This window comes from Bilifractor sp. HCP3S3_D3 (assembly GCF_052063915.1).
Classification (GTDB): Bacteria; Bacillota; Clostridia; order Lachnospirales; family Lachnospiraceae; genus Bilifractor.
This window is the reverse complement of record NZ_JBQHWP010000006.1, coordinates 1-171,596: the sequence shown is the minus strand read 5'-3', so window position 1 is coordinate 171,596 and position 171,596 is coordinate 1. Positions and strand designations below refer to the sequence as shown.

The window sequence follows — 171,596 nt, the reverse complement described above, 5'->3', positions numbered from 1 at the left end:
TTCTTATAAGCTATGTCCTCCGATCTGATAGATTATAGAAAGTAATATTCTACCATAATCGGGACATTTTCATTTGTGGTACATCAGGACTTTATCATTTATGGCTTATAAATATGACACCCATACAAAAATCATAATTTGACAATCCATCAGATCCGTGCTATCTTTTAACCGAGTTTACAAGGTGAGTTCAAATAAGGAATCATCCGAAATCACCAATGGTCCGCATCGAGCGGGTGGAAGGGTCGAACTTAAGTTTGACCCTTCTTTTTTTACAGTAAAAAGTGGCAGGCACCAGCACCATATCTTGCCTGACGCCGACATTTGTTAAGGTTTCAAAGCCGTGATGGGGACCACATACACTCCATCTGTTCTCCTGTATGCAGCGTTTGTCAGGTCACAAAGAACGCATAAGATTTTTGCAGGTTTTCCATCTTTTTCAGAAATGATTTCGCTTTGTATTTTCAAAAGGCCTTCCGCCGCTGCATCGATCTGATTTGCACCTAGTAGATCGTAAATTAATTAGCTACACCAACTGACGGCTCAAAATCTTCCATCTTGTACTTCCAATGGTAGACAACGGGTGTCTCGTTGACTTCTTTGAAATATTTGTAGATGCGATCAATCAGTTCCTGCTTTGTTGCAACCCGGATGCCGCGCAACATTTGCCGTGTCATCTTACCGAAAAAGCCCTCAATCATATTCAACCAAGAGCCGTGTTTTGGTGTGAAGATGAAACGGAATCTACCTGGCATAGTTTCAAGATATTGCTTTACCTTTTTGCTGGTATGAACTGTGTGATTATCCAGTATCACCTGGATCGTATCGCCTTGAGGATATTTTTCATCAAGTATCTTTAGGAAATCGATGAAATCTTCACTTTTGTGCGTGTCTCTGACTAAGGGAATTGCTTCCCCTGTAAGAAGGTCTATTGCTGCCAGAAGTGATACTGTCCCTAACCGTTTATACTCGTAATCCCTCTTAACAGTGCCATTCTCCACTGTGGGTGGAAGATCGGGGGCTGTAGTGGCAATGGCCTGAATACCAGGTTTTTCGTGATAAGATACGGTATGGATTTCCTGCTCACCAGCGGGTATATAAAGTTTTCCGTTTTCATCAAAGAGCATCTCTATTTGCTTATATACCAACAACACCTGGTGCATCTTTGCATCGAAATCGGGATCACGGTTTTCGCAATAATACTGAATCCGGAATGGTTTGATATTGGCCGCATCCAGAATGTTTTTTACGCTTGTTTTGGTGAGTGTGGAAAGCCTTGTGTAACCGGCACTTTCAGCAGTCTTATTGATATGTGCCGTCAGTTTTGCATAGGTCCACGTTTCAGCGGAGTAACCAAACTCAGCTGGTCTTTGACAGGCAATATTTATAATCCAGGCTTTTTCGTCGTCCGTGATTTCAGCATTGCGGCCTCTTCCGGGGGCATCATATATGGCATTCTCAATACCGCCTTGTTTGTATTTTCTCAAACATAGCAAAACGCTGTTGCGATTCAGGCCAACTTTATCAGCAATCTTGTCAACGGAATCTCCGCCCTCTTTGAGGAGAAGAATCCTCGCACGGGTAACAACCTGAGCCTGTAGAGTACGTGCCTTGACGATAGACTCCAACCGGTCATGATCTTCAATGGAAAGCGTTAATGGTATTGATTTTGCCATCTCTGAATACCTCCGTAAACTTGGATGTATTCAGTATAACACGGAGCAACTATTTGGTATAGTTATTTTCATTATAATCTAGTAGTTGTGGTTCATTGCCGGAAATTCCGGTAACTAAAAATCGGAAGCACAATTTGCACTGGCTTCCAGCTGGTAATTACTGTTCATTTATTCAGGCACATACAAACTGAAAGTTATCTATGTCTTCCAAGATCATCAAAATTTCTTTTTAATGTTGCTTCAGTAAACGGGATAGCGCAGATCATGACAACCATCTGTGCAATGACGATAATCAATCCAGCAATGCCTGTCATGTCTACACTCTTTCCGTAGACAAATAACATCACCACAATGGAAATCGGCAGTAAAGCCAGTCCACTGCTGAGCCATATTTTACCGCTGTATTGATGAGCAAACCTCCAGGTTTCCTGATTTTTCATAGATCTCGTTGTACGATATCCGAAGGTACCATTAACCTGTTTGGGTCCGCCTTTCATGAAATATTTTTCAAATCCAATCATAATAACTGGTGTCAAAAGACACATGATCAACATAAAAACCCAGAATCCTGTCATAGCTATTCTCCTAACAAGTTCAGATTTACAACCGGTTCAGTATATCCTGTATTGTTTGCTCATCCTGAATCTGTGAGATTCCGAAACACTTTTTCCCAGCATCTTTTAGTGAGGCACCGACATGGTAACCGACTGTATCATCCAGAATCAGGAAGCGATCATGAAAAGCAGTCATGTGCTTTACCGTAAGCTTTGGATATTGCGAATTAAACGTGTTGATATCTCTATTGCTTAGCCGCGTATTATTGAAGGTATAGATTATCACATCAACACTGGGATTCTTCTTTGCCAGAATATTAAGCGTCCCAATATCCACATATCCATCTATCAGAACAATTTTCTTAGCTGCCTTCTGCACCAGCGAGATCAGAAGCTCAAATGCATCATAAATCTGCCCATCAAAGAATATTTTCTGCTCTGATTCAGCATGATCATCAATATAATCAAAGACCTTATCGAACTTCTCATCAGTCTGTTTCTGATACTCAAGTTGTTTTAACTCAACAGCACTGATTCTTTCGAACAGAGCGGCATTACTGGCAATAAAGCGGCGCATCTCGACAAATGCATTGATGATCTGAATACTGACTTGAATGGCGGTATCGCTCCTTAGAACCGCAGACAGCATCGCTACTCCCTGCTCCGTAAAGACATATGGCATATATCGCCTTCCGCCTCTCCCCTTCTTTGAGGTCACAATTTGTGACCTCAAAGAATCATATTCTTCCTGCGTTAATTGGAACCGGAATTCCGCAGGAAATCTTTCTAAATTTCTCTTGACCGCTTGGTTAAAAACTTTCGTATCCACTTTATATAAAGTAGCCAAATCACTATCCAGCAGAACCTGTTGCCCACGGACAATATAGATGAGATCCCTTATTGGCCTTGTATCAGTCTGTATTTCTGCCGATTCAACTGTTTTGATTTCATTATCCATAACGTTCCTCATGCATCTTGAGATGCCAAGTTGGCATCTCAAGTTCTGTCATTAATTGTGTAAGCATGTTTTGCACAAATTCCGATTTATCTTTCTCTTCCATGTCTTTCGATCAGTAAAAGGATAAACATGCCTGACCATATGACCCATGCGATCAATGTTCCCTTTATAGGAAAAATGAAGTCAATAGCAGCTCCAATGAAAAAGGGAATCGACCATAGCATCATATGCTTTCCGTAATCCTTACACATTTTCTTCTCATCATATTTTTTGCGTTCTTCAGCGGACTTCATATTAAAGCCTGTTAAGAAGTTCACTGCTTTCCCGTTTGATCTGTAAAACAAGAACCCAATCAAAAAGAAAATGGCAGCCATTGCCAGGTCCAGGATTATGCATGATTCCTTTAACGACATATTCATTTACCCCCTGATTCTCTATTCACTTACACTGACTATGTATCATGTACCACGCTCGTGATTACTGCTCTTGCAATCTCTCAAAACTTGAGGTCGCAATTTGCGGCCTCAAGTGACTGCGCCTACAAGTCGAACATACCATAAAGTGCCCAGGAGGACAATGAATACTTCTCACTTTGCCTTTTCTCAAAGAGAAGGATCTTCTGCTTTCAAGGCTTTTCCTGCTGTTTGCACGAAAAAAAGCACTCCCTCTCAGATTGATTCTGAAAAGGAGTGCCTTGAAGGTTTTTTGCCTATGATTTTCCCCGGATCAATACAGCTTTGCGCCGGCCGGGATATGATTGTCAACCATCAGAAGATGAAGTTCTTCGTCTTCACTGTCCTTCTTGTTGTTCACAGCGGAGAGAAGCATTCCGCAGGAGTCGATGCCCATCATCTTTCTCGGCGGAAGATTGGTGATGGCGATCAGGGTCTTTCCGACCAGCTCTTCCGGCTCATAATAAGCATGAATTCCAGAAAGAATGATGCGGTCAGTGCCGGTTCCATCGTCCAAGACGAACTTCAGAAGCTTCTTGGACTTCGGAACAGCTGAGCATTCTTTTACCTTTACCGCCCGGAAATCGGACTTGCTGAAGGTGTCGAAATCGACCTGTTCCTCAAAGAGCGGCTCAATCTTCACGTTTGAGAAATCGATGCTGTCGTTCGGTGTGAAGAATCCGCTCCTGTCGTCAGAAGCGGCCTTCTCTCCGGCTGCTTCTCCATCGGCACCTTCTCCGCTCTCTGCCTTCGCAGATGAAGAAGCTCCGTTTTCAGCCGAAGCCGCTGAGGTTCCGCTGCGGAGTGTCGGGAAGAGCAGGACGTCTCGAATGGATGCACTGTTTGTCAGAAGCATGCAGAGACGGTCGATGCCGTATCCGATGCCTCCTGTCGGCGGCATGCCGATCTCCATCGCGTGAAGGAAATCCTCATCTGTGTGCTGTGCTTCCTCATCACCCTGTGCGGAGAGGGCATCCTGAGCAGCAAAACGTTCTCTCTGATCGATCGGGTCGTTCAGCTCGGAGTAAGCGTTGCACATCTCCCATCCGTTGATGTAAAGCTCAAAACGCTCTACTTTTCTCGGATCGGACGGTTTCTTCTTTGTCAGAGGGCTGATCTCGAGCGGGTGATCCATGATGAAGGTCGGCTGGATCATCTTGTCCTCGCAGTACTCATCGAAGAACAGGTTGATGATGTCTCCTCTCTTGTGACGGTCCTCGAACTCGATGTTGTGCTCCTTCGCGAGAGCCTTTGCCTCTTCGTCCGTGTTGATCGTCTCAAAATCGATTCCGGTCTGCTCCTTGATCGCGTCTTCCATCGTCAGACGGCGGAACGGTTTTCCGAGGTCAATGATCTTGCCTGTGCCGTCCTCTTTATTTCCATAATAGATGCTTGTGCTTCCGCAGACTTTTTCCGCAAGATAACGGAACATGCTCTCGGTCAGCTCCATCATGCCGTTGTAATCGGTATATGCCTGATAAAGCTCCATAAGCGTGAATTCCGGGTTATGCTTCTGATCGAGTCCCTCGTTCCGGAATACACGTCCGATCTCATAGACTCTCTCAAGTCCGCCGACGATCAGACGCTTCAGATACAGCTCCAGAGAAATCCGCAGCTTCTTGTACTCGCCGAGCGCATTATAATAGGTGACAAAGGGACGTGCGGAAGCTCCGCCGGCATTGTCTACCAGCATGGGGGTCTCCACCTCCATGAAGTCACGCTCACCGAGGAAATTACGGATCTCGCGGATAATCTGGGATCTTTTAATAAACGTCTTCTTGACGTCTTCATTCATGATCAGATCCACATATCTCTGACGATACCTTGTGTCGGTATCCTGAAGCCCGTGGAACTTCTCCGGAAGCGGCTGAAGGGATTTTGACAGAAGAATGACTTCCTTTGCGTGCACACTGATCTCTCCGGTCTGTGTCCGGAATACATAGCCCTTGATGCCGACGATATCGCCGATATCGAGATGTTTGAACTCCTTGTAGGGCTCATCTCCCAGAGAATCGCGCTGCACATAGCACTGAATCTGTCCCAGCTTGTCCTGAATATGGCAGAAGGAAGCCTTACCCATGACACGCTTGCTCATGATACGTCCCGCGATGGATACGTCCTTCCCGTCGAGTTCCTCAAAGTGGTCTTTGATTTCCTGGCTGTGATGGGTCTGGTCGTAGGTTGTGATCTTGAACGGATCTTTGCCTGCATCCTGCAGCTCTTTCAGCTTGTCGCGACGTACCTTCAGGATCTGGTTCATATCCTGTACCGGTTTCTGCTTCCCGTTTTTATTCTGGTTCTGCTCTGCCATCTCTTCCTCCTGCTTCCTTATGTTTCAAAAAAATTTCTATCAGATGTTTCTCTCGATTCCGAGGATCTTGTACTGCTCATCGCCGTCCGGCGTCTCGATGGAAACCACTTCGCCTACCTCGTGTCCCAGAAGAGCCTTTCCAACCGGAGACTCATTGGAGATTTTCCCCTTCAGGCTGTTTGCCTCCGTTGAACCGACGATCTGGAACTCAAGCTCCTCGTCGTAGGTCATATCCTGAACCTTGACCTTGCAGCCGATATTTACCTTGTTTGCGTCCGCCTCAGACTCAACGACTACCTCTACATTCTTCAGCAGAGCCTCAATTTCCTCGATTCTTGCCTCGATCTGGGCCTGCTCGTCCTTTGCGGCATCATACTCCGCGTTCTCGGAGAGGTCGCCCTGCGCCCGGGCTTCTTTCAGCTTCTCTGCAATCTCTTTACGCTTTGTAACCTTGAGATCCTGCAGCTCGTCCTCGAGTGCCTTCAGGCCTGCATATGTAACTACTGTCTTATTTGCCATGATTTCACCTCATGAATAAAAGAAATTACCGTCATTTGCGCGCATATTCGCAATTTCCATATTTTAAACTGTCCACCAGACGATGTCAAGTAAAGTTCGGCGCGGAAGGCAGGTAAAAATCCGTAAAAATTGCCCCCGGCGAGCGGGTATCTTCCGATGCCGGATCCGGGAATTACATTGCTCCGCAAGGCCATAATTTCCAGATGCCCAACCCGGTGGATACATCGTCCTGGAAAACAGGTATTCTTCGCCGCCGAACCCGCTGAAAACGCTGCCTCGCAAATCAGATATAGTTCGCTGCAGCACTCAGCCTTAACCGCTTCGTCTGACAGTGCAAAATACGTTCAAAAATTGACATTGATACAAGGCAATGCTAGAATTTTCTTATCTTATCCGGCTTTATCTCCTATATAAATGTAAATAGCGATAAACAGCGCCGTACCTTCACCTGCTTCCAGTGGTTGGTATCCGCTGGACCGGAAATACTCAATGGCTTATATTTCAGATTATTACCAAGGGGGCTCATTCACATGGACAACATTCTACCGTTTCTGATCAAATGGTCCGGCGTCATCTTAAGTGTGCTGATACTTCTGATATCGATCATCAGCACGGCAACTGCCGGCGTGACCCGATATGAAAAGCAGATGTCGAAGGACAAGGATCCGTCTCATTATATTATGCGTAATCCGCTGAGCGGTGTATTTATCGGCTTCAGTATATTGCTATTGGGCTGTGTCATAGAGATTTTTATCGGATGGCTGGCACTGAAGGGTGATTCTCAGAGACAGATAATTGCCATCGCAGTGGAGCTTGTCTGTGCCTTTGTCACCGGACTGATTTTTTTCCTGATGCAGAGAAAGGCCCTCTGTGAAAGGGTTTTCGTCGAGGGCAATACCATCCGCTACCAGGGATCTTTCGGAAAACCGGAAATCACTGCTTTTGATCAAATCCGCACCGTGAAGAAGGAGAATGCTGAAGACGCGATGCACGCGAAAAGCCTGACCATCCGCCCGAACAATGGCGGCCGCTTCAAGGTTAGAAATACCATGTCCAATTACATGAAGTTTGCCGAGCAGATTGAGCGCGATGTCAAGCTTCCGGATCTGACAAAGAAGAGGCGCCGCGATACACCGGCTGACACGGACCCCGAGGAATAAACACACACTTTTTCAGGCAGGAATCATCAGAAAGCATACATGGCAGTCCCGCGTACAGCGAAGCATCCGATAGCGCACGCGGCAGTCCCAAGACTCGAAATGGCCAGGAAATACCCACAGGTACATCTGCGAACAGACATTCTGAGGGAACAGGCAGTGTTTCTGCCTACAACAGCGAAAGGTTTTTATTTTATGAACAACAGAGACGATGAATATCTCAGTGGGGCGACGCGGGAAATCCATGTTCCGGAATATGATACGGCATTCACCGATTCTTCCTCTGATTCTTTTCAGAGCAGTCCCGGACCGTCCGGAGCAGAGCACAATCTGAACTATTATCAGCGCATGCGCAATGCGGGCAGCTTCGATGATATCGGGCGTCAGAACAGCTTCCGTGACAGCTATGAAAGCGGACAGGATGCCGGGAGATTCAGCGGCTATCGCGGCAACGGCGACCAGACTGCGAGTTTCAGCGGCTATCGCGGCAACAATTACAACGATGCTCCCTATGATGATGAATACCAGGACGATCCTTCTGATGATACCTATGATATCGGTGATGATTATGATTTCGGATTCAAGCCGAAGAAGCGCAAGAAACCCCGACCGGACAGATATGACGATAACGATTCCTATGGAAACCATTCCGGCAGAGGCGGCCGTCCGACGAACGATTATGACGATGATTACGGCAGGCGTCCACGGAGGAAACGTAGACATCCGGTTCGCCGTTTCTTCCTGACGCTTCTGGGTATTATTCTTGTCCTCATTGTCCTTGTGGCTGTTTTTCTCCATATTGCATTCAGCAGGATGAACCGCGTGGAACCCGTAGCGGATACGACCGCGGATAAAGCGACGGAGGCTGCCGGCGTCGATGCCTATGAGGAGCGCGGCGTCATGAATATTCTCCTCGTCGGAGAGGATGCCAGGGAGGGAGAAACCCAGACCCGTTCAGATACCATGATCATCTGCAGCCTTAATGCAAAAACGCGGCAGATCACTCTGGTCTCTCTGATGCGTGACACCTATGTGCCCATTGCCGGCACAGATTATTCCGCAAAGCTGAATGCCGCCTATGCCGCAGGAGGGCTGGAAACTCTCGATGAGACAGTTCAGGAGAACTTTGGCATAGACATCGACGGAAACGCGGTTGTAGATCTCGACGGCTTCCTGGAGGCCATAACCTCTGTGGGAAATCTGGACATAGACCTGACCTACGACGAGGCGACCTATATGAATGCGAATGAGGGCCTGGGATCCAGTGTGGACAACGCCCAGGTGGACGAACCCTGGGGGCTCGTAGAGGGAGTCAATTCTCTGACCCCGGAGCAGGCACTCTGCTACGCCAGGATGAGATATGTCGGCAATTCCGACTGGGACCGCGTAAATCGTCAGAAGAAAATCATCCAGGCAGCCTTTGCGAAGATGAAGTCCAATCCATTCCGTATGCTGAAGGTAATGAATCAGGCTGCACCGAGCATCACAACAGATATGACAGACCTCTATCTGACAAGAGCGTGTATTTTTGCTTTTCTGTGCGGATCTGACATGAATGCGGCTACTCTTCCGGGCGACGGCATGTATTATTCGGATACCATCGATGGTCAGTCTGTTCTTGTCCCGGATCTGAATGCCTGCCATGAAGCTTTGATCAGCTACCTTTACGGTTCTTCCGCGGATGACAGTATCTTCAAATCCACCCCGTCAGCCACACCGACACCCGCGCCGAAGGCCTCATCAGACACCGGAAGTACGGACGCTTCCGATAATTATGACCAGACCTGGACGGAGCCCGTCTATACCGTACCGGACAACTCTGGTCAGCAGGCCGCTCCCGATACCGATATCGCAGATATTCCCGCGGACGGAGATGACGACAGTTCCGGCGCCGGCATTACAGACGGAACATATGATAACGGAGCGACCGACACGGATAATTCCGGATACGATAACTCCGGGACCGGCAATGGTGATTATGACAACTCCGGCTACGATAACACGGGAACCGATAATTCCGGGTACGACGGAACGGGAACGGATAATTCCGGGTACAATGACAGCGGCACCGATAATTCCGGATATGACAGCTCCGGAACCGGAAATGGCGGATATGACAACTCCGGTTACGACAATAGCGGCACGGATACTTCCGGTTATGACAATGCCGGAGGTGCCGCACAGAACGCAAATGCCGGGTAATTACTGGAACGTGTGCCCGCTTGGCGCACCGTAAAAAAAAGGATGCAGCTGATCGGCTGCATCCTTTTTCGTCCACGTTGATCCGGCTTTTACCGGTCTGATTTATCTATGTATACCCTATAGTGGTTTGGCCTTATCATAATATAGTTTGGACTTATAATAGTTTGCCCTTATAATGGTTTTGCCTTATGCATGCTTCCGGAAACGAAGGGTTATTGTCGTGCCCTTGTCCAGCTTGCTACTCACCTTGATCTGGGCATTGTGCAGCTGCGCCCCGTGCTTTACGATGGACAGGCCGAGTCCCGTTCCGCCGACCGCTTTGGAGTGGCTCTTGTCTACCCGGTAGAACCGCTCAAAGATGCGGCTCTGATCCGCTTCCGGTATACCGATTCCGGTATCCTGCACGCTCACGATCACATGGTTGGTGGTCGTCGCGATTTTCACCTCTATGCTCCCATGTTCCCGGTTATACTTGACCGCATTATCACAGAGATTGTAAATCATTTCCGATACAATTCTCCGGACACCGGTGATGTTGCCGTGAACGCCGGAAAGCCTGATCTTTACATCCTTCTTGTCCGCGGCTGCCTGTACGTGACCGATCTCCTCTGACGCGATCTGATAGAGATCAATCATCTCCCAGTCGAACTCCATATTTTCGTCGTCCAGCGAACTCAGATTAATGATGTCGTTCACCAGGGAAATCAGACGGCTTGCCTCGTCATAAATTGATTTGGAGAAATCCATGACGGTTTCCTCCGGCATACCTCCTCCCATCATCAGCTCTGCAAAGCCAGAAATGGAGGTAAGCGGTGTCTTCAGCTCGTGTGACACATTTGCAGTGAATTCTCTTCGGAAGTTTTCCCGCTTGATGCTTTCCGTCTCATCGAGGATCACAAAAACCGCACCTATTACTTCCTCCTGATTGTCATCATAGGCAGGGTTTGCGATCAGCTTGTAGGTCCGGTTCTCTCTCTGCAGGGTCAGTTCTTCTTTCTTCCCGCTCAATACCTTGAAGATCGTCTCGCGAAAATCTCTGGTGCGGTTCAGCCGAAGGACGCTTCCTGAGGGCTCATCGGTCATGCCGAGAAGCCGCAGCGCCGAAGGATTCCAGGACAGGATATCCGTATTCTTGTCGATGACCAGAAAGCCCTCGGACATATTCTCTGTGATCAGATTAAATTCTTCCTGTCTCTGCTTTGCCGAATTCAGCTGCTTCCGGATCGTTTCCTGCTGCGTCTGCAGCCGGTTCAGCAGCGGTGCGAGCTCATCGTACACCACATCATTGTTGTCGAGATGATCCAGATCGAGCCGGTTCAGCGGACTTAAAATATTCTTCGTCACCATGTTGGATAAAAACAGGGACAGCAGCACGGTCGCCATGAACAGAATGACAGCAGGCCGGATCAGCTTTGCAAGGATCGCCCAGATGGAATCCTGCGTGACCGCGACACGAAGAATGGTCCCGTCATCCAGCTTCTGCGCAAAATAGATCGTCTCGCGCGTCATCGTCTCGGACTTCCGAATACTGTGACCGCTTCCGCTCTTCACCGCTTCTTCTACTTCTTCCCGGTTGCTGTGGTTTTCCATCGTCGAGGCATCTGCCTCATTGTCATACAGCACAGTCCCGTCGCGCCGGATCAGTGTGACCCTTCGATCTGTATTTATCCGGTCCAGGTATTCCTGGCCCTGTGCCTCAATTCCATAGGACAGTATATTTGCTTCCTCTCTCAGTTCATCCAGCGTTCTGCTTTCCAGAAAACTGAACAGCAGCGCCGCTGTGACTCCCATGGTCAGAGCAAATATCACAATGGAAATCCAGAAGGTTGATTTGAATATTTTATGACTCATATATGTTCACCAGGCGTCAGCACGCTTCAATCTTGTAACCGATTCCTTTCACCGTCTGGATGTATTTACCCGCCTCATCGCCGAGCTTTACCCTCAGCTTACGGATATGCACATCCAGGGTTCTCGATTCTCCGTAAAATTCCCCCCATACCTTGGTAAGGAGTTCTTCTCTATGTACAACATTCCCCTTTGCCTCAAGAAGTGCCATCAGGAGACAATATTCCTTATAGGACAGAGAGATATCCTCATTGTCTACCTGGATGACATGCTTATCCGGATTGACATAGAGTTTCCCGACATGATATTCGTCGTCCGGCTCCTTTTTGGTCCTGCCGGATCTTCGCAGTACCGCGCGAACCCTCGAAGTCAGCTCGACGATGCCAAACGGCTTTGCGATATAGTCGTCCGCACCGAGATCCAGTCCGTTCGCCTTATCGTACTCACTGCTCTTTGCTGTCAGCATGATGACCGGAACATCCTCGGTACGGATATTCTTTCTGATTTTCTTCAGAATGCTCAGCCCGTCCTCACCGGGAAGCATGATGTCCAGAAGAATCAGCTCCGGAAGTGCTTCATCCATTCCATGATAGAAGGATTTTGGTTCTGAAAATCCCCTTACCTCATAGCCTTCTCTGGAAAGCGCATAACTGACCAGCTTTCTGATATTGTCGTCATCTTCCAGTATATATATCATGATCGGTCTTCTCCTCGTCCCACGGATGTCTGATACCGGAATAATCACCGGGATCATTCTCTTGTGTTTTTCCCATCTGATATAGTTTACATTGTATAAAAAGTAATGTAAACTCCGCTAGGTTTTTTATGTTAATTGTATCTTAAGTGTTAACCCTTTTATCTCGTAAAAACGCCGGGAGTCGCCTCCCGGCTTTACTTCCGCTCTGATTTTTGTGAAAAACCCGAAGCTTTGTTAACATTGCCTGCTCAACAGATTTATTCATAGAACTGGAACTGCTGGCTTTCCTTCTGATAACGGTCCGTATATTTCATATGAAGCTTTCCCTTGACAATAAATGATACCCAGGAAGCGATGTTCTCTGAGTGATCTGCCATCCGTTCGATATACTTGGCGATCATCAGATAGTTCACATACTGCTCCGTATTCTCCGGTTTTTCCTTGATCCTCAAAATTATTTTTTCCATAATATCATCGAGCCCTTTATCGACGATATTGTCCTGTGTGGAGATATCCTTCGCCAGTTCAATATTCCCGGTGAAAAAGCTTTCGATTGTATTTCCGACCATCTCCCTCATTGTGAGGAACATCCGGTGAAATTCTTCCGGTGCCTCAACCTCCGGCATCTTTGAAAGCTTCACAATGTAAATGCTGATATCACTGCTGTTGTCCGCGATTCTCTCCAGATCACTGATCATTCGCATGTAGGAGGCAATTTTTCTCCAATCCGATGCAAGCGGCGCCTGTTTCACCACGATGCCGATGCATCTCTCCTCAATGTCCGTCTCCATCTTGTCAATGATATCATCATGCTCCATGACCTCTGCGGCCAGCTTCGCGTCTCTCTCCGAGAACGCGTGGATGATCCGGTCTATGGATCTCTTCACTTCTTTTCCCATCTCGTGAACCAGTACATTGATTTCACGAAGTTCGTCGTCGTATTCTTTTCTATTTGCCATTTTATCTGTATTCCTCTTTCTCCATCCCCTGAACCAGATTGTGCGACCCGCCATCCGCGCCGGAAAAATATCAGGCTCCGGCCGGACTCATCCGGATCATCAGCCGAATCTTCCTGTGATGTACTCCTCTGTCTTCTTGTTCTTCGGATTCAGGAAGATATTCTGGGTCTCTCCGGATTCGATCAGTTCTCCGAGAAGGAAGAACGCCGTAATATCAGAGATACGGTTTGCCTGCTGCATGTTGTGGGTAACCATTACAATTGTGTATTTCTTCTTCAGCTCCAGACAGAGCTCCTCGATTTTACCCGTTGAGATCGGGTCCAGCGCACTGGTGGACTCATCCATCAGAAGAACCTCCGGCTCGACCGCAATCGCTCTGGCGATGCAGAGTCTCTGCTGCTGCCCGCCGCTCATTCCAAGTGCATTCTTCTTAAGCCTGTCTTTGGTCTCGTCCCAGATTGCCGCCTGTTTGAGGGAACGCTCAACGATCTCATCGAGTGCCGCCTTGCTGTGTACGCCATGAAGTCTCGGGCCGTAGGCTACGTTGTCATAAATGGACATCGGGAACGGGTTTGCCTTCTGGAATACCATTCCTACCTTTTTCCGGAGGATATTTACGTCCATGTCCTTGTAGATGTCGACACCGTTCAGTCTGACGTCTCCTTCAATCCGGCATCCCTCCACCAGATCGTTCATCCGGTTTAATGTCTTCATGAATGTGGACTTGCCGCATCCGGAGGGGCCAATCAGGGCTGTGATCTTATGCTCCTGAATGTCCATGTTGATATTTTTTAATGCCTGATGATCTCCATACCAGAGATTCAGATTATGTGCTTCGATAATATTCGCCATTTTTTATACCTGCATAGATCTCCTGAAATATCCGAATCTGCCGTCGGCATACTCTTTCGCCGACCTTCCGCGCCTTGATGCACAGTTTTGTTCCGTACCTGTTTCGGATAAAAATTTACAGTCACATATAAACTTTCCGGATGAATACGGCTGCTGCCGCAATGCTTTCCGTCAGTCTATCTTAACTTTAAGTCTTTTTGCCACCAGCTTTGCGGAAAGATTGATAATCAGGGTGAGGATCAGCAGAATTGCCGCGATGGCAAAGGCCACGCCGAACTCTCCTCTTTCCTTTGCATACATGTAAAGAGCTACGGTAAGTGTGGATCCCGCGTTTCCGGGTGTTACCGCATCCTTGATCGAAAGGATGTTGTTCGCCATTCCGGCAGTGAACAAAAGCGCGGCACTCTCTCCGACGATACGTCCGATAGCCAGAATGCAGCCTGTCACAATACCGTCTATCGAGGACGGCAGGACTACGGTGCGGATCATGTGCCATTTTCCGGAACCGAGCGCAAGACTGCCTTCGCGGTAGCTGTCCGGAACCGTCTTCAGACTTTCCTGTGTTGTTCTGACAATTGTAGGAAGTGTCATGATTACCAGGGTTAGAGATCCGGCGAGAAGGCTCGTTCCGATGGAGCAGAACTGTACGAAAATCAGCATGCCGGCAAGTCCGTAGATGATTGACGGGATTCCCGCAAGGGTCTCCGAAGCAAATTCAATCACGCCCACGAGTTTGCGGTTGGTCGCGTACTCGTTCAGGTATACCGCCGTTCCGACTCCGAGAGGCAGTACAATGACGAGAGTGATCAGTACAATGTATACCGTATTCAGAATGTTCGGGAGAATTCCAATGACTCCCTTCAGAAGGCTTGGCTTGGAACTCAGAAATTTCCAACTGATGTTCGGAATGCCGCGGTAGCAGATATATCCGATCAGCCCCGCTACCAGCGCCAGAATCAGGATGAAGGAAATGTACATCAGGATGTTGACAACTTTAATTTTTATTCTTCTGGATAATGATATTTTTTCGTGCATAGCCTTACCTTCTGTCACTCTTTTTTGCTCTTGAATACAAAGTTCAGAAGCAGTGTAATGATCATAATGAATATAAACAGTACCAGCGCAATCGAGAACAGTGCCTGTCTCTGAAGTCCTGAAGAGTAGGACATCTCACTCGCGATTGCTGTTGTCAGGAACCGGACGCTCTTGAACAGTCCCGGCATATTCGCGACATTACCGGATACCATCATAACCGCCATTGCCTCTCCGATCGCACGGCCGACACCGAGAACGACTGCGGAAGCGATTCCACTTGAGGCTGCCGGAACCGATACCTTAAATACGGTTTCTGTCCATGTCGCACCGAGAGCCAGGCTTGCCTCCTCATATTCCTTCGGAACAGCCAGGAGTGCGGTTTCCGACACACTGATGACGTTCGGCAGTACCATGACAGACAGAACAATGATTGCCGACAGAAGGTTCGCGCCGTCCGCGAGATGGAACGCGTTACGAATCATCGGCACAATGACAATCATACCTACCAGACCATAGACAACGGACGGAATTCCGGCGAGAAGCTCAACAGCTGCCCGGATCAGCTCCGCGATCTTGCTGCTGGCCATCTTCGCAAGAAAAATGGAACACAGCAGGCCGATCGGAACGGCAATCACTATTGCTCCGAGAGTTCCGTATACAGATGTCAGAATGAAGGGAAGGATTCCGAACTTCGGGTCAGCGGCCGTGGATGCCCATACTGAGCCGAACAGGAAGTCCGTGATTCCGATTTTTCCGATTGCCGGAACACCGGATGTGACCAGAAAGATTGTAATGAACAGAACGAATGCGATTGCAATCATTCCGCATACAAAGAAGATGCCGCTCATCACTCTTTCCGCCGCGTTCTTTTTCTTCTGACGCTTTTCGGACAGCGATGGACCTGTGACGCTGTAAAATGTAGCTTTTCCGTTTCCGGACGCATCTCCGTTTCCGGATTGCTTATTCTTATTGGATTCTTTTGCTGATGATATCTGCATATTGCCTTTCCCTGATCCTTACGACCATTCTGAATTCTGTTAAATCTGTAAAAAATTATCGCTGTGCCGTGCATAAATAATTCGCATTCGGCTGCGGCTCACTGTTCGCGTAAATAAATTCTTACAAGCCCGCGCTTCCCGTGTCGGACCTGTAAGAATTCTGCTTCTGTCACTTCATATTCCGTCGCTGTTCTGTTCTATATTCCGGGTTTATTCTGATCTTACTTGTTCGCCTTGGAAACCGGAACAGCTCCTGCTTTTTCAATCAGGTCAGCTGCCTGATCACTTGTGATGTAATCGAAGAACGCCTGTGCCTGCGGGCTCAGCTCCTTGCTGTCGTTTGTAATTACATTGAAGTTACGCTGAATCTTGTAGCTTCCATCGAGAATGGTGTCCTCGGTGCACGCAACTCCGCCGACGGTAAGAGTCTTAACGGTATCGTTCAGATCTGCCATTGAAGCATATCCGATTGCATTCGGGTTTCCTGCTACGGTCTGGATGACATCACCTGTGGAAGTCAGCTCCTGAGAAAGCTTGCACTGATCTTTGGTGTCTGTGATAGTTTCGAATCCGTCTCTTGTACCGGAACCTGCCTCACGTCCGATGCAGACGATCTCAGCGTCATCGCCGCCGACATCCTTCCAGTTTGTGATCTGTCCTGTGTAGATCTGCTTGATCTGATCAATCGAAAGATCGGAGACCTTGTTGTCCGGGTTTACGATCAGGGCAATTCCATCAATCGCGATGGTTGTCTGTGTAAGTCCGTCCTTCTCCTCGTCCTTCAGGTCACGGCTTGCAAGTCCGAGATCGGTGCTTCCCTCGGTCGCTGCCTGAATACCGGAGCTGGAACCGGTCGGATTGTAGGTAACCTCAACGTTCGGGTACTCTTCCATGAAGGACTCGCTCAGGTAGCTGATAACCTTCTCCATAGAGGTGGATCCGTCTGTTCCGACTGTTCCGGAAAGATCAGATGATGCTGCAGCAGATGCCTCATCTCCGGAGGATGCTGCAACTGTGCTTTCTGCAGATTCTTCTGAGGATGCTTCCTCCGTGGTCTCGGCTGAGGATGCTGCAGCAGAAGTATCTGCGCTGCTCTGCTCCGATGATGATGCCGATGTGCTTCCGCAGCCTGCTGCTAACAGAGATGCACCGAGAATTCCGGCAAGAACAAATGTCATGGTTTTACGTTTCATTGTCATTCTCCTTCTTCCTTCATGGATGTTTTCTACTTTCCGGATACGAATCTCTTCTGGATTTCTGGTTTTCTGGTTTTCTAATCCTGTTCCTGGGATCTTCTGCTCCGAAAAAATCGTGTTCTTTCTCGTATTGAATGATGGAATCGCATCACTCAATGCAGTTCTAATCATGCCATGTGGTATGTAAACAGCGTAACCGGTCATACGTTAACAATAAATAAATTCATTGTGTGCAATGTTAACACCCTCTGCCCGATAAAGGTAAATATGCGCTGAGAATGGCATATTACGCATAAATATAAGAGCACTTCTGAAACGAGATAAAACACGCTGCGCGAGTTTTATCTCGTTATCGCGACGCTCGCCGCACACGAATACTTCGCATTCGGCTGCGGCTCACTGTTCGCGTAAAAAATAGAAGGGCGGCGAAGCCGCTCCGGACAGTCCCGGAGCAGCTTTGCCGCCCTTCTGGCATGATAACCAGTTGCATAAAAAATGTATTTAATTATCGAATCGCTTTTCTGAGCCGATTCCACATCACGGTTTGTTAACTTTCGTGATGCCTGTTATCCATGCTGGATACCGAGATACATTGAAAGATCCTCACGATTTGTTAACTTTCGTAATGTCTGTTACCTCGAGAATATCTTCCCGAACCTTGAAGCCGATCTCATAGCCCGCATATTCCATCCCGTATCTTCTCTCCGGATCGGCCTGATAAGACGGACGCGGATCCTGAGCTAGTACCTGGCGCAGCGATCCGGACTTTTCCAGCGGAAATCCGCTGTCCGCAAGAAGCTTTTCCCCGAGTATTACCTTCAAACGGTAGTCCTTAGTCCCGCCGGTGAAGCCTTCCAATGCGTCTTCGTGAATGTCGGCATATGGAATATATGGCTTGATATCATATATCGGCGTTCCGTCCATCAGATCCGCTCCGCTGACATGAAGAACGGGCCCGATTCCCTCCCGCTCTTCGATCGACTCCAGTTTCACGGACGACAGACCTAGCGCATTCGGCCGGAACGGCGAACGGGTGGCAAAAACTCCCACCCTTGTATTTCCTCCCAGCCGTGGCGGACGCACCGTCGCATGCCAGCCGCTGTCTGTGTTCTCCGAGAACTGCCAGATCAGCCACAGATAATTGAACTTCTCCAGGCCGCGCACCGCCTCCGGCGAGGCGTACTCCGGCTCAAAAATAATCTCCGCCTTTGTGTCTGCCAGTCCGCTCTGTCTGGGGATTCCGAACTTACTCGGAAATTCCGAGGATATTGCAGCGATTCTCCGAATCGTATATTCCTTCATTCCGACTACCGCTTTCTTCCTTCTTCTCTGCCGGCTCGCTTACTTCTTCTCCGCCGGCTCGTTTTCTTCGTCGCCCTTCATTTTCTCAAAGAGGTTGTGTGCCGGCTTCGGAAGCTCGATTCCGATTGCCTCGCGAATTGCCTGACGGACATTTTCCACCGGTACGATGGTCAGATGATCTCTGACCTCCTTCGGTACATCCTCGAGATCTCTCTCATTGTCCTTCGGGATCAGTACCTTTTTCACGCCGGCTCTCTGCGCCGCCATGAGCTTCTCCGGAAGACCGCCGATCGGAAGTACCTGGCCTCTCAGGGAAATCTCACCGGTCATCGCGAGATCGGAAGGCACCGGCTTATTATTCACCAGCGACGTCAATGCTGTGAACATTGTGATTCCTGCGGACGGACCATCCTTCGGAACCGCTCCCTCCGGGACATGGATATGAATATCTCTCTCCCTGAAATTCAGATCGCTGTTGATGTAGTAGGACTTCAGAAGGCTGGCCGCAATGGAGGCCGACTCCTTCATGACATCGCCCAGCTGACCGGTAAGCTTGATCTGTCCGCTGCCCCGCATCGCCGTCGTCTCTATAAACAGAATCTCGCCGCCCGCCTGCGTCCATGCAAGTCCGGTCACGATACCGGCCGGGTTGTGCTTCTGCACGCGATCGTGAAGAATTCCCTTGTTGCCGAGATATTCCGGCACATCCTTTTCCTTCACAGTGATCTTCTTTGATTTTTCTTTTTTCTCCGTCTTTTCCGTTTCAGCATCCGCCTTTTCAGACGCCGCCGTCTTTTCAGAAGTATTCTCTGCTCCAGCCGCAGTTTCGCATTTTTCCTCTGTTTCAGAGGATGCTCCGGATTCTTCTTCCATCCGCTTCTCTACAAGCTTTGCAGCAACTACTCTGCAGAGCTTGTCCAGCTGCTTTTTCAATCCGCGGACTCCCGCCTCGCTGGTGTATTCCGAGACAATTCTGCGGATTGCGCCGTCCGTTACACTGAGATCCTTCCGTGTAAGACCGGTATCCTCCATCGCTCTCGGCAGGAGATGTTTCTTTGCGATCTGCTCCTTTTCGTAAGGAGTGTAGCCTGAAAGCTGGATTACCTCCATACGATCGAGCAGAGGCTGCGGGATCGTATCCCAGCTGTTTGCCGTGCAGATGAAAAATACATTTGACAAATCATACGGAATATTCATGTAGTGATCTACAAAGGTGTTGTTCTGCTCCGGATCCAGCACCTCCAGCAGTGCGCTCGACGGATCTCCGCTGAATCCTCCTTCGGTCAGCTTATCAACCTCATCCAGAACCACGACCGGATTCATGGCGCCGGAGCGCTTGATTCCCTCCATGATGCGTCCGGGCATTGCGCCGACATAGGTTCTGCGATGGCCGCGGATCTCTGCCTCATCTCTTACGCCTCCCAGGCTGATCCGGACATACTTTCTGCCCAGCGCCTCGGCAATGCTCTTTCCCATACTGGTCTTGCCTGTTCCGGGAGCGCCGACAAGCAGCAGAATCGATCCTTCCTGCTTATTCTTCAGTGCCATGACTGCCAGCTGCTGCAGAATTCTTTCCTTTACTTTATCCAGCCCGTAGTGATCCTTGTCCAGAATCCGTCTGGCCTCCTTCAGATCGACCTTTGGGAGCTCATCCGGTTTCCATTTCAGTGAGGTTACAAAATCCAGATAGTTCTCGGAAGATGCACGGTCGGGATCGTTCGGCTGCATCTCCATATAACGCTTCAGAACCCGGTCAACCTCTTTTCTGGCCTCGGCGGGCATCCCCGATTCCTCGATCTTTCTCCGGTAGTCGTTTTCTTCCTCCGCCGCATCCGGATCCATGTCATCCAGCTCCTTCTGCAGAAGCCCGATCTGTTTCTCGATGGCGGCCTTCTTGTAGAAATTGCCTTCCGTCGCATTGTATCTGTCATTCAGGGCCTCCTGCATATCAACGGTGCCCTTGAACCGCTTCAGCGCCTCCTCGATCAGGAGTCCTCTCTGTTTCATCGAGTCAGTCTCCAGAAGCGCATATTTTTCATCCGGACTCATATCCAGGAACTGGCAGAACATCGCTCCCAGTTCATTGATGCTCTTGCATCTCTCCACATAGCCGGCCGCCATCTGTCCGCCCTGGAAATGGGTGGTAAGCTCAGTGATATCCTTTTTCAAGGTGTCGAGAAGGTCCTTCTCACCCTTGAGTGTGATATCCAGGACCTCGTCCTTCGGTTCAAAGGTTGCCTCCAGAATGTCACCATTTCCAGTGAGGCTGGTGATCTCCACCTTCTCCCGGGTTCTGGCGTGCACCCGGTATCCGACCTTTGTTGAATTGATGTCCAGTACATCTGCGAGCACGCCCAGACCATAGACATCGCTCATGGTCAGGTCCATCTTGCCCTTTGCTTCTTTCATCGGTACGATCAGTACCTTGTTGTCATCGATCTTGATGCGGCTCTTCTCATCCTCGTTCAGTTCCTCAACGCCGAGCTGATAATCGACGTCAGGGAGTATTACTGTATCATATGAAGGTATAACCAGATAACTTTTCATACTCGTTCCTCTTTTCTGCAATCTCAGAGAGCTCATTCTCTCTGTTGCCGTAAATGCCCCTGCCTGCGGCAGGTGTGTTAGCACTCATTAATATTGAGTGCTAATTATATGTAGTATAGCATAATTACCGGCGTTGTCAACGATTGTGAACAATTTAATTTCAAAAAACAGGAAAGAGACCTATGTTATTCAGGCTCCGATATACCTGCACGCCGCAAGTGCCGCGACCGCTCCGTCCGCCGCAGCGGTTGTCAGCTGCCGGACTGTCTTGGTACGGCAGTCTCCCGCGGTGAAGATGCCGGGAGTTCTTGTAGCGCAGTCTTCTCCGGCTTCGATGTAGCCGGCCGGAGCAAGGTCTACTTCATCCGCAAATGCCTTGTTGTCCGGCACCTGACCGATCGCGACAAACAGACCGCTGACCGGAAGCTCTCTCTTCTCACCGGAAATCTTGTCAGTCACCTCGACCGCAGTCAGCTTATCGCTTCCGATCAGCCCGGTCACATTGCTGTTCAGAACAAATTCTACATTGTTCTTCTGCTTCAGCTTCTCCACATCCGCCGCGTCGCCCCGGAACTGATCTCTTCTGTGAATCAGATAGACCCTGTTGCAGATATCTGCCAGATACAGGGCATCTTCAAGTGCCGTATTGCCTCCGCCATTCACAGCGACATCCTGCCCCTTGAAAAAGGAGCCGTCACAGGTAGCGCAGTAGGAAACTCCCTTTCCGGTCAATTCCTCTTCTCTTTCAATTCCGAGTGTGCGGTTTTTCGCTCCGGTTGCAAGAATCACCGCCTTGCAGTGATATTCTCTCTTTCTGGTCTCAACGATCTTCCCTTCGTCATCCTCCCGGATGCCGAGTGCTCTTTCATAGCGGAATCTCGCCCCGAGATCGATCGCCTGCTGATAAAGGCCCGTCGCAAAATCGTACCCGCTGACATGCGCAAGTCCCGGATAGTTCTCAATGTCCGGTGTGTTCACGATCTGTCCGCCGTATGCCTTCGCCTCCAGCACAATTACCTGCTTTCCGGCGCGCACCGCATAGATCGCAGCGGTCAGCCCGGCGGTCCCGCCTCCAATGATTACAATATCTGTTGTGACCTGTTTCTTTTCTTCTGTCATATCAAATAGCCCGCCTTTCTGTATATTTTTCAAATTTCTGTCTTCATCTGCCAAGCTTCTTATATTGTACATGACCCGTTATTGCGTATGACCTGTTATTGCGCATGACCTGTACAGGATTAATATCTGTTCCTTTGTCAGAATTCATGCCGTAATTGCATCCCAGATTTACTTCTTAACCTTGTTCATGAATTCTTGCTGTACTCTCATAAGAAGACAGCCGAAATGAAATTATATTGTGCGCAATTAATTATGAGATCATCATACTAATCCTGCCAGCATTTGTCAAGCACCCGTTTCCCCCTCTGCCATCGATTGTATAAGTCCAGTCGCACAGATATGAGATGGGGTACAAAAAGCGGGAATCCTTCGCTTCTTGTCCGGAGTCCCGCTTCCATAATAAGTTTTAAACATAAGTCTGATTTAATACAACCGGTTTTCACGGTTTTATGACACGTGGACCCCTGAGACGCAATCGCTTGCTCTTTCTGAAAATCACCAATAACGACGATACGCCGATCGCTCCTGCGCAGAAGATACCCATTATGAGATAGAGCCAGACAGGTATCCCATACACCTGTTGTTCTTCTGACCGATACGAGTTACCCGCCATGTCGGTCAGTACAATCTGCACTTTATGTTTCCGAAGTCCGGTCAATCTGACGGTTCCCTGATAGTTCGTCACATCCGGAATCTCCGAGATCTCCTGGTGCAGCTTTCCGTCCACAAGAACCCTGATATTCTTCAGGCGAATCGCATCGAATGCCTGATATCGGAGAATATTTTCTGCATGGACCTTCATGGACCGTTCCGCCTGCCGGATAAAATTCACCTCTGGATTTGTGGAATCCACCCGGAATAAGATCGGTTTCTGATAATAATCCATGCTGTCCGGCTTATTTCCTGCTTCATCTGCGGAAGAAACCGATACCTGATAGATCCCGTCCTTCTCAAAATTCTTTCGGCTGATGATGTAATCATAGCGATACCATCCCTTACGGTCTTCCTGCTTACGATTTTCCTGCTTATGTTTTTCCTTCTCACGATCTTCCTGTTTATCATCTTCACCACTGTGCACTTCACATAACACCTGCTCCAGTGGTTCTCCATCCCTGATTATCTCAACTTTCAGTGATTTTGCGACGAGCCTGTCCGGATTATATTCGGAAATAACCAGATCCTCTTCTACACTCCGGACGTATGAATCCTGAAGATCCTTGCAGCTCTGACTGTAAACATAGACGGAGCCAAAGCGATTCACCTTAAATGGAATATCCCGGGAAGCGGTATTTCCCTCTTCATCCTCATAAGTCACAGCTATTCTATAATATCCATCATTATCCGGAATTTCCTGCAGGATCTTGCCTGTATCTTCTCTGGAAAGAATTTCCATCTCCCATGGTTCTTCCGTTGCCCGATTACCTGCCCCCGCAGCTTCCGTTGTTCCCGACACGCGGTTTGGTACAATCTCCCGGGTCACCAGAATCTCATTCTCCTGACCACCCGCATTCCCTGTGGCTGTTCCGTTCTCCCGGATCAATTGTATCTTCACTTTAACCGGCTTTGCCGCCTCCAATGCAGTTCCTTCCAGCCTGAGAACCATCTTGTTCTTTCCATTGCTGTCCTTATTCTCACTGATTCCTATTCTGGCTGAATCCAGCATGTTCTTCAATTTCTCTGTATTCAGAACCTGCTGTACTTTCTTCTGTTCTTCAGCCCCGACCGCTGTTTCTTCCACCTTTACTGCCGTGGTCTGTTCCCCTGTCTCACCTGATTTTTCTTCCTTTTTATCTGTGTTTATCTGTTCATAGGTTTCCGGTACCGTAACTTCCGGCTGTTCCTCATCTGGTTTCTCCTTCCGTTCTCCTGACGGTTTTTCTTTCTGCTCTGCACCCCGCTCCTTCGTCTGTTCCGCTGCCGGTTGTTCTTTCTGCTCTGTTACCCTTTCCTTCGTCTGTTCCGCTGCCGGCTTCTCTTTCTGCTCAGCTGTCGGCGGCTCCTTCTCCTCTCCTGCAGGCTGCTCCTTCTGCTTCGCTGCCGACTGCTCCTCTGTCGAAGATTCTCTCTCCTTTCGTTTCAGCTCCTCCTGACTGCGGACACTCTGAATCATATCATCCTTTTCTTTTGATTTTTCCGGATCTGCGCTGTTCATCTCTCCAGTTTCCGGTTTGGTGCTTGTTAACTCACCGATCTTCGTTTCATCACTTTTTGACTCTGTGCTCTGTGGTTCGTTTTTTTCTGATTCTGTGATTTTTGATTCCATGATATTGGATCCTGTGATATTTGATTCCGCTCTGTTTCCAACCGGTCTGTCTTCCTTTGCTTCTTCCGGCTTTTTGTCACTATCTCCTTCTTCCAGACTTTGTGAAGGCAGTTCTGATTTCGTATTTTTTTCTTTCCTATCCGAATCGTTTTTCTCTATCTCTACATCTTCTCCTGCAGCATGATCGATATTCTGATCTGCATCTTCGTCTTTTGTATCCGTATCTTTTTTCTGTTCTTCTACTTCCTCTGCCGCAGCATGATCCATCTCCTGTTCCTCGGTGTCTTCTGTTCCAATGTTTTCTCCAACATCATTTCTGTTCTCCGCTTTCTCTATGCTCACCTTCTTTTCTGAATCTGCGGAAGACTGCTTTTCCAGGCCCTCTTCGCTCACTTTCTTTTCTGAATCTGCAGAAGAAGGTTTTTCCAGGTCCTTCTCCCTCTTTTCGTTTTCCGATGAAAAATCTTCTTCCATCATGGTCGGGGACTCCTGAACCGGATTCTCGCCTGTTTCCGTATCCACGATTTCTTCCTGAACCGGATCCATATTTGTTTCCGTATTTATGATTTTTTCCGGATTCAAGTTTCCCGCTAAACCGGTGCTGTCTGTTTCTTCTTTTACACTATCTTCTGCCGCCTCCACAGTTGTTTCTGTGTCTGTCTGCACCCCCGAACCGTTCATGATCAAAGCGCCTGCCAATAGCAATAACACAAACCTTTGTTTCATCTTCCTTCACCTTCCTTCCGTCTTCCATAACTGAGCGCCACGGTCTCGCTCTCGCTCCCTGGATCAACCCTGAGGGCCACTGTCTCGGTTTCGCTCTCTGCATCTGCCCCGAGGGCCACTGTCTCGGTTTCGCTCTCTGCATCTGCCCCGAGGGCTTCCGTCACATTGTCTCCAGTGCTATCGAGAACCTCAGCCAATATTTTTTCTTCTGTCGCTCTGTCGGATACCAGATCCGCTGTATTTTCTTCATCCCCGCACGGAGATGCTTCTTCCGCATCATCAATGTCCTGATATTTTTCTTTGGCAAAGAGCTTCCATCGTCTTTTCTTTACCGGATTCACCTGTCCCATAACTGCATTTTCCTCGCGGTCTGTCCGGATCTGCTGCCAGATCCGGAAACGGATTCCCAGAAAAACTGTAAATGCAATTCCCGCCCCGGAAAAACCAAACAGGATCTCCGAAATCAGGTATAATTGCTGCGTACCTGCTCTCACACTTTCCTCCCCTTTGTATTCCTATATATATAAGATGCGAATCCGTCACTCTTTTCCGTTTTGTTCCTGTTTTTTCTGCTCCGCTTCTCTCGCTCTCCTCTGCTCTTCCTGCTCTGCTTTTCTTCTCTGCTCGGTATTTTCCCAGGTTCTGTCCAGATTCTCATGATATTCAGAAAAACACGCCAAGAGTTTCTCCTGCAGCTGAACGGATTTCTGCTGCGTTACGGGCAGTGCGCGGACTTTTTCCATCAGTTGATCAAGGAGATCCAGAACCTCCTCCCTTTTGATTCCACAGGACGCCATTCCTTTCCGGTAAGCATTGATCAGATTTCCGAATTCCTCATACATGATCATCCGAACATAGTCGGCATCCTCTGTCTGGTAATCCTCCAGCTGAAGAATATTCATTCTGACCGACTCCAGCAGCTTCTGGTAATCTTCCAGAGAAGGTTCCCGAACACTGGTATTGTCAAATGCAAAACGTATACAGAAGGTACAGAAGGATGCATAATATCCGGCTCTGACGGAAACCTCCCCGTTTTCCTTCTCCTCTGCAGCCTCCTGGAAAAACGGCTGTGCCTTCAGCACTCTGTTTCGAAAGGAATCATCCCCGCCGGAGTATAAATACAAATACAGAATTCCTGCCTCTAAGGACAGTTTCTGATAAGCTCCCGACTTGCTGTTCTTTTTCAAAGCCGCCTCGTTGGTACTCCATGCTTCCAGAAAAATCCGGCTTTCCGCCTCTCCGAAGACCCCTTTTTCACGATATACCTCTAACAGCTTCTGATAGGCCCGGACATCTCCTCCATCTATCTCAATCGCATCCAGGTAACTTCTGATCCTGTCCTCCGCAGGCAGAGCCTGTGAGATACTAATCCTTCTCTCATAATTTCTCTCGTTCAGCTGTACAGCAGCTACATTGCAGGTCAGACCGCCCAGGCAGCATCCGGCAGCCATGACCGCTGAAAGATAAAATAAAGCAGTCCGTCTTTTCTGTTTTCTGCGCACACTGAAAATTGTTCGCTCCGGATGCCTGAGATCAAAGATCAGTGCGCGGCAGTCCGGATACCGCTGATCCGGTGCAAACGCCAGACAGCGGTTTAGTATGGTTTCTGTGCTTTCCGAAATCTCCGGACGGATCTTCCGGATCGGATGGTATTGGTATTGATAGGGATCTTTTCCCGGAGATATTCCGGTCAGAAGTTCAAAGATGGTAATTCCAAGAGAATAAATGTCCGAGCGGGGATCTGTCTGCGCATGGCCGTACTGCTCCGGAGCGGCATATCCATTCGTTCCGAGCGCAATTGTATCTGTCTGATTCTTGTATTTGTATTCCCTCGCAATCCCGAAATCGATAAGTTTGAGAAATCCCTCCGGTGTCTGCATGATATTGCCGGGCTTCATATCCCGATAGATAATCGGAGGATTCTGACGATGTAAATATTCCAGCACCTCAGCCAGCTGAAGAAACCATTTCATGACCTGGTCTTCCGGAAAGGATTTCTGCCGTTTCAGCAGACGGTCCAGAGATTCCCCGGTCACATAGTCCAGAACAATGCAAACCGACTCATCCCTGTCAATAATGTCCACAATTCTCGGCAGTGCGGGGTGATCAAGCTTCTTCATCATTTCTGCTTCCGCCAGGAGTGAGCTCACCGCCACCTTGTGTTCACCGTCCTGCCCGTCCTTCCGGATTTCCTTCACAGCCCAGCTCTTATGGAGTCTGACATCCATCGCCAGATACACTCTGGCCATCCCGCCTCTTCCGATTTCCTTCAGGATCTCATAACGTCCGTCCAGAATCTGTCCTGTAAACATTCTGCGCCCCTTCACACATTTCATATGCCGCATCAAGCAGCATATGCAGGTTCTCAGCCGCCTCTCCTGCGTAAATCCTGCCATGTTCTCTGCAGAAATCCGCATTATCTCCCATCCAGCATCCGGCAGAGTTGTCCAGGATCTCGGCCATTCTCTTAATCAGATCCTGCATCTCAAGCGTATAGTGCTCCACCGTCCGGAGACGTCCTGCCCTTTCGTCTGGAAAAAACATTTTTCACACCCCTCCCTGAAAAACTCTTTGCATAAAACTCTTCGCAAAAAATCACGTGATGCCAAGTTCAAAAGAAAGCCGTGTTTATCACCATTCATCCCCCACATCTAGAGATAAGGGATTTCTTGCTCACCACGTATCAAACTGCCTGAGACATATGCTGCAGCATTCCGTACAGCAGTACCTTCATGCGCACCGTGTTGCGGCGAAGTTCAGCAAGTTCCTCCTCCATGCGAAGAGAACAGGAAGCCACATCTTCTTCGTCAGATGGGTACATTGCTTCCAGAGATCGGATTTCTTCCCTCAGCTTTTTCATACAATTTTCAGTCTGCTCAAATAGCAACAACAACTCTTTCATAACATCCCCCTCTCTTTGCATTCCTGCGCCGGTCTGCCTGTACAGATACACGCATGCGCAGCGTTTGTCCAAAATCTGATTTACTGCTGTTTATATACGGTTCTGTGCCGATAATATTTCATATTTATATAGTCAGGTATTACGAGTTCCACTTCACGTTAGAAATCACGTACTGCCAGTTCCATTTCGTGGGATCACATCCGCCAGAACAGCTGATGTCAAAAAGAATAAGAAAAAAGAATGCTTCCCGTGTACTTCGGGAATTACTTTAAGTATAGCATGCTGCGTCCTGTTGAAAAGTATCTCTGAATCACCAAATCATACAAAAATATCACCGAATCCTTGTGCAGAAAGACACCGCCAATTCTAAATTTCAAATTTGATTGTACAGAAAGACATCGCCAACTCTAAATTTCAAATTTGATTGTGCAAAAAAGCCGTCGCAAATTCTAATTTCAAATATGAAAAAGGCCGTGATTGATTCAAAATACAACAATCAAATAATCAATTTTTCACTCGGACAGACGCATCGGTTGCTATTTTTTTACTGGAAGGATATAATACAAGATCACGGAAATATGTAATAAAGAAAGGCAGAAAATGAGTATACAGACAGTTACTCCCGCAGAACTTGAGACCTGGGCTGCGGAAGATTATATAATCATTGACGTGCGTGACGAAAGTGCATACCAGCTCGGCAATATTCCGGGCTCTGTGCGCATATCCAGACAGGACCTCCTGAACGGCAGCTTTCAGCTGCCGAAGAACAAAAAACTGGTCCTCTACTGTATGTTCGGCGTACTGAGCAGGGATCCCGCCGAGAAGCTTCTGGCCGAAGGCTATGACGCCTACCATCTGGATGGTGGCTACGGAAACTGGCTTGTGCGCGTCATGAAGTCGGAATCCGGGAATGAACAGCGCCGCTCCGAGATTGAGAAAAGTCTCCGTAAGCGCTTCAAGCATGACATCATGGGCCGCTTCGTGAAAGCGATCATCGACTATGATCTCATCCGTCCGAACGACAAGATCGCGGTCTGCATCTCAGGCGGCAAGGACTCCATGCTCATGGCGATGCTTTTCAAGGAGCTGAAGAGGCGGAACAAGATTCCCTTTGAAGTGGTATATCTGTGCATGGACCCGGGCTACAGCGAGACAACACTCGGCATGATTCAGGGAAACGCCGGTCTTCTCGGGATTCCCCTCACCATGTTCCAGACCCGGATCTTTGACGCGGTTGATAATATCCCGAAATCGCCCTGTTACATCTGCGCCAGAATGCGCCGGGGCTATCTGTACCGACAGGCAAAGGATCTCGGCTGCAATAAGATCGCGCTCGGGCATCATTACGACGATGTAATCGAAACAACCCTGATGAGTATTCTCTACAGCGGTCAGACACAGACCATGATGCCGAAGCTGCACAGCACAAATTTCGAGGGAATGGAGCTGATTCGTCCTCTTTATCTGATCCGTGAAGATGACATCAAGGCATGGAGAGACGCGAACGGTCTCCAGTTCATCCGGTGCGCCTGCCATTTCACCGACACCTGCTCTGTTGACGGACACGGCGGTACCGGATCAAAGCGGCTCGAAGCCAAGCGGCTGATTGCCCAGCTCAAGAAAACGACCCCTTCCGTAGAGGGCAATATCTTCCGCAGCATGGAAAACATCTGCATGAACGCGGTGCTGGGCTACAAGGATCACGAGGGAAAACGTCACAGTTTCCTGGATACCTACGATATGACGGAGCTTCCTGAGATGCCCGGCGCAGAGTCATCTTCCGCTGCAGAAGCCGCCCCTCGCGGAAAGCAGAAGAACTCTCCGTTCTGACATTCATCTATCTGTCTCCACGCAGAAATGTTCCGCGCCTGGCAGATAAGCGCACATACGCACGGTCGGCTATCTGTCTCCACGCAGAAATGTTCTGCGCCCGGCAGATAAGCACATATACGCACGGTCAGCTATCTGTCTCCGCGCCCTATGCGATGCGGAATTCTCCCGCGCCCGGCAGATAAGCGCACATACGCCCGGTCGGCCATCTGTCTCCGCGCCCGGCACTTGATCGAATATGTGCCCACCCCAACGAGATAAAACACGCTGCGCGAGTTTTATCTCGCTATCGCGACGCTCGCCGCACACGAATACTTCGCATTCGGCTGCGGCTCACTGTTCGCGTAAAAAAACAGCAGCCCCATGGAAATTTACTTTCCATATGGCTGCTGTTTTTCTCACAGATCTATTTGCCCGGTAAAAACCGTCTCAGCAGGACCGGTCATGTAGACGCGGTTCTCCTTCTGATCCCATTCGATGGTCAGATCTCCGCCCCGGAGCTTCACGGTAACCGGGACATCATCCCTTACCTTTTTGTTCAGGATCGACGCGACCGCCGCTGCGCACGACCCGGTACCGCAGGCCAGCGTCTCACCGGAGCCTCTCTCCCACACGCGCATCTGTATCGTGTCATCGCTGAGAACCCGGATAAATTCAGTGTTCACCTGCTCGGGGAAGATTGCGTTTTTCTCAAACTTCGGACCGATCTCCTCGATTTTCAGATGATCCACATCATCCATGAACACCACCGCGTGCGGATTTCCCATCGATACCGCCGTAAAACGGTACTCCTTTCCGTCAATCACAATCGGTTCATCAATGGCCCTCTCCTTGTCCGAAAGTACAGGAACCTTCGCCGCTGTCAGTTCCGCCGGTCCCATATTGACGCGCACGGTCTTCGTCTTTCCATTCTCCACTGTCAGATCCAGAATCTTGATGCCGCTCTGGGTATCAATCTTCATTCTCGTCTTCGGTACGATTCCATTGTCGTATACATATTTCGCCACACAGCGGATTCCGTTTCCGCACATCTTTGCCCGGGAGCCGTCCGCATTGTAGATATCCATTTCACAGTCCGCCTTCTCTGAGGGTTTGATCAGGATCAGACCATCTGATCCGATGCCGAAATGGCGGTCACTCACCCGGATGGCAACCTCCGACGGATTGTCCACCTGTTCCTCAAAACAGTTCACATATACATAATCATTGCCGCAGCCATGCATTTTTGTAAATTTCATGCCTTCATCTCCTTCCGCGTCTGTTCACCCTCTATTCTCCTGGCCCCTTCCGCGTCCGCTCACTCTTTATTTTCCGGGCTCCTTACCGCGTCCGCTCACCCTTATTCTCCGGGCTCCCTCCGCGTCCGCTTACTTTTCATTTTCCTTCCCGTTCTGATTCTCCCGGATCCGGAAGTAAATCTGCTTCTGTCCGTTCACGTCCTTCCGCTCCTCCCATTCATAGGAGCCCAGCGACTTGATAAAAGCCGTGAATTTGTTGTATCCGAAGTTCCGCACATCAAATTCCGGCATCCGTCTGGACAGCTGATCGCCAAGTTTTCCGGAAAAAATCCAGTTGTCCTCGTCCGAGAATTTCTCGATGATCGTATTGAGCGCATTGCGGACACGGCTGAGGTCCTTCTGCCGCTTCTTCTCCAGCTCACGCTCTTCCTTTGTCTTCGTCTTTCTGACCGTTTTCTTCTTTGCAGCCGCCTTTGCCGACTTTCGCGCCGCCAGAGATTTCTCCGCAGCTGCGGCAGCCTCTGCCTCCGCCTCAGACTCCGCTTCTGCCTCGGCGTCCGCCGCCTCCTGCTGCTTCTGCTCGTAGAGCATATCCAAATACTTGAACTGGTTGCAGGCGGTGATGAACGGCATCGGTGTCTTAGTCTCGCCCATCCCGATCACCTGCTTCCCGGCCTCCCGCAGTCTCGCCACCAGCCGGGTAAAATCGCTGTCCGAAGAGACAATCACAAATCCATCGACGGTATTGGAGTACAGGATATCCATGGCATCGATGATCATCGCCGAATCCGTCGAATTCTTTCCTGTCGTGTAGCTGTACTGCTGGATCGGGATGATAGAATTATTCAGCAGGACCTGCTTCCAGGAATTCATCCGCTGACTTGTCCAGTCACCGTAGATTCTCTTATAGGTCGCAATTCCGTTATTAGAAGTCTCCTCCAGAATAATCTTGATGTACTTCTCCGACACATTGTCCGCGTCAATCAGAACAGCGAACTTCAACTCATTATCCATATTTTTTCCTTTTAATATAAAAAAATCACTCTTAAATTTTCATAGAAATCGCATAAAATAAAAAGACAGAATCAGTATAACATTCTGTGCCCGATTCCGCAAACGATCCGAAAAGTCACAGGTTTCGATCCGAAAAGTCACAGGTTTCGATTGTTCTTGTCCGGTTCTGCTGATCACTTCTCCCGTCCGGGTTTGCGAATACGGATAACAGAAAAATCACAAGAAAAACATAGGAAAAAGCAAAAGGGAAAGCCTTACAAGGAGGTATTCTGAATGAACAGACACGCTATCGCCTTACAAATCAGACCGGAAAAATTTAACGACTTACGTTCCGGACTCGGAAGAGTCTGGAACCGTCTCACCCGACTAATGGATGACCTTGAAATCAGCAATTTCAGTCTCTGGAACATCGAGGATCTCGTCTTTGGCTACTACGAGACAGATTCCCTTTCTCCGACTCCTTCCGAACATCAGAAAGCGGAATTCCGCTCCCTGGAAGCCGAAGTGGGAGATTCCTACCGGTGGATCTCCGGACCTGACCGGGAGATGCGCCTGATGTACCATGACTTCGGAATCGTCCGCCCGAATAAGGAGCTGATCCGCCACCGGGTATTTGTGACAAGGCTCAAGGGCGATTTTCAGGAGGAGTACAAGAGACGCCACGACGGTCTGATTGCCGCCCGCCAGGGCAAGGTGGATCCCGGTCCGGACAGCAACTTCTCCATCTGGAATGCGGAGGACTACATCTTTGGCTATGATGAAATCGACACCACCATGGAAACCGCAGAAACGGAAGAAGGACGTCAGGCCACAATTCAATGGGAGACAAAGATGCTCGAAATCATGAGCTGGTACACCGACGATGTGGACTGGATCACGGGAGAACATCACCGGCACATCGTCCGGATCGGCTGTCACAACTAACCTTTTTCCGGACTTTCACTTTCCCGCCATCACGCCCGCTTACTCTTCCGCTGCTTTTCGCCTGCTTCTTGAAAAACGGTTGAAGACCGGAGAGCCGCCCGCCTGCTCTTCTGCTGCCTTACGGCTGCTTCTTGAAAGGTACTGTCAGGCATACTGATCCTGCTTACAGCTTCCGGGATTGAGTCGCAAAGCATCGTTCTTTCGAAAAAAATTACCCAAGGTGGAATTTATCATGCTAATGCATTAAACTATGTATTGATCTTTCCCTCTTGAAATGTCATAATCAATAAGAATTAATAAACAGCAGGTGACACCATAATTCATGGTCGTTTGCCTGCTGTATCACATATGCATTCCGGAATTATGCAAAATGAATACGATAAATACAATGGAAAAGAGGATGATGTCATGTCAAAGTGGGAGAATAATGTACGCAGAGTAGTCCCCTATGTAGCCGGCGAGCAGCCGAAGAACCAGCCGGATATGGTGAAACTGAACACAAACGAGAATCCGTACCCGCCGTCGCCGAAGGTCGCCGAGGCTTTGCAGAAAATCCCCACCGACGACATGCGTCTGTATCCCGACCCGGCGGCGACAGACCTTGTAAACGCTATCGCAGAACAGTATCAGGTAAAGCCTTCTCAGGTTTTCGTCGGCGTCGGTTCTGATGATGTGCTCGCGATGGCCTTTCAGACATTTTTTAATTCCGACAAGCCGATCCTGTTCCCGGACATCACCTATTCCTTCTACGATGTCTGGGCAGACTGCTTCCGCATCCCCTACAGGCAGATCCCGCTGGATGAAAACTTTGCGATCAATCCGGCGGATTACGCGCAGGAAAACGGCGGAATTGTCTTCCCGAATCCGAATGCCCCGACCGGACTTGCTCTCTCCCTTGATGTAATTGAGGAGATTCTCAGGTCGAATCCCGACGTAGTCGTAATCGTCGATGAAGCCTACGTCGATTTCGGAGCTGAATCTGCTCTTTCCCTTCTCGGCCGTTATGAAAATCTGCTCGTTGTGCAGACCTTCTCCAAGTCCCGCGCACTCGCCGGCATGCGCATCGGCTACGCGATCGGAAATGAGAAACTCATCAGCTACCTGCAGGATGTAAAATACTCCTTCAACTCCTATACGATGAACCGCACCTCTATCGCTCTAGGCGTCGCAGCTATGGAAGACGAGGCATATCATCAGCAGATTGTACAGAAAATAGTGGAAACAAGAGAATGGTCCAAAGAGGAACTGAAAAAGCGCGGTTTCCACTTTGCAGATTCCTCCTCGAACTTTATTTTTGCAAGACATGAAACAATCCCCGCAAAGGAATTGTTCGAAGCGCTTCGCGAAAAGCATATCTATGTAAGATACTTCAACAAGCCCAGAATTGACAACTACCTCCGCATCACCATCGGGACCCGGGAACAGATGCAGAAGCTGTTTGATTTTCTTGACCGGTATATCACTGCGAAATCGGTCTGACACACTTAACCGGCACACAGTGACAGATCTGCCTGCTGCTCTTAACCGGCACATAGCGGCAGATCTGCATCTGCCTGCTGCTCTTAACCGGCCTGCTGCTCCTGACGGACACGCTTCCGTCAGGAGCATTTTTTCCACGTCTTCGGATAGAACATGATCAGAACCGGAAGAAGCTCCAGACGTCCCGCCAGCATATCAAAGATCAGAATAATCTTCGAGAAGCAGCTGTATCGCGAAAAGTTCCCGGTCGGTCCGACCACGGAGAATCCCGGACCGATATTATTCAGCGTCGCAGCAACAGCTGACATGTTCGTCTCAAAATCGAAACCGTCAACCGAGATCAGCAGGATCGACAGCCCGAAGATCAGAAAATAGGTTGTAAGAAAGATGTACAGAGATCGCAGTGTCCTGCTTCCCACCGGCGCGCCGTCCATACGCACCTTTTTTACACTTCTCGGGTGAACCAGCTGATACAGCTCAAGGAACATGGATTTCACCGCGACAATGAGACGGCTGACCTTGATTCCTCCTCCGGTACTTCCGGCGCAGGCTCCACAGATCATAAGCAAAAACAGAATCGTCTTCGAGAACGACGGCCATTTGTCAAAATCCGCCGTCGCGAATCCTGTGGTCGTGATAATCGTCGCGACCTGGAAAAACGCATGCTTCAGCGCAATCCACACAGAAGAATAAAGATGCGCGATGTTGATCGTGATCGCTGCTCCTGACGCAAGAATAATCGCAAAATATCCCCTCACCTCTTCCATATTCACCGCATCCTTCGGGTGGCGAATCAGCATCAGATAATAAAAGGTGAAGTTCACGCCGAACGCCAACATCGCAATCGTCAGAATCCACTGCTGCAGCGAGGTGTAATCCGCGCAGCTCGAATTCAAAATCGCGAATCCTCCGGTACCGGCTGCTCCGAATGACAGACACACTGCATCGAACCAGTGCATCCGGGCGATCAGCAGGGCGCCAATTGTGCCAAGCGTCATGAAAAGATAGATCCGGTACAGCGTCCTCGCGTTATTTCGCACCTGCGGAACAAATTTCGAGACCTCATAACCGGGACTCTCCGCCTTCATGAGGTTCATGTGCGAACCTCCGCGGCTTGGAATAAGCATCAGCAGAAATACAAGGACTCCCATACCGCCGATCCAGTGCGTAAAGCTGCGCCAGAACAGCGATGCATGGCAGAGTGCCTCAACATCTGTCAGAATAGAGGAGCCTGTAGTCGTAAAACCGGAGACCGTCTCAAATACCGCATCGACATACCTCGGTATCTCACCGGTCAACACAAAGGGAATGCCGCCGTACGCACTGATCAGAAGCCAGGAAAGTCCGACCGATACATACCCTTCCCTGGTATAGATCTGCATGTTCTTCGGCTTCCGTCTCGAGAAAATCTCACCCACAGCAATGGCGATTCCGGCCAGCATCAGGTAGATTATTCCCTGCTGTTCCTGGTAAATCACAGAGATAACAAAGGGTGCGAGGAGCAGAAAGCCCTCAATCTTCAATACCCACGAAAGCACCCATCCAATTACAGGATAATTCATTTCTATATCCGCCTCATTTATTCACAGGATTATACATTCTTCAGACACCCGCAACGCATTCTTCTCGTAACAAATACACCCATTCAAAGTGTATTTATCTCATTACAAATGTCATCCATCCGCAGCGTATTTATCTCATTACAAATGTCATCCATCCGCACCGTATTTATCTCATTACAAATGTCATCCACCTGCAGCGAATTGGTCCACAGCCGGCCACAGTTCTTTGAACCCGCTTATTTCGCGATAATGTCTGAAATTCCATCAAAACCACTGTGCGTCGTTACGATAATCACATGATCGTCCGCCTGGAACATGTCTTGTCCGCCCGGAATGATCAGCCGTCCCTTCCGCAGGATGCCCGCGATCAGAACATTTGTCTTCATCGGCATGTCGATGAGCGGAATCCCGATCAGCTTCGAGTTCTGCTGAATCCGGAATCCCATGGCCTCCACCCTTCCGTTCATCAGACGGTACAGCGTCTCCATGTTGCTGTCCAGACTGTTATTCGCCGCACGGACATACTGGATAATCCGCTGTGTTGTGAGAAGCTTCGGGTTCACCACACTGTCCAGCTGAAGGGAATCAATGACCTCATTGAAATCCACATGGTTTACCTTCGTGATCACCTTTTTTCTGACTTTCTCCTGTGCAAAGAGCGAGAGAATCGCATTGACCTCATCAATTCCGGTGCAGGCCACAAAGGCATCTGTGTTCTCCAGATTTTCCTCCATGAGAATTTCCTGATCGCTTCCATCTGCACAGTCAATATTTGCCTGCGGGAAGATATCATTGAGCTCCGAGCACCTCTTTGGGTTTTTCTCAATGATCTTGACGTCAATTCCGTTTTTCAGAAGAATCTTCGTCAGATAATAGGAAATCTCGCCTCCTCCGATGATGGTGCAGTTCTTAACCCGGTTCGTAGGCACACTGATTTTCCGGAAAAAGGCGTTCGCCTCCAGCGGTTCCAGGATTACCGTCAGAACATCTCCGGCTGCCGGTGTAAAATCACCGTTCGGTATCACGATTTCGTTGCCTCTCTGGGCAATGCAGATCAGCATGCTGTAATCAAATCTCTGTGACACTTCCTTCAGCGGAGATCCGATAATGGACGACCCCGCCGGCACCTTGAACCGCATCAGGCTGATCCGGTCTCCTGCAAAGCTGTCGATCTCAACCGCACTCGGATACTGCATCAGATGCGCCATTTCCCTTGCCGCCTCCAGCTCGGGATTGATCGTCATGGACAGATGCAGTTCACTCCTCAGGAAGCTGCTTTCCTCGGAGTAAACCGGATTCCGCACCCTCGCAATCGTATAGCAATCAGCCTTCTGCTTCGCGATCACACAGACCAGAAGATTGACCTCGTCACTTTCCGTAACAGCGATCACCATGTCCGTGTGCTCCAGATCCGCCTCGCATAGAACATTGTAGCTCGTTCCGTTACCGGTAATTCCCATGACATCATAGATGGTTGAGACATCCCGCACAACCTGCGCATTTGTATCTACAACTGTTATGTTGTGCCCTTCCTTGGACAGCTGCGCTACCAGCGTCCTTCCAACCTTACCGCAGCCGACAACGATTATCTGCATGCCAACTTCCTCTCTCATCAACGGCTTATTTCAGCCCTTCTCCAGGAAACGTCCGCATGCCCGCAGCCTTACCGTCTCCGCCACGCTGCCGGGGATCCGGATTCCGCGATCACACGTTTCCTGTCATATTTCACAGAAAAAACACAATTAGTGATTATAACACGCTGCTCACGTTCTTACAACAGCCGTATTGCAGTTCCTTTTCCATCTGCCTCCGACCCGCCGCATGGCCATTTCACAGTCCGGCTCTCAGCTCTCTCCAGCCCGACGCATAGCCATTCCACAGTCCGGCTCTCAGCTGTCTCCAGCCCACCCCATAGCCATTCCACAGTCCGGCTCTCAGCTCTCTCCGGCTCCATCATCCCTTCAGGAAGTCAAACGCGTCACCGGAATCATTATGAATGAAATACATCAGATGATAAGCACAGTTCAGTGCCACACGCTCCTCCTTCAGAATCCGCCGGCATTCCTCCCGGTCGGCAAGAACAACCTCGATCTCCTCGCTCTCTTCCATAAAACGTCCGCTGATCTCGCCGTCTGCATAGCCGTAGACCGTCGCGCAGGCTTCATCTGTCATGCCTACCGTTGTGTATCTGGGCTCCTCGTACATTCTATCCGCATCTACCGGAGTGAGCGTAAGCCCCGTCTCCTCGTGAAGCTCACGCACAGCAGCCGCGCGAAAGCTCTCCCCTTTCTCTACCAGGCCCGCCGGCAGCTCATATACATAATCATCCACCGGATACCGGTACTGACGGATCAGAACCACCCGGTCCCTCTTCTCACCGTACAGACTGTATATGATTACGCCGTCCGCGTTGTTTTTTCTCGTACGGATCTTCAGCTCATCCTCGTTTTTCGCCCGCGATGCAACCATGTAGTGGCTCTCATGTCCCTTTTTGTTGTGTCCGTCCACCTCAAACATGTTCACAAACCGGTTGTCTGTCAGCTGCGTAATCTCATCTATTGTCGCCATATCTGCACCCTCCCTGATGCTGTAATTATACCCTTTCCCCCTCTGTTTTCCAATACATCAGTTGAAGCCGCCGCATCCACCCGACCCGCGCAGACGAGGCAACAGCACCTGCACACACAGCAGACATAGTCACCGCATCTGTACATACAGCAGACGGGACCGCCACACCTGCTCATACAGCAGACGGGGCCGCCGCACCTGCACACACAGCAGACGGGGCCGCCGCACCTGCACACACAGCAGACGGGGCCGCCGCACCTGCCATACGGCATGTGCAGCGGCCCCGTCTGTCACGTGGTCAATAATCGAAAATCCAATCAGTTTCTTCCTTTAAGAAGCGGAGACAGCCGCTTGTAGATCAGGAAGGTGATCACCACATCGATCATTCCCTTGATAAAGGTGAACGGCATGTTGAATACCACAAGGCTCTGGAAAATACTCTTCACACCCGAGAAAATCGCCTGGTACGCAGCCAGGATGGTCTCTTCCGGCATGAAATTGTAATATACCGGGTAGACAACCGCGAAGTTGAAGGGAACGGAAACCACCGCCATAGCGATTGCGCCGATGAACGATGCAAGGATAGCTCCCTTCTTGGTCTTGCTGCGCTTGTAGATAACTCCCGCAACTCCGGTGAATACTGCTCCGAGAACGAAGTTGCAGAGCTCACCGACCGCAAACGATCCGGAGAACAGACAGTGGATCAGGTTCTTGATGAGCTCGATCAGAATACCGCATACCGGCCCCATCGCAAAGGCTCCGAGCAGAGCCGGGAGATCAGAGAAATCCAGCTTGACAAAGGACGGCATAAGCGGTGCCGGTATCTCAATCAGCTGAAGAATAAACGCGATTGCGGAAAGAATTCCGGTCACCGCAATGTAGTGCACGGTTACGTTCTGTCTCCTGGTTTCACTTGTTACTGCTGTGTTTGTTGTGTCTGCCATAGCTATCTCCTCTTTTCTGTTTGTGCGTTCCGCATTCTGCGGATCCGCCGACTAGAGAGATCTTCCCTGCGTGCACCGGAACGGAACAGCCGCCCTCTGCACACAAAAAAGCCCGTATCCTTAGAGATACGGGCGAATCAGCATCATTATCGATTACTTCTCATGCAGCTCTGATCCTGCTGCTTCCGAAGTAAGGAATGGTAGCATCTTCTTTCATCCAGACTATACTGTTGGTACCGGAGTTTCACCGGTTCGACTGCAATGGCAGGTCGCGGACTTTACCGCCAGTGGGGATTCTCACCCCGCCCTGAAGATCTCCTGTTTCTATTTACACAGCCATGTTAACGCACGCTGACATAAAAAGCAATAGCCAAATTACTTTTTCAACTAATTTTATTGGCTATTTTATCGACCCCTTTAATCAACGCCCGAATGACTGTCAGAATTACCTTTTTCCGAACAAAAGTAAAATACAGTGCACGCGCAGCCAATCGGCAGAGGACACAAAATTATCACAGAAAGTTCATTTGTATACTAACTATAGTTAATATAGAATATAAGTTGTTCAAATAGACATCTATTTCACATAGACAGATAAGGAGCATTCCTCAGATGGAAAATTTTAAAACAGACGGACAGCAGACAGACAGCCAGGTAAATAATTGCGATTTTAATTTTAAGGGTCTGGGTGAAGCTATCAAAAAACTGCGAATTGAAAAGGGACTGACACAGAACGAGGTCGCTACAGAACTTCATGTAACCCCCGGCTACATCAGCAATGTAGAGAACAGCCGAACCGCTATGTCGATTAAGGTGCTGTGCTACTTCGCGAACATCTGCGATATCACGGTTGACGAGATTCTCGGGCGGACCATTCCAGAGTACCGGGGAACCTCCCTCGACAACAAATTGAATGCAGAGATTCATTCTATGTCAGAAGATGAGAAGGAAAAGCTTCTCGCGACGATTGCAATCTGGAAGAAGAAGTAAATCTTACAAAGGAGTAAATCCCACTCAGTTTTAACGAGATAAAACACGCTGCGCGAGTTTTATCTCGCTATCGCGACGCTCGCCGCACACGAATACTCCGCATTCGGCTGCGGCTCACTGTTCGCGTAAATAAAAGGAAGCCGACAAATACCGGTTTCTCAGCATTTGTCGACTTTCATCTGCTAATTCAGATAACCGCTCACCTGATCCGCGAGCGGTTTTTGGCTGTTGAAAAACCGGACATAGCCCTCCAGGGAGGATGCCTTCTCCCGCAGGGTTCTGGACTTCTCCCAGATAAAGATTCCGGCCTTACCCTTTCCGTTCTTCGCCTCCTGAATCATGTTCTCACCGGCGGAATTCCCGTCAAAGCCGATCAGAAGCGACGGCCGTCTCTCGAAGATTTCATAATTGAAGCTCTTATAAATGCCCATGCTCTCGCTCTCCGTCGACACACGAATGCGGACTCCCGCCTCCTCGAGCTGCCGGCACTCCCCGCGGGTAACCAGCGACGGAACGAACGAATAAATCAGAAATCCCTTCTCGTTGTGTTCCAGAAGATATTTCTCATATCCCCGGAGACGGTTGCCGATGACAAAAAATACCTCCTCCGGATTCAGGCTCTCAAGCAGCGCGTCCAGCTGTCTGCATCCCTCTTCTGTGATCCTGGTCGCGCGCTTTTCGGAATTGAAGCTTCCGCCCATCAGAATGATCGGAAGTCTGTCCCAGGGAAGCTCACGGATGCTGTCTTTCAGCTCCGTATTCGCGTCCACCCTGTGATTCCGGCGAAGCCTGAGTCCTCCGCTCCCTGCCTCGGCCTCTTCCATTTTTTCCAGAAGCACATCCTCCAGATCTCTGCCCGCCAGAATCTGATGAAGCTCGATTTTTTTCCTGGAATAGGATTCCTGTCCCTCCCGGATGATCTCGGTCTCGGTCTGCTTCATGCTCATCATCTCGTCCGGCGTCAGCTCCAGCAGTTTTTCAAGGGAGAGCTGCTCATCAATCGAGTTCGTTCCATAGAGCGCGGCGCCGTCCGTACCCTGTACGCAGCGGATGCCGGCTGCCAGATACTGACGGAGCGGATGGTTCTCCAGAGCATTCAGGTTGTTCAGCCGCACATTCGACGTAAGCTGGAATTCGAGGACGATGTTGTTCTCGATCAGAGCCTTCATGACCTCCCTGCCCTTTTTCGTCTTTAGGCTATAGGTATAAAGACCGTGACCCAGCCGGACTCTTGGCATCTTCTGCCCGGGCTCCAGAGAATCCTTCACGCATTCGATGCTGTGCGCGATATTATCCTTCTGGCTGTCGTTTTCGCCCGCATGGATCCGGATCACAAAATCCGGAACCTTCTTCGTGATCTTGACAATTTCCCGGAACATCGGTTTCAGCGTGATAATGTCATTGATCTCCTCTCCGACAAAATCACAGCCCGCCACGTAGGGATCAAGCGCAACCGCCTGAAGCACATTCAGATTCCGGATGAGGTAATCCTCCGGCGTCACCTGGTCCTTGACGATGGTCAGCGGGATTCTCCGTATCGCGGCGAGGAACCGGATCATGACCCCGGTCTCCCGGTAAATCTTCGGCATGATCTCATGCACTTCCTGCAGCATCTCCAGGGACTCGTATTTTTTTACCAGTGTGGTGTCGCTGATCTCTGCATAGCAGATTCCCTGCCTGCGATAGCTTCTGGCAATCCACAGGAGATCATCCTGAAAGACCGTATTCCGGTGATAGTCCGGATTTTCTCCGTCCTTCCTCATCTGAATCAGCGCAGCCAGCACGTCCTTGTCCGGGATCTGATGAACGCCGGAGAGCTCCATCTTCTCCTCGCTCTCCTTCCCCTTGGTAAAAATATAACGGTACAGATATACTTTTTCCAGATTGGTGAAAACCGCCTGTCCGTCCTTCAGAATCGCGAGGGACGTCCGGATCTTCACAATATTCTGCTCCGCGTGATCCAGATTGTTCAGAATCAGGTCCGCAAAATTGATCACTGTATTGTCGTTGATCTTCCGGTCAAGGTATTTGCCCTTCAGATCCGAGCTGGAAAACTGCCTTGCGACCTTCGCCCGCTGTGCCGCCAGTCTCTCTTCCTGCTCCTGTGTCAGCTCGAGATTCAGCTTCCGGATGTAGTAAAGCGGATACTGGATCTGGTGGTAGATACCAAGGGCAATCAGAATGTCCGGCGACAGATTTCCGTTCATATGCGTGTGAAGATCCGCACGGAATTTATATTCCCTGCGGATGTAGGTCTTGAAGATCGTTTTTGAGATGTCGAAGCGATAGTCCCGGGTCTGACTCATCAGCGTCTTGGCGATGGAAGGAATGGATGCCTTCATCTCAACCCTTCCGTCCGGATAGATATTCGCAACCTTGGTGTTCCCGAGGCGGAAAATATAGACCTCCTCATTCGCGGCATCGATGTAGCACGGAACCTCGCCCCGAATGACCAGAAGTCCCCGTTCATTCTCACAGAGCGGAAGCGCACAGAGCTTTGCCAGATTCCGTATAAGGTTTCCGGAATGATGATTTGGCGTCTCCAGTTCATAGCAGAGTCTTCCCAGGTCGCGATAAAGATTTACAATGATATCCTTCTCATTGTCCAGAAAAAAGCAGGTGAAATATGTCATAGTTTCTTCCTTTATTAATTTAATGACCTGGTATTAATGTAATTTAATGACCCCGATTTACGCAATGACATGATAGAAAACCGCTGCGTCACAACGAAATATTTTGAGCACCAGCGTCTATGATGCGGATCCGTCAGCCGGCCGCGCCGTTTCCGTAATAAGATGCATCGGAATATCCGGAACCGTCATCCGCGCTGTAGTTTGTCCCGTAGCCGGTTCCGCTTTCGTCCTGCCCGGAAGTTCCGGAATTATTCGTATTGTATGCATTATCGCCGTATGTGGCATCTCCGTATGTTGCAGATCCGTAAGTGCCATCGGTTCCGTTATTATAGGTACCGCTGCCGCTGTAATCCCCGCCATACCCCGAATCGGTATAACCATTGCTTCCATCGCTCTCCGAAGCATAACCACCGTCGGTGCTGTAGGATGTACTGTCGCTGTAGACGTCCGTGTCAGAATAAGCGGACGAGGAGGCGACCTCCTCCAGCTTCTCATCCAGATCGTCCGGCAATGCCTTTCCATAGAGATAGTTCTGGAGATAAGCGCTGTTCAGATACAGATTGGGAACAAGCACTGACATGCCTTCGATCTGTCCCTCGGTGAAAGTCCCGTCCACCGGAATACGGTATGTCTCGATTGTGGTGATATGATTCACTGACAGAGTCTTCACGTAGCTCAGCAGCTCGCTGTTCTTCAGATCCGTTGTAATGCATGGAAAAATCTTGGACGCGAGAGACAGGAGCTTTGTGGCACTGAGATTCTGCACCTTCTTATAGGCTGCCATGATCACCTTTTTCTGTCTCTCGGTTCTGTCCCAGTCGGAATTTCCGACATAACGCATTCTGGCATAGCAGAGAACCTGCTTTGGCTTCAGCGTGTTGACGCCTTCCTTCAGTCCCCACGCCTCGTTTACCTCCGCATTGTCATCCGCGGATCCAAGTCCTTCATTCGCATTCATATATGTAGCTTCGTCGTAGGTCAGCTCGATATCCAGATCACCGACCTCTGTCAGTGCCTCGAGGAAGCCGTCAAAATCGACCTCTACGTTTCCATCAATATCCACGCCGAAGTTCTGTTCTATGGTCTTGTCCAGGAGCTCCATTCCTCCCAGCGCATAAGCCGCATTCAGCTTGTTCGCCTGATATCCGGGAATCTGTACATACATATCCCTCATCAGGGTAACCAGCTTGATTTTCTTCTCCTTTGTATTGATGCTGCAAAGAATCATGGAATCGGAACGCTGCCCGCTCTCTCCGGATCTCGCGTCCTGACCGATCAACAGAAGATTTTTGACGTCATTATCCTTCATGACGTCAATATCGCTGGTATCGCCCCAGTCGATGTCACTTGCCGTCAGGGTGTCGTTCGCCTTGTCGCCGTCAGCATCGAAGGTCTCCACAGCACCTGCGGAATTCATCGAAGCGGATACATGGTTGATCTTGCCCAGCAGTCCCTGCAGATACACCGCCGTCATCAGTCCTCCGGCGATGACGAGCGCCATCACAAAGGTGAGAACCGTAACCACACGCTTCTTTTTTCTGCGCTTTCCGGCTCCCTGTGTTCTCCTCCGGGCTGTATTCTCCCGCAGGTCACTTTCCGGGTCTTCTCGCCGGCCGGAACTTTTCCTGACCTTGTTCTGGCGGGAGTTATGATCCGCGCGTCCCGAGGTCTTTTTTCTGTCCTTCTTCCCTGTACGGCTGCCGGAGTAAGATCTCGCGTACCGGTCCAGGTCAAGATCCAGATAAGACTCCGCATCATCGTCCGGATCTTCCTCTCCATATTCGTCGTACTCATCCGGATATCCGGGCCTGTATCTCGTCTCACGACCGGAATCATAATTACGCTCCGGACGCCCGGAATCATGGTTTTCTCCCGAATGCCTGCGTGAATATCCGCCGGAATTCTCATTTGAATGCTTAGAAGCCATAATCATCACCTTTAACAAACTGTATCGATAAGTGTATATAACCTTTAAATAATACCACAAAAATGTTAAAAACCAAATAAAATTTATCTGAACTGACACCTCGTATAAAATTTATCTGAACTGACACCTCGTAACGACCTCGCAACGATTTCCAACGCCTTGCCCTGTGAAAAATAGAAAACACCGGTGAAAATGCAGCCATGAAACGGAGAGAAACAACCGGGAATCTGGAAATCTACAGCATTCACAATCGCATCGATAAGATCAGTACGGACTCTGATTCGTGCAGATGATATTTTAATTATTTTCTGCCATTATTTTTATCTGCCGAATTTAATTGAAATCTTTATCAGAATAGTGTATACTCCGAAGCAAGGAGTTGATGATTATGATCGAACTTGAAGTAAATCAGAAATACTACACGACCTGTGAACTGAAGAACATGGGGTATTCCTATTACAAAATTGGCCAGATGGAAGAAAACGGTCAGCTGCACCGCATCAACCGGAGCACATACGAAAATCTCTCCTATAAAGGCGATGAGAATGATTTCGTCAATGCTGCTGCATATGTTCCGAACGGTGTAATCTGCCTGATGAGTGCCGCCCGATATTATGAACTCACTAATTTCCTTCCTGATGTTATAGATGTTGCGATCGACCGGAAGAAAAAAATCAGCACTCTGCCTGACTGGCCACAGATCAAGATATTCTATTTTAGTCCTTCCCGCATGGATGCTGGTGTCACGGAAATCACGGAAGACGGCGATTCATTCCGTATATTTGACATTGAAAAGACGGTCGTCGATATCATTTACTATCGCAATAAGATCGGTATTGAAGAAACATCAGAGGTTCTGCGCAACTACCTGACAAGGCAGAACCGGCAAATCGACCGGCTTTATACATACGCCAAAATGCTGCGGTGTGAAACTATTGTAAGAACTTATCTGGAGGTACTTGTTTCATGAATGCCGATTCCGTAAAGGCAAGACTGAAGAATTTTGCCGTCAGCTCCGGCCGCACGTTCCAGGAAGCTCTCGTATATTACGGACTCGAGCGAACGATCTACCGGATCTCTGTATCACCGTATGCCAGCCATTTTGTTCTGAAAGGCGGCATCTTTCTGTATGCCATCTTTGACAGAAACTACGAACGAGCCACGACAGATGTTGATCTGCTGGCCAGACACATCTCAAACAGCGCCAAAGAAATGAAAATCGTCTTCCGTGATATCTTCGCCCGAGATGCCGATGACGCTCTTGTTTTCGACCTTGATTCCATTACAGCGGAAGATATCACAGAATTCAAAGAGTATCATGGACTGCATATCTCAGTAACCGCATATCTTGACCGGACCAAAATCCCAGTCGGGATTGATATCGGATTTGGTGATGTGATTTATCCGGATGCCGTAGAGATGGAATTCCCCGTGATTCTGGATACGGAAGCTCCAAAGGTAAATGCACACTCCCTGGAATCTTCGATTGCCGAGAAGCTGGGAGCTATCGTTAAAAACGGTTTCCTGAACAGCCGTTATAAGGACTTCTACGACATTTATGTGCTGTCAACGAAATATCATTTCAACTATGATGAACTGAACAACGCTGTCACGGAAACATTCACAAACCGGAAAACTCCCATCACAATGGACACAGCAGCTTTCAGTAATGAGTTCCTGAGTGATTCAATCCATCAGACCAGATGGAACTCGTTCCTGAAAAAGAAAAAAGCAATGCTCCCAGTCTCAATGAACGATGCTATGACTCGGATCAAGACGTTTGTAATGCCTCTTCTCGCTCAAACCAATGTACCAGTAACCGAATGGGATCCGAACGAGGGATGTTGGAAATAAATCAGATAGGAAGCATTCTAAGATGCCAGATCATTGCTACTCAAGTGAACTGTTATACAAAACTACCTAAACCATGAAAACATGCGTCCCCGTCATCGATCCTCGCCCCGAAAAGCCCGGAAGAATTGTCGTTAATGTGCAGAAAATACAAGTATTTATTCATTTTCGTTCTTTTCAGAATGAGAAAATGCAATTTGTCCTTCATTTTTAGGTTCTGATGTTCTTTCCTTGGTAATGTAAGCCGCTTATATCCGTTTTATTCCACTTCATAAGCCGCCTGCATCCATTTTATTCCACTTTATAAGCAGACTGCATCTGTTTTATTTCACTTCATAAGCAAACTGCATCCGTTTTAATACCACCCACCACGATATCCGGATTCATATTGTATTCATTCTTTTCGTGACTTATAATGCATGGTATAAGTCCGGCTGCGATATTTCTGATCCGCGGAGAGTCAACACAACGAGATCCAATAAACCAATATCATTTGTGGAGCAGCGTATTGCATGACGGTAACTTACTTCAATTGTGACGGATAACCTTACCTGCATAATTCATCTGCATAACAAAGGAGAGAACACTATGAAGACAATCGCAACATCCAATGCACCCGCTGCAATCGGTCCATACTCTCAGGCAATTGAGAGCAATGGTTTCATCTTCTGTTCCGGACAGATTCCGGTAGATCCCGCCACCGGCAATATCCCGGAGGGCATCGAAGCTCAGGCGGAGCAGAGCTGCAAAAACGTCGAGGCAATCCTTCAGGCGGCCGGATCCGGCGCGGACAAGGTAGTCAAAACCACCTGTTTCCTCGCTGATATTGCGGATTTTGCCCGCTTCAATGAGGTTTACGCAAAGCACTTCATCTCCAAGCCGGCCCGCAGCTGCACTGCCGTAAAGGATCTCCCGAAGGGAGTGCTCTGTGAGATTGAGGCTATCGCAGAACGCTGATCAATCAGGACAACAGAAGAAGAGCTCACGGTTCATTACCTGAATCGTGAGCTTCTCTTCTGTCATGTGAATCTATTATATCCTACCGAACATACTGAAGCTGAGTCCACCTCTCACTTCGCAGTGTTCGTTCTGCCCTCAAAACGACTTGTCTTGAAAATAACCTCTTTATATCTCTTCAGAATCGAATACAGCAGAACACCAAATACCCCGCATCCGACTACCTCTCCGATTCCGACCGTCAGCATCATGAACGGAATCGGAAGATTCACGCCATAGGCAAACCGAAGCACAAACGGCACGATGATCGTATTCGCCACAATCGGCGGAAGGGTGCAGAGCACCGGATTTCTTCTGCGAAGAAGCCGCGTTCCAACGGCTCCGATCAGCGTCGCGATACTTCCGAAGATAATATCCGGAAGTACAGCGCCTCCGGCAATGTTGCCGATCAGACATCCGACAAAGAGTCCCGGTATCGCAGCCGGAGTGAAGACCGGAAGAATCGTCAGTGCCTCTGCGATACGGATCTGCACCTGGCCGAAGGAAAATGCGGAAAAGACATATGTCAGAACAACATATATCGCCGCGATCATCGCCGCCTGTGTCAGGGAAAGAATCCGGTTATGTTCCGTTCTTCCGCTCACCACGCCATCATGGGCCGCATGGATCTGACCTGTGCGGACATTTCCCGCTTTCGTCTGACCTACGCATTCCTGTCCCGCATGGACATTTCCCGCTTCCGTCTGACCCGCACATTCCTGTCCTGCATGGACATTTCCCGCTTTCGTCTGACCCGCGCATTCCTGTCCCGCACCGACATTTCCTGCTTTCGTCCCGTCCGCAGCGGCCTGTGCCGGTTCTGGGAATCCTGCATTACTGAACTTCGTCTCGTTTTCTTTCATTATTCTGTTCTCCTTTAGTTTTGTTTATTACGTCAGGAAGGTCTCGAACTGACGCTGCTGAACCTGAATCAGCCCTTGCATTTTATCACAGCTTCCTCATAAGATGAAGAGGAAAGATCAACATTGCAAAAAAAAATTGTATGTATAATAATATCCATATAATAGTCTTCGTGAATTTTTTTATATGCCAATCCTCAAAAAAATATTTTGATTCACTGGCAGGACGGGCTGATCACTAGAAAAAAAGTTAGAAGAGAAGCCGATGAACAGGGAGGTTAACGATGAAAGACGGATTTATCAAAGTTGCTGCAGGAACACCGGATGTAACCGTTGGTGACTGCGTTGCCAATGCGGATGCGATTCTGGCACAGATCAGAGAAATGGAGAAGGCGCACGCAAAGATCATGGTGTTTCCGGAGCTCTGCATCACCGGATATACATGCCATGATCTGTTTCTGCAGGATCTCCTGATTGCGGAGGCAAGAAGACAGCTGAACCGGATCCTTCATGAAACGGAGAAGACCGATGCATTGATCTTCGTGGGCCTTCCGTGGGAGCTTCGCGGAAAGCTGTACAACGTGGCCGCCGTTCTGAACCGCGGCCGACTCCTCGGCCTCGTCCCGAAGAAGAATCTGCCGACCTATAATGAGTTCTATGAGCGCCGGCAGTTCACGCCCGGACACGAAACCGTCGAATGGCTTGGCTCGATGATCCCCTTTGGCATGAATCTCCTCTTCTGTTGCGAGGAAATTCCACGGCTGAAGGTTGCTGCGGAGCTCTGTGAGGATCTGTGGGTTCCCTGTCCTCCCAGCATCTCCCATGCAGCCTGCGGGGCAACGGTGATTGCCAACCTGTCCGCGAGCAACGAGATGATCGGAAAGGACACCTACCGGAAAAATCTGGTCTCACAGCAGTCGGCCAGCCTGATCTGCGGATACATCTACGCCTCCGCCGGTGAAGGGGAATCCACACAGGATCTGGTCTTCGGCGGTCACAATATCATTGCGGAGAACGGAACCATTCTGGCGGAATCCAGACGTTTCCACAACGGTATCATCTATTCTGAGATAGATGTCAGCCGTCTCACTGCGGAGCGGCGCAGGACCAGCACCTACCCCGATTTTGAAACTGCGTCCGCCTATGGTGCTCAGAACGGGGCCTCCCTCGGAAAAACGGCAGCGCTCTCCAGTGCCATGCCTGTCGGCGCTTCCGGCTGGGTACTCGGCGATCATGTCTGCATCCCCTTCCAGCTCCGGGAAGAACAGACCGCACTGACCCGCACCTTTGCTCCGCATCCCTTTGTTCCGGAGGATCCGGCCACAAGGAACCAGCGCTGCGAGGAAATCCTGACCATACAGGCCATGGGTCTCAAGAAAAGGCTCCACCACATTCACGCATCCCACGCCGTGATCGGCATTTCCGGAGGTCTCGATTCCACGCTCGCCCTTCTGGTAACCGTTAAGGCATTCGACATGCTGAACCTTCCAAGGGAAGGCATCATCGCCGTCACCATGCCCTGCTTCGGCACCACTGACCGGACCTACCGGAATGCCTGCACCTTAATACGCGAGCTCGGTGTCACCTTCCGGGAAATCCGTCTCAACGAGTCGGTGACCCTTCACTTCCGCGACATCGGTCACGACATGAGCGTGCACGACGTCACCTATGAGAACGGTCAGGCGAGAGAGCGGACACAGGTACTCATGGACGTCGCCAACCAGGCCGGAGGAATCGTGATCGGAACCGGCGACCTCTCCGAACTGGCCCTGGGGTGGGCCACCTACAACGGAGATCATATGTCGATGTACGCCGTGAACTGCTCCGTCCCCAAGACTCTTGTCCGCCATTTGGTCCGCTACTACGCGGACACCTGCGGCGAGGAAAAGCTTTCCTCCATCCTGCTTGATATCCTGGACACTCCGGTCAGCCCAGAGCTTCTGCCACCGGAAAACGGCGTGATCTCCCAGAAAACCGAGGATCTCGTCGGGCCATATGAGCTCCACGACTTCTTCCTGTATTATATGCTCCGTGCGGAATTCACACCCTCGAAGATCTATCGGATCGCCAACCGCACCTTTGCGGGAAAATACACCGATACCACAATCCTCAAATGGCTGAAGAACTTCTACCGGAGATTTTTCTCCCAGCAGTTCAAGCGTTCCTGCCTGCCGGACGGCCCGAAGGTCGGTTCCGTCGCCCTCTCCCCGCGGGGTGATCTCCGCATGCCAAGCGACGCCAGCGCCCGGATCTGGCTGGATGAAATCGACGCTCTCTGTATCCCGGAGGAAAGCCTGGAACAATCTGTGAAAACCCACAATTAACCCGCTTGATCAGTCAGCCGGGTTGATGTTCCGGGCATCCGTCCGCCATCCCGGATCGATTCAGCAGCGATACACAACAACCGGAACACTATCAGAGCAGATAATGTTCCGGTTGTTTTCGTTTTTTGGGTTGTCTTCGTTTTTTACGTTGTCTTCGGCCCTTTCGGTTCTCTTGGGTCCTTTCGTTATTTGGGCTTGTTACGATTTTCCATTCTGGAAGCTCCGGGCTTTACCATTTTGCGTAAGATCTTCTGTTCTGGAAGCTATGGACTTTACGATTTTGTGTACGGTTTTCCGTTCTGGAAGCTCTGGACTTTGTCGTAGACCCCCTGCATGGTCTGATCCAGCTCGGCGGTCACCCTTGAGCACTCTGTAAGTCCCGCGGACAAAGCCTTCATCTGTTCGTCGGAGAGCTTCTTTTTATAGCGGAGCTTATGCTCCAGACTTGCCCAGAAGTCCATCGCTATGGTGCGCAGCTGCACCTCAGCGCGCATCATTTTCTTGCCTTCTTCTGTGAAGATCGGAACCTCCACGATCAGGTGCAGGCTACGGTATCCGCTAGGCTTCGGATCCTTGATGTAGTCCTTCCGTTCAATCAGGGTGATATCATCCTGCTCCAGAAATTTATCCGCCAGCATATAGATGTCGTTCTGGAACGAGCAGATCACCCGGATTCCCGCAATGTCATCCAGATTCTCCTGTATAGAGTCAATACTCAGCGGAAGATTTCTGGCATGCAGCTTCCGCACAATGCTCTCCGGACTCTTGACTCTCGTCCGGATCGATTCAATCGGGTTCGCGTCATATTTTACCGAAAAACGCTCATTCAGAACCTTGAACTTCGTCTCAATCTCCATGCAGGCGCACTGGTAGTCCGCGAACATTCGCCGCATCGGCTCCATCTCCGCGTCCGCAAGGTCCAGGAAGGCATCAAAGCTGATTCCGCCGGCGGGGAACAGATTTCGTATCTCCTCCGGCACCGCCATTAACTTCATAATCTGTGAATCCAAATCACCCATAAAATCCCCCACTTCAAAATACCGGTAATTCTCCACTATTGGTACACTTCGTTATTGATACACTCCATTATTGAACACTTCGCTATTGGTACACTCTGTTATTGAAACACTTCACTATTGAAACACTCCGTTATTGATAAACTCCGTTAATGGTAACCGTAAATGTAACCTCCTGTCCATTCAGATCCGAAACGCCATAGTCCTCCGGGAAGGTTACCTGGATATCAAAGGTTTCCCCGACCTTGTGTCCCTCAACCTGATCCTCAAAACCATCGATATATGTGCCGGATCCCAGAGTCAGATCGGTCCCTGCTCCGTTTGTGCTTCCGCCGTCAAATGCCTTTCCATTCAGATATCCCGTATAATCGATATTGACGGTATCGCCCTTCTGTACAACGGTTCCCTCAGTCGTATTCAGCGTTCCCTTCGAAGAAGCCGTTGCGGAGGAAGAAGCCCCTGCCGATGCTGTATCCTGTGATGTTGTACCTGTTGATGCTGAGCTGTCGGAAGATGCAGCAGTTGTATTCCCTGTACCAGCCGCATTTCCGGTGCTGTCGGTGTTGATTGCGGTTACAATGTCCCCGGACGAAGACGAGACGCTGGAGCCATCCGCCTTCTTGCCGCCGAACAGACCACTGGTGGCAATGATTCCAATGACAACGACTGCAATCAGTGCAATCACGATTACAATCGGAATCACCTTCTTCGCCTTCTGCTTTCTCACTTCCGCTTCTCTCTGCTGCGCCCGACGCTCCTGCGCCATTTTTCGATTTTCTTTTTTCATAAAAAATGCCCTCTCAATTGTTTGAATGATACAAACAATTATAGCGGGCATTTGTGAACATCATGTGTTTTTGTTACTTGTCTGCTTTGATTGCATCTGTGGTGATGACAAACTTAACGGTTCCGTCCATTCCATTCGCGATTCCGCTGTAGTTCGTGTACTGCAGGTCATCAGAAGTGACAGCTTTCAGGCGATCTTCTACATCATCCAGATCATCAAGAGTACCGCCAATTCCGTCGGTGATCTTCTTGATTCCTTCATCGTTGTACTTCTTTGTGCCATCCTTCAGCTCCTTCGCGCCGTCAGTCAGCTGCTTCAGGCCACCGACTACCTGGCTGCTTCCGGAAGCAAGCTTGTCCGTTCCGGTAGAAAGCTGCTTCATGCCGGATTGCAGCTGCTGCGCACCGGAAGGAAGCGCTGCGAGTCCTTTGCTGAGTTTCTGTGCACCCGTATCAAGTGCGGAAACAGAGCCTGATAAACTAGCAACAACCTGCTTCGCTACTGATTCAGACGTCTGACTCGCCACCTGAGAAGCCATTGCCTGTCCAGACTGCTTCGCAACTGCCTGGAATGTCTGTGAGCCTACCTGCTGAGCAACAGTACCTGCCACCTGAGGAGCAACAGATGTAGCTGTCGTTCTGGCTACCTGAGAAGCAACTGACTTTACAGTGCTTTCCGCAACCTGGGAGGCTGTCTCACCGGCCGTCTGCTTTGCGGTAGCAACTGCCGTTTCTCTCGCAACCGCCGGAGCCGTCTGTTTCACTGCGCTGGCCGCTGCCTCTCCTGCCGCTTTTCCTACTATAGATGCCGGAATCTGTGTGACGGTCCCTGCGGCAGCAGATTGCGCTGCTGTCTCTGCTGCTGACTCAGCCGCAGCTGCCGCTGCATTTCCAGCTGCACTTGTCGCAACTGCCTGAACTGTCGATGATACAGACGGGGATATAGCTTGCGTGATAGTATCCGCACTGATTTGCGAGGAAAGCTGACTAACCTGGTTCGCGATAGCAGCATTAACATTTTGATTGATAGTACCTGCAATGGCTGACGCACACTGAGCTGCCTTATTCTCCTCCATTCCATTTTGAACCAGTAAACCTGCAATCTGACTCACCTGATCAGCAGAAACACTATAAGAACTCCCCTGTGCCGCAGTTGCAAGCGTAGAACTGACTGATTGTGCCACGGCGGTACCGATACCACTGGAAAGTTGGTTAGCCGCATTCGTCACATCAGCAGATCCAGACACTGCCTGACTAGCTTCCTGGCTAGCTTCCTGCTTAATTGCCTCTGCTTTTTTCTGAACCTCGCTTACTGCTGCAATCCCTGCCTGATTAGCCAGTGCCTGCAGACCAGCATCTCCTGACAGAGCATCCGAAGCAGCCTTAGATGCCTGGTCTCTCGCTGCTTCTGCACTTGCATCCAGATTAGCATTCACGCCCGCTGCCGCCTGATCACCGATTTTCTGTTCATCAATGCTTGCTTCTGCTTTAGCTTTTGCCTGGTCTCCCGCTGCTTTCGCACTTGCATCCAGATTAGCATTCACGCCCGCTACCGCCTGATCACCGATCGACTGAGCCTGACTGTTGATGTTCTGAACCGCTGACTGTGCAGCCGTCTTTCCAACTTTCTCAGCCTGCTGCTTCATCGCAGTGTTGTTGCTCAGCTGTGCTCCAACCGTATCGCTTGCCTGCTTTGCTGCCGCTGAAGATATGCTGTTCAACGTTTTTGTATCACTGGAAAATCCATTTATTGCATTTTTGAATTTTGATGTTCCTTCTGCCAGAGCCTTTGCTCCACTTGCTGCCGAAGGTGCACTGGATGCCAGCTTGTCGACTCCCTCTGCTGCGCTGTCAATTCCTGCCTTCAACTGACTGATGCCGCTGTCAAGCTCTCCGTATTTATCGTTCAGCTTTTTTACGCCATTGTAGAGATCGCTGGAACCGCTGACGAGTTTCAGTGTGTTCTCTTCGAGATCATTGAGCTTGCCCTTAAGGTCATCCGCGGATTTAAGATCCGAGAAATCGATATCCTGGAAGGCGTCGGTCAGTGCAACCGTGTAGGTGGAATCCATTGTGAAATCCTTGACGTCTGCAGTGATTTCCACACTGTCGGTAATATCGAAGTCATCGATTTTTTCGTCTACTTTGCTGTCACTGCTCTTGCTGTCACTGTTCTTGCTGTCGCTGCCCGCATCGCCCTTAGTCTGACTGCTGCCCGATGCGCTGTCCTTGTCATCAGAAGAAGCTGTGACACTTTCCGATTTTAATGCTGTCGCGTCTGAGGACTTCGTGTCGGAAGACGATGTTCCTGAAGCCGTTGTCTCATTAAGCTTGTCGGCGTCATCCTTGGCGTCCTTCAGTTTATCCTTCAGGCTGTCGAGATCCAGATCATCCTTCAGTCCCGGCATACCGAATCCAAGGACAATATTTCTGCTTCCGTCATTGATAATCTTTCCGTTATCGATCGTCACATTTGAGAAATTCTCTCCGGGGAGGATCATTCCGGTCATCATGACGAAAGGTGTCTTCATGGTCTCGGTCTTGTCACCGACCTTTGTCTGCACACTGGTGTTGTTTGTGTACTGGATCTTGATCGTGAGCTTTCCGCTCTTACCCGCAAGATCCTTCGGCGCGATTTCCTTTCCGTCCAGATAGTATGTGAAGCTGACGCCGACCGGAAGCTCCTTGTCGGAGGTTCCCTGATAGTAGATGTCGTTTCCGTCGGAATCCCATACCATGGAATCACCGGAACCGGTATAGGTCTCATCGCCCTTTACATTCTGAATATCACTCAGGGAAGACGCATCCTTGATGTCTTTCTCACTTCCGGCTCCGACCAGCTGATCGGAGACCGTGATTTTCGATGTCTTCCCGTCTGCGTCTGCATTTACGTATACGGTTTCATCCTTTGTAACCTTCGATGAGCTGTTGTCCGCGGCAAAAACAGCCGATGCGGACGGTACGATTCCCATCATCGCCGCAATACCAACGGCTACCGTCTTATTAAAACTCTTTTTGATTACGATCTTGGCATTTCTGTTCATTTTTTTCAGCCTCTCTTCTGTAGAACGCAGATCCTCATCGAACTGCTGAATCCTGTCTGTTTCACATCCTGTATTTTTTGTATATTAAATACTTGAATATCCTGTAATGTTCGTGTCTTAGAATCCTTGAATATCCTGTAATGTCTGTCTCTTGTGATCCAGGAATCCCCTGTGATTCTTATGTCTTGCGATCCCTGAATAATTTCTGTTACCCTTTGACTCCGGAGCCTGACGTCTCGCCGGAATCGGCAGGCTGTCCGGAACCTGAAGTTCCAGAACCCGCTGTTCCGTTCGAAAAATCCTGCGGACCGGAACTGCTGCCGGCGGTTGCTGCACCCGCCGTCTGAACCGCTGCCTGGAGCTGAGGATTTTTCCTCTGTGCGAATGCCGCCTTTCGGGCCTCCTTCTTCTTGCCGAGGAAGTCAATCGATGTCTTCACGATCAGCTTATCGAAGATCATGAACATTCCTGGCAGAACGAAGAGAACGGTCACCATACTGATCAGAGCTCCTCTTGCAAGCATCATGCAGATCGACTCGATGATATCGATGTTCGAATACATCGCGACTCCGAAGGTCGCAGCGAAGAATGCGGCACCGGAAGTAATGATCGATCCCATGCAGGCCCTGTGAGCAATCTGAACGGACTCTTTCTTATCATGTCCTCTCTGACGTTCCTTCTGATACCGGCTCGTCATCAGGATCGCGTAATCGACCGTGGATCCCAGCTGAACTGTTCCAAGTACGATACTCGTCACAAAGGAAACCGATGTTCCCGTGTAGTACATGATTGCCATGTTGACGAAAATGGCAAATTCAATCGTAATCTCCAGAATGAATGGAAGCGAGAACGATTTGAATACCATCAGAATGATGAAGAAGATGATGATCAGCGATGCGGAATTTACATGCATGAAGTCCACATTCGTGACATCCACCAGGTCATGCGTCAGCGGAGCCTCGCCGATCAGCATCGCGCCGCTGTCGTACTTCTTCAGAATGCTGTTGATCTCGTCTATCTGCTTATTGACTTCATCAGAGCCTGTGTAGTAGGCCGTGCTTACAAACATCAGCTCATACTTGTCACTCTGCAGCATTTTTCTCACATCCGAAGGAATCATGGAATCCGGAACAGAAGAACCGATGAGCGAGTTCAGGCCCAGAACATAGTTCACACCGTCCACATCGTCGATCTGATTTATGATCGCCATCTTGTTCTTGACAGGTGTATCCTTGTCCATGACTACGATGTGCATCGTGCTGCTTCCGAAATCATCTTCAACCTTCTGCTGCGCCACCATGGACGGCAGGGATTTCGGAAGGGATCCCGACATATCGTAATAGTTCTTTACATGGTTGTTGCCGTACACCGCCGGGATAAAGAGCACAAGAAAAACAATAAGCCATACTTTGTAGTGCTTCGTAATAAAATCAGACGCCTTGTCGAGTTTTCCGAGGAGAGGCCTGTGGGTCGTCTTCTGAATCGGCTTGTCGAACAGGAGAACCAGCGACGGAAGCACGGTGACACAGGTGAGCACTCCGAAGACAACGCCCTTTGCCATTACCAGTCCCATATCAAGGCCAAGGGTAAAGGACATGAAGCACAATGCGATGAATCCGGCGATTGTCGTCACCGAACTGCCAATGATCGATTTGAACGTATTGGCAATGGCATGTCCCATCGCACGGTTCTTGTCCCCGGGAAATCTTTCTTTATTTTCACGGTAGCTTCCCAGAAGGAAGATCGAATAGTCCGTCGTGACACCCAGCTGCAGGACCGCGGCGACCGCCTTCGTGACATAGGAAATCGATCCGAAGATCATATTGGTTCCCATGTTATATATGATGGCAAAACCGATGTCCACCAGGAAGAGGAACGGCACCAGGAAAGAATCAGTCAGCAGAAGCATTGCTACCAGGCACAGGACTACAGCGATTGTGACGTAAATCGGGAGCTCCTGATTAGTCAGATCACGAAGATCGTTCATGACTGCCGTAATACCGCTGACGTAGGTGTCCTTTTTTACGATGGAACGGATCTGATCGACGGCTTCCATCGTGGTATCTGCGGATGATGTATCGTCGAACATGGCCAGCATCATCGTCGCGTCGCCCTTAAAGAACTTATCTCTGAGATCCTGGGGAATCATGTCCACCGGAAGAGAAATGTCCGCGACATCGTCGTACCAGAGCACATCCTTTACATGAGAAACGGCCTCGATGTCTTTTTCAAGCTTTGCGACATCCTTCATGCTCTCGTTGTCCACGACAATCATCGAGAAGGAACCCATGCCGTATTCATCGACGATGATGTCCTGCCCTTTCATCGTATCCAGCGACTTCGGAAGGTATGTCAGCAGATCGTAGTTTGTCTTGGTGTGGAAATATCCATATGCTGCCGGAAACAGCAGGACAACCGCCAACAGAAGGATCAGCACTCTGTGTTTAGCGATCCACTTGCCTACTTTTATCATTTTTCTCTCAACTCCTTACCTATTGCTTCTGTCTCCTGCATCCAGTACAAAACATCACTTTCCTGTTGGATCCAGTACAAAACCTTTTTCCTGACATAGGGTATGGTAGTCCTTAAATGACCATTGGTCAATAATTAGGTTTCACAAAATTTTCAAAAGCTCAAAATGAATATTGGTCATTTTTATGGTTGACCATTGGTATTTTCAGTGAAATAATAGCTTCAATAGCCGTATATATATCTGTGATCAGTTAATGATTTCAGAAAGGATATGAATCATGAGCAAGGTAGATTTGAATAAACAGAACAAACGGAATTCCCTCCTGACGAACGCCTATGATCTCTTCGTCAATCAGGGTTTTAATAAAACAACCATTTCCGATATCGCCAAGCACTCCGGCCTGGCGAAGGGAACCTTTTATCTCTACTTCAAGGACAAGTATGATCTGCGGGACGAGCTCATCGCCCGCAAATCCGCACAGCTTCTTCTGGAAGCCCAGCAGGCGATGAAGATCCGTCCGGTTCCGATCAAGGGTCTGGAGGATTATCTGCTGGCGATGGTTGATTATGTCCTGAATTACCTGCAGCGCAACAAAATGCTGCTGAAATTCATCACCAAGAATCTTTCCTGGGGCATCTTCCGCCACGCCGTTGAAAAACAGACAGGCGGATCCACCTCAAACAATCTCGGAGAATTCTACGACAACTACCTCATGGCCCTGAAGGCGGACAACTACGAGTGCGACGACCCAGAACTGCTGCTCTTCACCATCATCGAGCTGGTGAGTTCCACCAGCTACAGCTGTATTATGTATGATTCCCCCTGCAGCATGGAGGCGTACCTGCCCCACCTGCACCAGACGATTCATCTGATTCTTGAGGGATATCGGCTGCCGAAAAAGCAGGAACCATAACTTTTTGATTAAAAACGTACTGAGTGTTCTCATAAAGTACTCTGTATGAAGTGCCGAAAATTGGAATCTAACGCTTCAGACCGGCACCGGTGAGAGCCATTTTCTGCAAACGAGATAAAACACGCTGCGCGAGTTTTATCTCGCTATCGCGACGCTCGCCGCACACGAATACTTCGCATTCGGCTGCGGCTCACTGTTCGCGTAAAAAAACTCTCTTCTCCGCAAGGGATGTCCTGCCCAGGCAGGACCCCTTCCCCGCAGAGAAGAGAGCTTTTCTTTTTCTTTAGCAAACCACCGTTCCCCGCAAGTGGGCAACACATGCGATATAACTCCCACTTTCCCTGGTCTGCCATTATTCTTATGTACGCTGCGAACCCTGTTCGGCTGTAACTGCGATATCGAGACACTCCGCATTCGACTGTGACTGCAACGCCGAGACGCTCCGCGTTCGACTGCGACTGCAACATCGAGATGGTCCGTCTGGGACCGGAAACCCAGCCCGTAAATTTGAAATCCCGTCACAGCATCGTGCGAATCTGCTGTCCCTTAATCCAGGAAGTTACATTCTCGAAAGCCATTACCGCTCTGCGGTCAATGGATTCTCTGGTATCAAATCCCACATGGGGAGTGCATACCAGATTCGGCGCACCGAGCAGCGGATGGTCTGCCGGAAGCGGCGGATCCTTCTCAAACACATCAATGCCCGCCTTGATTCTGCCTTTTTTCAGAGCATCCGCAAGGGATTCCGTATCCACGACAGGACCCCGGGAGGTATTGATCAAAATTGCTCCCTGCTTCATCTCACCGATTTCCTTCTGCCCGATCAGTCCCTTCGTCTCTGCCGTCAGCGGTGTATGTACCGAAATGATGTCCGCCTCCTGCATCACCTCATCCAGTGTTCTGTATTCCAGACCGAGGTCCAGCGCCGCCTGCTTCCGGCTGCGGCTGTATCCGATCAGACGGCATCCGAACACCTTGAAAATCTCCGCGGCGCGGCATCCGATCGCCCCTGTTCCGATGATTCCTACGGTACGGCCGGCGAGTTCGTGGCCCTGAAGCCCGTCCTTGCCCTTTCCGGCTTGAACGGCGTCATTGCACAGGCTGATATTTCTGAGACAATCCAGCGCAAGACCGACCGCAAGCTCCGCTACTGCATCGTTGCAGTACCCGCCGGTATTGGATATCCGGACATTCTGCTCCCTGCATGCCTCCACATCAACGTGGTCGATTCCCACAAACGCAACGGAAATGAATTTCAGGTTTGCGTCCGCCCGGATCACCTCGCCCGGAAGGGGGTGATTCGCGATAATCAGGACATCTGCCCCGCTGCTTCTGCGCTTCAGTTCCTCAACATCCGTAGAAAAAGTATCATAGGCAGAAAACTCATGTCCCTGCTCCGTGAGCGTCTCCGCCAGACGATCCAGCGTAACTCCGTCAATGCCAAGCGGCTCCATCAATACAATCTTCATTCTGTGCCTCCATTTTAAATATCCGCTGCGCTGCAAATACAGTGCAGCATGTAAGATTTCCACTGTCCGGAAGATTCGTGTACCTTCAATGATCCTGGTCTCTCTGAATTTCCACTTGAGAGATCGCACAAAAAGTATAGTCCAAAATCACTGAAAAGGAAAGAGTGTCGTGCCCTCTGTTAACCGGCACCGGTTTTTGTGATAAAATAACCGAAATGACAGAAACGATATCCCCACCGAAAAGATCTGATCGAAAGACAGAACCAACATCATCTCTGAAGAAATATAAAAGGCAGAACCCATATCATCTCTGAAGAGATTTATTCGAAAGGAAAACACCTATGATGCATTCAGACAATCACTCCGACAGACCAAATCCGGACCGTCCTTCCGGAGATGCAGCGCCGCACAGGCGCAGGCCCCATTACAGCGGCAAGTACCCGCGAAAGTATAATGAGAAATACAAGGAACTGAACCCCGAGAAATACGGCGAAACCATTGAAAAAGTAATCCGCAAGGGAAGCACGCCCGCGGGAATGCACATTCCAATCATGGTCGATGAGATTCTGGATGTGCTGAAGATCCGTCCCGGCATGACCGGACTCGACTGCACGCTCGGTTACGGAGGTCACAGCTCCCGCATGCTGGAAAAGCTGGAGGGCACAGGTCATCTCTATTCGCTGGATGCCGATCCTCTGGAAATCCGAAAGACGGAGGCACGGATGCGCGCCAGAGGCTTCGGGGAGGATATTTTTACCCCGATCCACATCAACTTTGCGAATATCGATCAGGTCTCCGCCAAGTACGGCCCCTTCGACTTTGTTCTGGCGGATCTGGGTGTCTCCTCCATGCAAATCGACAACCCAGAGAGAGGCTTTTCCTACAAGACAGACGGTCCCCTCGATCTTCGTTTTGACCCGGAAAAGGGAGAACCCGCTTCCGAGAGGCTGAAGCAGCTCACGAGGGATGAACTCGCGGGGCTTCTCATCGATAATTCCGACGAGCCATATGCAGAGGAAATCGCCGATGCTGTTCAGCAGGCACATCGTCGTAAACGCCCGCTGGAAACCACCACGGACCTTCGCCTTCTGATCAAGGAGGCGCTGACGCAAACCCGTCAGCTTCGCCATTCGCCCAGGGACGAACAGGACGAAGCAGTGAAAAAATCCTGCGCCCGGGTCTTCCAGGCACTCCGCATCGATGTGAACAGTGAATTTGAGGTTCTCTATGCATTCCTGGACAAGCTTCCCTCCGTGCTGAAACCCGGAGGCAGAGCTGCCATTCTCACCTTCCACTCCGGTGAGGACCGCCTCGTCAAGCAGTCCTTTAAGCAGGGCGCCCTTGACGGCCTGTACACCGAAGTCAGCCGGGATGTCATCCGTCCCTCCCGTGAGGAATGCTACCGGAATCCGAGAGCACACTCCACAAAGCTGAGATGGGCGATCCGTTAATCCGGTATCCGGCTTTCACGCGTCCATTTTACACGCATACGGTTTCCGAACCCTCATTTTTCGCGTATCCGGCTTACGCGCGTTCATTTTACGCACATACGGTTTTCGCACCTTCATCTTTCGCGCATTCAGCTTTCGAACGCCCATTTTTCGTGCATTCACATATTCATGCCCATCCCTACGACAGAAGAAGCGTACGGCACATGCCGGACGCTTCCTCTGTTTTACTGATATGTCTCACTGATATATCTCAGTTTGCCTCAGAAGAACTTGTAACTGTGGCGTCGCTGTCCATTGCGGCCTTTGTATGGCTTACATAGATCTGCTCGATATCCGGAATTCTTCCCATTCCTTCGAGCTGAGCATCTACGCTGTCAAAGAAGCCGGATGCATTGAACTGGCTCTTCCAGGAATCAGAATCATCGCCTGCCATATCGTTATTCGCATGATCACCTGCTACAACCATCAGATCACGCAGAATTACCTTCTTGTATCCCGCGTCATGTACCTTCTGGATAACCGCGGAGCACTCGGTATCTGCCGGCTTGCCCTCAACGGTTCCGATGAATACGTTCTTGTAACCGAGATCATTCATTTCTGTCTGCATCTGATCATAGGTGATATTCGCCTCATGAGAGGTTCCGTGACCCATGAATACAAACGCTGTTCCGTCAGCGGCAGCCGCGTCAAGGCTGTCATATCCTGCCTTCTCTACCGCTGTAGCAGTAAGAATCTTTGCGACGTTCTGCTTGTCCTCGTTTACTACGCTCGTGTCACTTCCTACCTCACCCAGAAGCGGCTCAGCGATTTTCACGGAATCAAATTTATCCGCGTATTTGCTGACGGTTTCTGTCAGCTCGTCATACTCCGCACCATGCATCAGATGGGTCGGCTGAATCAGCAGATTCTTCACGCCGTTGTCCACCGCTCTCTGAAGTGCCTGATCCATGTTGTCGATCACCTCATTATCACGCGCCTGAATGTGATTGATGATGATCTGCGCCGTGAATGCACGTCTTACAGACCAGTCCGGATACGCCGCCTGGAGAGCCTTCTCGATTCCGCCGATATCCTGCACACGGCTGTCATTATAGGAAGTTCCGAAAGAGCATACAAGAATCTCGTTTTCTCCGATTCCGTCCTCGTTGAGCGGATCATCCTTGGAGGCATCGCCGGTATCTCTTCCGAAATAATCCGGATCTGCATACTCGCCCTCTACCAGAGCCTTCTGTGTATCCGTCAAAGCGTCCCAGGCCTCCTTTGCCGCCTTGCAGTCCTCGTCCGTAGTGTCTGTTCTCTCCTGCACATAGATCTTGTCGATCAAAGCGGCTACCTTGTCCGCTGCTGCCTGATCCGCGGATACAGAGGAAGAAGAAACCGTCTCTACTTCTTCGGAAGAAGCGGCTGCCTCTGTAACCTCCGCTGTCTCTGAAGACGCGGAAGATGCACTCGAAGATGCTGCGGATGCTGACGATGCTGCGCTGTTAGCGCTGCCACATCCGGCAATCATGGACCCGGTCAGAACCGCGGTGCATAATAATGTTACGACTTTCTTTTTCATCATGTTTCTCCTTTTTGTAGAATAATCTATATCAAGGGGCAAAACGCCCTTCGATACCATAGCACAGAACATAAACGAGATAAAACACGCTGCGCGAGTTTTATCTCGCTATCGCAACGCTCGCCGCACACGAATACTTCGCATTCGGCTGCGGCTCACTGTTCGCGTAAAAAAGAGTGACCGCCTTCTCAGAAAGCAATCACTCCGTATCTGCATATAAAAGAAACATCTGCTGAAATCCCGGATCCGCCTGACGGTCACGCTCCATCCAAAGAAACGGTATCCATAACCGCACGCCAAAGAGCGCATATCTGCAAACCAGCCGGATCACACCAGAAATCACTGATGCAACCATCAATATTCTTATGCAAACAGACTCTGCTTTCATCGGAAGCAAATCTATCGTCTTCTCAGCAGGTTTCCTGACTTGCAGCTCAAATGCCTTCCTGCGCCTTCTCATACTCCGTTGACCGGAATACAATGGACAATGCATCTGGCTCACTGCTCACAGTGACCGGATCGTTCAGGTATTTCACCTGATTTCCTATTACCCGCCATAAAAGCGGCACTGAAAAGATATGTTTTAAAGACTTTTTCTATTATATGAAATCATTAACAAAATGTCAAATTGATCCAATAAATGATCGACCGGAAATCATCTTCTTCAAAAGCCGGATATGCTCCGGCTCTGTCCCGCAGCAGCCTCCGACAATCCTGGCGCCGGCATCTGTCAGCATCTTCATCTGAGACGCAAAGGCTTCCGGCCCGAGGCTGTAAATCGCATTCCCCTTCTCGTCAATCTTCGGCATTCCCGCGTTTGGCTTCGCGATAATCGGAATACTGCAGTTCTTCGCCAGATACCGGATGATGCTCTCCATCTGATCCGGTCCGCTGCAGCAGTTCAGTCCCACTGCCGCAGCGCCCATCGCCTCCAGAACGGCTGCAGCATCAAAGATATTTCCGTCAAAAAAGCACTTTCCATCCGCGTATACGGAAAACGTGCACATCACCGGAAGGTCACAAACAGACGAAACCGCGTCCAGCGCAATCGAAGTCTCATCCGCCGACATCATCGTCTCGATTACAAAGAGATCCACGCCGGCATGATACAGAATCTCTGCCTGTTCCCGATAGATCTCAAAAATTTCCTCATAGCTGGCATCTCCTCCAGCGGAATCCGGCACCAATCCCGTGGGCGCCATATCTCCTGCCACCAGAACGCTGCCCTTCGACACCTCCTGCGACAGCCCGAGCAGCTTTTTGTTCATCTCTTCGGTCTCGTCCGCCAGTTCGAAACCGCCCAGAACCTTCCGGTTTGCGCCAAACGTCGGCGCGTAAATCACATCCGCTCCCGCTTCGATAAATTCTCTCTGAAGATTTTGAAGTACCTCCGGATGCTCCAGAACCCAGGCCTCTGTGCTGATTCCCTTCGGCATCCCGCGCAGCGTCAGATTTGTGCCTGTTGCTCCGTCAAGACAGACGATCTTGCTATCTGTAAGTTCCCTGAATTCAGTTTTGTTCATGATTAGCCTCACTTTATAGACATTGTGGTGCCCCGCTTACAGGCAGTCGATAGATGATGAACGAGATAAAACACGCTGCGCGAGTTTTATCTCGCTATCGCGACGCTCGCCGCTTCTGTGCCGCTTATACCATGTTTTTTACGACATGTCCGTTTACTTTCGAAATTCCTCCGCAAGTCTCCGGATATATGCCGGGGTAGTTCCGCAGCATCCTCCGATCACCGACGCTCCTGCGGACACAAGTTTCTTCATGGACGAAACGAACTGGTCCGGACTGATTTTGTAGACCATCTGCCCATTTGCGCCCCTTTGCGGCAGTCCCGCATTTGGCTTTGCTACAATCGGTATATGAACCATTTCGGAGACAGATGAGATAATTTCTTCCATCCCATCCGGGCCATCACAGCAGTTAATGCCGTAAGCATCCGCGCCTGCCTTCTCCGCAAGCGGCCCGCCCTCGAAAATATCTCCGCCGTAATAGGCGCTTCCGTTTTTTCGCACCGTGAGCGTGCAGATCACCGGAGCGGAGCATACGGATCTCACTGCTTCTACCGCAGTCACCGCGTCGAGCACGGACAGCATACTTTCCACGGCAAAAAGATCACAACCCGCTTCATACAGAACCTTTGCCTGCTCACGATACGCCTCGAACATTTCCTCCCGGCTCCCGGCTCCGCCGTATTCCTTCAGAATCATGCCCGTGGGCGCCAGATCGCCGGCGATCATAGTTTTCCCTTCTGCCGCGCGCCGGGAGATTTCAAAGAGTTTCCGGTTCATCTCTTCAGTATGTTCCGCAAGACCAAATCTCTTCAGCATAATGCGGTTCGCACCAAAGGTCGGTGCATAAATGATCTGAGAACCCGCCTCCACATACTCCCTCTGAAGTTTTTCCACATCATCCGGATGTTTCAGCGCCCACTCCTCCGTGCAGCATCCATGAGGCATCCCCATGCGGTAGAGATTCGTTCCCATTGCACCGTCCAATATAACGATGCCCTTCTGTGTCATCCGTGTAAAATCATTCTCTGTCATAATTCCTCTATTCATTGAACGAGATATATGCGCTCTAAAGGGTTACTCCCTGTCGCGACACTCGCTGGAAAACCAGCAGCTGCTAATAACTGTAACTACAGCAATAACCATAGCTGCAACATTTCCATTACTACAACTATGACCATAACTGCAGCATTTCCATTACTACAACTATTACTATCGCTGCAACATAACCACAATTACAACCATGATAATGCAACAGCCTGAAATCCTGCAACAATTACAGAAAAACCTTACAAGGTGTAGGTGAGCCCCTTCTCATCCAGCATTCTCCGCATATCCTCAACGGACCACGAGGTGATCTCACCGTTTTCCCGGCCTCCAAGTGCTTTTCCGTTCACTCGGATCTTTCCGTCTTCCTTGGCCAGAACCGACCACATATTTTTCAGAAGCGCGTCGGAGGTCTTCCTGCCGATCCGTTCCTCGCGGGAGCGGGCCTTCAGGTAAGCCCAGGATTCATAAGGGAGAAGGATGGTCTTTTCCTCATTCATGTCTGAAATCCTTTCTTCAATAATCATGCGTCAATATAATGCATCGATGACATCATCGATATTAATCCATCATATTCCATACAAATATTTTCTGCAAGCAGTGAAAGAAAGTCCGGCCATATATATTAGAATTGACTAATCGTGTGACAAAATGATAGTATCTACAAAACACAAAACCGTGAGGGAGTAGTTGGCATGGGCTGTGACTGCGGAAATTGATGGACCGCGGATACTTATCTTATCCCATGCAGCAAGTCAACATACTGGCCGTTTCGGCCTGGCTTGCTTTAATCGGCGAGACTCATGTAAGCGATGTTGCTGTACATGGGTCAGACTGCAGGTATATACGCCCGGGTACAGCGCGAACTGTATCCGGGCGTTTTTCTGATGGGATGAAGAGAAACAAAAACGGCCGGACGGATAGAAATGAGGAGTGGAAGTCAGGATGGGAAGTATGATGAGCTTTGTCTTAAACAGTATCTTACTCGGGGTGGGTCTGGCAATGGACGCCTTTTCGGTATCGATTGCAAATGGGCTGAACGAACCCGGGATGTCCAGGAAAAAAACCTACTGGATAGCTGCATGCTATGCATTCTTTCAGTTCGCCATGCCGATGATCGGATGGTTCTGCGTACACACGATTGCGTCATATTTCAAGGTATTTCAGAAATTCATTCCCTGGATTGCGCTGGTTCTTCTTCTGTATATCGGAGGTCAGATGCTGTTCGAGGGAATCCGGAGGATAAAAAATAAGTGCGAAGAAAATCCCGAAAACTGCGGGTGCGGAACAAAAACAGTCCTAACCAGGAAAACCCTGCTCATACAGGGAATTGCAACCTCCATCGATGCACTTTCCGTAGGATTTACGACAGCACGGTACGGAACAGCAGCTGCTTTCTCGAGCTCGCTGATCATTGCTGTTGTAACATTCGTGATCTGCATGATCGGACTTCTGTTCGGGAAAAAATTCGGTGAGAGGCTCTCGGAAAAGGCAACGATACTGGGCGGTATCATTCTGATCGCAATCGGAATTGAGATCTTCGTGACAGGGATCTGAACGCATCCATTATCATGCATTTTAACTAATAATTTATATAGAATCCGTGAATTATTCGTCAAAACATATATATTTTCCGCCAATTATGGTATAATAACAGGGTGAGTAACCTGATGATAGTTTTTATTGCGGAGGAAAAACTATGCTGACGAAAAGAGAAAATTTTTTGGAAACCATTCATGGCGGAACACCGGATCGTTTTGTGAAACAGTATGAGGCGTTGTCCTTTGTCATGAACACACCTTACGTGAATCAGTTCCCGATTATGCCTGCGAAGCCGGGGGACCCTGCGGTGAAATGTGGCTGGGGTTATTACAATGCCTGGCCGGAAGGACAGCCCGGCGCATTCCCGATGCATGATCCGGAGCATCTTGTATGTCCGGATATCACAGAGTGGAGGCGTTACGTGAAAGCTCCGGAGCTCAATTATACCGCCGAGGACTGGGAACCAACGGTCAAGGCTGCGGAAGCTGTAGACCGCAACGAGACAATGGTTACCGCATTTATGGCTCCAGGCCTTTTTGAAATGCATCATTATCTCTGCGATGTAGAACCGGCCATGATGAATTTCTATGAGGAGCCGGAGGCGGTTCATGATCTGATTGACTATATTACAGAATGGGAACTGAAATACGCGGAGCAGATCTGTGATTATATGAAGCCGGATGTCATCTTTCATCATGATGACTGGGGAACACAGAGATCCACATTTATCAGTACCGATATGTTCCGGGAATTTTTCCTGAAACCCTATCAGAGAATTTACGGATATTTCAAGGAGAGAGGCGTCCTCGTTATCCATCATAACGACTGTTATTGCGCGCCATTTGTTCCCTCCATGATTGACATGGGAATTGATGTATGGCAGGGCTGCATGTCTGTCAACAATCTGCCGCAGCTGGTAAAAGAATATGGTGAAAAAATATCCTTCATGGGCGGAATTGATAACGGCAAGGTTGACAAGCCTGACGTGACACAGGAAGAGATTGCAAAGGAGACAGATCAGCTTTGCAGAGACTGCGGAAAGCATTATTTCATTCCGTGCACAACGCATGGCCTGAATTTTTCTGTTTTCCCGCAAGTTTATGGAATGGTAGACAAGGAAATTGATAAAATGAGCAGGGAGATTTTCGGATAACCTCTGCATCTGAGAAAAACAGACATCAAAAATTTAGGCCGGCAGTCCTGGTAACTGCCGGCCCTCGATGTGTCACAGTCTTCTGACTGTGACAAACCTCACCATCTCATTTTCGAATTCCGGAAACCCGTGCCTTCATTATTCTCTCACGCTCATCTAACACCCGATCAGCAAGCTGATCGGCATCCTCACCGGTGATCTCCTGCGGTCGGGTCCGAACCATAGAGGTATGATGTCCGTTGATCTCAAATTCCTCCGGATTGTCCAATTCCTCCTCCGGGATCGCCAGAACAGTATCATCTGTGCAGAGCGCGTAGACCGTGTAGATGCCCGTTCCCTCATCCATACTAATAAAATCCACGATTTCTCCGTGCTTCCACTCCTGCCTGTGCATTACAAACCAGTTAATCACCTTGTTGTTGGTATCCTCGATGGCAAGGTCCGCCATCATTCCGTTATTTACGATCCACATCGTATTCTCATGAAATGCCTTCATGGCATCCGATATATGACTCATTGATTATCCCTCTCTTCTCTTTAACCTGTCAGCAATGCAAAGTCATCCAGATAACATTAAAGCCTGTTCTCAGGTACACATTCTCATTTGCATTACAAAATGCTGCCTTGACGCTCTCTTGTTCCTGAAGGAAGGTGGTGTCAGGTGATCGATATCCCCGGAAGGAGAAGCAGCAGAACCGTCACCACCAGAAATCCATCCAGCAGTATCAGTGCAAACGCGATCCAGCGCCAGATTACAATGTGATCCTTTCCCTCCAGCTTTGCCCTGCCCAGAAATATCCACGACATAATCGAGCATGCCAATCCCACAAATGGACTGATCAAAAGCGTCAGCATCGCAATATATGACGCGGTCACTGAATAGGCGATGACCGTATCCAGTATCATCATAAAAGCATCTGCCAGGACAAGCACCGCCGCGACTCCCATAAATATTTTTCCCTTTTTCAGATTACTCATACCGTCCCGCTCCGACTTTTCTTCTCTCCATCCTGCAACGCAGCACTTCCGTAACAGCCGCTGCACGGACTATTCGACTTATCATTTGCTATTCCTGCAAAAACCTTGTACTGACCCTGTCCACAACACCTATATAGCAATCAATGTTCAATCTCTGGCCTCAGCGCCTATATGACAACCACTGTTCAATCTTTGTCCACAGCGCCTATATGGCAATCAATGTTCAATCTTTGTCAACGACGCCATATGGCAACCGAAATACGGACTCTGTACCGCACAAACGAGATAAAACACGCTGCGCGAGTTTTATCTCGCTATCGCGACGCTCGCCGCACACGAATACTTCGCATTCGGCTGCGGCTCACTGTTCGCGTAAATAAAGCCTTCCACCATTTTACCGGCAGAAGGCATCTTCGTCAAATATTAAGTTCCAGGGTATCCACGTCTTCCGGGTTGCTGACAGGCATTCACCTTTTCGTGCTGCTCACTCGATTCCGCCCGGATTTTTCTTCTCATACAGAAATCTCTCTGGAAGACTGATGTGGAATCCCTTTGCCACCTCACGGAAATCCTCCGGGGTGATCGTCTGGCGTTTCACCGGGGTCACAGCCAGAACCTTGAGAAGGATCTCTGCAGACTTCTCAACGGTGTGCATCAGGCCGAATGTCAGGTCGAAGTCCTCTCCCGAGCAGAACATCCCGTGGTGTGCCCAGATCGCGACATCATACTTCTCCATCAGACGGCTGGTCGCGACGGCGATCTCTCTTCCTCCCGGAACCATCCACGGCACGACACCTACGCCGTCCGGAAAAACAACCGGACATTCTGTCGCGGACTCCCAGAGCTCCCGTGTGAAGATTTCATCCTTCAGTGGAAGTACAAAGGTGAGCGCGATGATGTTTGTGGTATGCGCATGGTAGATCACACGATGTCTTCCGTTTGTCACTCTCTTCTTCACTTCATGGTTCATCATATGTGCAGGAAGCTCGCTGGTCGGCCGTCCGCCTTCTACAAGGCCCCAGCGGATCCGGTAATTCTCTCCCTTGTCATCCAGCTCAATGATCGCAAGGCAGGCCTCCGGGTCTACGGCAATATTCCGGAAATATTTTCCGCTTCCTGTGATCAGGAAAAATTCCCCGGCAAGTCCGGGAACGCTGGTTCCGATTGGTGCCCAGTCTGCGTGATCATTCAGACGCGGCCGAATCTCCTCTACCTCAGACGGTTTCAGACGATAGGAAAGATTTCCACCGTTTCTCTCATGCCATCCCTGCTTGAAACCGTCATCTGCCATCTTCACAAATCCACGGACAAATTTTGTATCAAGAATTTTCATAAAATCCCGCCTCCCCATCATGCGGCACTTTCTGCCGCTGCATTTTAGTCGTTTTATGTGGTATTTGAATGTTGTTTTTATTGTTTTTATGTCTATATGATAGTTATATTCTTTGTTTTTGTCAATACAATTGCGTTGTTTTGTGTTGTTTTTGTTGGTTTGCCTTATTTTTCGGGATAGATACGATTTGTTTTGGTTAATTTTCCATTTTTACCGCCACATTTCAATCTGCGACTAGTCATTTATTGCAATGTTCCTTACAAAAAAATGAGTTGCTCTGGTCCCACCCGGTAACGAAAGTACCCCTCCTCAAAATCCGGCATCCAGCTTTCCGGACACACAAAAAGGAGCCGCTCCAGCATGCGGCTCCTTTTTATAGGAAGGAGAATCGGTATGCGCCCTTTCCAGGCTCACATACCTCATATGAAAAAGAAACAATGATAACAAGTGCCTTGTATATTTATTTGTTTCTATGCTTAACAGTATAAAGCTCAAATGTGATGAGACCTTGTTCCGCCCGTTAATAAATTGAAAACAAAATATGAACATACTGTATAAGCTCTTCGAAAACGCAGACAGGATCGTCGCACGCGAAGCGTGTGTAAGAGACTGTATGTAATTTCGAAGGCAACAGGTATGAGGATGAAGCGCGAACGCGCGAAATCCGAATACCTGTAGGATTGCGGGAGTGCGAAGCACGGAGCAATCCGTAGCTTATACAGTTTGTAGCACGACTTATCATATGAGGCTTACTGTATAAGTCCAGTCGCAATGTTCTTGGCCCACGGGGAGCTTGCTCACCGGTGGGCAAGAACATTAGCGACGACAACAGGTATGAGCATGGAGCGGTGCGAAGCAACGCGGGAATGCCCATACCTGTTAGCGGCACGAAAGCTGCGAAGCAGCGAAGTGACGCGGGGACTTATACAGTTAGCAACATAACAGCTCTTCGAAAACGCAGACAGGCCGCCTGCCGCGAAGCGTGTGTAAGAGACTGTATGCGATTTCGAAGGCAACAGGTATGAGCATTTATTTTTTCTGCACTGTCCGGCGATACCAGAACAGATACTGCTGCATGATCCCGTTGTACGGCTTATATGCATCGAAAGCAAATCCTCCCGGATACTCTTCCTCCAGAAGTCTCAGAATCCAGACGTCCTCCGGAAAGGAATCCAGTCGGTGAAAGCCAAACAGCATCACGCAATTCGCCACCTTAATTCCAACGCCATAGAGTGCCATCAGCTCTTCCTTCAGCTCTTCGTCCGGAAGCCCTTTCAGCCTGCCGAAATCTATCCTGCCATCCGCGGCATCTTCTGCAGCTCTGTGCACATACTTTGCCCGATATCCAAGACCGCACTCTGCTAGCTGTTCCCCAGAAAGCGAACACAGCTGTTCCGGTCCCGGGAAGGAATATCGTTCCTCCGCCAGCCGTGTTCCGGCTATTCTGCACAGCTTATCCACGGAAAGACGAATGGCCGGGATGTTCTTTCTCTGAGAAACAATAAACGTAATCAACGTCTCCCACGGGTCCTGGTTGAGGATGCGGATTCCTTTCCCGCAGGCAGAAGCCCGATACAGATAGGGGTCCTTCTCCGGATCTATCCTTCGACGAACCGACGAATAATCCAGCCCCAGATCAAAATACTGCCTCCAGAATGTCTCAAACTCTTCCCTGGAACAGGTTAGCTCAAGACGATGTCTATTCACTTCTTTCCCACGATCTTGTTCCCGAATCCGCACCCAGTGACTGCCGGCTATGATCTCATAACCGTCTTCTGTCTCTGTCCATCGAAAGCACTGCCCGCTGTCCGCTATCTTCTTCAGGTCAAAGTCATCCGAGATTTCTGTCACCATCTGCCTGTATACGCTCCGATTCCCTCAAATAAATATCTGTCGTTCATTCCAGGAACTTCTGTACCGGTTCCACAAATAGCATTCTTCCGCCCATACCGGGGATCTCTGTACCCATTTTCCAACAAATTCCACACACAAACGATAAAACAGCGACTATCGGTATTTCCGAGCGATATCCAGATATTCCGCATTTCCGTCGATATAGTCTTTATACACAAGCACTGGATCCTTCCCATGATACACAAGACAGATTCCGCAGCTGTCACAGTCACTGATGCATTTGAATTTTTCCCGAATGAAGGCCTCTCTTTCCTCTCTCGTGGAATTATGAATTTCCGGCGGCATCGCATTCACCCCTTAACTCTCCCGCCCTGGTAGGCGGCATTCAATTCACTGATTTCCTTTTCTCCTTCGATATACGGCCGATAAAACGCATCTACATCCCCGCCTCCCAGGTTGTCACAGCCGTTGCAGAACTCACAGGTCTGCCCGCAGACTGAAAGTGCCTGATTCACAATCCGAATTCTTTCCTCACGTGTCGTATCCTTGATTAAAATCGATTTCATGGCCATTCCTCTCTTCCTTTTATCGTACATCTCCTTTTATAACACATAACTCTGAGATTCACAATCCGACATCCCCGGTTCATGCTTGACATCCGACACCCCGGTTCATGAATGGCATCCATTCGTCCAGGAATTTATCAGGACTGCCCTTTCCTGCCAAACTTACCAGGGAACTCCCTGCATAATGCGGGCGTGCGCAGCTTACAATGCGCAGCCTCTCTGCCAAACGCACCCGAAAATTCCGGATCTTCTGCAGACCTGAAAAAAAGCACGTTCAAAGCTTCTGACTGTGCTAAAATTTTGGTGCTAAAATTTTTTCAAAAAAATTTAAAAAAGGGGTTGATTTTTTCTCAGAGGTAACGTATAATCATCTTCGTTGTTACGGAACAGCAACACAAATTCAATACAAATCAAGCGCCATTAGCTCAGTTGGTAGAGCAGTAGACTCTTAATCTATTTGTCCAGGGTTCGAGTCCCTGATGGCGCACTTATGAAGCTCTGTTTTTGGTATCGAAAGGATACCGGGGACGGCGCTTCTTATTTTTGTCCATTAAACGTTAAGCAATCGAACGAAAACCTATGAGTAAAAGGCAAAAAGGATGCCCATCAAAGCAAAAAAGCAGCGCATCAGAGTAAGAACCGATATGCACGCAGAGCCGGCGGCACCGCATGATTGCGGCACCGCCGGCTCTTGTCAGTGACGATTATCCACGGCTATCCCCGGAATTCACGCCTTGTTTCTTGTAATCCTGCGGATGGCATCCGGAGCTCCGATCACGTAGAGATGCATATCCTTCTCAAACACAAAATCCGGGTCGAGAATCTGCTCGACGTCGCCTCCCAGCTGAAAGGCAAGAATTTCGACGCCATACTCCGATCTTACCTTCAGGTCCAGAATGCTCTCTCCGACCCAGGCTGAAGGAACGGCAATCTCATAGATGCCAAGATTTTTGCTAAGCTCATTGTAATCAAAAACATTTCTCGCGCCGAACCGGACTGCCAGCTTCTCCGCTTCATCTCTTTCCGTATACACGACGTAATCTGCACCGTTATGCAGAAGAAGTTTGCGGTACATATCCCTCGCCGCTCTCGCTATGATATATTTTGCACCTGCCTCATGAAGAAGGTAGGTAACAACAAGTGCCGCCTGAAAATCTTCCTCGATCGTGACCACACACAGATCGAAATCATTGATCCCGAGCGACTTGATCACCTGCGGATTGGTGGCATCCGCAATCTGGATGTTGGGGATTCTGTCTACCACATCATTTGCCGTCTCTTCATCTTCCTCAACAGCCATCACGTTATTTCCCAGATCCTGCAGCCGTATTGCCATATGTCTGCCAAAGCGTCCGAGTCCTATAATCAGCACATTCTTCATTGCCTCTGCTCCTTCTGTCTGCGGGATCCTCCCCGCCTTCCTGCGTCACGCAATATATTACAACAATTACAGGCCGATCTCCTTATTGTAAAGGCCATTTACAGCCCTATACGATAACCTTGCCACAAGCTGTGTTACTTCACCACGAGCCTAGCTCAAAATGCATAGTTCATCGCAAGCGGGGCTCATAATGCATTACTCTCCGCAAGCGGGGCCACAAAACCGCATTCCCCCGGCCAGACGGGCAGCAATCTACATTAGCCCCGCAAGCGGACTGTCTCAACCCCGAAAAACGGATCAGCCGATGGATATTTCTTCCGCCGGATATCTTGATGCCACTCTCCGGTCTCTTCTTGTCATCGCGGTCAGCACCGTCACCGTTCCGCTGCGGCCGAAGATCATCAGCACACACAGCAGCAGCTTTGACAGCATGCCGAGCCTGGGCGTAATGCCAAGGGTGGATCCCACTGTTGCCACCGCGGATGCCGATTCGAAAAACGCCGTCTGAAAATCTACGCCCCTTTCCACTGAGGAGATGATCATAGCGACAGCTATCGCACTGAAAATATACAAAATCGCTACCGTCGCCGCTGTACTGATTGTCTCGGGATCTACGGAGCGATGGAAAGCCTCCACTTTCTTCCTCCGCTTTCCGGTCGTCCTGACACTCAGGAAAAGCACTGCCACCGTTGTGGTCTTCATACCGCCGGCAGTAGAGCCCGGTGAACCACCGGACAGCATCAGCATGATCATCAGAAACTGAGCCGCTGTCGACATCGCGCCGAGATTCATCGTGGAAAAACCTGCCGTTCTGCAGGTCACAGACTGAAACAGACTGCCTGCGATTTTTCCACTCACAGACATGGACTCAAAATCCGGATTGCCAATCTCCAGAAGAAAAATTCCGATGGCTCCCCCGAAGGTCAGAATTGCGGATGTCGTAAGAACGATTTTGCTCTGCAGCGCAAGATTTCTGAAATGAAATCTGTGATCAATCAGATCCCTCCACACCAGGAATCCGAAGCCGCCGAGACTGATTAAGGCCATAATAATGATCACAACGTACCAGTTGCTCTCACACATGGCCAGTGAGGAATTCGGCGTGTACCTTCCCATAAGATCGAAACCGGCATTGCAAAACGCCGAAACCGAATGAAAGATACTGCTCCATATGCCGTCCCAGAATCCCTGCCTCGGCACAAAATAAATGGAAAGAAGCGCAGCTCCGGTTCCTTCCACAATCGCTGTTCCCTTTACCACAAACTGGGTGATGCGCACGATTCCGCCGACGGCAGGCGCCGCAATCGAGTCCTGCTGCAGCCTTCTGGAATGAAGTCCGATCTTCTGACGGGCCGCCATCATCATCACAATGGCAAAGGTCATGAATCCGACGCCTCCGATCTCCATCAGGATCACCAGGACAAGCTGTCCGAAAAACGTCCAGGTGCTAAATGTATCAAACCGGATAAGGCCCGTCACACAGGTTGCCGATGTTGCCGTAAAAAAGCAGTCCGAAAACGGTATCCTGGCACCGGTCTTCGACGATATCGGCAGCCAAAGCAGAAACGCACCAACCAGAATCACAAGGACAAAGCCGACCGGTATGATCTGCGTCGGTGTAAGCATGTTCCAGAATCTTCCCAGCTTTGCAGACAGCGACTCACTGTCTTCCATATCATAGTGACGTATACCCTCACCCATTTTTCTCAGTCTCCTCCTCAGCAGAGCGGTCATTCCACTTTTATGTCTGAAGCAGCGCGCCCCTTTTCGCTACTGTCTCTGAAGCAACGCGCCCCTTTTCGCTACTGTCTCTGAAACAGAACGTCCTTCCGATACTGTCTCTGAAGCAGGGCGCTCCTTTCCGCTACTGTCTCTGAAACAGAACGTCCTTCCACTCCGATGTCTGACAAGCTATCCTACAACGCGATGAAGAGGAAAAAATAGCCGAAACAAATAATCTGTTAGCCGTTTTCCAATTTTTTCAGAACCGGTGTGTACAAGTACGCGCACGCGAAACCCGGAAGTGTGAAGCCGATGAGGATAACCAGAAATCCGATCCGGAAACCAACTCTCCAGATCACGTAGAGCCAGGCCGCATGAATTGCCACCATACCCAGCGTCCTCGGCAGATATCCGACAGCCAGTGCCGCCGCATTGCGGAATATCTGTCCAAACGTATTTTCAAACCGGGCGATCAGGACAAAACTGTAGGACATATGCGCCAGAAGAAGCAGCGTCAGCCCGGCAATGATTACACGAAAAATCATCTGATCATACCCGAATGATTTCAGCATCGTCCATTCCAGCGCAATCAGCCCTCCAAAAAACAGATCGAGTGCCCACATCCCGGTCGCCTGTTTGAAATTCTCCTTAAACGCTCTGAAAAAGGATTTAATAATGTAGGATTCCTCGTTCCGGACCATCTTCAGAAGAACACTGTGCATCGCCGCAAGAGAAGCCCCGATGGTGATCAGCGGAATGCTGCACAGCACCGTCAGAAGATTCAAAAGTACCAGATCAAACACTCTGGTCAATCCTCTCATGACCGGTCCGTCCATATTAAAAAATTTGTCCATACCTTCATCCTCTAATAAGTGTCATACCGCTCGTACTTATGAATCCGCCGACGCGCTGCCTGTATAGGTAAGTCCCAGCGTCTTCATCGCCTGACGATCCAATTCTTCCAGACTTGTATAAGGCTCTACGTATTTCTTAAGATACTCCTCCAGGCAGAGATTTTCATCATACATAACCTTTGCCGCGGTCATCCCGACATATCTGTAATGCCAGGATTCATAGACAATCTTCGTGATGTCCTGTTTTCCCTCCGGATACCGGAGTACATAGCCATATTTCCAGCAATTTTCATGAAGCCACTTCTGAACCTCTTCCTGATCCTGAGAGCTGTCGATCGCAGTGTTGTGCTCACATCCGATATCCGCCGCCAACGCTGTTTCGTGCTCACTTGTTCCCGGAACTGCAACGCTCTCCGCCGCCATGGCTCGTGCATCTTCCTCGGAGTATCCGCCGCTGACATACACGTTTGTCATGCTCTCGAAATCCAGAATCTGCTGGCTATGTGTCCGATACCCGGAAACCACGAGAGGATCGTACCCCGCCGCCCTGCAGTCGGTCAGCATCTGCTGAAGCTGTTCGGCACATCTTGAATCGGTTTCCTGCCCGTTATCAACCATCGTAACCTGCGCTGTATATCCATTCGGATAAGGATGACTGCTGTTCACCAGAATGAGAGCCCAGTTGTCTGTCGTATTGTACTTGGCAGGGTCCGGCTTCGCTGCCTCTGTCGGTGTCGTTTCCGCATCTTCTGCCGCGCTGTTTTCCATCGTATCCGATACCGATTGCGACGTCGATCCGGAGATCACCTGCGGTCCGGATTCCTCCTTTGCGCTGCTGCCTCCGTTACCATTCACCTCAGCAGTCCGTTCTCCATGAATCTGAATAAGAATGTACCCTCCGAGTATGATAATCAGTGCAATTCCAACCACAAGCACCATCTTTAGTATTGTATCCAGTCTGTTATGCCTCACCTGATCAGTTCCTTTATCTTATCTTCAATATACTTTGTCGTGTAAAAAATGATTTCGTAATGGAGAATTTTAATAGAATTTTTGTCCCAGAGAAAACGAATGCTTGCCGGGAACTCCTCATCGGAATCCCAGTACTGGAACCAGACCTTCAGAAACGGAAAAACCGGAAGCAGGTAACTCACATCACCGCCCTTGCAGGGCAGCCCTCCGAGCGACTCACACGCCTTTCGGATCTCGCCTGTTTTTCCCTCAAAGGGACGAATCACATCGGGCTGATGAAGCTTTCTTGCATGTCCGGCACCGACAATTCCTCCCATCTGCGCCAGCGTCTCCCAGTTTCCGGCCATCTCCGGAAATTCTTCATTCACGTCCGAGCAGCAGAAAACATCGTAAATCGCCATGACGATATCATGCTCCGCCGGCTTCATGCTCCCCCGGCACGTAATCGTCCCAAGCTGCCGGCTGATCTGATAATCCTGTCCCAACACCTTTATAAAGAAATAGTTCTCATCGCTTTCCAGCTCATATTTGTGAATCAGCTTTTCCTGATCCAGCGTGAGGAATTCCTTTCGGGACTCCTCAGACATCGCGTCATAATTACCGCACATTTCTATTCCTTTCTATTCCTATCCATTCTCCCTCCGAATGCGATCCCTCTCTGTCTTCCCGCGCGCACAGGTTTGTCACTTCACCGGTTTTTACCCGCTCCTTTCTTCCTCCGAATGCGGTTCCTCTCTGCCTTTACCGCGCGCACAGGTTTGTCACTTCACCGGGGGTTATCCGCATACGTTTTCTCAGCCTCACTGTCATCGTCCGCATGCCGTTTCTCCGCGTCCAGTGCCTGAAGGATTCTGCTGTAATGAAGGAAGTGTCCGGACTCGCCGATTCTGCGGATTTCATCAAACGGAACGACCCGGAATCCTTCTGTCTCTTCCTCCTGCGGCACGACATCCTCTTCAGAGAAGTCCATGTGGAAATGGTAAATATCGGTGAAATAATTATCACCGCCCTCCGGATCCGTGTTCTGATAGGAATATACGCATCCGCCATCTGCCTGGGAGACGTCCAGACCGGTCTCCTCTCTCACCTCACGGCACACCGCCTGAAACGACGTTTCCCCGGCACGGACGCCTCCCCCGGAAACCTCCCAGTCGCCGGCTGCCCATTTCTTGTTCTTCTTCCTCTGCGTGATCAGAAATCTGTGATCCGGCCGCTCGACCAACGCAATCACAACCAGCATATATTCACCGGGCTGCAATCTGTACGCTTTACGGGGAACCTGTCTTCCGGTTTTCTCTCTGTCTGAATTATAGATGTCGATATATTCCATATTCTTCCGCTCCATACTCTGTGCGTCCTTATCATGCGGACTCCGGTTCCGGCGCCGCTTTATCTCCCGCTGCGGGTTCGTAATCCGAAAGATTTCTGTCTGCGGCTACGCCTTTGTAATCCGGCAGATTTCTGTCTCCGGCTACGGGTTCATATTCCGGCGGTTTTCTCTCACAGATCCCTGATTCCATCTCCCTGTTTCCTGAAAATCACCCGGAACATTAGTATAACACATCTTTTCGCATATCATACCGTAAACGTGAACCGCCCGCAAGCCGAATGACAGTATAAAACAGGCCCTTGCCTGAATCTTCTCCAGGCAAGGGCTTCCATATTGGATTTCTTTGACTTTTTGTGACTTTGACAGGCCTTAGCCCGCAGCATTTTTGTCGTAATAAACGCCCTCGGTCTGCACCGGTGCCGGAGCGGGTGCCAGCGTGTACCCCGCTGAATAATAAATGATCACCGGCTCTCTCACCGATACCAGATTATAGATCTGAGCAGCTGCGTCAAGCGGAAGATTCAGACATCCATGAGAGCCGTTTGCGATATAGATATCTCCTCCGAACGCCCCTCTCCAGGTTGCGTCATGCATGCCGCATCCGGAATATGTAAACGGCATCCAGTAACTTACCGGCTGCGTATAGGTATAGTAGTTTTCCTTGCCGGCAATCTGATCTCCGAGCAGCGTGGCATCCTTTTCCTTATTCAGAAGCATAAACGCTCCCTCCGGTGTGTGATAGGATTCATTCATTGTTCCGGATACACAGTCAGTCTCGTAAGCCACCTGACCATTGACGTATACCCAGATATGCTGCCGGCTCAGATCCGCCTCGACGTAATTCTGTCCGAATCCGTTGTTGTCATCCGGAGATGCATACGCCGTAACACTGTATACCGGCTCCCTGGTCGTAACCGCCCCGCTGTTCAGTTCGTCGGTCAGCTGAGATATTTCTGCTGACTGGTTCACCTCGTAGCCGTAGTACCCGGTACCCTTGATGGTGACGTCCCCGATTCCCGTTGCATGGAAGGTCCGATCAGCGTTGACCGTGTCGGTATCCGCCGCCAGCTGAGCCACATAATCCGCGATATGCTGGTTCCACGCCGCGTCGTCCTTCGTCCAGGAGCCATCCGCATTCTGCGTCAGCCAGTTCACCGTCGTTGATCCGTCAAGTGTGCGTGTAGATGTCGGAAGGGTATACGTGATGCTTGCGCTGACCGCCTGATTCAGGGCAGCAAGCTGCTGATTCAGAGCTTCATTGTCCGCAGAAATCTCCGCGTTCTGATATATCCCGTCTGTTGTCGTTAGATCCAGTTCATTCTGACAGCCGGACACCGCGCTCTCCACCGCGCGCAAAACTGCTCCCTTATCCAGTACCGTGCCGTCCGACTGGGGCGCGATCGCAAAACCGCTGTCCGTTTTCTCGATTCTCGCGTTTACCGGCTGCGTCATATTGGCATCCTGCATCTCCGGAAAGTTGTTCACCATGTTCTGGAGGTCCGACACCTTGTAGAGAAAATCACCGTTTGGAGTTGTAACGGTGCGCTGCTCCGACTCATCCGTGCTGTCCGCATCCGAACTCACCCTGTCTGTGAAAATACCCCGGATTACTTCCTGTCCGTTCCGGAATTTCACGGTAAGACTGTAGTCCTCACCAGGTGTTTTCTTCAGCTCTGTCTCCTCCGGACCTGCCGATTGTGTGTCCGAAGCTTCAACAGAAAGAGCTGCTACGCTTCCAATAGATTTATGATTGTGATTCGAGCTCCCCGCTACCTTTCCTCCGATAACGAACAGACCACACAAAATTCCTATCGCTGCGATCAGACACACAAGCGGGAGAACCAGTCTGCGATACCGTCCTTCAGATTTCCTTTTGTTTGTCCCCATACGAATTCCTCTTATCCGTTCCGAACTCTTCTTTATAAAGCTCTTCTTTAATAAAACTATTCTTTATAAAACTATTCCTTATAAAATAAATAAAGAATATTCTATCTTCTGCAGGTCTCACCAGCTTCAGGGTCTTTCTGTATTCCGTCCTGAAACACGTATTTTCAATATTATAAATCTCTTCAGCCTTCCCGTCTATCCTGTAGACACTTTTTATACATAATGTATTTCTCAATGTACCTTTAATTGTTATTATATAGTGTGTACTATACAGTGTAGTACACACTATGTCAATCCCGTGTCATGAACTTTCTTTTTCAATAATTCAACGATCGCAACATCAACATCATATCTTAAATACACAAATGAAACCTTTTCCATTCGCAGTTTCGCTGTGTGTTTATATGGAAAGTATGCACGCGCAAAATACCCGATACGATTTTTAAAAAAACGCTTGCGCGCAATTTAATTTTGTGATACATTGTAATTGTTCAATACAGGCAATACAAAAACTTATCAGCGAATACAGATAAACCACAGGAGGAATAACACCATGGTGAAAATGATCAATCAGAACGATTTCGACGCGGAGGTAATGCAGGCAAAGGGTCTTGTCGTTGTAGATATGTACGCGGACTGGTGCGGTCCCTGCAAAATGATGGCTCCCGTTATGGACAGCCTCTCCGAGGATTATGATGATGTCAAGTTTGTAAAGATCAACGTAGACAATAATCCGGATGTCGCTGCAAAATTCGGCGTACAGAGCATCCCGAACTTCGTATTCATCAAGGACGGCCAGAAGGTCGATCAGGTGGTCGGCGCAAGAGACTCTGAGAGCTTTGAGGCAATCATCGACAGGAATAAATAATAAGTCGGATCTGGAACTTTTGCCGGACTGTGATCATCACAGTCCGGCGTTTTTTGTCCCATGCTCCTCGCTCTGACTGACGCTCTCGTTGGAACTGCAACCATCACAGTCCTGCGTTTTTGTCCCATGCTTCTCGCCCTCCAACAAGCTTCAATTGATGTCTGAAAAAGTTTTTTTAAAAAATTAGCACTCACCTATTGACAGTGCTAATAACCGGTGCTAGTATACATAATGTCAGAAGAAAGCAGATGATAATCCAAACAGCATAGTGACTGAGAGGGGATGAAGAAAAACCATCCGATTCTGAGAAGTGCCGCAAGGAATCCACTGCAGCTCTTCTGTTAGAAAATAAATGTGAAATTACATGAACTCATTCAGAGAAACAGGCATTTTCGAAACGGAACGAATGAGCAGAAGGAGGAATGACTTATGATGTATATGCCAAGTATTTTCAGAAATGATTTTGTAAATGATTGGACAGATGATTTCTTCCAGGCACCGTTTTTTGAGGAAAATGGAGTGATGAAGACAGACATCAGGGAAGACGAAAAGGGTTATGACTTTACGGTTGAGCTTCCCGGATTCCGCAAAGAGAATATTTCCCTGAGCCTGAATGAGGGTGTTTTGAATATAAAGGCCGTGAAGGATTCCAAGGAAAAGGACGAGAAGGAAAAGGACGGCAAAATCATTCGGATCGAGAGATACAGCGGGAATATGGAGCGCAGTTTCTATGTCGGCGATGAGGTTTCCGAGAACGACATCACTGCAAAGTTCGAGAACGGCGTTCTGAATATTCATATCGCGAAAAAAGAACCGCAGACTCCTGAACCGAAGAAGATTGCGATAGGCTGATCACTGATCCGTTCAGACAGCTGAAAGCAGTGTCAGACAGGGTCAAGCGACACCCGGAAATCAAGGAAACGAGATAAAACACGCTGCGCGAGTTTTATCTCGCTATCGCGACGCTCGCCGCACACGAATACTTCGCATTCGGCTGCGGCTCACTGTTCGCGTAAATTTATAAGCTGTCATGTCACTGAGAGATTCAGTCGGCGTGACAGCTTTTTGAGAATACAGAATAAAAATTTTCATCCATGCAGGCATGAGGCAATATATCACAGCCGCATCACGATGAACCGAGGGAATAAATAATCAGAGGCGTATAATATATGAGCATAGCATTAAACAGAAGGGGTATGAAATCCAGGAGAGGAAGAAGGTGAGATAATTATGAAGAAGGATTTTTACGAGGTGCTTGGTCTTCCCAAGGGAGCGGATGAAAACGCGATCAAGAAAGCCTTCCGTCAGCTGGCAAAGCGCTATCACCCGGATATGAATCCCGGCGATAAAATGGCCGAGAAGAAATTCCAGGAGGTCAATGAAGCGTATGCTGTCCTCAGCGATCCCGAAAAGAAGCGGATCTATGATAAGTGTGGCATGGCTGCATTTGAGAATGGCATGGATCCGAAAAAATATGAAGAGGCATATGATGCGTACGGCGGCAGAAGCGATTTCGGCGGCGGCAGGGCCGGGGCTGAAGATTTCTTCCGCAACTTCACAGGGGGAAACGGCGGAACGAGCTATAGTTATCAATCCTACGGCCCGGATGGCAGGAAATATCAGTCCTTCCATTTTAACGGAGATGGCGCAGATGACATCTTCGGCCAGATGTTCGGAAATATGTTCCACGGCAAAACCGGAGACTCCTTTAGACACGGCCGTGCCTCTGAAGGTTATTCATCCGGATCAGGGTTCAGCGGCTTTGGACAGGACGGAACCGGTGGATTTTATGAAGGCATGGACAATGCCGACTACGACCTTCATTCAGAAATCACCATCGGCTTCATGGATGCGGTCAACGGATGCAGCCGGAAGGTACAGCTTTCTTCCCCGGATGGCCATGTAAGCACTCTGGAGATCCGCATACCGGCAGGCATCGAAGATGGCAAATCCATACGTCTGAGAGGTAAGGGCCATCAGAAACCGAATGGTGCCAGTGGTGATCTGATCATCAAGGTTAATGTTCAGAATATGCCCGGATTCGAGCGTAAGGGAAATGATTTGTATACAACCGCAAAGATTCCATACACGACAGCAGTCTTCGGCGGCGAGACCGAGGTTCCCGTACTCAACGGAAGAGTCGTGTGCAGAATTCCGAAGGGCACACAGTCCGGAAGCAAGATCAGATTGAAAGGCAAAGGCGTAAAAGATATGAAAGGCGTCTGCGGGGATGAATATGTCACGATTGAGATTGCGGTTCCAAAGGTTCTCACGCGCGAAGAACAGAAAGCACTGAAGGCATATCAGGCCGCGGAGAACCGAAGCGGCACAGCCGCTTCCGGTGACTAATCCAACCCGCAGGAACAAATCTGACCATGCACAAAGAACAAAGGAGACAGACCGGATCCGCATCCGTCCTGTCTCCTTTAATTTACGCGAACAGTGAGCCGCAGCTGAATGCGAAGTATTCGTGTGCGGCGAGCGTCGCGATAGCGAGATAAAACTCGCGCAGCGTGTTTTATCTCGCTTTTACTCCTCGAAGATACACCCGGATCTTCTTTACGTTACACCCGGATCTTTCCGTTACACCCGGACCTTTCCATTACACCCGGATCTTTCCGTTACACCCGGATCTTTCTGTCGCATTCAGAGTTTTTCTCTTTCCGGGGCACTGCGATGAGCTTACAGATCCGGTTTCCTCTGGCTGAGAATTTTTTCTCATATTCCGTCATGATATTTCCCTGATTCATCTCCGGGTCATTGTGAAGATCAAAGGTATACTGCAGAAGCTTCCAGCCGTTTTCACGAATCTCTTCCAGCGAAAAATCAAAGAGCTGCCGGTTATCGGTTTTGAATTCCAGCCGTGCTTCCCTGCTCATGATTTTCTCGTAAAGTTTCAGAAATCCGGACGATGTCAGACGTCTCCCCGCGTGACGGTCCTTCGGCCACGGATCCGAAAAATTCAGATAGATCCCGTCGACCTCCCCCTCTCCAAATACCTCTGTCAGTTGTCTTGCGTCCATCCGGAGAAAACGAAAATTGCAGTTCCTCATCAACCCCGGCCTTTCCTTCACATCTGCGGATAGGCCATGAACATTCTCCGGATCTGCTCCTGCCCGAATTCTCGCTCGCATCTCCGCCTTCTGAACCGCCCGGAACAGAACGCTGTCATACATCTCGATTCCGATAAAATTGCGGTCCGGGTACGCCTCCGCCATATCCATCAGAAAATGTCCCTTTCCCATCCCGATCTCAATATACAGCGGCTGTTTCTTCTCAAAAACACCGTCCCACCTGCCACGGAAATTCTCCGGATTCTGTATGCAGTACTCACTGCTGCGAATCACATCCGCAGCACCCGGTATATTACGCAGCCTGCTCATCTATTTTCTCCTCCATTATCCTCTGTATCCGCTTCATCAGCTTCACCTTTATCTGCTTCATCTTATCTGCTTCACCTTATCTGCTTCACCATTGTCTGCTTCACCTTTATCTGCTTCGTCTTGATCTGTTTCATCTTTATCCACACCCGCTTTATCCCCATCCGGCATCCACCTGCCCTGCATCGAATCATCTGGTTCTCCCGGCGAACCCCGCCGCACAATCCAGCCCTGTCACAGTTCTCCAGCCGGGAGGTGACTCCATATACACTCCATATAGCCCCATATATATGTACAAATTACATGTGTGTGAACCTTCGGACGTACCCGTTTTCAAAAGAGCGACACCATGTATATGTACGAATTACAGAAACGATTCCATATTTTGTCAGATTTTTTTGAGGATCACCACACAATTCAGAGATAGGGAATCTAATAGTTTCACTATAGAAAAGTCAAGGCTTTTTCACGGGTTTTTCCGGATTTTGGATATTTTGGAGATTGTTCACAAAACATCTGTTCACGATTTTCTCTTATGTAACCATGTAATTTTCCCCACATTTTTGTTGATAATGTGGATAACTTCGTGGATAACTCTATTTTATGCGCCTTTCCGGCCTTCTGAAATGTTGATTATTTTGTGAATGAAAATCTCAGCTCAAAGAAATTTTTCATCGCAGCTTCTTCAATTTGTGCACTTTTTTATCTGGGGTTTATCAGGAGAATTTTGTATACAAAAGTGGCAATACATTTTCAGATTCTGCCGTAGGCTTGTGCCAGATTCCGGAATGCCGGCAGGCTTCTTCGGATCTGATCTGTCGTCACACAATAGGCAATCCTCACATATCCGGGCGTGCCGAAGCTGTCCGCCGGAACAAGCAGAAGCTCAAAATCCTTTGCTCTCTCACAGAATGATACCGCATCCTCCTCCAGAGCCTTCACAAACAGATAAAACGCGCCGTCCGGATGAACACAGGTGTACCCATATTCCGTGAGAGCGTCATAGAGAAGATCCCGGTTCGTCCTGTACACAGACAGATCCGCGACCTGTCCGACGCACCTTTCGATCACATGCTGGGCAAGGCTCGGCGCACAGACATATCCCAACGCACGGCCCGCTCCCGCAACTGCCGCATACAGATCCGCTGCCTGATCCGCCTCATCGGGAATCAGAATGTAGCCGATCCGCTCGCCCGGCAGGGAGAGCGATTTGCTGTAGGAATAACATACCACTGTGTCCCGGTAATATTTTGTCATATACGGAACCATGATCTCCTCATCATACACAAGCTCACGGTACGGCTCATCCGTAATCAGATAAATCGTATGCCCGTACGCCTGCTCCTTCTCCGCGAGAAGAGAGGCCAGCTTTTTCACAGATTCCTCACGGAACACGACACCGGAAGGATTATTCGGGGAATTGACAAGAACCGCCTTCGTCTTATCTGTAATTACTGCATCCAGATTATCAAAGTCGATCTGGAAAGTCTCCGGATCGGTCGGAGAGGTGACCAGCTTTCCTCCAGAAGTCTCGACAAACACACGGTACTCCGGAAAAAACGGGGTAAACGTAACAAACTCGTCCCCCGGCTGAACCATTGCAGTTATCGTAATCTTCAGTGATGCCGCCGCTCCGCACGTCATATACAGATTAGACGCTTGAAAAGAGGTACCGAATCTTCGATTCAGATCCTCCGCGATCGCACGTCTTGTATCCAGATCGCCCGATGCCGAGGTATAACCGTGAAGCCAGATATCATCATGTGTATCAATCAGGTTCTTATACGTCACATTCACATCCGCCGGAGCCGGAACATTCGGATTTCCGATGCTGAAATCAAACACATTCTCCTCTCCGATCTCAGCCTTTCTTCTCTTGCCATACTCAAAAATCTCACGAATCTTCGAAGGTGCTTTCCCCAGCTGTTCCATCTGTGTGTTAATCATTGTGCTGACCTCCATTTTCTTATATACACACATTTCCATAAACGCATATTCTTATTTATTTTATAAGCAGAAATTTCCGATCCCATTTGTCAGAGCATTACCGGCCGTTAAAATATTTCTTCACAACCTGCCAGAACATCTGATTTATCAGTATCCACTGACGCGGATCTCCCTCCCCAGCGCAACCGAATAAATATCCGTCTCCGCCACTTCGACTCCGGTGATTCCGGAAAGAGCCCGGCTGTAATATTCCAACTGCTTCTGATACTTCTCCACCAGATCTCTGCCGTCGCTGGTGCGGACTCTGTCCGTCTTGTAGTCGACGATCACATATTTTCCGTTTTCGGAAAAATATGCGTCAATCGTACCCTGCACCAGAATGTTCTCATCCTCTGGCCAGCTGCTTTCAATGTCTTTTGCCGGAATATCGATGACGAAGGGCTGCTCCCTGCGCAAGACTCCCGCCAGCGCCGCCCTGCGCATCCGGATTCCGATCCCTGATGTCAGGAACCTCACAAAATCCTCCGGCATCACACACGCCGCGTCGGTCTCTGACAGAAGTCCACGCGTCTCCATATCCTGCACTTGTCTTCGGATCTCTTCTGCAAGTCTTTCCTCAAGTTCCGGATTTTCCGCGAATCTTTCCTGAGCTTCCGGCTCCTCCGCAAACCCTTCCTTGAGTTCCGGATTCTCTGCAAACTCTTCCTGAGCTCCCGGCTCCTCTGGGGCTTTGCCTCCGGTTTCCTCTCTCCGGAAAATCCGGTCCACGGACAGATAATCCAGGCATTCCAGCACATGATGGTAAATGGTTCCCCTCGCTGCTCCTGCAGCTTCTCTGTGTCCTTCCTCTCTCATGAACTCCGGAACATACGGAACCTCCGGCTCCTCCGCAAAGGGCTCCGCTCCCTTTTCCTCCTCCATGACCTCCATGGAGCGCATCTTGATCTCTGTCACGGTCATCTTCGCCGGCAGCTCAGCCGCTCTCTGATAAGGATAGCGGAAGTTCTCTCTTCGATCCAGAAAATCATGGACCTGTCCGTCGCAGACCGCATCAGAACGAATCATCTGCCTGAGGGCGTCCACCATGCGGTCCGCTTCGACATTCGACTGCATCGTTCTGTCCGCCATCTCCTCCGCCCTCACTTCACGGATCGTGAGAACCTTCCCGGACGGCGCCGCCATCATCACCCAGTCCAGCGGACATTTGGCGCTTACCAGCCTGTGATAGGAAAGCGGTTTCTGAAGCTGTATTCTTTGGCCGCGAACTGCTTCCTCCGGTGTCTCTCCGGCGACTGTCCGGATCTCGGCATCCTCCTGCAGGCGCCTTGTTTCTTCTATTCTCTCTTCATCAGACACAATTCCAGTGAGAATCAGCTTTTCTTTCGCGCGTGTCATCGCCACGTAGAGAATACGGATCTCCTCCCCCAGAGTATCCCGCCGGATCGCCTTCCGAATCGCAGCCTGCATCACGGAGCTGCAGCTGGTATGACGGTCGGGGTCCACCATTTCCATCCCGATTCCGTACTTCGCGTGCAGTACGACCCTGCTCTGCGCGTCCTTGAAATTGAAATGATTTCCAAGCCCCGCCACAAATACAACCGGAAATTCCAGGCCCTTGCTCTTATGCACAGAAATAATCCGGACCGTATTCTCCGCCTCGCTGAACAGGTTCACCTCCCCATAGTCCACTTCATATTTTTTCATCCTTTCGATGTAACGGATGAAATTAAACAGCCCGTGATAGCTCGTCTTCTCATAATCCACTGCCTTCTCAACGAGCATCTTCAGGTTTGCCTCCCGCTGCGCGCCCGCCGGCATCGCCGCGGCATACCTTCCATACCCGGTTTCCTCGATCACCTGTCCGATCAGCTCATGAACCTCTGTACAGGGAATCCTCTCTCGGAAATCAGAGAGCTGCCCGAGAAAGGCACGCAGCTTTGCCGCAAGTGCCGGATTCTGCTCTTTTTCACCGCCGTCCGCATATTCCCGCACGATCTGATACATGCTTCCCTCCGGATCTGAAATCCGTAGCTCCGCCAGCTCCGCATCGGTACATCCGACGATCGGTGAGCGCAGAACCGCTGTCAGCGGAATGTCCTGGCCCGGATTGTCCAGGATATTCAGGTAATTCAGGACGGTCGTGACCTCAAGCGCGGAAAAATACCCATCCTTTGAAGTCATATAGGCAGGAATCCCCTCATCCTGAAGGGTGCTGACAAAGATGTCCCCCCACCGGCCCGGTGAACGCATCAGAATCACGCAGTCCCGGTATGTCAGCGGACGGAATGCTCCTGCGTCCCTGTCCCAGACCTTCCCGGAGGCCGTCAGCTCCCGTATCCTTCCGGCGATGGCAAGCGCCTCCGCTCTTGCCATTGCCTCACTGCTCCTGTCATCCTCAAATTCCGGAGCAGCCTTGTTAATCAGAAGCAGCTCTGCCTTCGGAAAATCCGGATCCTCGCCTTCCGGATAATCCGCGCCGTAATGAAGTGCCTGTGCGTCGTCGTAGCGGATCCCGCCCAGCTCCGGTATCATCAGTCTGTGGAAGATCGCGTTCGTACAGTCCAGCACCTCTCTTCTGCTTCGGAAGTTCCGGTCCAGATTGATCCTTACGCTCCGCATTCTGTCGGCTATCCCGCTGTTCTCCACAGCTGTCTCACTGTTCTCTCCGGCCGCCCCGCTGTTTCCCACAGCTGCCTTGCTGTTCTTCCCGGCTGCTTTCTGCATGTTTCCAGATTCTGAAGATGCTGACAGGAGCGGATATTCCATGTATTTCGCAAGGAACAGATCCGGCCGTGCCATACGGAAGCCGTAAATGGACTGCTTCATATCTCCGACCATGAACCGGTCATATCTTTTCTCCTCCGTCCCGGAGACCGCCTCCAGGATTGCTTCCTGAATGTAGTTGCTGTCCTGGTATTCGTCGGTTATAATCTCCGCGTACTGCTCGGCAAGCTCCCTCGCCGCATCTGTTCTCCGGTATGTACCATCCTCCTGTTTTTCCAGCAGAATTCGAAGGGCAAAATGCTCCAGATCACTGAAATCCGCAATATTTCTCTGCCTCTTTGCCTCGGCAAACCGGTCCATGAACAGCTCCGTCAGCCGCACCAGCTCCTCCGCATAGGGTTTTATACGGCCGAGCTCACTGAGAATTTCCTCCTCCGAACGAGAAAAGCAGTCCGCCCGCAGCGAGTTAATCATGTTCTTGAACTGATCCCTGCTGTTTTTGACCTGTTCCCGGAGAACCGGATCCTCACCCGCAGTCTTCCGGGAAGAGAGTTTTGCGAAATTATTCTCTTTTAACACCCGATAAAAATCGCCGTAGCTGCGGCAGCTCTCAAGCTTTTCCGCCAGCTCCAGATCACTCTCCAGAGCCGAGATGTATCCGAGCGGTCCTCCCGCGTTTCCGGCATCCGCCAGATTCTGCTCTGCCAGACTCGCGGCATCCTCCACAAGCATGCCGGCCTCCCTTACGATATCCTGCAGCCAGTCCGTTTCCGAAAGCTTCTCCGCCGTATCGATACGGCAGGCATCTGCCGCATTTCTCAGCCACTGGCGCGGATCCGGATCACTCATGGCAAATTTGCTGATTTTCAGGATCAGATCCTCGGCGCGGCTGTCAGATTTTCCCGGTGCGTACGCGTCCATAAAACGGCGGAACATTCCGGTCTGCTTTTCCAAATCATCTGTGCTGTCCTGTTTTTCTGTATCCCCAGATACCATCGATTTTTCCAGACTGTCTGCGCTGTCCGCTTCTTCCACATAGCCCGCTCTTTTCGCGTCTTCTTCCGCAGATTCCTGTGCTCCGCCTTCCCCGGAGGCAAGCTGATACTGTTCCTCCAGCATGTCCTGAAGAACTCTGGCCTTCAGCATCTTCAGCTCGCCCTCTTCCGCGATCCGGTAGCCGGGGTCCAGATGGATCCGGTGAAAATAGTTCTGGATGACATACGTGCAGAAACCGTGAATGGTATTGATCTGCGCATGATGAAGCAAAACTCCCTGCCGCTGCAGATGAACATTCTCCGGGTTCTCCCTGAGCTTCTCCTCCAGCGCACGCCCGATTCTGTCCTTCATCTCTCCTGCTGCCGCCCGCGTAAAGGTAACCACCAGAAGCTGGTCTATATTGATCGGATGATCCGGATCTGTGACCCGGCGAATAATATGCTCGACCAGAACCGCTGTTTTTCCGGAACCCGCCGCTGCGGAAGCGAGAATATTTGTACCTCTCTGACGAATTACCAGCTCCTGGTCCGCCGTCCACTTAACCGCCATCTCACGAATCCTCCTTCTCTGACTTTCCGATTGCCTCCAGAATATCCTCCCGTTTCAGCTTCGGCAGTCTTCGGTACTCAAAGCCCGGAATCCGCCGGTCAAAACCGCAGATGCCCTGATACGGACAGAAGGTGCAGGCATTCCGGTCCTTCCCCTCCCGCACATACGGATCCGCCTTGATATGCCCCTGTACGATCCGGTTTCCGAGGTCCTTCACCTTGCGGTTTGTGTAATCCCGGATCCGGCCGAAATTCTCCAGAGATTCCGTCTGAGACGACTTCGTCAGTGAACCGTCCTTCTTCACCCCTGCCGGAATCACATCGGAGGTTACACCCTTTTCCAGAGTCTGATCCAGAAGCTTCAGAACCTCCATCTCTGACCGGCACAGGCCCTGGGGCCGGAGCTGTTTCAGAATCTCCTCCAGCCTCTCTGTCTCGGTACTGGCCTTCTCCTCTTCGATGACCGGATCCTCAATGTGGTAATAGAAGATCCCGGCCGGCTCGGTTCTGCTTCCGGGATGCTTTCTCTGATCCGCCTCCAGTGCCGCGTTCATGTAGACCGCAAGCTGAAGCTGAAGCCCGTAATACATATCCTCCAGATCCAGCTTTGTACTTCCGGTCTTGTAGTCGATAATCTTGATATATCTGGTGCTCTTCGTCTCACAGGTATCCAGGCGGTCGATTCTTCCGATCAGCCTCATCGAGGCCCCATGATCGAGCCGGAAATGAACCGCGCTGAGATCATCGCCGAAATCAAATTCGAAATCCGACGGCCGGAACCGGCCTTTCTTCACCTGCTGCTGAAGAGCCCAGACGGTCCGGCGCAGAATCTCCCGGAGCCGCTTCATCATATACTCGTTTCGTTTCGTGCTGAACAGAATCCGGTTGTTGTAACCGTCTGTCACGCGGGTGAGCGATTCATCCGCAATCCGGTCACGCTCACCGTCCGGCAGAGACCCCCAGTCGAGTCCCTTCCTGGCAAGCGTTTCCGAGAAAACCTGAAGGGAATCATGCATTACCGTTCCGAAATCTGCCGGCGTGAAGACATACTCATCCCTCTCCTTCAGCCGCAGCCCATAGTCCAGAAAATGCCGGAACGCGCAGGAAGCCATTTCCTCCAGCCGGGTGACGGAATTCAGCAGTTCTTTTCCGTAAAGCTTCTCCGCCAGAAGATATCCCAGCCCTTTTTCCGGATTGCGCGCGCGAACCGCTTCAAGGAGAGCTTCCGCCCTCCTTTTTCCCTCCGGATCCCGCAGCATCCGGCGCAGAAGCTCAACGGAAGCTCCGGAAGGCATCTTCTCCGGCATCTGCTGCAGCTCCTCGAGCAGATATTCCATCTGACCATCGCGCGTCTCCATGCGGAGCGTGGTATCCTTATTCTCGAGTTCCTCCTGAACCAGGGCAGGTACATCCGGGAACATCCGGCGGATCGTTCCGACCAGATACGAGGGGAGCAGGGATTCTCCACCGCTTCCGCTTCTGCTCCAGGACAGCCAGAGCGCGTCTGATGCCTTGGTCATCGCCAGATACAGATAGAACCGCTGTCTGTACATCTGCTCGCGTGATGTGGGTGAAAGCTCTGCCTTCTGATCCGAAAGCTTCTCCCGATCAGGCTCTGACAGGATGCCTCCCGCCGGAATCGGCTTTGGAATAATCCCCTCATTGATTCCGACGAAGAACATCACCCGGATCTTCTTCAGCCTGGTTCTTTCGATATCACCGACCAGAACCTGATCCTCTCCCGGCGGTATCAGGCCGATGCTCATCTCCCCGAATCCGGCGTCGAGAATTTCCTGATAGTCCGAGAGCTTCATCTTCTCATCGCCGAGTACCTCCACCAGCCGGTCAAACATTCCCATGACCTGCTCGAAAATGCGGTCGTATTCCCTCGCTGATGAAGCATCCCCCATCTCCCGGAACGAATCCGCTCTCTTCCGCATGCGGTTCTGCACATCCTGACGGACGAGGAACTCATAGAGCAGCCCTGTCCTGCGGCGCACCGTCGCATTTCTTTCATGAAGTCCGTCGTGAAGTGCCTGTGTCTCCCGCGCGAATTTTTCGCGCAGCTCATTGTAAAAAAGAAGCATGTCCGGCTTCATGCTGCGGGATGTGCGGGTCCATGCTTCTTCGAACTTTTTTCTTCCATGTATGCCGAGAGCCAGACAATAGTCCTCCAGATTCTGAATCTCCTCTTCTCCCAGAAGCGACAGTCCGCTGTGAAGATACCGGAAAACGCTGTCATACGAATAATTATTCCGGATCATATCCACGGCCGCCCGAATGAATTCAACCATCTGATTGGACATTACTTTTTTCTTCTGGTCCAGAAAGCACGGAATCTGCGCAGACCGGAAGATCCTGACAGCCTCTCTTCCATAGGTATCGAGATCGCCGGTGACAACCGCAAAATCCCGGTAATGATAGCCCTTCTCCCGGACAAGCCGGCAGATCTGACCGGCTGCGGCGCGTATCTCCTGCTCAGGATCCGCCGCCTCGGTTATGTGAATCTGATGACCATCCTCTTTCTTGCCGTGATAACCATCCCGGCAGTACCGGAACAGATTCTTCTCCATGAACTGAAGCTCCGGGCTATTCGCAAACCGGCTTTTGTCTCCCGGATCGACCCATTTCACCGGCCGGATCTCCGTGCGCGTCTCCTCCGCCAGCGCACTGACCTTCCGATAGGTCTCGCACGACATATGGAAAAGCCGGTGAATATTTCTGCTGCCGTAAAGGTTCTCCGGCGTATCTGCGGTGAGAACCACCGTGACACGGTCCGCCAGTCGAAGGAGTTCCCGCACGACCTCCAGCTGTACCGGAGTAAAGCCGGTGAAGCCGTCCAGAACGATGCGGCTTTCCTTCACGAGATCCGACTTGCCGATGACGTCACAGAGCACGCCCGGAACCTCCTCTGCCGTCAGATAGTGATCCGCAAGGAAGGTGCGGAACCCGTGATAGACGATCCGGATATCCGTAAGCTTCATGGCAAGACGGTTCTGCTTTTTTTCCCCGGACTCCTCGATCCAGCGGTCCAGATCCGACTCTTCCACCCGGTACTGCAGTAGCTCGGAGATCAGAGACTTCATTTCTTCCGCCGCGCCCTGACGGGACAAGGTTCTGCCGAGAACCCTGAGCTTCTTCTGTTCCGTTCCGATCACCCTCTGGGTAATCAGGCTCTTCCCGAGATCATCCAGAACCGGCAGCGTATTGCCTCCCACTTTCTCGAAGACTCGCCACGCCAGCCTGTTGAAGCTGAGCACGTCCAGATTCATCATTCCCTTTCTCGGATGCATCTGAACAATTTCCTTCTGGGTCTGCATCGTGAACTGCTCCGGAACAATGACGAGAAACTGTCTCTCCGGCTCTTCCATGGATTCCCGGATGATTTCACGGTAAACCTGATATGATTTTCCGGCTCCGCTTCTTCCCGCTACAAATTCAAGAGACATGCGCATCCTCCCTTGATATCCATATTCAAACACATTTTATCATGCCGTACAGCATGTTCAGCGTGTTAAATCTCCTCCATGCTTCAGCTTTTCTGTTTCCTTGCCCTTGCCGCAGCCAGAAGGATCTTCAGTTCGTCCACGCTGAAGGAATATTTCTTGCCGCAGAAGTGACAGGCAAGCTCTACCGGCTTTCCCTCGTCGATCATTTCCTGCAAGTCCTTCTCTCCGATGCTCAGCAGAACCTTCGTCACACGTTCTCTGCTGCAGTTGCAGTAAAATTCCGCAGGCACGGTGTCCAGAAGCTCCAGATCCATATCTGCCAGGATGGTCTGAAGGATTTCCTCCGGCGAAAGACCGTCCTCCAGAAGCTTCGTGACGGAATGGATCTTCTTCAGATTTTCCTCCAGACGGTTCACGGTTTCATCGGTGTATCCGGGCATGAGCTGAATGATAAACCCGCCGGCCTGCTCAACCGACTGATCGGTATTGACCAGAACACCCAGTCCCACCGAGGACGGAACCTGTTCACTTGTCACAAAATAGCTGGTCAGATCCTCCGCGATCTCTCCGGACACAAGCTCCACCTGGCTGGAATATGGCTCGCCGAAAGCCTGATCACGCACGACGGTCAGGGTTCCTCTCCCGATCGCGTTGCCGACATCCAGTTTTCCCTTGTATTTCGGCGCATTCCAGACGTTCGGATTGTATACAAATCCCTTTACTCTTCCCCTGGCATCCGCGGTAACCGTCAGTCCCTGCATCGGACCATCTCCCCGGATCGTCATGGTCATCAGGTCATCCTCGCCCTTCAGCATAATGCCCATCATGGCGCCTGCCGTCATCAGCCGTCCGAGTGCCGCCGTGCATACCGGGCTGGTCTGATGAATCTCTCTGGCCTGCTCCACCAGGTTCTTTGTCGTCGCGGCAAACGCACGTATCTGGCCGCCACATGCTGTTGCTCTTACAATATAGTCCATATGATCCTTCTTCCACTCTGTCATATCGGTTACCTTTCCGTCATTTCTTTCTGCTTTCGTATTCTCGTCTCCTGGTCTTTCTGTGGTGCTTTCTTCTCTCGCAGCGCTGCCCGCTGTCGTTCTGTCTTTCTCACTCATCGTTTTATATCATTCCTCTTTTCTCAGCTCTTTTGCCATTTTTTCTCGCGATTTTTCTCAGCTCTTTTACCATTTTCTCTCGCGATTTTTCTCAGCTCTTTTACCATTTTCTCTCGCGATGATGCAGATTCTCTCCGACTTCTCGTCCGGTGCGTGGCCGGTAAACGCTTCATAGGCTCCTTCATAAATCATGCCGGCCTCCCGGATCAGCTCCGCCACTCTTTTCAGCGGATAAGCTCTCTGAACATGAACCTCTTCATACCTGCGGAACAGATCCTCTCCCTCTTCCTCAGGGATAAACAACGTGAGAACATACTCATTGATCCGCTTCTCCGGGTCATAGCTGTTCTCCCAGATAAAGCTCCCGTTTTCCCGGTTCTCCGCAATCGTGGACTCCCCGATCCCCCGGTATTTCGCCTCTGTATTCATATCAAAAATAAAAACCCCGCCCGGATCCAGGTAATTATTCACCAGCCGGAAAACCTTCAGAAGATCTTCCTCGGTCAATATATAGTTCATACAGTCACAGACGCTCACAATCGCCCGCACGGTTCCGTACAGCTCGAACTCCCGCATATCCTGATTCAGGTACAGGATATCGTGGCCGGACTCATATTTTTTGTCCTGTGCCTGCTCCAGCATCTCCACGGAACTGTCGATCCCGATCATATCATATCCGGCATCCGCCAGCAGCTCCGTCATGCTTCCTGTTCCACACCCAAGTTCACAGACCAGTCCGTCGGAAACCCCGTGCCCCTTCAGCAGCCCGATCAGATACCGACTCCATGACGGATAGTCGATGTTGTCCATAAACATATCATATACCGACGCAAAGCTCTCATACGCGCTCATCGTTCCATAACCTCCGTTTTGATCTCCCCGCACAACCGGCATATCACCTGCAAGAAAGTATACCACATGACATACCGGAAGCCAAAAAACAAAACGATTTCTTCCGAATCGGATGTAATCGGGCGTACCGCAACGAAGGCCCGACAGCAGTGAAGGACGTACCGCAGAGACTGTCTCACGTCGGCATCGGGTATACCGCGGAGACTGTCTGACGGGCGCCGACTGCAAACGAGATAAAACACGCTGCGCGAGTTTTATCTCGCTATCGCGTCGCTCGCGTAAAAAAAATCCCCGCATCTGTCACTGTCTCACGGCAATGACAGACACGGGGACTGCTTCCTTCACACCGGCCTGTTCCGGTTTTCTCATCGCAGTTACTTGAACTGGTTGGTTTTCTCGTCGTAATAGTAATTCACCTCAGCCAGTCTCTCCATGAGAAGTTTTCGATTTACATTTTCAGCCTCACAGAATTCATCAAGACTGGAATACTGATCACGCAGACGCATATTTACGAAGCTTAACAACATAGCAGGATCTCTTGGCATCATTATTATCATCCTCTCTTATTTGATGAACTGTTTTCTGTCATTATAAAATATCGCAGAAAGAATATCATCAGACCGGTTCGACAATCTTGCCTCAAAATCGCATCTTTTTTTGTACACATTGCAGATTCCTGTTTCATCAGAATCTGCCATGTTTCGGCTGCGCCCGCCTGCGGAACGGGATAAAACCCGGTTTTGTGATTTTATCCCGCTCTCTCAACGATTGCGTAAATCAGTCCACGACCTCGACCTGGGGCCGCACGCTTGCCGCCAGCTTTCCGTCGGCGCCGACGTCGATCACAATGGTATCTCCCTCGTGAACGTCTCCGCCGAGAATCAGCTTCGCCGAAAGTGTCTCGACATTCTTCTGTACAAATCTCTTCAGCGGACGCGCACCGTAAACCGGATCGTAGCCGCCGTCCACGACATACTTCTTCGCAGCGTCGGTAAGCTCTATCTTGAGCTGCTGATCCGCGAGTCTTCTGTTCAGATCCGCGATCTGCAGATCCACGATGTGGCCGATGTTGTCCTTTGTAAGCGGACGGAACATGATGATCTCATCCAGACGGTTCAGGAACTCCGGACGGAAGTGTGCCCTCAAATCCTTATGAACCATTTCCTGTGCCTTTTCGCTGATCTCGCCGTTCGGCTCAATGCCGTCCAGCAGATACTGCGAACCGATATTCGACGTCATAATCAGAATCGTATTCTTGAAGTCTACGGTCCTGCCCTGGGAATCCGTGATCCGGCCGTCATCCAGAACCTGAAGCAGCACATTGAAGACATCCGGATGCGCCTTTTCAATCTCATCAAAAAGCACAACCGAATAAGGTTTTCTCCGCACAGCTTCGGTCAGCTGACCGCCCTCCTCATATCCTACATATCCCGGAGGAGCTCCGATCAGACGGGAGACTGAATATTTCTCCATGTATTCGCTCATATCGATACGAACCATGTTGTTCTCGTCATCAAACAGCTTCTCCGCCAGCGTCTTCGCAAGTTCGGTCTTGCCGACACCGGTGGGTCCGAGGAACAGGAAGGATCCGATCGGCTTTGTGGGATCCTTGATCCCGGCTTTCGAACGGATAATTGCGTCCGAAACCTTCTCGACCGCCTCATCCTGACCCACGACTCTCTTATGCAACTCATCGTCCAGATGAAGAATCTTCTCTCTTTCGCCCTGTGTCAACTTGGCCACCGGAATTCCGGTCCAGCGGGACACGATTGTCGCGATCTCATCCTCATCAACCGCCTCATGCACCAGCTTCAGATCGTCGTTATTGATCTTGTTCTCTTCATCCTGAAGTTCCCTCTCCAGCTTCGGCAGTTCGCCGTACTGAAGCTCGGACATCTTCGCCAGATCGCCCTGGCGCTCCGCAAGTTCCATCTGTTTATGAACCTCCGCGATCTGATCACGGATCTTCGCCGGACGGTTCACGGCATTCTTCTCATTCTCCCATTTGGCATTGAGAACCTTCAGCTTATCTTCATTCTCCGCCAGCTCCTTCTTAACGGTTTCCAGACGCTCCTTGCTCAGCGTGTCCGTCTCCTTTTCCAGAGACATCTTGTCAAGACGAAGCTGCAGATTCCTGTGCTCCAGCTCATCAATTTCCTCGGGCTTGGAATCCTTCTCTGTCTTGATCTGGGCGCACGCCTCATCGATCAGGTCAATCGCCTTGTCCGGAAGGAAACGGTCCGTGATATAACGGTTCGACAGCGTAGCCGCCGCGATCAGCGCATTATCCGTGATGCGCACGCCGTGGTACGTCTGGTAATTCTCACGAAGACCACGAAGGATGGTGATTGTCTCATCCACCGTCGGCTCATCTACCATAACTCTCTGGAAACGACGCTCCAGGGCGGCATCCTTCTCGATATACTCCCTGTACTCATTCAGCGTTGTCGCGCCGATGCAGTGCAGCTCACCTCTGGCAAGAAGCGGCTTCAGCAGGTTGCCCGCATCCATTGAGCCCTCCGTCTTTCCGGCTCCGACGATCAGATGCAGCTCATCGATAAAGAGAATAATCCTGCCCTCGCTCTTCTTCACCTCGTTCAGAACCGCCTTCAGTCTCTCCTCAAATTCACCACGGTATTTCGCACCGGCCACGAGAGCACCCATGTCCAGTGAAAAAATCGTCTTGTCCTTCAGGGAATCCGGAACATCGCCCTTCACAATACGCTGCGCAAGTCCTTCCACAACTGCGGTTTTGCCGACACCGGGTTCACCGATCAGCACCGGGTTGTTCTTTGTCTTACGGGAAAGAATCCGGATTACATTCCGGATCTCATCGTCACGGCCGATGATAGGATCCATCTTCTGATCTCTTGCCTTCTCCACCAGATCCTCGCCGTATTTTCTCAGACTGTCATAGGTCTCCTCCGGATTATCGGAGGTCACCTTCTGATTCCCTCTCACGCTCTGCAGCGCCTGAAGAAAACGATCCACGGTGATGCCGTTCTGACGGAACAGCTCTTTCATCGAAGGACTCGGATGCCGGAGCATGGCAAGGAACAGATGCTCGACGGACACATACTCGTCTCCCATCTTCTTTGCTTCATTTTCCGCGTAATTCAAGGTGTAGTTCAGATACTGCCCGACATAAGGCTGTCCACCCTGAACCTTGACTCTTTTATTTATAGCCGCTTCGACTTCATTCCGGAAAAGATTGGCATCAATGCCCATCTTCTCGATCATCTGAAGAATCAGGCTGTTCTCCTGATTCAGCAGCACATAGAGCAGATGCTCCTGTTCAATTTCCTGATTGCCGAAGTCCATCGCTGTCTTCTGCAGCGAATTCACGGCTTCCAGTGATTTCTGTGTAAATCTGTCAGCTTGCATACTCACACCTCCCTTGAAATGCAGTATTTAAGTCAGGAAAAGATTTTGACGTTCTGATATTATGTAACCTTTTCCTCTCACGAAGCTAATATAGCACTCGTTGTTAGCACTGTCAATAAGTGAGTGCTAATTTCTTTTAAAAATTTTTCCCCGGGTTTTGCTCCGGGGAATGCCTGCACGCGCGCGGAAGTGAAAGGCACACGGCACCCCGCGACTTTCACAACTGACTCCGCCATCGCATGTAAATTTTTACCCTGTTCCCTCTGCTGTCTCTTGCGCAGATATTTTTCACAGAATCTCACGCATACTCCACCAGACTCCATCCGGAATCCCTCCTGGTAAAGCCGTACTTTCTGTAGAGTGGATCCGCCGCAATTTCCCTGTCAGCTGTAATCTCCTCCGCTCCATTCTCAAGAGAAGCGAGCACCAGAAGATCAAGCAGCCGGAACGGGATCTCCGTATCCTGATATTCCGGCTTTGTATACAGATTGGAAATATATGCCCGTTCCTTATTCTGATTAAACAACGGACGGCGATGATAGAAAATGACGTCTCCGAAAGCAGCTATCTCAGATCCATTGTAGACAATATATGCCACGTTCTGATTCTCGGACAGATTTCTCCGGAAGTAGCTGTAGGCCTGCCGGCGGCGACGCATCATGGCTGCAGAATCCTCCGTTTTATCAGAATGATCCCGCGCTTCAAGCCGGGTGTCCACAAGAACGTCAATGTCTTTCATCGACGCACGCTTATACGTGATTTCCATGTTACGTCTCCTTTCCGGAAGATACGGCTGCTGTCACTGATCAAGCGGCTCTGCGCCCATACCTGTGCCCTCATAATCAATTCCGGCTTTTATGAGCGCTTCGCGAGCCAGAATCCTGTCTGCATTTTCAAAGAGCTGATATGGAATGGCAGTTCTTTCTTCCTGTTATATTTTTTATTCTTTGCTGTCCAATGTGGGCGGCAGTTCTGACAATATTGCCTTCCGTATACTTATATCCCGGTGCATTTTCATATCGTCTTCTATTTTTTGATTATATCGGGCGGATTTCGTTTGTCAATCGGACATATCCGGCCATCTGACCGAATCTGCCGCTTCAGCTTCTGTTGCAGCTGCCGTTTCAGCAGCTGTTTCAGCTTTCGTTCACGCCCTTCCGCTTATTCAAAAATCGCAGAATGATGTCTGCGAGCTTTTCGCTGTGTACGATGTAGCTTCCGTGGGATTCTCCGCGCAATATAAGCTTCGCGGCTCCCGGAATCTCTGCGGCAATGTGGTCAGTCTCGCTCTTCCGGATCAGATCATGCTCTCCCGCGACGATCAGCGTGTCCGCACGGATCTGCCGGAGCTCCTGATCACAGATATCCGGTTCTTTTATCATCAGTCGGATCAAAGGACTTCTTCCGAAAAAATGAAGAATCCGGGATCCGAGAAGAAACAGCCCGTGAAGTCCCTCCGGGCGCGTATTTGCGCCGCATGCAATCAGCGAAGAGATCCTCCTCGTCCTGCTCGCCGCGATCAGACCGATAATCCCGCCGTCGGAAAAGCCGACCACCACAACATTGTGAAGATTCAGCTTCTCCAGAAACTGTACCAGATCCTCCGCCATGTCCCTGTAATGAAGCTCTCCGATCCAGTGACTCTTTCCGTGGCCCCGCGAATCCGGAAGATAGCAGGTGAATTTTTTCTCCAGAATCTTAACCGTCCGGTCGAAAATCGTATGATCCTCCCCGTTACCATGGATCAGGACCATGGGACGCCCCTCCCCGGCCTCCTCGTAGGATATATCAATGTTATTTACATGAAGCTTTTTCAATTCTGTCATCCCTGTGATGCTCCTCCTTGTGCTCCACTTTCTTTCCACGCTGCTTCTTCTTTCACTCTGCCTTCTCCTCGTGCTGTTCCTTCTTGCGGTCCACCTTCTCCCTGCGCTGTTCCTTCTTGCGATCCACCTTCTCCTCGTGCTGCACCTTCCGCATCTCCAGGAACGCGTGCACATAGTCGCTGAATCCCTGAGAATCCAGAACGGCAAAGGCCGCCTCTTCCATCCAGAAAGACATATGCTTCGGATAGCAGACGACGTAAATATTCTTCCACTGCGGATTAAACTTATCCTTTGCGGCATGCAGAGGTTTGAAGCCGTAGATATAATTCATATTTTCATAGATATAATGCTCTGCCCTCTCGATCAGCCGCGGATGATCTCCGTCATTCGTGTTGAAAAAAGGGGCGACCCCGAGGCTTGCCTGTGACACACCCTCCGCCTTCAGGATCTCCATGATATCATGAAAGAGCAGCTCCATCACACCGTGCGGGCATCCCTCCCGCCTCCGCATGATATCCACAATCCATCCCTTTCCGCCGAGATATGGATTCAGCACGTTGATCCCCTGGATTGTGCCTTCCGCATCGGAAGCGTAAAAGTATCTCTTGTCACAGGGGTGATCCAGCATCAGACTCCCGACCGCGAACTGAAGCCTCGCCGTATGTTTTTCCTCAAGCCAGGCATCGGTGATCTCATGGAACTGCCGCTCAATCTCCGCATCCCGCTTCTCCTGCGGCCTGTACTCCTGCACGCTGAGCCCGTAATTCACCGCCGTATGCCAGGAGGATCTTGCCTTGGCGCATTTCCCGCCCCGCATGGACCAGGACTGCACATCAAAGACTGCCTCCTCTCCGCTCTTAAAGCAGCCGAAGCCCTCCGCCTGATATTCCGCAACATGTGTTTCCTCCGTCATGAGAAACACCAGATGCTTTCTCTCCGCCACCGCAAAAGAACGGAGCACCCGGAGCATTTCGGGGAAATCCTCATCTGCGCAGACCGGATCACCGCAAACGACAATCGTGTTCCCTGATCTGGCAAAGCTGATCATTCCCTCCGGCTCCTCGGAGAAAAACCACTCCTTGTCCGGCTCCAGAGAAAGATACGCCAGGGAATTCTCCGCATATCTCCTGAGATAGGACAATGCCCGATTCCATTCCTCCGTCGATGCAGATGCCGCTGAAGCTGTCTTATATCTGTTCCTTCGTGTGTCTATTCCGTACATACTTATCATCCTCTTCTCTCTGCCTGCGATCCCGGTCAGAATTTCTGCCCGCAGTCCCCGGTTTATTCCCACAACGCAAGTCTGTTGTTCGATTGTGGGATATCCGACATACAGAATAGCATGCTTATGCTGACTGTCAATTCCTTTTCATTGCCGAATCCGCATTTCCTTTTCTTTGTCGAATCCGCATTCCGCCTCTTCACGTCCCTTCTGATCCGCACAAAAACCGCCGCGCAAAAACCGGCAGGACAAGACTTCCGGATATGCCGCGAGCAAAAGATTCTCTGGTTTTATCTTTCATCTTGACATACTTCGTCTGTCGTAGTACATTTACCTTGTAAAGATACTACGACAGTCGTAATACGTCAGACAATGTATCTTCACACTCCGAACAATCCCCGGGATGCATGATATTTTTCCTGACAGAAGGGAGGTGCCGATGGGAATCAGCAGCGATGTCATCCGCGGCTACAACGACACGATCATCCTGTGTCTGCTTCTGGACGAGCCATCCTACGGCTACGAAATCTCCAGAAAAATCCGCACGATAACCGCAGATGCCTACATTATCAAGGAAACCACCCTGTATTCCGCCTTTACCCGCATGGAGAAGAACAACTATATCGAATCCTATCCGGGTTTCGCGGACAACGGAAAACGCCGGACCTACTACCGGATCACGGAAGCCGGCCGGAAATATTACAGGGAAAAGTGTGACGAATGGAAGCTTACCAAGAATGTGATCGAACATTTTATAAGGGAGAATGAATCATGAATACTATTCGCAACTATCTCGAATCGATGTTTGCAAATCTTCCGAACACTCCCGAAGTCATCCGTGCCAAGTGCGAGCTCGGCCAGATGATGGAGGACAAATATACGGAACTGATCAATGATGGGAAATCAGATAATGAAGCCGTCGCCCAGGTTATTTCAGAGTTCGGCAATCTCGAAGAGCTGGCAGACGCGTTGGGAATCAGCCAGATTCTGAATGAACAGAATCAGGCGATGCAGAAGGCACACCAGGTATCCGCTGAAGACGCGGAACGGTATCTCGACGACAGCTCCCATTACGCCCTGCTGCATGGACTTGCAACCTTTTTTGCCATTATCAGCCCCTGCGGTATCATTCTGACAGCCTCAGCGGGAACGGGTTCCCTCGCTCTCATGGCCGCCGGAATCTTCTTCCTGCTCGGTGCGATTGCCGCCTGTGTTACACTCCATGTGTACAGCAGCCTTCGCATGGGCAGATGGAGCTTTCTGAAAAACGAGCCCTGCACCATTGACTACGCAACAGCCGGAATGGTTAACGACCTCCGGCGCAGCACCCACGACAGCATTATTCTTCAGCGGACCATCGCCGTGCTGCTGTTCTGCACCTGCTACATCCCGCTTGTCTTCCTGGCTCTTCTGGACAAAAGAGCCATTGCTTCCGCCTTCGGCGTCATCATTCTGCTGTTCATGGTTGCTCTTGCCGTCCTTCTGCTCACCGTCAGCAGTTCAAGAGTCAGAAGCTGCAGCCGGCTTCTCGATCTGAGCGGCACCTTCACCGCTTCCGGATATTCCTCCGCCAAAAGCGGAAGAATCGAATTCAGAAATCCAGCCGTGCGGGCGATCATGTCTGTCTACTGGCCGACCATCACCTGCCTGTATCTGATCATCAGCTTCCTGACCTTCACCTGGGCCATCAGCTGGATCATCTGGCCCATCGCTGCCGTCATCCGCAATCTGCTGGAATCAATTTTCGGAACGAAAGGAGAATCACACGAATGAAAAAAAAGCGCAGCATCTATCTTGCACTGATTTCCGCCGCAACGGTGGCTGCCATCTGCTTCGGAACCTGGAAGCATGTAAGTCCGGGCCACCTGTCTCTCACGATGACCGGGGACAGCTTCTACTTCACCTACGTTCCGCCGAACCAGACCACCATTCGCAGAAATCTCGACGCCTTTGACAGCATTGATCTTAACCTCAGTAAAGCGGACATCGAGCTTCAGAGCGGAAGCGGATATTCCATGGCCTACCGCGGGGTGAAAGAGGAATGCCCGTCTCTTTCTGTAAAAAACGGTGTTCTGACCGCGACAGAACCGGAATCAAAGGATTCGCGTTCGTCAGATGCCTCTCTGGTTCTCACCGTTCCAAAGGATCTTTCCAAATTTAAGGAGGTCTCTCTCTCCTCCGGGAACGGCGACATCACCATAGACACCGGACGCACACTGAACGTTGATTCCCTGACGCTCAACAGCAGCAACGGGGATCTGGAGCTCGACCGCTGCACAGGGAAAAGCCTTGCCGTGTCTTCCTCAAACGGTGATATTAATATGGAAGGAATCACTTTCGCCACCTCTACTCTGGAGACGGCGAATGGCGACATCGAGGTCAATCTGGCCGACAATATACGGAATTATACCATATCCGCATACACCGATTCCGGTGAAACCTCGATCGGTGACAGCGACTACGATGCAGGTTCTATCAGCATCGGCAGCGGCTCTCAGAAAATGAGCGCGCAGACGGACAACGGAGATATCGAAATCGAGAACGACTGAACCCCGCTTCTCTTCTCACCGCTCATCCGGAGCTTTTCAGACAGGAATTTCCTGGTACCATCGCCGGTCTGAAAATGGCATCCGGATGTTCTCCGCACAATGATCTGTCCGGCTGTAATTAACATCACTTCTGCATTTCAGAAACCATCCGGATGCTCTCCACGTCGTCCTCTGTCAGCCGAAGATTTGTCACCATTTCCTTCCCATCGGGACGGGTCACCTTCACCTCAATGATCGTGCCCGTCTCAATTGCCTGCTGTCCCACCGCGCTCAGGAACAGCTGGAACTTCGGATGCTGGCTCTGAAACAGCTGCAGCCTCTCTCTCAGTTTCATCAACATCATCGGATTCATTGCCATCTTTCATACCTTCTTTCTTTTTCTTATTCCGGTAAAAACGTCACAATCATCGCCCGGATTCAACGCAATTAAACCATTATCTTCAGATCTCTCTGTACCCGGCCTCCAGCAGGGTATCCGCCTTTCGGATCTTCCGGTCCCAGGTATAGATTCCATTTACCTCATCTTCAACATCAGTCCACTGTGTATAAACATATGCGCAGAGTCCTTCCTCGCGGCAGACCTCCATCCGGTCAATCAGAGCGTGGAAGGCTCTCCCGTACTCCTCCCGGTCCTGATATCTGGTTCCGTAACCATAGGCCCCCTCGCCCGCACTGTGATCCGGGATCCGGAAGGGAAGTCCTCCAAATTCAGACAGGACAAACGCTCTGTCTGCCTCCGGCTTCACATGAAACGTAAGGTAGTAATAGTGCACGCTTCGGAAATCTCCGCACCCCTGGTCAAACCATCCGCTCGCGGAGTCAATCAGATGATGCGGATCCGTCCTCCTGAGGAGGTCGGTGCACTCCTTTGTCTCAAACTGCCCCCATCCCTCATTGAAGATGGTCCAGGCAAATATACACGGATGCTCCTTCAGGATCTCCGCGGTCATAACAATCTCTCTCCGGAATTCCTGCCTGCCCGCTTCATTTTCCCGCGAGAGCAGCTTTTCCTTCTGATCACTGACGCGCACATTCATCCACGAAAGCAGCGTTCCGGCTTCCGTCACGAACCAGTCCTTGTATTTCTCTCCGCCACTGACGATGTCCTGCCAGACCAGAAGGCCGAGACGATCACAGTGATAATACCACCGGTCCGGCTCGATCTTCGCATGCTTCCTGACACAGTTAAACCCGAACCTTCGCATCTCTGTCAGGTCAAAGATCATGGCCCGGTCTGACGGAGCCGTATAGATACCGTCAGGCCAGTACCCCTGATCCAGAACGCCTCGCAGAAAAATTTCCCGGTTGTTCAGATAAATCCTCGGGATTCCTCTTTCATCCCTCTCCATTGAAATTTTCCGCATTGCGAAATAACTGGAAACCAGATCCTCACCCATCGTCACGTCAAAGAAATACAGCCAGGGTTCCTCACAGCTCCACAGATTCATCTTCGGGATTCTCACATTCATCCAGTGATTGGACATGCCCGCGACGATCACTCCCTGAAGAAGCGTATCCTCTTCAATCTCACAGGTCTCATCCTGCGCAATGATCGGCCGCCGGATTCTCACCCGCACCGGAAGGTCGCTGTCCGATTCCACCAGAATGCTCACATATCCGTGTTCGATATCCGGGACTGTTTCAATGTTGTCAATGTGCTGATCAGGAATTTCCTCCATCCATACCGTCTGCCATATGCCGCTGACCGCCGTATAGTACATTCCCCCGCGTCTCAGTCTCTGCTTCCCGCGGGCGTGAAAAGAGGTATCACTGAAATCCCAGACCTTTACAATCAGCTCATCCGCTCCGTCTCCCTCGGTGCCGCCGCTGCTGTACAGATCCCTGTCGCTCTCTGTGCGAAATACACCTCCATCTTGAGTCGCTCCTCTCTTCTTTCCCCAAAACCCATCCTCTGCAGTTTCCGGATCTTCCGAAAAGCAGCCGGCTTTGTGATCATTTTCCGGCAGGACCGGCTTCAGATAGTCTGTGATATCCATCCAAAACGGCAGGTATCCGCCCACATGCTTTGCGACGCTCTTTCCGTTTATCATCACCTCGCAGCACTGATCCACCGCTCCGAAATGCAGAATGATCCTGTGCCGGGGATCCCTTCCTGAAAGCTCCGGAAGATATCTGTGATACCAAAGTGTTTCATCCGGCATCAGCTGACGGGACACGCCGGAAAGTACGCTCTCCGGCGAAAAAGGGACCAGAATCCGGCTCACAAACTTTTCAACCTTCTCCTCCCCCTTCGTGATCGCATAATCCCAATACCCGTTCAGGTTCATATAACTCTTCCGCCTCAGAAGCTCCCTGGGATACTCCTCCAACACATGATCCCTGTTCAGCGCCATCCCCCATGGCGTATATAACTGCTTCATTTTGCCCTTCTTCTCCCTTATTAAATATCTCTTCTAAAATAAAGTAAACCCGCATAAATAAAGTAAAACCGTATAAATAAAGAAAAACCGTATACGATAAGTCGTGCCACACACTGTATAAGTCCCCGCGTCACTTCGCAGCTTTCGTGCCGCTAACAGGTATTCGCACCTCCGTGTCGCTTACGCGCCGTATATTATACCAAAATCACCCCATGTTTACCATCACCTGAATGCAGTTGATCCGGCTTTCCTCTGCCCGCGTCTGTTTTTTCAGATAAAAACCCTGAAGAGCTTGCTGTTAATAAAATATTGTTGTTAACGCCCATGTATAAGCACTAATATTTGTGAATTGTGCCCACGCCCCATCAAATACGCCCCTTGAAAATTGTAACTAATGCTCTGTTTCCCACTCAAATATCGTTGTCCATTATGCGTTATACATAATTAACGCAGTTTTCACGCACTTGTATATCAATATTTTGTATCAAAAACATTTACCCCGCACTGTAAATATTGTATAATTATATCAAAACATCCCTCTGACTTACCAACACAGATGTACACTGCATATAAGATGGATGTTCACGAAATTTCCAAAGAAAGCGGGGTTCATTTTATGAGTCAAAATAATATGCTGGCCATGATCCTGGCCGGCGGACGCGGAAGCCGTCTGAAAGATCTGACGAACAAGGTTGCCAAACCTGCCGTTTCTTATGGCGGAAAATACCGCATCATTGATTTCCCTCTGAGTAACTGCGCCAACAGCGGCATCAATGTTGTCGGTGTTCTGACACAGTACGAGTCGGTGCTTCTGAACAGCTATGTAGCACAGGGCCGCCGCTGGGGTCTCGATTCCAACGGAAGCGGTGTCTTCGTACTGCCGCCTCGTGAGAAGGCCGATGCGGATCTCGATGTCTACCGCGGAACAGCAGACGCCATCTCCCAGAACATCGATTTTATCGATTCCTATGATCCGGAATATCTTCTGATTCTCTCCGGCGACCACATCTACAAGATGAACTACGACAACATGCTTGCCTTCCACAAGGAGCACAACGCTGACGCCACCATTGCGGTCATCGGCGTACCGATGAAGGAGGCCAGCCGTTTCGGTATCATGAATACCGATGAAAACGGCAAAATTATGGAGTTCGAAGAGAAGCCGGCGGAGCCCAAGAGCAATCTTGCATCGATGGGCATCTACATTTTTAACTGGAAACTTCTCCGCAAGCTTTTGGTCGCGGACATGAAGAATCCGGATTCCAGCCATGACTTCGGAAAGGACATCATTCCGACGCTTCTCAATGACGGCAAGTCCCTGTGGGCGTACCAGTTCAAGGGCTACTGGAAGGATGTCGGAACCATCGACTCTCTCTGGGAGGCGAATATGGATCTGCTGGATGACAAAAGCGGTCTGAACCTTGAGGATCCCGCATGGAAGATCTACACAGAGGATGCCTCCGCACTCCCGCAGTATATCGGACCGAACGCGCAGATCAAAACCGCCTTCATCACACAGGGCTGCAAGATTGACGGTTCTGTGACGCGTTCTGTTCTCTTCACCGGTTCTGTCGTGAAGCCCGGCGCGAAGGTCACAGATACGGTTCTGATGCCCGGTGCCGTCGTGGAAGAAGGTGCCGTTGTCACACGTGCCCTCGTAGCAAACAATGTCAAGATCGGCCCGAACGCCGTTGTCGGTGACGCCAACAGCGAAAGCATTGAGCTTGTCGCAAAGAATGTAAAGGGGGAGGAATAAATCATGGCAACCGCATTTGGAATTATTACGTCGTCCGCCAATCATATCAAAATCGCGGGAATGCAGGACTATCGGCCTATGGGCGCGTTCTCCTTTGCCGGAAGATACCGTGTCATCGACTTTCCGATTTCCAATATGAGCAACAGCGGCATCGATAATATTCAGGTTTATGTAAGAGAGAATCCGCGTTCTCTGGCTGAGCACCTGGGCAATGAAGGCTCATTCAACATCAACTCCAAGAAGGGTAAGCTCCAGCTTCTGTTCTCTGACAACAGCACCGCCAATGATGTATATAATACAGATATTGCGGCATTTGCCGAGAACATGAACATCATCGCCAGAAAGGGACAGGAGTATGTCATTATCGCGCCGAGCTATATGGTATATACGCAGGACTACAATGAACTTCTCGAACAGCACGTCGCTTCCGGCGCGGACATTACTCTTCTGTATCACCATGTGAATAACGCAAAGGAAAACTATCTGCACTGCGACACCCTCGACCTCAACAAGCAGAAGGGAGTTCTTTCCATCGAGCGCAACACAGGAACCGCCAACGCGAAGAACATATTCATGGATACCTACGTAATGAAGAGAGATCTGTTCATCTCTCTGGTCCGGGAAGCCCAGAAGCTCTCCTCAATCTACACCCTCTCACAGTTCATCAACTCCGAGGTAAATGATCTGGATGTAAGAGGTGTCGCTCACCGTGGATATTTCGCGACGGTTACCGATTTCAAGAGCTATTTTGAGGCGAATCTCGATCTGATCGATGTAGACAACGCCAACAGCCTCTTCCATGATAACTGGCCCATCTACACCGTTACCAGTGATGCCGCACCCACAAAGTATTACGAGCAGGCTGAGGTAAGGAACTCCCTTGTCTCTAACGGCTGCTCGATTAAAGGCCTTGTGGAAAACAGCGTCATCGGCCGTGGTGTAACCATCGAGGACGGTGCTATTGTGAAGAACTGCGTCGTCCTCGCATATTCCAGGATCGGCAAGGACGTACATATCGAGAATCAGGTTGTCGACAAATGGGCGCAGATCATCCACGCGAAGGAGATCATCGGAACTCCGGAAAAGCCCGGATACATCAAGCGTGACGACATCCTCTGACCTGAGAGGCAGGCCGCGCAACACCTGACAAACGTCCTGAAACAGGGGGCCGGCTGTGTCCGGCCGGCAAACATGCCCCACGACATGGGGGCATATCCTCGGTCTGGCAAGCGCTCTCTGATATAGAAAGAGGGCTTTCACACGAATTCCATCGCGTGAAAGCCCTCTTTTTATTCTGTTCATTTACCCGGTGAAGCCTCACCCGACTAAAGTCATGAGAATGCGGCGGTATCCTATTCAAATCCGGCTTCGGTCCGCCCAGTCTTACAGACCGCTCAATCAAACACTGCCACGGCTCCAACCGGGCATATGTCTCTGCACTCTCCGCAGTGTCTGCAATCCTCCTGACGGATCACCGCCATGCTGCCCTTCAGATCAATACAGTGCTGCGGACACCTGGTGATGCACTTCCCGCATGCCATGCAGCTGCTCTGTATATAATATTCATTCTCCTCATCCATGATACGTCTCCGTCAACCGCCTGTCTCAATCCTCTTCAATTCCTCCAAGAAGCTTGTAAAGCAGCCGATACAGTTCTTTTGCCTCATCCGGCTCAAGATTCACACACTTTTCCATCTTCTTCGGAACCTGAATCGCCCTCTCCTGCAGATCTTCGCCGCGCTCCGTAATCTGCACCATAAGGTTGCGCTCATCATGGGTCGAACGATGCCGGATGATATATCCCTTCTGCTCCAGCTTCTTCAGAAGCGGCGTCAGTGTCCCGGAATCCAGAAACAGACATTTGCCAAGCTCCTTGACATTCGTCTGCTTCTTCTCCCAGAGAACCATCATGGTAATGTACTGGGTATATGTAAGATCCAGCTCATCGAGGATCGGTTTATATCTTCGCACAACCTCCTTCGAGGCTGCATATAACGGAAAACAAAGCTGATTTTCCAGCCGGATACAATCATATTTACTCATTCTCAAAAACTCCTTCAAGCGCAGCAATTAATTGCTTGCAATTAGATTATACCCGATATTACAATTCTGTCAACCTTGCATTTCCGGCCGTTCACCGCTGGTTTCCCGCTGGTCTCCCCTCCGGTTACGCTCTCCTTGTTTCATCATCCTTGCCCCGGCCGTGCGCCTCATCGGCCGCCCACTGATGACTGCGAAATTCACGGGGAGAAGTATGAAAATGTTCCATAAATACACGATTAAAGGTTCTCTGACTGCCGAACCCGACATCCATACAAATGTCCGTAATCGGCTCATCGGTCCGGTGAAGCAGTTCGGCGGCATATTCCAGCCGGACTTCATTCAGATATTGATTGAAATTCCGATGGAAGGTTCCGGAAAAAATTCTGGACAGCGCATACGGACTGATTCCGAGATCATGCGCCATCTGCGTCAGCGTGAGCGGTTCCCTGAACTTTCCGGTAATATACGAAACCATGCGGTAAATGATATCGTCGCTGCCTACCATAGACTTGTCAATCAGTGTAATACATGGCAAACATCTCGCCATGATCACGTTCACATATGCCTGCTGGAGAACCTCCCGGATCCTGTTTTCCGGAGAGCCTTCCGGCCGCCATTTATAATAGAGAGAGCTTCCCTGGTCCAGCTTGTACAGAGTATCCAGCGCATAACGAATATCCGGATGCACATTTTCAGCTGCGATAACCGGATATTCCGGAGATTTCTGCTGCATGACAGACCCGAAAGCATCTGCCATGGAAGGCGAAGCAAGAAGATAATATGCCATGCACTCAGAGCTGTCGAATACCTGATAATGATGAATCAACTCCGGAAAGACAATGCCCAGATCACCTTCCTCCATGTGGTACAGCATATCTCCTACCCCGAGCTCCAGCGTACCCTTCATGACATATACAAACTCCAGCGATTTGTGAAGATGTGGAGAAGCATGAACGGACTGCCTCAGCTCAATTTGCAAATTATTCTTAGTCTCGGTATATAATGGAAGCATACATCCTCCTCCGCAAAAAATGTCTTCTTTTTTTAAAGTACCTGGCATGTATTATAACAAATACGGGTGTATTCTACAAACATAAATGAAACAAGGTTATTCGTAAGCGGTGATTCGGGGTTTTTACAATCCCTGACACAATGCTCCGCAGGCGTGTGTTGGATCATCAGAAGTCCGACCCTACGCTGCATCTAACCGGCCAGCCACAGCCATTTACTATGGCTTTCATATAAATCCTTTCACTTTCATCAAAGGAAGTCCTGTATAGTATCCCCCTTTCAATTTCAACTATACAGGACTTCCGTTTTATTTACGCGAACAGTGAGCCGCAGCCGAATGCGAAGTATTCGTGTGCGGCGAGCGTCGCGATAGCGAGATAAAACTCGCGCAGCGTGTTTTATCTCGTTATTCTGTTTTATCTGTCTTGTTTTAGCTACTCTGTCCTTCCTACTATGTCCTTTCTTCTTTGTCCTTCCTACTCTGTCTTTTCTATTCTGTCTTTTCTGTTCTGTCTTTTCTGTTCCGCTTTATTCTGCATTATCGCCTGGCATTACTTCCCGATCCCTGCTGTAGAACGGTACATCCTTCATCTGCTCCTCCTGGATAATTGTCAGGGTATGATAGAAATCCTCGATCTCTTTCTCGCTCATCTTGCCCTCAACCTTGTCCAGAACTCTGTCTACATACGAGCTGCTGACATTATAGTAATCGATGTACTTCTGCGTGACCTGAAGGTAATACTCCCTGTGATCCTGCCTTGACCTGATCTTCTGCAGATATCCCTTCCGGATCAGACTGTTCACCTTATAGGCGGCATTGGGCGACGAGATTTGAATAAAACTGGCAAATTCATTGATCGTCGGATTCTTCATGGCATAGATTACTTCCATGCAGAAGGTTTCCACCGTGGTGAGCGTCGCCTCACGGTTGTCAAAATTCCGGAACACCTCCCGGTAAAAGTGCAGCTTGAAGTTTGTATACACCTCTGTGAAAAGCTCCTTCGTCTTCCTTGCTTTTTCTTTTAGCTCATCTCCTGCAAAACTCATAAATACCTCCCCCGGACTGCGAAATATAGAATAATCCCCCATACGATACATTGTGCCATACACTGTATAAGCTACGGATTGCTCCGTGCTTCGCACTCTAGCAATCCTAATAGTAGCACATCCGGAATATCTGCGCAATTTGTCCGTATCGCTTTCGGATCTTTCCCTCTGCGTTGTGAATAACAATTGATTCTGCATCGTAAATGGAAAATCATTCTGCGTTCAGAGTTCTGATTTATTCTTTCGGGTCTGTTATTGCAAAAGAGAGTTCGGCCGTAACAGCAGTCTTACCGTCCACAGTGGCGACTGCTTTTCCAAAACCTATGGGGCCTTTTCTTCCGATTATCTCGCAATGCATCTCAATGACGTCTCCGGGTATAATCGGTCTGCGGAACCGCGCCTGTTTGACACCGCCGAAAAATACAAGCTTCCCCTTATTCTCTTCTTCCGTCAGCAATGCGACGGCACCGGTCTGAGCAAGAGCTTCAAGGACCAGAACGCCCGGCATCACCGACTGTACCGGAAAATGTCCGCAGAACTGCATCTCGTTGACCGAGACGCATTTGCGGCCGTCTGCATACTTACCGGGCTCACAGGCTGTGATCCGGTCCACCAGCAGAAACGGGTAGCGATGGGGAAGTATTTTTTTAATTTCATCTGAATTAAACTGCATGGTTTTCTGCTCTTTTCTCTCACTTGAATGAAGCTATGTCTGTATCTGATTTTCACTCATTTCCATGGCATAATGCCGTGACCTTTTTTACTTTCCATTCCCATGCACGATGCCATGATTTTTTTCACATTCAAACAACAGTTTGTTGTCAGCTGTTTTTCCCTTCATCGGAACTGTCTTATGCTTTCCGAAATACAAGGGTGACGTTATGTCCGCCAAATCCGAAGGAGTTCGAAAGCGCATAGCTGATTTTCATCGGATAGCCATTTCCCGGAACAACATCCAGACTGCATTCCGGATCCGGAACCTTGTAGTTCACAGTAGGCGGAACAAAATCCCTCTGAACTGCCTCCACCGTGATCACCGCTTCTACCGCTGCGCTCGCGCCCAGAAGATGACCGGTCATGGATTTTGTGGAGCTTACCCGGACACGTTTCACATCGTCGCCGAAGATCCGGCGGATCGCCGCTGACTCGCAGGAATCATTCATCTTTGTGGATGTCCCGTGTGCATTGATATAATCTACCTCTGCAGGTGAGATACCCGCATCCTCCATTGCCAGACGCATGCATTGCTCTGCTCCGGTTCCTTCCGGCGACGGCGCCGTGATGTGATAGGCGTCACAGTTTGCCCCATATCCCACAATTTCCGCGTAAATCTGAGCTCCGCGTTTTCTGGCGTGCTCATATTCCTCGAGAATCAGTGCGCCGGCTCCCTCGCCCATAACGAATCCGCTTCTTTCTGCGTCGAACGGAATTGATGCACGCGCCGGATCGGCAGCTGTCGTAAGTGCCTTCAGGGAAGTGAATCCTCCCATGCACAGAGGTGTGATTGCCGCTTCGGCTCCTCCGGCTACCATGACATCGCCGTATCCATCACGGATATGTCGAAAGGATTCTCCGATCGCATTTGCCGCGCTGGCACATGCGGTTACGACAGAAGTGCACATTCCGTGCAGTCCGTATTCGATTGCGATGTGACCGGCAGCCATATTTGCAATTGACATCGGTATGAAATAAGGCGATACACGGTCATATCCTTTCTCCATCCCGCGAACCTTTTCGTTCTCGATTGTCCCGATGCCCCCGATGCCGCTCGACATGATGACGCCCCACCTGTCTCTCGGCTCATCGAGCCCGAGAAGACCGGAATCGGTCATCGCCTGCTTCGCCGCCACCATGGCGAACTGTGTGTAGCGGTCCATCTTCCGTGCCTCCCGCTTATCCACGTAGTCGTCCAATTTGAGATCTTTTACTTCACCGGCAAGCTTTACCTTCTGCTCTGCAGGATCATAGAGCGTGATCGGTCCGATCCCGCATCTGCCTGCCTTTACACTGCTCCAGACCTCTTCCTTGTCATTTCCGATCGGGCATACAATTCCGAGCCCGGTAATCACTACTCTTCGTCTCATGTGTTTCTCCAATCTGTCCATTTCTCAGAATCTATTCTGCCGTCCACTCCGGTATCTTCTTCTGCCATCTGCGCCGGCAGCTTTATCTTCTGCCGTCCACTCCGGTATCTTGTTCTGCTGACCTCTCCGGCCTCTTCTTCTGCCATCTGTGCCAGAGTCTTATATTCCGCCGTTCCTTCTTCAGCATCCCATTCCGCCGTCTGCGCCGAGCACCTGACCGGTGATATAGGAGGCTTCCTCCGATGACAGAAAGGCGACCGCCGCGGCAACCTCTTCCGCCCTGCCTGCACGTCCCATCGGTATCCCCGAAAGCATGGCCTCCTTTGCGGCATCCGAAAGAGCTTCCGTCATCTCCGTATCGATCATTCCGGGGGCAACGGCATTCACCGTTATATTCCGCCCTGCGAGTTCCTTCGCCAGTGATTTTGTCATCCCGATAATCCCCGCCTTGCTGGCCGCATAATTGACCTGTCCCGGATTCCCGTGAATTCCCACAATGCTCGATATACTGACAATCCTTCCATATTTCTGCCGCAGCATAATCCTCGACGCCTTCTTCATACAGTAGAAGGTGCCATACAGATTCACGTGAATGACTCTGTCGAAGTCCTCCTCCTTCATCATCAGCAGCAGGCTGTCCTTTGTGATTCCGGCATTGTTCACCAGAATATCAATTCTTCCGGTCAGCTTCTGCGCCTCACGGAACATCCGGTCACAATCCGCGCTGTCGGATATATCCGCCTGCACCAGAAGCGTCTGAACTCCGCATTCCCGGCAGAGTCTTTCCGTTTCCTTCGCTGCCGCCTCATTATGAGAATAATTGATCACGACATGGATTCCCTTTTCAGCGAGCGCTCTGCAGACCGCTCTGCCGATTCCGCCGCTGCCTCCGGTTACTATTGCTGTCTGATTTTCTGAATTCATAAATATAATCCTTTCGTTTGCTGCAGGCGGAAACCCACTGCCTTTTGGTTGCTGGTAGTTGACAACCTTCTGCATAGCAGTCTTCGCGCTCTCACAGAGACACAATCTTCTTCTCTGTTAAACCGCTCTTGTAAACGATGCAATGCCGCCGCGCTCTCACAGGGCCGCCACATCCTCCGCCGTATCAAGTGAGACGGTTTCCATTCCTTTTACCGTCCGGCTGACAAATCCGGCAAGCACATGTCCCGGACCGATCTCGATGATTTTCTCGACGCCGGCATCCTTCAGCCACTCGATCGTCTGCGCCATCCTCACACTCGACATCACCTGTTTTTCAAGCAGAGCGCCAATCGTCTTTCCATCAGCCTGCGTGTACGCAGACGGGCTCAGGGAGGTATCATCGATCCGTCTTCCTCTCGTGTCCGACGGACCTCCCAGCGTGTTGAAAAGAACCGGAATGCTCATTTTTCCGAACGCTGTCCTTCCGAACAGATCATGAAGCTCCTGGGAAGCGGGAGCCATCAGCGATGTATGAAAGGCAGAGCTCACCTTCAGCTCCATGCACCTTCTCGCGCCCTCTTCCTTCGCAATCTCCTCGGCCCGGGTCACAGCTTCTGCAAAACCAGAGATTACATTCTGTCCTTTTGCGTTGTAGTTGGATACTTCCACAATACTCCCGGTCTCTTTTGCAGCCTTCTGCGCGATCTCCGCCGTCTTTTCAGCAGGAAGTCCCAGAATGGCGCACATTTTTGTATCCAGTCCCTCTCCGGCTCTCGACATCGCCTGCCCGCGGAATGCCGTAATCCGGATCAGCTCCTCGGTGGAAAAAACGCCCGCCGCATGCAGCGCGCTGTATTCGCCGAGGCTGAGTCCTGCCACATAATCCGGACGGATTCCACGTTCGGTCAGAACCGCTGTCATTCCCGCGGCAAAGGCAGCCAGACACGGCTGGGTGTAAGCAGTCCGCGAGAGCTCCTCCTCCGGCCCCTCAAACATCATTCTCTTCAGATCAAAATTCAGCACCGCGTCCGCCTTGTCCACTTCTTCGGCAAATGTCGGATATGCCTCATACAAATCCCTGCCCATGCCGGCATGCTGGCTTCCCTGACCGGCATACAAAAATGCTGTTTTCATGACTGACTCCCTTTCTCTTATTGAACTCCTGCTGATTTCTTATTTTTCTTAGTGATCAGTTGTTGATCTCTTATTTCTCTTATATCTCTTATTGATGATCCGCACTCCCGGATGCGATATTCCTTGAAAGACTCCCGGCTGTTTCCTGTGCCCCGCGCATGATAGACTCGAAGATTTCCGCGACTGGACGGATTTCCTTCAGCTGTCCGCAGACCTGGCCCGCCATCAGCGATCCCTCAGATGTATTTCCATCAAACACCGCTTTTCGAAGAGAACCGAGCGTGAATTTTTCCAGCTCCATCTGTTCGGCTCCCTCTTTCTCCCTGCGGATATACTGCCGGGCCATCTTGTTTTTCAGGATACGGGTCGGCGAATTCACCGTCCGCCCCGTAACAACCGTGGCATTGTCCCCCGCCTTCAAGATTGCTTCCTTATAATTCTTATGTATCGGACATTCGCTGCTCACCAGAAGGCAGGTTCCCATCTGCGCTCCGCATGCGCCGAGAGCAAAAGCAGCCGCAAGCTGTCTTCCGTCCGCAATTCCTCCGGCTGCAATCACCGGAACATTCTCTGGAAGAGCGTCCCGCATCTGGGGCACAAGCGTCATTGTCGTCATCTCACCGACATGGCCTCCGCTCTCCGTTCCCTCTGCGATAATTCCGTCAACGCCGTCCCGTACCAGACGAAGCGCAAGCAGCACACTGGCAGATACCGGAAAAATCAGACTCCCGCTTTCCTTCCATCTGGAAAGGTATTTTCCGGGGTTTCCCGCACCTGTTGTGATGACGGGTATCTTCTCCCTCGCGACCAGATCCGCCATCTGATCGGTATCCGGATTCATCAGCATCAGATTTACTCCGAAAGGCTTATCCGTCAGAGAACGGCAGATGTGAATATTTTCTTCCAGTTTTTCAACATTCATTCCGCCCGAGCCGATGATGCCGAGCGCGCCCGCATTCGAGCATGCCGCCGCAAACTCCCCTGTAGCAATATTTGCCATTCCGCCCTGAATAAACGGATATTTTGTTCCTGTTATCTCATTCAGAAATTTCATGTTCTGTGCCTTTCTTCTGTATACATGCCTGCCGCTGACAAAACCGCTTTTTCACCTGCGGTCTGCCACAGCAAGGCTGACCTCTGACCCTTTTTCCGCTGGTGCGCATTTCCTGGCAGATACTTAAGAATCCAGATGGATATGCAACACTCCCGGGCATGCTCTTCCGTTTCGCTATACATTGATTCTTCAGAATTCCAGATAGCAGCCGCCCCAGGTAAGACCTGCGCCGAATCCGATGCAGAAGATCCTGATGCCCGGCTTCAGCATCCCTCTGTCTTTCATGTCCGCCAGTGCCAGGGGAATGCTGGCCCCGGACGTATTGCCATATTCCTGCAGATTCATAAAAAACTTCTCCTCCGGAAGATTTTTCTGTTTCCGGACATAGTCGATAATTCTGCTGTTTGCCTGATGACAGACGATGTAGTCAATCTCTTCCGCAGGGACTTTGCTCTGTTCCGCCATCTGATCGATCTCGGCAGCAAGTACACGCACCGCAAAGCGGAATACCTTCCTGCCATCCATCCTGAGATAGCCGTCTTTCATGATTCCTGCCGCATACGATTCCGTAATCTGAAGCGGGTTTTCGGATACAATCCTTTTGCCCCTGTACTCCATGGCCGGAATCTGGTTTCTTCCGACGGTATGCGCATAGAGGGCACTGCGGTCTCCCTCCGCTGCAGTGTGGCAGAAAAATCTTTTTTGAGACGAGCCGCGCACAATCGCCGCCGCCGCTCCGTCACCGAACAGCACGCTCACGGATCTCTCCGAGAAATCCAGCATCTTGGAGAGCTGTTCTCCTCCGATCATCAGCGCGTACTTCCGCTCTGACCGGCAGGCGGCTTCTGCATTCATCAGCGAATAAATCAGCTGGAGTCCATACACAAATCCCGAACACGCCGCATTAATGTCAAATGCGGGAACACCGCCCGGAATTCCAATATTCTCCTGTACGGCACAGGCTACGGACGGAACCATGTAATCCGTGGTGCAGGTTGCACAGATCACAAGTCCGACTTCCTCCGGGGCGATTCCGGCGTCCTCCATGGCCTTCCGGGACGCCTCCGTCGCCAGATCCGTGAGGCTTTCCTCACCTGTGCACAAATGCCGCGACACAATACCGGTTCTGCTGCGGATCCACTCGTCTGAAGTATCCATATATTGCCTGAGATCCTCGTTAGTCAGTCTGGTTTCCGGCACTGCCTTTCCCAGACCAATGATTTCAATACCATTCATATGTCTGTATGATTTCCTGTCTTTTTTCTTTTCCACATGCCGCCACCTGTTCCATATCAGCTTCTCTAGCCGATTTCACGATATTTCCGGTATCTTTGCTCCACAAGAGCCTCGCCGTCCTCTTCTTCCAGTTTTTCGAGCTCTGTCTCCAGATTTTCCCGGAGAATCCGGCACATCCCCGGAAGATCTCGCTGCGCGCCGCCCTCCGGTTCCGGAATTACACGATCGGCAACGCCCTGATTCAGAAGGTCTTCCGCGGTCATCCTCATAACCTCCGCAGCTTCCCTGCATTTCGAGGCATCCTTCCAGAGAATACTGGCAAATCCTTCCGGAGATAACACCGAATACACGGCATTCTCCAGCATCCATATCTCATCACCGACACCGATTGCCAGGGCTCCTCCGCTGTTTCCTTCCCCGGTGACAATGCTGATCACCGGAACCCTCAGCGCACTCATAGCCGCAAGATTTTCGGCAATCGCCGCGCTTTGTCCGTTCTCCTCTGCCTCTTTCCCGGGATAAGCCCCCGGTGTATCGATAAAGGTTACAACCGGACGTCCGAACTTTTCAGCTTCCTTCATCAGGCGCAGCGCTTTCCGGTAGCCCTGAGGCTCCGGCATTCCAAAATTGCATTTCATGTTCTCGGCCAGATTTTTGCCTTTTCTGTGTCCGATCACTGTAACCGGTCTTCCATTCAGGAGTCCGATACCCCCGAGAATCGCAGGATCCTCTTTCCCGGTTCGGTCTCCGGAAAGCTCAAGAAATTCTTCAAAAATTCCCTCGATATAGTCCGTAATCTTCGGGCGGTTCTTGTCTCTCACGAGCCGCACCCGGTCGTACGCGCCCGGCTTGCCGGGCTCATCCATTTTCTGTGTGTCCTCCCTGCAGGAGGATGCCGTCTCCGCAAAACCTGCTGCCTCTCCCGCAGCCCCGGTTCCCGGCTTCTCTATCACGGCAGTCTTCCCCGAACTATCCGGACATTCACACGCGGCATTCTGCTTCGAAGCTTCCGGCTCCTCACACGCAGCATTCTGTTTCGAAGCTTCGGCATTTGCGAGTGCCGTGCGCTCGCGATTTCCGGCATTCCGGTTCCCGTCCTCCAGCTCCGGTACATATTCTCCGTCTCCGTTTCTGTCCGATTTGAACCCGTGAAGCTTCAGAATCAGCGTGATCTCTTTCTTCTGATCCTGCTTCGGCACAATTTTATCCACGAAGCCGTGTTCCAGCTGAAACTCAGACCGCTGAAATCCCTTCGGAAGTTTCTCGCCGATGGTCTGTTCGATCACCCTCGGCCCTGCGAAACCGATCAGTGCACCCGGCTCTGCCAGCGTAATATCTCCCAGGCTCGCATAGCTCGCGCTCACACCTCCGGTAGTCGGATTCGTCAGCACCGATATATACAGTCCTCCGTGCTCCCGCAACCGTTCCACCGCGGCACTCGTCTTCGCCATCTGCATCAGGGAAATCATTCCCTCCTGCATTCTCGCCCCGCCGCTCGCAGAAAAAATAATCAGTGGAAGTTTTCTTCTGTCTGCTTCTTCGATCGCAATCGTCAGTTTTTCTCCCTCAGCACTTCCCATGCTGCCCATCATGAAATTTCTGCTGAGTTCTGCACCGACCGCCGGAATTCCGTTGATCCTCCCGACTCCCGCGACACATCCCTGCGGTTTCTCCGAGATTTTCCGGTTCTCCTCAAGCTTCCTGCCATACCCGGGAAAACTCAGCGGATCATCTGTCTTCAGATCCGGCGCAAACTCTTCTGAAAATTTTCCTCCGTCAAAGAGGGCTGTCAGGTGTTCGCCGACCGGACGGCGGGCAGTCTTCTTTTCGCGCATCTTCCGGAAACCCAGAAGAGTTTTTCTTCTGCCGAAAAAAATGCCGTCCGCCGTATTGACCTTAGCATCTAGCAATACTGTTCCCAGGATACTCTTACTCATGATTTCTCTGCTCCCCTAAATCGGACCTTACGCTTTCCGGCTTTCTTCACCGTAATGAAACATGTACGTCTCCAACTGAACCCCTGAATCGGACCTTACGCTTTCCGGCTTTCTTCACCCCAGCGGATGATGGCATCTGTATTTTTCTCCAGAAATCCCGTGTCGACATTCCCGGTCAGAAAATCATTATTAAACAGGATCAGATACAGAAAATCGATGTTCGTGTCGATTCCCTCGACCGTCATTTCCTCAAGCGCAACCCTCATCTTCCGGATCGCCTCAAGCCTTCCCGGCGCATGAACAATCACCTTCGCGATCATCGAATCATAGTACGGGCTTACCGTGCATCCGGAATAAATTGCGCTCTCGATGCGTACCCCGTTGCCGCCCGGAAAATGAACAAAAGGTACATCCCCGGGACACGGAGCGAAGTTCCTCGCGGGATTTTCCGCGTTGATCCTGCATTCAATGGCATGCCCATTCAAATGAATGTCACTCTGCTTGTACCCGAGGGACAGGCCCGCGGCGATCCGGATCTGTTCCCGGATCAGGTCCACGCCTGTCACCTCCTCTGTCACCGGATGCTCCACCTGGATTCTCGTATTCATTTCGATGAAATAGAAATGATTCTCTCTGTCAAGAACAAACTCCACCGTTCCCGCGCTCACGTAATGAACGGCTCTGGCGGCCTTGAGCGCTGCCTTGTGAATTGCTTCCCGCTGTCTGGAATTCAGAATCCTTGCGGGACATTCCTCCATCAGTTTCTGATTCCGCCGCTGCATGGAGCAGTCCCGCTCACCAAGCTGTATAATATTGCCCTTTGTATCGCCCAGAATCTGCACCTCAATGTGATGCGGATGCAGGATGAGTTTTTCAAGATACAGCGATCCGTCTCCGAAGGCAGCTCTCGCTTCCGCCTCCGCGCTTTCAAAGGCGTTCCGGATTTCCGACTCGTCAAAGGCGGTCCGCATTCCTCGTCCTCCGCCTCCTGACGTAGCCTTGACAAGCACCGGATACCCGACCTTCTCCGCGACCTCAGCCGCTTCCTTCCAGTCTTTCAGAATCCCGTCTGAACCCGGAACCACAGGCACTCCATGCTTTTTCATCAGCGCGCGGGCGCTCTGCTTGTCACCCATTTCCCGGATCATCCGCGAAGAAGGACCGATGAAGGTGATTCCATTCTTCTCACATTTTTCCGCGAAATCCGCATTTTCAGATAAAAATCCATATCCCGGGTGGATGGCATCACAGTGATATGCCTTGGCTGCCTCGATCAATGCCTCCTGATTCAGGTAGCTTGCGGCCGCCTGCGCAGGACCAATGCAGACAGATTCTGTCGAAAACTGTACCGGAAGGGAATTCCGGTCTTCCGAGGAACAGGCAGTCACGGTGTCAATTCCCATTTCCTGACAGCATCGCAAAACCCGCATCGCGATTTCTCCCCGGTTTGCAATCAGTACTTTCTTGAACATCTCAATTCTCCCCGATCGTCATCAGAACAGCGTCATATCCGGTAAAGGCGGCGTCCTTTGCCTTGATCTCCCGAACGATGCCGTCGCACGGAGCGGGGATCTCATTCATCATCTTCATGGCCTCTACCAGTCCGACGATATCCCCCTTCTTCACGCTCTGTCCTTCCTCGACATACGGCTTCTCTCCTGGTTTGGATGCCCGGTAGAAAATACCCGCCAGCGGAGCTCTTACAGCAACCGTACCTTCCGGACTCCCGCCCGCCTTGTCATCCTTCTCTCCGGCAGGGCTGCCTGTCCCGGATCCAAAACCATTTCCAACGTCTTCCGAGGAGCCAGCCGATGCCGTATCCGATTCAGAAGCCGCCCGTACCTGCGCTGTCCCGGACTTTGTATCTGTATCCGCAGATACTGCCGACATTCCTTCCCTGCCGGCCGGCGCAACAGAGAAATGACCAGTCCCCGGCTCATTTCTGAATTCAAGAGTTTCTTCCTGAGTCGAATATCGAAATCTGGTCAGCCCCGATTTTCCAAAACTCTCCATCAGTATCTGAAGCTCTTCCACTGTATAACTCATTCCTGCCCTCCAAAATCGTCCGGACTTCTGAACGAATGCGACTACGGCCGATCCCTTCCAGAGCGGTCTGTGCCCGGTATCCTGCCCGTCCGTGCGCGGTATCCTGTCCGTCTGTGCCCGGTATCCTGTCCGTCCGTGCCCGATATCCTGTCCGTCTGTTCTCAGTCTTCCTTGTGATCCTCGATATATTTCACAACACTCTCCACCGTATGCAGGTTCGGAAGCTCCTCATCCGGAATCGAAATACCGAAGTTCTCTTCAAGAGCCATCATCAGCTCAACAACATCGAGTGAATCTGCCTTCAGATCCTTGAAGAAATCCGATTCCGGGCGAATCTCGTCACCGTCAAAGCTCAGTGTGTCGATGATAATCTCTTTTACCTTTTCAAATGTATCCATTTTCATTCTCCTTATCGTCATTCTAGCGTTAATTACCTTCAATTATTTAGTTAAATAATTTTAGGTTTTTGTTTCGAGGGTTACTATACTGCTGCTCAATGCAGATGTCAATATATTTCAAATTATTTATTTAAATATTTTTAAATATAAGATGGTGAAAGATAAAGGGGCTGCCGCACCAGAATATCGTGCGGCAGCCCCAAGGCTCCCGAAAGGAGAATGCTCATATTCACTTATACAAAGCCCATGGATCGCAGAAGCCAGATCCAGAACGTCAGCGTAAATACGCTGCAGAGAGTCGTGATCATCACGATTCCCGACGACACAACTCCGTCGTGTCCCATATTCTTTGCCATCACATAACCGGCAACCGTGCTTGCGGATCCGAGCATGATCAGCGCCGCGATCAGCTTCTCCGTCCGGAATCCGAGCCAGATCGCCACGGGAAGAAAAAGTGCGGCGAAACCGATCAGCTTCAGGAGCGATCCGGTAAGAATCGGAGCCAGCCGGCCGCGGATGCTGCCGAAATTCAGACTTGCACCCATTGCCAGAAGCCCCATCGGGCTCGCGAGCCTGCCAATGTATTCGATCGTTGTCTGAAACATCACCGGCATCTTCAATCCGGTCAGCGCCCACGCAAACCCCAGCACAATTCCCCAGATAATCGGATTCGTGACAATCCCCTTCAGCGCATGGCGCAGCTGCTTTCGGTCGAGGCCTTTCGAGCCTCCGCCCATCAGCGAAAGGACCAGAACCGCCATCACATTGTACAGGGGAACGCAGCCGAGCATCATCAGAGGCCCCATGGTTGCCTTCCCGTAAATATTCTCAATGTACGCCATTCCCAGAAGCGAGGCACTGCTCCGGTAGGATCCCTGGACAAACTCGCCCCGGACCTCTCTGTCCCGGAATACGAACGAGACCAGAATACCGATTCCCACACTCACCAGCGTCGCCAGAAAACAGAACAAGACATACTCCGTATCCCACACCTTGAAGAAGTCCACCGAATCCAGCTGGCCGAACAGACTCACCGGAAGGGCTATCCGGAATACAAAGGTATTCATCCTGGACGCAAACGCCTCCCCGATGATATCTTTTTTTCTGAAAAAATATCCGAGCATCATGACCAGGAAAATCGGAAGCGTCGCATTCATGCTAAAGATCAGGTTTGACATAATTACACATACTCCTCCAGCTTTTCCTGATCCAGTATGACAAGGGTCTGTCCTTCATTCCGGATAATTCCCTCGCGGACCATCGCGCTGATTTCTCTGGAAAGAGACGGTCTGGTCACATTCAGGTAATCCGCCATCTCCTCGCGCGGCATCACCCGGACACGGTTATCGCCGCCCTGCCGTTCGATCAGAAGCCTGGCGATCTTCTCCCGGATGCTGGAGCTCCCGAGAATGCGCAGTCTCCGGTTCATCATATAGGCCTTCGCGGCGAACATCCCAAGCTGATTCCGCATCATTTTTTCCGCGATCTTCGCACATGCGTCTTCACATTCCCCGGAAAGCAGATCCGCGGCCACCATCAGAATCGATGACGGCTCCATCGTCTCCGCATACATATCATACGCGGGAAGCTGCTTGAACACATAGATCTCCCCGAAGGTATCCCCGGGATCCGTGATTCTGGACAAAATCATCCTCTTCCCGTTCATGGTGTCCTGAGCAATCAGAAGATTTCCCGTGACCAGAACCATGATATCTTTCGGTCGGTCTGATTCCTCAAAAATGCGTTCTTCTCTTCCGTACTCCCGGAAACGCAGATAATCACTGTCCAGAAGAACCTCCAGTTCTTCCTCCGCGAGCCCCCGGAACAAATAGCTCTTCTTCATCGCGTCCTTGCAATTCTTCCTGATTTCCGCATTTCTATCACGCATGTTCCGGAGCTCTCCCTTCTAAAACAGATCTGGTAAGTCGTGCCACATACTGTATAAGTCCCTGCGTCACTTCGCTGCTTCGCAGCTTCCGTGGGCCAAGAACATTGCGACTGGACTTATACAGTAAGCCCCTGCTGGCCGAACCGGCCGCAGAGGACTTCGAGTTCATACCTTATTTGCAGAGATCCGCTACAACCTTACTGATGGTCTTTCCGTCCGCCTTGCCTTTCAGCTCCGGCATGACCGTCTTCATGATCTGCCCCTTGTTCTTCGTCGCAATGACATCGGCAAATCTGCCGGTCAGAACCTCGCGGATCTCCTCCTCAGACATCATCTTCGGCGCATAAGCTGAGATGATCTCATAGCGGTTCCTGTACTCCTCCTTCAGATCCGCGCGCGAATCCGGACAGCTGTCATACTGCTCCTTCGCGGCGCGAAGCTCCTTCATGATCGCCCGGTCCGTGATCTCCTCCGTAATATTGTCACGGCTTCCCTCATCAATCGCGATCTTCTTCGCCCCGGAAACCAGCGCAGCTATTGTATCCTTTCTGATTTTGTCGCGAGCCTTCATGGCCGCGATCATATCCTTCTGTAATTTCTCAAACTGCATTCTTAAACACCTCTTTTCGGTCTACAGTATATCACGGCACACGCACACGGCGCAAATAAAACAGCTGCACTCTCCCAATCCTGCAGGAATGAGCACTTCCGCGCCATTTCGCGCTCTGTTGCAGCACCAGCAATTCCATTGACTTTTCTTTCCCTCGTGTTATATAATCTGCGCAGACATGTGTCTTGTCACGTATCCGGACAGAACACCTGCACTGACAGAATAGCTGCTCCGAACGGAACACCTGCACTGGCAGAATAGCCGCTCCGGCGCAGGTGGAAAATCGGAACGGCAGACAAAATGGGGAAAGGAAGAAAAGGAGAAAAAAAGAAAAATGGAAAAGTTCAAGGCGTTTCTTAAGAAAAAGAACATAGAAATATCCCTGAAGCGCTATGGCATCGATGCGCTCGGCGCCATGGCTCAGGGACTTTTCTGTTCTCTTCTAATCGGCACCATCATCAACACCATCGGTACCCTGTTTCACATCGGAGCTCTCTCCGCTACCGTGGCAACCGTTTCCGGTGTTGACTACACCGTAGGCGGCCTCGCCATGGCGATGAGCGGACCGGCGATGGCCGTTGCCATCGGACGGGCTCTTCAGTGCCCGCCCCTGGTCCTCTTCTCACTGATCACAGTCGGTTTTGCTTCGAACGCCCTCGGAGGCGCAGGCGGACCGCTCGCAGTACTATTTGTCGCAATCATTACCGCGGAGATCGGGAAGATGGCCGCCGGAGAGACCAAGGTCGATATCCTTGTCACACCGCTCGTCACCATCGGTGTCGGTGTCGCCCTTTCCGCCCTGATCGCGCCACCACTCGGAAAACTTGCGATGATGGTCGGCAATTTCATCATGTGGGCGACAGAGCTGCAGCCGCTCCTGATGGGCATTCTGGTATCTGTCGTCGTCGGAATTGCTCTGACCCTTCCGATTTCCTCAGCCGCAATCTGTGCGGCTCTCCAGCTCACCGGCCTCGCCGGCGGCGCCGCCGTTGCCGGCTGCTGCGCCCAGATGGTCGGATTCGCTGTGATGTCCTTCCGCGAGAATAAATGGGGAGGTCTGGTATCCCAGGGAATCGGAACCTCCATGCTCCAGATGCCCAACATCGTAAAAAATCCAAAGGTCTGGATTGCCCCGATCGTCACCTCCGCCATTACCGGACCAATCGCCACCTGCGTCTTCCGCATGCAGATGAATGGGCCGGCGATTGATTCCGGAATGGGCACCTGCGGTCTCGTCGGACAGATCGGGGTCTTCCAGGGCTGGCTGAATGATATCGCTGCCGGGACGAAGACAGCGATAACCGCCAGCGACTGGATCGGACTGGTTCTGATCTGCTTCATCCTTCCCGCCGTCATCTGCCCGCTGATCAATCAGTTCTGCCGCAGAAGAGGCTGGGTAAAGGACGGAGATCTCACCCTGAAGCAGAATTGACCCGTCGCCTGCTCATACATACACGCCCTTACGATAAATCGTGCCACACACTGTATAGGCTACGGATTGCTCCGTGCTTTGCACTCCCGCAATCCTGCAGGTGACCGACTTCGTCGGTCTTCCGCGGCGTGAGCCCCACCGCTTCACACAATGTGTGAGCGGATGTGGCTCACTGTTCGCGCATATTCGGATTTCACACGTTCGCACCGATCTTATTACATATGGTCAAAGAGGCGGCAGGTTCAGCCTGCCGCCTCTTTGCTCTCTTCGGAAGAGGAACTTCCCGAAGAAGTCCCTCCCTCTTCATCTCCGGAGGAACTGTCCGCGGCAGTTCCTCCGCTCTTTGCACTCGAATCCGATGCTGTGCTCTCCCCGGTGATGTAGGGGAAGAACACATCACTCCGGTTGTCCTTGTCAAACATCGAATTGTATTCCAGTATATTATAGTTCCTGATCCATTTTGCCTCGTCACCGGTTGCGTTTTCCAGATGCTCAAACTGCTTCGTCGTCTCCGAATAGTATCCACGGGAATTGATCGCCGGCACGGTCTTCATCATCTCCGCCAGGAACTTGTTATACGCGGGAAGTTCAATATTCGCTCTTTCCAGCGTCAGAGTAGACAGATAGTTCAAACTGGTGCAGTCAATCGTGGTTGCATCTGTATCATAGTTTGTCCAGATAAAGAAGGGCACCTTGAAGAAGTTCTCCAGCTCGTCCATGGTCAGTCCGGACATTCCCTTTCCGTTCAGATACCGGTAGAAATACTCGTCCAGACTCGGCTGATGATCTCCGAAGAATACGATCTCAACCGGATCATCAACACCTTCGAAGTACTCGACCAGGTTTTTCACCGCGGTATCGGTCGCCTGCGCGCAGGTCAGATACTGATTGACATCGCTGAAAATTCCCGGTTCTGCCGTTACCGTCGGCGTGAAGTTGGAATACGTGCCTGTGTAACCGCCGTGATTCTGCATCGTAATGCCGGTGATCAGAAGACTCTCTCCGTCTTTTTTCTCGTTGTAGCGGTTGATAATCTTGTCAAAGAGCTCCTGATCCGTGATATAGTCACGCATGATATTTGTCTGATCAAAAAATCCCGCCGGATCATCCATGAAATACGTTTCATCATATCCAAGCTTCGGATACACAGTCTTTCTGCTCCAGCCGCTTGCGTAGTAGGGATGCATGGCAACCGTCGTGTAGCCCATATTTTTTAATGTGGATACAATGGAGAACGGGGTATTGTTCATATACTGCTGGTACACAACAGATCCGGACGGCAGGAACGCCATGGAATTTCCGGTCTGATACTCCCACTCGGAGTTCGGCGTCTTAGCGCCAAAAACAGACGACAGGGCATAGCCCTTTATCGTATTCTCGCTCATGGAATGAATGAACGGCATGTAGTCACCCACATTGGTCTCCAGATTGCCCAGTACGGAAAGATCCGCAAAGGACTCATCCATGATGAAGATGATCGTCGGATTCTTGACCTCCTCGTTTGTGGTCACATTCTGAACCGCATCCGCGTCCTTATAGGTATCCTCCAGTTTTTTCACTGCACTGGCAGAGTAACCCTCCGGCGGCTGGACAAAGTTGTCGCGGACACTGAGGACAAAATTCAGAACAAAGCCGTTCTGATAAGTTCCCTTCTGTTCCCATGTCTGGGTCTCTGTGTTCGCTGTCTTCTGAAACACATAGCCGAAAAGCGCAATCATAAGGGCCGCGCTGATGATTCTCTGCAGCCAGTGCCAGGTGTATTTCACCTTGATTTTCCGGACAAGCATCACATACAGGATGCTCAGCATAATGATATACGCGCCTCTGTCATGCAGAATGAACGAGTAGTTCTTGACAACACTCAGTCCGGTTCCGACCGTGATCAGATCCGAATATACGATTTCATTTCCACGAACCGTGTATACAAAATAGTTCGTGTACGCAAAAGCCGTCAGCGCACAGTGTGCCGCGATTGCGGACCAGGACGGCCGGCTGAGAATCAGCTGAAACAGGAAATAGACCGACAGAATCAGCAGAACATTCATCAAATGTGTATGTTTTGAGGTCTTGATAAAAAAATCAGGCGCCAGGATTACATGCTGCACGCAGAACTCCGTGAACTTGCAGCTCAGAACAAACAGAATCGCCGTCCAGACCCACGGAACCCTGTCGCTCAGCTCAAAATCAATATTCGTGACAACAAACAGCACGCCGGCATAGGGAAGCAGCGTCCAGAGCATATATCGGGTGATCGCATACATCACAACCGCCGCCGCCAGAAGAATGCCAAAGCAGAGCATTCGCTTTTTGGTGATATTAAAAGATATCTTCATTTCAGCCGTACCAACTTTCTGATGTGAATTCTCATCCTGAAAAAGTATTTTCGGATGACGCGGTTAGACACTGTTTACTAACATATCATAAATCCGCGTCGAATCAAGTCTTTTTCACATTTTATTCACAAAAAATACCTGCAGTTCCTGTTTCCGCGCAATCCTTGAAACACAAATTACATCTCAATCAGCTTCAGATTTTTCTCCAGCTCTGAGTAATCCCGGATCACCGCCGCGCCAGGCTCCGCGCCTTCATGCCTTGCGGCAAGCTCCGCCGTCTGATACAGGATTCCCCGCAGGCCCGCCTCCCTCGAGCCGAGTACATCCAGCCTGTAGTTGTCTCCAATATAGACACATTCGTCCGGCTGGAAACCCGCTTTTTTCACACAGAAGCGGAAAAATTCCGGGTCCGGCTTCTCCGTGCACACCTCGGCACTCGTAATCAGATCCTCCAGCAGACTTCCCATCCCAAGCTTACGGACTTTTCTGTACTGGATCCAGGACAGCATATTGGTCGCGCAGGCCACATAATATCCCCGATTTTTCAACTCCCCAAGAAACCGGTAAACGCCTTTCTCCGGCGTCATATTCTGAATCAGCGTGTCCCAGTAAATGTCATACATCATACCTGCATACGGGAAAACCGGTTGCCCGATATCCTGCAGGAAGCGGCTGAAGCGGATCAGCCTGTCGTGGGTCGCAGCCTGTTTCCATCCCATCTCCCCGATCAGCTGATCCATGATCTCGTGGATTCTCCGCCCGGTGAATTCTTCCGACAGACCGAACTGCCGCGCACAGAATCTGTTCAGCGTTTTCTGTGCCGCGTCATCGGCGTTATCATAGCTGTACAATGTGTTGTCCAGATCAAAAAATACTGCTTTTCTCATGTTCCTCCCACTTAATCAAGGTTCTTCCTCTGCGCGTGTCTCTTTGCTCAGTCTGACCCATCCGTATCCGGCTGGATCTGTAAACTATACCTCCCGCAGCCTGCATGCCCCTGCATTCAGTCTGACACATCCGTATCCGGCTGGATCACCACCTGATAACCCGGGAATTCTCTTCTGACATCTCCGCATACATCCTCCACAAGAGCCTCCCTGTCCGGTACGAAGAAGTCGATCACCATGTCAAAGCGAATCGTTTTTTCCTTTTCATCCAGGTAAAATCCGTGAATCTGCAGAACATGATCGTGGGACATGACGATTTCTGTCACCCGTGTCTGAATCTTTCTCGCCAAATCATCCTGTGTATTCATGGAATAGATGCCGATGCCCGTCAGAATGACACCTGTCTCGCCGTATATCTTATGCGCGATTCTTCTCTCGAGCTCATCGATTTCATCTGCCGTGCAGGTATCCTTTACCTCGATGTGAACCGATCCCAACCATTTATCCGGACCATAGCTGTGCAGGACAAGATCATAGGCTCCGTAGACACCTTCTACCTCCTCGATTTTTTCCTTTACCGTTCGCGACAGCTCGCTGTCCACACGCTCTCCCAATATCTGACTCAGGGTGTCTCTGAGCATTTCGATTCCGGATTTGATGATGACAACGGAAATCACTGCGCCGAGCCAGGATTCCAGCGAAATATGGAAGAACATATAGATGAACGCAGCCGCAAGCGTCGATGCCGAAATGACGGAGTCCAGCGTCGCGTCCTGTCCGGAATTCACCAGAGAATCTGAATTCACCTTCTCACCGATACGCTTCACATAGCGTCCGAGAACGATCTTCACGACAACAGCAACCGCGATGATCACGAGAGTCAGTGCGGAATAATCCGCTTTTTCAGGATGAATGATTTTTCCCACTGATTCCCGCATAGAGCTGATTCCCGCATAGAGCACAATCAGGGAGATAATGGCAGAGCTCAGATATTCCACCCTGCCGTAACCCATCGGATGCTTCCGGTCCGGTGCCTTTCCCGCAAGCTTTGTTCCAACGATGGTGATCACCGAGGACATCGCGTCGCTCAGGTTATTTACCGCGTCAAGAACGACCGCTATCGAATTCGACAGCATTCCAACAATCGCCTTGAATACCGCGAGAAGCACATTTGCTATGATTCCCGTGATACTCGTCCGGATGATCACCCGGTCACGCCCAGAATCCTGAAGCGTTTCCGGCAATTCCTGTCCCCGCTCCGCGTTTTCTGTCTCGCCTGTTCCGGCTTCGTGAACGCCTTCGATGTCTTTTCTGTCTCCGGGATTTTTATTTTCCATGATTTTCCCTTCTCCTGCTTCATTACTTTCCATGTTTTTCCTCTCTCCGGGTTTTTTACCTGTTCTGTCTGTTTTACTATCTTTCATTACTGCTCCCTCTGAAGCGTGCCCACGCCAGTGCGTATCAGTCATCCCAGATAATGGTGCCTCTGAGTTCTCTCTTCCAAAACCTGCCTGTGCCCGTGCGTACCCGGCACAAACGACATGTGTATCGATTATAAGAAAATCAGATAGCGATATCAAGCCATCTTCCTTTATTTTCTGTACATTTTCTCGTCATTTGCGGATCTCCCCCTCATCCACCCGGATATTACCGTGGTTCTGTCTTTCCCTCCCGGGGATTTCTCCTGATTTCTGTTCTTTTCTTCTTGCCTTTGAAGGTGTTTCTTCTTATACTATAAGGCGATAACAGCAGATGATGTACGGGTTACCCATTACCCAACAGGAGGAAAATTCATGAAGGAATTTAAGCCAATCAAGGAAGGCAAGGTCCGCGAGATCTATGATAACGGCGACAGCCTGATCATGGTCGCTACAGACCGTATTTCTGCGTTTGATGTAATTCTGAAGAACAAAGTTACCAAGAAGGGCACCGTCCTCACACAGATGTCCAGATTCTGGTTTGATTACACCAAGGATATTCTGCCGAACCACATGATCAGCACGGATGTCAAAGATATGCCGGAATTCTTCAGACAGCCGCAGTTCGACGGCAACAGCATGCTCTGCAAGAAGCTGACGATGCTCCCGATCGAGTGCATTGTTCGAGGATACATCACAGGAAGCGGCTGGGCAAGCTATCAGAAAACAGGCCTTGTATGCGGAATCAAGCTTCCTGCCGGACTCAGAGAATGTGACAAGCTTCCGGAGCCGATTTACACTCCGAGCACCAAGGCAGAGATTGGCGATCATGACGAGAATATCAGCTACGAGAAGAGCATCGATGTTCTCGAGAAGCTTTACCCGGGACACGGCGAGTACTACGCAAACTGCCTGAAAACCTATACCCTCAAGCTCTACACGGAATGCGCCGAGTATGCGCTCTCCAAAGGCATCATCATCGCCGACACAAAGTTTGAATTCGGTCTCGACGAAAACGGCAATGTCGTTCTCGGTGACGAGATGCTCACTCCCGACAGCTCCCGTTTCTGGCCCGCAGAGGGTTATGAGCCGGGACATTCACAGCCGTCCTTCGACAAGCAGTTCGTCCGCGACTGGCTCAAGGCAAATCCGGACAGCGATTACAACCTTCCTCAGGATGTCATCGACAAGACGATCGCGAAATACAAGGAAGCCTACAAGCTTCTGACCGGTTCCGATCTGAAATAACGAACGTACATGCAGCTGTCCTCCGGGCAGCTGCATTTCTGTCTGTGTTAGGTTTTCGTAAATTTCGATAAACTGCGGAATCGTTCACATAATGTTCATTTTATCATCAAAGGTAATTCACATCCCCCTGCTAGACTGTAAACCATAGTACAAAGCAAACTACTTAATTTCTTTTTCATTGACCGATTTCATATCGGTTTCTCCTTCCTTTATTTATTTAATAAGAGACGGAACTGCATGCTGGAGCAGTTCCGTTTCTTATTTTTTCGTTTTTTTCTATCTATCTTCTTCGGGTTGTTTCCCGATTTTTGCGTATATACTCTTTGAACGCACAGCCGGGGCATCTATGCCCCGCGTACGCATAAGACAGCGGCCCCGGGCAACGCCGACATGATCGACTTCATCCTATGCCCTGCGTGCGTATAAAACCGGAAACAGTTTCAAAAACCAACGAGATAAAACACGCTGCGCGAGTTTTATCTCGCTATCGCGACGCTCGCCGCACACGAATACTTCGCATTCGGCTGCGGCTCACTGTTCGCGTAAACAATGCACCCGGAGACAATATGTCTCCGGGTGCGTCTGACTCGATATGTTTTATTGCATCTCAGAAAAAATCTTATTCGCGCTTACCAGCTTCACACAGAGGGTGAAAAGCTTCGCCGCCGTCTTCAGATCATCGATCGGCGGATAGGTCGGAGCGATACGGATATTGGAATCGTGCGGATCCTTTCCATAAGGCCATGTAGCTCCGGCGCCAGTCATCTGAACTCCCGCCTTTTTGCACTTTCCTACGATTTCCTTCGCACAGCCGTCCAGAGCGTCAAAGCTGATGAAATAACCGCCCTTCGGCATCGTCCATGTACCGATCTCCAGTCCGGAAAGCTCCTCGTCCAGAATCTGCTCCACCGCCTCGAACTTCGGACGGATGATATCCGCCTGCTTTCTCATGTGCTCCACCATGCCGTGAATATCCTTGAAGAAACGCACGTGACGAAGCTGATTGACCTTATCATGGCCGATTGTCTGATGCTTCATGGTCTCCAGAATGTCCTTCATGTTGTTCGGCGACGTAGCCATTGCCGCGATGCCGCTGCCCGGGAAGGTGATCTTGGAGGTAGACGCGAACTTGTATACGAGATCCGGATTGCCGGCACGCTTGCACTCGGCGAGAATCTCAATCAGGTAATCCTGCTTGTCGTCATAGAGATGATGAATTCCATAGGCATTGTCCCAGAAAATCCGGAAGTCCTTTGCCGCCGGCTTCAGTCTGGCGAAGCGGCGCACCGTATCATCGGAATAGGAATATCCCTGCGGATTCGAGTACTTCGGAACGCACCAGATTCCCTTGATGGAATCATCGTTTGCGACAAGATTCTCGATCATGTCCATATCCGGGCCGGTCGGAGACATCGGCACCGGTATCATTTCAAAGCCGAAATATTCCGTGATTCCGAAATGACGGTCATATCCCGGGACCGGACAGAGCCATTTTACCTTGTCCAGCTTGCACCACGGTGTATTCCCCATGATTCCGTGGGAATACGCGCGTGAAATTGTATCATACATAACGTTCAGAGAGGAGTTTCCATAGATGATGATATCATCCGGATTATTCTCCATCATATCTCCGATCAGAACCTTAGCCTCATGGATTCCGGTCAGAACTCCATAGTTTCTGCAGTCCGTCCCGTCCTCGCAGGTAAGATCCGCATCTGACGTAAGAGCGTCCATCAGTCCCATCGAGAGATCCAGCTGCTCCTGACAGGGCTTTCCGCGTGCCATATTCAGGTTTAATTCCATCCCCTGGTACTTCTTGTACTGTTTTCTGAGTAATTCGATCTCCGACGCAAGCTCTTCCTTGCTCATTTCCTTGTAAGGCTTCATATCCTGTACTCCTTCCGATGCGGTTTATCTGATCCTGTCTGATACAAAATGGAGGATCCATTCGTATTTTTCAGACCATCGAGTGCTATTATAACACCGATATGCAAGTATTTCATCAGTATCTTGCAAAATTGTGGATTATTGACAGGCAAAACCTTGCAGAAAAGAATTTTTTGTTCATTTAATATTCATCTTTACTTCAGCATCAGAAATGCTCCGAGATTTCCCCGCATCCCGTGGCTGGCCCTGTGAGAAAAAAGTACCTTCGGATTGCAGCAGGTGCACACCCCCGTTACAGAGATCTGCTCCGCCGACACACCGGCATCCTCAAGGACGATCCGATTTGTCTCCCAGAGATCCAGCTGATAGTGCCCGTTATGCCTGTCCTCCAGAATCTCACTCTCATGTCCGTGAAATTCATCCGCCATACGCTGTGCCACATCGTCGCTTACCTCATAACAGTCCCGGCAGACGGAAGGTCCGATCGCACAGATCAGATCTTCCGGATTGGTTCCGTAATTTTCCCGCATTCTCTGTACGACAGCCGCTCCGATTCTTGCCACAGTTCCCCTCCAACCGGAATGTGCCATGCCGATTGCGCGGTGCACCGGATCCACGAACGCCACCGGAACGCAGTCTGCAACGAAAATGCTCAGCACCAGACGGCGCTCATCCGTCACCAGGGCATCCACATCGTTCTGATCCTGCGGTCTTGTCAGACCCTTTCCAGCATCCGCCTCCGTCACGGTCCGGACATTTGATGTGTGCATCTGCGAAGAGAAAACAAACCGGTCTGAATCAACTCCGAATTCCTGAGCAACTCTTCGGAAATTCTCCCGCACGTTCTCCTCCCGGTCGCCTCTGGAAAAACTCAGATTCAGGGAGCGAAGGTGCTCCATTCCGGGCTCCGTTCCGCTCACACCGCCTATCCTCGTGGTAAATCCATGCTCCACAATCCCCGTCCGGTCCAGGGAAGGAAACTTCAGAAGCGGAATCCGCTCACCCGCCAGAACAGGCAGGTCCGTATTCTCCTTCCTGTTCAGTGCTATTTTAATCTTATCAGTTGAAGAATATGCCATCTATTCCTCCCATAACTCATACAGCTTGTGGCACCCCGCTTGCAGTTTTTTCCTGATTTTTGGGACAAAAATCAGAACCGGCGCAGCGCATACAGCTTGTTGCCCCTCCGCTTACGGGCCATGGTGCTTTACTTTCTGCTCTTATCCGTGATCCAGTCGATCAGCTCCCCGTCAACCACCTCGTGATCCAGTTCATTCAGAATTTCATGCCGGTCACCGGGATATATCCTGCATTTCACGTCGCGCGCTCCGCATTTCCGGAAATTCTCCGCTACCTTCGCGGGCCCCTTTCCGAAATTTCCTACCGGGTCATCTCCGCCGCTCACAATCAAAACCGGAAGCTCCTTTGGTATTCTGCTGATATTCTCTTCCTTCTCAGCAGTCTCAATCCCGGTAAAGAGATTGTAATATGCGTTCAAGGTAAACATAAAATTGTTCCAAGGGTTCGCGCAGTATGCATCGACGATTGCCGTATCGCGGGTAAGCCAGTCATTGGCTGTCCGCGCAGGCTCAAATTTTTTGTTGTAGGAGCCCAGTGCCATGTTATTGACAAACGGACTCCGATACCTCCAGCCCTTAATAGCAGCGATCGTTTTACAGATCGTCTTTCCTGTCCTGAGCGTACCCGCGCTCTGATATCCGGTTCCCGAGATCACCGCCCCGGAAAGCCCTTCCCCGTACTCCTCAATATACTGCGCGGTCAGGAAGGAGCCCATGCTGTGTCCCAGGATAAAATAAGGTACGCCCGGATATTTTTTCTCAGTCATCTCACGCAGACTCTGAATGTCTCCAATCACACAGCGGTTTCCATCTTTTTCCGCAAAATAGCCGTAATCCTCTTCGCTGACAACGGACGCGCCGTGTCCCAGATGGTCGTTCCCCACGACATAAATTCCCTTTGTGTTCAGAAGATTCGCAATTCTGTCGTATCGATCGACAAATTCCACCATGCCGTGAACCACCTGAACGACTGCACTGACCTCACCATCCGGAATCCACTCGATCGCGTGAATCGATGTTCTCCCATCCTTTGAAGGATATCTGAAATCCCTTTTCATGTAAAAACCTCCCTTGTCTCAGTTTCCCTGATCTCCAGTTCAACTGTCGTATGAAATTCTTCCCCTTGAACCCCAATTACCTTTCCCTAAGCCCCGATTGCCTTCCTCTAAAACCGCAATTACACTCCTCCTACCTTCACTCCTCATAGGAATCCCGGGCACTCAGATAAACCGTCTCAAAGGCCGCCCCCGTTTCCCTGGCTGCCCTGACAACGCTTTCATATTCCGGATACACCTTCTTCCTGCTGCCGATGCTCACGGTTTTGACCTCAATCTCTCCATAAGGAGTCATCACCTTTTCCGCCTTTCTGGGAAGCGTATCTCTCTCCATCCGGACTCTGCGGATTCCGATCGTCGTCGTCTCCTCAAAGATGATCCGCTCCAGAGCCGGAATTTCCTGCTCGTCGCAGAGCACCGTGAGAAGCCATCCCGGCCGGTTCTTCTTCATATAGACCGGCGTATAATGGGCATCTCTTGCCCCTTTCTCCAGAAGCCGTTCCAGCGTATAGCCGAGGGCCTCGCCGCTGCAGTCATCAATATTGGTTTCCAGCTTCCATATGCCGTCACCGGCCGTAAGGCCGTCGGAAAAGTTCCTGTTCTCTGCCCCCGCCGCTTCTGCTCCGATTATAATCCCGCTCCCGGCGGAACACGGCTCTGCAGCTCCGGCGCAAGGGCTTTCCGATTCCGGAACCTCCACGGGTTCAATCAGCATAGCTCTCAGGATTCCCGGGACCTCCTGTTCCCGCTTCCCCGCTCCCAGTCCTGTGGCAAGGATCCGGAATCTTCCGGGAAGATGGTCAGAGGTGATGACCGCGGCAGCAAACGCTGCTCCCGTAGGCGTCACATATTCCCCCTGCCTGTCGCAGATCTCAAGATTCAATCCGCCAGCCTGAGCGATATTCATGACCGCGGGAACCGGAACTGGCAGAAGTCCGTGCTGTGTGCGTACCATTCCTCTTCCCTCACAGAGCCTCGGGATGATCACCCCATCTGTCTCAAGGCTGTCCATACATACCGAGACCGCCACAATGTCCACGATGGAATCAATGGCTCCGACCTCATGAAAATGGACCTGCCCCGTCGGAACCCCGTGTGCTTTGGCTTCCGCCTCCGCCAGAATCTCAAAAATTCTGCCTGCGAGCTCCAGTGCGTGATCCGACATATCGACATCCGCCAGGATATTCTCGATCTCCTCCAGCGTCCGGTGCGCGTGATGCGCTTTATGTGCCGGCACCTCCCCCGCCATTTCCCGGCTGCCGTAAAGATAAGCCGCGTCATGGTCGTGATTCTCATGCTCCTCGTCCAGAATCACACGAAAATCACAGCAGTCTATGGCTGATTTCCTCACTCTTCCGATTTCGACACGGAAGCCTTCCGCATGAATGCTTCCAAGCGCCCGGTCCAGAGCTCTGCGGTCCGCGCCCAGATCCAGAAGCGCCGCAACTGCCATATCCCCGCTGATTCCGGACGCGCAGTCCAGATACAGATATTTTTTCCCCTGATTCCTCATCCCCATTCTGTCATTCCTTTCCGGTTCCACTTCGCTCCCTCGCAGCCGTCAGAACAAAGATCTCCTTATCCAAAGACCTTCCTTTTTGACGATTTCTGACGACGACATCCCCGCCCGGCTGCTTCCGCTGCCTCATAGAAAAATCACATACCACAGACTATCCAGACTTCTTACCGGCCATCTGCGTCCGTTTCCGTTACACTGCCCCGGACAGCAAGACGGTTGATCTGCGTAGCCATATATCCGGCGCCGTACCCGTTGTCGATATTCACTACCGCTATCCCGTTCGCGCAGGAATTGATCATCGTCAGAAGGGCCGAGAGTCCGTTCAGACTGGCTCCATAACCAACCGATGTCGGAACTGCGATCACCGGATTCCGGACAAGTCCTCCGAGAACACTCGCCAGTGCCCCCTCCATTCCCGCAACCGCAACGACACAGTTTGCTGCCTGGATTTCCTCCATATGTGCGAACAGCCGATGTATCCCGCTGACGCCCACATCATAGATCCGGTCCACCGCAGATCCAAAAAATTCAGCCGTCTGCGCCGCTTCTTCCGCAACGGAAATATCCGCTGTCCCCGCGGTGCAGACGGCAATTCTGCCGCTTCTCACCTTATCTTTTTTTTCCACCTTGAGGATATGAGAAACCGGATCATAGACCACTTCCGGAATCACGTCTTTGATCATCCGGTACTGGTGATCACTCGCGCGGGTGCCCAACACCTCTCCATATTGTCCGAGCATCTTTCTGTAGATACTGACCAGGAAATCATCCGTCTTTCTCTCACAGTAGATAACCTCCGGGAAACCGGTCCGTGCATCCCTGTTCATGTCCAGCTTCGCGTACCCCATCTCCTCGATGCCGCCTCTGTCGAGCAGCTTCTCCGCCTGTGCGACACCGATCTCGCCGTTCTTCACTTTTTCCAGTATTTTCCTAATATCCGACATTCTCACACCCTTCTGCCCGTACATCTGGAAACCGCTGCAACGCATCTTTCCAGCGCGCTGTAATTCTCACACCCTTCCATTTGTACAGTCTGGAAACCGCTGCAGCACATCTTTCCAGTGCGCTGTAATTCTCACGCCCTTCCGCCTGTACAGTCTGGAAATCTCCGGGTCATGCCTCGGTTCCATGTTCCTTCTGCTCCCTGGTGAGCGTCTCGTTCATGCTGCCGGAACGGTATCCCTGAAGATCCATCGTCACATATGCAAATCCATAATTCTTGAAGCTCATCACAATTGTCCTGCGGATTTCGTCCCGCATCAGCCTTGGAAACTCCTCCGGCAGAACCTCGATCCTGGCGATTGTCCCGCCGTGGATTCTCACCCGTACCTGATGAAATCCGAGATCCAACAGAAGCTGCTCGGCCTGATCCACCATGTGAAGCCTGTCCCTCGTAATCTCCTCTCCGTATACAAATCTCGAAGACAGACAGGCGAAGGACTGTTTGTTCCACGTCGGGAGATTCATTGCCTTCGACAGCCTGCGAATCTCCGCTTTATCAAGACCCGCATCCCTCAGCGGGCTCTTAACGCCAAGCTCGGCTACCGCCGTAAGTCCGGGACGATAATCGCCGTTATCATCCATATTCGATCCCTCCGCGACGAAAGCAATCCCGTTTTCCCTCGCGATGCCCAAGATCTTCTCAAAAAGCTCATGCTTGCACAGGTAACAGCGGTTCTTCGGATTATGCCGGAATCCCTCGATCTCCAGCTCCTCCGAAAGCACCACCTCATGACGAATTCCTTCCTTCTCGCAGAATTCCTCCGCCTCCCTGAGTTCCCTCTCCGGAAAGGATTCTGACCTTGCGGTTACAGCAATCATTCTGTCCCCCAGTACATCATGCGCAGTCTTCACCAGAAAAGTCGAATCCACACCGCCCGAAAAGGCGACCGCAAGGCTTCCGAAGCCCTCGATCTCCCTTCGCAGGATCTGAAGCTTCCCTTCCAGTTCCTGATCAATTCCCTCCACCGGTACATTGAACGCCGTCATCATCCGCTCCTCCTCTGTGTCGACAACCGCAGGCATTTCTTACAAAAACAGCCCGCATCTATGATGTCCATATAGGAACATTATATATGCGGGCAGATTGATTTGCAACTGACCTTCACAGCACCGGTAACAGCAAAACGCACGGCACAAAACTCAGAACGCAAAGCGATGGACACAAATCACACGATGCGCATTACCCGATACGCATTACCCGGTGCGCATTACCCGATGCACATTACCCGATGCGCATTACCCGATGCAAAAACGCAGGAGCACTCTGCTCCTGCGTTTTTGTATAAAGAAATTATATTCGATACCGTTATGAACCCGATCCGTCCGGAAGAAGACGTCTCACCGTCACGATATTGTCGTAATCTGCATTGGTGTAGGTAATTCCCTGTGCTTCATTCGCCGCATTGATGATCTGGCCGTCACCGGCATAGATACCGACATGTCCGTCATAGCAGATCACATCTCCTACCTGTACATCAGAATAGGAAACCTCTGTTCCGTCGTTCTCAATATCCCACGATGTTCTGGAAGTATTGATGCCGAAATGATTGTATACCTGCTGAACGAATCCGGAGCAGTCTACTCCGTTTGTCAGACTGTTACCGCCATAGACATATGGATTGCCCAGGAACTGCTGCGCATATGCCAGAAGCGCGGAACCGGATGCTGTAGAGGTGCTCCCGGTCGCCTGATATGCCTGCTGTGCTGCCTGTCTGGCAGTGGAAACATCTGTTCCCGTGCTTGCCGCGATCTGCTGCGCTGCCTGCTCAATTGCCGCAGACGCCTGCGCGCTGTTTCCGGATGAGCTTCCGCCTGCAGAAGCAGTTCCGTCCGATGATCCGCCCGCAGCAGAAGCCGTATAGGTATACGTATCTGCGGAACCGCCGTCAGACGCAGCTCCATTGTTCGATGATGCAGCTGTGCTGTTTCCGGATGAGCTTTCGCTGTCAGATCCGGAGGCTCCGTTTCCGGAACTCTGAAGAGCTACCACCTGACTGATATAACCGTTCTGCTGATCAACCAGCTGCTGATACTCCTGTGCCTTCTGATATGCGTCCGCGATTCTCTGATCTGCGTCACTATACTGTGCCTTTACCTGTGAGATAAGGTCCTCCAGACGGGCCTTATCCGTTGTCAGCGTATCCTTATTCTTCTGAAGTTCAGCTTCCTCATTGTTCTGCTGCTGCTGAAGGTCCGTTACCTTTGTTACAGAATCCGCATATGCCTGAAGCTGCTTGCGGTCGTAATCATACAAAGTTCCGGTATAACTCTTCGAATTCAGCCATGCATTCAGATCGCCATCCTCAAGGAACACCTTGATCCATCCAGCGTCGCCGCCCTTCTCGTAGATATACTGAATACGGAGCTTCATTGCCTCGTGCTGCGTATCTCTGTCCGAGATTGCTGCCGCAAGATCCGTCTTCGTCTTCTCCATATCAGACTCAAGAGTCGTAAGTTTGCTGTTCACAGAATTGATCTCGGCAACCGTTGTGACAAGCTGTGCTTCCAGGTCATCAATCTGCCCGAGAAGCGCCTGTTTCTGAGCCTCAAGCTCATCAATCGAGTTGTTCAGCGAACTCTCTGTCACCGCAGACCCCGTATCATCCGCGCTGACCGGTACTGCCGGCGCAGCCGTGAGAGCAATTATAAGTCCGATCACTGCAAGTTTATTTCTCTTCATCAAAAAATCTCCAAAAAGTTAAATACTATTTCTCCGTGGAAACCTTATACATATTCTGATGCTCGCTGCGGGGCATCACCGTTCTCTGTTCCATATTTCAGCCCCATAGAAAAGGGAGCATTAATAAAAATGAAACATTTCATTAATCTTTCTCATAATAGCATAACTTTTCAGGTGTTACAAGGGCGAACGAAATGAAATCGACGCATTCTTTTAATTTTTTTAATATCTTTTACCCAAAAAAGACACCGTTTCTTTACAAAGCCTGAATCGACATCCGTGCTGACTTCGCTCATCTTCACAATCAGCCCGGGCTCGCGAGCAGAATCACCATCTCAGCCGTCTCCACAATCTTTGTGCCGGAATCCATCGCGCATTTCTGCAGATACCGGTGGGCCTCTGGTTCCGTCATATGGTTCCTTGCCATAAGGATTTCCTTCGCCTGATCAATCTTTTTCTGATCCTCTTCATTTCTGGGAACCGGCTTGTCCTTTTTTCTCCTCTGCGGGACCTCACCCAGCATCGGAGAAAGCGTCTGGAGAAGCTCATGCACCTTTAAGGGTGTCGGCAGGTAAACCGTGTTGGCGGGGAGAACCTCGTCATCGACATTTCGCGGAGAGGTTACCAGAAGGATCTGAAAGCTGTCCGGGATGCCCTCGGCGAGATCGAGATATATGCCATCGGCAAGCCGATAACCGCAGATCACAACCCCGCCGTACAGAGTACCTGCCAGCGAGATGGCCCGGTCTACCGTTGTACATACGCCGTTAACATTCAATCCATGACGAACCAGAATTGCCCGTATTTTCTTAGCATCTTCCAGCTTGGAATAAGCAACAATAATACTTCGCAATCACATATCCTCAAATCATCCAAAAATACACAGCCGAAGAGTCAGTATCTGCCAAGATAGGTCTGAAGCTCCCAGTTTGTGATAACCGAACGGAAGTCTCTCCATTCGCCAAGCTTCTTCTCCTTAAAGCCGTCATAGATAAAATCGCCCAGAACTTCACGGATCATGGGATCCTTATCCGAATATTCCATTGCCTCTCCCAGTGTCTCCGGCAGAGTATCAAGATGCATATTCTTCAGCTCCCACCTTGATTTTCCGGACAGACGGACATCCGCCTTCTCCGGCGCCTTCATCCTGTTCCGGATGCCGTCCAGGCCGGCTGCCAGGATGACCGCAAATGCCAGATAAGGATTGCAGACTCCATCGGGGCTTCTGTACTCGATGCGGGCATTATTTCCCTTGCGATGGGGCACATTGATCACTGCCGAGCGATTCGCCAGATTATCTGACCACGCGATCTGCGTAGGCGCGTCAAAACCGGGAATCAGTCTCTTATAGGAGTTTACAATTGGATTTGTGAACAGCGTGATCGATTTGCTGTGTGCCAGAAGACCCGCCACGAACTGCTGACCGGTTTCTGACAGGTCTCCGCTTCCGGTTTCATCCGCAAAGAGATTCTTGCCAAGCAGATCCCGGCAGATAATATTGATGTGCATTCCGGATCCGTTGACCCCCTCCGTTGGTTTCGGCAGGAAGGTTGCATAGAGGCCATGCTTTTTGGCTATGGTCTTCACCACCATCCGGAAAGTCACTACGTCGTCAGCGATCCGGTCCGCGCGTCCCTCCGCAAAATCAATCTCATGCTGTGCCGGTGAAATCTCGTGATGAGAACCGAGCACCTCAAAGTCCATCTCTTCCAGCGTGAGGATAATATCTCTGCGCACATTCTCCGCCAGATCGAGCGGAGCTACATCGTAAAACCCGGCGATCTCATGTGTTGTCGTTGTCGGATGCCCTTCGTCATCGGTATGAAACAGGAAAAATTCCTGTTCCGGACGGATCTCGAACCTCAGGCCCATGTCAGCCGCTTCCTTCAGAACTCTTTTGAGCACCTGACGGCAGTCGCCTGCAAAAGGCTCTCCCTCTTCTGTGTAAATATCGCAGTACATCCGGGCAACCTTTCCTGTCTGAGGTCTCCACGGATAGATTTCAAACGTATCAAGATCCGGGTACAGATACAGCTCCTCCGCCCCGTCCCGGATACCTCCGATGGCAGATGCCTCGAAGGTGCATCCATTGTTGAGTGCCTGCTCCAGGTGGCTTGCGGTAATTGCCAGATTTTTCGGCATGCCGAAGATATCGGTGAACTGAAGACGGATAAACTCTACATCCTCTTCCTCTACGATCCTGAAAATATCCTGCTTCGTATACTTGCCCATATATACCCTTTCCCGGAACCTGTCCGTTCCATACAGTTTATCTGCAATTAACAGTATGCATCATAGCGTTCAGCCGTGCGCTTTCAAATACTTAATTTATATCATATCCGTTCTAAATTTGCATTACAAGTTGTAAAACGATGGAATATTCAAAAAGTCCTTGAAGTGCTGTCCTGTCTCTGCTAGAATAGTGATGTTACACAGTGGGTTTGGCTCATGTCCTTTACAGTGAGCTTCCCGCAGATCAAATACGGAGATGTACTCAAGTGGCCGAAGAGGTCGCACTCGAAATGCGATAGGTCGGGTAACCGGCGCAAGGGTTCAACTCCCTTCATCTCCGCTTCTTAAAAAGACCTGTCCGGTGATCCGGGCAGGTCTTTTTCATGTTCTGATAAACACCTTCGCTTATCCTACTTTGATAATCCCTTTATCACAAAACCGGCACCCTTTCGGATGCCGGTTTCGTTTCTATACTTTTATGCCGCGTTTTGAATGCGGCGTGTCAGTTTGCGATTTAGTAAACCTCTGCCCACTCTTCGATGTTGCTCGGATCGAACTTGAACGGCTGTCCAAGGATAACCTCAGAAGCACCGTCAGCGTTTGCGGTAATCTCATACGGATTGCCATCGTTCAGATCTCCTGCGGAGAAGGTGTCGCCTACAGCGCCGGTCATGGAGCCGTTAACCAGAGCTACGGAAGCATATGCTGCCAGAGCGCCGAGGTCAATCGGGTTCCACAGGAACATGTACGGGCAGGAATGAGAATCATCGTCACCGATGTACTCTTTCATCTCAGACGGAAGTCCAAGTCCGGTAAGCTTTACAGAAGACTTCTGGTCCTGAAGAACCTTTGCTGCTGCAGCGATACCTACGGTTGTCGGGGAGCAGATAACCTTCAGATCCGGATATTTGGTCAGAAGAGCCTGTGTCTGGTCTGTGGACTTCTGAGCCTCATCATCGCCGTATGCGATCTCGTCAAGCTTCAGATCCGCATATTTGTCATCGGACTCAGCGATCTCTTTCATCGCGGCGATCCATGCGTTCTGGTTTGTCGCCTGAGAGGTAGCGGAAAGAATCGCGTACTCGCCGGAGCCGCCGGAGATATCATAAACTGCGTCCATAAGAGCCTGCGCGATTTCCTTAACGCCGGCCTGGTTGCAGAATACAGAACGATAATCAGCGTCAACATCGGAGTCGAGGGTGCATACCTTGATTCCGGCGTCAGATGCCTGCTTCAGTGCCGCGTCAAGAGCGCTTGCGTCATTTGCCGCAACCGCGATGGAGCTTACACCCTGTGAGATCAGAGACTGGATAACTGTGATCTGCGCATCAGCAGTGGCATTATCCGGATAAGATACGATGATCTGGTCATCAGAGCATCCCAGTGCCTTCAGAGCATCCTGGAATCCGGAAGCTTCTCTCTCGTTGAACGGGTTTCCGGCTGACTTCGGAACCAGTGCATAGGTGCCGGATACATCACCGACTCCGCCGGCTGCCCCGGATGTGGAGGCAACGGCCTCAGCACTGCTGGAAGAAGCAGCTGCGCTGCTCGCGGATGAAGTGCCTGCTGTGGATGATGTGCTTGCCGAGGAAGCAGAACTGCCTGAGGATGACTTGCTGCTGGTGGAAGTAGATGTGCTGCTTCCGCATCCCGCTAACAGTCCGGCTGCCATAGCGGCCGTCAGTACTACGCTAACTACCTGTTTTTTCATTGTTAAACCCTCCTGAATCATTCTGGTCTCATCGACCATTTGCTGTTTCCGGTCTCGCCGACCGGTTACCCCCATCAGAAACCTCCTGTGATTTCTGACTGTAGATTAAGTGTAACATCACCATTTTTTTCTTGAAATGGTAATATTTTTAGAAAAAAGGTACAATCCAACGATGCAGGCTCCTCGAAATCGCAAACAGCTCACCTGTCGCAAAGCCCCGTATGAACCCGTCCTGTTGGTCCATATCATTCGGGCGCGGCTCCGGAGCTCGTCGCGAAGCGCGCGTATAGGACCCGATGCGATTCTCATTTCGCCGCAATCGTTTTTCTTCTGTTCTTTATAGACTGATTGATTCCCGGAATAAGGGCAGACACAATCAGCAGGATACCGATGATGACCAGAATCGTCTGGCCGCTCATGTTCAGCTGTCCGAGGGCGATGCGGAGACATACGATGGTGAATCCCGCGATCGTCGCGCCGACGAGATTTCCCTTGCCGCCGGTGGTGGCGATGCCGCCAAATACGCACATTGCGATGACGTCCATCTCAAAGCCCTGTCCGGTTGTGGTATTGGCTCCGAAGGAGGTCGCAAGAAGGAACAGCGCACAGATACCTGCCATGGTGCCTACCAGCGTAAAGCAGATCTGACGGATCTTCTGAACCGGGATTCCCGCGTACAGAGCTGCCGTACGGTTGGATCCGACCGCGTACATCTTCCGTCCGAATGTTGTCCTGGACAGGATGAAGATAAAGATGATCGCTGTGATAATAATAAGGAAGAAGGCAATCGGAAACGGTCCGACCATGCCTCCGATTTTTGAGAATCCCATCGGATCTGACAGAGATATCGATCCGCCGCTGCCCATGGATACCTCCGCGATTCCGCGGAAGATGATCTGGGTGCCGAGCGTGATGATCATGGTCGGCAGCTCCTGGAAATGCGTCGCGATCACTCCGTTCAGGCTGCCGCAGAGGAATCCTACGCCGATGCAGACGATAATCTGTACGATCAGCGGTGCTCCCGCCCGGTTTGCGAAGCAGGTCATTGTTCCGGCCAGACACACAATGGCTCCGACAGAAATATCGATTTCAGCGATGACAAGGATGAATCCCATCGCGTACATCATGAACAGTTCCGACAGATATTTCGGCATCTCACGGAGAACATTGGAAAAGGTGAAGCTCTTGGAGACAATCGATCCGAAAATCAATACTGCGATAAAAATAACGATCAGGCCACTCTCCCAGCTTAAGACTTTGCTCTTAATACTGGTCTTCGGGGTGGCATCTATGGTTCTTCCTGATTTTCCTGCCATGATTACATCTCCCTTCTTTCCAGTGCGGCTCTGTCCATCGTGCGCTGCGTCAGTACGTTAATAAGAACAACGGCCAGTACCACGACACCCTTGATCAGGTTCTGCCAGATGGAATCCAGGCCGACCAGCGGAAGTGCCTTTGCGAGAACCGCGTAGAACAGGGCTCCGAGGAAGGTTCCCACAACTGATCCGCGGCCGCCGTTCATGGATGTGCCGCCGATGACGCAGGCCGCGATAACATCCATTTCTTTTCCGTACTGCATGTTCGGCTGTGCGGAAGCATAGATGGATACCGAGAGGGCACCGGCAATTCCTGCCAGAAGACCCATCATCGTGTAGACCTGAATCAGAACGCGGTCTACATTAATACCGGACACCCGTGCGGCATCGGCATTCGAGCCGACCGCATAGATGCGGCGTCCAAAGGTCGTCCATTTCATGACGACGAAGAAGACAACATAGGCGACAATCAGAACAATGTACGGGCCGACCGATCCGTCCTTTCCGAACTCGGCGAATTTTGCCACGTCCGCGCCGGATGCCCACTGGTTGTTGGATACCACATAGGCAAGTCCACGCCAGATATACATGAAGCCCATCGTACAGATAATCGGTGCCAGATGGCCCTTTGAAATGATCAGTCCGTTCAGGAAACCACAGGCGATACCGATCAGCGCGGCCAGCAGGAACAGAACCAGTGTATTGGTGAATCCTGCTCTCTTCTGCAGCATTCCGATGATCATTCCGGTAAAAGCAAGCGTTGAAGTAATCGAGATATCAATGCCGGCGGTAAGCATGACACAGAGCATACCGAGCGCCATCAGCATGGTCAGCGCATTATTCCGGAAGATCTGTCCGATGTTCGTCGGCGTCAGGAATGTGCCCCGGCTGAGAATCTGAACGATAACCAGCATCACAATGAGGATCAGCAGCAGGCTGACTTCACGGGAACCGGTGATGATTTTCCATAATGATTTTTTCTGATTCATTATTTAACTGCCTCCTTCCCGGTAGTCCTGCTGTTTTCCATGGAAAGCTCCAGAAGGCTTTCCTGAGAAGCCTCATTGATATCGAGGCATCCGGTAATCCGGCCCTTGCACATCGTGTAAATCCGATCGCTCATGCCCAGGATCTCTGCCATCTCGGAGGAAATCAGAAGAATCGCATATCCCTTCTTCGCCAGATCTCCCATGATGCTGTAAATCTCTGCCTTCGCGCCGACATCAACGCCCTTGGTCGGCTCATCCATGATCAGCACCTTCATATTATCCTGAACAAGTGCCTTCGCAACCACGACCTTCTGCTGATTTCCACCGGACAGGCTGCTGCCCGGATCAAAGATCGTCACTGCCTTTGTATCAACCTCTTCCAGGTACTTCTTCGCGAGCTCCCGCTCCTTCGATTCGTTCTTTACCTTGAAGGGTCCCTTTGCAAGCTCATCCTGCACTGGAAGAATGACGTTGTCCCCAAGCCCCCAGCTGAGGATCAGGCCCTGTTTCTGACGATCCTCCGGAAGAAGGACGATTCCTTCCTTCATCGCATCCGCAGGATTCTTGATATGAACCTCTTTTCCATTGACGAATACCTTGCCGGCATCCGGCTTTGTGATGCCGCATACCGCTTCCATGGTCTCTGTACGTCCCGCGCCGACCAGACCGGTCAGTCCCACAATCTCTCCGGCATGAATATTCAGAGATACATCCTTGAAATATCCTGTACGGCTCATTCCCTCAATGCGGAATACCTCTTCACCGATTTTCACCTCCGGCTTCGGATACATATCCGAGATCTCACGTCCGACCATCGCCTTGATCAGATCCGCCTCGGTGATCTTGTCTACATCATAGGTTCCGATGTACTGGGAATCACGGAATACGGTAACTCTTGAAGCAAGCCGGTACATGTCCTCCATGCGGTGCGAGATGAAGATAATGGAAACTCCCTCTTCTCTGAGCTGATCCACGATCCGGTACAGCTTCTCGGACTCATTTGCCGTAAGCGCCGCCGTCGGCTCATCGAGAATGATGATCTTGGCGTTTGTGGAAAGTGCCTTGGCAATCTCAACCATCTGCTGCTGAGCTACCGAAAGCGTTCCCATCTCGTCGCTCGGCTTGAAATCCGCGTCGAGACGGTCGAGAAGCCTTTTGGCCTCCTGATTCATCTGTCTCCACTGGATCATCCCGTGCTTAATAAATTCATGACCGATAAAAATATTCTCGGTGACACTCAGCGTCGGATAAGTCGTCGGATGCTGATAAACGGCAGCAATACCTGCTGACAGAGCATCCTTCGGCCCTTTGAAATGCACCTCCTTGCCGTTCAGGTACATGTGGCCCTCTTCTGCCGCATGAACACCTGTGATAACCTTGATGAACGTAGATTTGCCCGCTCCGTTCTCTCCCATCAGAGCATGTACTTCTCCGCGGCGGAGCTGAAACTGCACGTTATTCAGCGCTTTCACACCGGGGAAAATCTTGGTAATACCTTTAAGTTCCAGAATCAAATCCTCTGACACGCTCTTGTCCTCCTTTCCATATGAAAGAAGTATAGCATCGGACCAGAGTATGCTTTAAGAGGAATTTTTTATGGAATCGGGTAATATTTTTTCCGAATCTGATTCATTCCGTGCTATCATATGTTTGTATATTGTTGATTTAAACGAAAACACGAACAAAAACCACACTCTTGCGTTTTTCAGGGAGGTATCACCATTAAACTTCTGATTGTAGACGACGAAAATCTGACCCGCACGGGACTGACCTCCTCCATCGACTGGATCCGGCTCGGCATCGACGAGGTCTATGTCGCCGGAGACGGTCTGGAGGGGCTCCATCAGGCCTCCGTTCATAAACCGGAAATCATCCTGAGTGATGTGCGGATGCCCCGGATGTCCGGAATTGAAATGATGGAACGGATTCATACGCTCATGCCTGACACAGTCTTCATTTTCATGAGCGGTTATACCGACAAAGAGTACCTGAAGGCCGCCATTCGCCTTCAGGCTGTGAATTATGTGGAAAAGCCTCTGGATATCCGCGAGGTGGAAGAGACGGTCAGAACCTCCATCGAGCGCTATCACACCATTGAACAGACCAAAAACGCGGAGAGCATCACAGATTCCATTTCCGCCGCTCATCTGGCGCTCTGCCTGACGATGCCGTACCCCTCTTCGCGTAAATCCGTAGAGGATCTGAGCCGGAAGTACTGTACACGCTACGGGTCTGTCGACCTGTTTCACGCTGCCTTTACCGTTCTCCTGCAGACAGACGAACAGGTTGACCTGAGCCCCGATTTTTTCTCCCGCCTTCAGAAGCTGCTCCATGATTTTGCGCGTCAGCTGCATCTTCATGTGATCGCCGCCGAAAAGAAACCAAACCTGTTTGTCTTCCATCTGTTCCGGAAAAACTCGTTCACTCTGAACACGGTCCGGACGGTCACGGATTTCCTCTCCTGTCATATCGACACGGACAACTGGTATCTGTCTGCCGGACAGATCGTAAGCGGAATTCAGAAGCTTTACGATTCCTACAGTTCCGCCGCCATCCGTCTGCAGAGCAGTTTCTTCTATAATAATAGGACAGTTCTCTGCAGCGATCCGGAGTCAGTTTTCCCCTCCCGGGAAAACCCGGAGACAATCTACGAAGAGCTGACCAAGGCTCTGAGGAATCCCTCCCGCGTCATTCTGGAGGAACTCATGGAAAGGCTGTATCAGGCTGTCTTCGAGAACCCCGCTCTGATACGGGGGAATATCCAGACCCTGTACTACCGGCTCCTCGATGCCGTCTTCACACAGAGAAGGCAGCGCCAGCTCCCGGGTTCCGGCACCCAGAACAGCTTTGACAACACCCTGGATTCCCTCAACCGCTGTTTTTCGTATCCGGAACTCCACGACATGCTGAAGAAGACCATCAACGATTTCCTGAACGATGTGGAGAACTATGTTCCGATGAATTCCTCGGTCTATCTGATCAAGGAATATATCAGCCGCCACTACAGCAATCCGATGCTTTCCACAAAGGAAATCAGCGGGTATGCGTCTCTGTCCGCATCCTACGCATGCACGGTGTTCAAGAACGAGACCGGGCAGACCCTCAACCAGTATCTTACGGAATTCCGCCTGGAGAGAGCGAAGGAGCTGCTCGCGGATCCCCGGAACAATATATCCGACATTGCCGCGCGCGTCGGATATAATGACAGCAACTACTTCGGAAAGGCCTTCAAGAAATATTCCGGCCAGTCCCCATCCGAGTACCGGGAGAGCAGGTGTTCCCTTTGAAAAAAGAATGCAAAAAAAATACCAGATTTTCCCATCTCTACGGAGATTTGAAAATCCAGTACAAATTATTTCTGACGATTATGCTTGCGGTGGCGATTCCGATGATCGTCGCGGGGATTTTTTTCTCCACGAGACTGTATCAGCTGATCACCTCCGACACTCTCCGTCAGGAGCAGATTGAGACCGCCGCATCCGCCCCTATGCTTCAGCAGCGGATCCGCAGCGTCATCGATGTCTACGATCAGATCAGAACCAACCGGTTCTACAACAGTGTATTTTCAGAGACCATCGATACCTCTGTCCCGGATGCCCTGACCTCGGAGGATGCCGCCGCATTCTCGAGCGGTCTCTCCAGATATCTCTCTTCAAACGGCGTGTCGGCAATCCGGATCTATGTCGATCTCCCGAAGGACAGCCGCGTTTTCTCTGCGGGAAACAGCGTCTTCGCCTCCATGCACGACATAACGGCGACCTACTGGTACGGCATTTTTTACAGCACGCACCCATCGGAGCTGTTCTGCCCCCCTCTGTACCTTGGTGTCTCCGAGAAAAACGACCTGGGAGACTGCGCCTATATTCACCCGGCCTCTGTCAGGGATTCTTCCGGAACCATCACAAGGTGCTACGTAGCCTGCTATTTTCACTCCGATACTCTCCGGGAGATTCTGACCGGACACCCGACACCGGAGGGAGGCGTCTCCTATATCACAAATGAAAGAGATGCCATGGTCACAACCACAAATTCCAGGCTCTCCGGCATCTATTATATGAATTACAGCAGCATCCAGAATAATCTGATGAGTTCAAATGGGTTCCTGGAAAAAAAGGTCCTCGGCGAGACAGTCTATGTCTCATACTATTATCTTCCCGCGGCGGACTGGTTTCTGGTGAGCATCACGCCTTCCGCACCTCTCCGCCGGACGACCATGATGTACTGGCTGAAGCTTGTCACGATCTGGTCCGCGACTGCCGTCATCGCCATTTTTCTCGCCTACTTCCTGTCCCGCTCCTTCACGGACCGGATCAGCGCCGTCAGCCGGCAGATGAGCAGGGTTAAGAACGGGCCGCCAGTCCCCATGAATTCTCCGACCGAAAATGATGAAATCGGTGATCTGGTCGACTCTTACAACTACATGGCAAGGCAGATCAACAATCTGATGGAGAAACAGCAGAAACAGTCCGAGGAGCTCCGGATCGCCGAGTTCCGCTCTCTGCAGGCACAGATCAATCCTCATTTTCTGTACAACACCATGGAAATGATCAACTGGATGGCGCAGCAGGGACGGACAAGGGAAATCAATCAGGCTGTCCGCGATCTCTCCAGATTTTACCGTCTTACGCTCAGCCGCAAGGATTCCGTCGGCGTCCTGGAAGAGGAGATCGAACATGCCTCAATCTACGTGCGCCTTCAGAACATGCGCTTCGACAACGGCATCGACTTCGTCGTGGACGTGCCGGATTCTATGATGGAAAATCGGATTCCCCGGCTGACCCTTCAGCCGATTGTCGAGAACAGCATCCTGCACGGCATTCTCGAAAAAGAAAGCCGGAAGGGAACGATCGTACTGACCGGATGGATCGAAAACGGAACCATGATTCTGCTTCTCTCGGATGACGGCGTCGGCATCCCGCCGGAGAAGATCGGTGATCTGCTCACCGGAAAAATACCATCCTCCGGTAAGGGAAACCAAATCGCCATCTTCAACACACACCGCCGTCTGCAGATTCTCTACGGTGAGGACTACGGGCTCCGCTATTCCAGCACTCCGGGCCAGGGAACCGAGGTTGAAATCCGGATCCCCGCATACACCGATCCGGCTCAGCTGCCTCCAAAAACGGGGAAAGGCTAGATTTCCGTCGCCCAATCAATTTTTAAACTATTAAAGCCAGGTAACGGGACATAATTTACGATCTCCCGGAAACCTGGAACCGCCCGGAAGCGACAGCCTCCACTACCGTCTCAAAGAAGACTTCCGGACCGACTGCCGATGATGTCCGTATCTGCCGCTTCAGAATCCGGATCTCCGGATTCTCTCCGGCCCCCTGGCGGCACGCTTCCTCTGCCGCCTGCTCTCTTGCGGTTTTCTCCGCATATTGCTCCGCATCCTCATAATGTTCAAATTTATGTTTTCCCTTACCATCGGTCACCGAGAATCCGTCCGGAACCGCACCCTGATAATCCGCCTTCACATGAATGCTGACTCTCGCGGAAACCTTCCCGGCAATCGCTCCCAGCGCATTGGCAACGCCGGCGTAAGGATGGATGACTGCTCTCGTCCCAAGGTATTTTGCAACGGTCGGGAGAAAGATATGCACCGGCGCGCCGACGCCGATGATCGGCAGGTCCGTATGAATTCTCATTCCCGCCCAGTCCTCTGCGCCGCCTCTCCTGGCTTCCTCAAACGACCAGTCGATCATCTTCTTCACCCCGTCCTGTTCCAGGTAACGCCGCTGCCCCGGATGCTGCTGTGCCATCAGAATCTCCACGATTCTGCGGTACATCTTCTTCTCTACCAGGCGATATACCTCGTCCGCCACTGCCTCCTCCGGCCCCGTCTCTGCAGACTTTCCGGTCTCGGCTGTCTTTTTTTCATCCTCTGCATCTGCGCCATGATCGCGCATCGGATATGCGGTCTTCCCGCGCCCTGACATTCGATAATATTCCGGATCCGTATTCTGGATCAGGAAACGCACTGCCTCGCGAACCGCTCTTGCAGAATCTTCTCCGTACAGATCGATGTCTCCCTTCAGAACCATCATATCCGTCGGAGTCAGGCCGCTGCGCATGATCACGCCTTCCGCCTCCAGCCGCTCCGTTCCCGGCTTGTACACGCTTTCTCCGGCAGCTTCCGCAAAATCCTCCAAAATCAGCGGTCCGTTCCGCAGGACCTCGCAGATCCGGATCTCCTCCGGCGTATACCGGTCCCGAAGATCCGGATCAGCCAGAATATTATTCTGCAGCACCAGAAATTCATGAAGCATCCGCGTGTGTTTTTTGCCGGATTCCGCCAGCGCATGAAGCCTGTGGATGATCTGCTCCTTCTGTGCCGGGAACATCTGCACCAGAGCTGAAAGCGGTATCACCCGCTCCTTCCCAAGGAGAATGCGGCCGTTTTCAAATAAAACCTCGCTGTCTCCGCCGAGCAAAGTCGTATCGACATACAGCCCCTTGACCGTGGTTCTCCACTGCCCGATCGAGATCCCATGATCCGCCAGCACCGGCTCTCCCTCGCGGATCAGCGCGATATCCGTCGTTGTACCGCCCATGTCCACGAGAATCCCGTCCGGCTCTCCCGAGATCACACTCCCGCCGACCGCACTTGCCGCCGGCCCGGACAGCAGCGTTTCCACCGGTCTCTCACACGCGACCGCCTCAGCCATCTGATTTCCATTTCCCGCGACGATCGCGATCGGCATCTTCAGATGCCGTTCCGACAGCGCTCTGCGCACGGCGTCCAGAAAGTCCGAAATAATCGGAATCAATCGCGCATTCAGAAGTGTGCCGGCACCTCTTCGCAGCACATCCACATCATGGAACATATTCCATGCTGTCGTAACCTGAAATCCCTCTTTCTTCAGGATTTTTTCCGCTTCCTGCTCAAATCGTCCGCCGTTTGCATCCGGATAGATCTGCGTGATTCCCACCGCCCGGCAGCCCCGGAACCACTCCGGTCCCTTCTCCTTCAGTTCCTCCCAGTCCGGATCCTCCGGTTTCTCAAATAAATGCTCCGGCTTCCCATCAATGAAGACCAGCTCCTTCAGATCCCGGAACCCGTATGATCCATATACCTGGTCCAGATTGCTCATCGATTCCGGATTCATGCCGATCATCAGGCACTTCGCCCTTCCTCCCTTATTCTCCAGACAGGCATTTGTCGCGAGCGTCGTGGAAAGCGCCAGAAGCTCCGCCTGGTGGATATAGCTCTGATCCATGCTGTCCAATGCCTTGAGAATGCACACCTCCAGATGGTCCTTCGTCGTCGGGGTCTTCCCCGATCCGAGTACCTTGCCGCTTCCCATGTCATATACGACAATATCCGTATAGGTTCCGCCGGTATCTATTCCTATTCCGATCATATCCTGAAAAATTCCTTCTCTGTCTTTTCTTTGCGAAATCCGTCATCAACCGATCCCGGACATTTTCTTCCTTCACATTTTCCTTCATTGCCGCTGCTCTTATTCGTCTTCCACTGCGCGCTCGAACTCCAGCTTGTCTACAAAAACGTCCTGAAAGCTGCTCTCTGAGGCAAGCTCAATGAATTCGGTTTCCTCTGACAGCCTGCAGGCATACTCAAACTCTCCCCGGTTCACCGCCGCAAGCTTTGCGCCCTCTCCGGCGGCATTCCCCACCGCCGTGATTCTGTCCCGCAGCTCATAGGGTATCATTCCGATCTCACAGGCACTCCCGGAATCCATATAGTTTCCGAAGGCTCCCGCAAGAAAAACGTGCCGGATCTCTCCGGTCTTCTTTCCCAGTTTTTCCGTCAGAATCTGTATTCCTGCCGCAATCGCTCCCTTGGCCAGCTGAACCTCCCTCACGTCCTTCTGTGTCAGATAGATCTCTCCGCCGTCTGCGCTGTCCTCGCCTCTGACGAGCAGAAAGGCAGGCTGTCCATGAACGGTGATCAACCTGTCCTTCAGCCTGCATGCCAGAGGATCCTCCAGGTCCTCCGGATCACGAAAAGCGCCGTAATTATTGATAAAGCCATGGCGGATCAGAAAGGCAAGCGCGTCAATCAGACCGGAACCACAGATGCCGACAGGCTTCACATCTCCGACGACCTCCAGAGAAAAACCATCGTCCGACTCCCGCAGATGACTCACCGCGCCATCTGCTCCCCGCATGCCGCACTCAATTTTCGCGCCTTCAAAGGCAGGTCCGGCAGCCGTAGAGGTCGTAAGCATTTTTTTCTGATCTCCCAGAACCATCTCTCCATTGGTCCCGATGTCCACCATCAGAGTCAGCTCCTCCAGCCGGTCAAAGGCCGCCGATACCATACAGCCAATCGTATCCGCTCCGACAAATCCCGCAATATTCGGAAGGAGCAGGACAACTCCCTGTTTCTCATGAATGCTGTCCGCGCGTCTCATGTCCCGGCTGATCAGGAAGCGCTTTCCGCTGTCTTTATTCGCCAGAGTTTCCTTTTCAAGCTCAAATACAGGGATTTCCCCTGTCTTTTCCCCCATTGAACAGCAGGGCCCGAACCTCAGTCCCGTTTCCTCCGCCGTCAGGATCATTCCCTTCCGCACTGCTGGAACATAGGGAGCGTGCACAAGGCTGTCCGGAGATATCCCGAGGAAGAGATGATGCATACAGGTATTTCCGACCACAGCCGTCTGCAGAACATCCTCCACCTGAACCCCAGCGCTTTCCGCTGCCTCACGGATCAAATCGTTCATGGCTTTCACAATGCATGTTCTCAGCTCCCGGCTCCCCTCTTCTCCGTGTTCCAGCACATAATTCGCTCTGGAAATCACATCGGCGCCAAACGCATGCTGCGGATTCATCCGGCTGGCAACGGAAAGCGTCCGTCCGGTATGCCCGTCCAGAAGATATCCTACAACCGTCGTCGTGCCGATATCAAAGGCCATCAGGAAGAACGGAACACCGGATTCTTCTCTCCCTTCGGCCTTCACCTCTGCCTGATCTTCTCCCGGAAAAGCTCCCGGCTCCACCGGTACCTCCCTGGTCAGTCCCTCGGACAGTATTTTCCGGACCTTTTCCTGATACATCGTATCTACCGTCATGCTGCTGTCGATCCGGGTCTGACATGCCAGAACCACTCCGGTTCTCTTTCCCTTCAGGATATCCACTCTGCATTTTCCGCACTTGCCGCAGCCGCCGCAGGGCGCGTCCGGCTCCAGACCCGCCATTCTCTCCGCCTCCAGAATGGTCATTCCCGCATCGGCCTCTATTTCCTTGTTCTGCGGCCGAAAACATATTCTGTATTTTTCTGCCATGAACCATCACCTCTTATAAAAAATCTGCCGGCATCCCCGGCCATCCCGCTTTTACGGATCTTTACAGATCTTTATCTCTAACAGAAAAAGAGCCGACGCATACAAGCTTCCCCATGCGCCGGCCCATATACCTGTTCTTATGAAATTATTCTGCGCCAACCAGCTTCTTCGCAAGCTCAGCAGCCGATGCAGCATCCTCGGAATATCCGTCTGCGCCGATCTCATCCGCGAATTCCTGCGTAATCGGAGCACCGCCGACCATAATCTTGATGTTGCTGCGGAACGGAGCGCCGTTCAGTGCGGCAACAGTATCTCTCAGCGACGGCATTGTGGTTGTCAGCAGGGCAGACAGCGCAACAATCTTTGTATCCGGATTCTCATTGACCGCCTCGATGATCTTGTCGATCTGCACGTCAACACCCAGATCAATTACTGTAAATCCGGCGGACTCGATCATCATCGCAACAAGGTTCTTGCCGATGTCATGAAGGTCGCCGGCTACCGTAGCAATGATGACCTTGCCGAGCTTGCCTGCCGCTCCTGTTGCAAGATGCGGTTTCAGAACCTCTACGCCTGCCTTCATTGCTTTTGCAGCTACCAGCATCTCCGGAACGAAGATCTCATTGTTCTTGAACTTCTCTCCGACGATACCCATGGTATCGATCATACCCTTCTGCAGAATGTCGTTCGGATCAATTCCCTCATCCAGAGCAGCCTGAACTGCAGCCGGAACCTTCTTGGAACGTCCATGCTCAACCAGATTAGCAACTTCTTCGATACTTCCCATTGTAAAATCCTCCGCTTTTAAATAATTTATTTATATTCATTCCGCAATCACAGATTTCCTTTTCCGCAAGGATGTCTGTGAAATGAATATCATGTTGTGGTGCCCCTCCTGAGGGTATGTGCGTGTAATCCGTTTCTTATGGCAGTTTTTCCAACATTTCTGCCGCCTGTACATCCTCTTGAAGCAATATGCGTTTAACCCGTTTCTTATGCCTTCGGTTTCGGTCCGTACAGTCCATCACGGAATCCTTCAATATACTCCATGCAGTACTCATCGTTGCCGAGAAGCGCCTCGGTTGCGAAGATAACTCCCAGAAGATCCCGGTTCGTCGGATCGAAGATCGCGCTGTCAAGTCCTGCCTTCATAGCCAGAACCGTAAATCCGATATTGACAAGCTTCCTTGCCGGGAGATTGAAGGAAATATTACTTACAGCGCCGGTAATATGAATGCTCGGATACTCGCTGCGAATCGTCTGCATAACGCTCTCCACCATCCCGATTCCATCCTCGGACGTGCAAAGCATCTCGATCAGCGGATCAATATGGATACGGCTCGGAGCAATGTTGTATTTCTTCGCCTCATCCATGATATGATGGAAAACTCTGAGTCTGTCATCCGCCGTCTTGGGAATTCCAGTATCGTCACTGCACAGTGCGATAACTTCCCATTTCGTATCGGCAATCGCCGGGAAGAGAATGTCAATCTTGTCGCCTTCTCCGGAAACGGAATTGATGATTCCGGGCTTCTTGCAGTACGGGAATATCTCCTTCAGGACTCTGGGGCTCGGACTGTCAACCGCAATCGGAACATCCGTAACTTCCTGAATGCAGTCGATCATCCATTTCAGTGTCTCTACCTCCTCCGCTTCCGGAACGGACGCGCAGCAGTCAATATAATCTGCTCTCGCATTCGCCTGAATCAGCGCACGGCGCTTGATTTCATCTGCGTCACGATTCTTGATCGCTTCCGCGACTGCAGGAATCGATCCGTTGATCTTCTCTCCGATAATTATCATTGTAATACCCTCCTAAACATACTATCCAATCATCGCGTCTTCCTTTCCGCCAGAACACGCAGATGAGTATAGATTCAGTATAACACCCTATTGTTCAATGTATACAATGAATTAAAAATACACGTAAAAATTTATGCTATATTGTCGGCATTTTTTGTAAGCTTTTGCACAAATTCATGCGTTTTATCTCATTATCTCCGGTTTTTCCGTCATTCTGAAGCTGTATCTTGTCCACATGTACGGAGAACCCTCTCAAAATTCATACTGCCTCCGAACAGATCCAGAGCGCTTCCAATCGTCACATTGATACAATCCTTTCCCTCCAGTTTCAGCCAGCGAAGATCCTCAAAGCTTCCCACGCCCCCGGCATATGTAATGGGAAAAATCTTTTTCGTTCCATCTCCATGCGGATCCGGAATAGCCCCGGAAATTCTCTCCGATGCCTTCGCAAGAATATCCACCAGCTCCCGTTCGACTCCCATCGCCCTGCCCTCGACATCCGCCGCATGAATCAGGAACTCATCGCAGTACTTTGCAAATTCGCAAAGAGAATCAATGGTCACTTCCACGTCCGTAAATTTCTGCCAGCGGTCCGTCACGATATAATACCTGCCGTCCTTTTTCCGGCAGCTGAGATCCAGGACAAGGTGTTCCTTTCCCGCGGCAGACACCAGTCGTCCGAGCCGGTCCATGGAAACTTTTCCGTCACGAAAGACATAAGATGTAACGATGACATGACTCGCTCCCTTTTCCAGAAAACGAGCCGCATTCTCGGCATTGACACCGCCTCCGATCTGCAGTCCTCCCGGCCATGCCGCAAGCGCGGCCTCCGCCTGTCTCAGTGTTGCCTGATAGTATTCTGAGGACGGCGGGTTCAGCAGGATAATATGCCCGTTCCGAAGCCCGTACTGCCGGTACAGCCTCGCGTAGAATGCGGCATCCTGTTCGGACACAAAGTTTTCCGCGGCGAAATCCCCCGCATCCTTCAGCGTCCCTCCAACAATCTGCTTTACTTTTCCATTGTGTATGTCGATGCACGGCCGAAACTCCATGAGAATACTTCCTTTCTTGTCACTTTTGTTTTGTGGATGCCCCCCCTGAGACAATGTCGTTTTGCGGCTCAACCCCTGAGACATTTTAGTTTTGCGGCTGAGCCTCCTCAGACAATTTAGTTTTGCGGCTGAGCCCCCTTCAGACCGATAGGCCTTCACCCTTCTCTATTTTGTACCTTCAAAATCCGCCGGACAGTTACTGTCCACATGAAATATCCGTTTTGCCTTGTCAAACCTAACTCCTTCATAATATAATGCAATCATGATCAAGAAACTTTCTTCGCCGGATTTCCGGAAGGAATTTTTCACAAATCAACTTATTCAAATTACAGAAGGGATGGTATTAGCTATGCAAAAGTATGAATGTGGTCCTTGTGGATATGTATATGATCCTGCAGAAGGAGATCCGGACAACGGAATCGCTCCCGGAACAGCATTTGAGGATCTCCCCGATGACTGGGTATGCCCGATCTGCGGCGCCGGCAAGGAGGACTTCTCCCCGGTTGACTGATATCGCTCCGGCGAACCAGTCCGACATATATCATGACATTGGAAAAGCCATTTCAGGTCTTGTCCGGATCTCCGGACACCTGAGACGGCTTTTTTATGTATAAGCTTATACATATCACAGTCTGAACAGCTCTTCGAAAACGCAGACAGGCTCGTCACACGCAAAGCGTGTGTAAGAGCCTGAATGCGAATAGTCTTACTCAGGCGGCAATATAGCTCAGGAACTGATACGAATTCTTCTTGAAAAGCGCATCCGCATCATCTGTAGCTACCGCCTTTGCCTTCCCGCTTGTTTTATCATAAATCCAGATATTATACTCGTCATACCCGATCACATAATATACACTGCTGTCTGAAACCTTTGCGAGCACCGGATAACCCTTTGAAAGCTGATAGTACAGCTCCTCACGCGTACATCCCGACAGATTCAGCACAGTATATCCGGACCCGAGCAGATTTCCAAGCGCATCCGAATCATACGCAAGCTCCAGGAACCCCTTCGGAATCGTCGCGGTATCAATTGTATAGGAAGACGGCCAGTCTCCTCTGACCCACACATATCTCTGTGCGCTGTCGAGCACCAGTCCCGACACACCATCCGCCGCCGCGATTGCCCGGTTCGCGCTGCTGTATATCCCCTGCAGCGTTCCAAACCCATATACAGAATACAGGTTCTGATCCGACTCCGGCCACTCCAGAATAGTCTCGGACCCCGCTTTTGTATAGAGAATCTCCGCACTCTTCTGTGTGATTTTTTCAGCGGAACCACTTCCGAGAGTAAGCACCTTCTCCTGCCCCGTCCGGCTGTCGGTCGTGGTGCTTAGGCCAACACCAGTATCTTCCTGTCCATTCTTTACGATGCGGTCCGTTCCCGCATCCCGGTAGGTACCGTCGGACAATGTAGACAGCCTGAGTGCGAGTGCGTCATGCTCCTCTGACACCGCGGTGACATACTGATTCTCCTTCTGGTAATCCTTCTTGACCGTTCCGTTGATATCCTCAATGACAAGACGATACATTCCACACGTAATTGTGCCGTCACTTCCGGTAACCACATCCTCATCCTTAACCAGCCCGTACACATAATCATTGTCCACAAAGCCGCAGGAAACAATGGCCTCCCCGTCCGGTGCCGGTATCTGCAGTGACTTTCCACTCTCCAGATCGAGCATTGTCGCAGTCTTCGATCCTCCTTCATTGTCACCGTCAAGCCATGCGACCACCTGCTGCGAATCCGACGACGCGAATCCGCTACTGTCAATGGTATCCTGCACCACGTCGTACGACCCGTCCGTAAGGTTAATCTTGCACAGCTCCGTCCCGAGAAACAGGTACAGTTCATCCTTGCTGCTCACATAGGACAGCCGGGAAATATTTCGTTTCAGCACATCGTAGCTCTGATTGAGAGGAATAAACATCCTCTCCTCTGATATATCCGTGTTCGCCGAATACGTAAATACGGCGGCCCCCATCCGTCCCTCATGCGCTCCGGACGGCATATAGCCGTACAGCACAAAGGTGACGTCCCCGTTTTCTGACACATTTTCAATCGCAAAGTCATGCTGCTCATTTTCCGTGCGGTCATCAAAAGTATAGGTCCCGTTTGCTTTTTCACGGAAGGAAAAAAGACAGCTCAACGCTCCGGTTTCCGTATTGTACGACCAGAGATCACCGTTTTCCGCAAAAACAGCAATATTTCCCGTCTCACTGGACGCATAGGATATGCTGCTGTCCTGAACGCCGAGCAAAAGCCCGCTGTCTGTCAGAACCGGAAGGCTGCTGTCGAAGATCAGCGCTGCCGTCCTCTTGAAGTTCAGCAGTGAGATATTTGTCGTGCCGTCCGCGTATTTCATGCGGTAGAAATCTTTTACCTTATAGTACTCCGTCTGCCCTTCGCTGTCCTTCGAACTGATGATGTAATCCGCTTCCATGCTGACCGTAGTCGTATTGCACTCGCAGATTACCGGCACAGCCTCCGTTACCATAGACGGCGAGAGGTCTCCCCAGGTAACGGTATCCGTATCGGATGTAATATCCACATTCGTAAAATCCCCTGAGGTACCGCTGTCGTCTGTTTCCAGATAGCCCGCAAGTGTGTCCTGATTGTTCTTATCCAGACACATCGTTCCGAAATCACTGACAAATTTCAGATATCCGCTGAAGTCAATACCGCTGCCCTGCACTAGTCTTGTGTAATATCGGACATCATCACCGTTCTTCAGCTTCAGGTCGATGCAGAGCATATATTCCTGGCCTGACCGGAGGTTCGAATTTGCCGTAAAAGAAGCAGTGACCGAGCCATCCTCTCCGGTCTTCTGATCCGTGATTTCTCCGTTCTCCACCAGACTCTCATCCGCGATGGACGAAATCTCATAACTTACTCCCGTTATCTCTGATTCCTTCGGATCTATACGGAACGACAGTTTCTTCGAAGATGGAAGCGGAGTGACCGAGTCCCTCTCCGAGGTTTCCTGCAGATTTCCGCGCACCCCGAACATCTCGTTCACATCCGTTCCGTCAATCTCCATGAAGACGACCGGAAGCGTCGGCCCCGTTGCCTCCTCAGTATTCTCCGGCTCCTGCCTGCGGTTGATCTGCAGCGAAAACACAATCACCCCCGCCACGAAAATCACCAGCAGTATTAAAAAAACACGAATAGCTTTCTTCATAAATCCTGCGATGCTCCCCTGAATTTAATTTTACATATATCGCATACGACGGCAGATCAGATCTCCTCCAGTCGGATCTCCCCAAAGCCCCTGAAATTCTCCCCCTCCGGCAGTGCCCGAATCTCTGTCTGAGCTTTGCTCCACGGATCGGTAAAGATCAGACGGAACGCACACAGAGCTGGAAAATTTCCATGCTCTCCCCATCGTTTTTTCGTGTGTTCCACCTCCCGGCAGCTCTCAACACCGTATTTCCGGTCTCCCACAATCGGCATTCCCGCGTGAGAAAGCTGCAGCCGGATCTGATGATGCCTGCCCGTGCCAAGATCAATCTCCAGCAGTGCCTTCTTCGTGCCGAACTCATAAACGTCGGCCGGGCTCTCCGGTGCCCCCTTTCTTGTCCCGGGGTCATCACCGGCACGGTCTGCTCCTGTCTTCCCGAAGATCCGCTCCTCCCCGCGACTTTCGCCACTCCGGGATGCCGCGTTTCTTCCGCAGTCCAACTCCTGCCCGCGTCTTTCACCACTCCGGGATGCTGCGTTTCTTCCGCAATCCAACTCCTGCCCGCGACCTGTTCCTGCCTGAGTCGCCACGGAAATCTTCAGAATTCTGTACTTCAGAACTGCCCTCTGCGCGCCCGGTACTCCCTCTTCGACAATCTCAGATCGGTTGCTTCTGCCGTCGCTGTGCATGAAATCTGAAAGCTGATGCCATTTCCCGTCAAGCGGCCCGATCCCGTCATCCATTCCGGTGTCACCGGCCGGATCCATCCCCTCATCCATTACAATGTCACCGTTCGGGCAGGTCCTCTCATCTGTTCCGACCTCTCCAGCCATATCGATCCTGCCGACAGAACCGCTCTCCTTCGTCAGATATACAACAGCCAGATACTCCTTGCGGATCTCGTGATTTCTCAGCATCTCCGAGAGCTTCGCCGCAGCCTTCGGATTTTTCGCGAAGAGAACGATCCCTTCCACAGGCTGATCGAGACGATTGATCACCGCCAGATACGGAGCCCGGGACGGCCGTGTCCTCCCCTGTATGCGTCTCTCCTTGCGCTGTCTGGCCGCAAGCTCATTCAGAAGCTCATTCATCAGATCCATCTGCCCCAGTTTCCCCGACTGCGTCGCCATGCCAGCAGGTTTTCTTACCGCTATATAATTTTCCGTTTCTCTGAGAATTCTGATCATCTGGCCTTCTGTCCCATTCGTTTCTGTTACCTAATCAAAAGGGAATTGCTTTATTCATGAGATCGTGTATCTTTGGTTTCGTTACCGTAGAGTCCATGTCTCATCCTCTTCCGTTACCATAACCTCATATCATGATTTGAATTATACACCAAGACATCCCGCCTTATCTACACAAAAAGACACGGCTGATAATATAAAAACATGCCAGTTATCGCAATGTGGCAGCATTTACAAGAGCTGATAAAAAGACCTGCAAGGCAATCAAGGAAGGACCGAAGAACGACCTAGAAAAACCCGGGAAGAAGGAAGGTCCCTATCCCATGCTACATCAATACGATCGGGAAAATAGTAGAGGAATTCCAATACAACGGACTTAGTAGTTGATATTTGAATGTTTTGATATCAAATGAATATCGTATGATAATTCGTTATATTTATATTAATTTTTACATCATTACAATAATCCAGTTGTAATGCATTCATATATTTGATAATATTGTTATATCAATTCGATATTTTTCATCTCACAAGAGCGAGATAAAAAATATGCCGGTGCTGTATCAAAAAAGAAGAAGTCGGACAGAACGGCACGGTAATACACTCGTCCGAATATCCAAGAAAAGGGGGAACTCGTATGGTAAGAAAATGGAGCAAACAGTTTTTCCGAATTGCAGGAATAGTTCTGGCATTGACTATTGGCTTGCTGTTAACGACTGTAACAGTAAGAGCAGGAGGCCAATTTACAGATCTGGTATTCGCACAAAATGGATTCTATCTATATGATATCAATGTGGAAAAAGGAAGTGATATATTAAATGATGAAGGAACACCTGACGATTATCAAGCTTTCATCAACAAGATATCTGACCCAAATGAGATAGCTAGTGAAGATAATCTTTACTGGGGTAAAATTGTACATGTACGGATTAAACCGGATTTTATAGAGGCGATTAGTCAGAATATGAGCTATACCGGTATGGCGCCGGATGGAAATACGATCACCTGGAGTCCCGGCGATCCGCTTCCGGATCCAACACCAAACGGCGGTGTTGGCGTTGGCACTTCCGGCGTCGATCATTTCCAGAACTGTGATCTCAGCAGAATAGTTGTAGGAAGCTATAGCTATTTTCTTGATAGCATAAACAGAAATGTGCTTGCCTCTGTTACAACCCTGGATCTGTCAAAATTCACGACCGGCAGCATCAGAGATATGGCCAGGATGTTTAATGGTTGCAGCGGTCTGAAGTCACTGAACTTATCTTCCTTTGACACTTCAAATGTAGAAGAAATGAGTGTTATGTTCCGGGACTGCAGTAGTCTTACCTCCTTGGATCTCTCTTCTTTTAATACATCGAAAGTGAATTCAATGGCTTATATGTTCGATGGCTGTAGCAGTCTAACGTCTCTGGATCTGTCTTCTTTTGATATATCGGGTATTAATGGTATGCTAAACGGCATGTTTCGGGGCTGCAACAGTCTGACGTCTCTGGATCTGTCTTCTTTTGATACATCGCATGTGGACGACATGAATTCTATGTTCAAGGGTTGCAGCAGCCTGACGTCTCTGGATCTTTCATCCTTTGATTTTTCAGCTGCCCTGAAAAAAATTCAAAGCAAGGAGAAAGAGTCAGCAAACTATTATACGCAGAATCCAGAGAATTATCCTTTTTATCAGATGTTTGCCGACACATGTGCTGACAATACTACAGGAACTGCCTATTCGGGAAAGGTAATGACTGAGGATTACGCCAGTATAATGAACTCTTCGGATACTGGCATCGATACGGCAAAACTGAAATTTACGGGTTCGAGTGCCTCGGTTGAATCCATATCTCTGAGTGCACAAACCGTGAAAATTACTCCCTCCGCTGGCAAAGGAACGGCAAAGATCAAAATAGTCATGAAGCCCTCAAATGCTGTCAATCAGAAGATTACCTGTTCCATTAAAGGCAGCAATCATATTTTTGCAAGTGTTGATGACGATCACACAATTACCTTATGGGCGGATGCTGAAGGAACTGCGCAATTAACAGTTACTTCTGTTGAAACTGGTGTATCGGCAACCTGCAAAGTTACTGCGGTGGGCGACTTCAGTAATAAGGATAAATCTGACAGCGAAAACATTGACGATATTCATAATTCCTCGGCTGATTCCGTTCAATCCATATCTCTGAGTGCGCAAACCGTGAAAATTACGCCCTACAATAATGGAGGGACGGCAAAGATCAAAGCAGTCATGGAGCCTTCCGATGCTATCAACCAGAAGGTTACCTGTTCCATTAAAGGTAGTAATCATATTTTTGCAAGTGTTGATGACGATCACACAATTACCTTATGGGCGGATGCTGAAGGAACCGCACAATTGACAGTTACTTCTGTTGAAACTGGTGTATTGGCAACCTGCGATGTTACCGCCATAGGCGACTTTAGCAGAAAGGATAAATTTGACAAGGCAGGTTTTGGCGATGTTTATGATTCCTCAGCTTATTACTATGAGCCGGTATACTGGGCGAGCTATTACGGCATTACAAGCGGCACGGGACAGAAAGACGTTGTCGATAGCAAAGGCAATCCATACACCATGAAGTTATTCTCTCCATCCAGTACGATAAGCCGCGGCCAGATGATCACGTTCCTGTACAGGTATTACCAGAATATGTCAGAAAAATCCGGGGAACATTATGGTACAGACAGGAAATACAACAATCCTTTCTCGGATGTGGGCGTGAGCTATTATACTGAACCTATAGCATGGGCAGCTGCAAACGGGATAACACAAGGTACAGGTGGCAACAAGTTCAGTCCTGAACAGCCGGTGACCCGTGGGCAGATGGTGACATTCCTGTGCAGAGCCGGAATAAAATTTGGAAATATTGACGAGAAGAGTATTCCGTCATCCTCAACATTTTCTGATGTTAAGGAGAGTTCCTATTACTCCAAGGCGGTTACATGGGCATCCGCTGTCGACGTTACCCAGGGATATCAGAATGGCAAGTTTGGCCCTGATGATCCATGTACAAGAGCACAGGGCGTTACTTTCCTTTTCAGATCAAATCAATCGGACCAGCTCATGAAATAACAGTGACGTCCGAGTAAATCGAGTAGGAGGCGGTGACTAACCGCCGTCCTCTCACAACACCGTACGTACCGTTCGGTATACGGCGCTTTCAATAGTTGAGATAACGTGCACAGACTGATAGGCCGTGGCTAAATCATAGAAGCCACTGTTTATCAGTCTTTCTTTTGTCATAGCCATATTGACTGCGACTGTATGCGTCGTGAACCAATGGCCTCTTCGGCTGTTCCCAGCCTGCCATGCTAAGTCCTCGGGTACACCCATCTTAATCAGATTTCGCACCTTTGTCTTGGGTTTCTTCCATTGTTTCCATATACACATACGTATTCTGTGATAGAGCCATTTGTTGATTTCATCTATGTTGTTCTTCATGCTTGCTATACCATAGTAGTTAAGCCATCCTCTCGCATATACCTTGATTTTCGCAAGGCTCGGCTTGATGGACCGTACAGACTTACGGGAAGATAAATCTTTCAGTTTTGACTTGAACTTCTTCCATGACTTTGGATGAACCCTGACATAAATGCCACTACCGTTCCTTCCCAATGCAAAGCCAAGGAATTTAAAATTTCGGATTGCAAACACGCTG

At 50.5% G+C, this 171,596-nt stretch carries 137 protein-coding genes, 2 tRNA genes and 2 riboswitches; of the genes, 30 read left to right on the top strand and 109 right to left on the bottom strand.

What is annotated here, in order from left to right:
• Positions 1-518 precede the first annotated feature (518 nt).
• The 6 genes from ACTNDI_RS05545 to greA form a co-directional block, all read right to left on the bottom strand.
• Positions 519-1,676 (bottom strand): IS630 family transposase, encoded by a 1,158-nt coding sequence (locus ACTNDI_RS05545; RefSeq protein ID WP_441099758.1) that lies wholly within the window; start codon positions 1,674-1,676, stop codon positions 519-521.
• A gap of 194 nt (positions 1,677-1,870) precedes the next feature.
• Positions 1,871-2,251 (bottom strand): SdpI family protein, encoded by a 381-nt coding sequence (locus ACTNDI_RS05540; protein WP_441099757.1) that lies wholly within the window; start codon positions 2,249-2,251, stop codon positions 1,871-1,873.
• A 25-nt stretch (positions 2,252-2,276) separates the two neighbouring features.
• A complete protein-coding gene (locus ACTNDI_RS05535) occupies positions 2,277-3,188 on the bottom strand; it encodes an ORF6N domain-containing protein (RefSeq protein WP_441099756.1) in 912 nt (303 codons plus the stop codon).
• Between the two features lie 86 nt (positions 3,189-3,274).
• Positions 3,275-3,601 carry a DUF3784 domain-containing protein gene (locus ACTNDI_RS05530; RefSeq protein ID WP_441099755.1) on the bottom strand — a complete coding sequence of 109 codons (327 nt, stop codon included), beginning with the start codon at positions 3,599-3,601 and terminating at the stop codon, positions 3,275-3,277.
• Positions 3,602-3,914: 313 nt separating this feature from the next.
• Complete coding sequence (gene lysS, locus ACTNDI_RS05525; protein WP_441099754.1) at positions 3,915-5,951, bottom strand: lysine--tRNA ligase; 2,037 nt, start codon at positions 5,949-5,951, stop codon at positions 3,915-3,917.
• 39 nt (positions 5,952-5,990) lie between these two features.
• Positions 5,991-6,470 (bottom strand): transcription elongation factor GreA, encoded by a 480-nt coding sequence (gene greA / locus ACTNDI_RS05520; protein WP_441099753.1) that lies wholly within the window; start codon positions 6,468-6,470, stop codon positions 5,991-5,993.
• A gap of 530 nt (positions 6,471-7,000) precedes the next feature.
• Here greA and ACTNDI_RS05515 point away from each other — a divergent pair.
• Positions 7,001-7,630, top strand: a complete 630-nt coding sequence (locus ACTNDI_RS05515) for a hypothetical protein (protein WP_441099752.1) — start codon at positions 7,001-7,003, stop codon at positions 7,628-7,630.
• Positions 7,631-7,822: 192 nt separating this feature from the next.
• Positions 7,823-9,829: an LCP family glycopolymer transferase gene (locus ACTNDI_RS05510; protein WP_441099751.1), complete on the top strand. Its 2,007-nt coding sequence runs from the start codon at positions 7,823-7,825 to the stop codon at positions 9,827-9,829.
• A gap of 186 nt (positions 9,830-10,015) precedes the next feature.
• Here ACTNDI_RS05510 and ACTNDI_RS05505 read toward each other — a convergent pair whose 3' ends face one another.
• The 15 genes from ACTNDI_RS05505 to ACTNDI_RS05435 form a co-directional block, all read right to left on the bottom strand.
• Positions 10,016-11,680 carry an ATP-binding protein gene (locus ACTNDI_RS05505; protein ID WP_441099750.1) on the bottom strand — a complete coding sequence of 555 codons (1,665 nt, stop codon included), beginning with the start codon at positions 11,678-11,680 and terminating at the stop codon, positions 10,016-10,018.
• A 16-nt stretch (positions 11,681-11,696) separates the two neighbouring features.
• Positions 11,697-12,374 (bottom strand): response regulator transcription factor, encoded by a 678-nt coding sequence (locus ACTNDI_RS05500; protein WP_441099749.1) that lies wholly within the window; start codon positions 12,372-12,374, stop codon positions 11,697-11,699.
• 257 nt (positions 12,375-12,631) lie between these two features.
• Positions 12,632-13,333, bottom strand: coding sequence for a phosphate signaling complex protein PhoU (gene phoU, locus ACTNDI_RS05495; protein ID WP_441099748.1), 702 nt, complete (start codon positions 13,331-13,333; stop codon positions 12,632-12,634).
• Between the two features lie 99 nt (positions 13,334-13,432).
• Entirely contained in the window at positions 13,433-14,185 is a 753-nt protein-coding gene (pstB, locus tag ACTNDI_RS05490) for a phosphate ABC transporter ATP-binding protein PstB (RefSeq protein ID WP_441099747.1), read from the bottom strand.
• A 171-nt stretch (positions 14,186-14,356) separates the two neighbouring features.
• On the bottom strand, positions 14,357-15,220 hold the full coding sequence (gene pstA, locus ACTNDI_RS05485) for a phosphate ABC transporter permease PstA (RefSeq protein WP_441099746.1): 864 nt from the start codon (positions 15,218-15,220) through the stop codon (positions 14,357-14,359).
• 14 nt (positions 15,221-15,234) lie between these two features.
• Positions 15,235-16,068 (bottom strand): phosphate ABC transporter permease subunit PstC, encoded by an 834-nt coding sequence (gene pstC, locus ACTNDI_RS05480; protein ID WP_441099768.1) that lies wholly within the window; start codon positions 16,066-16,068, stop codon positions 15,235-15,237.
• A 371-nt stretch (positions 16,069-16,439) separates the two neighbouring features.
• Positions 16,440-17,411: a phosphate ABC transporter substrate-binding protein gene (locus ACTNDI_RS05475; RefSeq protein WP_441099745.1), complete on the bottom strand. Its 972-nt coding sequence runs from the start codon at positions 17,409-17,411 to the stop codon at positions 16,440-16,442.
• A gap of 606 nt (positions 17,412-18,017) precedes the next feature.
• Positions 18,018-18,716, bottom strand: a complete 699-nt coding sequence (gene tsaA, locus ACTNDI_RS05470) for a tRNA (N6-threonylcarbamoyladenosine(37)-N6)-methyltransferase TrmO (protein ID WP_441099744.1) — start codon at positions 18,714-18,716, stop codon at positions 18,018-18,020.
• 39 nt (positions 18,717-18,755) lie between these two features.
• A complete protein-coding gene (gene lon, locus ACTNDI_RS05465; protein WP_441099743.1) occupies positions 18,756-21,263 on the bottom strand; it encodes an endopeptidase La in 2,508 nt (835 codons plus the stop codon).
• Positions 21,264-21,452: 189 nt separating this feature from the next.
• Complete coding sequence (locus ACTNDI_RS05460; RefSeq protein ID WP_441099742.1) at positions 21,453-22,382, bottom strand: NAD(P)/FAD-dependent oxidoreductase; 930 nt, start codon at positions 22,380-22,382, stop codon at positions 21,453-21,455.
• Between the two features lie 439 nt (positions 22,383-22,821).
• A complete protein-coding gene (locus ACTNDI_RS05455; protein ID WP_441099741.1) occupies positions 22,822-25,371 on the bottom strand; it encodes a hypothetical protein in 2,550 nt (849 codons plus the stop codon).
• Complete coding sequence (locus ACTNDI_RS05450) at positions 25,368-25,865, bottom strand: hypothetical protein (RefSeq protein WP_441099740.1); 498 nt, start codon at positions 25,863-25,865, stop codon at positions 25,368-25,370. The genes ACTNDI_RS05455 and ACTNDI_RS05450 overlap by 4 nt, the downstream gene beginning before the upstream one ends.
• 45 nt (positions 25,866-25,910) lie before the next feature.
• Positions 25,911-27,683, bottom strand: coding sequence for a serine/threonine protein kinase (locus ACTNDI_RS05445; RefSeq protein ID WP_441099739.1), 1,773 nt, complete (start codon positions 27,681-27,683; stop codon positions 25,911-25,913).
• Positions 27,649-27,915, bottom strand: coding sequence for a hypothetical protein (locus tag ACTNDI_RS05440; protein WP_441099738.1), 267 nt, complete (start codon positions 27,913-27,915; stop codon positions 27,649-27,651). The genes ACTNDI_RS05445 and ACTNDI_RS05440 overlap by 35 nt, the downstream gene beginning before the upstream one ends.
• 139 nt (positions 27,916-28,054) lie before the next feature.
• Complete coding sequence (locus ACTNDI_RS05435; protein WP_441099737.1) at positions 28,055-28,273, bottom strand: hypothetical protein; 219 nt, start codon at positions 28,271-28,273, stop codon at positions 28,055-28,057.
• Positions 28,274-28,873: 600 nt separating this feature from the next.
• On the opposite strand from ACTNDI_RS05435, the gene ACTNDI_RS05430 reads away from it, so the two are divergent.
• Complete coding sequence (locus ACTNDI_RS05430; protein ID WP_441099736.1) at positions 28,874-30,103, top strand: ATP-binding protein; 1,230 nt, start codon at positions 28,874-28,876, stop codon at positions 30,101-30,103.
• A gap of 398 nt (positions 30,104-30,501) precedes the next feature.
• Here the strand turns inward: ACTNDI_RS05430 and dapF are convergent, their stop codons facing one another.
• Entirely contained in the window at positions 30,502-31,341 is an 840-nt protein-coding gene (gene dapF / locus ACTNDI_RS05425) for a diaminopimelate epimerase (RefSeq protein ID WP_441099735.1), read from the bottom strand.
• 129 nt (positions 31,342-31,470) lie between these two features.
• Positions 31,471-32,355: an NYN domain-containing protein gene (locus ACTNDI_RS05420; protein ID WP_441099734.1), complete on the bottom strand. Its 885-nt coding sequence runs from the start codon at positions 32,353-32,355 to the stop codon at positions 31,471-31,473.
• A gap of 273 nt (positions 32,356-32,628) precedes the next feature.
• Between ACTNDI_RS05420 and ACTNDI_RS05415 the strand changes: the two genes are divergently transcribed.
• Entirely contained in the window at positions 32,629-33,279 is a 651-nt protein-coding gene (locus ACTNDI_RS05415; RefSeq protein ID WP_441099733.1) for an L-rhamnose mutarotase, read from the top strand.
• Positions 33,280-33,687: 408 nt separating this feature from the next.
• A complete protein-coding gene (hisC, locus tag ACTNDI_RS05410; RefSeq protein ID WP_441099732.1) occupies positions 33,688-34,758 on the top strand; it encodes a histidinol-phosphate transaminase in 1,071 nt (356 codons plus the stop codon).
• A gap of 119 nt (positions 34,759-34,877) precedes the next feature.
• Here hisC and ACTNDI_RS05405 read toward each other — a convergent pair whose 3' ends face one another.
• The 4 genes from ACTNDI_RS05405 to ACTNDI_RS05390 all read right to left on the bottom strand — a co-directional run bounded on the left by ACTNDI_RS05405 (position 34,878) and on the right by ACTNDI_RS05390 (position 39,832).
• A complete protein-coding gene (locus ACTNDI_RS05405) occupies positions 34,878-36,320 on the bottom strand; it encodes a TrkH family potassium uptake protein (protein WP_441099731.1) in 1,443 nt (480 codons plus the stop codon).
• Between the two features lie 236 nt (positions 36,321-36,556).
• A complete protein-coding gene (gene trkA / locus ACTNDI_RS05400) occupies positions 36,557-37,915 on the bottom strand; it encodes a Trk system potassium transporter TrkA (protein WP_441099730.1) in 1,359 nt (452 codons plus the stop codon).
• Positions 37,916-38,273: 358 nt separating this feature from the next.
• A complete protein-coding gene (locus tag ACTNDI_RS05395) occupies positions 38,274-38,888 on the bottom strand; it encodes an NUDIX hydrolase (protein ID WP_441099729.1) in 615 nt (204 codons plus the stop codon).
• 317 nt (positions 38,889-39,205) lie between these two features.
• Positions 39,206-39,832, bottom strand: a complete 627-nt coding sequence (locus ACTNDI_RS05390; protein WP_441099728.1) for an ECF transporter S component — start codon at positions 39,830-39,832, stop codon at positions 39,206-39,208.
• 201 nt (positions 39,833-40,033) lie between these two features.
• Positions 40,034-40,151, bottom strand: a riboswitch (FMN riboswitch).
• 293 nt (positions 40,152-40,444) lie between these two features.
• Here ACTNDI_RS05390 and ACTNDI_RS05385 point away from each other — a divergent pair.
• The gene (locus ACTNDI_RS05385; protein ID WP_441099727.1) at positions 40,445-40,822 is read left to right on the top strand and encodes a helix-turn-helix domain-containing protein; all 378 of its coding nucleotides are present in this window, start codon (positions 40,445-40,447) and stop codon (positions 40,820-40,822) included.
• Between the two features lie 182 nt (positions 40,823-41,004).
• On the opposite strand, the gene ACTNDI_RS05380 is transcribed toward ACTNDI_RS05385, so the two are convergent.
• Both ACTNDI_RS05380 and ACTNDI_RS05375 read right to left on the bottom strand, forming a co-directional pair.
• Positions 41,005-43,455 carry an adenosine deaminase gene (locus ACTNDI_RS05380; protein ID WP_441099726.1) on the bottom strand — a complete coding sequence of 817 codons (2,451 nt, stop codon included), beginning with the start codon at positions 43,453-43,455 and terminating at the stop codon, positions 41,005-41,007.
• Positions 43,456-43,588: 133 nt separating this feature from the next.
• Positions 43,589-45,382: an LCP family protein gene (locus ACTNDI_RS05375; protein ID WP_441099725.1), complete on the bottom strand. Its 1,794-nt coding sequence runs from the start codon at positions 45,380-45,382 to the stop codon at positions 43,589-43,591.
• 388 nt (positions 45,383-45,770) lie between these two features.
• Between ACTNDI_RS05375 and ACTNDI_RS05370 the strand changes: the two genes are divergently transcribed.
• From ACTNDI_RS05370 to ACTNDI_RS05360, 3 genes are all read left to right on the top strand, one after another.
• On the top strand, positions 45,771-46,352 hold the full coding sequence (locus ACTNDI_RS05370) for a type IV toxin-antitoxin system AbiEi family antitoxin domain-containing protein (RefSeq protein ID WP_441099724.1): 582 nt from the start codon (positions 45,771-45,773) through the stop codon (positions 46,350-46,352).
• A complete protein-coding gene (locus tag ACTNDI_RS05365; RefSeq protein ID WP_441099723.1) occupies positions 46,349-47,236 on the top strand; it encodes a nucleotidyl transferase AbiEii/AbiGii toxin family protein in 888 nt (295 codons plus the stop codon). Before ACTNDI_RS05370 ends, ACTNDI_RS05365 begins: the two co-directional genes overlap by 4 nt.
• Before the next feature lie 585 nt (positions 47,237-47,821).
• Positions 47,822-48,190, top strand: coding sequence for a RidA family protein (locus ACTNDI_RS05360; protein WP_441099722.1), 369 nt, complete (start codon positions 47,822-47,824; stop codon positions 48,188-48,190).
• A 113-nt stretch (positions 48,191-48,303) separates the two neighbouring features.
• On the opposite strand, the gene ACTNDI_RS05355 is transcribed toward ACTNDI_RS05360, so the two are convergent.
• Complete coding sequence (locus ACTNDI_RS05355) at positions 48,304-48,834, bottom strand: QueT transporter family protein (protein WP_441099766.1); 531 nt, start codon at positions 48,832-48,834, stop codon at positions 48,304-48,306.
• A 539-nt stretch (positions 48,835-49,373) separates the two neighbouring features.
• Between ACTNDI_RS05355 and ACTNDI_RS05350 the strand changes: the two genes are divergently transcribed.
• Positions 49,374-51,413, top strand: coding sequence for an NAD(+) synthase (locus tag ACTNDI_RS05350; RefSeq protein WP_441099721.1), 2,040 nt, complete (start codon positions 49,374-49,376; stop codon positions 51,411-51,413).
• Positions 51,414-51,685: 272 nt separating this feature from the next.
• Here the strand turns inward: ACTNDI_RS05350 and ACTNDI_RS05345 are convergent, their stop codons facing one another.
• From ACTNDI_RS05345 to ACTNDI_RS05330, 4 genes are all read right to left on the bottom strand, one after another.
• Positions 51,686-52,432: a GTP pyrophosphokinase gene (locus ACTNDI_RS05345; RefSeq protein ID WP_441099720.1), complete on the bottom strand. Its 747-nt coding sequence runs from the start codon at positions 52,430-52,432 to the stop codon at positions 51,686-51,688.
• 130 nt (positions 52,433-52,562) lie between these two features.
• Entirely contained in the window at positions 52,563-53,216 is a 654-nt protein-coding gene (locus tag ACTNDI_RS05340; protein WP_441099719.1) for an FKBP-type peptidyl-prolyl cis-trans isomerase, read from the bottom strand.
• Between the two features lie 73 nt (positions 53,217-53,289).
• The gene (locus ACTNDI_RS05335; RefSeq protein WP_441099718.1) at positions 53,290-56,259 is read right to left on the bottom strand and encodes a hypothetical protein; all 2,970 of its coding nucleotides are present in this window, start codon (positions 56,257-56,259) and stop codon (positions 53,290-53,292) included.
• Between the two features lie 208 nt (positions 56,260-56,467).
• A complete protein-coding gene (locus ACTNDI_RS05330; protein ID WP_441099717.1) occupies positions 56,468-58,732 on the bottom strand; it encodes an efflux RND transporter permease subunit in 2,265 nt (754 codons plus the stop codon).
• Between the two features lie 277 nt (positions 58,733-59,009).
• On the opposite strand from ACTNDI_RS05330, the gene ACTNDI_RS05325 reads away from it, so the two are divergent.
• Positions 59,010-59,645: a TetR/AcrR family transcriptional regulator gene (locus tag ACTNDI_RS05325; protein WP_441099716.1), complete on the top strand. Its 636-nt coding sequence runs from the start codon at positions 59,010-59,012 to the stop codon at positions 59,643-59,645.
• Between the two features lie 518 nt (positions 59,646-60,163).
• Here ACTNDI_RS05325 and ACTNDI_RS05320 read toward each other — a convergent pair.
• Positions 60,164-61,114 (bottom strand): 2-hydroxyacid dehydrogenase, encoded by a 951-nt coding sequence (locus tag ACTNDI_RS05320; protein WP_441099715.1) that lies wholly within the window; start codon positions 61,112-61,114, stop codon positions 60,164-60,166.
• A gap of 344 nt (positions 61,115-61,458) precedes the next feature.
• Between ACTNDI_RS05320 and rsmH the strand changes: the two genes are divergently transcribed.
• Positions 61,459-62,565, top strand: coding sequence for a 16S rRNA (cytosine(1402)-N(4))-methyltransferase RsmH (gene rsmH, locus ACTNDI_RS05315; protein WP_441099764.1), 1,107 nt, complete (start codon positions 61,459-61,461; stop codon positions 62,563-62,565).
• Between the two features lie 250 nt (positions 62,566-62,815).
• Here rsmH and ACTNDI_RS05310 read toward each other — a convergent pair whose 3' ends face one another.
• The 4 genes from ACTNDI_RS05310 to ACTNDI_RS05295 form a co-directional block, all read right to left on the bottom strand.
• Positions 62,816-64,126 carry a sirohydrochlorin cobaltochelatase gene (locus ACTNDI_RS05310; protein ID WP_441099763.1) on the bottom strand — a complete coding sequence of 437 codons (1,311 nt, stop codon included), beginning with the start codon at positions 64,124-64,126 and terminating at the stop codon, positions 62,816-62,818.
• A gap of 395 nt (positions 64,127-64,521) precedes the next feature.
• Positions 64,522-64,714, bottom strand: a riboswitch (cobalamin riboswitch).
• A gap of 35 nt (positions 64,715-64,749) precedes the next feature.
• Positions 64,750-65,649, bottom strand: coding sequence for a homocysteine S-methyltransferase family protein (locus ACTNDI_RS05305; RefSeq protein WP_441099714.1), 900 nt, complete (start codon positions 65,647-65,649; stop codon positions 64,750-64,752).
• Between the two features lie 153 nt (positions 65,650-65,802).
• The gene (locus ACTNDI_RS05300) at positions 65,803-66,681 is read right to left on the bottom strand and encodes a homocysteine S-methyltransferase family protein (protein ID WP_441099713.1); all 879 of its coding nucleotides are present in this window, start codon (positions 66,679-66,681) and stop codon (positions 65,803-65,805) included.
• Positions 66,682-66,935: 254 nt separating this feature from the next.
• Positions 66,936-67,193 (bottom strand): hypothetical protein, encoded by a 258-nt coding sequence (locus ACTNDI_RS05295; RefSeq protein ID WP_441099712.1) that lies wholly within the window; start codon positions 67,191-67,193, stop codon positions 66,936-66,938.
• A gap of 445 nt (positions 67,194-67,638) precedes the next feature.
• Here ACTNDI_RS05295 and ACTNDI_RS05290 point away from each other — a divergent pair, with 445 nt between their 5' ends.
• Both ACTNDI_RS05290 and ACTNDI_RS05285 read left to right on the top strand, forming a co-directional pair.
• The gene (locus ACTNDI_RS05290) at positions 67,639-68,250 is read left to right on the top strand and encodes a manganese efflux pump MntP (RefSeq protein WP_441099711.1); all 612 of its coding nucleotides are present in this window, start codon (positions 67,639-67,641) and stop codon (positions 68,248-68,250) included.
• A 142-nt stretch (positions 68,251-68,392) separates the two neighbouring features.
• On the top strand, positions 68,393-69,388 hold the full coding sequence (locus ACTNDI_RS05285) for a uroporphyrinogen decarboxylase family protein (RefSeq protein WP_441099710.1): 996 nt from the start codon (positions 68,393-68,395) through the stop codon (positions 69,386-69,388).
• A gap of 106 nt (positions 69,389-69,494) precedes the next feature.
• On the opposite strand, the gene ACTNDI_RS05280 is transcribed toward ACTNDI_RS05285, so the two are convergent.
• The 5 genes from ACTNDI_RS05280 to ACTNDI_RS05260 form a co-directional block, all read right to left on the bottom strand.
• On the bottom strand, positions 69,495-69,905 hold the full coding sequence (locus ACTNDI_RS05280) for a hypothetical protein (protein ID WP_441099709.1): 411 nt from the start codon (positions 69,903-69,905) through the stop codon (positions 69,495-69,497).
• A gap of 140 nt (positions 69,906-70,045) precedes the next feature.
• A complete protein-coding gene (locus ACTNDI_RS05275) occupies positions 70,046-70,366 on the bottom strand; it encodes a hypothetical protein (RefSeq protein WP_441099708.1) in 321 nt (106 codons plus the stop codon).
• 484 nt (positions 70,367-70,850) lie between these two features.
• Entirely contained in the window at positions 70,851-71,699 is an 849-nt protein-coding gene (rhaD, locus tag ACTNDI_RS05270) for a rhamnulose-1-phosphate aldolase (protein WP_441099707.1), read from the bottom strand.
• A gap of 1,029 nt (positions 71,700-72,728) precedes the next feature.
• Positions 72,729-73,553, bottom strand: coding sequence for a DNA-3-methyladenine glycosylase family protein (locus ACTNDI_RS05265; RefSeq protein WP_441099706.1), 825 nt, complete (start codon positions 73,551-73,553; stop codon positions 72,729-72,731).
• 350 nt (positions 73,554-73,903) lie between these two features.
• A complete protein-coding gene (locus ACTNDI_RS05260) occupies positions 73,904-74,125 on the bottom strand; it encodes a hypothetical protein (RefSeq protein WP_441099705.1) in 222 nt (73 codons plus the stop codon).
• 408 nt (positions 74,126-74,533) lie between these two features.
• Between ACTNDI_RS05260 and ACTNDI_RS05255 the strand changes: the two genes are divergently transcribed.
• A tRNA-Lys gene (locus ACTNDI_RS05255) sits at positions 74,534-74,606 on the top strand.
• Between the two features lie 240 nt (positions 74,607-74,846).
• Here the strand turns inward: ACTNDI_RS05255 and ACTNDI_RS05250 are convergent.
• From ACTNDI_RS05250 to ACTNDI_RS05210, 9 genes are all read right to left on the bottom strand, one after another.
• A complete protein-coding gene (locus ACTNDI_RS05250) occupies positions 74,847-75,500 on the bottom strand; it encodes a potassium channel family protein (protein WP_441099704.1) in 654 nt (217 codons plus the stop codon).
• Positions 75,501-75,797: 297 nt separating this feature from the next.
• Positions 75,798-77,201 (bottom strand): TrkH family potassium uptake protein, encoded by a 1,404-nt coding sequence (locus ACTNDI_RS05245; protein ID WP_441099703.1) that lies wholly within the window; start codon positions 77,199-77,201, stop codon positions 75,798-75,800.
• Positions 77,202-77,461: 260 nt separating this feature from the next.
• Positions 77,462-78,076 carry a YesL family protein gene (locus ACTNDI_RS05240; RefSeq protein ID WP_441099702.1) on the bottom strand — a complete coding sequence of 205 codons (615 nt, stop codon included), beginning with the start codon at positions 78,074-78,076 and terminating at the stop codon, positions 77,462-77,464.
• 36 nt (positions 78,077-78,112) lie between these two features.
• Positions 78,113-79,048, bottom strand: coding sequence for a M15 family metallopeptidase (locus ACTNDI_RS05235; protein WP_441099701.1), 936 nt, complete (start codon positions 79,046-79,048; stop codon positions 78,113-78,115).
• Complete coding sequence (locus ACTNDI_RS05230) at positions 79,045-79,656, bottom strand: DUF3786 domain-containing protein (RefSeq protein WP_441099700.1); 612 nt, start codon at positions 79,654-79,656, stop codon at positions 79,045-79,047. Before ACTNDI_RS05230 ends, ACTNDI_RS05235 begins: the two co-directional genes overlap by 4 nt.
• Before the next feature lie 158 nt (positions 79,657-79,814).
• On the bottom strand, positions 79,815-80,393 hold the full coding sequence (locus ACTNDI_RS05225; RefSeq protein ID WP_441099699.1) for an NUDIX hydrolase: 579 nt from the start codon (positions 80,391-80,393) through the stop codon (positions 79,815-79,817).
• A gap of 16 nt (positions 80,394-80,409) precedes the next feature.
• On the bottom strand, positions 80,410-80,568 hold the full coding sequence (locus ACTNDI_RS05220) for a hypothetical protein (RefSeq protein WP_441099698.1): 159 nt from the start codon (positions 80,566-80,568) through the stop codon (positions 80,410-80,412).
• 179 nt (positions 80,569-80,747) lie between these two features.
• Positions 80,748-82,265 carry a L,D-transpeptidase family protein gene (locus ACTNDI_RS05215; RefSeq protein WP_441099697.1) on the bottom strand — a complete coding sequence of 506 codons (1,518 nt, stop codon included), beginning with the start codon at positions 82,263-82,265 and terminating at the stop codon, positions 80,748-80,750.
• A complete protein-coding gene (locus ACTNDI_RS05210) occupies positions 82,240-82,500 on the bottom strand; it encodes a hypothetical protein (protein WP_441099696.1) in 261 nt (86 codons plus the stop codon). The genes ACTNDI_RS05215 and ACTNDI_RS05210 overlap by 26 nt, the downstream gene beginning before the upstream one ends.
• Before the next feature lie 252 nt (positions 82,501-82,752).
• Between ACTNDI_RS05210 and trxA the strand changes: the two genes are divergently transcribed.
• The 3 genes from trxA to ACTNDI_RS05195 all read left to right on the top strand — a co-directional run bounded on the left by trxA (position 82,753) and on the right by ACTNDI_RS05195 (position 85,482).
• Complete coding sequence (gene trxA, locus ACTNDI_RS05205) at positions 82,753-83,133, top strand: thioredoxin (protein ID WP_441099695.1); 381 nt, start codon at positions 82,753-82,755, stop codon at positions 83,131-83,133.
• Positions 83,134-83,562: 429 nt separating this feature from the next.
• Complete coding sequence (locus tag ACTNDI_RS05200; RefSeq protein WP_441099694.1) at positions 83,563-83,985, top strand: Hsp20/alpha crystallin family protein; 423 nt, start codon at positions 83,563-83,565, stop codon at positions 83,983-83,985.
• A gap of 378 nt (positions 83,986-84,363) precedes the next feature.
• A complete protein-coding gene (locus ACTNDI_RS05195) occupies positions 84,364-85,482 on the top strand; it encodes a DnaJ C-terminal domain-containing protein (RefSeq protein WP_441099693.1) in 1,119 nt (372 codons plus the stop codon).
• A gap of 272 nt (positions 85,483-85,754) precedes the next feature.
• Here ACTNDI_RS05195 and trmB read toward each other — a convergent pair whose 3' ends face one another.
• The 11 genes from trmB to ACTNDI_RS05140 all read right to left on the bottom strand — a co-directional run bounded on the left by trmB (position 85,755) and on the right by ACTNDI_RS05140 (position 104,576).
• Entirely contained in the window at positions 85,755-86,516 is a 762-nt protein-coding gene (gene trmB, locus ACTNDI_RS05190; RefSeq protein WP_441099692.1) for a tRNA (guanosine(46)-N7)-methyltransferase TrmB, read from the bottom strand.
• A 750-nt stretch (positions 86,517-87,266) separates the two neighbouring features.
• A complete protein-coding gene (locus ACTNDI_RS05185; RefSeq protein WP_441099691.1) occupies positions 87,267-88,460 on the bottom strand; it encodes a pyridoxal phosphate-dependent aminotransferase in 1,194 nt (397 codons plus the stop codon).
• A gap of 147 nt (positions 88,461-88,607) precedes the next feature.
• Complete coding sequence (locus ACTNDI_RS05180; protein WP_441099690.1) at positions 88,608-92,729, bottom strand: UvrD-helicase domain-containing protein; 4,122 nt, start codon at positions 92,727-92,729, stop codon at positions 88,608-88,610.
• A 1-nt stretch (position 92,730) separates the two neighbouring features.
• Positions 92,731-96,177, bottom strand: a complete 3,447-nt coding sequence (gene addB / locus ACTNDI_RS05175; protein ID WP_441099689.1) for a helicase-exonuclease AddAB subunit AddB — start codon at positions 96,175-96,177, stop codon at positions 92,731-92,733.
• Positions 96,178-96,260: 83 nt separating this feature from the next.
• A complete protein-coding gene (hslO, locus tag ACTNDI_RS05170; protein ID WP_441099761.1) occupies positions 96,261-97,154 on the bottom strand; it encodes an Hsp33 family molecular chaperone HslO in 894 nt (297 codons plus the stop codon).
• A gap of 204 nt (positions 97,155-97,358) precedes the next feature.
• Positions 97,359-98,144 (bottom strand): class I SAM-dependent DNA methyltransferase, encoded by a 786-nt coding sequence (locus tag ACTNDI_RS05165; protein WP_441099688.1) that lies wholly within the window; start codon positions 98,142-98,144, stop codon positions 97,359-97,361.
• Between the two features lie 374 nt (positions 98,145-98,518).
• Positions 98,519-98,692: a DUF4250 domain-containing protein gene (locus ACTNDI_RS05160; RefSeq protein WP_441099687.1), complete on the bottom strand. Its 174-nt coding sequence runs from the start codon at positions 98,690-98,692 to the stop codon at positions 98,519-98,521.
• Positions 98,693-98,921: 229 nt separating this feature from the next.
• The gene (gene clpB / locus ACTNDI_RS05155) at positions 98,922-101,528 is read right to left on the bottom strand and encodes an ATP-dependent chaperone ClpB (protein WP_441099686.1); all 2,607 of its coding nucleotides are present in this window, start codon (positions 101,526-101,528) and stop codon (positions 98,922-98,924) included.
• Positions 101,529-101,826: 298 nt separating this feature from the next.
• Entirely contained in the window at positions 101,827-102,294 is a 468-nt protein-coding gene (locus tag ACTNDI_RS05150) for a GNAT family N-acetyltransferase (protein WP_441099685.1), read from the bottom strand.
• Positions 102,295-102,664: 370 nt separating this feature from the next.
• On the bottom strand, positions 102,665-103,354 hold the full coding sequence (locus ACTNDI_RS05145; RefSeq protein ID WP_441099684.1) for an alpha/beta fold hydrolase: 690 nt from the start codon (positions 103,352-103,354) through the stop codon (positions 102,665-102,667).
• Positions 103,355-103,406: 52 nt separating this feature from the next.
• Positions 103,407-104,576 carry a bifunctional lysylphosphatidylglycerol flippase/synthetase MprF gene (locus tag ACTNDI_RS05140; protein ID WP_441099683.1) on the bottom strand — a complete coding sequence of 390 codons (1,170 nt, stop codon included), beginning with the start codon at positions 104,574-104,576 and terminating at the stop codon, positions 103,407-103,409.
• A 439-nt stretch (positions 104,577-105,015) separates the two neighbouring features.
• Between ACTNDI_RS05140 and ACTNDI_RS05135 the strand changes: the two genes are divergently transcribed.
• Genes ACTNDI_RS05135 through ACTNDI_RS05125 form a run of 3 tightly spaced genes read left to right on the top strand, consistent with a single transcriptional unit; the run spans position 105,016 to position 107,125 of the window.
• Positions 105,016-105,351, top strand: a complete 336-nt coding sequence (locus ACTNDI_RS05135; RefSeq protein WP_441099682.1) for a PadR family transcriptional regulator — start codon at positions 105,016-105,018, stop codon at positions 105,349-105,351.
• A complete protein-coding gene (locus ACTNDI_RS05130) occupies positions 105,348-106,349 on the top strand; it encodes a permease prefix domain 1-containing protein (RefSeq protein WP_441099681.1) in 1,002 nt (333 codons plus the stop codon). Before ACTNDI_RS05135 ends, ACTNDI_RS05130 begins: the two co-directional genes overlap by 4 nt.
• Entirely contained in the window at positions 106,346-107,125 is a 780-nt protein-coding gene (locus tag ACTNDI_RS05125; RefSeq protein WP_441099680.1) for a DUF4097 family beta strand repeat-containing protein, read from the top strand. Before ACTNDI_RS05130 ends, ACTNDI_RS05125 begins: the two co-directional genes overlap by 4 nt.
• Positions 107,126-107,249: 124 nt before the next feature.
• Here the strand turns inward: ACTNDI_RS05125 and ACTNDI_RS05120 are convergent, their stop codons facing one another.
• Positions 107,250-107,483 carry a hypothetical protein gene (locus ACTNDI_RS05120; protein ID WP_441099679.1) on the bottom strand — a complete coding sequence of 78 codons (234 nt, stop codon included), beginning with the start codon at positions 107,481-107,483 and terminating at the stop codon, positions 107,250-107,252.
• 82 nt (positions 107,484-107,565) lie between these two features.
• Positions 107,566-109,506, bottom strand: coding sequence for a glycoside hydrolase family 2 protein (locus ACTNDI_RS05115; protein WP_441099678.1), 1,941 nt, complete (start codon positions 109,504-109,506; stop codon positions 107,566-107,568).
• A 616-nt stretch (positions 109,507-110,122) separates the two neighbouring features.
• Here ACTNDI_RS05115 and ACTNDI_RS05110 point away from each other — a divergent pair.
• Complete coding sequence (locus ACTNDI_RS05110) at positions 110,123-111,262, top strand: glucose-1-phosphate adenylyltransferase (protein ID WP_441099677.1); 1,140 nt, start codon at positions 110,123-110,125, stop codon at positions 111,260-111,262.
• Between the two features lie 3 nt (positions 111,263-111,265).
• Entirely contained in the window at positions 111,266-112,381 is a 1,116-nt protein-coding gene (gene glgD, locus ACTNDI_RS05105) for a glucose-1-phosphate adenylyltransferase subunit GlgD (RefSeq protein ID WP_441099676.1), read from the top strand.
• 275 nt (positions 112,382-112,656) lie between these two features.
• Here the strand turns inward: glgD and ACTNDI_RS05100 are convergent, their stop codons facing one another.
• The 18 genes from ACTNDI_RS05100 to ACTNDI_RS05015 form a co-directional block, all read right to left on the bottom strand.
• Positions 112,657-112,842, bottom strand: a complete 186-nt coding sequence (locus tag ACTNDI_RS05100; RefSeq protein ID WP_441099675.1) for a 4Fe-4S binding protein — start codon at positions 112,840-112,842, stop codon at positions 112,657-112,659.
• A gap of 25 nt (positions 112,843-112,867) precedes the next feature.
• Complete coding sequence (locus ACTNDI_RS05095) at positions 112,868-113,305, bottom strand: MarR family winged helix-turn-helix transcriptional regulator (RefSeq protein ID WP_441099674.1); 438 nt, start codon at positions 113,303-113,305, stop codon at positions 112,868-112,870.
• Between the two features lie 124 nt (positions 113,306-113,429).
• Positions 113,430-114,317, bottom strand: a complete 888-nt coding sequence (locus tag ACTNDI_RS05090) for an AraC family transcriptional regulator (RefSeq protein WP_441099673.1) — start codon at positions 114,315-114,317, stop codon at positions 113,430-113,432.
• 527 nt (positions 114,318-114,844) lie between these two features.
• Positions 114,845-115,363 carry a MarR family winged helix-turn-helix transcriptional regulator gene (locus tag ACTNDI_RS05085; RefSeq protein WP_441099672.1) on the bottom strand — a complete coding sequence of 173 codons (519 nt, stop codon included), beginning with the start codon at positions 115,361-115,363 and terminating at the stop codon, positions 114,845-114,847.
• A gap of 235 nt (positions 115,364-115,598) precedes the next feature.
• Positions 115,599-116,036 carry a 3-hydroxyacyl-ACP dehydratase FabZ gene (fabZ, locus tag ACTNDI_RS05080; RefSeq protein ID WP_441099671.1) on the bottom strand — a complete coding sequence of 146 codons (438 nt, stop codon included), beginning with the start codon at positions 116,034-116,036 and terminating at the stop codon, positions 115,599-115,601.
• A 178-nt stretch (positions 116,037-116,214) separates the two neighbouring features.
• The gene (gene fabF / locus ACTNDI_RS05075) at positions 116,215-117,447 is read right to left on the bottom strand and encodes a beta-ketoacyl-ACP synthase II (protein WP_441099670.1); all 1,233 of its coding nucleotides are present in this window, start codon (positions 117,445-117,447) and stop codon (positions 116,215-116,217) included.
• Entirely contained in the window at positions 117,444-117,593 is a 150-nt protein-coding gene (locus tag ACTNDI_RS05070; protein ID WP_441099669.1) for a hypothetical protein, read from the bottom strand. The genes fabF and ACTNDI_RS05070 overlap by 4 nt, the downstream gene beginning before the upstream one ends.
• 34 nt (positions 117,594-117,627) lie before the next feature.
• Positions 117,628-118,371: a 3-oxoacyl-[acyl-carrier-protein] reductase gene (fabG, locus tag ACTNDI_RS05065; protein WP_441099668.1), complete on the bottom strand. Its 744-nt coding sequence runs from the start codon at positions 118,369-118,371 to the stop codon at positions 117,628-117,630.
• Positions 118,372-118,527: 156 nt separating this feature from the next.
• A complete protein-coding gene (locus ACTNDI_RS05060; protein WP_441099667.1) occupies positions 118,528-119,505 on the bottom strand; it encodes an ACP S-malonyltransferase in 978 nt (325 codons plus the stop codon).
• 88 nt (positions 119,506-119,593) lie between these two features.
• On the bottom strand, positions 119,594-120,559 hold the full coding sequence (locus tag ACTNDI_RS05055) for a nitronate monooxygenase (RefSeq protein ID WP_441099666.1): 966 nt from the start codon (positions 120,557-120,559) through the stop codon (positions 119,594-119,596).
• Positions 120,560-120,748: 189 nt separating this feature from the next.
• Entirely contained in the window at positions 120,749-121,831 is a 1,083-nt protein-coding gene (locus tag ACTNDI_RS05050; RefSeq protein ID WP_441099665.1) for a beta-ketoacyl-ACP synthase III, read from the bottom strand.
• A 29-nt stretch (positions 121,832-121,860) separates the two neighbouring features.
• Positions 121,861-123,732, bottom strand: a complete 1,872-nt coding sequence (locus tag ACTNDI_RS05045; protein ID WP_441099664.1) for an acetyl-CoA carboxylase carboxyltransferase subunit alpha — start codon at positions 123,730-123,732, stop codon at positions 121,861-121,863.
• 95 nt (positions 123,733-123,827) lie between these two features.
• Positions 123,828-125,204, bottom strand: a complete 1,377-nt coding sequence (gene accC / locus ACTNDI_RS05040) for an acetyl-CoA carboxylase biotin carboxylase subunit (RefSeq protein WP_441099663.1) — start codon at positions 125,202-125,204, stop codon at positions 123,828-123,830.
• Position 125,205: 1 nt separating this feature from the next.
• Entirely contained in the window at positions 125,206-125,778 is a 573-nt protein-coding gene (locus ACTNDI_RS05035) for an acetyl-CoA carboxylase biotin carboxyl carrier protein (RefSeq protein WP_441099662.1), read from the bottom strand.
• Positions 125,779-125,939: 161 nt separating this feature from the next.
• Positions 125,940-126,176 carry an acyl carrier protein gene (gene acpP / locus ACTNDI_RS05030; protein ID WP_441099661.1) on the bottom strand — a complete coding sequence of 79 codons (237 nt, stop codon included), beginning with the start codon at positions 126,174-126,176 and terminating at the stop codon, positions 125,940-125,942.
• Between the two features lie 233 nt (positions 126,177-126,409).
• Entirely contained in the window at positions 126,410-127,354 is a 945-nt protein-coding gene (locus ACTNDI_RS05025; protein WP_441099660.1) for an AEC family transporter, read from the bottom strand.
• Positions 127,355-127,356: 2 nt separating this feature from the next.
• Positions 127,357-128,064 carry a Crp/Fnr family transcriptional regulator gene (locus ACTNDI_RS05020; RefSeq protein WP_441099659.1) on the bottom strand — a complete coding sequence of 236 codons (708 nt, stop codon included), beginning with the start codon at positions 128,062-128,064 and terminating at the stop codon, positions 127,357-127,359.
• Positions 128,065-128,236: 172 nt separating this feature from the next.
• Positions 128,237-128,674, bottom strand: coding sequence for a GatB/YqeY domain-containing protein (locus tag ACTNDI_RS05015; RefSeq protein WP_441099658.1), 438 nt, complete (start codon positions 128,672-128,674; stop codon positions 128,237-128,239).
• Positions 128,675-129,008: 334 nt separating this feature from the next.
• Here ACTNDI_RS05015 and ACTNDI_RS05010 point away from each other — a divergent pair, with 334 nt between their 5' ends.
• Positions 129,009-130,106 (top strand): PTS transporter subunit IIC, encoded by a 1,098-nt coding sequence (locus tag ACTNDI_RS05010; protein ID WP_441099657.1) that lies wholly within the window; start codon positions 129,009-129,011, stop codon positions 130,104-130,106.
• A gap of 242 nt (positions 130,107-130,348) precedes the next feature.
• Here ACTNDI_RS05010 and ACTNDI_RS05005 read toward each other — a convergent pair whose 3' ends face one another.
• The 3 genes from ACTNDI_RS05005 to ACTNDI_RS04995 form a co-directional block, all read right to left on the bottom strand.
• On the bottom strand, positions 130,349-132,439 hold the full coding sequence (locus ACTNDI_RS05005) for an LTA synthase family protein (protein ID WP_441099656.1): 2,091 nt from the start codon (positions 132,437-132,439) through the stop codon (positions 130,349-130,351).
• A 176-nt stretch (positions 132,440-132,615) separates the two neighbouring features.
• Positions 132,616-133,326, bottom strand: coding sequence for an HAD family hydrolase (locus ACTNDI_RS05000; RefSeq protein WP_441099655.1), 711 nt, complete (start codon positions 133,324-133,326; stop codon positions 132,616-132,618).
• Between the two features lie 116 nt (positions 133,327-133,442).
• Positions 133,443-134,696 carry a cation diffusion facilitator family transporter gene (locus ACTNDI_RS04995; RefSeq protein WP_441099654.1) on the bottom strand — a complete coding sequence of 418 codons (1,254 nt, stop codon included), beginning with the start codon at positions 134,694-134,696 and terminating at the stop codon, positions 133,443-133,445.
• Positions 134,697-135,119: 423 nt separating this feature from the next.
• On the opposite strand from ACTNDI_RS04995, the gene ACTNDI_RS04990 reads away from it, so the two are divergent.
• On the top strand, positions 135,120-135,992 hold the full coding sequence (locus ACTNDI_RS04990) for a phosphoribosylaminoimidazolesuccinocarboxamide synthase (protein WP_441099653.1): 873 nt from the start codon (positions 135,120-135,122) through the stop codon (positions 135,990-135,992).
• Between the two features lie 597 nt (positions 135,993-136,589).
• On the opposite strand, the gene ACTNDI_RS04985 is transcribed toward ACTNDI_RS04990, so the two are convergent.
• From ACTNDI_RS04985 to ACTNDI_RS04945, 9 genes are all read right to left on the bottom strand, one after another.
• Positions 136,590-137,879 (bottom strand): aminotransferase, encoded by a 1,290-nt coding sequence (locus tag ACTNDI_RS04985; protein ID WP_441099652.1) that lies wholly within the window; start codon positions 137,877-137,879, stop codon positions 136,590-136,592.
• A gap of 194 nt (positions 137,880-138,073) precedes the next feature.
• A complete protein-coding gene (gene pgeF / locus ACTNDI_RS04980; protein ID WP_441099651.1) occupies positions 138,074-138,958 on the bottom strand; it encodes a peptidoglycan editing factor PgeF in 885 nt (294 codons plus the stop codon).
• Positions 138,959-139,086: 128 nt separating this feature from the next.
• Positions 139,087-140,016, bottom strand: a complete 930-nt coding sequence (locus ACTNDI_RS04975; RefSeq protein WP_441099650.1) for an alpha/beta fold hydrolase — start codon at positions 140,014-140,016, stop codon at positions 139,087-139,089.
• Positions 140,017-140,152: 136 nt separating this feature from the next.
• Positions 140,153-141,532: a nickel pincer cofactor biosynthesis protein LarC gene (larC, locus tag ACTNDI_RS04970; protein ID WP_441099649.1), complete on the bottom strand. Its 1,380-nt coding sequence runs from the start codon at positions 141,530-141,532 to the stop codon at positions 140,153-140,155.
• Positions 141,533-141,696: 164 nt separating this feature from the next.
• Positions 141,697-142,476, bottom strand: a complete 780-nt coding sequence (gene larB / locus ACTNDI_RS04965) for a nickel pincer cofactor biosynthesis protein LarB (RefSeq protein ID WP_441099648.1) — start codon at positions 142,474-142,476, stop codon at positions 141,697-141,699.
• A gap of 169 nt (positions 142,477-142,645) precedes the next feature.
• Positions 142,646-143,491 (bottom strand): ATP-dependent sacrificial sulfur transferase LarE, encoded by an 846-nt coding sequence (larE, locus tag ACTNDI_RS04960; protein ID WP_441099760.1) that lies wholly within the window; start codon positions 143,489-143,491, stop codon positions 142,646-142,648.
• 349 nt (positions 143,492-143,840) lie between these two features.
• On the bottom strand, positions 143,841-145,214 hold the full coding sequence (locus tag ACTNDI_RS04955; protein ID WP_441099647.1) for a C40 family peptidase: 1,374 nt from the start codon (positions 145,212-145,214) through the stop codon (positions 143,841-143,843).
• A gap of 304 nt (positions 145,215-145,518) precedes the next feature.
• The gene (locus ACTNDI_RS04950; RefSeq protein WP_441099646.1) at positions 145,519-146,067 is read right to left on the bottom strand and encodes an ANTAR domain-containing response regulator; all 549 of its coding nucleotides are present in this window, start codon (positions 146,065-146,067) and stop codon (positions 145,519-145,521) included.
• Positions 146,068-146,108: 41 nt separating this feature from the next.
• The gene (locus ACTNDI_RS04945; RefSeq protein ID WP_441099645.1) at positions 146,109-147,446 is read right to left on the bottom strand and encodes a glutamine synthetase family protein; all 1,338 of its coding nucleotides are present in this window, start codon (positions 147,444-147,446) and stop codon (positions 146,109-146,111) included.
• Positions 147,447-147,698: 252 nt separating this feature from the next.
• Here ACTNDI_RS04945 and ACTNDI_RS04940 point away from each other — a divergent pair.
• Positions 147,699-147,786 (top strand) — tRNA-Ser (locus tag ACTNDI_RS04940).
• Positions 147,787-147,960: 174 nt separating this feature from the next.
• On the opposite strand, the gene ACTNDI_RS04935 is transcribed toward ACTNDI_RS04940, so the two are convergent.
• The 5 genes from ACTNDI_RS04935 to ACTNDI_RS04915 all read right to left on the bottom strand — a co-directional run bounded on the left by ACTNDI_RS04935 (position 147,961) and on the right by ACTNDI_RS04915 (position 153,321).
• Complete coding sequence (locus ACTNDI_RS04935) at positions 147,961-149,157, bottom strand: substrate-binding domain-containing protein (RefSeq protein ID WP_441099644.1); 1,197 nt, start codon at positions 149,155-149,157, stop codon at positions 147,961-147,963.
• A 305-nt stretch (positions 149,158-149,462) separates the two neighbouring features.
• On the bottom strand, positions 149,463-150,473 hold the full coding sequence (locus tag ACTNDI_RS04930) for an ABC transporter permease (protein WP_441099643.1): 1,011 nt from the start codon (positions 150,471-150,473) through the stop codon (positions 149,463-149,465).
• Positions 150,474-150,475: 2 nt separating this feature from the next.
• Positions 150,476-151,462, bottom strand: coding sequence for an ABC transporter permease (locus ACTNDI_RS04925; RefSeq protein ID WP_441099642.1), 987 nt, complete (start codon positions 151,460-151,462; stop codon positions 150,476-150,478).
• Complete coding sequence (locus ACTNDI_RS04920) at positions 151,462-152,988, bottom strand: sugar ABC transporter ATP-binding protein (RefSeq protein WP_441099641.1); 1,527 nt, start codon at positions 152,986-152,988, stop codon at positions 151,462-151,464. The genes ACTNDI_RS04925 and ACTNDI_RS04920 overlap by 1 nt, the downstream gene beginning before the upstream one ends.
• 54 nt (positions 152,989-153,042) lie before the next feature.
• Positions 153,043-153,321, bottom strand: a complete 279-nt coding sequence (locus ACTNDI_RS04915; RefSeq protein WP_441099640.1) for a hypothetical protein — start codon at positions 153,319-153,321, stop codon at positions 153,043-153,045.
• On the opposite strand from ACTNDI_RS04915, the gene ACTNDI_RS04910 reads away from it, so the two are divergent.
• Both ACTNDI_RS04910 and ACTNDI_RS04905 read left to right on the top strand, forming a co-directional pair.
• On the top strand, positions 153,214-154,749 hold the full coding sequence (locus ACTNDI_RS04910) for a response regulator transcription factor (protein WP_441099759.1): 1,536 nt from the start codon (positions 153,214-153,216) through the stop codon (positions 154,747-154,749). The two genes, ACTNDI_RS04915 and ACTNDI_RS04910, sit on opposite strands and share 108 nt — an antisense overlap.
• Entirely contained in the window at positions 154,746-156,599 is a 1,854-nt protein-coding gene (locus tag ACTNDI_RS04905) for a sensor histidine kinase (protein ID WP_441099639.1), read from the top strand. The genes ACTNDI_RS04910 and ACTNDI_RS04905 overlap by 4 nt, the downstream gene beginning before the upstream one ends.
• Before the next feature lie 55 nt (positions 156,600-156,654).
• On the opposite strand, the gene ACTNDI_RS04900 is transcribed toward ACTNDI_RS04905, so the two are convergent.
• The 5 genes from ACTNDI_RS04900 to hisA all read right to left on the bottom strand — a co-directional run bounded on the left by ACTNDI_RS04900 (position 156,655) and on the right by hisA (position 163,565).
• Entirely contained in the window at positions 156,655-158,826 is a 2,172-nt protein-coding gene (locus ACTNDI_RS04900; RefSeq protein ID WP_441099638.1) for a hydantoinase/oxoprolinase family protein, read from the bottom strand.
• A 99-nt stretch (positions 158,827-158,925) separates the two neighbouring features.
• Positions 158,926-160,710: an ASKHA domain-containing protein gene (locus tag ACTNDI_RS04895; protein ID WP_441099637.1), complete on the bottom strand. Its 1,785-nt coding sequence runs from the start codon at positions 160,708-160,710 to the stop codon at positions 158,926-158,928.
• A gap of 145 nt (positions 160,711-160,855) precedes the next feature.
• Positions 160,856-161,497, bottom strand: a complete 642-nt coding sequence (locus tag ACTNDI_RS04890; protein WP_441099636.1) for a cobalamin B12-binding domain-containing protein — start codon at positions 161,495-161,497, stop codon at positions 160,856-160,858.
• A 206-nt stretch (positions 161,498-161,703) separates the two neighbouring features.
• A complete protein-coding gene (locus ACTNDI_RS04885) occupies positions 161,704-162,513 on the bottom strand; it encodes a methyltetrahydrofolate cobalamin methyltransferase (protein ID WP_441099635.1) in 810 nt (269 codons plus the stop codon).
• A 209-nt stretch (positions 162,514-162,722) separates the two neighbouring features.
• Entirely contained in the window at positions 162,723-163,565 is an 843-nt protein-coding gene (hisA, locus tag ACTNDI_RS04880; RefSeq protein ID WP_441099634.1) for a phosphoribosylformimino-5-aminoimidazole carboxamide ribotide isomerase, read from the bottom strand.
• Between the two features lie 349 nt (positions 163,566-163,914).
• Between hisA and rd the strand changes: the two genes are divergently transcribed.
• Positions 163,915-164,076, top strand: coding sequence for a rubredoxin (gene rd, locus ACTNDI_RS04875; RefSeq protein ID WP_441099633.1), 162 nt, complete (start codon positions 163,915-163,917; stop codon positions 164,074-164,076).
• A 199-nt stretch (positions 164,077-164,275) separates the two neighbouring features.
• Here the strand turns inward: rd and ACTNDI_RS04870 are convergent, their stop codons facing one another.
• Together ACTNDI_RS04870 and ACTNDI_RS04865 are read right to left on the bottom strand one after the other, a co-directional pair.
• Positions 164,276-166,744 (bottom strand): hypothetical protein, encoded by a 2,469-nt coding sequence (locus ACTNDI_RS04870; protein ID WP_441099632.1) that lies wholly within the window; start codon positions 166,742-166,744, stop codon positions 164,276-164,278.
• 56 nt (positions 166,745-166,800) lie between these two features.
• Positions 166,801-167,931: a pseudouridine synthase gene (locus ACTNDI_RS04865; RefSeq protein WP_441099631.1), complete on the bottom strand. Its 1,131-nt coding sequence runs from the start codon at positions 167,929-167,931 to the stop codon at positions 166,801-166,803.
• Between the two features lie 634 nt (positions 167,932-168,565).
• On the opposite strand from ACTNDI_RS04865, the gene ACTNDI_RS04860 reads away from it, so the two are divergent.
• Positions 168,566-171,010 (top strand): S-layer homology domain-containing protein, encoded by a 2,445-nt coding sequence (locus ACTNDI_RS04860; protein WP_441099630.1) that lies wholly within the window; start codon positions 168,566-168,568, stop codon positions 171,008-171,010.
• Between the two features lie 51 nt (positions 171,011-171,061).
• Here ACTNDI_RS04860 and ACTNDI_RS04855 read toward each other — a convergent pair.
• Positions 171,062-171,596 (bottom strand): group II intron maturase-specific domain-containing protein (locus tag ACTNDI_RS04855; protein WP_441099629.1); only part of this gene is annotated, 535 nt, incomplete at its 5' end.

Bases quoted from the DNA above. Each gene is read 5' to 3' on its own strand.
- ACTNDI_RS05140 (WP_441099683.1), bottom strand. From the start codon at position 104,576: ATGTACGGAATAGACACACGAAGGAACAGATATAAGACAGCTTCAGCG.
- rd (WP_441099633.1), top strand. From the start codon at position 163,915: ATGCAAAAGTATGAATGTGGTCCTTGTGGATATGTATATGATCCTGCA.
- ACTNDI_RS05310 (WP_441099763.1), bottom strand. From the start codon at position 64,126: ATGAAAAAGAAAGTCGTAACATTATTATGCACCGCGGTTCTGACCGGG.
- ACTNDI_RS05150 (WP_441099685.1), bottom strand. From the start codon at position 102,294: ATGGAAATCACGTATAAGCGTGCGTCGATGAAAGACATTGACGTTCTT.
- ACTNDI_RS05390 (WP_441099728.1), bottom strand. From the start codon at position 39,832: ATGGCAGACACAACAAACACAGCAGTAACAAGTGAAACCAGGAGACAG.
- ACTNDI_RS05340 (WP_441099719.1), bottom strand. From the start codon at position 53,216: ATGAAAAAAGAAAATCGAAAAATGGCGCAGGAGCGTCGGGCGCAGCAG.
- ACTNDI_RS04995 (WP_441099654.1), bottom strand. From the start codon at position 134,696: ATGGAAAGTAATGAAGCAGGAGAAGGGAAAATCATGGAAAATAAAAAT.
- ACTNDI_RS04865 (WP_441099631.1), bottom strand. From the start codon at position 167,931: ATGATCAGAATTCTCAGAGAAACGGAAAATTATATAGCGGTAAGAAAA.
- ACTNDI_RS05045 (WP_441099664.1), bottom strand. From the start codon at position 123,732: ATGAGTAAGAGTATCCTGGGAACAGTATTGCTAGATGCTAAGGTCAAT.
- ACTNDI_RS04925 (WP_441099642.1), bottom strand. From the start codon at position 151,462: ATGAATCAGAAAAAATCATTATGGAAAATCATCACCGGTTCCCGTGAA.
- ACTNDI_RS05245 (WP_441099703.1), bottom strand. From the start codon at position 77,201: ATGGGTGAGGGTATACGTCACTATGATATGGAAGACAGTGAGTCGCTG.
- ACTNDI_RS05500 (WP_441099749.1), bottom strand. From the start codon at position 12,374: ATGATATATATACTGGAAGATGACGACAATATCAGAAAGCTGGTCAGT.
- ACTNDI_RS05090 (WP_441099673.1), bottom strand. From the start codon at position 114,317: ATGCTTCCATTATATACCGAGACTAAGAATAATTTGCAAATTGAGCTG.
- ACTNDI_RS04975 (WP_441099650.1), bottom strand. From the start codon at position 140,016: ATGAAAAGGGATTTCAGATATCCTTCAAAGGATGGGAGAACATCGATT.
- rhaD (WP_441099707.1), bottom strand. From the start codon at position 71,699: ATGAAAATTCTTGATACAAAATTTGTCCGTGGATTTGTGAAGATGGCA.
- hisC (WP_441099732.1), top strand. From the start codon at position 33,688: ATGTCAAAGTGGGAGAATAATGTACGCAGAGTAGTCCCCTATGTAGCC.
- ACTNDI_RS04945 (WP_441099645.1), bottom strand. From the start codon at position 147,446: ATGGGCAAGTATACGAAGCAGGATATTTTCAGGATCGTAGAGGAAGAG.
- rsmH (WP_441099764.1), top strand. From the start codon at position 61,459: ATGCATTCAGACAATCACTCCGACAGACCAAATCCGGACCGTCCTTCC.
- ACTNDI_RS04915 (WP_441099640.1), bottom strand. From the start codon at position 153,321: ATGAACGGAGGCCTGATGGAGCCCCTCCAGACCGTCTCCGGCGACATA.
- ACTNDI_RS05370 (WP_441099724.1), top strand. From the start codon at position 45,771: ATGATCGAACTTGAAGTAAATCAGAAATACTACACGACCTGTGAACTG.
- ACTNDI_RS05115 (WP_441099678.1), bottom strand. From the start codon at position 109,506: ATGAAGCAGTTATATACGCCATGGGGGATGGCGCTGAACAGGGATCAT.
- ACTNDI_RS05415 (WP_441099733.1), top strand. From the start codon at position 32,629: ATGAACAGACACGCTATCGCCTTACAAATCAGACCGGAAAAATTTAAC.
- pstB (WP_441099747.1), bottom strand. From the start codon at position 14,185: ATGGCGAATATTATCGAAGCACATAATCTGAATCTCTGGTATGGAGAT.
- ACTNDI_RS05505 (WP_441099750.1), bottom strand. From the start codon at position 11,680: ATGAGTCATAAAATATTCAAATCAACCTTCTGGATTTCCATTGTGATA.
- ACTNDI_RS05120 (WP_441099679.1), bottom strand. From the start codon at position 107,483: ATGGCAATGAATCCGATGATGTTGATGAAACTGAGAGAGAGGCTGCAG.
- ACTNDI_RS04985 (WP_441099652.1), bottom strand. From the start codon at position 137,879: ATGAAGCCTTACAAGGAAATGAGCAAGGAAGAGCTTGCGTCGGAGATC.
- ACTNDI_RS05360 (WP_441099722.1), top strand. From the start codon at position 47,822: ATGAAGACAATCGCAACATCCAATGCACCCGCTGCAATCGGTCCATAC.
- ACTNDI_RS04955 (WP_441099647.1), bottom strand. From the start codon at position 145,214: ATGAAGAGAAATAAACTTGCAGTGATCGGACTTATAATTGCTCTCACG.
- ACTNDI_RS05285 (WP_441099710.1), top strand. From the start codon at position 68,393: ATGCTGACGAAAAGAGAAAATTTTTTGGAAACCATTCATGGCGGAACA.
- ACTNDI_RS05335 (WP_441099718.1), bottom strand. From the start codon at position 56,259: ATGAACAGAAATGCCAAGATCGTAATCAAAAAGAGTTTTAATAAGACG.
- pgeF (WP_441099651.1), bottom strand. From the start codon at position 138,958: ATGGCATATTCTTCAACTGATAAGATTAAAATAGCACTGAACAGGAAG.
- ACTNDI_RS05545 (WP_441099758.1), bottom strand. From the start codon at position 1,676: ATGGCAAAATCAATACCATTAACGCTTTCCATTGAAGATCATGACCGG.
- ACTNDI_RS05225 (WP_441099699.1), bottom strand. From the start codon at position 80,393: ATGGAGCGGAAGAATATGGAATATATCGACATCTATAATTCAGACAGA.
- ACTNDI_RS05215 (WP_441099697.1), bottom strand. From the start codon at position 82,265: ATGGGGACAAACAAAAGGAAATCTGAAGGACGGTATCGCAGACTGGTT.
- ACTNDI_RS05380 (WP_441099726.1), bottom strand. From the start codon at position 43,455: ATGACATATTTCACCTGCTTTTTTCTGGACAATGAGAAGGATATCATT.
- ACTNDI_RS05220 (WP_441099698.1), bottom strand. From the start codon at position 80,568: ATGGAATCAGGGATCTGTGAGAGAAAACCGCCGGAATATGAACCCGTA.
- ACTNDI_RS04990 (WP_441099653.1), top strand. From the start codon at position 135,120: ATGAAGGAATTTAAGCCAATCAAGGAAGGCAAGGTCCGCGAGATCTAT.
- ACTNDI_RS05475 (WP_441099745.1), bottom strand. From the start codon at position 17,411: ATGAAACGTAAAACCATGACATTTGTTCTTGCCGGAATTCTCGGTGCA.
- ACTNDI_RS05455 (WP_441099741.1), bottom strand. From the start codon at position 25,371: ATGAAACAAAGGTTTGTGTTATTGCTATTGGCAGGCGCTTTGATCATG.
- ACTNDI_RS05510 (WP_441099751.1), top strand. From the start codon at position 7,823: ATGAACAACAGAGACGATGAATATCTCAGTGGGGCGACGCGGGAAATC.
- ACTNDI_RS05100 (WP_441099675.1), bottom strand. From the start codon at position 112,842: ATGGATGAGGAGAATGAATATTATATACAGAGCAGCTGCATGGCATGC.
- ACTNDI_RS04885 (WP_441099635.1), bottom strand. From the start codon at position 162,513: ATGATAATTATCGGAGAGAAGATCAACGGATCGATTCCTGCAGTCGCG.
- ACTNDI_RS05265 (WP_441099706.1), bottom strand. From the start codon at position 73,553: ATGGTGACAGAAATCTCGGATGACTTTGACCTGAAGAAGATAGCGGAC.
- ACTNDI_RS05530 (WP_441099755.1), bottom strand. From the start codon at position 3,601: ATGTCGTTAAAGGAATCATGCATAATCCTGGACCTGGCAATGGCTGCC.
- ACTNDI_RS05420 (WP_441099734.1), bottom strand. From the start codon at position 32,355: ATGGATAATGAGTTGAAGTTCGCTGTTCTGATTGACGCGGACAATGTG.
- ACTNDI_RS05345 (WP_441099720.1), bottom strand. From the start codon at position 52,432: ATGGGTGATTTGGATTCACAGATTATGAAGTTAATGGCGGTGCCGGAG.
- ACTNDI_RS05375 (WP_441099725.1), bottom strand. From the start codon at position 45,382: ATGGCTTCTAAGCATTCAAATGAGAATTCCGGCGGATATTCACGCAGG.
- ACTNDI_RS05305 (WP_441099714.1), bottom strand. From the start codon at position 65,649: ATGAACAAAACTGAATTCAGGGAACTTACAGATAGCAAGATCGTCTGT.
- ACTNDI_RS05405 (WP_441099731.1), bottom strand. From the start codon at position 36,320: ATGAATTATCCTGTAATTGGATGGGTGCTTTCGTGGGTATTGAAGATT.
- dapF (WP_441099735.1), bottom strand. From the start codon at position 31,341: ATGAAATTTACAAAAATGCATGGCTGCGGCAATGATTATGTATATGTG.
- ACTNDI_RS05135 (WP_441099682.1), top strand. From the start codon at position 105,016: ATGGGAATCAGCAGCGATGTCATCCGCGGCTACAACGACACGATCATC.
- ACTNDI_RS05240 (WP_441099702.1), bottom strand. From the start codon at position 78,076: ATGGACAAATTTTTTAATATGGACGGACCGGTCATGAGAGGATTGACC.
- ACTNDI_RS05230 (WP_441099700.1), bottom strand. From the start codon at position 79,656: ATGTGCGGTAATTATGACGCGATGTCTGAGGAGTCCCGAAAGGAATTC.
- ACTNDI_RS05000 (WP_441099655.1), bottom strand. From the start codon at position 133,326: ATGAGAAAAGCAGTATTTTTTGATCTGGACAACACATTGTACAGCTAT.
- fabF (WP_441099670.1), bottom strand. From the start codon at position 117,447: ATGAGACGAAGAGTAGTGATTACCGGGCTCGGAATTGTATGCCCGATC.
- ACTNDI_RS05275 (WP_441099708.1), bottom strand. From the start codon at position 70,366: ATGAGTAATCTGAAAAAGGGAAAAATATTTATGGGAGTCGCGGCGGTG.
- ACTNDI_RS05250 (WP_441099704.1), bottom strand. From the start codon at position 75,500: ATGAAGAATGTGCTGATTATAGGACTCGGACGCTTTGGCAGACATATG.
- phoU (WP_441099748.1), bottom strand. From the start codon at position 13,333: ATGGCAAATAGAAAAGAATACGACGACGAACTTCGTGAAATCAATGTA.
- hisA (WP_441099634.1), bottom strand. From the start codon at position 163,565: ATGGAGTTTCGGCCGTGCATCGACATACACAATGGAAAAGTAAAGCAG.
- ACTNDI_RS05460 (WP_441099742.1), bottom strand. From the start codon at position 22,382: ATGACAGAAGAAAAGAAACAGGTCACAACAGATATTGTAATCATTGGA.
- ACTNDI_RS05005 (WP_441099656.1), bottom strand. From the start codon at position 132,439: ATGAAGATATCTTTTAATATCACCAAAAAGCGAATGCTCTGCTTTGGC.
- ACTNDI_RS05160 (WP_441099687.1), bottom strand. From the start codon at position 98,692: ATGATGCCAAGAGATCCTGCTATGTTGTTAAGCTTCGTAAATATGCGT.
- ACTNDI_RS05515 (WP_441099752.1), top strand. From the start codon at position 7,001: ATGGACAACATTCTACCGTTTCTGATCAAATGGTCCGGCGTCATCTTA.
- ACTNDI_RS05280 (WP_441099709.1), bottom strand. From the start codon at position 69,905: ATGAGTCATATATCGGATGCCATGAAGGCATTTCATGAGAATACGATG.
- ACTNDI_RS05035 (WP_441099662.1), bottom strand. From the start codon at position 125,778: ATGAGTTATACAGTGGAAGAGCTTCAGATACTGATGGAGAGTTTTGGA.
- larC (WP_441099649.1), bottom strand. From the start codon at position 141,532: ATGGGGATGAGGAATCAGGGGAAAAAATATCTGTATCTGGACTGCGCG.
- ACTNDI_RS05165 (WP_441099688.1), bottom strand. From the start codon at position 98,144: ATGAGCGCGTATGAGAGCTTTGCGTCGGTATATGATATGTTTATGGAC.
- ACTNDI_RS05395 (WP_441099729.1), bottom strand. From the start codon at position 38,888: ATGGCGACAATAGATGAGATTACGCAGCTGACAGACAACCGGTTTGTG.
- ACTNDI_RS04895 (WP_441099637.1), bottom strand. From the start codon at position 160,710: ATGGCAGAAAAATACAGAATATGTTTTCGGCCGCAGAACAAGGAAATA.
- ACTNDI_RS05535 (WP_441099756.1), bottom strand. From the start codon at position 3,188: ATGGATAATGAAATCAAAACAGTTGAATCGGCAGAAATACAGACTGAT.
- ACTNDI_RS05010 (WP_441099657.1), top strand. From the start codon at position 129,009: ATGGAAAAGTTCAAGGCGTTTCTTAAGAAAAAGAACATAGAAATATCC.
- ACTNDI_RS05435 (WP_441099737.1), bottom strand. From the start codon at position 28,273: ATGAAAGAGTTGTTGTTGCTATTTGAGCAGACTGAAAATTGTATGAAA.
- ACTNDI_RS05020 (WP_441099659.1), bottom strand. From the start codon at position 128,064: ATGCGTGATAGAAATGCGGAAATCAGGAAGAATTGCAAGGACGCGATG.
- ACTNDI_RS05095 (WP_441099674.1), bottom strand. From the start codon at position 113,305: ATGAGTAAATATGATTGTATCCGGCTGGAAAATCAGCTTTGTTTTCCG.
- ACTNDI_RS05385 (WP_441099727.1), top strand. From the start codon at position 40,445: ATGGAAAATTTTAAAACAGACGGACAGCAGACAGACAGCCAGGTAAAT.
- greA (WP_441099753.1), bottom strand. From the start codon at position 6,470: ATGGCAAATAAGACAGTAGTTACATATGCAGGCCTGAAGGCACTCGAG.
- ACTNDI_RS05365 (WP_441099723.1), top strand. From the start codon at position 46,349: ATGAATGCCGATTCCGTAAAGGCAAGACTGAAGAATTTTGCCGTCAGC.
- ACTNDI_RS05015 (WP_441099658.1), bottom strand. From the start codon at position 128,674: ATGCAGTTTGAGAAATTACAGAAGGATATGATCGCGGCCATGAAGGCT.
- acpP (WP_441099661.1), bottom strand. From the start codon at position 126,176: ATGGATACATTTGAAAAGGTAAAAGAGATTATCATCGACACACTGAGC.
- accC (WP_441099663.1), bottom strand. From the start codon at position 125,204: ATGTTCAAGAAAGTACTGATTGCAAACCGGGGAGAAATCGCGATGCGG.
- ACTNDI_RS05300 (WP_441099713.1), bottom strand. From the start codon at position 66,681: ATGACAGAGAATGATTTTACACGGATGACACAGAAGGGCATCGTTATA.
- fabG (WP_441099668.1), bottom strand. From the start codon at position 118,371: ATGAATTCAGAAAATCAGACAGCAATAGTAACCGGAGGCAGCGGCGGA.
- lon (WP_441099743.1), bottom strand. From the start codon at position 21,263: ATGAAAAGTTATCTGGTTATACCTTCATATGATACAGTAATACTCCCT.
- ACTNDI_RS05185 (WP_441099691.1), bottom strand. From the start codon at position 88,460: ATGATTAACACACAGATGGAACAGCTGGGGAAAGCACCTTCGAAGATT.
- ACTNDI_RS05070 (WP_441099669.1), bottom strand. From the start codon at position 117,593: ATGGCAGAAGAAGAGGCCGGAGAGGTCAGCAGAACAAGATACCGGAGT.
- ACTNDI_RS05295 (WP_441099712.1), bottom strand. From the start codon at position 67,193: ATGAATGAGGAAAAGACCATCCTTCTCCCTTATGAATCCTGGGCTTAC.
- ACTNDI_RS05260 (WP_441099705.1), bottom strand. From the start codon at position 74,125: ATGGCCATGAAATCGATTTTAATCAAGGATACGACACGTGAGGAAAGA.
- tsaA (WP_441099744.1), bottom strand. From the start codon at position 18,716: ATGAAGGAATATACGATTCGGAGAATCGCTGCAATATCCTCGGAATTT.
- pstA (WP_441099746.1), bottom strand. From the start codon at position 15,220: ATGCACGAAAAAATATCATTATCCAGAAGAATAAAAATTAAAGTTGTC.
- ACTNDI_RS05330 (WP_441099717.1), bottom strand. From the start codon at position 58,732: ATGATAAAAGTAGGCAAGTGGATCGCTAAACACAGAGTGCTGATCCTT.
- ACTNDI_RS05025 (WP_441099660.1), bottom strand. From the start codon at position 127,354: ATGTCAAACCTGATCTTTAGCATGAATGCGACGCTTCCGATTTTCCTG.
- pstC (WP_441099768.1), bottom strand. From the start codon at position 16,068: ATGAGCGGCATCTTCTTTGTATGCGGAATGATTGCAATCGCATTCGTT.
- ACTNDI_RS05180 (WP_441099690.1), bottom strand. From the start codon at position 92,729: ATGGCGGTTAAGTGGACGGCGGACCAGGAGCTGGTAATTCGTCAGAGA.
- ACTNDI_RS05125 (WP_441099680.1), top strand. From the start codon at position 106,346: ATGAAAAAAAAGCGCAGCATCTATCTTGCACTGATTTCCGCCGCAACG.
- addB (WP_441099689.1), bottom strand. From the start codon at position 96,177: ATGTCTCTTGAATTTGTAGCGGGAAGAAGCGGAGCCGGAAAATCATAT.
- larB (WP_441099648.1), bottom strand. From the start codon at position 142,476: ATGTCGGATATTAGGAAAATACTGGAAAAAGTGAAGAACGGCGAGATC.
- lysS (WP_441099754.1), bottom strand. From the start codon at position 5,951: ATGGCAGAGCAGAACCAGAATAAAAACGGGAAGCAGAAACCGGTACAG.
- ACTNDI_RS05445 (WP_441099739.1), bottom strand. From the start codon at position 27,683: ATGTTTACAGGACAGATTCTGGACGGACGTTATGAGATCCTGAAGGAA.
- ACTNDI_RS05055 (WP_441099666.1), bottom strand. From the start codon at position 120,559: ATGAAATTTCTGAATGAGATAACAGGAACAAAATATCCGTTTATTCAG.
- ACTNDI_RS04930 (WP_441099643.1), bottom strand. From the start codon at position 150,473: ATGGCAGGAAAATCAGGAAGAACCATAGATGCCACCCCGAAGACCAGT.
- trmB (WP_441099692.1), bottom strand. From the start codon at position 86,516: ATGAGCAGGCTGCGTAATATACCGGGTGCTGCGGATGTGATTCGCAGC.
- clpB (WP_441099686.1), bottom strand. From the start codon at position 101,528: ATGCAAGCTGACAGATTTACACAGAAATCACTGGAAGCCGTGAATTCG.
- fabZ (WP_441099671.1), bottom strand. From the start codon at position 116,036: ATGCAGTTTAATTCAGATGAAATTAAAAAAATACTTCCCCATCGCTAC.
- ACTNDI_RS05200 (WP_441099694.1), top strand. From the start codon at position 83,563: ATGATGTATATGCCAAGTATTTTCAGAAATGATTTTGTAAATGATTGG.
- ACTNDI_RS04935 (WP_441099644.1), bottom strand. From the start codon at position 149,157: ATGAAAAAACAGGTAGTTAGCGTAGTACTGACGGCCGCTATGGCAGCC.
- ACTNDI_RS05145 (WP_441099684.1), bottom strand. From the start codon at position 103,354: ATGACAGAATTGAAAAAGCTTCATGTAAATAACATTGATATATCCTAC.
- ACTNDI_RS05110 (WP_441099677.1), top strand. From the start codon at position 110,123: ATGAGTCAAAATAATATGCTGGCCATGATCCTGGCCGGCGGACGCGGA.
- ACTNDI_RS05290 (WP_441099711.1), top strand. From the start codon at position 67,639: ATGGGAAGTATGATGAGCTTTGTCTTAAACAGTATCTTACTCGGGGTG.
- ACTNDI_RS05320 (WP_441099715.1), bottom strand. From the start codon at position 61,114: ATGAAGATTGTATTGATGGAGCCGCTTGGCATTGACGGAGTTACGCTG.
- ACTNDI_RS05430 (WP_441099736.1), top strand. From the start codon at position 28,874: ATGAGTATACAGACAGTTACTCCCGCAGAACTTGAGACCTGGGCTGCG.
- hslO (WP_441099761.1), bottom strand. From the start codon at position 97,154: ATGGACTATATTGTAAGAGCAACAGCATGTGGCGGCCAGATACGTGCG.
- ACTNDI_RS04870 (WP_441099632.1), bottom strand. From the start codon at position 166,744: ATGAAGAAAGCTATTCGTGTTTTTTTAATACTGCTGGTGATTTTCGTG.
- ACTNDI_RS04900 (WP_441099638.1), bottom strand. From the start codon at position 158,826: ATGATCGGAATAGGAATAGATACCGGCGGAACCTATACGGATATTGTC.
- ACTNDI_RS05085 (WP_441099672.1), bottom strand. From the start codon at position 115,363: ATGAGTTTTGCAGGAGATGAGCTAAAAGAAAAAGCAAGGAAGACGAAG.
- ACTNDI_RS05350 (WP_441099721.1), top strand. From the start codon at position 49,374: ATGAAAGACGGATTTATCAAAGTTGCTGCAGGAACACCGGATGTAACC.
- ACTNDI_RS05440 (WP_441099738.1), bottom strand. From the start codon at position 27,915: ATGTTTTTTCCAGACGAAAGGGCAGGACGTCTCCGGACGGTGGAGCAC.
- ACTNDI_RS05540 (WP_441099757.1), bottom strand. From the start codon at position 2,251: ATGACAGGATTCTGGGTTTTTATGTTGATCATGTGTCTTTTGACACCA.
- trkA (WP_441099730.1), bottom strand. From the start codon at position 37,915: ATGCAGATAATCGTTGTCGGCTGCGGTAAGGTTGGAAGGACGCTGGTA.
- ACTNDI_RS04860 (WP_441099630.1), top strand. From the start codon at position 168,566: ATGGTAAGAAAATGGAGCAAACAGTTTTTCCGAATTGCAGGAATAGTT.
- ACTNDI_RS05195 (WP_441099693.1), top strand. From the start codon at position 84,364: ATGAAGAAGGATTTTTACGAGGTGCTTGGTCTTCCCAAGGGAGCGGAT.
- ACTNDI_RS05130 (WP_441099681.1), top strand. From the start codon at position 105,348: ATGAATACTATTCGCAACTATCTCGAATCGATGTTTGCAAATCTTCCG.
- ACTNDI_RS05325 (WP_441099716.1), top strand. From the start codon at position 59,010: ATGAGCAAGGTAGATTTGAATAAACAGAACAAACGGAATTCCCTCCTG.
- glgD (WP_441099676.1), top strand. From the start codon at position 111,266: ATGGCAACCGCATTTGGAATTATTACGTCGTCCGCCAATCATATCAAA.
- ACTNDI_RS04890 (WP_441099636.1), bottom strand. From the start codon at position 161,497: ATGGGAAGTATCGAAGAAGTTGCTAATCTGGTTGAGCATGGACGTTCC.
- ACTNDI_RS05060 (WP_441099667.1), bottom strand. From the start codon at position 119,505: ATGAAAACAGCATTTTTGTATGCCGGTCAGGGAAGCCAGCATGCCGGC.